Source organism: Rhizobium sp. PP-CC-3G-465 (genome assembly GCF_004343445.1).
GTDB classification, from domain to species: Bacteria; Pseudomonadota; Alphaproteobacteria; order Rhizobiales; family Rhizobiaceae; genus Ferranicluibacter; species Ferranicluibacter rubi.
Genome location: NZ_SLYH01000001.1, coordinates 681,059 through 908,973 on the forward strand (window position 1 = coordinate 681,059; position 227,915 = coordinate 908,973).

Annotated in this window: 207 protein-coding genes, 1 tRNA gene, 2 pseudogenes and 2 riboswitches (2 of these 212 running past the window's edge); of the genes and pseudogenes, 112 read left to right on the forward strand and 98 right to left on the reverse strand. The window is 64.0% G+C overall.

All coding sequences use genetic code 11. The annotated features are described in order from the left end of the window. A protein-coding gene (locus tag C8J33_RS03080; RefSeq protein WP_110728054.1) for an iron chelate uptake ABC transporter family permease subunit crosses the window boundary here: on the forward strand, positions 1-113 show its 3' end. 718 nt of this gene lie to the left of the window's left edge; 113 of the gene's 831 nt are visible here — the last part of the coding sequence; its start codon lies off the left edge, out of view; it ends in the stop codon at positions 111-113. After that, a complete protein-coding gene (locus tag C8J33_RS03085) occupies positions 113-511 on the forward strand; it encodes a Fur family transcriptional regulator (RefSeq protein WP_132663106.1) in 399 nt (132 codons plus the stop codon). Before C8J33_RS03080 ends, C8J33_RS03085 begins: the two co-directional genes overlap by 1 nt. Positions 512-521: 10 nt before the next feature. Here C8J33_RS03085 and C8J33_RS03090 read toward each other — a convergent pair whose 3' ends face one another. The 3 genes from C8J33_RS03090 to C8J33_RS03100 all read right to left on the reverse strand — a co-directional run bounded on the left by C8J33_RS03090 (position 522) and on the right by C8J33_RS03100 (position 2,189). Continuing rightward, positions 522-1,058, reverse strand: a complete 537-nt coding sequence (locus C8J33_RS03090; RefSeq protein ID WP_132663107.1) for a gamma carbonic anhydrase family protein — start codon at positions 1,056-1,058, stop codon at positions 522-524. A 63-nt stretch (positions 1,059-1,121) separates the two neighbouring features. Beyond that, positions 1,122-1,808, reverse strand: coding sequence for a fumarylacetoacetate hydrolase family protein (locus C8J33_RS03095; protein ID WP_132663108.1), 687 nt, complete (start codon positions 1,806-1,808; stop codon positions 1,122-1,124). Positions 1,809-1,985: 177 nt separating this feature from the next. Continuing rightward, positions 1,986-2,189 carry a hypothetical protein gene (locus C8J33_RS03100; RefSeq protein WP_110799069.1) on the reverse strand — a complete coding sequence of 68 codons (204 nt, stop codon included), beginning with the start codon at positions 2,187-2,189 and terminating at the stop codon, positions 1,986-1,988. A 296-nt stretch (positions 2,190-2,485) separates the two neighbouring features. Between C8J33_RS03100 and C8J33_RS03105 the strand changes: the two genes are divergently transcribed. Both C8J33_RS03105 and dusA read left to right on the forward strand, forming a co-directional pair. Beyond that, positions 2,486-2,728 (forward strand): hypothetical protein, encoded by a 243-nt coding sequence (locus tag C8J33_RS03105; protein ID WP_132663109.1) that lies wholly within the window; start codon positions 2,486-2,488, stop codon positions 2,726-2,728. Positions 2,729-3,118: 390 nt separating this feature from the next. Further along, positions 3,119-4,243: a tRNA dihydrouridine(20/20a) synthase DusA gene (gene dusA / locus C8J33_RS03110; RefSeq protein ID WP_132663110.1), complete on the forward strand. Its 1,125-nt coding sequence runs from the start codon at positions 3,119-3,121 to the stop codon at positions 4,241-4,243. A gap of 191 nt (positions 4,244-4,434) precedes the next feature. Here dusA and C8J33_RS03115 read toward each other — a convergent pair whose 3' ends face one another. Next, entirely contained in the window at positions 4,435-4,647 is a 213-nt protein-coding gene (locus tag C8J33_RS03115; RefSeq protein WP_092984081.1) for a cold-shock protein, read from the reverse strand. Between the two features lie 548 nt (positions 4,648-5,195). On the opposite strand from C8J33_RS03115, the gene C8J33_RS03120 reads away from it, so the two are divergent. Continuing rightward, positions 5,196-5,771: a J domain-containing protein gene (locus C8J33_RS03120; RefSeq protein WP_132664430.1), complete on the forward strand. Its 576-nt coding sequence runs from the start codon at positions 5,196-5,198 to the stop codon at positions 5,769-5,771. Between the two features lie 339 nt (positions 5,772-6,110). Here the strand turns inward: C8J33_RS03120 and C8J33_RS26900 are convergent, their stop codons facing one another. The 3 genes from C8J33_RS26900 to uvrB all read right to left on the reverse strand — a co-directional run bounded on the left by C8J33_RS26900 (position 6,111) and on the right by uvrB (position 11,677). Next, entirely contained in the window at positions 6,111-6,644 is a 534-nt protein-coding gene (locus C8J33_RS26900; RefSeq protein ID WP_165929718.1) for a hypothetical protein, read from the reverse strand. Between the two features lie 559 nt (positions 6,645-7,203). Continuing rightward, the gene (locus C8J33_RS03130; protein ID WP_132663112.1) at positions 7,204-7,707 is read right to left on the reverse strand and encodes a nuclear transport factor 2 family protein; all 504 of its coding nucleotides are present in this window, start codon (positions 7,705-7,707) and stop codon (positions 7,204-7,206) included. Positions 7,708-8,599: 892 nt separating this feature from the next. Continuing rightward, positions 8,600-11,677, reverse strand: a complete 3,078-nt coding sequence (gene uvrB, locus C8J33_RS03135) for an excinuclease ABC subunit UvrB (protein WP_132663113.1) — start codon at positions 11,675-11,677, stop codon at positions 8,600-8,602. Between the two features lie 219 nt (positions 11,678-11,896). Here uvrB and C8J33_RS03140 point away from each other — a divergent pair, with 219 nt between their 5' ends. Beyond that, the gene (locus C8J33_RS03140; RefSeq protein WP_132663114.1) at positions 11,897-13,708 is read left to right on the forward strand and encodes a methyl-accepting chemotaxis protein; all 1,812 of its coding nucleotides are present in this window, start codon (positions 11,897-11,899) and stop codon (positions 13,706-13,708) included. 210 nt (positions 13,709-13,918) lie between these two features. Here the strand turns inward: C8J33_RS03140 and C8J33_RS03145 are convergent, their stop codons facing one another. Further along, on the reverse strand, positions 13,919-14,299 hold the full coding sequence (locus C8J33_RS03145; protein WP_092934107.1) for an acyl-CoA thioesterase: 381 nt from the start codon (positions 14,297-14,299) through the stop codon (positions 13,919-13,921). A gap of 619 nt (positions 14,300-14,918) precedes the next feature. Then, the gene (locus C8J33_RS03155) at positions 14,919-15,164 is read right to left on the reverse strand and encodes a hypothetical protein (RefSeq protein WP_132663115.1); all 246 of its coding nucleotides are present in this window, start codon (positions 15,162-15,164) and stop codon (positions 14,919-14,921) included. 612 nt (positions 15,165-15,776) lie between these two features. Here C8J33_RS03155 and C8J33_RS03160 point away from each other — a divergent pair. From C8J33_RS03160 to C8J33_RS03170, 3 genes are all read left to right on the forward strand, one after another. Then, complete coding sequence (locus tag C8J33_RS03160; RefSeq protein WP_132663116.1) at positions 15,777-16,964, forward strand: extensin family protein; 1,188 nt, start codon at positions 15,777-15,779, stop codon at positions 16,962-16,964. A 265-nt stretch (positions 16,965-17,229) separates the two neighbouring features. Continuing rightward, on the forward strand, positions 17,230-18,156 hold the full coding sequence (locus tag C8J33_RS03165; RefSeq protein WP_132663117.1) for an ABC transporter ATP-binding protein: 927 nt from the start codon (positions 17,230-17,232) through the stop codon (positions 18,154-18,156). Then, positions 18,153-18,914: an ABC transporter permease gene (locus C8J33_RS03170; protein ID WP_132663118.1), complete on the forward strand. Its 762-nt coding sequence runs from the start codon at positions 18,153-18,155 to the stop codon at positions 18,912-18,914. Before C8J33_RS03165 ends, C8J33_RS03170 begins: the two co-directional genes overlap by 4 nt. A 165-nt stretch (positions 18,915-19,079) precedes the next feature. On the opposite strand, the gene C8J33_RS03175 is transcribed toward C8J33_RS03170, so the two are convergent. Genes C8J33_RS03175 through C8J33_RS03185 form a run of 3 tightly spaced genes read right to left on the reverse strand, consistent with a single transcriptional unit; the run spans position 19,080 to position 20,839 of the window. Continuing rightward, positions 19,080-19,778 (reverse strand): retropepsin-like aspartic protease family protein, encoded by a 699-nt coding sequence (locus tag C8J33_RS03175; RefSeq protein WP_132663119.1) that lies wholly within the window; start codon positions 19,776-19,778, stop codon positions 19,080-19,082. Then, complete coding sequence (locus C8J33_RS03180) at positions 19,775-20,005, reverse strand: DUF1289 domain-containing protein (protein WP_110728030.1); 231 nt, start codon at positions 20,003-20,005, stop codon at positions 19,775-19,777. The genes C8J33_RS03175 and C8J33_RS03180 overlap by 4 nt, the downstream gene beginning before the upstream one ends. A 42-nt stretch (positions 20,006-20,047) precedes the next feature. Then, complete coding sequence (locus C8J33_RS03185) at positions 20,048-20,839, reverse strand: adenosylcobinamide-GDP ribazoletransferase (protein ID WP_281024591.1); 792 nt, start codon at positions 20,837-20,839, stop codon at positions 20,048-20,050. A 350-nt stretch (positions 20,840-21,189) separates the two neighbouring features. Between C8J33_RS03185 and cobT the strand changes: the two genes are divergently transcribed. Further along, positions 21,190-22,209, forward strand: a complete 1,020-nt coding sequence (gene cobT, locus C8J33_RS03190; RefSeq protein WP_110799052.1) for a nicotinate-nucleotide--dimethylbenzimidazole phosphoribosyltransferase — start codon at positions 21,190-21,192, stop codon at positions 22,207-22,209. Between the two features lie 495 nt (positions 22,210-22,704). Here cobT and C8J33_RS03195 read toward each other — a convergent pair whose 3' ends face one another. The 3 genes from C8J33_RS03195 to C8J33_RS03205 form a co-directional block, all read right to left on the reverse strand. Continuing rightward, positions 22,705-23,229 (reverse strand): DUF2199 domain-containing protein, encoded by a 525-nt coding sequence (locus C8J33_RS03195; protein ID WP_207904004.1) that lies wholly within the window; start codon positions 23,227-23,229, stop codon positions 22,705-22,707. An 85-nt stretch (positions 23,230-23,314) separates the two neighbouring features. Beyond that, entirely contained in the window at positions 23,315-24,154 is an 840-nt protein-coding gene (gene mazG / locus C8J33_RS03200; protein WP_132664433.1) for a nucleoside triphosphate pyrophosphohydrolase, read from the reverse strand. Positions 24,155-24,200: 46 nt separating this feature from the next. Continuing rightward, entirely contained in the window at positions 24,201-24,788 is a 588-nt protein-coding gene (locus C8J33_RS03205) for a nucleoside deaminase (protein WP_132663120.1), read from the reverse strand. A 217-nt stretch (positions 24,789-25,005) separates the two neighbouring features. Here C8J33_RS03205 and cysG point away from each other — a divergent pair, with 217 nt between their 5' ends. From cysG to C8J33_RS03230, 5 genes are all read left to right on the forward strand, one after another. After that, the gene (gene cysG, locus C8J33_RS03210; protein WP_132663121.1) at positions 25,006-26,496 is read left to right on the forward strand and encodes a siroheme synthase CysG; all 1,491 of its coding nucleotides are present in this window, start codon (positions 25,006-25,008) and stop codon (positions 26,494-26,496) included. A 2-nt stretch (positions 26,497-26,498) separates the two neighbouring features. Further along, positions 26,499-26,810, forward strand: a complete 312-nt coding sequence (locus C8J33_RS03215) for a DUF2849 domain-containing protein (RefSeq protein ID WP_110728026.1) — start codon at positions 26,499-26,501, stop codon at positions 26,808-26,810. Positions 26,811-26,965: 155 nt separating this feature from the next. Beyond that, on the forward strand, positions 26,966-28,639 hold the full coding sequence (locus tag C8J33_RS03220; protein ID WP_132663122.1) for a nitrite/sulfite reductase: 1,674 nt from the start codon (positions 26,966-26,968) through the stop codon (positions 28,637-28,639). 1 nt (position 28,640) lies between these two features. Next, positions 28,641-29,138: a DUF934 domain-containing protein gene (locus C8J33_RS03225; RefSeq protein ID WP_132447407.1), complete on the forward strand. Its 498-nt coding sequence runs from the start codon at positions 28,641-28,643 to the stop codon at positions 29,136-29,138. A 204-nt stretch (positions 29,139-29,342) separates the two neighbouring features. Beyond that, the gene (locus tag C8J33_RS03230) at positions 29,343-30,155 is read left to right on the forward strand and encodes a ferredoxin--NADP reductase (protein WP_132663123.1); all 813 of its coding nucleotides are present in this window, start codon (positions 29,343-29,345) and stop codon (positions 30,153-30,155) included. A 410-nt stretch (positions 30,156-30,565) separates the two neighbouring features. Here C8J33_RS03230 and C8J33_RS03240 read toward each other — a convergent pair whose 3' ends face one another. The 5 genes from C8J33_RS03240 to C8J33_RS03260 all read right to left on the reverse strand — a co-directional run bounded on the left by C8J33_RS03240 (position 30,566) and on the right by C8J33_RS03260 (position 36,956). Then, positions 30,566-32,293 carry a M10 family metallopeptidase C-terminal domain-containing protein gene (locus C8J33_RS03240; protein ID WP_165929719.1) on the reverse strand — a complete coding sequence of 576 codons (1,728 nt, stop codon included), beginning with the start codon at positions 32,291-32,293 and terminating at the stop codon, positions 30,566-30,568. A 369-nt stretch (positions 32,294-32,662) separates the two neighbouring features. Then, positions 32,663-33,433, reverse strand: coding sequence for an amino acid ABC transporter ATP-binding protein (locus C8J33_RS03245; protein ID WP_110728021.1), 771 nt, complete (start codon positions 33,431-33,433; stop codon positions 32,663-32,665). A gap of 15 nt (positions 33,434-33,448) precedes the next feature. Next, a complete protein-coding gene (locus C8J33_RS03250; protein WP_132447404.1) occupies positions 33,449-34,603 on the reverse strand; it encodes an amino acid ABC transporter permease in 1,155 nt (384 codons plus the stop codon). A 1-nt stretch (position 34,604) separates the two neighbouring features. Further along, the gene (locus C8J33_RS03255) at positions 34,605-35,816 is read right to left on the reverse strand and encodes an amino acid ABC transporter permease (RefSeq protein WP_132663126.1); all 1,212 of its coding nucleotides are present in this window, start codon (positions 35,814-35,816) and stop codon (positions 34,605-34,607) included. A 111-nt stretch (positions 35,817-35,927) separates the two neighbouring features. Continuing rightward, a complete protein-coding gene (locus tag C8J33_RS03260) occupies positions 35,928-36,956 on the reverse strand; it encodes an amino acid ABC transporter substrate-binding protein (protein ID WP_092934066.1) in 1,029 nt (342 codons plus the stop codon). A 396-nt stretch (positions 36,957-37,352) separates the two neighbouring features. Here C8J33_RS03260 and C8J33_RS03265 point away from each other — a divergent pair, with 396 nt between their 5' ends. Beyond that, positions 37,353-38,549: a cystathionine beta-lyase gene (locus tag C8J33_RS03265; protein ID WP_132663127.1), complete on the forward strand. Its 1,197-nt coding sequence runs from the start codon at positions 37,353-37,355 to the stop codon at positions 38,547-38,549. Here the strand turns inward: C8J33_RS03265 and C8J33_RS03270 are convergent. Beyond that, a complete protein-coding gene (locus C8J33_RS03270) occupies positions 38,546-39,715 on the reverse strand; it encodes an FAD-dependent monooxygenase (protein ID WP_132663128.1) in 1,170 nt (389 codons plus the stop codon). The genes C8J33_RS03265 and C8J33_RS03270 overlap by 4 nt on opposite strands. 75 nt (positions 39,716-39,790) lie before the next feature. Next, complete coding sequence (locus tag C8J33_RS03275; protein ID WP_062473826.1) at positions 39,791-40,036, reverse strand: zinc-finger domain-containing protein; 246 nt, start codon at positions 40,034-40,036, stop codon at positions 39,791-39,793. A 202-nt stretch (positions 40,037-40,238) separates the two neighbouring features. Here C8J33_RS03275 and C8J33_RS03280 point away from each other — a divergent pair, with 202 nt between their 5' ends. The 6 genes from C8J33_RS03280 (at position 40,239) to clpA (ending at position 46,040) form a co-directional block, all read left to right on the forward strand. Next, positions 40,239-41,036, forward strand: coding sequence for an alpha/beta fold hydrolase (locus C8J33_RS03280; RefSeq protein WP_132663129.1), 798 nt, complete (start codon positions 40,239-40,241; stop codon positions 41,034-41,036). Positions 41,037-41,119: 83 nt separating this feature from the next. Further along, positions 41,120-41,959, forward strand: a complete 840-nt coding sequence (gene cysE / locus C8J33_RS03285; protein WP_110799040.1) for a serine O-acetyltransferase — start codon at positions 41,120-41,122, stop codon at positions 41,957-41,959. Positions 41,960-42,099: 140 nt separating this feature from the next. Continuing rightward, positions 42,100-42,303 carry a DUF3126 family protein gene (locus tag C8J33_RS03290; protein WP_062473820.1) on the forward strand — a complete coding sequence of 68 codons (204 nt, stop codon included), beginning with the start codon at positions 42,100-42,102 and terminating at the stop codon, positions 42,301-42,303. Between the two features lie 186 nt (positions 42,304-42,489). Beyond that, a complete protein-coding gene (locus C8J33_RS03295) occupies positions 42,490-42,873 on the forward strand; it encodes a phasin family protein (protein WP_132663130.1) in 384 nt (127 codons plus the stop codon). A 290-nt stretch (positions 42,874-43,163) separates the two neighbouring features. Continuing rightward, positions 43,164-43,514 carry an ATP-dependent Clp protease adapter ClpS gene (clpS, locus tag C8J33_RS03300; protein ID WP_110799038.1) on the forward strand — a complete coding sequence of 117 codons (351 nt, stop codon included), beginning with the start codon at positions 43,164-43,166 and terminating at the stop codon, positions 43,512-43,514. A gap of 9 nt (positions 43,515-43,523) precedes the next feature. Further along, positions 43,524-46,040 carry an ATP-dependent Clp protease ATP-binding subunit ClpA gene (gene clpA / locus C8J33_RS03305; protein WP_132663131.1) on the forward strand — a complete coding sequence of 839 codons (2,517 nt, stop codon included), beginning with the start codon at positions 43,524-43,526 and terminating at the stop codon, positions 46,038-46,040. Between the two features lie 267 nt (positions 46,041-46,307). Here the strand turns inward: clpA and C8J33_RS03310 are convergent, their stop codons facing one another. Next, positions 46,308-47,045, reverse strand: a complete 738-nt coding sequence (locus tag C8J33_RS03310; RefSeq protein ID WP_132663132.1) for a class I SAM-dependent methyltransferase — start codon at positions 47,043-47,045, stop codon at positions 46,308-46,310. A 116-nt stretch (positions 47,046-47,161) separates the two neighbouring features. Next, positions 47,162-48,367, reverse strand: a complete 1,206-nt coding sequence (locus tag C8J33_RS03315) for an MFS transporter (protein ID WP_132663133.1) — start codon at positions 48,365-48,367, stop codon at positions 47,162-47,164. 306 nt (positions 48,368-48,673) lie between these two features. Between C8J33_RS03315 and C8J33_RS03320 the strand changes: the two genes are divergently transcribed. From C8J33_RS03320 to C8J33_RS03330, 3 genes are read left to right on the forward strand one after another with little or no spacing between them, the layout of a single operon-like run. Then, positions 48,674-49,360, forward strand: a complete 687-nt coding sequence (locus tag C8J33_RS03320) for an AzlC family ABC transporter permease (protein WP_132664434.1) — start codon at positions 48,674-48,676, stop codon at positions 49,358-49,360. Positions 49,361-49,405: 45 nt separating this feature from the next. After that, entirely contained in the window at positions 49,406-49,750 is a 345-nt protein-coding gene (locus tag C8J33_RS03325; RefSeq protein ID WP_092934049.1) for an AzlD domain-containing protein, read from the forward strand. A 21-nt stretch (positions 49,751-49,771) separates the two neighbouring features. Then, positions 49,772-50,776, forward strand: coding sequence for a hypothetical protein (locus C8J33_RS03330; protein WP_132663134.1), 1,005 nt, complete (start codon positions 49,772-49,774; stop codon positions 50,774-50,776). A 225-nt stretch (positions 50,777-51,001) separates the two neighbouring features. On the opposite strand, the gene C8J33_RS03335 is transcribed toward C8J33_RS03330, so the two are convergent. Genes C8J33_RS03335 through C8J33_RS03350 form a run of 4 tightly spaced genes read right to left on the reverse strand, consistent with a single transcriptional unit; the run spans position 51,002 to position 53,866 of the window. Further along, positions 51,002-51,424 carry an HIT family protein gene (locus C8J33_RS03335; RefSeq protein ID WP_132663135.1) on the reverse strand — a complete coding sequence of 141 codons (423 nt, stop codon included), beginning with the start codon at positions 51,422-51,424 and terminating at the stop codon, positions 51,002-51,004. 19 nt (positions 51,425-51,443) lie between these two features. Further along, positions 51,444-52,652 carry a GNAT family N-acetyltransferase gene (locus C8J33_RS03340; protein ID WP_132663136.1) on the reverse strand — a complete coding sequence of 403 codons (1,209 nt, stop codon included), beginning with the start codon at positions 52,650-52,652 and terminating at the stop codon, positions 51,444-51,446. Positions 52,653-52,655: 3 nt separating this feature from the next. Beyond that, positions 52,656-53,393 (reverse strand): glycerophosphodiester phosphodiesterase, encoded by a 738-nt coding sequence (locus C8J33_RS03345; RefSeq protein ID WP_132663137.1) that lies wholly within the window; start codon positions 53,391-53,393, stop codon positions 52,656-52,658. Between the two features lie 5 nt (positions 53,394-53,398). After that, a complete protein-coding gene (locus C8J33_RS03350) occupies positions 53,399-53,866 on the reverse strand; it encodes a RidA family protein (RefSeq protein WP_132663138.1) in 468 nt (155 codons plus the stop codon). A gap of 142 nt (positions 53,867-54,008) precedes the next feature. Between C8J33_RS03350 and C8J33_RS03355 the strand changes: the two genes are divergently transcribed. From C8J33_RS03355 to lpxB, 14 genes are all read left to right on the forward strand, one after another. Continuing rightward, positions 54,009-54,851 carry a cell envelope integrity EipB family protein gene (locus tag C8J33_RS03355; RefSeq protein WP_165929720.1) on the forward strand — a complete coding sequence of 281 codons (843 nt, stop codon included), beginning with the start codon at positions 54,009-54,011 and terminating at the stop codon, positions 54,849-54,851. Between the two features lie 204 nt (positions 54,852-55,055). Further along, the gene (gene rpsB, locus C8J33_RS03360; protein WP_110799031.1) at positions 55,056-55,829 is read left to right on the forward strand and encodes a 30S ribosomal protein S2; all 774 of its coding nucleotides are present in this window, start codon (positions 55,056-55,058) and stop codon (positions 55,827-55,829) included. Between the two features lie 247 nt (positions 55,830-56,076). Further along, complete coding sequence (gene tsf, locus C8J33_RS03365; protein ID WP_110799030.1) at positions 56,077-57,003, forward strand: translation elongation factor Ts; 927 nt, start codon at positions 56,077-56,079, stop codon at positions 57,001-57,003. A gap of 193 nt (positions 57,004-57,196) precedes the next feature. Continuing rightward, complete coding sequence (gene pyrH, locus C8J33_RS03370; protein WP_110728544.1) at positions 57,197-57,919, forward strand: UMP kinase; 723 nt, start codon at positions 57,197-57,199, stop codon at positions 57,917-57,919. Positions 57,920-57,976: 57 nt separating this feature from the next. Next, positions 57,977-58,537, forward strand: a complete 561-nt coding sequence (gene frr, locus C8J33_RS03375; RefSeq protein ID WP_110799029.1) for a ribosome recycling factor — start codon at positions 57,977-57,979, stop codon at positions 58,535-58,537. Positions 58,538-58,581: 44 nt separating this feature from the next. Further along, positions 58,582-59,361 (forward strand): isoprenyl transferase, encoded by a 780-nt coding sequence (locus tag C8J33_RS03380; RefSeq protein WP_132663139.1) that lies wholly within the window; start codon positions 58,582-58,584, stop codon positions 59,359-59,361. Further along, entirely contained in the window at positions 59,361-60,188 is an 828-nt protein-coding gene (locus C8J33_RS03385) for a phosphatidate cytidylyltransferase (RefSeq protein WP_132441814.1), read from the forward strand. Before C8J33_RS03380 ends, C8J33_RS03385 begins: the two co-directional genes overlap by 1 nt. 183 nt (positions 60,189-60,371) lie before the next feature. After that, on the forward strand, positions 60,372-61,526 hold the full coding sequence (rseP, locus tag C8J33_RS03390) for an RIP metalloprotease RseP (protein ID WP_092934029.1): 1,155 nt from the start codon (positions 60,372-60,374) through the stop codon (positions 61,524-61,526). Between the two features lie 233 nt (positions 61,527-61,759). Continuing rightward, positions 61,760-64,102 (forward strand): outer membrane protein assembly factor BamA, encoded by a 2,343-nt coding sequence (gene bamA, locus C8J33_RS03395; RefSeq protein ID WP_110799026.1) that lies wholly within the window; start codon positions 61,760-61,762, stop codon positions 64,100-64,102. 47 nt (positions 64,103-64,149) lie between these two features. Further along, on the forward strand, positions 64,150-65,220 hold the full coding sequence (lpxD, locus tag C8J33_RS03400; protein ID WP_132447385.1) for a UDP-3-O-(3-hydroxymyristoyl)glucosamine N-acyltransferase: 1,071 nt from the start codon (positions 64,150-64,152) through the stop codon (positions 65,218-65,220). A gap of 11 nt (positions 65,221-65,231) precedes the next feature. Then, positions 65,232-65,714: a 3-hydroxyacyl-ACP dehydratase FabZ gene (gene fabZ, locus C8J33_RS03405; RefSeq protein WP_110799024.1), complete on the forward strand. Its 483-nt coding sequence runs from the start codon at positions 65,232-65,234 to the stop codon at positions 65,712-65,714. A gap of 1 nt (position 65,715) precedes the next feature. Next, the gene (gene lpxA / locus C8J33_RS03410; protein ID WP_110799023.1) at positions 65,716-66,528 is read left to right on the forward strand and encodes an acyl-ACP--UDP-N-acetylglucosamine O-acyltransferase; all 813 of its coding nucleotides are present in this window, start codon (positions 65,716-65,718) and stop codon (positions 66,526-66,528) included. 5 nt (positions 66,529-66,533) lie between these two features. Beyond that, the gene (locus C8J33_RS03415) at positions 66,534-67,424 is read left to right on the forward strand and encodes an LpxI family protein (protein ID WP_132663140.1); all 891 of its coding nucleotides are present in this window, start codon (positions 66,534-66,536) and stop codon (positions 67,422-67,424) included. Positions 67,425-67,520: 96 nt separating this feature from the next. Further along, positions 67,521-68,747, forward strand: coding sequence for a lipid-A-disaccharide synthase (gene lpxB, locus C8J33_RS03420; RefSeq protein WP_132663141.1), 1,227 nt, complete (start codon positions 67,521-67,523; stop codon positions 68,745-68,747). Positions 68,748-68,852: 105 nt separating this feature from the next. Here the strand turns inward: lpxB and C8J33_RS03425 are convergent, their stop codons facing one another. Further along, positions 68,853-69,569: an HAD family hydrolase gene (locus C8J33_RS03425; protein ID WP_422037407.1), complete on the reverse strand. Its 717-nt coding sequence runs from the start codon at positions 69,567-69,569 to the stop codon at positions 68,853-68,855. 230 nt (positions 69,570-69,799) lie between these two features. On the opposite strand from C8J33_RS03425, the gene rpiA reads away from it, so the two are divergent. The 6 genes from rpiA to C8J33_RS03455 all read left to right on the forward strand — a co-directional run bounded on the left by rpiA (position 69,800) and on the right by C8J33_RS03455 (position 75,444). Continuing rightward, on the forward strand, positions 69,800-70,504 hold the full coding sequence (rpiA, locus tag C8J33_RS03430) for a ribose-5-phosphate isomerase RpiA (RefSeq protein WP_110799020.1): 705 nt from the start codon (positions 69,800-69,802) through the stop codon (positions 70,502-70,504). Between the two features lie 68 nt (positions 70,505-70,572). Further along, on the forward strand, positions 70,573-71,136 hold the full coding sequence (locus C8J33_RS03435; protein WP_110799019.1) for a DUF2059 domain-containing protein: 564 nt from the start codon (positions 70,573-70,575) through the stop codon (positions 71,134-71,136). A 160-nt stretch (positions 71,137-71,296) separates the two neighbouring features. After that, positions 71,297-72,685, forward strand: a complete 1,389-nt coding sequence (gene gor / locus C8J33_RS03440; RefSeq protein ID WP_132663142.1) for a glutathione-disulfide reductase — start codon at positions 71,297-71,299, stop codon at positions 72,683-72,685. Between the two features lie 34 nt (positions 72,686-72,719). Then, positions 72,720-72,947 carry a hypothetical protein gene (locus C8J33_RS03445; protein ID WP_132663143.1) on the forward strand — a complete coding sequence of 76 codons (228 nt, stop codon included), beginning with the start codon at positions 72,720-72,722 and terminating at the stop codon, positions 72,945-72,947. Positions 72,948-73,037: 90 nt separating this feature from the next. After that, complete coding sequence (locus tag C8J33_RS03450) at positions 73,038-73,898, forward strand: LysR family transcriptional regulator (RefSeq protein ID WP_132663144.1); 861 nt, start codon at positions 73,038-73,040, stop codon at positions 73,896-73,898. A gap of 166 nt (positions 73,899-74,064) precedes the next feature. Further along, entirely contained in the window at positions 74,065-75,444 is a 1,380-nt protein-coding gene (locus C8J33_RS03455) for a class II 3-deoxy-7-phosphoheptulonate synthase (protein ID WP_132447377.1), read from the forward strand. A 117-nt stretch (positions 75,445-75,561) separates the two neighbouring features. Here the strand turns inward: C8J33_RS03455 and C8J33_RS03460 are convergent, their stop codons facing one another. Further along, complete coding sequence (locus C8J33_RS03460; protein WP_110799015.1) at positions 75,562-76,107, reverse strand: DUF1003 domain-containing protein; 546 nt, start codon at positions 76,105-76,107, stop codon at positions 75,562-75,564. 251 nt (positions 76,108-76,358) lie between these two features. Here C8J33_RS03460 and C8J33_RS03465 point away from each other — a divergent pair, with 251 nt between their 5' ends. Further along, complete coding sequence (locus C8J33_RS03465) at positions 76,359-78,257, forward strand: methyl-accepting chemotaxis protein (RefSeq protein ID WP_132663145.1); 1,899 nt, start codon at positions 76,359-76,361, stop codon at positions 78,255-78,257. 113 nt (positions 78,258-78,370) lie between these two features. On the opposite strand, the gene C8J33_RS03470 is transcribed toward C8J33_RS03465, so the two are convergent. Beyond that, the gene (locus tag C8J33_RS03470) at positions 78,371-80,302 is read right to left on the reverse strand and encodes an LTA synthase family protein (RefSeq protein WP_110799014.1); all 1,932 of its coding nucleotides are present in this window, start codon (positions 80,300-80,302) and stop codon (positions 78,371-78,373) included. Positions 80,303-80,444: 142 nt separating this feature from the next. Between C8J33_RS03470 and C8J33_RS03475 the strand changes: the two genes are divergently transcribed. After that, entirely contained in the window at positions 80,445-81,272 is an 828-nt protein-coding gene (locus C8J33_RS03475) for a TolB family protein (RefSeq protein ID WP_132663146.1), read from the forward strand. 9 nt (positions 81,273-81,281) lie between these two features. On the opposite strand, the gene C8J33_RS03480 is transcribed toward C8J33_RS03475, so the two are convergent. Further along, on the reverse strand, positions 81,282-82,502 hold the full coding sequence (locus C8J33_RS03480) for a DUF2865 domain-containing protein (RefSeq protein WP_132663147.1): 1,221 nt from the start codon (positions 82,500-82,502) through the stop codon (positions 81,282-81,284). A 169-nt stretch (positions 82,503-82,671) separates the two neighbouring features. Beyond that, complete coding sequence (locus C8J33_RS03485; protein WP_132663148.1) at positions 82,672-84,984, reverse strand: NADP-dependent malic enzyme; 2,313 nt, start codon at positions 84,982-84,984, stop codon at positions 82,672-82,674. Positions 84,985-85,155: 171 nt separating this feature from the next. On the opposite strand from C8J33_RS03485, the gene C8J33_RS03490 reads away from it, so the two are divergent. Together C8J33_RS03490 and C8J33_RS03495 are read left to right on the forward strand one after the other, a co-directional pair. Next, the gene (locus C8J33_RS03490) at positions 85,156-85,995 is read left to right on the forward strand and encodes a UDP-2,3-diacylglucosamine diphosphatase (RefSeq protein WP_132447371.1); all 840 of its coding nucleotides are present in this window, start codon (positions 85,156-85,158) and stop codon (positions 85,993-85,995) included. 119 nt (positions 85,996-86,114) lie between these two features. Then, a complete protein-coding gene (locus C8J33_RS03495; RefSeq protein WP_132663149.1) occupies positions 86,115-87,338 on the forward strand; it encodes an MFS transporter in 1,224 nt (407 codons plus the stop codon). Here the strand turns inward: C8J33_RS03495 and dgcA are convergent. Beyond that, positions 87,290-88,270 (reverse strand): N-acetyl-D-Glu racemase DgcA, encoded by a 981-nt coding sequence (dgcA, locus tag C8J33_RS03500; RefSeq protein ID WP_132663150.1) that lies wholly within the window; start codon positions 88,268-88,270, stop codon positions 87,290-87,292. The genes C8J33_RS03495 and dgcA overlap by 49 nt on opposite strands. 183 nt (positions 88,271-88,453) lie before the next feature. Here dgcA and C8J33_RS03505 point away from each other — a divergent pair, with 183 nt between their 5' ends. From C8J33_RS03505 to C8J33_RS03520, 4 genes are all read left to right on the forward strand, one after another. Further along, entirely contained in the window at positions 88,454-89,617 is a 1,164-nt protein-coding gene (locus tag C8J33_RS03505; RefSeq protein ID WP_422037414.1) for an MlaE family ABC transporter permease, read from the forward strand. 14 nt (positions 89,618-89,631) lie between these two features. Then, on the forward strand, positions 89,632-90,540 hold the full coding sequence (locus tag C8J33_RS03510; RefSeq protein WP_110799448.1) for an ABC transporter ATP-binding protein: 909 nt from the start codon (positions 89,632-89,634) through the stop codon (positions 90,538-90,540). Positions 90,541-90,603: 63 nt separating this feature from the next. Continuing rightward, entirely contained in the window at positions 90,604-91,974 is a 1,371-nt protein-coding gene (locus C8J33_RS03515) for an MlaD family protein (protein ID WP_110799010.1), read from the forward strand. A 231-nt stretch (positions 91,975-92,205) separates the two neighbouring features. Continuing rightward, entirely contained in the window at positions 92,206-92,817 is a 612-nt protein-coding gene (locus tag C8J33_RS03520) for an ABC-type transport auxiliary lipoprotein family protein (RefSeq protein ID WP_132663151.1), read from the forward strand. 109 nt (positions 92,818-92,926) lie between these two features. Here C8J33_RS03520 and C8J33_RS03525 read toward each other — a convergent pair whose 3' ends face one another. Together C8J33_RS03525 and hemF are read right to left on the reverse strand one after the other, a co-directional pair. After that, complete coding sequence (locus tag C8J33_RS03525) at positions 92,927-93,202, reverse strand: BON domain-containing protein (RefSeq protein WP_132663152.1); 276 nt, start codon at positions 93,200-93,202, stop codon at positions 92,927-92,929. Positions 93,203-93,297: 95 nt separating this feature from the next. After that, a complete protein-coding gene (hemF, locus tag C8J33_RS03530) occupies positions 93,298-94,209 on the reverse strand; it encodes an oxygen-dependent coproporphyrinogen oxidase (RefSeq protein WP_132663153.1) in 912 nt (303 codons plus the stop codon). 231 nt (positions 94,210-94,440) lie between these two features. On the opposite strand from hemF, the gene C8J33_RS03535 reads away from it, so the two are divergent. Beyond that, positions 94,441-94,701, forward strand: a complete 261-nt coding sequence (locus tag C8J33_RS03535) for a hypothetical protein (RefSeq protein WP_132663154.1) — start codon at positions 94,441-94,443, stop codon at positions 94,699-94,701. A gap of 5 nt (positions 94,702-94,706) precedes the next feature. Here the strand turns inward: C8J33_RS03535 and C8J33_RS03540 are convergent, their stop codons facing one another. Beyond that, positions 94,707-95,165 (reverse strand): tRNA (cytidine(34)-2'-O)-methyltransferase, encoded by a 459-nt coding sequence (locus C8J33_RS03540; protein WP_132663155.1) that lies wholly within the window; start codon positions 95,163-95,165, stop codon positions 94,707-94,709. Between the two features lie 458 nt (positions 95,166-95,623). Between C8J33_RS03540 and C8J33_RS03545 the strand changes: the two genes are divergently transcribed. Both C8J33_RS03545 and C8J33_RS03555 read left to right on the forward strand, forming a co-directional pair. Further along, positions 95,624-97,480 (forward strand): ABC transporter ATP-binding protein, encoded by a 1,857-nt coding sequence (locus C8J33_RS03545; protein ID WP_132447363.1) that lies wholly within the window; start codon positions 95,624-95,626, stop codon positions 97,478-97,480. A 300-nt stretch (positions 97,481-97,780) separates the two neighbouring features. Continuing rightward, on the forward strand, positions 97,781-99,649 hold the full coding sequence (locus tag C8J33_RS03555) for an ABC transporter ATP-binding protein (protein ID WP_132663157.1): 1,869 nt from the start codon (positions 97,781-97,783) through the stop codon (positions 99,647-99,649). Positions 99,650-99,658: 9 nt separating this feature from the next. On the opposite strand, the gene C8J33_RS03560 is transcribed toward C8J33_RS03555, so the two are convergent. Then, complete coding sequence (locus tag C8J33_RS03560) at positions 99,659-100,606, reverse strand: endonuclease/exonuclease/phosphatase family protein (RefSeq protein WP_132663158.1); 948 nt, start codon at positions 100,604-100,606, stop codon at positions 99,659-99,661. Between the two features lie 461 nt (positions 100,607-101,067). Between C8J33_RS03560 and petA the strand changes: the two genes are divergently transcribed. The 3 genes from petA to C8J33_RS03575 are packed head-to-tail and all read left to right on the forward strand — an operon-like array spanning position 101,068 to position 103,888. Further along, positions 101,068-101,646, forward strand: coding sequence for a ubiquinol-cytochrome c reductase iron-sulfur subunit (gene petA, locus C8J33_RS03565; protein ID WP_092933972.1), 579 nt, complete (start codon positions 101,068-101,070; stop codon positions 101,644-101,646). Between the two features lie 14 nt (positions 101,647-101,660). Then, positions 101,661-102,977, forward strand: a complete 1,317-nt coding sequence (locus C8J33_RS03570; protein ID WP_110799003.1) for a cytochrome b — start codon at positions 101,661-101,663, stop codon at positions 102,975-102,977. A gap of 32 nt (positions 102,978-103,009) precedes the next feature. Then, positions 103,010-103,888, forward strand: a complete 879-nt coding sequence (locus tag C8J33_RS03575) for a cytochrome c1 (RefSeq protein ID WP_132664437.1) — start codon at positions 103,010-103,012, stop codon at positions 103,886-103,888. A 140-nt stretch (positions 103,889-104,028) separates the two neighbouring features. Here C8J33_RS03575 and C8J33_RS03580 read toward each other — a convergent pair whose 3' ends face one another. From C8J33_RS03580 to C8J33_RS03590, 3 genes are all read right to left on the reverse strand, one after another. Then, positions 104,029-104,265 (reverse strand): hypothetical protein, encoded by a 237-nt coding sequence (locus tag C8J33_RS03580; RefSeq protein WP_132663159.1) that lies wholly within the window; start codon positions 104,263-104,265, stop codon positions 104,029-104,031. Between the two features lie 70 nt (positions 104,266-104,335). Then, on the reverse strand, positions 104,336-104,623 hold the full coding sequence (locus tag C8J33_RS03585; RefSeq protein ID WP_132663160.1) for a hypothetical protein: 288 nt from the start codon (positions 104,621-104,623) through the stop codon (positions 104,336-104,338). Between the two features lie 194 nt (positions 104,624-104,817). Next, a complete protein-coding gene (locus C8J33_RS03590; RefSeq protein ID WP_132663161.1) occupies positions 104,818-113,877 on the reverse strand; it encodes a hypothetical protein in 9,060 nt (3,019 codons plus the stop codon). A gap of 595 nt (positions 113,878-114,472) precedes the next feature. Here C8J33_RS03590 and C8J33_RS03595 point away from each other — a divergent pair. Then, positions 114,473-114,841: an Hpt domain-containing protein gene (locus C8J33_RS03595; protein ID WP_132663162.1), complete on the forward strand. Its 369-nt coding sequence runs from the start codon at positions 114,473-114,475 to the stop codon at positions 114,839-114,841. Positions 114,842-115,029: 188 nt separating this feature from the next. After that, the gene (locus C8J33_RS03600) at positions 115,030-115,350 is read left to right on the forward strand and encodes a 2Fe-2S iron-sulfur cluster-binding protein (RefSeq protein WP_110798998.1); all 321 of its coding nucleotides are present in this window, start codon (positions 115,030-115,032) and stop codon (positions 115,348-115,350) included. A gap of 350 nt (positions 115,351-115,700) precedes the next feature. On the opposite strand, the gene C8J33_RS03605 is transcribed toward C8J33_RS03600, so the two are convergent. Continuing rightward, complete coding sequence (locus C8J33_RS03605) at positions 115,701-116,342, reverse strand: DUF922 domain-containing Zn-dependent protease (RefSeq protein WP_132663163.1); 642 nt, start codon at positions 116,340-116,342, stop codon at positions 115,701-115,703. A gap of 137 nt (positions 116,343-116,479) precedes the next feature. On the opposite strand from C8J33_RS03605, the gene folP reads away from it, so the two are divergent. From folP to folK, 3 genes are read left to right on the forward strand one after another with little or no spacing between them, the layout of a single operon-like run. Next, positions 116,480-117,352 (forward strand): dihydropteroate synthase, encoded by an 873-nt coding sequence (folP, locus tag C8J33_RS03610; protein ID WP_132663164.1) that lies wholly within the window; start codon positions 116,480-116,482, stop codon positions 117,350-117,352. 59 nt (positions 117,353-117,411) lie between these two features. Continuing rightward, complete coding sequence (folB, locus tag C8J33_RS03615; protein WP_092983924.1) at positions 117,412-117,786, forward strand: dihydroneopterin aldolase; 375 nt, start codon at positions 117,412-117,414, stop codon at positions 117,784-117,786. After that, complete coding sequence (gene folK / locus C8J33_RS03620; protein WP_132663165.1) at positions 117,783-118,322, forward strand: 2-amino-4-hydroxy-6-hydroxymethyldihydropteridine diphosphokinase; 540 nt, start codon at positions 117,783-117,785, stop codon at positions 118,320-118,322. Before folB ends, folK begins: the two co-directional genes overlap by 4 nt. A gap of 107 nt (positions 118,323-118,429) precedes the next feature. Here the strand turns inward: folK and C8J33_RS03625 are convergent, their stop codons facing one another. Beyond that, positions 118,430-118,987: a hypothetical protein gene (locus C8J33_RS03625; protein WP_132663166.1), complete on the reverse strand. Its 558-nt coding sequence runs from the start codon at positions 118,985-118,987 to the stop codon at positions 118,430-118,432. A 245-nt stretch (positions 118,988-119,232) separates the two neighbouring features. On the opposite strand from C8J33_RS03625, the gene C8J33_RS03630 reads away from it, so the two are divergent. Together C8J33_RS03630 and C8J33_RS03635 are read left to right on the forward strand one after the other, a co-directional pair. Next, positions 119,233-120,108 carry a cytochrome b/b6 domain-containing protein gene (locus C8J33_RS03630; RefSeq protein WP_132663167.1) on the forward strand — a complete coding sequence of 292 codons (876 nt, stop codon included), beginning with the start codon at positions 119,233-119,235 and terminating at the stop codon, positions 120,106-120,108. Beyond that, on the forward strand, positions 120,105-120,896 hold the full coding sequence (locus C8J33_RS03635; RefSeq protein WP_132663168.1) for a molybdopterin-binding protein: 792 nt from the start codon (positions 120,105-120,107) through the stop codon (positions 120,894-120,896). The genes C8J33_RS03630 and C8J33_RS03635 overlap by 4 nt, the downstream gene beginning before the upstream one ends. Positions 120,897-120,919: 23 nt before the next feature. On the opposite strand, the gene C8J33_RS03640 is transcribed toward C8J33_RS03635, so the two are convergent. The 3 genes from C8J33_RS03640 to C8J33_RS03650 all read right to left on the reverse strand — a co-directional run bounded on the left by C8J33_RS03640 (position 120,920) and on the right by C8J33_RS03650 (position 124,092). Further along, a complete protein-coding gene (locus C8J33_RS03640; protein WP_132663169.1) occupies positions 120,920-121,975 on the reverse strand; it encodes a YcjF family protein in 1,056 nt (351 codons plus the stop codon). After that, positions 121,972-123,423 (reverse strand): YcjX family protein, encoded by a 1,452-nt coding sequence (locus C8J33_RS03645; protein WP_132664438.1) that lies wholly within the window; start codon positions 123,421-123,423, stop codon positions 121,972-121,974. The genes C8J33_RS03640 and C8J33_RS03645 overlap by 4 nt, the downstream gene beginning before the upstream one ends. 153 nt (positions 123,424-123,576) lie before the next feature. Then, entirely contained in the window at positions 123,577-124,092 is a 516-nt protein-coding gene (locus C8J33_RS03650) for a SixA phosphatase family protein (protein WP_165916915.1), read from the reverse strand. Between the two features lie 349 nt (positions 124,093-124,441). Between C8J33_RS03650 and dksA the strand changes: the two genes are divergently transcribed. Then, on the forward strand, positions 124,442-124,861 hold the full coding sequence (gene dksA, locus C8J33_RS03655) for an RNA polymerase-binding protein DksA (protein WP_110798987.1): 420 nt from the start codon (positions 124,442-124,444) through the stop codon (positions 124,859-124,861). 119 nt (positions 124,862-124,980) lie between these two features. Here the strand turns inward: dksA and C8J33_RS03660 are convergent, their stop codons facing one another. Next, a complete protein-coding gene (locus C8J33_RS03660) occupies positions 124,981-125,979 on the reverse strand; it encodes a flagellar biosynthetic protein FliO (RefSeq protein WP_132447347.1) in 999 nt (332 codons plus the stop codon). Between the two features lie 447 nt (positions 125,980-126,426). On the opposite strand from C8J33_RS03660, the gene cckA reads away from it, so the two are divergent. Both cckA and C8J33_RS03670 read left to right on the forward strand, forming a co-directional pair. Beyond that, positions 126,427-129,048 carry a cell cycle histidine kinase CckA gene (cckA, locus tag C8J33_RS03665; protein WP_132663170.1) on the forward strand — a complete coding sequence of 874 codons (2,622 nt, stop codon included), beginning with the start codon at positions 126,427-126,429 and terminating at the stop codon, positions 129,046-129,048. A gap of 130 nt (positions 129,049-129,178) precedes the next feature. Further along, complete coding sequence (locus C8J33_RS03670; protein ID WP_132663171.1) at positions 129,179-129,649, forward strand: DUF3828 domain-containing protein; 471 nt, start codon at positions 129,179-129,181, stop codon at positions 129,647-129,649. Between the two features lie 57 nt (positions 129,650-129,706). Here C8J33_RS03670 and C8J33_RS03675 read toward each other — a convergent pair whose 3' ends face one another. Both C8J33_RS03675 and C8J33_RS03680 read right to left on the reverse strand, forming a co-directional pair. Then, positions 129,707-130,630, reverse strand: coding sequence for a pseudouridine-5'-phosphate glycosidase (locus C8J33_RS03675; protein ID WP_110798983.1), 924 nt, complete (start codon positions 130,628-130,630; stop codon positions 129,707-129,709). Continuing rightward, a complete protein-coding gene (locus C8J33_RS03680; RefSeq protein ID WP_132663172.1) occupies positions 130,627-131,607 on the reverse strand; it encodes a carbohydrate kinase family protein in 981 nt (326 codons plus the stop codon). Before C8J33_RS03680 ends, C8J33_RS03675 begins: the two co-directional genes overlap by 4 nt. A 234-nt stretch (positions 131,608-131,841) precedes the next feature. Here C8J33_RS03680 and recA point away from each other — a divergent pair, with 234 nt between their 5' ends. Next, a complete protein-coding gene (gene recA, locus C8J33_RS03685) occupies positions 131,842-132,933 on the forward strand; it encodes a recombinase RecA (protein WP_110727950.1) in 1,092 nt (363 codons plus the stop codon). Between the two features lie 369 nt (positions 132,934-133,302). Then, complete coding sequence (alaS, locus tag C8J33_RS03690) at positions 133,303-135,981, forward strand: alanine--tRNA ligase (protein ID WP_132663173.1); 2,679 nt, start codon at positions 133,303-133,305, stop codon at positions 135,979-135,981. Between the two features lie 472 nt (positions 135,982-136,453). On the opposite strand, the gene C8J33_RS03695 is transcribed toward alaS, so the two are convergent. Beyond that, positions 136,454-136,915: a GNAT family N-acetyltransferase gene (locus C8J33_RS03695; protein ID WP_132663174.1), complete on the reverse strand. Its 462-nt coding sequence runs from the start codon at positions 136,913-136,915 to the stop codon at positions 136,454-136,456. Positions 136,916-137,040: 125 nt separating this feature from the next. Then, complete coding sequence (locus tag C8J33_RS03700; RefSeq protein WP_092933920.1) at positions 137,041-138,255, reverse strand: NADP-dependent isocitrate dehydrogenase; 1,215 nt, start codon at positions 138,253-138,255, stop codon at positions 137,041-137,043. A 183-nt stretch (positions 138,256-138,438) separates the two neighbouring features. Between C8J33_RS03700 and C8J33_RS03705 the strand changes: the two genes are divergently transcribed. From C8J33_RS03705 to C8J33_RS03725, 5 genes are all read left to right on the forward strand, one after another. Further along, a complete protein-coding gene (locus C8J33_RS03705; protein ID WP_132663175.1) occupies positions 138,439-140,568 on the forward strand; it encodes an FUSC family protein in 2,130 nt (709 codons plus the stop codon). Beyond that, positions 140,565-141,083, forward strand: a complete 519-nt coding sequence (locus C8J33_RS03710) for a hypothetical protein (protein ID WP_132663176.1) — start codon at positions 140,565-140,567, stop codon at positions 141,081-141,083. Before C8J33_RS03705 ends, C8J33_RS03710 begins: the two co-directional genes overlap by 4 nt. Positions 141,084-141,178: 95 nt before the next feature. Next, positions 141,179-142,039, forward strand: a complete 861-nt coding sequence (locus C8J33_RS03715; protein ID WP_132663177.1) for an RNA methyltransferase — start codon at positions 141,179-141,181, stop codon at positions 142,037-142,039. Position 142,040: 1 nt separating this feature from the next. Next, on the forward strand, positions 142,041-142,823 hold the full coding sequence (gene murI, locus C8J33_RS03720; protein ID WP_132663178.1) for a glutamate racemase: 783 nt from the start codon (positions 142,041-142,043) through the stop codon (positions 142,821-142,823). A gap of 179 nt (positions 142,824-143,002) precedes the next feature. After that, positions 143,003-144,514, forward strand: coding sequence for an ATP-binding protein (locus C8J33_RS03725; RefSeq protein ID WP_132663179.1), 1,512 nt, complete (start codon positions 143,003-143,005; stop codon positions 144,512-144,514). 1 nt (position 144,515) lies between these two features. On the opposite strand, the gene C8J33_RS03730 is transcribed toward C8J33_RS03725, so the two are convergent. Both C8J33_RS03730 and C8J33_RS03735 read right to left on the reverse strand, forming a co-directional pair. Beyond that, the gene (locus C8J33_RS03730; RefSeq protein ID WP_132663180.1) at positions 144,516-144,950 is read right to left on the reverse strand and encodes a TA system VapC family ribonuclease toxin; all 435 of its coding nucleotides are present in this window, start codon (positions 144,948-144,950) and stop codon (positions 144,516-144,518) included. Then, a complete protein-coding gene (locus C8J33_RS03735; RefSeq protein ID WP_132663181.1) occupies positions 144,947-145,222 on the reverse strand; it encodes a CopG family transcriptional regulator in 276 nt (91 codons plus the stop codon). The genes C8J33_RS03730 and C8J33_RS03735 overlap by 4 nt, the downstream gene beginning before the upstream one ends. A 218-nt stretch (positions 145,223-145,440) precedes the next feature. Here C8J33_RS03735 and rpsD point away from each other — a divergent pair, with 218 nt between their 5' ends. From rpsD to C8J33_RS03755, 4 genes are all read left to right on the forward strand, one after another. After that, positions 145,441-146,058: a 30S ribosomal protein S4 gene (gene rpsD / locus C8J33_RS03740; RefSeq protein WP_092933906.1), complete on the forward strand. Its 618-nt coding sequence runs from the start codon at positions 145,441-145,443 to the stop codon at positions 146,056-146,058. Between the two features lie 102 nt (positions 146,059-146,160). Further along, the gene (locus C8J33_RS03745; protein ID WP_132447334.1) at positions 146,161-147,105 is read left to right on the forward strand and encodes a glutaminase; all 945 of its coding nucleotides are present in this window, start codon (positions 146,161-146,163) and stop codon (positions 147,103-147,105) included. A gap of 120 nt (positions 147,106-147,225) precedes the next feature. Then, positions 147,226-148,131 (forward strand): tRNA 2-thiocytidine(32) synthetase TtcA, encoded by a 906-nt coding sequence (ttcA, locus tag C8J33_RS03750; protein ID WP_245507047.1) that lies wholly within the window; start codon positions 147,226-147,228, stop codon positions 148,129-148,131. Continuing rightward, entirely contained in the window at positions 148,128-148,955 is an 828-nt protein-coding gene (locus C8J33_RS03755) for an inositol monophosphatase family protein (RefSeq protein WP_132663182.1), read from the forward strand. The genes ttcA and C8J33_RS03755 overlap by 4 nt, the downstream gene beginning before the upstream one ends. 76 nt (positions 148,956-149,031) lie before the next feature. On the opposite strand, the gene C8J33_RS03760 is transcribed toward C8J33_RS03755, so the two are convergent. From C8J33_RS03760 to C8J33_RS03795, 8 genes are all read right to left on the reverse strand, one after another. Further along, entirely contained in the window at positions 149,032-150,309 is a 1,278-nt protein-coding gene (locus C8J33_RS03760) for a multidrug effflux MFS transporter (RefSeq protein ID WP_132663183.1), read from the reverse strand. A gap of 30 nt (positions 150,310-150,339) precedes the next feature. Continuing rightward, positions 150,340-151,581, reverse strand: coding sequence for a multidrug effflux MFS transporter (locus C8J33_RS03765; RefSeq protein ID WP_165929721.1), 1,242 nt, complete (start codon positions 151,579-151,581; stop codon positions 150,340-150,342). A 426-nt stretch (positions 151,582-152,007) separates the two neighbouring features. After that, positions 152,008-152,343 (reverse strand): Grx4 family monothiol glutaredoxin, encoded by a 336-nt coding sequence (gene grxD / locus C8J33_RS03770; protein WP_110727936.1) that lies wholly within the window; start codon positions 152,341-152,343, stop codon positions 152,008-152,010. 141 nt (positions 152,344-152,484) lie between these two features. After that, positions 152,485-152,715, reverse strand: a complete 231-nt coding sequence (locus C8J33_RS03775; protein WP_110734458.1) for a hypothetical protein — start codon at positions 152,713-152,715, stop codon at positions 152,485-152,487. Positions 152,716-152,719: 4 nt separating this feature from the next. Beyond that, positions 152,720-152,953 (reverse strand): BolA/IbaG family iron-sulfur metabolism protein, encoded by a 234-nt coding sequence (locus C8J33_RS03780; RefSeq protein ID WP_062593005.1) that lies wholly within the window; start codon positions 152,951-152,953, stop codon positions 152,720-152,722. Positions 152,954-153,018: 65 nt separating this feature from the next. Further along, a complete protein-coding gene (gene purL / locus C8J33_RS03785) occupies positions 153,019-155,250 on the reverse strand; it encodes a phosphoribosylformylglycinamidine synthase subunit PurL (protein ID WP_132663184.1) in 2,232 nt (743 codons plus the stop codon). Positions 155,251-155,353: 103 nt separating this feature from the next. Further along, positions 155,354-155,947, reverse strand: coding sequence for an acyloxyacyl hydrolase (locus C8J33_RS03790; RefSeq protein WP_132663185.1), 594 nt, complete (start codon positions 155,945-155,947; stop codon positions 155,354-155,356). 66 nt (positions 155,948-156,013) lie between these two features. Next, on the reverse strand, positions 156,014-157,423 hold the full coding sequence (locus C8J33_RS03795) for a PLP-dependent aminotransferase family protein (protein ID WP_132663186.1): 1,410 nt from the start codon (positions 157,421-157,423) through the stop codon (positions 156,014-156,016). Positions 157,424-157,509: 86 nt separating this feature from the next. Between C8J33_RS03795 and C8J33_RS03800 the strand changes: the two genes are divergently transcribed. After that, positions 157,510-157,785: a DUF1127 domain-containing protein gene (locus C8J33_RS03800; RefSeq protein WP_132663187.1), complete on the forward strand. Its 276-nt coding sequence runs from the start codon at positions 157,510-157,512 to the stop codon at positions 157,783-157,785. A gap of 126 nt (positions 157,786-157,911) precedes the next feature. On the opposite strand, the gene C8J33_RS03805 is transcribed toward C8J33_RS03800, so the two are convergent. From C8J33_RS03805 to C8J33_RS03865, 13 genes are all read right to left on the reverse strand, one after another. Further along, entirely contained in the window at positions 157,912-158,301 is a 390-nt protein-coding gene (locus C8J33_RS03805) for a hypothetical protein (RefSeq protein WP_110798964.1), read from the reverse strand. Between the two features lie 64 nt (positions 158,302-158,365). Further along, the gene (purQ, locus tag C8J33_RS03810; protein WP_132663188.1) at positions 158,366-159,037 is read right to left on the reverse strand and encodes a phosphoribosylformylglycinamidine synthase subunit PurQ; all 672 of its coding nucleotides are present in this window, start codon (positions 159,035-159,037) and stop codon (positions 158,366-158,368) included. Then, entirely contained in the window at positions 159,034-159,291 is a 258-nt protein-coding gene (locus tag C8J33_RS03815) for a hypothetical protein (protein WP_110734465.1), read from the reverse strand. Before C8J33_RS03815 ends, purQ begins: the two co-directional genes overlap by 4 nt. An 18-nt stretch (positions 159,292-159,309) precedes the next feature. Beyond that, entirely contained in the window at positions 159,310-159,552 is a 243-nt protein-coding gene (gene purS / locus C8J33_RS03820; protein WP_132663189.1) for a phosphoribosylformylglycinamidine synthase subunit PurS, read from the reverse strand. A 43-nt stretch (positions 159,553-159,595) separates the two neighbouring features. Then, positions 159,596-160,360: a phosphoribosylaminoimidazolesuccinocarboxamide synthase gene (gene purC / locus C8J33_RS03825; RefSeq protein ID WP_092933881.1), complete on the reverse strand. Its 765-nt coding sequence runs from the start codon at positions 160,358-160,360 to the stop codon at positions 159,596-159,598. Between the two features lie 190 nt (positions 160,361-160,550). Beyond that, complete coding sequence (locus C8J33_RS03830) at positions 160,551-162,386, reverse strand: putative bifunctional diguanylate cyclase/phosphodiesterase (protein ID WP_132663190.1); 1,836 nt, start codon at positions 162,384-162,386, stop codon at positions 160,551-160,553. Positions 162,387-162,481: 95 nt separating this feature from the next. Further along, positions 162,482-163,039, reverse strand: a complete 558-nt coding sequence (locus tag C8J33_RS03835; RefSeq protein WP_110727925.1) for an RBBP9/YdeN family alpha/beta hydrolase — start codon at positions 163,037-163,039, stop codon at positions 162,482-162,484. 85 nt (positions 163,040-163,124) lie between these two features. After that, positions 163,125-163,427 (reverse strand): PilZ domain-containing protein, encoded by a 303-nt coding sequence (locus C8J33_RS03840; RefSeq protein WP_110798961.1) that lies wholly within the window; start codon positions 163,425-163,427, stop codon positions 163,125-163,127. 143 nt (positions 163,428-163,570) lie between these two features. Then, positions 163,571-164,872, reverse strand: coding sequence for an adenylosuccinate lyase (gene purB / locus C8J33_RS03845; RefSeq protein WP_110798960.1), 1,302 nt, complete (start codon positions 164,870-164,872; stop codon positions 163,571-163,573). Between the two features lie 61 nt (positions 164,873-164,933). Beyond that, positions 164,934-165,515, reverse strand: coding sequence for a hypothetical protein (locus C8J33_RS03850; protein ID WP_132663191.1), 582 nt, complete (start codon positions 165,513-165,515; stop codon positions 164,934-164,936). Further along, positions 165,512-166,189, reverse strand: a complete 678-nt coding sequence (gene rpe / locus C8J33_RS03855; RefSeq protein ID WP_132663192.1) for a ribulose-phosphate 3-epimerase — start codon at positions 166,187-166,189, stop codon at positions 165,512-165,514. The genes C8J33_RS03850 and rpe overlap by 4 nt, the downstream gene beginning before the upstream one ends. A gap of 132 nt (positions 166,190-166,321) precedes the next feature. Further along, positions 166,322-167,335 carry a P1 family peptidase gene (locus C8J33_RS03860; RefSeq protein WP_132664440.1) on the reverse strand — a complete coding sequence of 338 codons (1,014 nt, stop codon included), beginning with the start codon at positions 167,333-167,335 and terminating at the stop codon, positions 166,322-166,324. A 16-nt stretch (positions 167,336-167,351) separates the two neighbouring features. Beyond that, the gene (locus tag C8J33_RS03865; RefSeq protein ID WP_132663193.1) at positions 167,352-168,437 is read right to left on the reverse strand and encodes a branched-chain amino acid ABC transporter substrate-binding protein; all 1,086 of its coding nucleotides are present in this window, start codon (positions 168,435-168,437) and stop codon (positions 167,352-167,354) included. A 318-nt stretch (positions 168,438-168,755) separates the two neighbouring features. Between C8J33_RS03865 and C8J33_RS03870 the strand changes: the two genes are divergently transcribed. The 3 genes from C8J33_RS03870 to C8J33_RS03880 are packed head-to-tail and all read left to right on the forward strand — an operon-like array spanning position 168,756 to position 171,763. After that, positions 168,756-169,790, forward strand: a complete 1,035-nt coding sequence (locus tag C8J33_RS03870) for an XdhC family protein (protein WP_132663194.1) — start codon at positions 168,756-168,758, stop codon at positions 169,788-169,790. Beyond that, positions 169,787-171,436, forward strand: a complete 1,650-nt coding sequence (locus C8J33_RS03875) for an NTP transferase domain-containing protein (RefSeq protein ID WP_132663195.1) — start codon at positions 169,787-169,789, stop codon at positions 171,434-171,436. Before C8J33_RS03870 ends, C8J33_RS03875 begins: the two co-directional genes overlap by 4 nt. 3 nt (positions 171,437-171,439) lie before the next feature. Continuing rightward, the gene (locus tag C8J33_RS03880) at positions 171,440-171,763 is read left to right on the forward strand and encodes a TfoX/Sxy family protein (protein ID WP_132663196.1); all 324 of its coding nucleotides are present in this window, start codon (positions 171,440-171,442) and stop codon (positions 171,761-171,763) included. Here C8J33_RS03880 and C8J33_RS03885 read toward each other — a convergent pair. From C8J33_RS03885 to C8J33_RS03905, 5 genes are all read right to left on the reverse strand, one after another. Next, on the reverse strand, positions 171,752-172,195 hold the full coding sequence (locus C8J33_RS03885; RefSeq protein ID WP_132663197.1) for an NUDIX domain-containing protein: 444 nt from the start codon (positions 172,193-172,195) through the stop codon (positions 171,752-171,754). The two genes, C8J33_RS03880 and C8J33_RS03885, sit on opposite strands and share 12 nt — an antisense overlap. Positions 172,196-172,310: 115 nt before the next feature. Continuing rightward, the gene (locus tag C8J33_RS03890) at positions 172,311-173,927 is read right to left on the reverse strand and encodes a DEAD/DEAH box helicase (protein WP_132447321.1); all 1,617 of its coding nucleotides are present in this window, start codon (positions 173,925-173,927) and stop codon (positions 172,311-172,313) included. Between the two features lie 200 nt (positions 173,928-174,127). Beyond that, positions 174,128-175,456, reverse strand: a complete 1,329-nt coding sequence (locus C8J33_RS03895) for a M23 family metallopeptidase (protein ID WP_245507048.1) — start codon at positions 175,454-175,456, stop codon at positions 174,128-174,130. A 92-nt stretch (positions 175,457-175,548) separates the two neighbouring features. Beyond that, entirely contained in the window at positions 175,549-176,358 is an 810-nt protein-coding gene (locus C8J33_RS03900) for a ferritin-like domain-containing protein (protein WP_132664442.1), read from the reverse strand. A gap of 71 nt (positions 176,359-176,429) precedes the next feature. Beyond that, positions 176,430-176,903 (reverse strand): peroxiredoxin, encoded by a 474-nt coding sequence (locus C8J33_RS03905; RefSeq protein ID WP_132441872.1) that lies wholly within the window; start codon positions 176,901-176,903, stop codon positions 176,430-176,432. 353 nt (positions 176,904-177,256) lie between these two features. On the opposite strand from C8J33_RS03905, the gene C8J33_RS03910 reads away from it, so the two are divergent. Next, entirely contained in the window at positions 177,257-180,721 is a 3,465-nt protein-coding gene (locus C8J33_RS03910) for a DUF3971 domain-containing protein (protein WP_132663198.1), read from the forward strand. A 100-nt stretch (positions 180,722-180,821) separates the two neighbouring features. Here C8J33_RS03910 and tyrS read toward each other — a convergent pair whose 3' ends face one another. Then, a complete protein-coding gene (tyrS, locus tag C8J33_RS03915; RefSeq protein ID WP_132663199.1) occupies positions 180,822-182,075 on the reverse strand; it encodes a tyrosine--tRNA ligase in 1,254 nt (417 codons plus the stop codon). 125 nt (positions 182,076-182,200) lie between these two features. On the opposite strand from tyrS, the gene C8J33_RS03920 reads away from it, so the two are divergent. Next, positions 182,201-183,325: an anhydro-N-acetylmuramic acid kinase gene (locus tag C8J33_RS03920; RefSeq protein WP_132663200.1), complete on the forward strand. Its 1,125-nt coding sequence runs from the start codon at positions 182,201-182,203 to the stop codon at positions 183,323-183,325. Positions 183,326-183,335: 10 nt separating this feature from the next. Here the strand turns inward: C8J33_RS03920 and C8J33_RS03925 are convergent, their stop codons facing one another. Genes C8J33_RS03925 through C8J33_RS03935 form a run of 3 tightly spaced genes read right to left on the reverse strand, consistent with a single transcriptional unit; the run spans position 183,336 to position 184,650 of the window. Beyond that, a complete protein-coding gene (locus C8J33_RS03925; RefSeq protein WP_132663201.1) occupies positions 183,336-183,545 on the reverse strand; it encodes a hypothetical protein in 210 nt (69 codons plus the stop codon). Continuing rightward, positions 183,542-183,967: a putative toxin-antitoxin system toxin component, PIN family gene (locus C8J33_RS03930; protein ID WP_132663202.1), complete on the reverse strand. Its 426-nt coding sequence runs from the start codon at positions 183,965-183,967 to the stop codon at positions 183,542-183,544. Before C8J33_RS03930 ends, C8J33_RS03925 begins: the two co-directional genes overlap by 4 nt. A gap of 5 nt (positions 183,968-183,972) precedes the next feature. Then, complete coding sequence (locus C8J33_RS03935; protein WP_110798945.1) at positions 183,973-184,650, reverse strand: alpha/beta hydrolase; 678 nt, start codon at positions 184,648-184,650, stop codon at positions 183,973-183,975. Between the two features lie 266 nt (positions 184,651-184,916). On the opposite strand from C8J33_RS03935, the gene C8J33_RS03940 reads away from it, so the two are divergent. From C8J33_RS03940 to C8J33_RS03980, 9 genes are all read left to right on the forward strand, one after another. Next, complete coding sequence (locus C8J33_RS03940) at positions 184,917-186,083, forward strand: cysteine desulfurase family protein (RefSeq protein WP_132663203.1); 1,167 nt, start codon at positions 184,917-184,919, stop codon at positions 186,081-186,083. A gap of 137 nt (positions 186,084-186,220) precedes the next feature. Further along, entirely contained in the window at positions 186,221-187,690 is a 1,470-nt protein-coding gene (gene sufB / locus C8J33_RS03945) for a Fe-S cluster assembly protein SufB (RefSeq protein ID WP_110727906.1), read from the forward strand. A gap of 81 nt (positions 187,691-187,771) precedes the next feature. Next, positions 187,772-188,113 (forward strand): GIY-YIG nuclease family protein, encoded by a 342-nt coding sequence (locus C8J33_RS03950; RefSeq protein WP_132663204.1) that lies wholly within the window; start codon positions 187,772-187,774, stop codon positions 188,111-188,113. Between the two features lie 129 nt (positions 188,114-188,242). Further along, positions 188,243-188,998 carry a Fe-S cluster assembly ATPase SufC gene (sufC, locus tag C8J33_RS03955; RefSeq protein ID WP_062593062.1) on the forward strand — a complete coding sequence of 252 codons (756 nt, stop codon included), beginning with the start codon at positions 188,243-188,245 and terminating at the stop codon, positions 188,996-188,998. 14 nt (positions 188,999-189,012) lie between these two features. Then, positions 189,013-190,287, forward strand: coding sequence for a Fe-S cluster assembly protein SufD (gene sufD / locus C8J33_RS03960; protein WP_132663205.1), 1,275 nt, complete (start codon positions 189,013-189,015; stop codon positions 190,285-190,287). Positions 190,288-190,332: 45 nt separating this feature from the next. Then, positions 190,333-191,574: a cysteine desulfurase gene (locus C8J33_RS03965; RefSeq protein WP_132663206.1), complete on the forward strand. Its 1,242-nt coding sequence runs from the start codon at positions 190,333-190,335 to the stop codon at positions 191,572-191,574. A 10-nt stretch (positions 191,575-191,584) separates the two neighbouring features. Beyond that, entirely contained in the window at positions 191,585-191,977 is a 393-nt protein-coding gene (locus C8J33_RS03970) for an SUF system Fe-S cluster assembly protein (RefSeq protein WP_110798940.1), read from the forward strand. Positions 191,978-192,052: 75 nt separating this feature from the next. Then, positions 192,053-192,445 (forward strand): Fe-S cluster assembly scaffold SufA, encoded by a 393-nt coding sequence (gene sufA, locus C8J33_RS03975; protein ID WP_092933832.1) that lies wholly within the window; start codon positions 192,053-192,055, stop codon positions 192,443-192,445. 182 nt (positions 192,446-192,627) lie between these two features. Continuing rightward, positions 192,628-194,436, forward strand: coding sequence for a sensor histidine kinase (locus C8J33_RS03980; protein ID WP_132663207.1), 1,809 nt, complete (start codon positions 192,628-192,630; stop codon positions 194,434-194,436). A 54-nt stretch (positions 194,437-194,490) separates the two neighbouring features. On the opposite strand, the gene gcvP is transcribed toward C8J33_RS03980, so the two are convergent. Genes gcvP through gcvT form a run of 3 tightly spaced genes read right to left on the reverse strand, consistent with a single transcriptional unit; the run spans position 194,491 to position 198,929 of the window. Continuing rightward, positions 194,491-197,361: an aminomethyl-transferring glycine dehydrogenase gene (gene gcvP / locus C8J33_RS03985; RefSeq protein ID WP_132664443.1), complete on the reverse strand. Its 2,871-nt coding sequence runs from the start codon at positions 197,359-197,361 to the stop codon at positions 194,491-194,493. Between the two features lie 11 nt (positions 197,362-197,372). After that, positions 197,373-197,735 carry a glycine cleavage system protein GcvH gene (gene gcvH, locus C8J33_RS03990; protein ID WP_092983806.1) on the reverse strand — a complete coding sequence of 121 codons (363 nt, stop codon included), beginning with the start codon at positions 197,733-197,735 and terminating at the stop codon, positions 197,373-197,375. Positions 197,736-197,750: 15 nt separating this feature from the next. Then, the gene (gene gcvT / locus C8J33_RS03995; protein ID WP_132663208.1) at positions 197,751-198,929 is read right to left on the reverse strand and encodes a glycine cleavage system aminomethyltransferase GcvT; all 1,179 of its coding nucleotides are present in this window, start codon (positions 198,927-198,929) and stop codon (positions 197,751-197,753) included. Between the two features lie 41 nt (positions 198,930-198,970). Further along, positions 198,971-199,045, reverse strand: a riboswitch (glycine riboswitch). 3 nt (positions 199,046-199,048) lie between these two features. After that, positions 199,049-199,133, reverse strand: a riboswitch (glycine riboswitch). Between the two features lie 314 nt (positions 199,134-199,447). Here gcvT and C8J33_RS04000 point away from each other — a divergent pair. Beyond that, positions 199,448-199,819 (forward strand): annotated as a pseudogene (locus tag C8J33_RS04000) (copper chaperone PCu(A)C); the annotation flags it as partial. Positions 199,820-199,828: 9 nt separating this feature from the next. Here the strand turns inward: C8J33_RS04000 and C8J33_RS04005 are convergent. After that, positions 199,829-200,947, reverse strand: coding sequence for a mechanosensitive ion channel family protein (locus C8J33_RS04005; RefSeq protein WP_132663210.1), 1,119 nt, complete (start codon positions 200,945-200,947; stop codon positions 199,829-199,831). 165 nt (positions 200,948-201,112) lie between these two features. On the opposite strand from C8J33_RS04005, the gene C8J33_RS04010 reads away from it, so the two are divergent. Together C8J33_RS04010 and C8J33_RS04015 are read left to right on the forward strand one after the other, a co-directional pair. Next, a complete protein-coding gene (locus tag C8J33_RS04010) occupies positions 201,113-202,141 on the forward strand; it encodes a L,D-transpeptidase family protein (RefSeq protein WP_132663211.1) in 1,029 nt (342 codons plus the stop codon). Positions 202,142-202,391: 250 nt separating this feature from the next. After that, positions 202,392-202,751, forward strand: a complete 360-nt coding sequence (locus C8J33_RS04015; RefSeq protein ID WP_110798933.1) for a DUF4189 domain-containing protein — start codon at positions 202,392-202,394, stop codon at positions 202,749-202,751. A gap of 31 nt (positions 202,752-202,782) precedes the next feature. Here C8J33_RS04015 and C8J33_RS26905 read toward each other — a convergent pair whose 3' ends face one another. From C8J33_RS26905 to C8J33_RS04025, 3 genes and pseudogenes are all read right to left on the reverse strand, one after another. Beyond that, the gene (locus C8J33_RS26905; RefSeq protein ID WP_165929722.1) at positions 202,783-202,920 is read right to left on the reverse strand and encodes a hypothetical protein; all 138 of its coding nucleotides are present in this window, start codon (positions 202,918-202,920) and stop codon (positions 202,783-202,785) included. A 675-nt stretch (positions 202,921-203,595) separates the two neighbouring features. Further along, positions 203,596-203,781: pseudogene (locus C8J33_RS04020) on the reverse strand (hypothetical protein); the annotation flags it as partial. 135 nt (positions 203,782-203,916) lie between these two features. Beyond that, positions 203,917-203,992: transfer RNA gene (locus tag C8J33_RS04025), tRNA-Lys, on the reverse strand. Between the two features lie 165 nt (positions 203,993-204,157). On the opposite strand from C8J33_RS04025, the gene C8J33_RS26910 reads away from it, so the two are divergent. From C8J33_RS26910 to C8J33_RS04035, 3 genes are read left to right on the forward strand one after another with little or no spacing between them, the layout of a single operon-like run. Continuing rightward, the gene (locus C8J33_RS26910) at positions 204,158-204,301 is read left to right on the forward strand and encodes a hypothetical protein (protein WP_165929723.1); all 144 of its coding nucleotides are present in this window, start codon (positions 204,158-204,160) and stop codon (positions 204,299-204,301) included. A gap of 10 nt (positions 204,302-204,311) precedes the next feature. Then, positions 204,312-205,058 carry a cytochrome c biogenesis CcdA family protein gene (locus C8J33_RS04030; protein WP_110727891.1) on the forward strand — a complete coding sequence of 249 codons (747 nt, stop codon included), beginning with the start codon at positions 204,312-204,314 and terminating at the stop codon, positions 205,056-205,058. Positions 205,059-205,088: 30 nt separating this feature from the next. After that, a complete protein-coding gene (locus C8J33_RS04035) occupies positions 205,089-206,078 on the forward strand; it encodes an AEC family transporter (protein WP_132663213.1) in 990 nt (329 codons plus the stop codon). Here the strand turns inward: C8J33_RS04035 and C8J33_RS04040 are convergent. Beyond that, positions 206,046-207,248 carry a UbiH/UbiF family hydroxylase gene (locus tag C8J33_RS04040; RefSeq protein ID WP_132663214.1) on the reverse strand — a complete coding sequence of 401 codons (1,203 nt, stop codon included), beginning with the start codon at positions 207,246-207,248 and terminating at the stop codon, positions 206,046-206,048. The two genes, C8J33_RS04035 and C8J33_RS04040, sit on opposite strands and share 33 nt — an antisense overlap. Before the next feature lie 287 nt (positions 207,249-207,535). Between C8J33_RS04040 and pcsA the strand changes: the two genes are divergently transcribed. The 8 genes from pcsA (at position 207,536) to C8J33_RS04080 (ending at position 216,476) form a co-directional block, all read left to right on the forward strand. Then, on the forward strand, positions 207,536-208,261 hold the full coding sequence (gene pcsA, locus C8J33_RS04045) for a phosphatidylcholine synthase (protein WP_110727888.1): 726 nt from the start codon (positions 207,536-207,538) through the stop codon (positions 208,259-208,261). 11 nt (positions 208,262-208,272) lie between these two features. Next, positions 208,273-209,247 carry a quinone oxidoreductase family protein gene (locus C8J33_RS04050; RefSeq protein WP_132663215.1) on the forward strand — a complete coding sequence of 325 codons (975 nt, stop codon included), beginning with the start codon at positions 208,273-208,275 and terminating at the stop codon, positions 209,245-209,247. A 49-nt stretch (positions 209,248-209,296) separates the two neighbouring features. Beyond that, positions 209,297-210,895 (forward strand): ABC transporter ATP-binding protein, encoded by a 1,599-nt coding sequence (locus C8J33_RS04055; RefSeq protein ID WP_132663216.1) that lies wholly within the window; start codon positions 209,297-209,299, stop codon positions 210,893-210,895. Further along, positions 210,885-211,979 (forward strand): ABC transporter permease, encoded by a 1,095-nt coding sequence (locus C8J33_RS04060; RefSeq protein WP_132663217.1) that lies wholly within the window; start codon positions 210,885-210,887, stop codon positions 211,977-211,979. The genes C8J33_RS04055 and C8J33_RS04060 overlap by 11 nt, the downstream gene beginning before the upstream one ends. A 1-nt stretch (position 211,980) precedes the next feature. Continuing rightward, positions 211,981-212,901, forward strand: a complete 921-nt coding sequence (locus tag C8J33_RS04065; RefSeq protein ID WP_110734515.1) for an ABC transporter permease — start codon at positions 211,981-211,983, stop codon at positions 212,899-212,901. 45 nt (positions 212,902-212,946) lie between these two features. Then, a complete protein-coding gene (locus tag C8J33_RS04070; protein WP_132447300.1) occupies positions 212,947-214,017 on the forward strand; it encodes a BMP family ABC transporter substrate-binding protein in 1,071 nt (356 codons plus the stop codon). Positions 214,018-214,277: 260 nt separating this feature from the next. Further along, positions 214,278-215,036 carry a FadR/GntR family transcriptional regulator gene (locus C8J33_RS04075; protein WP_110798925.1) on the forward strand — a complete coding sequence of 253 codons (759 nt, stop codon included), beginning with the start codon at positions 214,278-214,280 and terminating at the stop codon, positions 215,034-215,036. A gap of 144 nt (positions 215,037-215,180) precedes the next feature. Then, on the forward strand, positions 215,181-216,476 hold the full coding sequence (locus C8J33_RS04080) for a hemolysin family protein (RefSeq protein ID WP_092933794.1): 1,296 nt from the start codon (positions 215,181-215,183) through the stop codon (positions 216,474-216,476). Between the two features lie 184 nt (positions 216,477-216,660). On the opposite strand, the gene C8J33_RS26915 is transcribed toward C8J33_RS04080, so the two are convergent. The 7 genes from C8J33_RS26915 to C8J33_RS04110 form a co-directional block, all read right to left on the reverse strand. After that, complete coding sequence (locus C8J33_RS26915; RefSeq protein WP_092933792.1) at positions 216,661-216,807, reverse strand: hypothetical protein; 147 nt, start codon at positions 216,805-216,807, stop codon at positions 216,661-216,663. 83 nt (positions 216,808-216,890) lie between these two features. Beyond that, a complete protein-coding gene (glp, locus tag C8J33_RS04085; RefSeq protein ID WP_132663218.1) occupies positions 216,891-218,108 on the reverse strand; it encodes a gephyrin-like molybdotransferase Glp in 1,218 nt (405 codons plus the stop codon). After that, the gene (gene moaC / locus C8J33_RS04090; RefSeq protein ID WP_132663219.1) at positions 218,105-218,614 is read right to left on the reverse strand and encodes a cyclic pyranopterin monophosphate synthase MoaC; all 510 of its coding nucleotides are present in this window, start codon (positions 218,612-218,614) and stop codon (positions 218,105-218,107) included. Before moaC ends, glp begins: the two co-directional genes overlap by 4 nt. Further along, complete coding sequence (gene trpC / locus C8J33_RS04095; RefSeq protein ID WP_132663220.1) at positions 218,614-219,429, reverse strand: indole-3-glycerol phosphate synthase TrpC; 816 nt, start codon at positions 219,427-219,429, stop codon at positions 218,614-218,616. Before trpC ends, moaC begins: the two co-directional genes overlap by 1 nt. A gap of 1 nt (position 219,430) precedes the next feature. Further along, positions 219,431-220,450 (reverse strand): anthranilate phosphoribosyltransferase, encoded by a 1,020-nt coding sequence (gene trpD, locus C8J33_RS04100; RefSeq protein WP_132663221.1) that lies wholly within the window; start codon positions 220,448-220,450, stop codon positions 219,431-219,433. 14 nt (positions 220,451-220,464) lie between these two features. Continuing rightward, on the reverse strand, positions 220,465-222,354 hold the full coding sequence (locus tag C8J33_RS04105) for a peptidylprolyl isomerase (protein WP_132663222.1): 1,890 nt from the start codon (positions 222,352-222,354) through the stop codon (positions 220,465-220,467). A gap of 116 nt (positions 222,355-222,470) precedes the next feature. Beyond that, the gene (locus C8J33_RS04110; RefSeq protein ID WP_245507049.1) at positions 222,471-224,237 is read right to left on the reverse strand and encodes a hypothetical protein; all 1,767 of its coding nucleotides are present in this window, start codon (positions 224,235-224,237) and stop codon (positions 222,471-222,473) included. Positions 224,238-224,459: 222 nt separating this feature from the next. Between C8J33_RS04110 and glmU the strand changes: the two genes are divergently transcribed. From glmU to C8J33_RS04125, 3 genes are all read left to right on the forward strand, one after another. After that, on the forward strand, positions 224,460-225,839 hold the full coding sequence (glmU, locus tag C8J33_RS04115; protein WP_132663223.1) for a bifunctional UDP-N-acetylglucosamine diphosphorylase/glucosamine-1-phosphate N-acetyltransferase GlmU: 1,380 nt from the start codon (positions 224,460-224,462) through the stop codon (positions 225,837-225,839). 128 nt (positions 225,840-225,967) lie between these two features. Further along, a complete protein-coding gene (glmS, locus tag C8J33_RS04120) occupies positions 225,968-227,794 on the forward strand; it encodes a glutamine--fructose-6-phosphate transaminase (isomerizing) (RefSeq protein ID WP_132663224.1) in 1,827 nt (608 codons plus the stop codon). Between the two features lie 118 nt (positions 227,795-227,912). Then, on the forward strand, positions 227,913-227,915 hold the 5' end (the start) of the coding sequence (locus C8J33_RS04125) for a DUF502 domain-containing protein (protein WP_132447292.1). 708 nt of this gene lie beyond the right edge of the window; the window shows 3 of its 711 coding nt (coding positions 1-3); its start codon is at positions 227,913-227,915; its stop codon lies beyond the right edge, outside the window.

Below are 227,915 nucleotides of genomic sequence, written 5' to 3' on the forward strand. Positions count from 1 at the left end.
CCGGCCCGTCGATCGTGGTTGCCGCCGTCGTCATCTTCGTCCTCAGCCTGCTGCCGATCGGCCGGCGCGGGCGGGACGGCACGCCGTTTTCACCGCCGGGAGGACATCACTGATGGAGCCGCGCAAGCTGACCCGCAACCAGACGCTCGTTCTGGAGACGCTGACCCATGCCGAGGCGCCGCTCAGCGCCTACACGATCCTCGACAAGCTGCGCGACCACGGGTTTCGTGCACCGCTGCAGGTCTACCGGGCACTGGAGAAGCTGACCGAATTCGGCATCGTGCACCGGCTGGAAAGCCTGAACGCCTTCGTCGCCTGCACCCATCCGCACGACCACGGACCTGAGAAGGCCGTGATCGCCTTTGCGATCTGCGAGGATTGCGGGCAGGTGAGCGAGATCAGCGATCCCGAGATCGAGGATCGGCTGGCGATGCTGGCGACCAAGCAGCAGTTCAAGACCGACAAGACGACCATCGAGATGCGCGGGCATTGCGGGAATTGCACGGCCTGAGAGCGGTGGTTCAGTCCTCTTCGATAGGTGTGAGCTTCGCTGCGAAGGTCTGCCAGTTGCGGACGTAGTTGTCGGCCGAGGCGCGCAGGCCGGCAATTGCGGCGTCGTCCAGCGTGCGCAGGACGCGGGCCGGGGCGCCGACGATGAGGGCATTGTCGGGGAAGACCTTGCCTTCGGTGACGAGCGCGTTGGCGCCGACGAGGCAATTGCGGCCAATGACGGCGCCGTTGAGGATGGTTGCGCCCATGCCGATCAAGCTGTTGTCGCCGATGGTGCAGCCGTGGACGATGGCGCGGTGGCCGATGGTGCAGCCTTCGCCGATGTTGACCGGGAAGCCGGCATCGACATGGACGACGACGCCTTCCTGGATATTGGTGCGCGGGCCGACATGGATCGGCTCGTTATCGCCGCGCAGCACGGCGCCGAACCAGATGCCGACATCCTCTCCGATCACCACATTTCCCACGACATGCGCATCCGGCGCGATCCAGTAGCGATCCGCAGGCGGGCAGGTGGGGCGACGTGTGCCGAGGGCGTAGAGAGGCATGTTGGCTCCGATAGTTCGGGCGAGGAAGTGGCCTGCGGGGGGTGTCTCCGCAGGCTCTAAATATTAAACGATGGTGACGGTGAGGTCGCCAAAACCGTCTACGCCGCAGGTGACGACATCGCCGCGGTTGACGGCGCTGACGCCGGCGGGGGTGCCGGTGAGGATGATATCGCCGGGGGCCAGCGTGAAGAGCTTGGAGAGCTCCGCGATAATCTCCGGGATCTTCCACGTCATCTGCGCGAGATCGCCGTCCTGTCGCGTCTCGCCGTTGACGCTGAGGTGAATGCGGCCGCTGGCGGGATCGGGGCACTCCTCTGCCACGACGAGCGGGGAGACGGGGCCGGAATGCTCGAACGCCTTGGCGGCGGCCCAGGGGTGGCCCTTGGTCTTGGCTTCCGCCTGAAGATCGCGCCGGGTGAAATCGATGCCGACGCCATAGCCCCAGACGCAGTCCATCGCGGTGGCCGGATCGATATCCGTGCCGCCGGCCTTCAGCGCCACGACGAGTTCGACCTCGTGGTGCACGTCGCTGGACTGCGCAGGGTAGGGGAAGCCGGCCGTCGGCAGGACGAGATTTTCCGGGTTCTTCTGGAAGAAGAAGGGCGGCTCGCGTGAGGGATCATGCCCCATCTCGATGGCATGGGCGGCATAGTTGCGGCCGACGCAATAGACACGACGAACGGGAAACCCGGCCTCGCTGCCGCGAACGGGCAGAATGACGGGGGCGGGGGCGGGAATTACGGTGTTCATGGCAATCCGGATGCTGGTGATGACAGCGGCAGGATAGCACCCGCGAGAGGCGGCGGGGAAGACGGTGCAGTGATTTCGCGGTGTGGGAGCGTGAGGTGAGGCCGGTCGCTCCGGGATTTTCGCATCAGCATGCGTCTCGCCGCAAGCGAACCTTGCCGGCCGGCGCTGTCGTTCACCTCAGCGGCAGGCGTAGGCCTGGAGCTGGGCGCGGTTGATGAAGGGGCCGCCGCTGCGGGTCTTGCGGTCCGGATCGGTATATTCGAGGCTCGGCACATCGGGGAGGGCTAAGGCCTGGCGCACCGTCATGATGCCGACATCGCGGCGGTCCGTGCCACGCTTCACGCTGACTTCGACAATGCGGTACAGATTTTCCTCGACCATGACGTTCTCCCTCTGCCTCTTTTTTGCGATCCATCTTCTGCGACTCAGGCATTTGCGGCTGTGAAGCGGGTTTTTATGAGGCACCTCACGATGAGCTTGCCAGAAATGATCCGATGCAACCAGAGAAAATTTCGCAAAATCGAAAATAAGCCTGTCATGCAAAGCAAATTTTGCCCCGATATGCTGCACTGCGAAAACAGAATGCCCTGGAACCGAGGTTTATTTCGGCGCTGCGGAACAAAAATCCTTCCCGGACCCTTCTTAAGGGATACCTCACTCAACCCCGGAGCAGCGAAATGTCCGACATCAAGACAGGGTTTACCGGCGAACTGGAAGACAAGACGACCGTGGCCGCGAATGTGAAGCGCGCAACCGCCGCCGTTCAGCGCGAGGCCGGCGCCGTGGTCGCCTCGGCGCAGGATCACCGGGCGGCGACCGGGTCGGTGCTGCTGCTGGTCGGGGCTGCAGCCTTTGTCGCCGGCTATCTGCTGGGCACAGGACAGCGCCGGGATACGCTGCTTTCGCGGTACTGGCGATAGCGTTTTCGTCGGCGGCAAACGGGTTTGCCGCGGTATGGCGAAGGGCTGACCCGAGCAACGGCAGAAAATCTCATCCCCCATCTTGTTTTTGCTGCAATGCAATATTATCTTGAATTTACCGAAGCACTCATCCTCCTCCCGGGTGCTTCGAGAGATCCGGGTCACCTCCTCCCGACCCGTGGATCCTTTCATAAAGCCTGCCGCACCTCCTCCCGCGGCAGGCTTTTTTCTTTTGCGGCAAGCGATGGGCGCATGCCTGTCGGGATGCCGGCTCTTGGCGCAATGCGCGCTGAGGGGTATTGGAAGGGCGGCAGGCTCGGTTGGCCTGTGGCCTTTGCGCCCCGCGGGCGTCTTCCGCCCGGCGATCCTTTCAGATGACGAGACGGCACCATGACGGACATTGAGAACGCTTCCGAGACCACGCAGGCCCGCATGTTTGCGCTCCCGGTGTTCGCCGTGGCCCCGATGATCGATTGGACTGACCGCCATTATCGCTATTTCGCGCGCCAGCTGTCGGCGCATGCGCTGCTCTACACTGAGATGATCGTCGCCGATGCGGTGTTGCGGGGGGATCGGGAGCGGTTGTTGCGGTGCTCGGTCGCGGAGACGCCGGTGGCGTTGCAGCTGGGGGGCAATGATCCGGAGAAGCTGGCGGAGGCGGCACGGATCGGGGTGGGGTTCGGCTATAGCGAGATCAACATGAATGTCGGCTGCCCGTCAGACCGGGTGCAATCCGGCACGTTCGGCGCCTGCTTGATGCGGGAGCCCGAGGTGGTGGCGGACTGCGTGGCGGCGATGAAGGCGGCGGTGTCCGTGCCCGTGACGGTGAAATGCCGGATCGGCGTCGACGATCAGGAGCCGGAGATCGCGCTGCGCGCGCTGCTCGACCGCGTGCGGGCGGCGGGCGTCGACGGCGTGTGGGTGCATGCGCGCAAGGCCTGGCTGCAGGGGCTTTCGCCCAAGGAGAATCGCGACATTCCGCCGCTCGACTATGCTCTGGTGCACCGGATCAAGGCGGAGAATCCCGACCTTTTCATCGGCATCAATGGCGGGCTTCACACGCTGGGTGATGCCGTATCGCAGCTTCGTCATCCCGAGACGCCTCTTGCTCTCGACGGCGTGATGCTTGGCCGGGCGGCCTATCATGATAGCGCGGTGCTGACGGGCGTGGATGGGGCTTTTCCGCATCCGTTGACCGGGGCGGCGCCCGTGGCTGTCGATCCGGGCGAGTTCACCGAGGCGGGGCATCGGCGGTCTGCGGATTTCTGGTGCGGCGTGCGGGATGCGATGATGGCCTATGCGGCGGGGCACATCGCGGCCGGCGGGCGGCTGGTGCATGTGACGCGGCATATGGTTGGGCTGTTTCAGGGCTGGCCGGGGGCGCGGCGGTATCGGCAGATCCTCTCGGCCGATGCGACGCGGGCGGGAGCCGGGCCGGAGGTGATCGCGGCGGCGTTTGCTGCGGTGCTCTCCGTTGCAGGTTCTGGTGCCGAAGAGCGCGACGCGGCGGAGTGATTTCAAAGAGCGGTAAAAGAAAGGGGACTGCGGTTTCCGAACCTTTGAGGCTCAGTCTACCTTGCGCATGCCGACCGGGGAGATGGTCGCGCTGATTTTTTTCGATGCAATGCATGCCCGAAACACGGGGCGTGTCCACCAACAGAAACGGCGCCACTGGGGCGCCGTTTCCGGATGTCGTCAGCGGCAGATTATGCGGCGCTGATGTTGACGGCCTTGGGGCCCTTGCCCATGCGATCCGGCTCGGTGTCGAAGGTGACCTGCTGGCCGTCCTTCAGCGTCTGGAGGCCGGCGGCCTGGAGAGCGGAGATGTGAACGAATACGTCCTTCGCGCCGCCTTCCGGAGTGATGAAACCAAAACCCTTGTCCTGGTTGAAGAATTTTACGATGCCTTTGGTGGCCATGGGGGATGTCCTCTGGTCTTCCCTTGAAGTGGTAACCGCACCCCCGGTGCCGGGGAGGCGGGCGGTCATGCGTGTCGAAACAGGACACGCCGTCTGGATGTCACGTACGGGAGCAAAGAACGTCTACGCCCATGGGAGCCGCAAGGCCGTGTCGGCCATCCGCCCCATGCTGCCGTTCGGCCGTGTCCACAGCGGATCTCCCCACCGGAACGCCGCCGAGCGGCACAACCACATCAGTCCAGTCTCCGGGATGAACAGCCCGAACGGTATATTTCTGCCAGCAAATACGCGCCTTGGCAAGCGGCTCCGGATGGGGACGGATGAGAGAAAAAGGCCGGGCCTCCACATTTTCGTCGGATGCATGGCGGAGTGTCCCGAAGCGGTGCACAGCGGCAGGTCTGCGGCGCTCTAAGGGTTGATGCCGGCGGCCGGGGCGGGTACTGCAAGGGTGGCCGACACTGTATGAAAAAACCCGTGACATTTTGAAAGACGGGCAGACTGGCCGATGCGGCGAGAGGATTGGGGGCAAGGTGATCGATCCCTATGCGATGCTGGGCGTGGAGCGCGACGCCGACGAGGCCGCGATCAAGACGGCCTATCGCCAGCTGGCGAAGACGGCGCATCCCGACCAGGGCGGCGATGTGGACGCCTTTGGCAAGCTGCAGGCGGCCTACGACCTGCTGCGCGATCCCGTGCGCCGCAAGATCTTCGACGATACCGGCTACGACCCGCAGCTCGCCGACCCGCGCGACCTGAAGGGGCTGCTGGTGATAGAAACGCTGGTCAACGAGGTCATCCTCGACGAGCGCGAACCCGGCAGCTTCGACCCCGTGGCCGCCATGCGCCGCCGCCTGTCCGACGATATCGTCAAGAGCCGGTTCCATATTCTCGAACTGGAGCGCCACCGCGCCCGCGTGCGCCAGCACATGGACCGGCTGGGACGCCGCCCCGAGGCGGATGTGCTGGGGTCGATGCTGCGGTCACGCTCGCAATCCATCGCCGATGCAATCCGCAGCGCGGAGGGGCAGATCGAGGTGATCGAGCAGGCCTATCTGATGCTGGAGGGATATCGGTATGAGCTGGAGGTGTTGCGGGCCGAGGAGCGGGATGAGGCGGCGGAGTGAGAGGGGGAGTAGGCAGTCGGCAGTAGGAAGTAGGAAGTAGGCAGTCGGCAGTCGGCAGTAGGAAGTAGGAAGTAGGAAGTAGGAAGTAGGAAGGAAGGCCCTCTCTGGCCTGCCGGCCATCTCCCCCACAAGGGGGGAGAAGACTTGGGGTTGGCCGCTCGATGCCGTTTTGTCTTCGTGCTTGATTTTGGTCCTGTTTCCTACTGCCTACTGCCTACTGCCTACTGCCTACTGCCTACTGCCTACTCACCCCTCGCCAAGCCGAAGTCGAGCGGCCGGCCCCGGGTCTTCTCCCCCCTTGTGGGGGAGATGGCCGGCAGGCCAGAGAGGGTTTTTCTTTTAAACCCCATCCGCAAACGCCTCATCCCCCCCATCCCCCCGAGCCGCCTCCTCCCGCCAGAAAGCCCGAAACTCCGCCATCAAGGGGTCTCCCCGGGGCAGGCGGCGGGCGGCGAGGGTGAGGGCGGCGCGAATCTGGTCGCCGGTGTAGTCGGTATCGATAGTGCCGCTCCAGGCCTTGAGCACGCCCGGCTCCAGAAGCTTCTCGATGTGCATCAGTAAGCCGAGGATCAGCAGGAATTCCCCGCGAAATCTGTTTTTCGCTTCCATGATGCAGCGGGGAAAGCAGGTTTCGGGCTGCCAGAAGGGAATGTCCGGGTCGGGCACTGTCGCGCCGGGCAGGCTGCAGCCGCGGTGACGGCGGCAGCGGGCGCGGTGGCAGAGGAAGGCCGGTGCGAGCAGCATATCTGCCACCGCGCAGGCGGGGTTCGGGGGTGAAGGCCGGATGGGCGGATTTGCCTCGGTCGGTCGGGCGCTGGCCGGTTGGGCACTGGGCGGCGCGATGCCGGGGGATGTCGGATCTCGTCTGGACATGCGGTCTCCTTCACGCAGGCGGTTTTGCCGCGTGGTCTGGCGCATCGATGCTGGACCGGCTGTCGGGCCGGAATTTCGGACGGGGCGCTGGAAGCTGCCGCGTTGATAAGGTAAATAATGACACCTTCCGGCGCCCCGTTCGGCGGTTTATGCCCGCAAGTGCCTCTCTGCCGGGATCCCGACCGCCCGGAGGGGCAGGACGGGACGGCGTTGCATGCCGCGAAGGCAAACCCGAACCCATTCGCATCCTCGCTTGCGCGAGGCGCTGCCGTTTCGGGGGGAGGCCGTGTTGCGGACCGTGATGCGGGAGGCGCACGTCGTTCCTCTCACCCCACAGCCGGCTCCGCCTCGCCGGCACGCCTGCCGGTGTATCCGAGAGCGGAACGGTGCCAGTATGGGGGCGGGCCCGGGCGGCGGGGAAAACGGCACGTGCTAATTTGGGTGGTGCGGCGCGTTTCGGCTTCGCCCGATCAGGCCGATGCGGAGGCGGAAACGGAAAAGAGGCAGGACCGTTTCCGGTCTGCCTCTTGTTTTCAAAGGGAATTTCGAACGGTCGGGATCAGCTGTAACCACCCTTTGCGCGCTGCTCGGCGGCTTCGCGCTGGGCGGTCTCCAGATCGTCTTCACCGTTCTTTTTCCCCGTCACTGCGATCTCCGGTTTCCCGCCGCGACCAGACCCTTCGCCGCCGGTGGAATGGGCGCGGGGGATCTGGGCGCTGTCGAAATAGGTGCGGAACGCGACGATCTTGCCATCCGCCGTCTCCAGCACGCTGACGCCGCCATATTCGAAGGCCTCGCCATCGATCGAACCGCGGCTGCGCCATTCGATAAAGGCAACGCCCTCCGCCTGCGTCACGGCGCGGAACTCGAAGGCGATATCATCGAAGGCATCGCGATAATGCGACCAGAACGTCTTCGCCGCATCCACCCCGCCATCGTCATAGGACACCAACGGATTGGACAGGCTGGCATCGTCTGCGAACAGGCTGGCGATGGTGTCGGTATCGCGGTCGGATTCAAGGCGGTGGAGGGCGGAGATGAAGGTGTCTGCGAGTGCGGGCATGGGGCGCTCCTGAGGTTTGGGCTCGGGAGAGAACGGGGGTGGGGGTGGGTTGTTCCGGGAGTCCCGTACTTAGAGTCGCAGTATCGCAACTACTTGATATCCGAGTTTTCCGTTCTTCTTAATTCCTCAGCGTTGCTGTTGGTAGAACTGTAAAGCGTAAGAAATTATAGAAATCTCTGTGGAGGAAGCGTAATTCTAACATCTCGCGCCAATGTAAGTGGAAGCGGAATACATACTGGACGGGGCCGAAAGATATTGAGCTATGGAATACTGCTGGCCATCCACCAACCTTTTTTGCGGATACAAGCAGGCCACCATGCGATGCTGAAGACCATGATCCAAATCGCTCGACAGCTTCCGCATGAACTAGATCAGGCCTTACCTGAAGCCAAACTCGATTTTTTCGAGAATTGCCGATAGCGTGATCTGCCAAGGTTTTCGGTATTGGACCGGAAGATTCGGCCAAGCGGCAACACAAAATTTTTGAAAAGTATCGAAAAAGCTTATCTGATGCTGCAGACCCTGCATAATATTCAGAATCATGGAATATTCCATTCGGCCATGTTCTGTATTCATTACGTAATATGCTTTCCTTTACTCTTAAATGGAAGTTATCAAAAGATTTATCAGGTCCCTGCGTTCTATCTGCGTTGCAGTCCTCGCAAATCTTTTCACGAAAGTGGAATAGCTTAGATTTAGTGCTTTGCGCGAGCTGGAACCTATTCTGTCCATCTAGGATATATAACTTCTCGTTGCCAAATTCATCAACGAGTACTGATCTTTTCAGTTTGTGTTCGCCGGTCAGGTTACCAGCGTTACCACATAGAAAACACAAGTTTTGGTTGAATTTTCGAAGAAGCATTCTTGATCACCCCACTTTAATGATGCGTACTCACCGCCCCGGCCGCCCGGTCTTCCCCTTCGTCCGTCCCTTCTGCCGCTTCACATCCCCCGCATCCTCATAGCTCCCGACACCCGCCTTCGCCCGGACCAGCGGGCGCGGGTCGTCTTTGGCTTGTTCCGGCAGGCCTTCGGTCAGCGGTGAGAAGCGTTTCGTGGCCTTTGCGGCGTCGGGTTTGACCGGCAGGGCGCCGGGGACGGGTTTTTCGGTGCGGCCGACGGTCATTTCGTCGAGGTCGTTGCGGCGGAAGAGGGGGCGTTCGGTGTCGGTGCCGGGGCCCATATTGTCGAGGGTGTTCTGGCGGAAGAGGGAGGGTACGGGTTGTGGCTGCCCCTCATCCGCCCTGCGGGCACCTTCTCCCCGCGCGCGGGGAGAAGGACTGGCGCCCGTGGCGCTGTCTGCGTCCTCGTCGGCGGTCGTATCTGCATTCCGCGCGGTTTTCGACTTGTTGGTCGCGACTTCCTGGGCCTTGGAGGCATCCCGGGCCTTGGCAGTCTTCTGGTCGGCCTTGCTGACGAAACCTTCCTGTGCCTTTGCCTCTTGCCGGGCCATCGGGTCGTCCATCGTTGCCAGTTCGGTGGCTTTGAGGCGTTTGATTTCGTCGCGGAGGCGGGCGGCGGTTTCGAAGTCGAGGTCGGTGGCGGCGTTGCGCATCTGTTTTTCGAGCGCTTCGAGATGGGCGGCGAGGTTGTTGCCGACCATGTGGCCGGCGGAGCCGAAGCCCTTGCCGGAGGCGCCGGCGATGTCGGCGCGGATGTGGTCGCGTTCGTAGACCGAGTCGAGGATGTCGGAGATCTTGGCCTTGACCGATTCCGGGGTGATGCCGTGGGCCTCGTTATAGGCCATCTGCTTTTCGCGGCGGCGGGAGGTTTCGTCCATGGCGCGCTGCATGGAGCCGGTGACCTTGTCGGCATAGAGCACGACCTTGCCATCGACGTTTCGCGCGGCGCGGCCGATGGTCTGGACGAGGGACGTTTCCGAGCGGAGAAAACCTTCCTTGTCGGCGTCGAGGATGGCGACGAAGGCGCATTCGGGGATGTCGAGGCCTTCGCGCAGCAGGTTGATACCGACCAGCACGTCGAAGGCGCCGAGGCGGAGATCGCGGATGATCTCGATGCGCTCCAGCGTGTCGATGTCGGAGTGCATGTAGCGGACGCGGATGTTCTGCTCGTGCAGATATTCGGTGAGGTCTTCCGCCATGCGCTTGGTCAGCACGGTGCAGAGCGTGCGGTAGCCCTTGGCGGCGGTCTCGCGGATTTCGCCCAGCACGTCGTCCACCTGGCTTTTGGCCGGGCGCACCTCGACGGGGGGATCGATGAGGCCCGTGGGGCGGATGACCTGCTCGGCGAAGACGCCGCCGGCCTGCTCCATCTCCCAGGCGGCCGGGGTGGCGGAGACGGCGACGGTGTCGGGACGCATGGCGTCCCATTCCTCGAAGCGCAGCGGGCGGTTGTCCATGCAGGAGGGCAGGCGGAAGCCGTATTCGGCCAGCGTCGCCTTTCGCCGAAAGTCGCCCCGGTACATGCCGCCGATCTGGCTGACGGAGACGTGGCTCTCGTCGATGAACAGCAGGGCGTTGTCGGGGATGTATTCGAACAGGGTCGGCGGCGGCTCGCCGGGGCGGCGGCCGGTGAGGTAGCGGGAATAGTTCTCGATGCCCGCGCAGGAGCCGGTGGCCTCCAGCATCTCGATGTCGTAGCGCGTGCGCTGCTCCAGTCGCTGGGCTTCCAGCAGGCGGCCGGCCTTTTCTAGCTCGGCGAGGCGGAGCTTCAGCTCCTCCTTGATCGATTTGATGGCGGCATTCAGCGTCGGGCGCGGGGTGACGTAGTGGCTGTTGGCGTAGATCTTGACCGATTTCAGGTCGCCGGTCTTGTTGCCGGTCAGCGGATCGAACTCGGTGATGGCGTCGATCTCGTCGCCGAACATGGAGATGCGCCAGGCGGCATCCTCCAGGTGGGCGGGGAACAGTTCGATCGTATCGCCGCGCACGCGAAAGCTGCCGCGCTGAAAGTCCATGTCGCGGCGCTTGTATTGCTGGGCGACGAGGTCGGCCAGCAGCTGGCGCTGGTCGAGGCGGTCGCCGACCGACATCTGGAAGGCCATGGCGGTGTAGGTTTCCACCGAGCCGATACCGTAGATGCAGGAGACCGAGGCGACGATGATGACGTCGTCGCGCTCCAGCAGCGAGCGCGTGGCGGAGTGGCGCATGCGGTCGATCTGCTCGTTGATCGAGCTTTCCTTCTCGATGAAGGTATCCGACCGCGGCACATAAGCTTCCGGCTGGTAGTAGTCGTAATAGGAGACGAAATACTCCACCGCATTGTTGGGAAAGAAGTTCTTGAACTCGGAATAGAGCTGGGCCGCCAGCGTCTTGTTGGGCGCGAGGATGACGGCGGGGCGCTGGGTGGCCTCGATCACCTTGGCCATGGTGAAGGTCTTGCCGGAGCCGGTGACGCCGAGGAGGACCTGGCTGCGCTCGCCGTTGTTGAGGCCTTCCACGAGGTCCTTGATGGCGGTCGGTTGGTCGCCGGCCGGCTGGTACTCGCTGACCATCTCGATATGGATGCCGCCTTCCGACTTGGACGGGCGGGCGGGACGGTGCGGCGTCCACATCTTGCCGTCCTTGAACAGCGGATTGCCGCTCTCGATCAGGCTCGCCAGCGCATCCACCGTGGCGGTGACGGCGCCGGGGGCGAGGGTGGCGGAGTCCTCCAGCGAGATATCCATGCCGGAGACCGCGGGCAGGCCTGCGGCGGCGCGGGACTTCGGATCGCTGGCGCCGCCCATGGAGGTGCCGCGCGCGGATTTCGAGGTTTTGAGGGCGGGCTCGACCGGCTTCGCCTTTGCCTTGGCAGCGGCAATCTCGACCTGCTTGCGGTGCTTGCCGGCTTTCGAGGCGACATCGCGACGGGTCTCGTGCGAGGTCGCCTCGGCTTCGGCTTCGAGCTGCTTCACCCAGTCGGCGACGGAACCGGATATGGGGGCGCCTTCGAACGGCGCCTGGGGCGCTTCTTCGAACCCGGATGTCTCACGCGGGGAAGCAGCTGTTTTCTTCGGGGATCTGGCCATGGCGGAAATATGGAGAGAGTCTCGGCGAAAGTGAAGGGGAGAAGAACACATCGGGTACGACGCCCGGGGGGCGATCATGTTTGTGACGGGTTCGTTGCGGACTCTCGGCCCGGCTCGTCTTCGGACATTTCGTGCAACTTTGCGACGCATCGCTCATACATTAGAAACCATTTGCACAGCATCTTCTCCTTCTGAATTAAAAAGATGGGGGACTGGACAATGAAGTATTTTCGAATTTCCGTGCGGCTCTATGCGCTGGTGGCGATGGCATTGCTGATCATGGCGGGTGCCCTGACGTTTTCGCTGTTCCAGGCGCATGACCGGCTGGTGACCGAGCGCAAGGCCCTGCTGGCGGCGATGGACCAGAGCGCCATCGGCATCTTCACCTATTACAACGGGCTGGAGACGGCCGGCAAAATGACTCAAGGCGCCGCGCAGGCCGCCGCGCTCGACGCGGTCCGCGCCATGCGCTTCCAGAACAGCGGCTATCTCTGGATCAACGACATGCAGCAGCGCGTCATCATGCATCCGATCAAACCGGAGATGGAAGGTACGGACCAGAGCGCCACCGCCGATCCCAACGGCAAGCACCTGTTCACGGAATTCGTCAAGGTGGTGAAGGCGCAGGGGCAGGGCACGGTCGATTATTACTGGGCGAAGCCCGGCGTCGACAAGCCGGTCCTGAAATATTCCTATGTCATCGGCTTCCAGCCCTGGGGATGGGTCGTCGGCACCGGGGTCTATGCGGACGATCTCGCGGCGATGTTCCGGCAGGGGCTGATCCAGCTTTCGGTGATCTCCGGCGTGGCCGCCCTGCTGATCCTCGGCGTGGCGCTCGCGGTCGTGCGCAGCGTGGTCGGCCCGGTGGAGCGGCTGAAGGCCTCGATGCTGGCGATTTCGCGCGAGGACGTCTCGTCGCCGGTGCCTGAGACGGATCGCGGCGACGAGATCGGCCAGATGGCGAGCGCGCTCGGCGTGCTGCGCGACAGCGTCTCCGAGCGGATCGCCCAGCGGGCGCGCGAGGCGACGCAGCAAGGCGAGATCGAGACCGAGCGTCGCGGTAACGAAGCGCGCACGGCACGTCAGACGCAGGAGCAGGCGGACGCCATGGCCACCATCGGCAATGCGCTGGAAGCGCTGGCGCGCGGCGACCTGACGGCGGAGATCGGCGCGATCTCGCCGGAATATGCCAAGCTGCGCGACGACTTCAACGATGCGGTGGCGGCGCTGGCCGGTGCCGTGCAGTCCATCGCGCGCTCCACCGACGTCGTGCACGAGAATGCCGGCGACATTTCCGAGGCGGCCGGCAACCTGTCGCGGCGCACGGAGCAGCAGGCGGCGGCGCTGGAGGAGACGGCGGCAGCGCTCGACCAGATCACATCGACGGTGCGCAACGCCTCCGAGCGGGCCGGCGAGGCGCGCAGCATGGTGGCGGAGACCAAATCGAGCGCGGCGAAATCCGGCGAGATCGTGCGCAGCGCCATCGCGGCCATGAGCCGGATCGAGGGCTCCTCGGAACGCATCAGCCAGATCATCGGCGTGATCGACGAGATCGCCTTCCAGACCAACCTGCTGGCGCTGAATGCCGGCGTCGAGGCGGCCCGGGCCGGCGAGGCGGGCCGCGGCTTTGCCGTCGTGGCACAGGAAGTCCGCGAGCTGGCCCAGCGCTCCGCGCAGGCGGCCAAGGAGATCAAGGAGCTGATCCGCAGCTCGACCGGCGAGGTGGAAACCGGCGTCGCCCTCGTCCGCTCGACGGGCGACGCGCTGATGGAGATCGAGACGCTGGTCAACCGCGTCAACGACCACGTCGCCTCCATCGCCACCGCCGCCCGCGAGCAGGCGACGGGCCTGCAGGAGGTGAACGTCGCCGTCAACAGCATGGACCAGATGACCCAGCAGAACGCGGCCATGGTCGAGGAAACCACGGCGGCCAGCCAGACGCTGGCGCAGGAAAGCCGGACGCTGAAGGATCTGCTGCAGACGTTCCGACTTGCCGGCGACGGGGAGCGATCGGTGCGGCGGGCTGCCTGAGGCGGGCGAGAGCTTTGTGGGAAGGGCGTTGCGGGAGCGGCGCCCTTTTTGCGTTGGGGGAGGTGGGGAGTGAGTCGTGAGTAGTAGGCAGTAGGCAGTAGGCAGTAGGCAGTAGGCAGTAGGAGATTGGTCCTCAGCCGTAAGCCGTGGGTGAGAGATGACCGGGTCGTCGATCGTGATGGGTCGGCAGGCGTGCTTTGTCTCCTGACGTCAGCGTTCGCCGGGGACGGGGGTGGGGTGGCCTTCGGCGTCGAGGGCGACCATGACGAAGGTGGCGTCGGTGACTTTTTCCATGCGGTCGGAGAGGTAGCGCTGGGCCCAGGCTTCGACCGTCAGCGTGATCGAGGTGCGGCCGACGGCGGCGATGTCGGTGTAGATGCAGAGGGTGTCGCCGATCTTGACCGGCAAAGCGAAGGCCATTTCGCGCACGGCCGCCGTGACGACGCGGCCGCGGGCGCGCTCGGCGGCGCGGATGCCGCAGGAAAGGTCCATCTGGGCCATGACCCAGCCGCCAAAAATATCGCCCGCAGCATTGGCATCGGCCGGCATGGCCAGGGTTCGCAAGGTCAGTTCACCACTCGGCGTCGCCATGACAGTCTCCGTCTGCTTCGGCGCCTGCGCGCCGGGGATGGGGGCCGTCCGGGGGCATGCCACGGACGGGTTTGCGTGGTCCCGTGCGTATCGCGGTTGCGGGCGTTCGTCATCCCCTGATGTTGGAATGTGGCGAGGGTTTTGGTGTGGGTGAGTTGGGGCTTTGCAGTGGGCTCTTGTGGCCGCGTCCGGGGATTCGCGCGCTGTCGTCGCGAGGTGGTGCGCGGGATGAGGATGCTTGGGACGCTCTGCGGGTGGGGTTTGCCCCTCACCCTAGCCCTCTCCCCGCTTGCGGGGCGAGGGGACGTGCCCTGCTTGGCGTTTTCAATTGCGGCAGTCCGGTGCCACGGGTCCCTTCGCCCCGCGTGCGGGGAGAAGGTCGCGGCAGCGGGATGAGGGGCGGTCTCTGCGCTATGTTTTTGGGATTAAAGAAGAAAGGCCCTCTCTGCCCTGCCGGGCATCTCCCCCACAAGGGGGGAGAGGACTCGGCGTGCGCTCTCAGCTTCAACCTTGAACGTTTTTTGAAGCGAGCGGCCGGCCACGAGTCTTCTCCCCCCTTGTGGGGGAGATGGCCGGCAGGCCAGAGAGGGTTTTTCTTTTTTCGACCGTGGCTCCGGCCTCAGGCCGTTCCGGATGACGGGTCGGGGATGGTGGGGAGGCCGAGGCGGAGGCGTTGGCCTCGGGCGTAGCTGAGGGCCCAGTCGTGCTGGACGAAGGATTGCCTGCGCTCGACGCCGTCCTCGATGATGACGACATTCCATTCGTCGCGGTCGGCGACGACGGTGACAGCCATACCTGCGAGGGCACCGGGGCCTGCGAGGGTATCGGGCGTTCTGTTTTCGATGGTCTGCTGCATAAGGTCCATGCCCGGCCCTCTTTTCCCGCATGAGCATTTCCGGTGAGCACAGGTCACCCGAAATGCGTCTCCTCTCCGTCCTCCGCATTCCCCGACGCGATACCGCTCCGGCTGGAATGCTCCCGATGTCTTCGCATGACGGCCCGTGTTTCGTTGCCAGGCCGTGCTGCGATCACCGTTTCATGCTGTCTCGTCCCGAGCCCCCTCGGGATGCGGACGTAAGACGCCCGCACCGGCGATGCGCGAAGGCTTGGCCGGTGCGTTGACGATAGCGGGTTTGCGCGCCGGAGTAAACGGCGACGGTTGGTCCGAAACCGCTCTATAGCATTCCTCCATCAGGGTTCTCACCTGACGGAGGAATGCTATAGAGTCAAAATGTAGAGCGACCTTCGCGCGTTCGATCGAGCGCGCGGCGCTCTATCGTAACCTTTCATTTACCATGATTGTCTAAAGTCGAGCGATTGGCTCCCGCCCGCGCCGCGTGCCCGGAAATGACCGAAGAGGGGCGGCAGTCTTCTCCGGCGTGCGACCCTTCTCTGGTCCTGCCCGGCAAATCCGGTCCTGTCGGAGGGCCGGGGTCTTCTCCGGGAAACCGGTTCCGTTCGAAAGGCGATATCCGGCATGGCGAACCATTCACAGGCTTCCAGACGCGTTCCGCGCCGACCGTTGGTTTCCGTCGGGCTGATGCTGGCGCTGGCGGCGTGCTCCACGGATGTGCTGGAGCCGCCGGAGCGGATGAACGGCGTGCGGCCCGTGACGGCAGCGCGGCAGGAGCGGGTGGCGACCTATCCCGTGCGCGAGGCTTCTTCGCCAATCCCCGCGAATGGTGTCGATATCGACAGCATGGTGACCGCCGCGCCCGTGGTCGGGCTCGCGGAGGAGCAGAGCCGCGATATTCATGCGGGGCAGAGTGTTCCTGCCAGTTTGGGGCCGAGTTCGGGACCGGTGCTGGTGGACGGGATCGGGACGAGCAGCGTGCATGTGCTTTCGGTGCCCGCACGCACGACGGCTGCGGTCACGCCGGCGATGCCGGGCGACACTCTATCGGCTGCGCCGGGCGGGGTCGATCCGGACCTGCCGCCGCTGACGCCCGAGCGGATGGAGATGGAAGCGCGGCGCAAGGCGCAGTTTCTGGAGCAGGAACAGCGGGTGATGATCGAGCGGCGGGACAAGGCACGGGAGCAGCAGGTGGCCTTTCTGCCACGGGCAGGCAATCCCGTCGATGCAGTTTCCGAACCGGATTTCAGCGGGCAGATGCCGGCCTCCGAGATTGCCTGTCGCAAGCGGCTGACGAAGCTGGGCGTGACCTTTACCGACGTGCCGCGCATCTCCAACGGACCGTCCTGCGGCATCGACTATCCGATCCAGCTTTCCGGCCTCTCGGGCGATATCAACGTCAAGCCGGCGGTGAAGCTGAACTGCGAGGTGACGGAAGCCTTTGCGCTGTGGGTGAAGAACGAACTCGCGCCGTCGGCCCGCTACCGCTATCTCAGCGGCATCGGCACCATCAAGCCGCTCGGCGGCTATTCCTGCCGAACGATGAACTCGCGCCGCGGCGCGGCCATGTCCGAACACGCGCATGGCAATGCCATCGACGTCGGCAAGTTCGTGCTGAAGAACGGCAAAGAGATCGACGTGCGCAAGCCGGGCTTCTTCGCCTTTCGGGAAAAGGGTCTGCTGAAGGCGGTGCGGCAGGATAGCTGCAAATATTTCAACACGGTGCTGGGGCCGGGCAGCGATCCGTTCCACAAGGACCATTTCCACTTCGACCTGCGGTCACGGAAATCCGGCTATCGGCATTGTAGTTGACGAAACCAGTGGGTGGCGGAAAAAGAAGGCCGGTTCCCGTTTTCAGACGGGCGCCGGCCTCAAGAAACCGGGCGGAGGGGACTGCCAGCCGATCGGTGCAAACCACAGAAGCGGGCAATGAAGCAGCGCCGTGTGCCAAGCGACCGTGATTGATTCTGGCGAAGGATTGATGACAGGGGAAAAGATCGGTTCGAGGTCGCCGGATGACTTTTGGCGGGGGAATGCCATATAAGGCATCCCGTCCCCAACAGTCCGGATCACCCCCATGGCGCCCATCGTCTCCGTTTCCAATCTCGTCAAGACCTACGGGTCCGGGTTCCAGGCGCTCAAAGGGGTTAGCCTCGATATCGAGGAGGGGGAAATCCTGGCGCTGCTCGGGCCGAACGGTGCGGGCAAGACCACGCTGATCTCCATCATCTGCGGCATCGTCAATCCGAGTTCCGGCACCGTGCTGGTGAACGGCCATGACGTGGTGAAGGATTTTCGGGCGACGCGGGCGATCATCGGGCTGGTGCCGCAGGAGTTGACGACCGACCAGTTCGAGACGGTGTGGAACACGGTGTCGTTCTCACGCGGGCTGCACGGGAAGAAGGCGAACCCCGCGCATATCGAGAAGGTGCTGCGCGATCTGTCGCTGTGGGACAAGAAGGACAACATGCTGCGCGAGCTTTCCGGTGGCATGAAGCGGCGGGTGCTGATCGCCAAGGCGCTCTCCCACGAGCCGCGCATCCTGTTTCTCGACGAGCCCACCGCGGGCGTGGATGTGAATCTTCGCAAGGACATGTGGAAGGTGGTTCAGACGCTGCGCGAAGGCGGCGTGACGATCATCCTGACGACACACTACATCGAGGAGGCCGAGGAGATCGCCGACCGGGTGGGCGTGATCAATGGCGGCGAGATCCTGCTGATCGAGGAGAAGAGCGCGCTGATGAAGACGCTCGGCCGTAAGCAGCTGCGCATCGAGCTTGCCGAACCGGTGACGGCGCTGCCTCAGGGGCTGGAGCCCTATCATTTGAAGCTCGAGGATGACGGCGGGCGGCTGATCTACGACTACGACGCATCGGGCGGGCGCACGGGGATTACGACGCTGCTGGCCGCCATTGCGGAAGCGGGATTGCGGATCAAGGACATCTCGACGCGGCAGAGCACGCTCGAGGATATTTTCGTGGAACTGGTGGAGAAGCGGGCATGAATTTCGAAGCGGTCAAGGCGATCTACCTGTTCGAAATGGCGCGCACGCGGCGCACGCTGCTGCAGAGCGTGGTGTCTCCCGTCATCTCCACCTCGCTCTATTTCATCGTCTTCGGCGCGGCGGTGGGCTCGCGCATCCAGGAGATCGACGGCGTCTCCTACGGCGCGTTCATCACGCCCGGGCTGATCATGCTGACGCTGCTGACGCAGTGCATCGGCAACGGCTCGTTCGGCATCTACTTCCCGAAATTCACCGGCACGATCTACGAGATCCTGTCGTCGCCGATCTCCATGACCGAGATCGTGCTCGGCTATGTCGGGGCGGCGGCGACCAAGGGGATGCTGGTGGGGCTGATCATCCTCGCCACGGCCTCGCTGTTCGTGGACCTCTCGATCGCCCACCCTTTCGTCATGCTGGTGTTCTTCGTGCTGACGGCGGTGACCTTCTCGCTGTTCGGCTTCCTCATCGGCATCTGGGCCAAGGATTTCGAGCAGCTGAACCTCATCCCCATGCTGGTCATCCCGCCGCTCGTCTTCCTTGGCGGCAGCTTCTATTCGGTCTCGATGCTGCCACCTTTCTGGCAGGCGGTCAGCCACGCCAACCCGGTGCTCTACCTCATTTCGGGATTCCGCTGGTCGTTCTTCGAGATCTCGGAGGTAAGCCCGCTGGTCAGCTTCGGCATCATCATCGGGTTTCTGGCGGTGCTGATGGGGCTGCTGGTGTGGATTTTCCGGACGGGGTATTGGTTGAGGAATTAGTGAATGGTGAGCCGTGAGCCGTGAGTAGAAATTGGTTTTTTTAGCGAATAGTTGGTCCGTTATCGATGGGCGATTTTGTTTTTCGCTTTGACTCGTCGCTGTTCGCCGCCAGACAATATTCGCTATTCGCTATTCGCTATTCGCTATTCGCTAAAAACGGCTCACTCAATCCCTCAGCCGCAACTCATCCGTCTTCATCTGCATCATGTCGAGCGTGGAGAGGAAGCTCATGCCCAGCAGGCTCTGGTCGAGCTTGCCGTCTTCGGCGACGGTGGCGCGGACGTCGTTGCGGATAATGGGGCCGATGGCGACTTGCGACAGGGTGACGGGGGCGCCGCGAGCTTCGCCGTTGGCGGTCATCAGGCGTTGGGTGTAGGCGAGGCTGGCGGGGTCGAGGCCGAGGTTCTTCGCGTCGGCATAGGAGAGGGCTATGGTGCTGGCGCCGGTATCGACCAGCATCTGGACACTCGCGCCGTTGACGGCGACGTTCGCCTCGAAATGGCCGTTCATGACCTTGTGCAGCACGACTTCCTGATAGCCTTCATTGTCGGTGAAGACGGCGGCGCGGCCGGGCATGAGGCCGCCGGAGAGGCGGGCCCAGTAGGATTCGAGCTCGCCGCGATAGAGATAGGCGGTGACCACGGCGAGGAAGATCAGCACCCACAACGCGAACTGCCGGACGCTGTCGCTTAAGGTGCGGCTGCGCCAGATGCCGGCGGCAAAGACGGTGAGGAGGGCCGTCATGCCGATCAGGCTCGCAAAGCTGTCATTGCCGAGACCCAGCGTGCGACCGCTTTCGTGATTGAAAAGCAGAAGGACGAGCCCGAGGCCGAGAATGCCGAGCGCGACGGTCAGCCTGTTCATCGTTTCGTGCGCTCCCGGGCCATGCGGTCGATGCGGACGCTCCGCGTTTCCAGACGGGAACCGGCATCGAGCGCGCTCATGCGCGTGTGCAGGCCGGTCATGATGTGGCGGCGCTCGCGGTCGCTGAAAAGCGTCCATGTCGCGATCTCGTCGCCCGTTCGCCCGCAGCCGCGACAGTAGCCGGTGGCGGCATCGATGGAGCAGACGGAGGTGCAGGGTGATTCCATGAAAGGTCCGGGCTGGGGGTAATGTGTCGTTATATCGGCGCCTCAGGCGAAGATCGCAAGGGTGACGAGGAGGGCTGTTTCCGTCAGCTGTTGTGTGGCTCCGATTGTGTCGCCCGTATGGCCCGAAATCCTCTCCCGCACATATCGTGTCCAGAGCGGAACCGCGGCTGCGAAGGCGGCAAAGGCGATGAGGGCGGCGAGGAGCGGGGCGCCGGCCACCAGCAGGAGAAGACCGGCGAGCACGGTGCCGGTGGCGAGCGCCGTGGTGACGGCGGCGGGCTGCGGCTGGCCGGCACCGGCGGCCACGCCGGTTTCGCGCGCCGGCGGCAGCTGCGACCAGTGCCAGACCATGCCCGCCCGGCTGAGCGCGGCGATGGCCATGAGCGCCAGCGCGCAGCCGGCGCTTGAGAGATGATCCGCGAGATCGGCGATGGCCACGGCCCGGAGCGCCAGCGTAAGCACCAGCGCGATGACGCCATAGGCACCGACGCGGCTGTCCTTCATGATCTCAAGGGCATGGCCGCGCGTGCGCCCGCCGCCGAGCCCGTCTGCCGCATCCGCAAGGCCATCCTCGTGCAGCGCGCCGGTGACGAGGGTCTGCACCGTCAGGGCGAGGAGGGCGGCGAGCAGCGGATCGGCATCGAAGGCGAGGGACAGGGCGAAGACGAGGCTTGCCGGAAGGGTGATGAGGAGGCCGGCCACGGGGAAGGCACGCACCGTGCGGCCCATGCGGCCGTCGTCGCCTTCGAAGAAGCGGGCGGGCACGCGCAGGCGGCTGAGGAAGGCGACGGCGCGCATCGTATCGGTGAGGAAGGCGGTGGCAGGGTTCGTCACGCGTTTTGCTCCTGCGGGTGTCGTGTCTGGCGGCGAAGGTCCGGCATAAGCCGTTGCCGGAGATCGTCATGCGCTTTAAGAGACTGTTTGAAAACCCGGACGGGTCGATCCGGCGGTGCTTTTCGTGCCCCGGTGCGTCGAGACTCTTGCCGATATCTCAGGATATCGGCTGCGATCCTCTTCTGCCGGAGCGCAAAAATCCCTCGCCGGCTCTCAGCCGCCGGGTTTCCAAGCAGCCTCTAAGAGGGCGCGAGACAAGATGACGTGCCGACGCTTCGCCTGACGATCAGCCGGGCAGCGCGAGCGGCCAGTGACCGGCTGACAAGCAGCCGGAGGAAAGGGATAGCCAGATGAGTGCCAGCGGTCTTCCGTTCGACGATTTTCGCGCGCTTCTGCGCCAGCTGCCGGGCCCTGATTCCGGCGCACTGGCGGCAGCCCGTGCGCGCGATGCGCAGCTGACGAAGCCGGCGGGCGCGCTCGGCCGGCTGGAGGAAATCGCCTTTTGGCTGGCGGCGTGGCAGGGTCGTGCGCCGGCCGTGACGCGGCCGCTGGTCGCGATCTTCGCCGGCAATCACGGCGTCGCCGCACAGGGCATCACACCCTTTCCGCCGTCGGTGACGGCGCAGATGGTGGAGAACTTCGCGGCCGGCGGGGCCGCCATCAACCAGATCTGCGTGACCAACGATCTCGGGCTGAAGGTGTTCGACCTCGCGCTCGACTATCCCACCGGCGACATCACGCAGGAAGCGGCGCTGACGGAGCGCGACTGCGCGGCGACCATGGCTTTTGGCATGGAAGCGGTTGCGGGCGGCACGGACCTGCTCTGCATCGGCGAAATGGGCATCGGCAATACGACGATCGCCGCCGCCATCAACCTCGCGCTCTATGGCGGTTCGGCCCGCGACTGGGTGGGCCCGGGCACGGGCTCGCACGGGGAGCTGCTGGAGCGCAAGATCGCCGCCGTTGAGGCCGCGGTGACGCTGCATGGCGACCATCTCTCCGACCCGCTGGAGGTGCTGCGGCGCCTCGGCGGGCGCGAAGTGGCGGCGATGGCCGGTGCGATTCTCGCCGCCCGCATGCAGAAGATCCCCGTGATCATCGACGGCTATGTCGCAACCGCTGCCGGCGCCATCCTCAAGGCCATCAATCCGGCCGCCCTCGACCACTGCCTAATCGGCCACGTCTCCGGCGAACCCGGCCACATGGCCGCCATCGAGCAGCTGGGCAAGACCCCGCTGCTGGCGCTCGGCATGCGGCTCGGCGAGGGGACCGGGGCGGCGCTTGCGGCCGGCATCGTGAAGGCGGCGGCTGCGTGTCATTCGGGTATGGCGACGTTCGAGCAGGCGGGGGTGAGTGGGCGGACGGAGTGAAGGGTTGGTTTCACAGGGGTGATGCTTTCGTCGGACTGTGGCTGAACGTCTCGCTTGTGGCTGCCCCTCACCCTAGCCCTCTCACCGCATGCGGGGAGAGGGGACGTGGCCTGCTCGGTGTTTTCATATGAGGCGGAAGCGGCGCCCTGAGGTTCCTTCGCCCCGCGTGCGGGGAGAAGGTGGCGGCAGCCGGATGAGGGGCTGTTTTCGGGTGCGGTTTTGAAGGAAGGCCCTCTCTGGCTTGCCAGCCATCTCCCCCACAAGGGGGGAGAAGACTCGTGGGGCTCGCTCGCTTCCTCCTACGCCTCGTAATCTGGGCGAGCGGCCAGCCCCGAGTCTTCTCCCCCCTTGTGGGGGAGATGGCCGGCAGGCCAGAGAGGTTTTTTCTTTCCTGAACCTCAGGCTGACTGGATCATGGCGTCATGCTTCGAGGATCTCGGGAGCGATGTTTGGGGCTGTCACGCATAACCAAAGTCTCTGATTTCCCGCGAGCGGTCAGCTATGGACGTAAGCCGCATAGATTTCGGCAAGTCGCTCGACGGAAATCCCGGTTCGCTGCTCCACTGCCAAGGGATGTTCCGTGGGTTCCAGCTCGATAGAGGGCCGTTGTCCCCTGGCGCGAAGATGAACTTTTGTCTTGAGATCCGCGGTGTCTGGATAGACCTTGAACCCGGCAGATAACCAACCGAAATACGGGCCGTAACCCTCTCGTTCCGAAACGTTTAGAAGCGCAACGAACTCCAGAAAATTCTTTTGACTGAGAGAGACCCAGACGCCCCAGGCGAAGGGTTCATCCGCGTCGTGAACCGGTATCTCGATGTTGCCTTGAACGAAAAAGGCCGTTTCGTCGATGATGCACGTGTCTCCTGTCAGCGCGCAGCGCACCGGCCGCTCGGCGGTGGGGATATGATAGAGATGGAGAGGCGCGTCGCTGCCGAAGCCAGGCATGCCCTCGTGCCAGTTTTCACAAACCTTACATTGGAATCGAAACATCCTTGGTCCCTCGGCGATGACGCGCATCGACAGTTATGGCTTCGGCGTACGGGCGGGCCTTCCGGATCGGTGCTTAAGATTCGCCGTGGGGCTCGGGGCCTTTCTGATCCACTTACCGCGTCCCGTCCAGCGCGCGCTCGATGGCCTTGGCGTCCTGCCAGAGGGCTTCCATGCGGTCCAGTGTGGCGGCTTCCAGGCTTTCGCCTGATGCTTGAAGTTCCGTCTCGATGTGGCGGAAGCGGCGGCGGAATTTGGTGTTGGTGCCGCGCAGCGCCATTTCGGGGTCGGTGCCGGTGTGGCGGCCGATGTTGACCACCGCGAAGACGAGATCGCCGAGTTCGTCGGTGACTTTGGCGGCGTCGCCGCTGCGGAGCGCCTCGCGCAGTTCTGCGATTTCCTCCTCGATCTTGTCGAGGATGGGCTCGGGTTCCGACCAGTCGAAGCCGACTTTGGCGGCACGTTGCTGGAGCTTCAGGGCCTCGCTCAGGGCCGGCTGGTGGCGCTGGACGCCGTCGAGGAAGCCGGCCGCGTCGTCGGTGAGACCCCGGCGGAGGCGGCGGGTGCGGCGTTCGGCCTTTTCGATCTGCTTGATCGCATCCCACTGGAGCTTCACGGCGTCGGGCGTGTCGGCGTCCGAGCGGGCGAAGACGTGGGGGTGACGGCGGATCATCTTGGTCGTGACGGCCTCGACCACATTGCCGAAGTCGAAGGCGCCTGCCTCTTCTGCCATCCTTGCGTGGAAGACCACTTGCAGCAGGAGGTCGCCCAGTTCCTCGCAGAGGTCGTCCATGTCGTGCCGTTCGATCGCGTCGGCGACCTCGTAGGCCTCCTCGATCGTGTAGGGCTTGATGGTCTCGAAGGTCTGGACGATGTCCCAGGGGCAGCCGGTGTCCGGCGCGCGCAGGGCGGACATGATGTCGAGGAGTTTTTGGATGTCGCGGGAGGGCTGCATCGGTTCGGTCATGGGGAGGGCTTCTGCATGATCGGGTGAAGGGGCGTCAGGCAAGCGGGATGGCGTTTTGCGCCTTGCCGGACTGGTAGGCGTCGGACAATTCCTGATAGCGGCGGCGGATACGGGCGTCCTGGGCTTTCAGGCCGGCGCGGTCGGGTTCGTCGCTGGTGGCGATGAGATCTGCGATGGCGGCGGAGCGCCAGAAGGCGTTCTGGCGGGCATAGCCGCCGGGTTCCAGCCGGAAGACTTCCTTGAGAATGACGAGGTCGTGGGGGATGGCGAAGCTGTCGCGGCTGTCCTCGTGGCTGAAGAAATAATAGAAATTATCGAAGCCTGCCCAGGTGATGGCCGAGAGGCACATGGAGCAGGGCTCGTGGGTGGACAGGAAGATCAGGTCCTTCGTGTCATGGCCCGGTTGACGCTCGTAGAATCGCTTCAGCGTGTGGACTTCACCGTGCCAGAGCGGATTTTCCGTCTCGTTGTTGGTTTCGGCGACAACGAGGGACAGATCGGACTTGCGCAGGATGGCGGCGCCGAAAACCTTGTTGCCGGCGGCCACGCCTTTTTGCGTCAGCGGCAGGATGTCGCTTTCGATGACGGAGAGGAGGCGGGCGGCAAGCGGATCGGTGGACATCGGGTACGGTTCCCTGTGGTCGGTGCGCCACTGTAACGACGAAGGCCGGGCGGGTGCAATGCACCGCAGGGCGGCGGCGGGACACATTTGCTCCGATACTTCCTCGCCTGAGGAAAAGAATACGCCGCGTCAGGGGCTGGCGGATTTCTGTTTCTTCAATTTGCGCGTAGGATGGGCGATATCTAACCAACCCACAAAGGACAGATTCCCCATCGTCATGAGCGAGCAACTGACCGTATTCCCGGCTTTTTTTCGCGTTGCGCAGAAATGCGTGGCGGTGTTCGGCAATGGCGACGAGGCCTATGCCAAGGTTCGCCTGCTTATGAACACGCAGGCGCGGATCGTCGCTTATGCCGATGATGCGGAGCCGGATTATGCGCTGTTCCTGGCCGAGAAGGGCATCGAACGCATTGTCGCCGCCTTCGATGCGGGGCAGGTCGAGGGTGCCGTTCTGGTGTTTGCCGCAACCGGCGATGCCGCGCAGGACCGGCGGATCGTGGCGGCGGCGCGTGCCGCGCGCATTCCCGCCAATGCCGTGGACCAGCCGGACTATTGCGATTTCCTGACGCCCGCTCTGGTCAACCGCGCGCCCGTGGCCGTGGCGATCGGCACGGAGGGGGCGGGGCCTATCCTCGCGCAGATGATCCGCGCGCAGATCGATCAGTTGCTGCAGCCTTCGCTCGGCAGTCTTGCCGGCCTTGCACAATCCTACCGGATCGCGGCCGAAAAGCTTTTGCCGCGCGGTGCGCCGCGCCGCCAGTTCTGGAAGCGGTTCTTTACCGGCGGCGTGGCCGCGCATGTGGCTGCCAACGATGTTTCCGCCGCGCGCCGCGAGGCGACGCGCCTCTTGAAGGCGGGCAGCGTGGTCGAGGGTCGCGTCTATCTCGTCGGTGCCGGGCCGGGCGCGGTGGACCTGCTGACGCTGCGCGCCCAGCGGGTGATGATGGAAGCGGACGTGCTCGTCTACGACGCGCTGGTGCCGCAGGCGATCGTCGATATGGGGCGTCGCGATGCCGAACGGCTGTCCGTCGGCAAGCGCAAGGGCTGTCATTCGAAGTCGCAAGGCGAGATCAACCAGTTGCTGGTGCGTCTCGGCCGCGAGGGCAAGCGCGTCGTGCGGCTGAAGTCGGGCGACCCGCTGGTCTATGGCCGGGCGGGCGAGGAGATGGCGGCGCTGCGGGAAGCGGGCATCGGCTACGAAATCGTGCCGGGCATCACCTCCGCCTTTGCCGCTGCGGCCGATTTCGAACTGCCGCTGACGCTGCGCGGCGTGGCGTCGTCGCTGATCTTCACGACCGGCCACGACCTCGCGGGCGACGTGCTGCCCGACTGGGCGCGTCTGGCGGTCTCCGGCGCGACGATCTCCGTCTATATGGGGCGGACGGTGGCGGCCTCGGTCGCTGCACGGCTGATCGCTGCCGGGCTGCACCGCGACACGACCGTGGCCGTGGTGGAGAATGCCAGCCGGGCCGACCGGCGGCTGCTGCACGGGACGCTGAGCGAACTGCCCGGGCTGGAGGCGCGCGACGATCTCGACGGACCGGTGATGGTGATCATCGGCGACGCGGTGGCGGGTGCGAATTTCGAGCGGTCGGAGCCGCTGTCCCGGCGGGCCGGTCTTTCTCACGAGGCAGGTCTGGTTGCGGCGTCCCGCGCCGATCTCCCGGAAAACCAACATGACGTGCAACATGACGTGCAAGGAGCATGACGATGAGTGACAAGGTCCTGACGGCCAACCGACTGTCCGACGGCATTTCCGTCTGGCTGGATGCGGCCGGCAACTGGGGCGAGAGCCTGCAGGATGCCTTCATCGCGCGTCATGCCGAGGCCGTGAGCGCGCTGGAAGCGGCGGGCAAGACGGCGTTTGCCGACAACAAGGTCGTCGATGTCAACGTGATCGAGGTGGTGGAAGTGGATGGCGTGCTGCGGCCCTTGCGGCTGCGCGAGCGGATCCGCGCGGAGGGACCGACGATGGAATATGCGCCGGGCTACAAGGGCCTGCACCATGTGGCGGCGGTGTAACGCGGATAGAATCTTCCGCCGTCTTGCTTTTCCCGAGGCCGGGTCTGGTTTAAGGGAAAACACGCGCGGCGCACCGGATGTGCAGATGCTTCTCAAGGTCTTCTGCACGAGACGCCTGGCTTCCCGGACGTTGGGCTTTAAGGAAAAGACAAACGATGTATCGCTACGACGAATTCGATCATGCTTTCGTATCTGCCCGCGTCGAGCAGTTTCGCGACCAGGTGGAGCGTCGCCTGTCCGGCGAGCTTGCGGAAGACGCGTTCAAGCCGCTGCGGCTGATGAACGGCGTGTACCTGCAGCTGCACGCCTATATGCTGCGCGTCGCCATTCCCTATGGTACGCTGAACGGCCGGCAGATGCGGATGCTGGCGCATATCGCGCGGAAATACGATCGCGGTTACGGGCATTTCACCACGCGGCAGAACATCCAGTACAACTGGCCGGCGCTGTCCGACACGCCGAATATTCTGGCCGATCTCGCCAGCGTCGAGATGCACGCGATCCAGACCTCGGGCAATTGCATTCGCAACGTGACGGCCGACCATTTTGCGGGTGCCGCCGCCGACGAGGTCGCCGACCCCCGGCCTTACGCGGAAATCCTGCGGCAGTGGTCGTCGGTGCATCCGGAATTCTCGTTCCTGCCGCGCAAGTTCAAGATCGCCGTGACCGGGGCCGAGCGCGACCGCGCCGCAATCCAGGTCCACGATATCGGCCTGCACCTGAAGAAGGACGATGCGGGCCGCATCGGCTTTGCCGTCTATGTGGGCGGCGGGCAGGGGCGCACCCCCATGATCGCCAAGAAGATCCGCGACTTCCTGCCGGAAGAGGACCTGCTGTCCTACACCACCGCCATCATGCGGGTTTATAACCTGCACGGACGGCGCGACAACAAGTACAAGGCACGCATCAAGATCCTCGTGCACGAGACCGGCGCCGAGGTGCTGGCAGGGCAGGTGGAGCAGGAATTCCTGCAGCTGAAGAACACCGAGCTGAAGCTTCCCGACGCCGATATCGTGGCGATCTCCGCTTATTTCGCGCCGCCGGCGCTGGGTGAGCGTCCCGAGGGCTGGGCGAACCTTGCGAGCTGGAAGAAGGCCGATCCGGACTTCGCCCGCTGGGTGCACCAGAACGTGGCGCCGCACAAGAACCCCGATTACGGCATGGTGACGATCTCGCTGAAGCCGATCGGCGGTATTCCGGGCGACGCAACCGACGTGCAGATGGAGGCCGTGGCCGATATCGCCGAGGACTACGCCTTCGACGAGATCCGCATCAGCCACGAGCAGAACATCATCCTGCCGCATGTGGCGCTGGCCGATCTCGAGGCCGTCTATCGCGGGCTGGTGGCGACGGGGCTGGCGACCGCCAATGCCGGGCTGATCACCGACATCATTGCCTGTCCCGGGCTCGACTATTGCGCGCTGGCCAACGCCCGCTCCATTCCGGTGGCGCAGGAGATTTCCACACGCTTCGGCGATCCCGAGCGGCAGGCCGATATCGGCGAGCTTAAGATCAAGATCTCCGGCTGCATCAATGCCTGCGGCCACCACCATGTCGGCCATATCGGCCTGCTGGGCGTGGAGAAGAAGGGGGCCGAGCTCTACCAGATCACGCTCGGCGGCTCCGGCGACGAGACGACCTCGATCGGCGAAATCATCGGTCGCGGCTTCGAGCCGGAGAAGGTGACGGATGCGGTGGAGACCATCGTCGACACCTATCTCGGCCTGCGGCTGTCGAAGGAGGAGACCTTCCTCGCCGCCTATCGCCGTGTGGGCCCGCAGCCCTTCAAGGATGCGCTGTACGGCGCCAAGGAACAGGAAGCCGCCTGAGATGACGCAGATCTGGAAGACGACCGGGTTCGTGACCGACGACGCATGGGTTATCGAGACCGATGAGACGCAGGCGGGCTCCAACGAGCGCGCGATCCACGGGCTGACGACCTTCATCGAGAAGGCGGAAGCGGGGGAGACCGGGCTCGGCGTGCTGGTGAACCCGGCCGACGACGTGTCGCGGCTGCAGCCCTATCTCGACCATATCGCGCTCGTCGCCGTCGCTTTTCCCGCCTTCAACGACGGGCGGGCGTTTTCGCACGCTTCGCTCTTGCGGGTGCGGCTGAAGTTCGACGGCGAGATCCGCGCCATCGGCGACGTGCTGATCGACCAGGTGCCGCTGATGCTGCGCTGTGGCATCGACAGCTTTGCCGTGACCAATGCGACGGCGCTGAAGCGGCTGGGCGAAGGGCGCCTGCCCGGCATCGACGAGCATTACCAGCCGACGGCGCGGCCGTCTGGCGAGGCCGGCTCCTATAGCTGGCGGCGGGTTTCCTGATCCGGCCTGCTCTTCTGTCGCGCGGCAATGGACGCTCATGCGCTGCGGCAATCTCCGCTGCCGCGTGATTTTGAAATGGAATTGCTTTCCTTGGGCGCCGGTTTGGAATATTCCGCGCATGAAAACCTGAGAGGCGCAGTCAGCCTTTCGCTCGCTCCGTATCCGAGCTTCGGCTCGACGCACCCACGAGGATGAGACGCACAGATGAATGCTCCGGCCAAGACAGAGGATTTCGCCGCGACCGTACCGGCCGGCGTGTTTGCCGAGACCGTGACCAGCGTCACGCATTATACCGACCGGCTGTTCCGCTTCCGCATGACACGTCCTGCCGGCTTCCGCTTCCGCTCGGGCGAATTCGCCATGATCGGCCTGATGGTCGACGGCAAACCGGTCTATCGCGCCTATTCGATTGCCAGCCCCGCCTGGGACGAGGAACTTGAGTTCTTCTCGATCAAGGTGCCGGACGGGCCGCTGACCTCGCATCTCCAGGCCATCCAGCCCGGCGACCAGGTGCTGATGCGCAAGAAGCCGACGGGCACGCTGGTGCTGGACGCGCTGACGCCCGGCAAGCGGCTCTATATGTTCTCGACCGGCACCGGCATCGCGCCCTTTGCCAGCCTGATCCGCGAGCCGGAAACGTTCGAAAAGTTCGACGAGGTCATTCTGACCCACACCACCCGCGACGTGGCCGAGCTGAAATACGGCTTCGACCTGATCGAGGAAATCCGCAACCACGAGTTCCTGGCCGAAGTGGTGGGGGACAAGCTGCGCCACTACGCCACCGCAACCCGCGAGGACTATCCCTTCCGCGGCCGCATCACCGACCTTATCCGCAACGGCAAGCTCTTCACCGACCTCGGCGTCCCCGCCTTCGACCCTGAGATCGACCGCGGCATGATCTGCGGCTCGACCGAGATGCTGAAGGACACGAAGCTGCTGTTGGAAGAGGCTGGACTGAACGAGGGTTCGAACAACAAGCCGGGCGAGTTCGTGATCGAGCGGGCGTTCGTGGGGTGATGTTTTTGGGGTGAGGATGAGGGGGTTGGACAAGAAAGACCCTCTCTGGCCTGCCGGCCATCTCCCCCACAAGGGGCGAGAAGACTCGGGGCGGGCCGCTCGTTCCACGTCCAAGATCGTACCTGCAGAAGCCTTGCCAGACGCTCGATGCCCACGAAAGCACGAGCGGCCGCCGCATGTCTTCTCCCCCCTTGTGGGGGAGATGGCCGGCAGGCCAGAGAGGGTTTTTCTTTAGAGCCGCACCCGCAAAGGCCTGTAGCAGCCCCTCATCCGGCTGCCGCCACCTTCTCCCCGCGCGCGGGGCGAAGGGACTTGGGGCATGGCTTTCGCCACATATGAAAGCGCCGCGCTTGGTGCGTCCCCTCGCGCCGCAAGCGGGGTGAGGGGCGGTTCTGGGCAAGGCGTGCCTGTCAGACGATGAAGTCGCCGGCTTGCAGGGTCAGGCGGTCGTCGAAGTAGAGGGCGAGATCGGATTTTCCGTCGCCGTCGAGATCGCCGTAGACATAGGTCGTGGACTTGAGGGTCGCGAAGCGGAGTTCTCCGCCGGTCTTGGTAAAGGTGCTCGCGCCGATGAACGAGAAATGCTGCACGCCGTCCAAGAGAAGGTTGGCGTCGATGCCGGAGAGGTCGATGCGGTCGCCGCTGCTGGACGAGAAGTCGGTGATCGTGTCGCGCAGTTTGGTGGCGGTTTGCGACTCCGTCCAGCTGGCATAGACGAAGGTATCGGCGCCGGCGCCGCCGGTCAGGATGTCGCTGCCAGCCCCGCCGATCAACGTATCGTTTCCGTTGCCGCCGCTCAGCCTGTCATTGCCCTTGCTGCCGTCCAGGCGGTTGGCGGCATTGTCGCCGGTGAGGGTGTCGGCAAAGGCCGAGCCTATGATGTTCTCGATCGACTTGAACGTATCGCCTGCGGCAAAACCCTTGTTTCCCGAGGGCTTGAGCAGGCTCGCGGTAATGCCGGCGGTCGCATCGAGATAGGATGCCGTGTCGAGGCCGTTGCCGCCGTCGAGCGCATCGGCACCGGCACCGCCCATGAGGATGTCGTCGCCGTTGAGGCCGAACAGCGTGTCCTTGCCGCCATTGCCCGCGAGAAAATTGGCGACCTCGTTGCCGACGATGCGGTCGTTGCCGGAGCCGGCATTGACGTTCTCGATCAGCGAGGCGGTGTTGCCGTCGTGCAGCAGCGCGTTGAAGATATTGCCGCGCGCATGACCGCCATTCGGGCCGCCACCGAGATCGGCGAGCTGCGCCTTGTCGAACACGGAAAAGCCGCCGGCGCGCAGATCGATCGAGAGGTTGGTCTTGTACGCCGTCAGGTCGAACGTGTCCCTGCCGCCACCGTCCCAGAGGGTCGCGAAGATCTTGTTGGCGCCCGGTGAAATGGTGGTCTGGCCGTCGATGATGGTCGCGCCGGTCTTCGGCGTCCAGCGATAGACGGTATCGCCGGACATGACGCTGTAGTCGGCGCCATACATGGTCTGCAGGGCCGCGATATCGAGCGCCATGAAGGTCTGCGGCGCGTCATAGGCGCCATAGCTGTAGCCGTCTTCGACGGATGCGCCGATATAGGCCTTGTAGGTCATCACGGTAAACTCGACGCTGTCCATGCCTCGCGGCAGGGCGGCGTTCATTTCCGCCTCGTGCCCGTGCTTCAGGCCGAGCGCGTGTCCGAGTTCGTGGACGAGGGTGTGCCAGGCATAATTGCCCGCCTTCGGCTTCAGGTAATCGAAATCCGTGCCCGCATAGCCATCGCCGAACCAGATATCGCCCGAAACGGACGACGGGCCGGGGTAGAAGGCGAAAGCGGTCGGGTTGGCCGTGTCGGTGCCGGCGAAACGCAGGGTGGCGTCGGTCGGGCTGCCTCGGCGGAGATCGAGAAGCGTGAAGCCTTCGAGCGAGAAACCATCGTCGGCCGCGTTGCCGCTGGATTGCTCCATGACGAACAGGGCGGCAGCGACCTGCTGCGGAGAGACGGGAAAGAAGCTCCCGGAGAGATCGTCATAATCGTAGTCGGCCCGCGTTGCGGGAAAGGCGTAGGTCAGGGCCCCGCCGCTCCAGGCATTGTTCGACAGCACGCCGTCGATATTCGGATTGCCCGTCGCCGAGATCGTCGTGAACGGTGTCTTGCTGCCTGTCATATCCCCACCCCATCCGGAAAAGGTTCCGGCTCTTCCCGTCTTGGCCCCTGAAAGCGTCATACACTCTCAGGCTGTATGCCTAGCATAAGGATGTGGCGGATAAGCTCAAGCGGGTGACGGGCGCGCAGGATGAAAAATGCTGCGCGCCGTGGGGAGATCTAAGCGATTCATGCCGTTTCGGTTAACACGCGTTCACCGGAACAGCACCACCTCTTGCTTTCGCAGCATTCTCCGACGCCGAAGCGATGCCGCTTCGGCTGGAAATACCCTAGACTCCGTCAGGTTCATTCTGAACCAGCCAGACTCTCAATCCCTCTGTTGTCGTTTGTCTCTTCGGGATAACCGGATTCCCCTTATCCCTGACAAACTCTAGTGCAGGATCTGGCTGAGGAAGAGCTTGGTGCGCTCGTGCTGCGGGTTGTCGAAGAACTCGGCGGGTGCGTTCTGTTCGACGATCTGGCCCTGGTCCATGAAGATGACGCGGTTGGCGACCTGGCGGGCGAAGCCCATTTCGTGGGTGACGCAGAGCATGGTCATGCCTTCTTCGGCAAGGCTCACCATGGTGTCGAGGACTTCCTTGACCATTTCCGGATCGAGAGCCGAGGTCGGCTCGTCGAAGAGCAGGATCTTCGGCTTCATGCACAGCGCCCGGGCGATGGCGACGCGCTGCTGCTGGCCGCCGGAGAGCTGGCCCGGATATTTGTGGGCCTGCTCAGGGATCTTCACGCGCTGCAGATAGTGCATCGCAATTTCCTCGGCCTGCTTCTTCGGCATCTTGCGGACCCAGATGGGGGCGAGCGTGCAGTTTTCGAGAATCGTCAGGTGCGGGAAGAGGTTGAAGTGCTGAAACACCATGCCGACTTCGCGGCGGACCTCGTCGATCTTCTTCAGATCGTTGGTGAGCTCGATGCCATCGACGATGATGGTGCCCTTCTGGTGCTCTTCCAGCCGGTTGATGCAGCGGATCATCGTCGACTTGCCGGAGCCCGAGGGGCCGGCGATGACGATGCGCTCGCCGCGCATGACCTTCAGGTTGATATCCCGCAGCACGTGGAAATCCCCGTACCACTTGTTCATGCCGACGATCTCGATGGCGACATCGGTGGACGAAACAGTCAATTTCTGGGCGGCTTCAGCCATGATCAGTCCCTCGTGTTATCGTTTGTGGCCGGTATCGAGGCGACGCTCGACGAAGGCGGAATAGCGTGACATGCCGAAGCAGAAGATCCAGAAGACGAAGCCGGCAAAGATAAGGCCCGTCATGGGCGTCACCGGCGTGCTCCAGCCGCTGTCACCGAAGCTGGCCTTCACGATGCCGAGCAGATCATACATCGAAATGATGGTGACGAGCGAGGTATCCTTGAACAGGCCGATGAAGGTGTTGACGATGCCGGGAATGACCAGCTTGATCGCCTGCGGCAGGATGATGAAGGTCGTCTTGTGGAAGTAGTTGAGGCCTAGCGCGTCGGCTGCTTCGTACTGCCCTTTCGGAATAGCCTGCAGGCCGCCGCGGATGACTTCGGCCATGTAGGCGGCGGCGAAGATGGAGACGCCGACAAGCGCGCGCAGGAACTTGTCGAAGTTGGTGCCCGGCGGCAGGAACATCGGCAGCAGCACGCTCGCCATGAACAGGACGGTAATGAGCGGGACGCCGCGGATGAACTCGATGAAGACGACGCAGGCGGTCTTGACGATCGGCATTTCCGACCGGCGCCCGAGCGCCAGCACGATGCCGAGCGGCAGCGAGACGGCGATGCCGACGAAGGACAGGATAAGCGTGACCATCAGCCCGCCCCAGAGCGACGTCTCGACATAGGAGAGGCCGAACCGGCCGCCGAGCAGCAGCACATAGGCGATGATCGGCATGACGATGAGGAGCAGGATGGTGTTCAGCCCCTTGCGCGGCACCTTCGGCATCAGGAAGGGCACGAGAATGGCGATGGCGATGGCCAGCACCAGCAAAGGCCGCCAGAGCTGATCGCGCGGGTAGGAGCCGAACATGAACTGGATGAAGCGATCGTTCACATAGGCCCAGCAGGCACCGCTCCAGCCGTCCGGCTGGATGCCGCCCTGCGCCGCGGTGGTGCAGACCGTGCGATCGGCGCCGGTCCACACGGCCTGGATGAAGAGCCAGTTGAGGGCGCCGGGGAGGTAGTAGAGGACGGCGAAGATGCCGATCAGCGACAGGACGCTGTCGGTCGGCGTCGCGAACAGGTTCTTGCGCAGCCAGCCGACGACGGTCGAATCCGTCGAGGGCGGGGTTTCCGGCGCGATGAAATCATGGCGGACGAAGGCGATGTTCTGGGCCATATCAGCGCTCCACCAGTGCCATGCGGGCATTGAACCAGTTCATGAAGACGGACGTGATCAGGCTGATCGAGACGTAGATCAGCATCCAGATGGAGATGATCTCGATCGAGCGGCCCGACTGGTTGAGGATCGTGTTGCCGACGGCGACGAGATCGGCGAAGCCGACGGCGACGGCGAGTGACGAATTCTTGATGAGGTTGAGATACTGCGAGGTCAGCGGCGGGATGATGATCCGCATGGCCTGCGGCAGCACGACGAGGCGGGTGGCAAGGCCGGAGCGCAGGCCGAGGGCGTAGGAGGCCTCCGTCTGGCCGGTCGCGACGCCCCGGATGCCGGCGCGCACGATCTCGGCGATGAAGGAGGCAGTGTAGAAGGACAGTGCCAGGTAGAGCGACAGGAATTCCGGGCCGATGACCATGCCGCCGCTCATGTTGAACGAGCCGGGCACGGGATAATCGAGCGTCATCGGGCTGCCGAGCACGAGGAAGACGACGAGGGGCAAGGCGACGATCAGCCCGAGATTGACGGCGAGGACCGGCGGACGCTTGCCGGTCTTCAGCTGGTGGGCGGTGGCCCATTTGGTGAAGGCGATGGCCGCGATGATGCCGAGAACGAAGGCGGCGGCGACATAGACGAAGCTTTCGCCGGGAACGGGGGACGGGAAGTAGATGCCGCGATTGCTGACGAAGAAGAAGGCGCCGGGATTGTCCTTCACATGCTGGAAGATGGTGCGGACGTTCGGCAGGAGCGCGAGGACGCCGAGATACCAGAAGAAGATGACGAGCAGCGGCGGGATATTGCGGAAGACTTCGACGTAGATCGTGCAGAGCTTGGCGATCAGCCAGTTCTTCGACAGGCGGCCGATGCCGATCAGCAGGCCGACGATGGTCGCCGTGATGATGCCCCAGAAGGCGATGAGCAAGGTATTGAGCAGGCCGACGAGAAGCGCGCTGAAATAGGTGGAATCGGGTGAATAGGCGATCAGCTGCTGGCCGATGTCGAAGCCGGCGCGGCTGTTGAGGAAGCCGAAGCCGCTGGACATGCCGGAGCGTGCGAGGTTGGCGACGACGTTGGTCGCGGCGTAATAGATGGCGCCGAAGACGACGACCACGGTCACGATCTGGAAGAGAATGCTTCGGAAAGCCGGATTATAGAGAAGCGACATCGTCGGTCGATGCGCGCCGCCCCCGGTGCGGACGTCGTTTGCAGCCATTCACTTGTCCCCTGTCGGTCACCCTTTTTTCCGGGTGTTCAAGACGTTCTGAAGAAGGGGCGGGCCATGCCACAACGGGACCGAGCCCGCCCCCTCGATATCAGCAGCCGATCAGCGGATCGGCGGTGCGTACTGCAGGCCGCCCTTGTTCCACAGCGCGTTCAGGCCACGCTCGATCTTGAGCGGGGAGCCTTGGCCGACATTGCGTTCGAACAGTTCGCCGTAATTGCCGACGGCCTTGATGACCTGGACGGCCCAGTCCTTGGGCAGGCCGAGATCGGCGCCGAGCGTGCTGTTGGCTTCTTCACCGAGGAAACGCTTGATGTCGGGATTTTCCGACTTCTTCATCTCTTCGACGTTGGCCTGGGTGATACCGAACTCTTCCGCCGTGATGGTGGCGTAATGCGTGAAGGACACGACGTCGAACCACTTCGAGTCATTCTGGCGAACGGCGGGTCCGAGCGGCTCCTTGGAGATGATTTCCGGCAGGACGACGTGATCGGCCGGGTTCGCCATCTTCAGGCGGATCGAATAGAGGCCCGACTGGTCGGTGGTGTAGACGTCGCAACGGCCGGCATTGTAGGCGGCGTCGGCTTCGTCCTGCGCTTCGAACACGACGGGCTTGAATTCCATCTTGTTGGCGCGGAAGTAGTCGGCGAGGTTGAGCTCGGTGGTGGTGCCCGACTGGACGCAGACGGAGGCGCCGTTCAGCTCCAGAGCCGACTTCACCCCGAGTTCCTTCTTCACCATGAAGCCCTGGCCGTCATAATAGTTGACGGCGCGGAAGTCGAAGCCGAGCTGGCTGTCGCGGCTGGCGCTCCAGGTCGTGTTGCGGGCGAGCATGTCGATTTCGCCCGACTGCAGGGCCGGGAAGCGGTCCTTGGCGGAGAGGGGGGTGAACTTGACCTTGGTCGCATCGCCGAAAACGGCAGCGGCAACGCCCTTGCAGAGGTCGGCGTCGAGGCCGGTCCAGTTGCCGGAAGAGTCCTGGGCACCGAAGCCCGCGAGGTTGGAACCGTTCACGCCGCACTGCACGAAGCCCTTGGCCTTCACGTCATCGAGCGTGCCGGCGGAAGCTGCATGGGCACCGAAACCCAGGACAGCGGCGCCGATCACGATCGGGAGAATTCTTGTTGCCATTCTTGAGACCCTTTTTTAAGTTTTCTGTCGCCCTCATCCCGGATGCCTTGACGGCTTGCCGGAAGAAACGCCCCCGCCACCCTCCTGGCGCGAGTGGGGTCTATCTCATTCGTAAATGTCGGACGGGTCAAGTCACGTTGCCGAAATTCTAGGCCGTTTCAACATTATCGGAAGGTCTGCTCATTTTATCCGCTTATCCTGCTGGTGAGTGCAAAGTGCTGGCGAAAAATGAGGCAGCGTTAGGCGCGGGCTTCGCTGGATCTGACGATCCGGGCTTGACCTTTGACGCGAAGCGGACCGACAAGAAGCTCGAAAGACCCCTGAGGACGACGCGCTGCCGTGGGCAGGACGGCGCCCGGGGGCATGCGTTGCTGCTTTGAGGACAAGGACCTAGACATGAGCGACAAGAGGGATTTTCTGGCGACGGCGGGTGTGAACACGCGGCTTGCGCATACGGGCAACGTGCCGTCCGACTATCACGGTTTCGTCAACCCGCCGATCGTGCGGGCCTCCACGGTGCTGTTTCCCGATGCGCGGACGATGGACACGCGGGCGCAGAAGTACACCTATGGCACGCGCGGTACGCCCACCACGGATGCGCTCTGCGAGGCGATCGACGCGCTGGAGGGGTCGGCGGGCACGATTCTCGTGCCAAGCGGGCTTGCGGCCGTCACCGTGCCGTTTCTCGCCTTCCTCTCCTCCGGCGATCACGCGCTGATCGTCGACAGCGTCTATTTCCCGACGCGGAATTTCTGCAACACGATGCTGACGCGGATGGGCGTGACGGTCGAATATTACGATCCCGCCATCGGCGCCGGCATCGAGGCGCTGATCCGGCCGAACACCCGGCTGGTGCATACCGAAGCGCCGGGCTCCAACACGTTCGAGATGCAGGACATCTCGGCAATCTCGGGCGTGGCGCACAGGCATGGCTGCGTCGTGACCATGGACAATACCTGGGCGACGCCGCTCTATTTCAAGCCGCTCGATCATGGCGTCGATATCTCGATCCATGCGGCGACGAAGTATCCTAGCGGGCATTCCGACATTCTGATGGGCACGGTTTCGGCCAATGCCAAGCACTGGGAACAGCTGCACGAGGCGACGATCACGCTCGGCATCTGCGGCTCGCCGGATGACAGCTATCAGATCCTGCGCGGCCTGCGGACCATGGGCGTGCGGCTGGAGCGGCATCAGGAAAGCGCGCTCAATCTCGCCCGCTGGCTGGAAGAGCACGAGGACGTGGAGCGGGTGCTGCATCCGGCGCTGCCGCGTTTTCCGGGCCACGACATCTGGAAGCGGGATTTCACGGGCGCGAGCGGGATCTTCTCCTTCGTGCTCAAGGTCTCCGAGCAGGCGCAGGTAAAGGCGCGGGCGCATGCGTTTCTCGATGCGCTCTCGATCTTCGGGCTCGGCTATTCCTGGGGCGGGTATGAGAGCCTCGCGCTCGTCGTCGGGCTGTCGGACCGGACGATCTGCAAGCAGCCGGCGGAGGGGCCGGTCATCCGGCTGCAAATCGGGCTCGAGGACGTGCCGGATCTGCGGCGGGATCTGGAAGCCGGGTTTGCGGCAGCGGCGGCGGTCAGCGCTTAAGGCGTCTTCTGGCCGGGGAGGCGATGGCCGTAGAGCCAGTCGAAATCCTCGGCCAGTCTTTCCGGCGTGCGCAACGACAGGACAAGGTTTCGGCCGAGACGGACGGGGCCGGAGGCGTGGTAGGCAAAGCGGTTGAAGGCGCCGCGGGCGCGCACGCGGGCGACGCGCGCCTTGCGGGTCTGGACGAAGGCGTCGAGACACGCGGTGAGGTCGCCGTGTTTTCCGATCGCGTCTGCAAGTTCGAAGGCATCCTCGATGGCCATGGCGGCGCCCTGGGCGGCAAACGGCATCATGGCGTGGGCGGCATCGCCGATGAGGATGCGCGTGCCGTCGTGCCATGCACCGTCCTCGACCTCGATCAAGGGCCAGGAACCGAGCGTTCCGGCCCTGGAGAGTGCCGACCGGATGTCGGGGTGCCAGCCCGAAAGAAGCTGCGCAATGGCCGCCCGGAAAGCCTCTTCGCTCGTGTCCGCCTGCGTCATCCCGCTGCCGATGGCCACAAGATTGACACCGCCGGACGCGCCGATCGGATAGGCGACGAGATGGGCGCGGCGGCCGAGATAGGCCGTGACGACGGTGGGATCGAAGGGCGACACCGCGGCGTGGCGGGGCAGGGTGAGCCGCCAGGCGATGTTGCCGGAAAGGCGGGCCTTTCCGTGGCCTGCAACGGCGAGGCGGACTTTGGAGCCGATGCCGTCGGCACCGACGATGAGGCCCGGCAGGCGCCGCGTGATGGCCGAGAGCGACGCTGGCGTTGCATCGCAAATGGCCGTGTCCAGATGCAGGCGGCAGAGCGGGTGGGCGCGCACGGCATCTGCCAGCGCGCCCTGGAGCGCGGAGCGCGCAATGACGGCGTAGGGCGCGTGCCAGCGGGTGCGGGCGAAGGCGCCGGCCGGAACCTTCGCGATCGTCCGGAGACTGCGGCCATCGACGAGGCGGATCTCCGATGGCTCCACCCAATGGGGCTGCAGCCTTGCGGTCAGGCCGAGAGCATCGAGAATGCGCGTCGCGTTCGGCGATAGCTGCAAGCCGGCGCCGACCTCATCGAGGTTTGCCGCCCGCTCGACGATATCGACCTCGAAGCCCTTGGCTGCGAGTGACAGGGCTGCGGTGAGGCCGGCTATGCCGGCTCCGACCACGGTGATGGGTGCGCGTGTGCCAGGCAAACGCTTTTGCGGCAGGTCCGTGATGGTGCGGCAAGGGCCGGATCCGGGCGGCGGATTCGTCACGGTGCGAGGCCGTCAGGCCGCCTTGGTCTGGAACAGGCAACCGGTCGGGCGGGTCTCATCCATCTTCAGCGCGCCGTTGAAGCGGAAGAGGGTCGAGCAGTAGGAACAGACCTTCTCGTTGTCGTCGCCCATGTCGAGATAGATGTGCGGATGATCGTAGGGCACGGAGGCGCCGGTGCACATGAATTCCTTGACGCCGACCTCGATCACCGCGTGACCGCCATCGTTCTGGAAATGAGGAATACCGTGCCCGGCCATGTCGTTCTCCACTGTCTCGTCTGTCTGTCGCGCCGCCGCGGGGGAGGGTCAGGCGCTTTCGGCGCGGACATTAGGCCGGTTCGGCGCAAAAAGGTAGACGATTGCCGGCACTCGCCCGCGTTTTTTGCAGGGCACGGGGTTTTTCCGCAAGGCACTCGGCTTTAAAGGGAACTGTTAAGACAATATCACAGGACCCGCCGAGATGGATCTGTCACCGCCACCCTTTTCGAGCTTCCGCCATGAGGGGCTCGATATCGCTTTCTTCGATGCGGGAGATCCGGCCGGCGCGCCGGTGCTGCTGATCCATGGCTTCGCCTCGTCGGCGAGCGTCAACTGGGTGTTTCCCGGCTGGCTGAAGACATTGGGCGATGCCGGCTACCGGGTGATCGCGCTCGACAATCGCGGTCACGGGGCCAGCAGCAAGCCAACCGACCCCGCCCTCTACCATCCCGATGCCATGGCGGGCGATGCGGTCGCTCTGTTGACGCATCTCGGGCTCGGCTTCGCGCATGTGATGGGCTATTCGATGGGTGCGCGGGTGTCGGCGTTTCTGGCGCTGTCCCATCCCGACCGGGTGCGCACGCTGGTGCTGGGCGGCCTCGGGATCGGCATGGTGACGGGGGTGGGCGACTGGGACCCGATCGCCGACGCGCTGCTGGCGCCGTCGCTCGACGACGTCAGCCATGAGCGCGGGCGGATGTTCCGCATGTTCGCCGACCAGACGAAGAGCGACAGGCAAGCCCTTGCTGCCTGCATCGCCACCTCGCGCGAGCTGCTGACCGAAGCCGAGATGGGCCGGATCGACGTGCCGACGCTGATCGGCGTGGGGACGAAGGACGACATTGCAGGCTCGGGCCAGGCGCTGGCCGATCTGATGCCGCGGGCGGTCGCGATCGACATTCCCAACCGCGACCACATGCTGGCCGTCGGCGACCGGGTGTTCAAGGCGGCGGTTCTGGCGTTTCTTGGCGAGCACGAGACCGAGAACCAAGAAGGCTGAGGCCCCCCATTTAAACTTGGGCGAAACTGCCCTATTGTCATGAAAACCCGATCCGCAGACGTGCGGCCGCGAAGGAGTGCGACATGGTCGCCAGGACCGACATGATCATGGACATGCGTTCGAACGAGACCGTCAAGACGATGGACCCGATCTGGGACAGCATGAAGGACGAGGCGCTGCATGCGTCGGCGCATGAGCCGATGCTGTCGGCCTTCCTTTATTCCACGATCATCAACCAGCGTTCGCTGGAAGACAGCGTCATCCACCGGATCGCGCAGCGCCTCGACCATGCCGATCTCGATGCGAGCCTTGTGCGTCAGGCCTTTCTGGAGATGGCCGAGGACTGGCCGGAATGGGCCGGTATCCTGCGCGTCGATATCCAGGCCGTCTACGACCGCGATCCCGCCTGCACCCGCTTCATGGAAGTGATCCTCTATTTCAAGGGTTTCCACGCGATCCAGACCCATCGGCTGGCCCATTGGTTGCTGCTGCGCGGACGGCGCGATCTGGCGCTCTACCTGCAAAGCCGTTCGTCCTCGGTGTTCCAGACCGACATCAATCCCGGCGCGCGGATCGGCAAGGGGATCTTCCTCGACCATGCCACGGGCCTCGTCGTCGGCGAAACCGCCGTGATCGGCGACAATGTCTCGATCCTGCACGGGGTGACGCTGGGCGGCACCGGCAAGGAGGGCAGCGACCGGCATCCGAAGATCGGCAACGGCGTGCTGATCGGCGCGGGCGCCAAGATCCTCGGCAACATCCATGTCGGCCAGTGTTCGCGTGTGGCTGCGGGTTCCGTCGTGCTGAAGCCGGTTCCACCGAAGGTGACCGTTGCCGGCGTGCCGGCGCGGGTGGTGGGCGAGGCCGGCTGCTCGGAGCCGTCGCGCTCGATGGATCAGGTACTGCAAAGCTTCGAGATCTGAGGCCTGACGCTTTTTTTTGGGAACCTGCGCTCCCTGCACAGCTTGTGTGTAGCGGCTGCCATCGCCGTTGATGCAGGGTTTACACCCCTTGCGGCTTTATGAGAGAAGCGCCGCACTTTAAAACTGCTAGGAGACACGACTTGAAGCCTGAAGACATCAAAAAACTCGAAGCCTACTTCAAGCGCATTTTCAACCCGCAGATCGTCGTCAAGGCCCGTCCCAAGAAGGACGAGTCGGCCGAGGTCTATCTCGGAGACGAGTTTCTCGGCGTGGTGTTTCGCGACGAGGAAGACGGAGAACTGTCCTTCAGCTTCTCCATGGCGATCCTCGACATCGATCTCTGAGGTTCTCGCCTCAACCGTTGGATCAGAATAACATTTCAGCCCGGCCGGCCACTGCCCGCCGGGCTTTTTCGTGTTTCCACGACGAGGCTTTGTGAATTACGAAATGGTGCGCTGCGGTGCTGAAACTTGACTTTATTGTGCACTGCACCTAAACTTCTGGGATCAAAGACATCAGGAGGAATGCGCATGTTCAACTTCTCGAATGCCGGTTTTGCCGGAAAAGACGCCATGGAAACCATGACCAACAGCTATGCTGCCATGACCAGGGGCTTTCAGGCGATTGCCATGGAAGCGGCGGAGTATTCCAAGAAAAGCTTCGAGGACAGCGTGGCGCATATGCAGAAGCTGACCGGCGTGCGCAGCATCGAAGCGGCCGTCGAACTGCAGACATCCTTCCTGACGTCGTCCTATGAGGGCTATGTCTCCGAAGCCACCAAGCTCGGCGGCATGTATACGGACCTCGCCAAGGACAGCTACAAGCCCTACGAAGCACCGATGGCGCAGGCCGCGAATGCCATGCAGACGGCAACGAAGGCCGCTGCTTCGGCCGCAAAGTCCGCCGCCGCCTGATCGGCGCCATACAGGGCTCGTGCCCTTCGAAATGACGAAAGCCGGCTGCGGGGTGCCGCGGCCGGCTTTTTTGTGTCTGGATCATCCCCATATGTGTCTGGACCCTGCTTTTGCGGCTCCGCTTTCCGGGCGAAGACGACAAAAGACATCAAACTTGAGGGCGCGGTTCGAATATCGTTGCAGTGGAATGGAACGGGCTTAAAATCGCTGCGAGACACACTATCTGATGTGTCATGGAATGGTCGCAATGGGCTCCCAAGCTTTGCGACCCCACGAGGGAATGAAGACGAATGATCGCTCTGCCGATCCGGATGGCCAAGAGTGGCGATGGGAATGGTGATTCCAATCGTGGTACCTCGGTCATGTCTAGGACGAAGACACAGACCAAGAAGCCGAGCCTGTACCGCGTGCTGCTTCTGAACGACGACTACACGCCGATGGAGTTCGTGATCCACGTGCTGGAGCGTTTCTTCCAGAAGGATACCGAGGCGGCGACACTGATCATGCTGAGTGTCCACAATCACGGCGTCGGGGAATGCGGCGTCTTTACCTACGAAGTCGCCGAAACCAAAGTGACGCAGGTGATGGATTTCGCCCGCCAGCATCAGCACCCGCTGCAATGCGTCATGGAAAAGAAATGAGGATCCGACGTGCCAACATTTTCAACAAGCCTTGAAAAGGCGCTGCACCAGGCTCTCACGCTGGCCAACGAGCGCCACCACGAATATGCGACACTCGAACACCTGCTGCTGGCGCTGATCGACGATGGCGATGCGGCTGCCGTCATGGGCGCCTGCAACGTCAACCTGGATGCCTTGCGCAAGACGGTGTCGGACTATGTCGACAACGAACTCGGCAACCTGATCACCGGGTATGACGAGGACTCGAAGCCGACCGCCGGCTTCCAGCGCGTCATCCAGCGGGCCGTCATTCATGTGCAGTCGTCCGGCCGCGAGGAAGTGACGGGCGCGAACGTGCTCGTCGCCATCTTCGCCGAGCGCGAAAGCCATGCGGCCTATTTCCTGCAGGAGCAGGAGATGACGCGCTACGACGCCGTCAACTTCATCAGCCACGGCATCGGCAAGCGGCCGGGAGCTTCGGAAACGCGCACGCCGCGCGGCGCCGAGGATACCGACGAGGCGCCGAAGGCGTCGCGCGACCAGGAAGAGGGCGGGCCGAAGAAGCCGCAGGATGCCCTGACCGCCTATTGCGTCAACCTCAACGAGAAGGCGAAAATCGGCAAGATCGACCCGCTGATCGGCCGTCATACCGAGGTCAACCGCACGATCCAGGTCCTGTGCCGTCGTTCCAAGAACAACCCGCTCTATGTGGGCGATCCGGGCGTGGGCAAAACGGCCATCGCCGAAGGCCTTGCCAAGCGCATCGTCGAGAAGAAGGTGCCGGAAGCGTTGCAGGACGCGACGATCTTCTCGCTCGACATGGGCACGCTGCTGGCCGGCACCCGCTATCGCGGTGACTTCGAGGAGCGTTTGAAGCAGGTCGTCAAAGAGCTTGAGGAGTATCCGGGTGCCGTGCTGTTCATCGACGAGATCCACACCGTCATCGGTGCGGGGGCCACGTCGGGCGGTGCGATGGATGCGTCGAACCTCTTAAAGCCGGCTCTGTCCTCGGGGGCAATTCGCTGCATCGGCTCGACCACCTACAAGGAATATCGCCAGTTCTTCGAGAAGGACCGGGCGCTGGTCCGTCGCTTCCAGAAGATCGACGTCGTCGAGCCGACCATCGACGACACGATCGAGATCATGAAAGGCCTGAAGCCCTACTTCGAGGACTATCACAAGCTGAAATACTCGAACGAGGCCATCAAGTCCGCCGTCGAGCTGTCGGCCCGCTACATCAACGACCGCAAGCTGCCGGACAAGGCGATCGACGTGATCGACGAGACCGGTGCGGCCCAGATGCTGCTGCCGCTGAACAAGCGCCGCAAGCTGATCACCGAGAAGGAAATCGAGGCGACCATCGCGACGATGGCCCGCATTCCGCCCAAGACCGTTTCGAAGGACGATGAGACCGTTCTCGCCAACCTCGAAAAGGAACTGCGCTCGGTCGTCTACGGTCAGGATCTCGCGATCGAGGCGCTGTCGTCTGCCATCAAGCTGGCGCGGGCAGGCCTGCGCGAGCCGAACAAGCCGATCGGCTCCTACGTCTTCTCCGGCCCGACCGGCGTGGGCAAGACGGAGGTGGCCAAGCAGTTGGCCGTCTCACTCGGCGTCGAACTGCTGCGCTTCGACATGTCGGAATATATGGAACGCCACACGGTCTCGCGACTGCTCGGCGCACCTCCCGGCTATGTCGGCTTCGACCAGGGCGGTCTCCTGACCGATGGCATCGACCAGCATCCGCATTCGGTTCTGCTGCTCGACGAAATCGAGAAGGCGCATCCGGACCTGTTCAACATTCTGCTGCAGGTCATGGATCATGGCCAGCTGACGGACCATAACGGCAAGAAGATCGACTTCCGCAACGTCATCCTGATCATGACGACCAATGCGGGCGCGTCCGACATGGCCAAGGCCGCTTTCGGCTTCGGCTCGTCCAAGCGCGAGGGCGAGGATGTGGAGGCGCTGAACCGCCTGTTCACGCCCGAGTTCCGCAACCGTCTGGATGCGGTGATCCCGTTCGGCTCGCTGCCGACGCCGGTCATCCATCAGGTCGTGCAGAAGTTCGTGATGCAGCTGGAAACCCAGCTGTCGGAACGCAACGTCACGTTCGACCTGCACGAGGATGCGATCGCCTGGCTTTCCGACAAGGGCTACGACGAGAAGATGGGCGCCCGCCCGCTCTCCCGCGTGATCCAGGAGCACATCAAGAAGCCGCTCGCCGAGGAGATCCTGTTCGGCAAGCTCAAGAAGGGCGGCGTCGTGAAGGTCACCGTCGGTCTGAAGCCGGACGGCAAGAAGGGGCTTATCCTCGAGACGATCTCGGAGACGGCCCGCATCAAGCCGAAGGCTGAGGTGGAGCAGAAGCCCCGCAAGCCGACCAAGGCCGCCAAGGCCGCCGCCGAGATGGAAACGGTGGGTGCCGACACCGGGCCGAAGCCGAAGAAGGCGAAGTCCGACGACACGGACGCGACCTCGGCCAAGGACACCGGCACCGACGCCGCGCCCCGCAAGGGCCGGACGGTTCCGAAGGTGCCGCGGAAGTAAACGCAGGCGATAGAGAACGAGAGATGCCGGGCCCTGTGCCCGGCATTTTTGTTTGTTGAAGGCTCTCTCGTCGTGTTCGGGCTTGTCGCTGTCGTCTGCAACGGATTGATTTCGTTGGGATCGGCAGATCCTTGGCACTACGCCTGAGGATGACGATCGCGGGCGGGGATGTTCGTGCTCTGCCCGGATGTCAGGTCTTTCGGACGTCGGCGGCAGATGCTCCTCGTATGGTTTTCGGCTGATCGCTTGGCGAACCGGAAACCCTTCTCACGCACCCGTCTTGCGGGCGGAGACGATGAGCATCATGGGGCGTTCCAGCTCCTCGGCAAGCTCCGGCGTGGTGGCGATCTGGTTTGGTGTCGGGGCGAATTCGGCGATCCGGCGCAGCGCGAAACCGGCGTCGATCAGCGTGTTGAGCGTCGTCGCCAGGGTCCGGTGGTATTTGCGGACGCCTTTGGCAAACCAGTCGGTGCGGCGTTCGCCCTCGATGGAATAGCCGTTGACCGGCCAGGTCTTGCGGCCGTCTTCGTTGGCGATCCAGTGGGGGTGCCGGGCTGCCATGAAGATGGGATGCTCGATGGTGAAGATCAGGTCTCCGCCATCGACCAGCGAATGCCCGATCGTCGCCACGAGCCTGCGGAAGTCCTCGACATAGTGGAAGGCCAGGGCGCTATAGACGAGATCGAAGCGGGCTTGCGGCAGGTCCAGTGTCTCTAGGTCCGCGATGTGGTAGGCGATCGCCGGGTCCGCCGTATCGGCCCGGGCCCTGTCGATCATGTTCTCCGAGAGATCGTATCCGTGGATTTCGGCTGCGCCCTGCTCGCGCATCCAGCGCGCCGCCCAGCCGAAACCGCAGCCGAGATCGGCGATGGTCTTGTCCTTCAGCGCCGGAAGCATGGCGCGAATGGCGGGCCATTCTGGGGCGCCGTCCAGCCCCTTCACCTGCCGGGGCAACTGGCTGTAGCCGCTGAAGAAGTCGGGGTTGTCGTAGATATTCTGGGCCATGGTCTTCTCCGGCGGCGCTCGGCGCGGTCGAGGTGTTCGTCCCTGTCACACAGGGTATGACGTCAGCATGCCTGTGGTGGACGCGAATGGCTATGCCTTCGTTTTCTCCGGGCTTTCTACCGAACCGCCTCGATCACCCCTGCGTCACCCTTCTTTGCCCACTCGGTCAGCACGAAAGCGACGATGCCGGCGAGGGCGAGGGCTGTGGCGAGGGTGAAGAGTGTTCCGTCGTAGAAGCGGCCGAAGAGCGTTGCAAACAGGGTGGCGACGAGGCTGGAGCCGGAGGCGATGAGGGAGGCGCCGAGACCGGCCATGTTGCCGAGCGAGCGCATGGCCATGGCGTTGAGGTTGCCGAAGAGGATGCCGATGGCGAAGAAGGCGGGGAAGGCAAAGAGCAGGAAGAGGGCGAGCGGTGGCTTGCCGGAACAGACGGCGGATGCCGCCAGCAGCGCCAGTCCGGCTGCGATGAGGCCGGCATATCCGGCGCGTGCCATCATCTCCATGCCGAAGCGGGAGACGCATCGCGCATTGACGAACGAGGCGAGGCCGACGCCCACGGCAAGGAGCGCGAAGTAGAGCGGAAAGGTTTCGGCGATGCCGTAAATGTCGAAGAAGAGATCGGCGGCGGTCGCGAGATAGAGGAGCTGCGCGCCGAAGACGAGGCCGGTTGCGAGGATGAGGAGTATCACGCGGAGGGATGCGAGGATGCGGCCGGCGTTCGCCAGGAGGCTTTTCGGGCGGAGGGGAATGCGGCGGGCCGGGGGCAGCGTTTCGGGTTGGCGACGGACGAACCAGATGCCGAGGAGGGCCGCGATGGCGAGGTAGGCTGCGAAGATGGCGCGCCAGCCGGCCAGCATCATCAGGCCCTGCGCCAGAAGCGGCGCCAGCATGGGCACGAGGATGAAGAGCGTGAACATGAAGGACAGGATGCGCGCCATGGCATCGCCCTCGAACTGGTCGCGGATCATGGCCCGCGTGGCGATCTTCGGGCCGGCGACGCCGATGCCCTGAAGGATGCGGCCGAGCACCAGCATGGGAAGCGATGTCGACTGGAGGGCGACGAGGGTGCCCACGGCGTAGAGGCCGAGACCCAGAAGGAGCGCCTTACGACGACCGATGGCGTCCGACAGGGGCCCGAGGAAGAGCTCGCCGATGGCCATGCCGAAGATGAACAGCGCGATGATGGACTGGGTGGAGAGCGGCGGCGTTGCGGCCATTTCGGCGCCGATGCCGCGAAGAGCAGGCAGGAGGCCATCGATGCTGAGCGCGGTGAGGGAGGTCAGGCAGGCGTAGAGAAGGATCCGCTCGCGCAGGCTTGTCATCGGTGTCCTTTCGGGCGGGGTGGAGGTTGCAGGTCGGCAGATTTGTGCGGGCCGGGGCAGACGGCTGTCAAGGTCATCGGGGATTTCGGGGGCGTTCCCAGCCCCCGTGATCGCCTTCGCTCCAACGACCAGCGCTGCGTGGTAGGAATGGCTTGACGGGGGATCGTCGTCGCGCCATCTGGTCCGGTATACAGGTTCAGGCACCGTTTGCAGCCGACAAGGCGGGGCGGGTGCGGGAAGGGCGGCGTGGCTTACTTCAGGAATGATGGTAGCGAGGGAACGGCGGGGTTCTGGTTCCTCAAGGGCATGCAGGGCATTTTCAGCCTGCCGGCGGCGATCCTGTTGATTTCCTTCGTCGGATTCACGGCCTTCGCGCAGCAGTCGGGCGTGCCCGTCGATCAGGCGGTGTTCATGACGGGGATCGTCTGGGCGCTGCCGGCAAAGCTCATTCTCGTGGGCTCGATCCAGTCGGGGGCGAACCTCGTCACGGCCTTCGTAGCGGTGACGTTGTCCTCGATCCGGTTCATGCCGATGGTGGCGGCGCTGATACCGGAGATCCGCGCGGAAAAGACGCGCACCTGGGTGCTGCTGATCGTCTCCCACCTGATCGCGGTGACGGCCTGGGTGATGGCGATGGAGCGCGTGCAGCATGTGCCGCGGGTGCACCGGGTCTCCTATGTGCTGGGCCTCGGCTTGACCCTCGCGCTCGCCAACATGCTCGTCGTCGGCGTGCTCTACCAGTATGTCGCGGAGTTTCCGCCGATCGTCGCCGGTTGTTTGTTCTTTCTGACACCGGTCTATTTCCTCGCCTCCATCTGGAGTTCCGGGCGGCATCCGGTCATCCATATCGCGCTGGTTGTCGGCCTGCTGCTCGGGCCGTTTGCCACGCTGTTTGCGCCGGATTTCGACCTGCTCCTCTCCGGCATCGTCGGGGGGACGCTCGCCTGGGGGCTCGACGTGCTGCGCCGCCGGCGGCTGGAGGCACGGGTTTGAGAGGCCCGGGTTTGATGGGGGCCCGGGTTTGATGGGGGAATGGGCATGAACTGGCAACCGGATGCCTGGGGCTACGTGTTCATCGCGATTGCCGGGTTTCTCGCGACCGACATCTGGCGCTGGCTCGGCGTCGTCGCCGGGCGGCGGCTGCGGGAGGATTCCGAGGTTCTCAACTGGGTACGGGCGGTGGCGACCGCGCTGGTGGCGGGCGTCGTCTCCAAGCTCATCGTGTTTCCCACCGGCGTTCTGGAAAGCTCGCCGCTCTGGCTGCGCGTCGGGTCGATTGCGGTCGGCGCGCTCGCCTTCTTTCTCGGACGGCAGGTGCCGGCTATAGGCATCGCCTCGGCCATCGCCTTTCTGGGGGCAGGGCTCTATCTTCTCGGGTTCTGACACGAGACGAGCGGAGACCCTATGGCCAGAAATACCTCAGCTATGATCGACGGGCGGATGCCGCGTCGGGATGCGGGCGATGGCAGTCTGCTTCAGCGGCGGGCCTCGGGGCCAGGACCGGCGGTGCTCTGCCTTCGCTGGCTGGCGCTGGCAGCCCTTGGCGTGCTGCTCGTCGTCGTCAATCCGCTGGCGGACCGGGCGGCGCAGTATAATCGCGACGTAACCATCGGCAGCACGGCGCTCTACGGCACGCTGCGGGTGATGAACTCGGTGATGAGCGTCGCCAAAGATGCGGATGTGACCGGTGGGGTCGGGGTGGCCTCGGTGACGGCGAGCCCGGGGCAATTGCTGCAGCCGGTAACCAACACGATCGACCGGATGGCCGACCTGCTCTTCTGGCTCGCCATCGTCTCGGGCGTGCTCTCGACGTTGTTCCTGCCTGTCGCCAAGGTGGCGGCCATCGGCCTTGCCGGCGTGTCGCTGCTGCGGGCGGGTGTGAGCCTCACGCGCCGTCGGCTGCCGCGCTCTGCGGAGCGGCTGATGCATGCGGTGCTGACACTGTGCATGCTGGGGGCTGTCGTGCTGCCGCTATCCTATGCCGTCGCCTTCCACGCCGGCGCGCGGATGACGGACGATGCCTGGCAGGGCGCGACCGTCGTGTTCGACCGGATCAACGCGGATTACGATGCGGAAGCCGTCGGGCAGATCGATGCGCTCAGGGACAGCCAAGTGCCCGCCGTTCCGCAAGCCGCACCGGATACGAGTTTTCTCGGGCGGCTCGGTTCAGCGGTCGATCAGTCGCAATCAGCGATCTCGGGCACGGTCTCGGCTGCTTCCGGGCTGGTGACGTCGCTGACGGAGGGCGTCGCGTCCAAGACCAAGGTCATCACCGACGGTATCGCGATCTCCTCCGACCTGTTCACGGCCTCGATCGCGATCGCCGTGTCGTACCTCGTCAAGATTTTGGTGATGCCGCTGCTGATTCTCGGCGCGGCGCTGTTTTTGATGCGGGCGGCGTTTCGGTAGAGCGGAACGAAACCGTCCATCCCCCTCCGTCATTCCGGGCTTGACCCCGAATCCAGCCAGCACACGTCTGTGGGCTGAAATGACTCTTATGACCTGACGTCCGTCAGGTCGCTAGATTCCGGGTCAAGCCCGGAATGACGGAGGGTTGAAGTTGAATGAAGTCAATCCGTTGCAGATGCTCGGGACAGGCCCGAGCATGACGGCAGGGTGGGGTGCGCGGCTTCCTCAGCCCAATGCTGCGCGGAGTTTTTCGGCGTTGGCCTTGAGGATGTCGCCGTCTTCCATGGTGCCGGAATGGGCGCGCATGGGGTTGCCTTCGTGGCGCGGGATGATGTGAAAGTGGAGGTGGAAGACGGATTGGCCGGCGGGGGCTTCGTTGAACTGCATGATGGTGATGCCGTCGGCGGCGAAGGCCTGCTTGGAGGCGACGGCGACTTTCTGGACGGCGGCGATCAGCGCGGGCAGGGTGGCGGGGTCGGCGTCGAGCAGGTTGCGCGAGGGGGACTTCGGCACGACGAGCGCGTGGCCGTCGGCCTGCGGCATGACGTCCATGAAGGCGATGACGGCGTCGTCTTCGTAGACCGTGTAAGAGGGGATCTCGCCGCGCAGGATTTTTGCGAAGATGTTGTTGGTGTCGTACTGGGTCATGAGAGGTCCCTTGTAAATATCAGGTGTCGGATTCCACATCCTGCCGCTCGCCCTTCCGGAAGGGGCTGTGCTCGGTGAGGATGTCGCCCATGGCTTCCACGTCGAGGCGTTCGCGCTCGAGATAGTCGGCGACCGCGTGTTTCAGGCCGGGATGCGTGAAGTAGTGGGCGGAGTGGGTGGTGACGGGGAGGTAGCCGCGGGCGAGCTTGTGTTCCCCTTGCGCGCCGGCTTCGACGCGCTTCAGGCCGCGTGAAATCGCGAAATCGATGGCCTGGTGGTAGCAGACCTCGAAATGCAGGAAGGGATGATCCTCGATCGCGCCCCAGTGGCGGCCGTAGAGGGCATCGCCGCCGATGAAGTTGATGGCGCCGGCGATGTAGCGGCCCTCGCGCTTGGCCATGACGAGGAGGATATTGTCGGCCATGCGCTCGCCGATCAGCGAGTAGAAAGCGCGGGTGAGGTAGGGGCGGCCCCATTTGCGGCTGCCGGTGTCCATGTAGAAGCGGAAGAACTGATCCCAGATCTCTTCGGTCAAGTCCGCGCCGGTCAGCCAGTCCACTGTGATGCCGTTTTCGAGCGCCGCGCGGCGCTCCTTCTTCAGCGCCTTGCGCTTGCGAGAGGCGAGCGTCTCCAGGAAATCGTCGTGGCTGGCATAGTTGTCATTGGTGAAGTGGAATTGCTGGTCCGTGCGATGGAGAAAGTCGGCGTCCTCGAAGGTCGGAACTTCCGCTTCGGGCACGAAGGTGACGTGGGCGGAGGAGACCTTGTGGCGCTTGGCAAGCTCCGTCAGGCCCGCCGCCAGCGCCATGTGCACGGCCTCCGGCGCGAAGGGCTCTGACGCCGCCAGCAGGCGCGGGCCGGTGGCGGGCGTGAAGGGCACGGAGCTCTGGAGTTTCGGGTAATAGCGCCCGCCTGCCCGCTCCAGCGCATCGGCCCAGCCGTGGTCGAAGACGTATTCGCCCTGGCTGTGGTTCTTCAGGTAGCAGACGAGCGCGCCCGCAAGCGCGCCGTTGCCGTCCTCCATTAGCAGATGCTGGCCGAGCCAGCCGGTCTCGGCCGTCGCCGAGCCGGAGTCTTCGAGCGCCGAGAGATAGGCGTGGGAGACGAAGGGGTTGAAGGGCACCTCAAGGGTGCTTGAGCCCTTCGACGTGCCGATGAGTCGATCCCAGGCTGCCTTGTCGATATCCTTGAACGACGTTTCGATGCGGATGCTGACTTCGTCTGCCATGCGTCAGGCCACCAGATCCCCGTTTGACCGCGGCCGCGGCTCGAAGCCTTCGAAGGTCATCTGATCCGCATGGAGAAAGGTGTGGTCCGCCGCCGCCTCGTCGCGCACCGTCCAGGTGATCACGGTGCGGCCGAGGTCGCGCTGCGCCGAGATGAAGGGGTTCGGCAGGTGGCCATAGTGGTAGGAGATGAAATCGAGACCGAGCGCCATGGCTTCCTCGTGAAGCGCAAACTCCTCCGGCCGCGCGCCTTCGGCGGTGAGGCCGAGGGGGAAGCGCGATTCGAGCGCCTTCAGGTCCTTGAGCAGCCAGTGGTCGAAGCTCATCAGCGCGACCGGGCCGCTATAGCTTTCGAGAATATCGACCACGGAATCGGCAAAGCCTCCGTCGTCGCCCTGGCGACCCTTGAGCTCCAGCACCAGGGGCACGCGGCCCTTGACGAGGCGCAGGAGTTGGGAGAGCGAGGGGATGCGGTCGGACGTGTTGCCGATGGAGAACAGGCCGAGTTCGCCGACGGTCTTCAGGCGGATGTCGCCGTCGACGCCGCAGAGGCGTTTCATGTCGTCATCGTGGAAGACGACGGGCACGCCGTCGGCCGTATATTGCAGGTCGCATTCGATGGCGTAGCCGTGGTCGATGGCGCGCTGGAAGGCGGAGATGGTGTTTTCCCAGATCGCATTGTTCATGTCGTGGTAGCCGCGATGGGCGACCGGCTGGGCTTTCAGAAAGGAAGAATCGGGCATCGCGATCACGCGATCTCGATGACGGCGTCGATTTCGACGGCGGCGTTGAAGGGCAGGCCGGCCATGCCGACGGCGGCGCGGGCGTGGACGCCGGCTTCGCCGAGGATGGTGACGATGAGGTTCGACGCGCCGTTCATGACGAGGTGCTGATCGGTGAAGCCCGGGGCGGAGGCGATGAAGCCGTTGAGCTTGACGATGCGACGGATGCGGCCGAGATCGCCGTCGAGTGCGGCCTTGGCCTGGGCGAGCACGTTGATGGCGCAGAGTTCGGCGGCGCGCTGGGCGGCGGTGACATCGACGTCAGCGCCTACGAGTCCGAGGACGGCGACCTTGCCGTTGTCCATCGGCAGCTGTCCGGAAATATAGAGGTGCTGGCCGCTGATGACGAAGGGGACGTAGTTTGCGGCCGGTGCGGCGGCAACCGGCAGGGTGATGCCGAGTTGTTCGATGCGGGCTTCGATTTCTGCGGACATGGATGTCTCCGGACAATATTGTATTCTCATGGGGAATGCGTCATGCACTTCATTGTGCGTTGCGGCGGAAACCGATCCGCCGCCCCGCTTTCGACGCATGCTTCAATATAGCATCGCGCGTCGATCCAACAGGAGCAGTTGAATGTTTCGTTCAGGCATGACCCGATCCGTCGTCGTATCCGCAGCACTTCTGGGGACGACGGTGGTCGGGACGGGGAACGCCACGGCGAACATCCTGGTTCCGCATCGTGCCGTCTACGATCTCGAGCTGAAGGATTCCTCCGAGCGCTCGGGCATTTCCAGCATGTATGGCCGCATGGTCTACGAGTTCAACGGCTCGGCCTGCGATGGCTACACGGTGAGCTTCCGCTTCGTCACCAAGGTGGATACCGGCGAGGACGTGCGGCTGACGGACCAGCAGACGACGACCTTCGAGGACCTGAAGACCGGCAATTTCCGCTTCCTCACGCGCTCCTTCACCGACGAGAAGCTGGACAAGGAAGTGCGCGGGCTCGCTCATGACGCCAAGGATGGCGTGACGGTGGACCTGACGGCGCCGGACAAGCGCGAGGTGGCGCTGGCCCACAGCCTGTTTCCGACCGAGCACATGCTCGAAGTGATCGACCGCGCCAAGCGCGGCGACAAGATCTTCGAATCGCGGATCTTCGATGGCTCCGACAGCGGCGACAAGACGCTGGTGACGACGACGCTGGTCGGCGCGCAGCACAAGCCGAAGGCCGGCGACGAGGACGCGGATGTCGGCAAAGCCGGCGTGATGGCGCAAAAGCCGTTCTGGCCGGTGACGATCTCCTACTTCAACGACGAGGCGACGGGAGACGCCGTGCCGATCTACCGCATGGCGTTCAAGCTCTATGAGAATGGCATCACCCGCGACCTGACGATGGATTACGGGGACTTCGTGCTCAGCGGGAAGCTGGCCAACCTCGAAATGTTCAAGCAGGGCGGCGAGGGTGCCTGCAAGTAGGCGGCATCGGCAGTTGAGGGCATAAAACCTCGAACTTCACGCCTTTTTCCTTGATATCCGTGGCGTCCCGCTGTATGGCGAGCCGCATTCCACACGTGGGGTCTGGGACGTTTCGGGAGACATCCGTTGCGTTCCGCCCGGTGGCACCGTCATCTGATGGTGCTGTTTTCCCCACGGAGGTTCAACCGGAAAAGGATAAACGGCATGGCATTGCCCGATTTCAGCATGCGCCAGCTTCTTGAAGCTGGTGTTCACTTCGGCCACCAGACTCACCGCTGGAACCCGAAGATGAAGCCCTACATCTTCGGCGAACGTTCCAACGTTCACATCATCGACCTTGCACAGACCGTCCCCATGCTGTCGCGCGCCCTTCAGGCCGTCAGCGACACGGTTGCCAAGGGCGGCCGCGTTCTCTTCGTCGGCACCAAGCGCCAGGCGTCGGAAATCATCGCCGACAGCGCAAAGCGTTCGGCCCAGTATTACGTCAACGCCCGCTGGCTCGGCGGCATGATGACCAACTGGAAGACGATCTCCAACTCGATCCAGCGCCTGCGCAAGCTCGACGAGATCCTTGCGTCCGACGCTTCGGGCTTCACCAAGAAGGAACGCCTGAACCTCGAGCGCGAGCGCGAGAAGCTCAACCGCGCCCTCGGCGGTATCCGCGACATGGGCGGCGTTCCCGACCTGATGTTCATCATCGACACCAACAAGGAGTCGATCGCGATCGAAGAAGCCAAGCGTCTCGGCATCCCGGTCGTCGCCGTTATCGACTCGAACTGCGATCCGGACCAGATCGATTACGCGATCCCCGGCAATGACGACGCTTCGCGCGCCATCTCGCTGTATTGCGACCTGATCGCCCGTGCAGCCCTCGACGGCATCGCCCGTCAGCAGGGTTCGTCCGGCCGCGACCTCGGCGCATCCGCCGACCTGCCGCTCGAGCCGGCTCTGGAAGAAGCCGTCGCGACCGACGCCTGATACCAAGCACGATCATCGGCGGCACCGGAGCGGTGCCAGCCACGATTGACCGAACGGGGCCGTTTGCGACTGATGAAGTGGGCGGCCCCGCTTCTTTTCGAGGATACCGCCACGGCGCGGGTCCACATCGGGTGAGACTGTTCATCACGATGTCATCCTGAGGGGGCACACCCTCACACACTTTCCGGCAAACGCCGCTCGACCGTATCTGAGCGCACCGGACGAGACACAGAAAGAGGCCAAGACGATGACGACCATTACTGCAGCAATGGTGAAGGAACTGCGCGAGAAGTCCGGCGCAGGCATGATGGATTGCAAGAAGGCACTGGGCGAAACCAACGGCGACATGGAAGCCGCGATCGACTGGCTGCGTGCCAAGGGCATCGCCAAGGCCGACAAGAAGTCGGGCCGCACGGCCGCCGAAGGCCTGATCGGCATCACCAGCGCCGGCACCAAGGCCGTCGTCATCGAAGTCAACTCCGAGACCGACTTCGTCGCGCGTAACGACGCCTTCCAGGAACTGGTTCGCGGCTTCGCCAAGGTTGCCGTCGACACGGACGGCACGGTCGATGCGATCAACGCCGCCACTTATCCCGCAACCGGCAAGTCGGTTTCCGACAGCATCAAGGACGCGATCGGCACGATCGGCGAGAACATGACGCTGCGCCGTGCAGCCCTGCTCTCCGTCGAGGACGGCGTCGTCTCGACCTACATCCACAATGCGGTGGCCGACGGTCTCGGCAAGCTCGGCGTGCTCGTGGCTCTGAAGTCCACCGGTGACAAGGATGCCCTGAACGCCATCGGCCGCCAGGTCGCCATGCACATCGCAGCGACCAACCCGCTCGCCATCCGCTCGACGGAAGTCGATGCAGCGGTTGCCGAACGCGAACGCAACGTGTTCATCGAACAGTCGCGCGCTTCGGGCAAGCCGGACAACATCATCGAAAAGATGGTCGATGGCCGCATGCGCAAGTTCTTCGAAGAAGTCGCGCTGCTCAGCCAGTCCTTCGTGATGAACCCCGACCTGACGGTCGAGGCTGCCATCAAGGAAGCCGAAAAGACGGTCGGCGCGCCGATCGAAGTCACGGGCATGGCCCGCCTCCTGCTCGGCGAAGGCGTCGAGAAGGAAGAAAGCGACTTCGCAGCCGAAGTGGCCGCCGTCGCCAAGGGCTGATTCTTCTTCGGCTTTGCGCAAATCGGAAGGGCATCGCGTGGACAACGCGGTGCCCTTCGTGTATCCGGCTGGACGCAATTAGCGTCGATCCGGTGGACTGATCGTCCGGAAGCGATGCAGCCTCTGCGGGTGCCGTATGCTTGACCCAAACAGCGCGCCGGACGACCGGACGCGCGCCACGACAGGAGTGACGATGTCGGCCGAACCGCTGTATAAACGCGTACTTTTGAAAGCCTCCGGCGAAGCGCTGATGGGCGATCAGGGGTTTGGCATCGACGTTACCGTTGTCGACCGGATCGCCTCCGACATCGCCGCTGCACGCGCCATGGGCGTCGAAGTGGGCGTGGTCGTCGGTGGCGGCAACATCTTCCGTGGTGTCGCCGTGGCGTCCAAGGGTGGCGACCGCGTGACGGGCGACCATATGGGCATGCTGGCGACCGTCATCAATGCGCTGGCGCTGGCGACCTCGCTGCGCAAGCTCGATATCGACACGGTGGTCCTGTCGGCCATCGCCATGCCGGAGATCTGCGAGAGCTTCTCCCAGCGCGCGACGCTCTACCACCTGTCGCTCGGCCGCGTCGTGATCTTTGCCGGCGGCACGGGCAACCCGTTCTTCACGACCGATTCGGCTGCTGCCCTCCGCGCAGCGGAAATGGGTGCCCAGGCGATCTTCAAGGGCACGCAGGTGGACGGCATCTACTCGGCCGACCCCAAGAAGGACCCGAACGCGACCCGCTTCGAGCGGTTGACGCATAGCGAAGTTCTGGACAAGGGCCTCGCCGTCATGGACGTTTCGGCCGTGGCGCTCGCGCGTGAAAACAGCATTCCGATCATCGTCTTCTCGATCCATGAGAAGGGCGGGTTCACCGATATCCTGACGGGCGGCGGCCGCGCCACCATCGTCACCGACAACTGAAACGGCAGGGGTCTCGCAGAAAGCGGGATCGCACGAGCCGAGCACGGAGCAGAGAACATGAGTGAAGGTATCGACCTCAACGACCTGAAGCGCCGCATGGATGGCGCGATCGCTGCGTTCAAGAACGACATCGCCTCGCTGCGGACGGGACGGGCTTCGGCCAACGTTCTCGATCCGGTGATGGTCGAAGCCTATGGCTCGCGCGTCCCCCTGAACCAGGTCGCCAACATCACGGTGCCCGAGCCGCGCATGCTGGGCGTGTCCATCTGGGATCGCTCCATGGTGAGCGCCGTGGACCGGGCGATTCGCGAATCGAATCTCGGCCTGAACCCGATCATGGACGGCCAGACGCTGCGCATTCCCCTGCCGGAGCTGAACGAAGAGCGTCGCCGGTCGCTGGTGAAGGTGGCGCATGATTATGCGGAAAAGAGCAAGGTTGCGATCCGCCACGTTCGTCGCGACGGCATGGACAACCTGAAAAAGGCGGAGAAGGACGGCACGATCGGTCAGGACATCAGCCGCATCCAGTCGGAAAAGGTCCAGAAGATGACCGACGATATGATTTCCGACGTGGACCGCTTGCTCGTCGATAAGGAAAAGGAAATCATGCAGGTCTAGTCTGCATACTGCGTTTTCTCCTCTTCCGCGAAGTCAGGCCGTCCATGTCCGATCCGTCCGCCAGAACGCTTCCCCTCCATGTCGCCATCATCATGGACGGCAATGGCCGTTGGGCCGCCCGGCGCGGCCTGCCGCGGACCATGGGACACCGCAAGGGCGTCGAGGCCGTTCGCGAAACTGTGCGTGCGGCCGGCGAACTTGGCATCCGCTATCTCACGCTCTACGCCTTCTCGTCGGAGAACTGGAGCCGGCCGGAACCGGAGGTCAACGACCTCATGGGCCTGCTGAAGGTGTTCATCCGCCGGGATCTGGCGGAACTGCACCGCCAGAACGTGCGGGTCCGCATCATCGGCGACCGCTGGAACCTGCGCAGCGACGTCCTGCCGCTGCTCCTGGAGGCAGAGGAGACGACGCGCAACAATACGGCGATCACCGTCTGCATCGCCTTCAACTACGGCTCGCGCGACGAGATCGCCCGGGCCATGCAGTCGCTGGCGGTGGATGTGGCCGAGGGACGGCTGAGCCCCGAGCAGATCACGCCGCCGCTGATCGCCAGCCGGCTCGATACGGCCGGCATGCCGGATCCCGACCTCGTGATCCGCACCAGCGGCGAGGAGCGGCTCTCCAACTTCCTGCTCTGGCAATCCGCCTATTCGGAGTTCGTCTTCATGCCGGAATACTGGCCCGACTTCGACCGGGCGATGCTGATGCGCGCCATCGACATCTATCGGCAGCGCGATCGGCGCTTCGGCAATGTCGCTCCGGCCTCAGCTGCCGCCTCGTCCGCCACCCCGCCTCCGGCCAGCCTCGCGGTCGGTTCGTGATGGGCCGCGAACTCCAGCTTCGAATCATTTCCGGGATCGTGCTTGCGGCCGTCGCGCTCGGCGACACCTGGATCGGCGGTCCGGCCTTTGCCATTCTCTCGGCCATCATCGGGCTGGCCGTCTGGCATGAATGGTCAAGCATGACGCGGATCGCCGAGGGCGATCGTGGCGCCTACTTCGCCGGCTGGGGCGTGCAGGCGGTCGTGGCCGTTCTCATCATCGGCGGTGGCGACGAATATGCCTTGCCGGTTCTCATTCTCGCCTCCATCGCCGCCATCGTCTGGTCGCGATTCCACGGGCGGGGCTGGTGGCTTCCGGGGGGCGTCGCCTATGCCGGGATGACGACGATCTCGCTCGCGACCATCCGCGACGACACGCAGGTCGGCTTCGTCGCCATGCTCTTCGTCTTCGCGGTGGTCTGGGCGACCGATATCCTCGCCTTTTTCTTCGGCCGGGCCATCGGCGGCCCGAAGCTCGCGCCCAGCATCTCGCCCGGCAAGACGTGGTCCGGCGCCATCGGCGGCGCGGTCTCGGGCGTCGTTGCGGGAACGGCCGTCTACGCCTCGTACTTCTCGCTCGAAGATGCGCGCATCCCGCTGGTCGCGCTCGTGCTGTCGATTGCCAGCCAGTGCGGCGATCTGTTCGAATCCTATGTGAAGCGCCGCTGCGGCGTGAAGGACAGCGGCCGCATCATTCCGGGGCATGGCGGCGTCTGGGACCGGGTGGACGGGCTCGTGGTCGCCTGTTTCGCGGCGCTGATCATCGCGCTCGGGGAGGCCATGACGGGCGCCGGCGGCAAGATCGGGTCATTGCTTCTGGGGCTCTGAGGTCATGATGACGACCAGGCGGGCCGGGGCGGTGGCGGGCCCGCAAAAACGTGATTTCGAGGCCCATATCGCATTGCATGCGCCATCTCTATAAGACGGATCAGCCGGGCTTGCTTCCAAAGGTGCGCGTGGCGCCAGCTTTCGACGATCTCGCTCGCTTTCAGCGACCTGACAAGGACGACAATGACCTACCTGGCCGATCTCCTCCATCTCTTCGTGGGCTACATCGTCCCGTTTCTTCTGGTCCTGACGCTGCTCGTCTTCGTGCATGAAATGGGCCATTACCTCGTCGGGCGCTGGTCGGGCATCAAGATCGTCGCCTTTTCCATCGGTTTCGGGCCGGAGCTCGTCGGCTTCAACGACCGGCGCGGCACGCGCTGGAAGTTCTGCGCCATTCCGCTCGGCGGCTACGTCAAGTTCTATGGCGACGAGGATGCGGCGAGCACGCCGGACTACCAGGCGCTCGAGGGGCTCTCGGCCGAGGAGCGCGGGCGGACCTTTCTGGGTGCGGCGCTCTGGAAGCGGGCGGCGACGGTTGCCGCCGGTCCGATCGCCAATTTCATCCTCGCCATCGTCATCTATGCCCTGCTGTTTTCGGCGTACGGCAAGCCGATCGCCGATCCTGTCGTGTCAGAGGTAAAGGCGGGCAGTGCGGCTGCCGAATCGGGCATTCGGCCGGGCGACCTGCTCGTCTCCATCGACGGCTCCACCGTCACGACCTTCGACGACGTACGCCGCTATGTGGGCGTGCGCCCGGAAATGCCGATCGTCGTGGAAATCCGCCGCGATGGGCAGCTGCTGGAGGTGCCGATGGTGCCCAAGCGCACCGAGATCACCGACCAGTTCGGCAACAAGATGGAAATGGGCATCATCGGCATCGTGACGAACCAGGAGAGCGGCAATTTCCGCCTGCAGAGTTTCGGTCCGCTGGAAGCGATCGGGCAGGGCGCCGTGGAAAGCTGGCATATCGTCACCGGCACCTTCGCCTATATCGGCAATCTCGTGACCGGTCACATGAAGGCCGACCAGCTCGGCGGGCCCATCCGCGTGGCGCAGGCCTCCGGGCAGATGGCGACGCTCGGCGTTGCCGCTGTGCTGCAGCTTGCCGCCGTTCTCTCGGTCTCCATCGGTCTTCTCAACCTGATGCCGGTGCCGGTGCTCGATGGCGGGCACCTGATGTTTTATGCGATCGAGGCCATCCGCGGCCGTCCGCTCGGCCCCTCCGCCCAGGACATCGCCTTCCGCATCGGCTTTGCCATGGTGCTGATGCTGATGGTTTTCGCCACCTGGAACGATATTTCCTCACTTGTCGGACGAATGAGCGGCGCGGTTGGCTAAAGGTTAAGGAAGAGGCGCTAAACAGGAGCAAGGCTTCTCTTCAAAGGTTTGATTAGAAACGATTTGTTTACGATAATTCTTGTCAGTAGTGGCCGTTCAGCCACGGTGGGAATTGAAGTAAACGGAAATTAACGTGCTACCTTGCTTGTATGAGAAAAGCGGGTAAAACGGCAGGCATGACCGGAGTCGGCACGAGTTCGCCGCGGGACATTGGAAGAAGGTAAGATCAGAACATGAAGGCTGGTTCAAAGTTTTTGAACGCGGTGTCGGCGGTTGCGCTGTCTGCAGGGATTGTCGCGTCTGGAACTGGCGTCGTCGTTCTTGCCAGTGCGTCTGTCGCTGAAGCTGCAACGATCCGTCGTATCGACGTTCGCGGTGCAACGCGCGTCAGCGCTGAGACGGTTCGCTCCAACATCACCATCGTTCCCGGCCGGGAGTTCACCAATAGCGACATCGACGCTTCGGTGAAGCGCCTGTACGCCACGGGTTACTTCTCCAATGTCAGCATCAACGTTTCCGGTGGTGCGCTGGTCGTGTCCGTCAGCGAGAACAACCTGATCAATCAGGTGGTCTTCAACGGCAACCGCAAGATCACCGACGAGAAGCTGGCCGCGGTCGTCAAGACCCGCTCGCTGGGCGCCTATAGCGAGGCGACCGCGCAGGCCGACATTCAGTCGATCAAGGATGCCTATGCCGGCATCGGCCGCAACGACGTGACCGTGACCGTTCAGACGGCGCCGATCGCGGAAGGGCGCATCAACGTCGCCTTCGTCGTCAACGAAGGCGACCGGACCAAGATCCGCTCGATCAACTTCGTCGGCAATAATGCCTATAGCGATGGCCGTCTGCAGGGCGTCATCTCCACCAAGAAGTCCGGCATCCTGTCCTTCCTCAACCGGAAAGACGTCTACAATGCCGACAAGCTGCGTGCCGATGAGGAGCAGCTTCGCCAGTTCTATTACAACCGTGGCTATGCCGACTTCCGCGTCGTCAGCTCCGACGCCGTTCTCGACGAGACGTCGAACGAGTACACGGTGACGATCACGATCGAAGAAGGCGAGCGCTACGACTTCGGTGCCGTCAATGTCGAATCGACCGTCGAAGGCATCAATGCCGAAGAACTGAAGGGTCTGGTCCAGAGCCGTCAGGGTACGATCTACAAGGCCAAGGACGTTCAGGAAACGATGTCGGAGATCTCCAAGCGCGTCGCCGCGCAAGGGTATCCCTTCGCCCGCGTCACGCCGCGCGGCAACCGCGACTTTGCGGGCCGCACGATCGCCGTCGATTATCTCGTCGACCAGGGTGAGCGCGCCTATATCGAGCGCATCGAAATCCGCGGCAACACCCGCACGCGCGACTACGTCATCCGTCGCGAATTCGACATGAGCGAAGGCGACGCCTTCAACCAGGAAATGATCGCGACGGCCAAGCGCCGCCTCGAAGCGCTCGGGTACTTCTCGACCGTCAACATCTCGACCCAGGCCGGCACTGCGTCCGACCGTGTGGTCGTCATCGTTGATGTGCAGGACCAGTCGACCGGTTCGTTCGGCATCGGCGCCGGCTACTCTGCCGGCAATGGCGGCGGCTTCCTCGTGGAAGCCTCGATCGAGGAAAAGAACTTCCTCGGCCGTGGCCAGTACATCCGCGTCGCAGCCGGTCGTGGCGAAGATAGCAAGACCTACAACGTATCGTTCACCGAGCCCTACTTCCTCGGCTATCGCCTGGCAGCCGGCTTCGACGTCTTCAAGAACGAGAACGACTTCAACGACGACAACTACAGCTACGAGGATCAGGGCTTCAGCCTGCGCGTCACCGCGCCGATCACCGAGCGCCTGTCATCGACGCTGCGCTACAACTACACGGAACTCGACTACCACGCGTCCGACGACGAGCTGGCCGACCTGTCGTCGCCCTACCGTCGCGTCGTGAACTTCTCGCCGTGGACGCGTTCGTCGATCTCCAACTCGTTCACCTACAACTCGCTCGACGACGCCCAGCTGCCGCATGAAGGCATCCTGGCGACGGCGACGCAGGAATTTGCCGGCCTCGGCGGCACGTCCGACTTCTACAAGCTGACGGCCAAGGCCAAGTGGTACTACACCGTGAACGACGATGCCGACGTGATTGCGTCGCTGTCGGCCGGTGCCGGCCATGTCGTCGGTACGGGCGGCGAGATGGAAGTGTTCGACCAGTTCCAGATCGGCAGCAACGAAATCCGCGGCTTCGAGCGGAACGGTATCGGTCCGCGCAGCCGCGAATACGGCGATGCGATCGGTGGCACGACGTACTTCACGGCTTCGGCCGAGGCGACGTTCCCGCTGCCGGGCGTTCCGCGCGATGCAGGCTTCCGTGGCGCCGTCTTCGCAGATGCCGGCACGCTGTACGGCAACGATGTCAGCACCCGCGCCAGCGACCGCATCGTCGGTACGGATGCGTCGCTGCGTGCATCGCTCGGTGTCGGCCTGCTGTGGGCTTCGCCCTTCGGTCCGCTCCGCGTCGATTACGCGGTTCCGATCGCCAAGGAAGATTACGACAAGGTACAGAACATCAAGTTCGGTATTTCGTCGAATTTCTGATATCGGCAGTCCAGAACTGCATGCCAAACTGTTCTGGAGTCTGGCCCATGGATGTTAACTGGTTTTTCCCGCCGCATGACGGGCTCCGCCTGAGTGATCTGGCGGAGCGCATCGGCGCTTCGCTACAGGACGAGACGGCCGGTGACCGGATCGTTTCGTCCGTCGCCCCGACCTATCGAGCCGGCCCTCGCGACATCTGCTACATGCTGCAGCGGCGATATCGTGACGAGTTCACGACATCGCAGGCGGCTGCCGTAATCTGCGACGAAAGTGTCGCGTCGATCGTACCGCCGCATATTCCGGTGCTGCTCGCGAAATATCCCCACACCGCCTTCGCGCTCGCCGGCGCCATTTTCCATCCCGAAGCGTTGCGTCCGATCCAGAATCTCGGCGGACAGACCGGCATCTCGCCGGCGGCATTCGTCGATCCCACGGCACGGCTGGAAGACGGCATCGACATCGAGGCTACGGCCGTGATCGGGGCAGGGGTCGAGATCGGCTCCGGCACGCGCATCGCCGCCGGCGTCGTCATCGGCCCGGGCGTGCGGATCGGCCGGGACTGCACGATTTCGGCCGGTGCGACGATCCTCTGCTCGCTCGTCGGCAACAATGTCATCATCCACCCCGGCGCCCGTATCGGGCAGGACGGCTTCGGCAATGCGCCGGGTCCGCGCGGCGGCATGATCAAGATCGTGCAGATCGGCCGCGTCATCCTGCAGGATCATGTGGAGATCGGCGCCAACACGACGATCGACCGCGGCGCGATGGACGATACGGTCATCGGCGAGGGCACGAAGATCGATAATCTCGTGCAGGTCGGTCACAACGTCCGCATCGGGCGCCATTGCGGCATCGCGGCGAAGGTCGGCATTGCCGGCAGCACGCGCATCGGCGACGGCGTCATGATCGGCGGCGCGGCGGCCATCAACGGACATATCACGATCGGCGACCGAAGCCAGATCGGCGCGATGAGCGGCGTGGCCGCGGACGTGCCGGCCGGCGAGCGGTATGGCGGCATTCCCGCGCGCCCCATGCGCGACTTCCTGCGGGAAGCAGCCGAGATCGCGGCACGGGCCAACTTAAGAAAGCGTAAGACGACGACGGGAGACAAGCAATGAGCGACACCCCAATGGGCGATACCCCCATTTACGACACGGGGGCAACCGTTCTCGGCACGGCCGACATCCGCGAGATCATGAAGCTCTTGCCCCACCGCTATCCGTTTCTGCTGGTCGACAAGATCATCGAGATCGACAGCGACAATTCGGCGATCGGCATCAAGAACGTCACGGCGAACGAGCCGCATTTCACCGGCCACTTTCCCGACCAGCCGATCATGCCCGGCGTTCTGCTGATCGAGGGCATGGCCCAGACGGCGGGCGCGATCTGTGCGCGCAAGACGGCCACCGGCAGCAACCTCGTCTACTTCATGACCATCGACAATGCGCGTTTCCGCAAGCCCGTCGTGCCGGGCGACCGGGTCGAGTATCACGTGGTCAAGCAGAAGCAGCGCGGCAGTATCTGGAAGTTTCATTGCGATGCCAAAGTTGACGGGCACCTCGTCGCGGAAGCGGATATCGGCGCGATGATCATCAGCAAGGACGAAGCCTGACATGATTGCCGAGAGCGCCAAGGTTCATCCGTCCGCCGTCATCGAGGACGGGGCCGTCATCGGCGAGAACGTCACCATCGGCCCGTTCTGCCATGTCGGCGGTCTGGTGGAGCTTGCCGACGATGTCGTGCTGATGAGCCATGTGGTGGTCATCGGCCGCACGAGCGTCGGCCGGGGAACAAGGATCTTCCCCTCGGCGGTGATCGGCGGCGATTCGCAAAGCGTGCATCACAGCGCGGTCGATACCCGGCTCGTGATCGGCGAGAATTGCACGATCCGCGAGGGCGTGACCATGAACACGGGCACCGTGGAGCATGGTGGCCTGACCTCCGTCGGCGACAACAACCTGTTTCTCGCCTATGCGCATGTGGCGCATGACTGCCGGCTCGGCAGCAACATCATCCTGTCCAACAATGTGATGCTGGCCGGCCATGTCGTGGTCGAAGATCGTGCGATCCTCGGTGGCGGCTCGGCCGTGCACCAGTTCACCCGCGTCGGCCGTCAGGCGTTCGTCGGCGGTCTCTCGGCTGTGAGCTACGACGTCATTCCCTACGGTATGCTGAACGGCAATCCGGGCATTCTCTCAGGGCTCAACGTCGTCGGCATGTCGCGTGCCGGCCATGACAAGGCGGTCATCCATCAGGTGCGCCGCGCCTACAAGTCGATCTTCGAAGGCACGGGCTCGGTTCGGGCCAATGCGGCGGCGATCCGCGACGATTATCTGGACTGCGCGCCGGTCATGGAGATCCTCGATTTCATCGGCGCGGAAAGCGACCGCGCGCTCTCGTCCCCCACCCGGGGAAAGAAGGGCTGACCGCGATGCCGGGCCAGAGCCCAGAATCGCCTGGAGACCGCGAGGGGCGGGGCCGTCTGGCGATCATCGCCGGCGGCGGTCGTCTGCCGCATCACGTCGCGGATGCGGCGCGGGCGCATGGCGAAAATCCTTATATCATCGCGCTGACGGGCGAGGCCGGAGACGGCTGGGGCGGCTATGACAGCTGCACGCTGGGGATCGGTAATTTTCGCGATATCAGCGCGACATTCCGGAATGAAGGCATCGACCGGGTCGTGCTGTCCGGCGGCGTGCAGCGGCGGCCGGAATGGCGGGATATCCGCCCGACGCTGAAGACGCTGTCGCGCGTGCCGGCGGTGCTGAAGACGCTGATCTCCGGCGGCGACGATGCGGTGCTGAAGATGGCGATCGCGCTGATCGAGGCGAGCGGCGCCCGGGTCATCGGCGTACAGGAGATCGTGCCGGAACTTCTGGCCGAGATCGGGCCGATCGGGCGGATCTCGCCCAATGACGATGACCAAAGGGATATCGCAGCGGCAACGGCGGCGGCCAATGCGCTGGGCAAGCTCGATGTCGGGCAGGGCGCCATCGCGGTCGGTGGACGGGTCGTGGCACTCGAGGGCCCCGAGGGCACCGACGCGATGATTGCGCGCGTGGCGGGCCTGCGTCGAGACGGACGGATTTCGCAGCGCCGCCGTGGCGTGCTGGTCAAGCTCTGCAAGCCGCAGCAGGACCTCCGCGCCGATCTGCCCTCCATCGGGCCTTCAACGATCGAGAGTGCATTGGCGGCGGGCCTTGCGGGCATTGCCGTGGAGGCCGGCCGGGCGCTGGTTCTGGAGCGGGCGGCCACCATCGATCTGGCCGATCGCTCGGGCCTGTTCGTAACCGGGCTCGATCGCACTCTGCCGGTTTCGTGAACCTTCGGACGAAGAGGCCGGTTTCCCGGCGGTTGGTGACACTGTGACGGACGGCGGGCGCATTGTCGTTCCGCGAGCGATTTTCGAGGAGGGTGCATGCCGAAACAGAACACGCCGGGTCCCATCAAGGTTGCGGTCATTGCTGGCGAGGTCTCCGGGGATCTGCTCGGCGGGGATCTGATCCGGGCGCTGAAGGACCGTGTCGAGTCCGTCTCGCTTGTCGGCGTTGGGGGGGAGGCGCTGCAGGAACAGGGGCTCGTCTCGCTGTTCGATTATTCCGAACTCTCGATCATGGGCATCTCGCAGGTGCTGGCCCGTCTGCCGAAGCTCTTGCTGCGCATTCGCCAGACGGCGCAGGCGATTGTCGCCGCAAAGCCGGATGTGCTCGTGATCATCGACAGTCCCGACTTCACCCACCGCGTGGCCAAGCTGGTGCGGGCTTCGCTGCCCGACCTGCCGATCGTCGATTACGTCTGCCCCAGCGTCTGGGCGTGGAAGCCGGAGCGGGCTCTGCGGATGCGGCCTTACGTCGACCATGTCCTCGCTGTCCTGCCGTTCGAGCCGGAGGCGATGGAAATGCTGGGCGGGCCGCCGACGACCTATGTCGGGCACCGGCTGGCCTCGGATGCGGATGTGCTGGCGGTGCGCGCGGCGCAGTGGGCGCGGGGCGAGGCGCGCAGTGAGGCGCTTGGGTGGGCCGGGGCGGAGGCTGGAGGCGAAGAGGCGCCGCGGACGTGCCTCATCCTTCCCGGTTCGCGCGGCTCCGAGATCACGCGGCTGCTGCCGGTGTTCCGGGAGGCGGTCGAGATCATGGCGCGGCGGTCGCCTGCCTTCCGTTTCGTCTTGCCGACCGTGCCGCGGCAGGCCGAGCATGTGCGGGACATGGTGCGCGACTGGCCGGTCAGCGTCGAGGTGCTGGTGGGAACGCCGGCCAAGTGGCAGGCTTTTGCCGAGGCCGATGTCGCCATGGCGGCCTCCGGCACCGTCATCCTGGAACTCGGCCTTTGCAGCATTCCCGTCGTATCGAACTACAAGGCGGACTGGCTGATCCGGATGATGCACAAGCGCATCCGCATCTGGACCGCCAACCTGCCGAACCTCATCGCCGACTATGTGATCGTGCCGGAGTATTTCAACGAAGCGATCCGGCCCGGCGCGCTCGCCCGCTGGATGGAACGGCTTGCGCTCGACACCCCGGAACGCCGCGCGATGATCGGCGGTTTCGATACGGTGTGGGACATCATGCGCACGGAGGTGCCGCCGGGCGAGAGGGCGGCCGAGGTCGTGCTCCAGACGATGGCGGCGAAGGCTGCGCACCTCTAGAGTCTGTCAGGTTCATTCTGAACCAGCCAGACTCTAAATCCCTCTTTTGTCGTTTGTCTCTTCGGGATAACCGGATTCCACTTATCCCAGACAAACTCTAGCGCGTCAGGCTTTGTCGGCCAGAAGGCGCTCGATGAGATCGGGGGTCAGTTCGGTGAAATGGGTGATGACGATGGTGGGGTCGAGGGTTTCCACGGCGACGTCGGAATAGCCGAAGGGGACGGCGATGGAGGGGATGGCGGCGTTCTGGGCGACGAGGATGTCGTTGCGGCTGTCGCCGATCATCACCGCGCGCCCGGGCGTTCCGCCGGCAAGGCGGATGGTGGCGAGCAGATGCTCGGCATGGGGCTTGCGGACGTCGAAGGTGTCGCCGCCGGTGATGGCCGCGAAGTGGGCGGTGAGGCCGAGGGTTTCGAGCAGCGTTCGTGCGAGCATTTCCAGCTTGTTGGTGCAGACGGCCAGCAGGTAGCCGGCGCCGGACAGCCGGTCCATGGCATCGAGCACGCCGGGATAGGGCATGGACGCGCCGGGCATCGTGGCGTGATAGTGGGCGACGAATTCCTTCATCTGCCAGGCGAGATCGTCTTCGCTCAACGGCTTGCCGCGCAGCCTGAACGTCCGCTCGATCATGGCCTGTGCGCCGTGGCCGACGAGATGGGTCAGGTCGTCATAGCCGACCGGTGCGAGGCCCGCCTGCGTGACCGCGTGATTGAGGCTCGCGACGAGATCGGGCGCGGTATCGACCAGCGTTCCGTCGAGGTCGAAGACGATGGTGGCGGGGGCCAGGGAGCTGGATGAGGGGGCGCTGGATGAGGAGGACATGGGCGCGGCCTTTGCGGGTCTGGAGTCCGGGTCTGGGGTTTGCCTGCCGGGGTATGCGACCGCGGGCCGAAATGCAATCTGTCTCGGTTCGAAGGCGATCGGCCGGTCGCTTGAGGGGGCACGTTTGGCGGGGTGTTCGTGCCGGGGGCTTTCCTCTGTCGCATGGGCCGTGTAAACCTCCGGGCGGCCGGGCCTGCCCGGACCACGGGTTCAACGGGAGACAGCGGCGCATGGATGCCCGCCACATGAAGATCAAGGCCGCCGAGGCGGCGCTCGCGCATGTCGAGGACGGCATGCGGCTCGGGATCGGAACCGGCTCGACGGCCGAAGAGTTCATTCGGCTGCTCGCCGAAAAGGTCGCGGACGGTTTTCGCATCGAGGGTGTTCCGACATCCGAGCGCACGGCGCGGCTATGCCTCGACCTCGGCATTCCCCTGCGCTCGCTGGACGAGCTGCCGGAACTGGACCTGACGATCGATGGCGCAGACGAGGTCGATTCCAACCTCAACCTCATCAAGGGCGGCGGCGGGGCGCTCCTGCGGGAGAAGATCGTGGCATCCTCCTCGGCGCGCATGATCGTCATTGCCGACGAGAGCAAGGTCGTGGACACGCTCGGCGCCTTCAAGCTGCCGATCGAAATCAACCCTTTCGGGCAGAAGGCGACGCTGATCGCCATCGAGAAAACCGCCGCACGGCTGGGGCTTGCGGGCGATCTCACCTTGCGCAGTTCCGGCGACGGGCTGTTCGAGACGGACGGTGGACATCTGATCGTGGATGCATCTTTTGGCCGCATTCCTGATGCAGATGCGCTGGCGCGCGAGCTGAACGGACTTCCGGGCGTGGTCGAGCACGGCCTCTTCATCGGCATGGCTTCTCTGGCGATCATCGCCGGCGAGGCGGGTGCCAGGGTGATGACGAGCGCACGATCGACCTGATCCCTATTCCCATTTACCGGACGCGTCGAACCGGCGCGACGCCCAAGAACACACAGGAGCTTTTTCGCATGAACAGATTTGCTGGCCGGGTCCGCGTCTTGACCGCCTTCGTCCTTCTCGCCACCACGGCACCGGCAGCCTTTGCGCAGGACGTGACGGAAGACCACCTGAAGGCCGCGCGCGCCGCCATCTCCGCCATCGGTGCCACCGACAATTTCGACAACATCCTGCCGAACCTCGCCGAGCGCCTGAAGGCCAACCTGATCCAGTCCTCGCCGAACTATCAGGACCTGATCTCCTCGACCATCGACGCCAAGGCGCTGGAACTGGCCGGCCGCCGCGCCGACCTGGAGCGGGAAGCCGCGACCATCTACGCCAAGACCTTCACCGTCGACCAGCTGAACGCCATCAGCGCGTTTTACCAGTCGGAAGCCGGCAAGAAGCTGCTGAACGACGGCCCGATCGCGTCGAGGGAAATGCTGAAGGCCGCCGACATCTGGGCGGCCGGCGTTTCGCGCGACCTGAACGCGGAAGCCACCAAGTCGCTGCAGGCAACGCTCGCCCCGCCGGCCGACGCCGCCGCCGGCCAGGCTCCGGCCGCACCGGCACCGGCAGCGACACCGGCGCCCTGAGGCTATCGCCCCATCATCGTGACGACGTCTTTGCGCCCTCCGGACCTTCCGGGGGGCTTTTCTTTTGTCGGCCCGGCGCACTATATCAGTCGCATGCCAACGGGCAGCGCCGGACGTGACCGCGCCGCGCCCGCCTCTTCTCGGTTCCCGGAGCCCTTCCATGACTTCTTACGATTATGATCTCTTCGTCATCGGCGGCGGGTCCGGCGGGGTGCGCAGCGGGCGCGTTGCGGCATCGCTCGGCAAGAAGGTCGCGATCGCCGAGGAATTCCGCTACGGCGGCACCTGCGTCATTCGCGGCTGCGTGCCAAAGAAACTCTACGTCTATGCCTCGGCGTTCTCGACCGATTTCAAGGATGCCGAAGGCTTCGGCTGGACGGTCGGGGAGACATCCTTCGACTGGCACAAACTAGTGGCGGCCAAGGAAGCCGAGATCACCCGACTGGAAGGGCTCTACCAGAAGGGGCTCGCCAATGCCGGCGCGGATATTTTTCACACGCGGGCCGAACTGGTCGGGCCGAACAGCGTCAAGCTGATCTCGACCGGCCGGATCGTGACCGCGGAGCGGATCGTGATCGCCGTCGGCGGACGCCCGGCCCCGCATGAGGCGCTGCCGGGCCATGAGCTGACGATCACTTCCAACGAGGTGTTCGACCTGCCCGAACTGCCGAAATCCATCCTGATTGCCGGCGGCGGCTATATCGCCGTCGAATTCGCCAACATCATGCACGGGCTCGGCGTCGAGACGACGCTGATCTATCGCGGCAAGCAGATCCTCTCGCGGTTCGACAACGACATGCGCGAGGGCCTGCAGAAGGCCATGACCGACAAGGGCATCCATATCCTCTGCGAGGACATCATCGAGACCATTTCGGATGCGCCAAGCGGCGGGCGGCTGGTGACGACGCTGAAGGGCGAGATCCTGACGGTGGATCAGGTGATGCTGGCGCTCGGCCGCGTGCCCAACACGGAAGGCCTCGGGCTGGAGGCTGCGGGCGTGAAGACCGACCATCAAGGGGCGATCGTCGTGGATGCGTTCTCGCGCACCAGCGCGCCGGGCGTCTATGCGCTGGGGGACGTGACCAACCGCGTGCAACTGACGCCGGTCGCCATCCACGAGGCGATGTGCTTCATCGAGACGGAGTACAAGGGCAACCCGACCTCGCCCGACCATGACCTGATCGCCACCGCCGTGTTCTCCCAGCCGGAAATCGGCACCGTGGGCCTGTCGGAAGACGAGGCCGCGCGCACGCTGTCGGACGTCGAGATCTACCGGACGGAGTTCCGGCCGATGCGCGCCACGCTGTCGGGCCGCTCCGAGAAGACGATCATGAAGCTGGTCGTGAATGCGGAAAACCGTAAGGTGGTCGGCGCGCATATTCTGGGCCCGAGCGCCGGCGAGATGGCGCAGCTTCTCGGTATTTCGCTGAAGGCCGGTGTCACCAAGGACGATTTCGACCGGACGATGGCGGTGCATCCCACGGCGTCGGAAGAGCTGGTGACGATGTATGCGCCGAGCTACCGGCTGCGCAACGGCGAGCGGGTGTAGAGCCGGATCGGCCTCGGCTGATGCGCCGGCTTCGATGCCGGGGAGTGATGCCGGTGAGTGCCGCGAGAAGCGGCACGAGCCAGCGAAGGCCATCCCAGGCGGTGTCGTCGAGCGGATCGGCGAAGGCGTCGGTCTTCCGTTTGCCGTGCGGGCGGGTGTTGTTACGGCCTGTCAGGGCGAGGATCAGAAGCTGGTCGCGCATGGGGCTCTCCTTCTCAAGGTGCAGGATCGGGAGATAGCCGTCTGCCGCGCGCGATCGTAGATGCGGGAATGAAAGGGGCGTTTCATTCCTGCAATGAGGCCACCTTTCGTCTTGGTGCTATAAGAGCCAAGCGCGTGAAGGGGACGGACGATGGACGAGACGGCCTGGGACGACCTGCAACTCTTTCTGCATGTGGCGATGGCGGGGGGCCTGAGCGCCGCAGCCGCGCGCACGGGCCTGAGCGCGCCGACGATCGGGCGCCGGATGCTGGCGCTGGAAAAATCCCTCGGCCGCTCCCTGTTCGAGCGCAGCCAGCAGGGTTACCGGCTGGCGCATGACGGCGAGATCCTGCTTGGCCATGTTCGTGGCATGCAGGCTGCCGTGGCCGGGATTGCCGGGTGGCGGTTCGAGCTTCCCATCGTGACGCTGGCCGGCGACAGCTGGATGGCCGGGTTCATGGCCGACCATATCGATGTGCTGCGGGGGCCGTCGGATCGCTTCCGGCTCTGCTGTCGGGACACGACAGAGGAACTGGCCTTTCGCGGCGTGGATGTCAGCCTGCTTCCCAAGGCACCGGCCGGCGGCAATGTCGCGGCGTTGCGATCGATCGGCATGCGCTATGCCGTCTATGCCGCGCGGCAGGCGTCGGCGGAGACGCGGGGGCGATGGATCTCGATGTCCACGGATACGGCGCGGCTGGCGCCGGAGCGCTGGGTCTTCGAGAACCATGAGGCCGACATCCACACCTGGACGACGAGCTTCGACCTTCTTCACCGGCTGGTGCGCAACGGGGCCGGGCGCAGCCTGATGCCGGTCTTCGTGGGGGATGCCGATCCGGAGCTGGAGCGGATCGGCGAACCCGTCGCAGCGCTCGATCATGCGCTCCATATTGTCAGTCACGACGACGAGCGGCATCGCCCCGAGGTGCGGCTGGTGATCGAGCGTCTGGCGGCACTGCTGAAAGCCAAGGCAGGCCTGTTTTCCGGGCAAACCAAAGTGGCGCCGGCCTGAGCGTCAGGCACGGCGGACGCCGGGGCGGCCGCGCCCGACAGGGCCGGCGACGGGCTTTGCAAGCGGCATCTTAACGTCTATAAGCCCGCATCGAAGAGGGCGCCGGAGGAGGCGCCCCGTGCGACGAGGCCTGCCGATTGAGGCGGGACCGTGAAAGGCGATCGAGATGGCACAGAACTGGACACCGACCAGCTGGAGGCAGAAGCCTATCAGCCAAGTTCCCGACTTCCCGGATGCATCCGTCCTGGCGGCAACCGAGGCGCAGCTTGCGACCTATCCGCCGCTCGTCTTTGCCGGTGAAGCGCGCAACCTGAAGAAGGCGCTTGCCAATGTTTCCGAAGGCCGAGGCTTCCTGCTGCAGGGCGGCGACTGCGCCGAGAGCTTTGCCGAGCACGGCGCCGACACGATCCGCGACTTCTTCCGCGCCTTCCTGCAGATGGCCGTGGTGTTGACGTTCGGCGCGCAGCAGCCCGTCGTCAAGGTCGGCCGCATCGCCGGCCAGTTCGCCAAGCCCCGCTCGTCCAACATCGAGCGGCAGGGCGATACCGAGCTTGCCAGCTATCGCGGCGACATCATCAACGGCATCGACTTCACACCTGAGTCGCGCATTCCGAACCCGGAACGCCAGATCATGGCCTACCGCCAGTCGGCCGCGACCCTGAACCTGCTGCGCGCTTTCGCGATGGGCGGCTATGCCAATCTCGACAATGTGCACCAGTGGATGCTCGGCTTCGTCAAGGACAGCCCGCAGGCCGAGCGCTACCGCAAGCTCGCCGACCGGATTTCCGAAACGATGGACTTCATGAAGGCCATCGGCATCACGCCGGAGACGAATCCGTCGCTGCGCGAGACCGATTTCTTCACCAGCCACGAGGCGCTGCTGCTCGGCTACGAACAGGCGCTGACCCGCGTCGATTCGACCTCGGGCGACTGGTATGCGACGTCAGGCCACATGATCTGGATCGGCGATCGCACGCGCCAGCCGGACCATGCCCATGTCGAATATTGCCGCGGGATCAAGAACCCGATCGGCCTGAAATGCGGTCCGTCGATGACGGCCGACGGGCTGATCGAGCTGATCGATATCCTCAACCCTGCCAACGAGGCGGGCCGGTTGACGCTGATCTGCCGCTTCGGCCACGACAAGGTTGCCGAGCACCTGCCGCGCCTCATCCGCGCCGTGCAGCGCGAAGGCAAGAAGGTTGTCTGGTCCTGCGACCCAATGCATGGCAACACGATCACGCTCAACAGCTACAAGACCCGGCCGTTCGAGCGGATCCTCAGCGAAGTGGAAAGCTTCTTCCAGATCCACCGCGCCGAAGGCACGCATCCGGGCGGTATCCACATCGAGATGACAGGCAACGACGTGACGGAATGCACGGGCGGCGCCCGCGCACTCTCGGGTGCCGACCTTGGCGACCGTTACCACACGCATTGCGACCCGCGCCTCAACGCCGATCAGGCGCTGGAACTGGCCTTCCTGCTCGCCGAGCGGATGAAGGGCGGACGCGACGAGAAGCGGATGCTCGTCAACGGCTGGGCATAAGGCGCCGTCGATGATGTGACGTCCTTGCCAAGTTTGCAGGGGCCGGAGAGCGATCTCCGGCCCTTTTTGCTTGTCTGCGCCTTTGGTCGGATCGACCGAATGTTCGGCGAAAGACTCTCAGTTGCGCTTGTTCTCGTAGGCTTCGAGACGGTCGTGGAGGCGGGCGATGTTGGCCTGGAGGGTGGCGATTTCCTTGAGGAGGACGTCGTCGATCTTGTGGTGGATGGAGATGAGTTCGATCTCCGACTTGAGGTTCACTTCATAGTCCTTCGAGGCATTCAGCCGGTCCTTGGCGGCCTCGCGGTTCTGCGACATCATGATGACCGGCGCCTGCAGGGCGGCGACCATGGAGAGGACGAGATTGAGGAAGATGAAGGGGTAGGGATCGAAGGCCTCGCTCTGGGTGAGGAGGAGGGTGTTCACCAGCGCCCAGGCGGCGAGGAAGACGAGAAAGCTGATGATGAAGGCCCAGGAGCCGCCGACGCGGGCGATCTGGTCGGCGAGGCGGTCGCCAAAACTCTGGCTTGCGACGAAGCTGGCATTGACGTCCTCCGACAGCGTCTGGCGCGCATGCGCTCTTCCGATCACGCGGCGCTCGACCGCGCCGAGGGCTGCCGCCGGTTTGTTGAAGAGGCGGTGCGAGATATCTTCGATGGTGGACATGCGGGCTCCGGGGTCCTGAAACGCTCTGTGAGAGCGATACCGCCCTGTTTTCGGCGAAACTGTGTCGTTTCGCGGCAGGGTGTAAAAGTGGGGAAAATGCGGAAGGTAAGTTAAGTCTTAGTTATTCGTTTCCGCGCTAAAAATGAAACCGCGCGATGTGCGAAACTCCCCCTATGCGCCTTGTCGGACATCATGTCCTCCCGCTTCTTAACTGTCTTTGCGCGGTGATGCGCTTCACCGGAGTTTTTCGCATGTCGTTTCAAAATCTTTCCATCCTGAAAAAGGTCGGGCTGGTCGTCCTCGTGATGGGACTGTCCTCCGCCGCCATCGCCGCCGTGGGCATACGGGGCATCGGAGCGCTGGAGGAGACGATGGTTTCCGTCGGTGCGCGCGAGGAGGTCGCCCGCGAGGCGATGGATCTCCGGGTCGACGTCATCTCCATTAGCCGCATGACCTACCAGCTGGCCGCAGAGCCGGCCAAGGCGGCGGATGTCCGCACCGAGGCCGCGCGGCGGCAGAGCGAGATGCTGGCACGCCTGCCGAAGATCGAGGCGGCCGCCGATGCGACGCAGAAGGCCCAGATCAAGACGGTGGAGGAGAAGCTCACGTCCTATTTTGCCACGATCGATACGATGGTGGACGCGGCAGCCGCGCCCGGCGCCGACACTGCCTCCATGGCCGGGCCGCTCGGCCTGGCGCTCGATGCGCAGAAGGCGGTGACCGCCGCGGTCAAGGTTTACAGCACCTATTCCGGCGATGCGCTGGCAGCCGCCCGTGCCGAGGCCCTGCAAAGTTCGTCCACGACCATGTTCGTCGCGATCGGCGCCGCCATTGCCGCCATCGCACTCGGCGGCTTCGTCAGCCTGCTGGTCGCACGCCGCGGTATCGTCGCGCCGGTTCGCGAGATGACCGGGGTCATGCGCGAGCTTTCCGAGGGACGGCTGGATGTCGGCACGATGGACACCGCGCGCCGTGACGAGATCGGCGAGATGGCGCGAGCGCTCGACGTCTTCCGTCGCAACGCCATCGCCATGCGGGACATGAAGGCGCAGGAGGCGGCCCTGCAGGCAAGCAGCAGCGATCTCCAGTCGAGCATCGCCTCCGTCGTTGCCGCGGCTGTCGCCGGCGACTTCACGGCGCGTATCGATCGCGATTACGGATCGCCGGACCTCAACCGCTTTGCCGCCAGCGTCAACGAACTGGTCGGCAGCGTGGACCAGGCGATCGGCGAACTGCGCCGCGTCATCGAGGCGCTGTCGCAGGCCGACCTGACGCAGAGCATGAACGGTCGGTTCCAGGGCGCGTTCGGCGAACTGCAGGCCAATGTCAACGCGACGATGGTGACGCTGCGCTCCACTATGGAAAGCGTGCGCGGCGCGGGCTCGACCATTTCGGAAAGCTCGGCGGAGCTGAGCGGGGCGGCGAACGACCTGTCGAAGCGCACCGAGCAGCAGGCTGCGGCGCTGGAAGAGACGGCGGCGGCCCTCGACGAGATCACCGCCACGGTTCGCACGGCCTCCATGCGGGCGAACGAAGCGCAGGACATGGTGCGCGAGACCAAGGCCAGTGCAGAGCGGTCCGGCGCCATCGTGCGCAGCGCCGTCGATGCCATGGGACGGATCGAGGACTCCTCCAGCCGTATCGGGCAGATCATCGGCGTGATCGACGAGATCGCGTTCCAGACCAACCTGCTCGCGCTGAATGCCGGTGTGGAAGCGGCGCGCGCCGGGGAAGCCGGTCGCGGCTTTGCCGTCGTCGCGCAGGAAGTCCGCGAGCTTGCGCAGCGTTCGGCCAATGCCGCCAAGGAGATCAAGACGCTGATCAGCGCCTCGGCTTCGGAAGTCGAGGGCGGCGTGACGCTGGTGCGCTCCACCGGCACGGCGCTTCTGGAGATCGAGAAGCTGGTCAATCAGGTCAACGGTCATGTGGAGAGCATCGCTACGGCCTCGCGGGAGCAGGCCACGGCGCTGGGCGAGATCAACACCTCCGTCAACCATATGGACCAGATGACGCAGAAGAACGCCGCCATGGTGGAAGAGACGACGGCCGCCAGCGAGACCCTCGCCGACCAGAGCCGCCAGTTGCAGCAGCTCCTCGCCCGGTTCCGCCTGGAGCAGGGGTATGAGGCCGGAGCCCGCCGCGCGGCGTGAGGTCTGGCGAAAAAGGATGACGAGGGGCGCGGACGATGTCCGCGCCCCTTTTGTATTTCAGACGTGCGGCGTTCTGACCGCCTGTTCGCTCCGCGGCTCCGAAGAGCAACCGATCACATCACCGGTTGCGGAAACAGCTCTGCGTGGGTTTCGAAGAAGCGGTCGGTGCCGTAGCGTTTGCCGAACATCATGTCGTGCTGGAGGAAGCGGTAGTCGCGCAGCACGGAAGGGATCTTCTTGTTGCGGGACCAGGCTTCGGTGTCCTTGCCGGCGGCGTCGACGAGCATGTAGCGGTCGACGACGTGGTAACGGTTGAAAACGTCGCCAAGGAAGGCGGTGTAGTAGGGGTGCTCGAAGCCGCCGGTCTTCAGGATCTGGTAGGAGAGGAAGGCCGGGCTGATGGTGCCGACGTTCTTCACTGGGCCGGTCTTGTTCGACCAGATGACCAGTGGCGTCTCGTGGCTCGCCGCCATCTGCTCGACCGTGCCTTTGCGCGACGCCGTGACGTCGGGCATGTAGCCGGTGGAGGTATAGACGGTGTTCAGCGGCGGCAGGTGGTCGCCGAAGAGCACGATGATCGTCTCGCGGTCGCGTTCCTTGGCCCAGTCCATCAGCATCTTCAGGCTGTCATCGGCCTCCTTCACGCCCTGCGCATAGGTTTCCAGCACCTGCCGGTCGTTCTCCGGCAGGTCGCCTTCGACCTTGATGGTGTTGTGCGCATAGCGGTTGGCCTCGTAGGGACCGTGGCCCTGCAGCGTCACCGTGAAGAAGAAGAACGGATCGCGCAGTTCGTCGGCCTGGCGCATGATCTCTTTGGTCAGGGATTCGTCGGAGGTGAAGATGCCGCGCTTCTCCATGGGCGGCAGGTTTTCCTCCGAGCGAAACTGCTCGAAGCCGAAGGACTTGTAGACGGCGCTACGATTCCAGAACCAGCCCTGGAACGGGTGGACGGCGCGCGCGACATAACCTTCGCCGCGGAAGAAGGTGGCGAGCGAGGGGATCGGGTTGCGGATGTACTGCTGATACGGAATGCTGCCATAGGGCAGGAAGGCATTCGAGAAGCCGGTCAGCGCCTCGAACTCGACATTGGCCGTCATGCCGCCGAACTCCGGCGAGAACACGTCGCCGGACTGCATTTCGCGGATCGTCGGCATCGGGTCCGGCGTCAGCTTCACGTTTGGCAGGCGGGTCGGATCCCAGAAGGATTCGCTCATGAGGACGATGACGTCGGGCTTGCCGCGATGCGACGTGCCGGCGGGCACAGGCTCGGTCGGGATCGCGTCGATGGCGTTGGCCATGTAGCCGGGAGGGGCCGCGACATTCGCCATCGGCAGGTTCAGCACGAAGGCGAGCGTGAAGCCGTTGTGGCGGTAGTTTTCGGTCTGGTCCCACATGATGGGGATGATCTGCAGCCGGTCGCGCACCCAGGAGAACTGGTTGTAATCCATCAGGTGGTAGAAGCCGCCGAGGAGCGGCAGGGCGACGGCTAGGCGGGCGATGCGCTGGCGGCGCGTAAGCCGGGGGAACCGGCGCCAGGCGTGGCGGATGAGCCAGGTGAGGCCGGCCAGCGACAGGACGAGGCCGACGGCGATACAGATTGCCGTTCCTGGCCGATCGCGCACCAGAACGGGCATCAGCTCCAGGATCTGGCGGCCGAACAGGAAGTCCGTGGGATAGAGCGGATCGGAGAGGAAGATCTGCTTCTGGCGCGTGATGAGCGCCGGGACCAGCGCCAGCGGGGCGAGCAGGACCAGCCCGTATTCCGCGCGGCCGACGATGGCATCGACGGCGAGGAAGAGCAGGAAGAAGACGAAAGCGGTGACGAAGGCCGGGCGGGCGGGATCGAGAAAGAAGGCGTAGGCTTCGGCTGCCGAATTGCGGGCGATCCACTCGACGATGAAGATCAGCGAGACTGCCAGCAGAAACGAGACGACGATGCCGCGGATGTTGGACAGGGTCTTCGACGGACGCAGGTCCTGGACCGCTGTCGGTCCATAGACGTCCACGGAGGGTTTGACGTTCACGGCTGACTGAAAACTCGCCATGGCCGGCTCCCTTCACAAATTCTTCGCATGACTGTCATACCGATGTCATGTTGAACAGAGGATGAATGTGCTTTCCCACGCACAATGCCTGTGATTTCATGGTTTTCGGTGGGGTGTTGCATTCCCGCGCGGAGGAGACGGCATGCGCAGTTCGGTCGAGATATTCACTGTGGAAACAGGCGAGACGCAGGTGGTCTGGCAGACGGACCGGCTGGTGGAGGCGCCGAATTTCGCGCCCGACGGCAACGGCCTGATCGTCAACGACGATGGCCGGCTCTGGCGCCTCGGTCTCGATGGCGGAGAGCCGGAGATGATCGACACGGGCTTTGCCGGCAGACTGAACAACGACCATGGCGTTTCGCCGGATGGATTGCTGCTTGCGATCAGCGACAAGACGGAATTCGGGAAATCGGCGATCTACACGCTGCCGATCGGTGGGGGAACGCCGACGCTCGTGACGCCGAACCTGCCCTCCTACTGGCATGGCTGGTCGCCGGACGGGACACGACTGACCTATTGCGGCATTCGCGACCAGGTGTTCGATATCTACACGATTGCCGTCGATGGCGGCGAGGAGACGCGCCTGACGCGGGGCGAAGGGCGCAATGACGGGCCGGACTATTCGGCCGACGGGCGCTGGATCTATTTCAACTCCAGCCGGTCTGGCCGCATGCAAATCTGGCGGGTGCCAGCGGAGGGCGGGCCGGCGGAACGCATCACCGACAGCCCCTATGGCGACTGGTTTCCGCATCCCTCGCCGGATGGCCGCAGCGTCCTCGTCATTTCCTATGACGGCGATGTGTTCGACCATCCGCGCGACCTGACGGTGCGGCTGCGGCTGATGGACCCTGACGGCGGCAACGCCCGGGAATTGTTCGAGCTCTTCGGCGGGCAGGGCACGATGAACGTGCCGAACTGGTCTCCGGACGGGAAGAGCTTCGCCTTCGTCCGCTATGCGCCGGTGTCGTAAGCGCCTGTCTCAGTTCGTCTGCTGCTGCTGGTAGCCGGGGCCTGCGGGGTGGTGCAGGTCGATGGAGGATTCCTCGGCCGGCAGGAAGGAGGGGCCGACCTGGCGGACGCGGTTCGCCTTGGGGTCGTAAGGCCGCTCGTTGACTGCGGGCGAGGGTGTCTCGACAGGCGCCGTGGCCGGAAGGAACACTTTCGGGGCGGCAGGCTCCGGGGCCGTGGGTGCGGCGGTGGCGGGTTGCGGCTTCTTGGTGATGGTGACCACGGCCTTGTCGGATGGGGTGCTCATGCGGGGAGCGGGTGCATCGGCGGGCAGGGTCGAGAAGCCGGAACCCGGGTTCGTGGCGGCCGATTGCGACGGAATACGGCAGCCGCACTGGCTGCGCGCGGCGGGGTTTCCGCTCTTGTAGGCGAACGCCGTTGGCAGATCGGTATAGGGGCTGCCGGTGCTGGCCGAGATCATGTCCTGCGTCTCGCCGGTCAACGGATGATAGTAGAGTTCGGTCGTCGCACCCGGGCAGCGGGCGCTGCAGGTTTGCGCATCGCGCTCGAAATCGTCCGGCGTGGCGTTGGCGGAAATCGGGAAGAACGAGCCGTCGCAGGTGCGCACGCACATGGTGCGCAACGGGCCGTCCTGCGTCAGGAGATGAAGGTTGGGGGCGGACAGGTCCGTTATCGGCGGCTCGGACACAGGCCCGTCTGACGGCCCTCTCAGGCTCGTCTCTTCGCTGCCGATCGGCGGAAGGTCGGCGATGATGTTGCGGAAGCGGCGGGGTTCGGATGCATCCGGCCCCGAGACCGACGCGCTGACGAGATCGCTGTCGACCGCCTCGCAGCGGTTGGCCTGCAGGGCCACCAGCACGCGGCGGCGGGCGGCGTCATCGTCCGAGCCCGCAATCTCTTCCGCGCGGTGCGCTTTCAGGTCCGCGAGATCTTCGCTGATGGCGGCGATGCGGTTGTCGAGGTCGGCGCAGGCCTCTTCGTTGTCGCCATTGATGACGGTGACGCTGTCCGTGCTGCAGCCAAGCGTCCGCTGCTGGCTGCGCGCACTGCGAAGCTCCAGATTCTGGCGCGTGATGGCGCCGGTGACATTGCGCTGCCGGGTGTCGTCATAGCCGCTGTCGTTCGACATCGTCTCGGGCAGGTCGGCGAGGCGCGCAAACAGCCTGTCGCAGAGCGGAGAGGCTTCGGCACCCGCGGACAGGCACAGGAGCGGCGCGAGCAATGCGGCCATGGACACTCTGCGGATACTCAAACGTCGCCTGCCTCGGTGGAAATGTCCGGTCTCCCTAAGAGACCGATAAGATCCGCGCCCTCGGGGAGCGCGGATAAGACGATATCATAGACGCTTTGCATCTCGCTGCAACGCGCCGCGCGATCACATTCGCGCGGCCAGAACGGGTTCATACCGGGTGTGACGCTTCCACCACGGCCAAGGCCGCCATGTTCACGACGCCACGCGAGGTGACCGAGGGCGACAGGATGTGGGCGGGCAGGGCGGCGCCGAGCAGGATCGGCCCGACATGCAAGCCGTCGATCATGCTCTTCACCACGCCGAAGGTGATGTTGGCGGCATCCAGATTGGGGAAAACCAGAAGATTTGCATCCTCGTGCAGCGTCGTCGAGGGCATGACGCGTTTGCGCAGGACCTGCGAGATCGCCGATTCGCCGTGCATTTCGCCGTCCGCTTCTAGATCGGGCGCAAGCTCGCGCACGAACTCCATCGCCCGGCGCATCTTGCTGGCGCTTTCCGATTCGCGGGAGCCGAAGTTGGAGTGGGAGACGAGGGCGGCGCGGGGCGTGATGCCGAAGCGCTTGATCTCTTCCGCCGCCATGATCGTCTTCTGCGCGATCTCTTCCGAGGTCGGGTTGAAGGTGACGAAGGTGTCGGTGAAGAAGGTCGCGCCGTGCTGGGAGATCAGCAGGCTCATGGCCGAGAAATCCAGCGCACCCGGCCGCTTGCCGATGATCTGCGAGATATCGCGCAGATGGCGGCTGTAGCGGCCTTCGAGGCCGCAGATCAGAGCATCGGCTTCGCCGCGCTTCAGCGCGATCGCGCCGATGACGGTGTAGTTGGTGCGCACGATGGTGCGGGCGGCTTCCGGGATGACGCCGAGGCGACCGACCAGCGACAGATACTGATCGACGTAATCCTTGAAGCGGCGGTCGCTTTCCGGATTGATCACCTCGAAATCGGTTTCCGGGCGGATGCGCAGACCGTAGCGCTTGAGGCGCGATTCGATGATCTGCGGGCGGCCGATGAGGATCGGAAGCGCGGTGCCTTCCTCCAGCAGTACCTGGGCGGCGCGCAGCACGCGCTCGTCCTCGCCCTCCGAAAAGATGACCCGCTTCTTCTCGGCGGCTTTCGCCAGCGTGAAGATCGGCTTCATGATGAAGCCGGAGCGGAACACGAAGCGGTTCAACTGGTCGAGATAGGCATCGAAATCGGTGATCGGCCGGGCGGCGACGCCGCTGTCGGCCGCAGCCTTGGCGACCGCCGGGGCGATGCGCAGGATCAGCCGCTGGTCGAAGGGCGAAGGGATGAGATAGTCCGGGCCGAAGATCGGCGTTTCCTCGGAATAGGCGCGGGCGGCGACGTCCGACGGCTCCTCGCGGGCAAGACCGGCGATGGCGCGCACGGCGGCCATCTTCATTTCCTCGTTGATCGTCCGGGCACCGCAATCGAGCGCGCCACGGAAGATGTAGGGGAAGCAGAGGACGTTGTTGACCTGGTTGGGGAAGTCCGACCGGCCGGTGCAGATCATCGCGTCCGGCCGTGCCGCGCGGGCAAGGCTTGGCATGATTTCCGGGTTGGGGTTGGCGAGCGCCATGATGAGCGGCTTGTCCGCCATCTGCACCAGCAATTCCGGCTTCAGCACGCCGGCCGCCGACAGGCCGAGGAAGACGTCGGCATTGGCGATGCTGTCGGCCAACACCCGGTTGTCGCTCTTCTGAGCGTAGATCGACTTCCACTCGTCCATCAGGACTTCGCGGCCCTCGTAGACGAGGCCTTCGAGATCGTGGACCCAGATGTTTTCGCGCCGGGCGCCGAGTTCGACGAGAAGGTTGAGACAGGCAAGTGCTGCTGCACCGGCACCGGAGGTGACGATCTTCGCCTTGGCGATGTCCTTGCCGGCGAGTTCGAGACCGTTGAGAATGGCGGCGGCGACGATGATGGCGGTGCCGTGCTGGTCGTCGTGGAAGACGGGGATGTCCATCTTCGCGCGCAGCTGGCGCTCGACCTCGAAACATTCCGGGGCCTTGATGTCCTCGAGGTTGATGCCGCCGAAGGTCGGCTCCAGCGCCGAGATGACATCGACCATGCGGGAGATTTCCGGCGCATCGATCTCGATGTCGAACACGTCGATGCCGGCGAATTTCTTGAAGAGGACGGCTTTGCCTTCCATCACGGGCTTGGAGGCCAGCGGACCGATATTGCCGAGACCGAGCACGGCGGAGCCGTTGGAGACGACGGCAACAAGGTTGGCGCGCGCCGTGTATTCGGCGGCCATGGACGGGTCGTCGCGGATGGCGAGACAGGGTGCGGCGACGCCCGGGGAATAGGCGAGCGCGAGGTCGCGCTGGTTGCCGAGCGGCTTCGTCGCCTGGATCTCCAGCTTGCCGGGACGGGGATACCGGTGGAAGAACAGCGCCTGCTCGTCAAGGTCGCCGCCGGCCGGTGTCTTCGGTGTCTTGGTGTCTTCGCCGCTGCTCATCGCGTCAGTACCCTCTTTCAGAACGGGGTTCTTCTGGCACGAATTCGCCGGTGCGTACAGTTCGCGGCACAGGTTTTGGCAGGCTTCTCACATTCACGTGTTGTGTTGTCATGCTCCTGAAACAGGAGTCTGTTTTCAGGAATAGCAGGATCTGAAACCCGGAGAGGACCGATGGACCAGAGAGTGAGCGAGCCTGCCGTCCGGCATTTCCGGACCCTGTTCATTTCCGACGTGCATCTGGGCTCCAAGGCCGCAAAGACTGATTACCTGCTCGATTTCCTGCGCCTGCACGATGCTGATACGATCATCCTCGTTGGTGACATCGTCGATGGATGGCGGCTGAAGCGCTCCTGGTACTGGCCGCAATCCTGCAACGATGTGGTGCAGAAGCTGCTGCGCAAGGCCCGCAAGGGCACGCGGATCATCTATATCCCCGGCAATCACGACGAATTCCTGCGGGCCTTTCCCGGCATGCATTTCGGCGGCATCGAGGTGGCCTCACGCCACATTCACGAGAGTGCGGACGGACTGCGCTATCTCGTGCTGCATGGGGACGAGTTCGACGTGGTGGTGCGCAATGCGCGGCTGCTCGCCTATCTCGGGGACTGGGCCTACGACACGGCGATCGTCATCAATATCGGGCTTGCCGCCGTGCGCCGCCGGCTCGGCATGCCCTACTGGTCGTTTTCGGCCTGGGCGAAACAGCAAGTCAAGCACGCCGTCAATTTCATCGGCGAATTCCAGACGGTCGTCGCCGCGGAAGCGCGCAAGGCCGAGGCGGACGGCGTGGTCTGCGGGCATATCCACCATGCGGTGATCGAGGATATCGACGGCATCCGCTACATGAATTCCGGCGACTGGGTGGAAAGCTGCACGGCGATCGCCGAGCATGCCGACGGGCGGATGGAGCTGCTCACCTGGAACGTGCTGGCCGGCGCACCGCAGCCCGCAGAGGACAGCAGCGAGGCGCAGGCTCTGGTCGGTTCGTTTCTCGCGCGACACGCCGCCTGAGCCGGGTCGCTTCCGGAAAGAGCCGGTGACGGTCATCTCCCCGTTTTCGGGAGAGGTTCGCACTGGCGCGGTCTACCCGGGCCATGATAACCGGCAGGATCGACATCAGGTCATCCCGAATGGATTCTTCCTCTTCGCCAAGGTTCCATGAGCCGGCGCCGCCTTCGCGATTCGTGGCGCGGATCGCGCTGCTCTTTAGCGCGCCGCTGTTCATCAACGGGTTTGCGCTGCCCTTCTTCCCGGTCTGGCTGGCCTCATTGTCGTTCGATGCAGCGCAGATTTCGGTGATCCTGGCGGTCCCCATGTTCGTGCGGGTGTTTTCTGCGCCGGTCGCGGGCATAATCGCGGATAAGCTTGGCGAGCGGACGCGGCTTCTCTTCTGGTCGGCCGGGCTGTCGCTGCTGACGGCGCTCGGGCTGTTCGTGTCCCACGCGTTCTGGGCGGTGTTGGCCATCTACACGCTGCAGGGCGTTGTCTATTCGCCCTATGTGCCGATCGTCGAGGCGGTTGCGCTGACCGGCGTGCGGCGCTGGGGCTTCGACTATGCGCGCATGCGGCTGTGGGGCTCCATCGCCTTTATCTGTGCGACGATGATCGGCGGCGCGCTGATCAGCCGTTTCGGCGCGATGATGGTGCTGCCGGCGATGACGGTGGGCTTTGTCGCCATGGTCGCGGTCACGTTCCTTGCGCCGCGCGTCGGAGCGCCGCGGCGTCCCTCCACGCTGACGACGCTGGCCGACCCGCCGCCGAAGGCGCTGCGCGCGCCGGACATCCAGATGCTGCTGATGGGCGTCGGGCTCGTCAATGGCAGCCACGGCATGCTGTTTGCGTTTTCGGCGCTCTACTGGAGGAGCATCGGTTTTTCGGGGACGGAGGTGGGGCTGCTCTGGAGCGCCGGCGTCGCGGCGGAGATCGCCATGTTCGTCGCGGCCAAGATGATCCTCGTGCGGGTCAGCCTCTGGGCGATGATCTTTTCGGGCGCGGGGCTTGCCATTCTGCGCTGGCTCGTCTTCCCGCTCGATCTCGGCTTCTGGGGCTATTTCGCGCTGCAGTGTTCTCACGCCTTCACCTACGCGATCATGCACACCGGACTGCAGACCATGCTGGTGCGTCGCGTGGCCGAGCGGCAGGAGACAGCGGCGCAGGGGCTTTACTTCTTCTATACCGGTATCTTCACGGCGCTTTGCACCTTCGTCTCGGGCATCTTCTACGGCTGGTTCGGCGTGCACGGCTTCCTGTCCATGGCGGTCGCCGCCTTCATCGGCTTTGCGCTTCTCATCGTCGCCTGGACGATTCAGCCCCAGAGTTCCGGCTCCAGCGGCATGAGCAGCGAGCCCTCATAGCGCAGGCCCGGCTCGCGGTCGCGCGCAAGCAGCAGCGGACCGTCGAGGTCGACGAAGGCAGCGCCTTGCGCGACGAGGGCGGCCGGCGCCATGGCAAGCGATGTGCCGACCATGCAGCCGACCATGACGTCGAGGCCGAGTGCGCGGGCCCGGTCGCGCATGTCGAAGGCGTGGGTGAGGCCGCCGGTCTTGTCGAGTTTGATGTTGACGGCGTCGTAGCGGCCGGCGAGGTGATCCAGATCGGCGATGGTGTGGACGCTTTCATCCGCACAGACGGGAACCGGCCGGGGGACGCGGGCAAGGATCTCGTCATGGCCGGCCGGCAGAGGTTGCTCGATGAGCGCGATGCCCGCTTCCTCGCAGACGGCGAAATGTGCCGCCAGATTATCCTCCGTCCAGCCTTCGTTGGCGTCGAGGATGATGATCGATTCGGGGGCGGACCGTCGGACCGCACGGATGCGGGCAGTGTCGTCCGCGGTGCCGACCTTGACCTTGAGGACCGGCCGGAAGGCGGCTTCCGCCGCACGGGCCGCCATCGTCTCGGCGTCGGCGAGCGAGATCGTGTAGGCGGTGACGAGGGGCTGCGGCAGGGGCAGGCCGGCGAGCTGCCACGCGGGAAGGGCACTTTTCTTTGCCTCCAGGTCCCAGATCGCGCAATCCACCGCATTGCGGGCCGCACCCGGTGGCATGATGCGGGCAAGTTCGGCCCGGCCGATGCCGCGCTCGATCGCGTGAAGGCAGGCCTCGATGGCCGCGACGACGCTTTCGATCGTTTCGCCATAGCGGGCATAGGGCACGCATTCGCCGCTGCCGCTCGTCACCCCCTCCCGCAGGCGGCAGGTGACGACGGAGGCTGCCGTTTTGGAGCCTCGCGAAATGGTGAAATGCCCGGCGATGGGAAAATGCTCGACGGTGATCTCAAGCGTGGTCATCTGCGTATAGCCCTTCCGAAACGATCATTCCATAAGACGTGGCATCCACATCACGGTCGTCAACTGCCTGTCGTCACGATTGTCCCCGGCGTCTTTTCCATCGGTGACATCGTTAACGCCAGTCGCTATGAGTGTTGGCTGATCGCTCCCGATGCAACCTTTGCCCAGAGAATTTAGAGCCGCGTGACCAAAACCCTCGTCAAGACTGAAGCGACCGTCGAGCGCGACGATTCCGGCGAGAAGGGGGACACGGTCTATCGTTTCGGCGGTAACTGGCGCGCCTCCGGCCTGCCCTCCGTGGTGAAGCGTCTGGACGAGATGGCCAAGCCCGCCGGCGGGCCGCAGGGCGCGCAAGTCCGATTCGACCTCTCCGACATAAGCGCCATGGACACGGCCGGCGCCTGGATCATCCGCCGCTTCATGACAAAGCTGGGCGGCGACGAGGCGGTAACGCTGGATGGCGGCAATGCCGGCTATCTCGAACTCGTGAAGGCGCTGCCGGCCGAACTGCGCGATCCGCAGGCCGATAACGGCCCGCCGCGCACGCTCGCCGACCGCGCGTTCCAGCCGATCGGCAAGGCCGTGCTGGCCATGTGGGACGACACGGTCGCGGCCATGTACATCGTCGGTTCCGCCGTTCGCGGGGCACAGCTGAAGGTCGGCCGCCACAGCGGTCTGTCGCCCGCCGCCATTGTCAATCAGATCGATCGCATGGGTGTGCAGGCCGTGCCGATCGTTGCCCTGATGTCGTTCCTGATCGGCGCGATCATCGCGCAGCAGGGCGCCTTCCAGCTGCGTTATTTCGGCGCCGAACTCTTCGTGGTCGATCTCGTCGGCATTCTACAGCTGCGTGAAATCGGCGTGCTCCTGACCGCCATCATGATCGCCGGCCGCTCCGGCAGCGCGATCACGGCCGAAGTCGGCTCGATGAAGATGCGCGAGGAGATCGATGCCCTGAAGGTGATGGGGCTGAGCCCCATCGGCATCCTCGTGTTCCCGCGCCTCGTCGCTCTCACCATCGCCCTGCCGCTGCTAACGATCATCGCCAATTTCGCGGCGCTTTCGGGTGCTGCCCTGGTGGTCAACATCTATTCCGGCATCACGCTCGATACCTTCCTCGCTCGTCTGCAGGAGGCCGTTGATTTCTCCTCCGTGCTCGCGGGCATGATCAAGGCGCCGTTCATGGCGTTGATCATCGGCATCGTGGCCTCGGTCGAGGGCATGAAGGTCGGCGGCAGTGCCGAATCGCTCGGTAAGCACGTGACGCAATCGGTGGTGAAGTCGATCTTCGTGGTCATCCTCATCGACGCCCTCTTCGCCATCTTCTATTCGGCGATCAATTTCTGATGGAGGCGACAGCGATGCAGACCGCCGACGATGCACAGGACACCACGCCCGGCCCAGCGAAGGGCGAGGGCGATCGCGAGATCATTCTGTCGGTCAAGGACCTCACGGTCGCCTTCGGCACCAACGTCGTGCTGGATGCGCTGAACCTCGATATCTATCGGGGCGAGATCCTCGGCTTCGTCGGACCTTCCGGCACCGGCAAGTCCGTGCTGATGCGCACGGTGCTGCGGCTTCTGCCGCGCCGTTCGGGCAAGATCGAGATTTTGGGCGCCGAATATGACGCGGTGAGCGACGAGGAGCGCGTGGAACTCGATACGCGTCTCGGTGTGCTGTTCCAGCATGGCGCGCTGTTCTCCTCGCTGACGGTGAAAGAGAATATCCAGGTTCCGATGCGGGAATATCTCGATCTGCCGCAGGAGATCATGGACGATCTGGCGCGGCTGAAGATCGAGCTGGTTGGCCTTGCGCCGGAAGCGGCCGACAAGTTTCCCTCCGAGCTCTCGGGCGGCATGATCAAGCGCGCAGCGCTGGCGCGCGCGCTGGCGCTCGACCCGGACCTCGTCTTCCTCGACGAGCCGACATCGGGTCTCGACCCGATCGGCGCCGCCGAGTTCGATGAATTGATCGCGCGGCTGCGGGACACTCTCGGGCTCACCGTGTATATGGTGACTCACGACCTCGACAGCCTGTTTTCGGTCTGCGACCGCATTGCGGTTCTCGGGAACAAGAAGGTCATGGTGGAAGGGACGATCGAGGACATGCTCGCCTCCGACGACGACTGGGTGCAGTCCTATTTCCGCGGCAAGCGGGCGCGCTCGATCGTGCGCGACGATGGCCACGACCTGCACCATCACGATCCGAACGCGCCGCGGCGCGACGAGAGCAGCCGGCAGGGCAGTGAGAAGAGCGGGCGCGCAAGCTGACCGGTTTTAAAAGTTTCAGACAGTTCTAATTAGGCCCGCGCGGCCACAGGGTAGACGCCAAAGATGGAAACCAAAGCCAATTACACGATCGTCGGGTTCTTCACCATCGCCGTGATCGTCGCCGCCTTCGGGTTCGTCTACTGGATGTCCCAGTTCGGACGCGGCGGCGAAATGGTCGAGCTGGTCGTGAGCATTCCCGGCTCCGCCAACGGCCTGAGCGTCGGCTCGCCGGTGCGCTTCAACGGTATTCCCGTCGGCAGCGTCCGCAGCCTTGCGATCAACGCCAACGATCCGCGCTATTCGGTCGCCGTGACGGAAGTCTCCGCCGATGCGCCGGTACTGACCTCCACCAAGGCAACGCTCGAAGTGCAGGGCCTGACGGGTGCTGCCTATATCGAGCTCAGCGGCGGCAACAAGGGCGAGCCGAGCATTCTGCGCAAGGCGATCGACGAGGGCACCTCGGCCCAGATCCAGGCCGACCAGTCGAGCGTGACCAGCCTGCTGGCAACCGCCGACAAAATCATGGACCGCGCCAATGACGCGATCGGCGATATCCAGGGCTTCGTCTCCGACGTCCGCGGGCCGCTGACCGGCACCATTACCAATGCCGAACGCTTCTCGAAGTCGCTTGCCGACAATTCGGAAGGTATCGACCAGTTTCTCGAAAGCGTGAGCGCGCTTTCGACCTCCATCAACAGCGCCGCCGAGAAGCTCGATTCGACGCTGACCTCTGCTGACGCGCTGGTGAAGTCGGTCAATCCGCAGGACGTGAACCGCATCGTGTCCAACGTCGCCCGGATGACCGACGAGCTGTCGACAGCCTCGGTGGGCGTGGCCGATACGATCGCGACAATCCGCAAGACCGCCGAGACCTATGAGCGCTTCGGCGCGAATGCGACGACGACACTGGCCAAGGTCGATTCGCTGCTGGGCGCCGTCGATACGCAGAAGGTGGGCAACGTCATCAACGACGCCTCGGTCGCCAGTGCCGACGCCCGCCGCGCGATCTCGACCTTCGCGTCGCTGGCCGACAGCGTGCGCGAGCGGCAGCCGGAGATCGACCAGACGATTACCGACGTGACGCAGATAGCCAACAAGCTGAACGCCGCTTCCAGCCGTGTCGATGGTATTCTCGTCAAGCTCGACGGCTTCCTCGGCGATGCGGATGCGCCCGGTATCTCGCAGGACGCACGCCAGACGCTGGCTTCGTTCCGCAGCGTGGCCGACAACATCAACGCCCAGATCGGCCCGATCGCAAACAACCTGAAGCGCTTCACCAGCTCCGGCCTGCGCGACATCGAGGCGCTGGTGGACGATACCCGCCGGACCGTGCAGTCGCTCGACAGCACCATCTCGACCTTCGACAAGAACCCGCAGCGGCTTCTCTTCGGTGGCGAGACGGTGAAGCAGTATGACGGGCGCACGCGTCGCTGAGGCCTGATAGAGGCTGCATGCGATTCGGGTAAAAGGTGGGATCGGCCAAGGTTTATGGCCGATCCCACGCCCTGCGAGACGCGGCTTGCAGAGGGTATTGGACGAGAAGCGTGACATGACTGCACAGGTTGTCGCTTTTCCGCGCTGCACGTGATGCGACAGAGGCGTTTCGCCCTTGTCTTGTTCAAGTCGCTGCTTAGATTGCTCCCCATCAATAAGGGTCATGGCTGAATGTTTCCGGACGTCAACGGTACTGGTAAATCGCGTTTCCTCCGGGCTTTGGCTCTTCTTCTCGTGGCAGCGCCGCTCGCGGCCTGCGCGGGAAAGCCGAATAACGACACCTACAGCCTGTCGTCCGTCCCGACCATTGAGGGACCGGCGGCGACCTCCAAGCAGATTCTCGTGCCTGAGCCGACGGCGCTGAAGGCGCTCGACAGCGACCAGATCGTCATCCGGCTTTCGGGTTCCGAACTGCAGTACCTCGCGAAATCGCAGTGGGGCGACCGCCTGCCGCGCATGGTACAGTCCAAGCTGGTTCAGGCATTCGAGAACAGCGGCAAGGTCGGCGGCGTCGGCAAGCCGGGCGAGGGGCTCGCTATCGACTATCAGGTCGTGACCGAAATTCGCTCCTTTGAGGTGGACACGACCGGGTCGCGTACTGCGGTGGTGGAGATCTTCGCCAAGATCGTCAACGATCGCAACGGCACCGTCCGCGCCCAGAAGGCTTTCCGCGCCACGGTCCCCGTCTCGGGCACCGGCGCACCGGCCTATATCAAGGGGCTCGACGGGGCTGGCGCCAAGGTGGTCGCCGATATTGTCCGCTGGACGCTCACGGCGATCTGAGATCGGACTTTCTCTTTCAACAACGGCTGCATGGCGATCGCTCTGCAGCCGTTGTCGTTTTAGGTAGACGCGAGAGATCTGACGCGACGCCCAAATGCCGCGTTCATCTTTATGTCCGCATCTCGGGAATCGTCATCTGGTTATCAACCTCGTCGACGCCCTCGACGGACGTGGCCGCTTCCACTGCGCGGTCCGCCTCCTCAAGCGAACTGATGAAGCCGGAGAGGACGATGGTGTTGCCGCGGGACACGACGGTAACGTCGCTGACGTCTATGTCCCGCATGGCCGCCAGCGTATCGGCCACGCGGGTTTCCAGATCTGCCGGCTGGTTGGCTGCCGCATCGCCCGGGTCCGTACCGAAGAACGTCCGTTCCTTGTACACCATCGTCATTGCTCCTCTGATCCCGTGCTTTTGCACGGACGAACAACGTCGATGGCGCCGATTGGTTGCGATCGGCCCCGAGTAGCGCCGACGGGCGCTCAGGGGTAGCGAACGACCGGCGGGAGCGAGGAGAGGATCGAGTCGACATTGCCCCCGGTCTTCAGACCGAAGATGGTGCCGCGGTCGTAGAGCAGGTTGAACTCGACATAGCGACCACGCCGGACGAGCTGCTCGTCACGATCCTCTTCCGTCCAGGGATTGTTAAAGTTCGAGCGGACGATCTTCGGGTAGAGCATGGCGAAGGCGCGGCCGATATCCTGGGTGAAGGCGAAGTCCGCTTCCCAGCCGCCCTGTTCGTCGGACGAGTGCAGCCAATCATAGAAAATGCCGCCCGTGCCGCGCGGCTCGTTGCGGTGCTTCAGGAAGAAGTATTCGTCGCACCACGCCTTGTAGCGGGCATGATCGGCCACCGCATGACGGCCGCAGGCGATCTCGAGACCCTTGTGGAAGAGGATCGTATCCGGATCCGTCATGACGCGGCGCCGGTCGAGCACGGGGGTGAGGTCGGCGCCGCCGCCGAACCACTGGCTGGTGGTCACGACCATGCGCGTGTTCATATGCACGGCGGGCACATTGGGGTTCACGGGGTGGGCGATCAGCGAGATGCCGGATGCCCAGAACCGGGGGTCTTCGGTCGCTCCGGGGATCTGCGCGCGGAACTCCGGCGAGAACTCGCCATGGACGGTGGAGGTGTGCACGCCCACCTTCTCGAAGACGCGGCCCGCCATCATCGACATGACGCCGCCACCGCCTTCGCCGCCGTCGCGCTGCCAGGGTTTTTGCTCGAAACGGCCCGGAGGCTCGTCGGCAAGCGGACCCGTGAGATCGTTCTCGATCGCCTCCAGCGCAGCGCAGATCGTGTCGCGCAGGCTCTCGAACCAGGCGCGGGCGCGCAGCTTTTTGTCCTCGATGTCGTCGGGCAGGCCGGGTGGCAGGTCGGGTCGTTCCATCGCGGCAGTCCTCGGTGCGTGGCGTTCGGTCATTCCTAGACCATTTCGGTGACGAGCGGAATTACAGGGTCGGCCTATCCTGTTGTTTTACCGGATTTGCCTCGGTGTCTGCACCCGTTCCTGGAGGAGGCCCGTCTTCTTCGAACGCGCATGATTCGACTCGCAAAAATGCGGCGTGGTGCTTATCTTGTTTCCCGCACCGTATCTCTCCGGATGACGAAAAGGCGTGGCATGGCAAGACCTCCGGCACCTCCATCGCTCGATGGACTGAAGCGACAGATCGCGCGGCATCGCGAGCGGCGCGCTGAGACCGGGGGCAGTCTGTTCGTCCGCGAAACCTTCCTGCTTGACCGTCCCGCCGCCCGGGAAAAGGCGCAGGAATGGTTCGAGCATTTCCCAAAAGCCGCCTATTGGACCGAGATCGAGAGCTGGCGTCAGCTCGAGGGCGATCGGATCGAGTTCACAATGCGGCGGCTGCCGACGGCAGATTAGGTCGGCTAGAGGTCCGAAGAGGTCTGGCGCAGGGCTTCGCCCGCAATCATCGCCACCGACATGGCAAGGTTAAGCGAGCGCTGGCCCGCCACCATGGGAATGATGATGCGCGCATCCGCTGCTGCATGGACCGTGTCCGGCACGCCGGCGCTTTCTCGGCCGAAGAGCAGCGTATCTCCGGGCGCGAATGTGAACCGGGTGTAGGGCTGGGCCGCCTTGGTGCTCGCCAGCACCAGACGCCGGCCGTCGCGCTGGCGCGCGTCCTCGAACGAGAGCCAGTTCACGTGCCGCGCCAGCGTGACGGAGGCGATATAGTCGAGGCCGGCGCGCTTGAGGTTCCTGTCCGACAGGTCGAAGCCGGCGGGCTCGATGATATCGACGCCGAGGCCGAGGCACGCGGCAAGGCGCAGGATGGTGCCGGTGTTGCCGGCGATATCGGGCTGGTAGAGGGCGATGCGCAGCATGCGAGCCGGTTACGGCATCCGTGCCGAATTGGCAACAGCGGGAGCCGGTCTTCCGGCGCCGCGAAAAAAGCCGTCATGCGATCTGGTGCGGGCCTGAAAAATTCGTTAAGAGGTTGCCAGCGCCCACACGAACCGTACGGAGGATTGCATGGATATCTCAGTGACCGTCAACCTCCGGGTGACCTGGCTCCGATCCCCTCGGACCGCATCTCACCCCTGACCGGTTCGCGCCGCTTCTTTTCCGTTTCCGGATATTCCAGCGCCGCTCGCCAAGGTCTGATCGTGCTTTTCTCGGCATCGATCTCCGTGACGTCAGCCTGACGCCCATCGCGGCTTCGTTATCCCGAATGCGGACGCTTCCGCCTTCCCAATACCCTCTTTCTCGCCGCGATCCCTGGGGATGACCGTTTTCGGTCGTCATGGATCGCTCCGGAATCTCCTGTTTTTGGAGTCTGATCATGTTCGGCTGGTTTGAATCCCGCCTCGAAGCCTATCCGCAGGAGGAGCCGAAAGCGCCTCCGACAGGCCTGTTTGCCTTCTGCTGGCACTATTCCCGGCCGGCAGCCCCGTGGTTGTTCATCATGGCGTTCTGCGCAATGCTGATCGCCGTCGGCGAAGTCGCGCTGTTCCAGTTCCTCGGCAGCCTCGTCGACTGGCTGGCCGCGGCCGACCGCGCGACGTTCCTTCAGACGGAGGGAACGCGACTGATGGTCATGGGGGCGATCATCCTCATCGGCCTGCCGGGCATCGTCGCGCTGAACTCGATGGTCATGCACCAGATCCTGCTCGGCAACTACCCGATGATCGCGCGCTGGCAGATGCATCGCTATCTGCTGCGCCAAAGCATGACGTTCTTTGCGAACGAGTTCGCCGGGCGCGTCGCGACCAAGGTCATGCAGACCTCGCTTGCCGTTCGCGAAACGGTGATGAAGATCCTCGACGTCTTCGTCTATGTCGTCAGCTACTTCGTCTCGATGCTCGTCGTCGTTGCCGCGGCCGACTGGCGGCTGCTGGCGCCGCTCGTCGTCTGGATGGCCTGCTATATCGGCATCGTCGCCTATTTCGTGCCGCGCCTGCGCAAGATCTCGAAAGAGCAGGCCGATACGCGCTCGATGATGACCGGGCGGATCGTCGACAGCTACACCAATATCGCGACCGTCAAGCTGTTCTCGCATGCGGGCCGGGAAGAGGTCTATGCCAAAGACAGCATGGACGCGTTTCTCGGCACGGTGCACAAGCAGATGCGCAAGGTCACGCTGTTCCACGTGCTGGTCTACACCAACAACTGCATCGCGCTGTTTGCCATCGCGTCGCTCGGCATTCACCTGTGGATGACGAGCGATGTCTCGATCGGCTCGATCGCGATTGCCGTTTCGCTTGCCATGCGCATCAACGGCATGTCGCAATGGGTGATGTGGGAGGTTTCGGCGCTCTTTGAAAACATCGGCACCGTTTATGACGGCATGTCGATGATGACGAAGGCGCATGACATCGTCGATATTCCCGATGCCAAGGTGCTGGATGCGTCGCGCGGCGGGATCGTCTTCGATGCCATCGGCTTCGACTACGGCAAGCACAAACAGGTCATCGACCGGCTATCACTGTCGATCGCGCCGGGCGAAAAGGTCGGCCTGGTCGGCCGTTCGGGTGCGGGCAAGACGACGCTGATGAACGTGCTCCTGCGGTTCTACGACCTGAAATCGGGGCGGATCCTGATCGACGGGCAGGACATCGCCATGGTGACGCAGGACAGCCTGCGCCGCCAGATCGGCGTCGTGACGCAGGACACCTCGCTTCTCCACCGCTCCATTCGCGACAACATCGCCTATGGCCGCCCGGAGGCGACAGACGAGGAGATCATCGCGGCGGCCAAGCGGGCGAATGCCTGGGAGTTCATCGCTATCCTCGAGGACAATCAGGGCCGTAAGGGTCTCGATGCCCAGGTCGGCGAACGCGGCGTCAAGCTTTCCGGCGGCCAGCGGCAGCGGATCGCGATCGCGCGCGTGTTCCTGAAGGACGCGCCGATCCTGATCCTCGACGAGGCGACCTCGGCGCTGGATTCGGAGGTGGAGCAGGCTATTCAGGAAAACCTCTTCGCCCTGATGTCCGGCAAAACCGTCATCGCCATCGCCCACCGGCTCTCGACGCTGACGGAGATGGACCGGCTGGTCATCCTCGAACAGGGCGAGATCATCCAGACCGGAACCCATGCCGAGCTGGTGCAGGAGAAGGGGCTGTACGCGGATCTGTGGTCGCGGCAGTCCGGCGGGTTCCTGCAGGAGGATGGGGACGCGAAGGACGAGGCTGCGGAGTAGCCGCCTCGGGTCGTTCTTCTCATTGGGCTCGGTGGGTGGGGCTGCCCCTCACCCTAGCCCTCTCCCCGCGCGCGGGGAGAGGGGACGCGGTTGCGGCATTTGGCTATCCTTCCCACTCGTCGGCGAGGTGCTATGGCTCGCTTATGGTCTCTTCTCCCCGCATGCGGGGAGAAGATGCCGGCAGGCAGATGAGGGGCTGGCCGTATCAGGAAACATATCGTCTGATCATGGACGGAATTTAACGCGCCTCGGCAGCCCACGCGCATTGTCGTGACAAGCTCGGCGCGTATATTCCAGCCCATGTTCCTGCGCCCCATCTTCCGCTTCTTCGAAACCTGGATCCAGCCCTTCGCATATCGCGAGGCTTTGCAGCCGCCGCGGGGGCTTTTGGGGTTTATCTGGTTCTATATCGCCCAAGCCAAGGCGCCGTTCATTGCCATGCTGGTGCTCGGCGGCCTGAGTGCGGCGATCGAGGCGGCGCTGTTCTGGTTCGTCGGGCGGCTCGTGGATATCCTGGCGACGGTCGATCGGGCTGCCGGATGGGAGGGGTTGCTGGCGACGCATGGGCGGGAGCTGGTGGGGATGCTGCTCCTGATCGGCATCGTCCGGTTCGTCGTGACGCTGGTTATGGCGCTGGTCGATCAGCAGATCATTACCCCCGGTTTCTACAATCTGGTACGCTGGCAGTCCTACCTCCATGTCGCGCGGCAATCGGTGTCCTTCTTCCAGAACGATTTTTCCGGGCGCATCGTCACCAAGGTCTGGTCCGGGGGGCAAGCGGCGGGCGACGTGGTGACCTCGCTGATGGAGAGCGTCTGGTTCGTCGGGATCTATTCGGTCTCGACGCTGGTGCTGGTCGGACAGCTGGACCTCACGATGGCGGTGGTGGTGTTCGTCTGGCTGGTCATCTTCTCAGGCCTTGCACGCTATTTCGTGCCGCGCATCCGGGCGCATTCCAAGGAGACGGCGGAAGCGTCTTCAATGCTGTCGGGCCGCATGGTCGATGCTTATTCGAACATCCAGACGCTGAAGCTGTTCGGTCGCGACGAGGAAAACGACCGCTACATGCGCGACGGCTTCGACACCTTTCAGGCGACGACGCTGCGGTTTACCCGGTTCATCACCGGTGTGCGCGCCTCGATGGCGCTCCTGTCCGGTATCATGATCGTGACGATGGCAGCGCTTGCCGTGCACCTGTGGCTCGCCGGGGCGATCAGCGCCGGCGCCGTGGCGTTTACGCTGGCGCTGGTTCTGCGGCTGAATTTCCTGCTGTCGCGCATGATGGTGCAGTTCAACGGCATTATGCGCAATATCGGCACGATCCAGAACGCGGCCGACATGATCGCCCAGCCTATCGATCTCGTCGACAGGCCGCAGGCGCCCGATCTCGTGGTGCGCCAGCCGGGCATCGCGTTCGATGGGATCCGCTTCCACTACGGGCGCGAGAAGGGTGTTATCGACGATCTCTCGCTGACGATCCGGCCCGGTGAGAAAGTCGGTATCGTCGGGCGTTCGGGGGCCGGGAAATCGACGCTCGTCAACCTGCTACTGCGTTTCTACGATCTCGAAGGCGGGCGCATCACGATCGATGGGCAGGATATCGCCGGCGTGCGGCAGGAATCGCTGCGGGCGCAGATCGGCATGGTCAGCCAGGATACGTCGCTGCTGCACCGCTCCATTCGTGACAATATCCTCTTCGGACGGCCGGATGCCGACGACCAGGCGTTGCGGCTTGCCGCCGAACAGGCAGAGGCTCTGACCTTCATCGAGCGGCTGGAAGATCAGCGTGGGCGCACCGGCTTCGACGCGCATGTGGGCGAGCGCGGCATCAAGCTCTCGGGCGGGCAGCGCCAGCGTATCGCCATCGCCCGTGTCATGTTGAAGGACGCGCCGATCCTCGTTCTCGACGAGGCGACGTCCGCGCTCGATTCGGAGGTGGAAGCCGCCATCCAGGACAATCTCGACACGCTGATGAAGGGCAAGACCGTGCTGGCCATCGCGCACCGCCTTTCGACCATTGCAGCGCTCGACCGGCTGATCGTGATGGATGCCGGCGCGATCGTGCAGGACGGGACGCATGCGCAACTGCTCGCCGAGAAAGGGCTTTATGCCGAGCTCTGGTCGCGCCAGTCGGGTGGTTTTCTTGCCCGGGATGACGCCGCGCCGTAACCCATGCCGTTAGGGCGTGCGGAAAGCGAAGTCGGCGACGAGGCCGTAATGGTTGGAGCCGTAGTCCCGATCGAGACGCTTCACCGAGAGCGGCACGAGCGGCGGGCGGCTGTAGATGTGGTCGATCGCGACGCCGAAACCGGTATCGGCAAGCTGCACGGGCCATGTCGCCGGCTCGCGCGGCACGGTGCGCAGGCGCAGGTGGCGTAGCATATTCTGCATGTCGGGCGCGATGGTGCCGGAATTGAAGTCACCGGAGAGGATCAGCGGTTCCGTGGTGTTGCGCATGAAGGCAGAGAGGCGATCGAGTTCCTTCATGTGGTAGTTGTCGAAGAAGGGTTTCGACAGATGCGCTGCCACCATACGGAAGCTGCCGGCGGGCGCCGAGATGCGCGCTGACATCACCCTGTCCTTGCGCAGGTCGCTGAGGTCGCCGATGGAGACGTCAACCATTGGATGTTTCGAGAACATCAGGAGATCGCAGGTGGGGGTCCGCTCGCCACAGCCGAGCCGGTAGGGGTAGGCGGCTTCGAGCCGCTGCAACTGCATGAACAGCGGCGCCCCCTCCAGAACGACGGCGACATCCGCATTCGACGCCATCAGCATGTCGGCGACATCCGTCGCGCCCTCGAGATTTTCCGACAGCATGTTGAACGAGATGATCCTGAGGCTCGAGCCGGCGGCGAGGTCGGCTGCCGTCGCGTCGATGGCGAACTCGCGTTTCATGAGAACGGAGTGTCCGGCGAGGGCGAGGGACATGACCAGGAACAGAAGGCTCGTGCGGCTGCGGGTGACGACGAACGACGCGAGCATCACCATCGCGATCGCAAAAGCTGCGTGTGTCTGCATGCTGTTGAGCAGCAGCAGCGGCCACACTGTGCCGAGATAGCGAAGGGCGCAGAGGACGAGGCCGAGGCCTGCAAGGGTATTCAGGACAGTGGCAAGGGTCTTGCGCATGCAGGGGCTCTCTTCGCCGATCCGGATGGATGGTCGGTACCATGAAGATGGGAATGCTGCAATGCAGCATTAGCGCTGCGGCATGTTTGACGGCCGTCGAGGATTTTTGCTGGGTTCAGGCCGTATTTCCAAGCGTCGGGTGTTGCCGGTTCGGCATACCGGCAACACCCGCGACAAAGCGTCACGCTCTGACTTACGCAAGGCTGCCCTGCGGCATTTGCAAGGCTGGACATGCAAGTTTATCAAGCATAGAACCCGGGAATGGCTCGGGAATCCGGTGCAGCGTCGCGCTGCCTATGGACCGGGCGGGGAGGCCCGGGGGGAAGCGGGATTAAATTGCGGCGAGCCGGTCTCGCCTTATTGATTTGGCGCCGTTCTTTCGCTCAACTGCGGAAGGACAGAACCGGCGTCGGGGACGCGTGGCGGCTTTCGAGCTGCCGGGTTGAGAGGATGATGAGGCCGTGAGCGAACACCAGACAACAAGCGACACACCGAGCGAGCCGACACGGCGCGACTTCCTGTATCTGGCAACCGGCATGGCCGGTGCCGTCGGCGTTGCGGCGGTTGCCTGGCCGTTCATCGACCAGATGCGGCCGGATGCCTCGACGCTGGCGCTCGCCTCCATCGAGGTCGACGTGTCCAGCCTGCAGCCGGGCATGTCGCTGACGGCGAAATGGCGGGGCAAGCCGGTCTTCATCCGCAACCGGACGGAGAAGGAAGTGGAAGAGGCGAAAGCCGTCCAGCTCGCCGACCTCAAGGACCCGGTCGCGCGCAATGCAAATATCGCAGCCGACGCACAGGCGACCGATCTCGATCGCTCGGCCGGCGAGGGCAAGGAAAACTGGATCGTGATGATCGGCTCCTGCACCCATCTCGGCTGTGTTCCGCTTGGCCAGGCCGGCGATTTCGGCGGATGGTTCTGTCCCTGCCATGGCTCGCACTACGATACGGCGGGCCGCATTCGAAAGGGTCCGGCGCCGATGAACCTCGCCGTGCCCAACTTTGCGTTCACATCCGATACAGTCATCAAGATCGGTTGAGGGGGATTGCCGATATGAGTGGGGAACATTCAACCTATACGCCGACGACGGGACTGGAAAAGTGGGTGGACTCGCGGCTGCCGCTGCCGCGGCTGGTCCATGACAGCTTCATCTCCTATCCCGTTCCGCGCAACCTGAACTACGCCTATACCTTCGGCGCCATGCTGTCGGTGATGCTGATCATCCAGATCGCCACCGGCGTCGTGCTGGCCATGCATTATGCCGCCGACACCACCGTCGCGTTCAACTCGGTCGAGAAGATCATGCGCGACGTGAACCACGGTTGGTTGCTGCGCTACATGCATGCCAACGGTGCCTCGTTCTTCTTCATCGCCGTCTACCTGCATATCGGTCGCGGGCTTTATTATGGCTCCTACAAGGCGCCGCGCGAAATCCTCTGGATTCTCGGCGTGATCATCTACCTGCTGATGATGGCGGCGGGCTTCATGGGCTACGTGCTTCCCTGGGGACAGATGTCCTTCTGGGGTGCGACGGTCATCACCGGCTTCTTCTCCGCCTTCCCGCTCGTCGGCGAATGGATCCAGCAGTTCCTGCTCGGCGGCTTTGCCGTGGACCAGCCGACGCTGAACCGCTTCTTCTCGCTGCATTACCTGTTGCCCTTCATGATCGCCGGCGTCGTCGTGCTGCACATCTGGGCGCTGCATGTGACCGGCCAGACGAACCCGACCGGTGTCGAGGTGAAGACCAAGACCGACACGGTGCCGTTCACACCCTATGCGACGCTGAAGGACGCGCTCGGCGTGTCCGTCTTCCTGCTTGTCTATGCCTGGTTCGTCTTCTACATGCCGAACTATCTCGGGCATCCCGACAACTACGTTCCGGCCAACGCCCTGAAGACGCCGGCGCATATCGTGCCCGAATGGTACTACCTGCCGTTCTACGCCATGCTGCGTGCCATCACCTTCGACGTCGGACCGATCGACTCCAAGCTCGGTGGCGTTCTGGTCCTGTTCGGCTCGATCATCGTGCTGTTCTTCCTGCCCTGGCTCGACACGTCGAAGGTCCGCTCGGCGGTCTATCGTCCCTGGTACAAGCTGTTCTTCTGGATCTTCGTCGTCAACGCGATCCTGCTCGGCTGGCTCGGCTCGCGCCCGGCCGAAGGCGGTGGCCTCTTCACGCTTCTGTTCGGTGGCGAATTGAAGGGCAATTATGTCGGGTATTCGCAGATCGGAACGATCTATTATTTCGGCTTCTTCCTCGTGATCATGCCGCTGCTCGGCCTGTTCGAAACGCCAAGGCGCATTCCCAACTCCATCACCGAAGCGGTGCTGGAAAAGAAGGCCGGCCTGAAAACGCCGGTGGCTGCGTGATGTCGACAGAAGAGACCAAGGACCTCAACACGATGAAAAAGCTGATCACCGGCCTCTTCCTTGCGACCTTTCTTCTCGCCGGCGCCGTGGCGGCGCAGGAGAACGCGCCGCACGAGGGGACGACCGCGACCGAGGAGCACGGTGGGGGAACGCCCCATTTTCCGATCAAGAAGCCGTATGAGGAAGACTGGTCGTTTGCCGGCCCGTTCGGCCATTACGACAAGGGCCAGCTGCAGCGCGGCCTGAAGGTCTACACGGAAGTCTGTTCCGCCTGTCATTCCATGAACCTCGTCGCATTTCGCATGCTCGAGGAGCTTGGATATTCGGACGCTCAGGTAAAGACCTTTGCCGCAAATTACGAAGTGCAGGACGGGCCGAATGCCGAGGGTGAAATGTACACCCGCAAAGCCGTGGCGTCGGACCATTTCGTCTCGCCGTTCCCCAATGCCGAAGCCGCCGCTGCGGCCAATAACGGGGCGGCTCCGCCGGACTTCTCGCTGATCGCGAAGGCCCGTGGCATCGAACGCGGCTTCCCCACCTTCGTGTTCGACATTTTCACGCAATATCAGGAAGGCGGCCCGGACTATATCCATGCGCTGCTTAACGGCTACGAAGAGCCGCCGGCCGGCGTGGAGATCGCGCCGGGCACGCACTACAACCCCTACTTCGCCAATGCCGCGGCGCTTGCCATGGCCAAGCCGCTGACAGAGGGCCAGGTGACCTATGAAGACGGATCGCCGCAGACGGTGGAGCAATATTCCCGGGACATCTCGGCCTTCCTGATGTGGGCCGCAGAGCCGCACCTGGAACAACGCAAGCGCACGGGCTTCATGGTGCTGATCTTCCTGCTCATCTTCACCGGGTTGATCTATCTGACGAAGAAGTCAGTCTACGCCAGCAAAGAGCATTGAGCGGATCGGGGTTCGCCCCGACCGGGCTCGCGTTGAGCGACAGACGATATTCAACAAAAAATCCCGCAGGTTTGCGGGATTTTTTTATGGGCTGATGTCGATATCCGACCTTTAGGAGCGGATAGGACCGTTCACTCGCCTTACGACCAGAAGCGGCGGAAGGATGGGACGATGTCCGCCTCTACCTTGCGATAGCCGACGCCGTGGCCGATGAGGAAGCCGGCGAGACCGACGAGGCCGAGGAGAAGGACGGTCGAGGACGGGTGTTCGGTTGCCGTCTGGCGGACGGCGGCGGCCTCCGCCTTGACGACGTTCAGGGCCTTGGTTGCGGTTGGCTCGTGTTCGCGGTGGCCTTCGGGCAGGTCGAGATTTGTCATTGTCTTCTCCTTTGTCGTTCTTTGTGAATGCGGGTGAGCCTCCGCATTTCGGAGGCCGCCGCTTGTCACGTCACCGATTGTTCTCGACGTCGAGTTCGATCTGGCGGCGGGCGATCAGTTCGAGGGTTCGGTCGGGGGCGATCCGGTAGACCTCTTCCCACTCGCCGCCGCGATTGTCCCGGAAGCGGTGATTGAAGGTGCTGCCGATCGGGGACTTCATCAGCTTCGTGCGGGGCTGGCCGCCATAGATGATGCTGCCGGGGATAGGCTCGATCGGCTGCGCCGACGCCCCGATGGACGTACATGCCGTCAAACCCAAGAGGGCGGCGGAAACGGCGGCAATGGCCAGTCTGTTCATGCGGGTCACTTTCTCGACGTACCGGTTCGATGTGTTTTATGCCCAACGATCTTCCGGCCGTGATCGTTCCATGCGTCGTCCCTGCCGTCTGCGCTGGCGGATGCTTTCCCTGAAAACGTCGAAACCCGCCGCACGTTTTTCTCGTGCGGCGGGTTTCCAATGGGGGCCGTGGCCAGCCTTCGGTATGAAGAGCTTTAGCTGAAGCGGCCGGCGGCGTGGGCGAGCATGGTGTAGACCTTGCCCGTGTCCGAGGTCAGGTATGTCTGGGTGATCACCCGGTCTCGGTCGTTGCGGGCGACATCCGCGAGCAACTGTTCGAAATCGGCGATGTAGCGATCGACAGCGGTGCGGAATTCCGCTTCGCGGTCGTATTTCCGCTGGATCTCGTCGAAGGTCTGCTGGCCCTTCAGCGTGTAGAGGCGGCGCGTGAACACGTCGCGCTCTCCGCGCTGGTAACGGCGCCAGAGATCGACCGACGCGTCATGATCGATCGCACGGGCGATATCGACTGAGAGCGAGTTCAGCGATTCCATGACGTGGCGCGGGTTGCGGCTGTCGGTGCTGCGCGGGGCCTGTGTCGGGGAGGCCTGTGTTGCAGGGGCAGGTGCCGCCTCGGGCCGCAGACGGGCGGGCGCGATCTGCTGCGGCTCCTCCTCGCGGGAGGCACCGCGCAGGAGATCGCGCATCCATCCGGAACCGCCTTCGCGCATATCGTCCTCTGCGGCCGAGGCCGGGCGGAGCGGCGAGCGATCGGCAATGCTGACGCTGCCGCGCAGCGGGGTTTCGGCGGCGGCTGCGGGACGCTGTTGAGCGACGGGCTCCTGCGGCGGCCGCGCGGCTCTTTGCGGCTGAGCCGAAGGTGCGGCGGTCGGCGGAGCTTCCGTTTGAGGACGTGCGGCGGCCTGAGCAGTTGCCTGCGTCGGCTGGGGCTGGACGGACTGGGGCTGTGTCGGCTGAGGACGGGCCGCCTGCACCGGAGCCGTCTGGGCCGGAGCCGGTGCGGGTTGCGCAGCCGTCTCCTGCGGTGCCCGGGCCGCTGCCGGCGCTGGACGTGGCTGTGCCGGGGCTGCCGAGACCGGCGCCGGATGGCGTTGCGGCATGGGCGAGACTTCGGTCGTTACAACCGTCCGGGCCGGTGCCGCTTCCGCTGCGCGGGCGCCGAGCAGCGTGGTAGGGGCCGCCGGGTATGGCTGCTGGTACGGATTGCCTGCGGGTGCAGCGGCGACGGCTGCCGGAGCCGGGGCGTAAGAGGGCTGGGCCGGGGCATAGGCCGGCTGAGCGGCCTGCGTTGCCATGCGGCCGCGATGCGGTGTCGGCTCGCCGATTTCGAGCTGGCTGGAGGAGCGGCCGACGATGTCGGACAGTTCCTGCAGCGCCTTGATCTGCTCGGACACGGCGCGGCGCATGACGGCCGCATTTTCCTTGGCTTCTTCCGGCAGGTCAAAGGCACCGCGCTTCAGTTCGGCGCGTGTCATGTCGAGTTCGCGACGGATCTCCTCGCCGGAGCGGCGGATCTCGTCGGTGGCGCCGGCAAAGCGGGCGATGGCCTCGTCCACGGACTGGCGGATCTGCTCGCGCATCTTGTCGGACACCGCGTCGGACCGCTTGCCCGTCTCGTCGAGCAGGCCGTCGATCTCGGAGAGCGAGGCGCCGACACTGCCGCGCAGGCGGGCAGCAACCTCACCGGCGCGCTCTTCCGCACGGGCAAAGGTGCGATCGACGGAAGCGCCTGCCGTATCGGTTGCCGCGGCGATGGCGTCACGCATCGCCTCGCCGGCGGTGCGGGTACGGGTTTCCGCTTCGCCAAGCGTGCGATCGACATCGGAGATGGCGCGCTGGACGCCGTCGCGCAGGGTCCCTGCGACCTGGCCGGAGCGCTCTTCCGTGCGGGCCAGAAGCTGATCGACAGACTGTTCGGCATCCTGGCCGGCATGGGCCAGCGCATCGCGCATGGCGTTTGCCGCCGTCTGCGTGCGTTCTTCCGCATCTGTGAGGATGCGGCCGACATCGCTGAAGGAGGCCTGGATGCCGCTGCGCAGATTGCCGGCGATCTGGTTGGATCGATCCTCGGCGCGCTGGAACGAGCCTTCGACGAAGCCTTCCAGCGCCCGCATGGTGCGCTCGATGTCTTCCGAGCGGCTGACGAGGCCGATGGAGAGCGTGCGTAGGGCTTCCTGGCGCTCTTCGAGCGTGCCGGCAAGGTTGGACTGTGCGGCCGCCAGGAGATCGGAGGCCTGGCCGAGCATGCGCGAGTGATCCTCGAAGCGCCCGACGAGGCTGCCGACCTGTGAAAGCGTGCTGGACGAGATCGCGACCAGCCGGTCGGCCTTGCCTTCGAGAAGGCGGGTGGAGGCCGACAGCATGTCGGAGGTCCGCTCGGCGGTTTCCGAAAAGCGGTCGCCGGTGGCGTTCAGACGCTCGTCCATGGCGCCGAAGGTGCTTGTGGCTTCCTCGACCACGCCGGCAATGGCGGCGTTGCTCGTGGAGAGGCGTTCGATCAGCGCTTCCGCCGTCGATTGCAGGCGGTTCTCGACCATCTGGATTGCACGGGCGGTTTCCTCGGCGCGCTGCGAGATGGCACCGAGCTGTTCGCCGGTGCGGGCGGACAAAGCGGTGACGAGGGCGTCGTTTTCGGCGCGCAGGCGCTCGGCACCGTCGCGGGCGGCGGCGGTCAGGCGATCTGCGGCATCGCGGCCGGCGGCGACGTAGGTTTCCACGACCGGGCGGGCCTGCTCGTCGATGAGGCGCGACAGTTCGCTGGTGCGGCCGGACAGCATGGAGTTGAGATCGCGGGTGCGCTCGTCGAGCGTGGTGCGGATGGCCTCGCCGCGTGCTTCCAGCGCCTTTTCGACCTCGGAGAGGTTGCGCTGCAGCGCGTTGCCCTGCTCGGCGATGCGGTCTTGCGTTTCCGAAGCGCGGATAAGGGTCGCATCGGCGGCTTCGCCGACACTGCGGGCAAGTTCCGCGCTGCGCATGGCAGCCGTGGCCGCGGTGCGCTCGATGGCGTTCTGGAAGTCGGCCTGGCGCGCGGCCATGGCTTCCGCGAAGTCGCCACCGACCTTGGCCAGCGTGTCCGAGGACCGAACGGCTTCGGCGTCGATATCCTGCGTGGTGTCGGAAACGGCGCTGCGCAAGCTGCCGACGAGATGGGCCGCCTTGCCTTCGATCATGCGGCTGACATTGTCGAGGCCGACATTGAGGGCGCGATCCATGGTTCCGAGCCGCTCCTCGATGCGGCCTGTGCCGCGCTCCATGGTCGTTTCGATCCGGCTTGCCGCTTCGCTGCTGATCCGGTCGAGTTCGCCGGTGCGCGACGCCAGCGTCTCGGCGATGCGGGTGGCGGCTTCGCTGCTGATGCGGGCGATTTCTTCCGTGCGGCCGGCAAGGCTGCCGGAGATACGCTCGGCGGCGGTGCGGCTGGCATGGTCGAGTTCCGACACGCGCTCGGACAGGGTGCCGGCGATGCGGTTGCCGGCGTCATTCACTAGGGTGTCGACATTGCCGACGCTGTCGCGGATGCGGGTTTCGAGATGGCCGAGGCTCGCCTCGATGCGGGTGCCGGTTTCGTCGAAGCGGGTGTTGATGCCGGAGATCGAGGTGTCCATGCGCTCGGTGAGGCCATCGGCCGCACGGGTCAGTTCGGCCGTGGTATCACCGAGGCGCACGGCCACGCGGGCGGTGCTGTCGCGCAGGCGATTGTCGAGCGCTTCCGCGCTCTGGTCGATCGTGCGGGCGAGTGCTTCCTGGCGCTCTTCGAGCGTCATTTCCAGCATGCCGGCGCTGGCGGCGATCGTGGTGGCGATGGTGGCCGCCTGATCGTTCAGCATATCGGAGAGCTGGGTGGACCCATCGGCGACCGCGGTATTCAAGGCGTCGATGCGGGTGTCGAGCACGACACGCAGACGGTCTTCCGTCGTGGACATCGTCTGGTCGAGGCTGGCGGCGCGGGCCGACAGGGTCTGCTCGATGGCGCCGGCACGGGTGTCGATGGCGGCGGCGAGCTCGGCCGCGTGGGCGGAGAGGGCGCCGGCGATCTCGCCGCTGGCACCGGTCATGGTGCCGGCGATGGCATTGACGCGGCCGGTCATGTCCTCGGCGATGCCGGCAGTGCGGGCCGTGAGGTCGCGGTCGATCTCACCGATGCGGTCAGTCATCGTCTCGGCGATGGCGCTTGCGCGGAAGGAGAGCTGGTCGGCGATATCCTCGACGCGTGTGGCAAGCGTGTCGCCCATTTCGGACGCGCGGCCGACGAGGATGCGCGACAGGTCGTCCGTGCGTTCGGCAAGACGGTTGTCGAGGGCTGCGGTCTGGCCGGTGAGCGTTTCGTCGAGCGCACGGGCGTGATCGTCGATCATGCTGCCCAGGCGGACGGTGGTGCCGTCGAGCGCGCGCTCGATGCGGTCCGTGGCGCTGGAGAGCGAGCCTGAGAGGGTGGCTGCGCGCTGCTCGATGGAGCCGGTCGCATCGTTCAGCATGTCGCCGAGGCTGGACGCGCTGGTGGCGAGTAGGAAATCCAGGCGCTCGGTGGTGCCGTCGATGGCGTTTTCGATCGCCGCGGTCGAACCGGTGAGAACGTCGGACAGAGCCGATGTGCGGGTGGCGAGCATCTCGTCCATGTGGCCGGCCGTGCTAGAGACCGCTTTGTCGAGTTGGCGCGTCGCTTCCGACAGCGTGCTCTTGATGTTCGAGGCCCCGCGGACGAGAACCGCATTGATGTCGTCGGCATTGCCTTCGACGGCGCTCTCGATGGCGGAGGTAGTGGCGGCGAGTTCCCGGGCGCGGGCGGCAAGGACCGCATCGATGCGCTCGGCAGAGCCGGCGAGCGTGCCGTCCAGCATGGAGGTCGCGCCGGCCAGCGTCGCCGACAGGCCGGAGATGCCGCGGGCCAGCAGCGTGTCGAGCTGGTCTGTGGTGCCCTCGATGACGCTTTCGATGCCGGCCGTGGACGATGCGAGGACGCCGGAGAGGGACATGGTCCGCTCCGACAGGACCTCGTCGATCGCCCGTGTGGAACCGGAAAGGGTCGTGTCGAGCGCGCGGGTTGCCTGGTCGAGCGTCTGCGACAGGCTGGACGTGCGCTGCGCGAAGATCTGGTCGATCTGCTCAGAGGTGCCTTCGAGCGCGCTTTCGATGCCGGCGGTCGAGGAGGCGAGCACGCCGGAGAGCGTCATGGTGCGCTCGATCATGATCTCGTCGATGCGCTCGGCGGTGCCAGAGAAGGTGCCGTCCAGCGCACGGGTCGCGTCCGACAGGGCGCCGGTCAGCGTGGTGGTGCCGCGGGTGAGGACGCGGTCGATCTGTTCGGCGGTGCCTTCGACGGCGCTTTCGATGCCGGCGGTGGAGGAGGCCAGCACGCCCGAAAGCGACATTGTGCGCTCGACCATAATGTCTTCGATGCGTTCGGCAGTCCCGTCGAAGGTCCGGTCAAGCGTCCGCGTGGCTTCGGCAAGCTTGCCGGCGAGCGTGTCGGTGTTCGAGGAGAGCACCCGATCGATCTGCTCCGCCGCGCCGTCGACGGCGCTTTCGATGCCGGCAGTGGACGAGGCGAGGACGCCCGAAAGCGTCATGGTGCGCTCGACCATGATCTCATCGATGCGCTCGGCCGTGCCCGAGAAGGTGGTGTCGAGCGTGCGGGTGGCGCCCGAGAGTGCGCCGGTGAGGTTGTTGGTACCGCGTGTGAGGACGAGGTCGATCTGTTCGGCTGTGCCTTCGACGGCACTCTCGATGCCGGCTGTGGAGGAGGCGAGGACGCCGGAGAGCGTCATGGTGCGCTCGGTGAGAATCTCGTCGATGCGCTCGGCCGTGCCCGAGAAAGTATTGTCGAGCGTGCGGGTTGCTTCCGAGAGGGCGCCGGTGAGGTTGTTGGTGCCGCGTGTGAGGACGAGATCGATCTGCTCGGCTGTGCCTTCGACGGCGCTTTCGATGCCGGCGGTTGAGGAGGCGAGGACGCCGGAGAGCGTCATGGTCCGCTCGGTGAGGATCTCGTCGATGCGTTCGGCTGTGCCCGAGAAGGTGTTGTCGAGCGTGCGGGTGGCCTCCGACAGGGCGCCGGTGAGGTTGTTGGTGCCGCGGGTGAGGACGAGGTCGATCTGCTCGGCGGTGCCTTCGACGGCGCTTTCGATGCCGGCGGTGGAGGAGGCGAGGACGCCGGAGAGCGTCAAGGTGCGTTCGGTGAGGATCTCGTCGATACGCTCGGCTGTGCCCGAGAAGGTGTTGTCGAGATTGCGCGTGGCGTCGGCAAGGGTGCTGTTGAGGGCGCTCGTGCCGCGCGACAGGATCTGGTCGATCTGCTCGCTCGTGCCTTCGATCGCGGCCGTGGAGCCTGCGAGGACGCCGGCGAGGCGTGTGGTGCGCTCCGCCATGACCTCATCGATGCGTTCGGCCGTACCGGCGAAGGTGGTATCGATGGTGCGCGTTGCGCCCGACAACGTCTCCGACAGGGTCGCCGTGCCGCGGGTGAGCAGCGTATCGATCTGTTCCGTCGTGCCTTCGAACAGGCTTTCCATGCCAGCTGTCGTGCCGGCGAGGACGCCCGAGAGTTCGAGCGTGCGCTCGGTCAGCATGCTGTCGATCTGCTCGGCGGTGCCTTCGAGCGCCGCGGTGGAGCTGGCGAGCACGCCCGAAAGCGTCATGGTGCGTTCGCTGATGATGTCGTCGATGCGCTCGGCCGTGCCGGTGAAAGCGCCTTCGATGGTGCGGGCGGCATTCGACAGGGTGGCGTCCAGCGCGCCGGCGCGGTCGCTCATCAGGGTTTCGATGCGCGTCGCGTTGTTCGACAGCGTTTCGGTGATCGTCGCGGCACGGGCCGCCATGATGCCGTCGATCCGTTCGGCATTGCCTTCCAGCGCGCCGTCGAGCGCTTCGGTGCTGGCGGCCAGCATGACGGAGAGTTCCAGCGTGCGGTCGGAGAGCGTGTCGTCGAGACGCTGATGGCTGGTTGCGATGGTGCTCGCCAGATCGTCGGCGCGTGCGGTCAGCGAACCCTCGATCCGATCCTGTGCCGCATCGAGACCCTGGAGCAGGCCGCGGGCGCGGCTGTCGAGCGTTTCCTGCAGCCGCTGCTCGGCGCTGCCGATGGCGGTGGCGACATCGTCGCTGCGGGTGGCGAAAGCCTGCTCGATATTGCCGCGTGCCGTGTCGAGCGCGCCGAGAAGGCGCTCGCTGCGGCTGTCGAAGGCGTTCGACAGGCGGCGCTCCGTCGTTTCCAGAGCGGATGTGACGACGCCGGTGCGTTCGGTGAGCAGAGCGCCGATGCGGCTCTCGGAGGCGCCGAGCCCCTCCATAAGGGCGCCGGTGCGGGTGTCGAGCGTTTCGGCCAGGCGTGCCTGGGTGGTGCCGAGCGCGGTCTCGATACTGTCGGCGCGCACTGCGAAGTCGGACTCGATGCGGTCCTGCGCGGCGGTGAGGGCGCTCATCAGCGAGCCGGAACGGGCGGCGAGAACGGTGTCGATCCGCTCATGCGCCTGACCGATCACGCTGTCCATTTCGCCGGTGCGGGCGGAGATGCTTTCCTCGATCATCGCCTGCGAGGCGCCGAGGGTGGCAGCGATGGACAGCGACTGATCGCCGATGGCGGCCTGGAATTTCTCGAGACCGTCGTCCAGCAGGCGACCGAGCGTGTCGGAGCCCCCGGCCACGGACTGGTCGATGCGCGATAGGCTGTCGGCCATCTTCGCATCCAGCAGGCCGGCGCGGCGTTCGAAGGCGGTGGCAAAATCGTGGAAACGGCCGTCGAAGGCGGTGGCCAGCTGGCCGACCGTGCCCTGCAGCTTCTCCTCGAAGAATCCGGAGCGCAGGTCGAGATCCATAATGGCGTCGTCGGCCGCGGTCTTCAGGTTCTGGCGGAAGCTTGCGCCCTTTTCGTCCAGCGCGCCGTTCAGCGTGTTGAGGATGTCGTCGAGGCCGCCGGTGATGGCCTGCTGGCCGACGACGAGGCTCTCGTTCAGGTCGCGCGTCCGGGCGATCAGCGTCTCGTTCAGCTGGCGGGCGCGCTCATTCAGCGCGGCGTTCAGCTTCTCGGTGTTGCTGTCGAGTGTGGAGGCACGCGTCTCGAACTGTCCGAGAAGCTGCTGTCCGCGCTTGATAAGCGTGTGGTTCAGCGCTTCCAGGCGGGTATCGAACTCGCTGGTGATGTCGGCGCCGGCCGCGTTGAGGCCGCTGACGAGGGCATCGGTGCGGGTGCTGAGAAGCGTGCTGATCGACTGCGATGCAGCCTGCGACTTTTCCATCAGCGCGGCGGCGCGGGTTTCGATCAGCGAGGCCGCAGCCTCGCCCGAGGTCACGAGCCGCGTCTGCAGGTCTTCGCTGGCATTGGTCAGGTCGTCGCGCAGCTGGGCGTGGACGCCGGTGATGGAGGAGCGGATGCGCTCGGCATGGCCGACGATCGCTTCACGCTCCAGACCGAGTTCCTGCACGAGCGTGCGGACCCGCAGTTCGTTGTCGCTATAGCTGCGCTCGAGCGCGTTGACTTCGGAATGAACGAGGGTTTCCAGCTCGGTCGCGCGGGCGATCGTGCGCTCGATGCCTTCGTTCATGGCCGAGACTTCGCGGCGAACGGCCTGGCCGACGGTCATGATGCGGTCGGAGGCGGTGGTTTCCGGTTCTGCCAGACGCAGGGCGACCTCGGTCATCGAGCGGGCGGCATTCCGCATTTCCTGCGCGCGCGCCATCATGACGCCGAAGGCGAAGAAGAGCATGACCGGGAGGATGATGAAGATGGCGGCGACGATCGCACCGGGCAGGGCGGCAAGCGCTGCCAGCGAACGGATCTGCCAGATTTCCGGGCCGTAAAGCAGGTTGGCGATGCCGAGGCCCGCAACGATCCAGATCAGCGACAGGATGGCGGCGCCGCGCATTGCGGTCCGGGTGGAGCGGGCTTCGAGCGAGCGGAGCATGGCAGGCGCCGTGCGACGGCTGTCGTCGTTGGCGGGCGCGAAAGTCGGTGATTTCGCGCCTGGGGCTGCCGGAACCGGTTCCGGCGCGAGGCTGCGCGGCTGGGCGAGGGGATCGTCGACAGGCTGGGCGGCGCGGGGCTGGGCTGCCGGCTTCGGGGCGGCAGCCGGCTGGGCAGGCTTCGCGCTCCCTGCTGTGCGGGACGGGGACGCCGCGGCCTGCGGCTTCGGCGCCGTGCGGCCGGCTTCCGGCGGTGTCTCGTTGAGCGCGGACTTCAGTTCGTCGAAATCGATCCTCAAAGCGTCTTCGAGCGCTTGGAAGGCCTTGTCGTCGATCGACTCGTTGCTCTTGTTCGTCGCCATGCAGATACGCCTCGTTACCGAACTTTCCGTCTCGACATCGCGCAGCTGTCATGGCTGCCGACAATGCCGGATCGGGGGTGAGGACAGTTCCTGCGCATTGGATGCACGCAATACAATGACCGCACCAATTTCATACCGCGACCGGTGATGCTTTTTCCCATGGTCGAACAGCCATGGGAAGGGCCTCCCGGAGGGATGCCGGGCCCTTTGCGGAAACCGATATCCTGTAACGTATCGTAGTGACACATCCGGGGTAGTCTTACAATTAACGCCCTGGGGCATTCGTTAAAATGCTAACAAGTTCTTAACGGAATTCAGCCCCGGTAAGGCGCGAAGGCCCTGCAATGCCGGATGTTTTCGTTCGTTAACCATACTTGACAAAAGCCGCCCTGATTGCGCCCGGTTTTCATCTGATAGCAGCCCGGCTGCTGTGAAATCCACAGGAGACGGCAGTGCGGCGACAGGCCGGGTGCGTAGGGCTTCAGGCTCGACGCCACCGAGACCTTCACATCCCGCATCGCCACCCGGATTCCGAGCCCGCGGGATGTCCCGCAACGAGCCGGCAGCGTTGGAAAACAGAATAAGGAAAACGTGCATGGCCGCCCTCAATATCGCCTTCGACAGTCCCGAAACGGCACTGGGCCATCTTCACTCCCGCGGACGCCCCATTGACCTCGTCCACCTCGCAAACCAGACGATGGGCGACAAGGTGCTGGAGCTCGAAGTGCTGCAGATCTTCGCGCGCCAGTCGCGTCAGATCGTCAAGGAACTGCTGGTCGAAGATGCACAGGTCCGCAAGGCCGCCGCGCATCGGCTGAAGGGTGCGGCACTGGCCGTCGGCGCCTTCACGGTTGCCCATGTCGCAGCGTCCGTCGAAGAGCGGCCGGAGGATTCCGAAATCCTCGCCGCCCTCTCGTCCGCCGTCCTCGATACCGAAATCTTCATTCTCAAGCTCTGCCGGTAGCGGCGAGCGGCACACGCCCGTCCGCGACGCTGGATCGCGGCGGCATCCTTCGGAAAGCAGGCAAATCGACCTGTTTTCTTGACGGCTCGCCTGAAACAGTGTGAGAAAAACGGGCACCCCCTTTTTGCGGGCGTCGTGCCCGTTGGCATCGGCGGTCCCGCGCATCGAGCATCCGAGACCGCGCCATCATGACAAAACTCAGCATCATCGCCTTCGACGGCACCCGCCACGAGCTGGAGGTCCAGACCGGATCGACCGTCATGGAAAATGCGGTTCGCAATTCCGTGCCCGGCATCGAGGCGGAATGCGGCGGCGCCTGTGCCTGTGCCACCTGTCATGTCTATATCGACGACGCGTGGACGGCCGCCGTCGGCGCGCCGGAGGCGATGGAAGAGGACATGCTGGACTTCGCCTACGACGTCCGTCCGACCTCGCGGCTGAGCTGTCAGATCAAGATGAGCGACGCGCTGGACGGCCTCGTCGTTCATGTACCGGAACGTCAGGCCTGATCGATTGACGTCATTGTCGCCTAAAAAAAGCCCCGCCTGTCACAGGGACAAGCGGGGCCAGGAGGGCGCATCGCACGCAGAATGAGGGAGGGATCATCTGCGGCAACAGGACACGCCAGGAGAACAACAGGGCAGGGGCAAGCGTATCCGGTCGCCACGCGATCCGGTTCCGGACAGGTCCTTGCAAATATCGTCAGGGTCTTCAAGCCGGAAACACGACGGCCTCGATGCACATCCCGGTGGCATCGGCTTTGGAAGCTTCGTTTCTTCTTGGCTTCCGATGTTTAGACTATAGCCGAACTTGGCGCCGGCCACTATCGCTAGAAATCATCAATGAGTTGTTGCGGGTCTCAGCGCGTCCCGGACTCGGCCGGCTTTGCCATGCGCTCCAGGCGGTACTGGAGCAGGCGCACCATGCGCAGGTCGAAATTGGCGGCCTCGCGACGGTCGAAGGCAGCCTGGTCCTTGTCGTGCGCGGCAATCGCGTCTTCGCTGGCGCGGGCGACGCGGGCCTGCATCCGCTCGCAATCCACCTCCGGCGGCAGGGAGAGGAAGGTCTTTTCCATGTCGCGCGCGTGGTTGCGTGCGATCTCGGCGTGGCGCTCCTCGTGGCGCTTGATGTCGCTCGACAGCGTGTCCCAGACGAGTCCGAGATCGCGGCCGGCGGTGTTGCGGTTCTTCCAGCGCGGCAGGATGAGCTTGGTATTGAGCGTCACGCGGGCGCTGCCGACGGAGCAGAGACGTCCGCGACGGACATAGCTCACCGTTCCCCCGAACTTGATGCGGGTGGCGCCGGGATGGCGCGCGCCGGTTTCGCGCATCTGCGGGCCCTGCGACGAGAGCGCCGCGTCGAGTTCCGCCGCGGTACGGCCGCCGACGGAGAAATAGGTGATCGTCTTGTTCATCACCGTTTCCGCCCCGGCCGTCAGAGGCTCGGTGATCATGAGGAGGGCCGCCAGCGAGACGAGAAGGAATTTGCGGGCCGTGGTCATGGATAAGCTGTCTCGACGGTTGATGTCGCCTAAAGCTTGGGGCATAGGCTGGGCAAGCGCAACTGGAAATGCCCGCCGCCTTGAAACAAGGTTAGCGCTGCAACCCCACAAGGTCGGCCGTTTCGCCGAGATCCGTCATGGTTGATTCCCTCGATGCCGCCGATCCCTTTGCCGCCGTCGAATGGTCGCTGGCGCACGGTCGCAGCCTGACGCTCGGCCCGCGCGGCGTGCTCATGGCGATCCTCAATGTGACACCCGATTCCTTCTCGGATGGCGGCAGCTTTCTCGATGTCGACGCGGCGCTCGAGCATGCGCAGGCCTGTCTGGCACATGGCGCCGGAATTCTCGACATCGGCGGCGAATCGACACGCCCGGGCGCCGATGCGGTTTCGGCAGCGCAGGAGCAGGATCGTGTTCTCCCCGTCATCGAGCGGCTAGCGCGCGAGACAGATGCCTTGATCTCCATCGACACCTATCGCGCAGAAACGGCGCGGCTGGCGCTGGCCGCCGGTGCGCATATCGTCAACGACGTGCACGGCCTCCAGCGGGAGCCGGATATCGCCGCCATCGTGGCGCAGGCGCGCGCCGGCGTCTGCATCATGCATACCGGGCGCGGGCGCGTGAAGGCTGAGGATGTGATCGCGGATCAGCGGCTGTTCTTCGCCCGGTCGCTGGAGATCGCGGCGGATGCCGGGATTGCCGCGGATGCCATCGTGCTCGATCCGGGTTTCGGCTTTGCCAAGGAGGCTTCCGAAAGCTGGGCGCTGATGGCGCGGTTGGGTGAGTTGCATGGCCTTGGACACAGACTGTTGATCGGCACGTCGCGAAAACGGTTCCTTGGTGCGGCCACCGGCCGGGAAGCGGCTGAGCGGGACGTTGCGACGGCGGCGACCACGGTGGCGGCGCGGCTGGCCGGCGGCGCGATATTTCGCGTCCACGATGTCGCTTTCAACAGGGACGCCCTGATGGTCGCGGATGCTATACTGGCGGCACGACCCTCACGCATTTAAACGTTCTCAGCGGCACCGGCGACGCGCCGCGGCTGCGACTATCGGCAGGAGATCCCGATATGACGCCGACCTATACGATCACGCTCAAGAATTGCGCCTTCTTCGCGCGGCACGGCGTTCATGACGAGGAGGAGTTTCTCGGGCAGCGATTCTTCGTGGATGCGGAACTGGTGGTCGAGCAGGGGTCGGCGCTGCGCGAGGACCGGATCGAGGATACGGTGCATTACGGGATCGCCTTTGCCGAGATCGAGAAGATCATCACCGGCCGCCGTCGCTATCTCATCGAGGCGCTGGCGCTGGAGATCGCCGAGATGCTGTGCGCGCGCTGGCCGCAGATCCATCGGGCGAAGATTTCCATCCGCAAGCCGAACGCACCGGTGCCGGGCGTGCTGGATTACGTCGCGGTGACCGTCGAGCATGTCGCCAAGCCATGAGCAGGATCGATGACGCCGTATGGCACCAGGCGGCCATCGGGCTCGGTGGGAATATCGGCGATGCCGCCGCTGCCATCGCGGAAGCGCTGGTGCGGCTCGATGCGCATGCCGATGTGACGGTCCTGGCCGTTTCCAGCCTCTACCGCACGCCGCCCTGGGGCAAGACGGATCAGGACTGGTTCTTCAATGCCTGCGCGGTGGTGCAAACGACGCTGGAACCGGTGGCGCTGCTTGAGGCGTGTCTCGACGTGGAAAAAGCCATGAAGCGGCAGCGGCTGGAGCGCTGGGGGCCGCGCACGATCGATCTCGATGTGCTGACCTATGACAGGATCGCGATGGAAACGGTGGCGCTGACGCTGCCGCATCCGCGCATGACGGAGCGGGGCTTCGTGTTGCTGCCGCTGGCCGAAATCCTGCCCGACCATATCGTCGCGGGGCGGAGCGTCGCCCAGTGGGCGGAAACGGCCGATGCGGCGGGTATCGAGATGGTTGACGGGCGCGAAGACTGGTGGCGCGATCGGACGGCGACCGTCTGAGGTGACATGAATCGGGCAGGGCGCGCAGATACGCCTGCCCGATAGAATCTCTTTGCTATGATCGCATTGTCCGACGGCGAAGCGGAGACGCTTCGCCTGGAAATGCTTTAGCGGATCGAGCCGACGGCCATCGAGTCGGTCTGGCGCGTGAGCGCGACGCCGATGACGGGAACCATGGTTTCCTCGACCTTCACCGAAATCGTGATGTTGAGGAGCGAGGGATCCGACATGCGGGCAATCATCGCGCCGTTCAGCTTCTTGCGGTTGATGCCGACGACGATCTTGTCCTTGGCGACATTGCCCGAGACGATGTCGAGGCCCTTGCCTTCGGCGCCGTCGAGGAACTTGCCGGAATAGCTGTTGCCCTTCTGGCTGATGACGGCCGACATCGGCTGCTTGAAGACGCCAACGCGGCAGAAGCCGTCGAGCTTGATCCCGGTGCCCTCGGTCGGTTCGCCGGTGAGGTCGCAGGTAAACTTCGTGCCCTTGTACTTGCCCGCGACGATTTCGCCCGGACCTTTCCACTGGCCGGCGACCTGTTCGAAGAAGGCCTTGTCGCGGCTGTCGGCCAGCGCTGGTGCAGGGATGGCGGCGAATGCCGCCAGCGTGAGTGCGGCCATACATGCGGCAGGGCCGCGCGCGATCAAAGAAGGGCGCGAGAACATGGGCGATCCTTGAGGGTCGGTGTCGAGAACGTGAGGTGACATTGGCACTTGAATGGTTAATGGAGCGTTTCCGTCGGCCTGACGGCGCGTGCAAACCGCGACGATCTGCCGGATCGCTGCAGATTTGCAACGCTTTCGTTTTGCGCCGCCCGCACTATCTTGAAGGAAGCTCGGGCAGGCCTGCACGGTGCCTTTGAACAGTGGCCTGATGTCGCGCAATCGATTCGGGGCCGGGGAGACGAGCGATGACGCATGCACCTGAGGAGATCGCGTCCGGCGCTTCGGGCGGAGGGCGGCTGATCTATCGCCACGGGCTCCTGACGCGGCTGACGCACTGGACCTGGGCCGTCGCGCTCTTCTTCCTGCTCCTGAGCGGTCTGCAGATCTTCAACGCGCATCCCACTCTTTATATCGGCAAGCAGTCGGGCTTTGCCTTCGACAACAGCGTGCTCAGGATGGACGCGATCTATGGGCCCGACGGGCAGCCGCAGGGTCGCACGACCGTGTTCGGGCACAGCTTCGACACGAGCGGCGTGTTCGGCATGAGCGGGCCGGCGGACAGCCCGGCCTATCGCGGCTTCCCCGCCTGGGCGACGGTGCCGTCCTATCAGGATCTCGCGACGGGCCGCGTCGTGCATTTCTTCTTTGCCTGGGTGCTCGCCTTCACGCTGTTCGTCTGGATGGTTTCCGCCATCGCCGCCCGCAGGCTGCGGCGCGACCTGCTGCCGACAGGGCAGGACCTGCGCCACTTACCCCGCGATATCGCCGACCATGCGCGGCTGCGGTTTCGCCATGACGGGCGCTACAATGTGCTGCAGAAGCTTTCCTATGGCGGCGTGCTCTTCGTCCTGTTTCCGCTGGTCATCCTGACCGGGCTTGCGATGTCGCCGACCATGAATGCCGCCTGGCCGTTCCTGCTCGATCTCTTCGGCGGGCGGCAGACCGCGCGGACGCTGCATTTCGCCTGCATGCTGGCGCTCGTCCTCTTCTTCGTCGTGCACATCGTCATGGTGTTGCTGGCGGGGCCGGTGAACGAGCTGCGCTCCATCATCACAGGCCGCTATCGCACGCGGGAGACCGCGCCCGCGGCACATGTCGTTTCCAGGGAGCCGAGATCATGAGCCGAACCTTTCTTGCCAACCGCCGCCGGTTCCTGACGCTCGCGGGTGTCGCGGCCTCTACCGTACCGCTTGCCGGCTGCGACGTGCTCGACGGCGTTCTCTCGGGCGACAGTGCGGTCCGCCAGACGCTCGCCTCCGCAAACAGCCTGAGCTACCGCGTCCAGCGCATGCTTGCGGGTGACAGGCTGGCACCGGAGTTCGCGGCCACCGAAATCCGGCAGGGTCAGCGGCCGAACGGCTCGACCGATCCCGACGGCGCGGATTATCTCGCGTTGAAGGCGACGGCGTTCGCGACCTACCGGCTGCCCGTCACCGGCCTCGTCGAAAAGCCGCTCGATCTCGGCCTCGACGAGATCCGCGCCATGCCGTCGCGCACGCAGATCACGCGCCACGACTGCGTCGAGGGCTGGAGCTGCATCGCCAAGTGGACCGGTGTGCCGCTTGCGACCATTCTCGATCAGGCGAAGGTTAAGCCGGAGGCCCGCTATGTCGTCTTCCAATGTTACGATGCCATGAATCTTGGACTCGGCGGCCCGACGCCCTACTACGAATCCATCGACCTGCTCGATGCCCGCCACCCGCAGACGATTCTCGCCTATGGCTGCAATGATCAGGCGCTGTCGGTCGCCAACGGCGCGCCGTTGCGCGTGCGGGTCGAGCGGCAGCTCGGCTACAAAATGGCCAAATACATCAAGTCGATCGAACTCGCCTCGACACTTGCCCCCTATGGCGGGGGCAAAGGCGGGTTTTGGGAGGATGTCGGCTATGACTGGTATGGCGGGATCTGAGCCATCACAGGCTCGAAGGACGGCTAGACATCGTCTACCATCGATCGTTTCTGGCCGGGGGCTATGTCGCCGATGAAATCGCCGATGCCGGGGCGCTTCAAAGCGCGGAAGGGCATGGGGCGGCAGAGGTCCATGGCGGCGATGCCGATGCGGGCGGTCATGAGGCCGTTGACGACGCCTTCGCCAAGGCGGGCCGAGAGCTTCGACGCTATGCCGTGGCCGAGCACCTGCTGAACGAGACTGTCGCCGACCGCGATCGAGCCGGTGACGGCGAGATGGGCGAGCACGTCGCGGATGAGGCGGAAGAGACCGAGCGTTCCCGGGCGACCGCCATAGAGATCGGCCATGGCGCGGATGAGGCGGGCCGATTCGAACACGACATAGCCGAGATCGACCAGTGCCCGCGGGCTGACCGCCGTGACGATGGAGACGCGTTTCGACGCGTTGAGGATAAGGGTGCGGGCCTGCCGGTCGAGCGGCGTCAGCAGTTCGCGCTCGGTGAGGTCGATCAGGTGGGGACCATCAATGATCTCGCCCTCGGTCGCCTTCAGGCGTTCGCGGCCTTTCGCCGTCTCGGGGCGGGTCGCGAGGTGCTGGACGAGATCCTTCATGGTCTTGCGGGCGACCGTGTTGCCGGGTGCGGCGAAGGCGGCGGCCACCTCCTCTTTCAGCGACTGGACGGCATTGAGCCGCATCAGGCCGAGGATCTCGCGACCGACGATGCCGAGTACGGCGAGGACGACGATGGCCGCCGCCGCGATGGCGACATAGCCGAGAGCGTCGTTGCGCGTGAAGAGGTCGCGCACGAGGCTGTCGATCCAGAGGCCGAGGGCGAGCGAGACGAGGACGCCGAGCGCACCGAGCGCGAGCTTCGCCAGCGAGAACCGCCGCCGCGGGCGGCGCTCCTGCAGGGCGGAAACGACGGGCGTGGCGAGCGTCGTCTCGGCGAACGGGTCTTCCGCATCCGGCGTCAGGACGACGCGATCGCCGAAGCTTGCCGGCGCGCGGCGGGTCTCCGGCTGCGGCTGCGGCTCTCCTTCGACGGTGAAGGCGGCGGGGCGGCGGGGAAGGTCGCTCATGCGAGGCGGTCTCCGAACAGGAACTGCATGGCCCGATCGAGCCGGATGTGCGGAACGGACAGCTTTAGCCCGCCGCCCGTCTCCTCGATATGCGGCGGGCGGAAGCGGACGAAATTGACCTCCGGCACGTGCTGCCCAGGCTCCTCATCCGTCTGGCGGAACAGGCTGTCGGGATCGCGCGGCAGGTCGCCGGGGAAGATCGCGGTCTTGCGCTCGCCGTCGAACAGCTCGCCATTGATGCGCTCGCCGGCGATGGGCGTTCCCACGATGACCGGCAGCGGGTGGCCGTCATGGTTGACGGTCGCCTCGCGGGTGGCGCGCACGGAGGCGAGCGCCATGACCTCGACGCCGGCACCACTGCCGCCGATGCGCTCCATGGCGCGCGAGACGATTCGCGCGGTGATGCGCTCCAGCCGGTCATGGCTCTCGTGGTGCAGGTGATCGGCCTTGGTGGCGGCGATCAGCACCTTGTCGATGCGGCGGGTGAGGAAGGAGGAGAGGAAGGAGTTCGTTCCCGGCTGGAAGCAGCCCATGACGTCCGCCAGCGCGCTTTCGAGATCGAGCAGCGCTTCGGGGCCGCGATTGATCGCCTGCAGCGCGTCCACGAGCACGATCTGGCGGTCGAGGCGGGCGAAGTGCTCGCGGAAGAACGGTTTTACCACATGCGTCTTGTAGGCCTCGTAGCGGCGCTCCATCATCGCGTGCAGCGAACCGGACGCGGGGCGACCGTCGGGCAGATCCGGCAGGGGTGCGAAGGTCAGCGCCGGCGAACCCTCCAGGTCGCCCGGCATCAGGAAACGGCCGGGCGGCAGGGTGGAGAGCGATCGCTCGTCCGTGCGGCAGGCCCGGAGATAACGGGTGAAGGCCTCGGCCAGCGCGCGGGTGCGACCCTCGTCCGCTTCCGCCTGCGGCTGGGCGGTTTCGCAGAGCGCCAGCCATTCGGCAGAGAGCTCGCGGCGAATGCCGCTGCGGGCACGTGCGACGGTCGCGGCGCTGAAGGTGCGATAATCCTGCGAGAGGAGTGGCAGGTCGAGCAGCCATTCGCCGGGATAATCGACGATGTCGATCGACAGACGGCCCGGCGAAAACATGCGGTTCCAGCCGCTGGCGCTTTCATAGTCGAGCGTGATGCGGAGCTGCGAGATGGCGCGCGTCGAATCGGGCCAGATGCGATCGCGCACAAGCGCCGTGATATGATCCTCGTACTGGAAGCGCGGCACGGCGTCGTCGGGTTGCGGCTCCAGCCGGATCTTCGACACGCGGCCGGAGCGAACGGGTTCGAACACCGGCAGGCGGCCGCCATTCAGGAGATTGTGGACGAGGGAGGAGATGAAGACCGTCTTGCCCGCGCGCGACAGGCCGGTAACGCCGAGGCGGACCGAGGGATTGACGAGCCCGGCGGCGCGATCCGTCAGGGTATCCAGAGCGATTTTCGCATCGTCGGACATGCGGGTGAGAAAAGACACGCGGCTTGGCTTCCCTTCGTTGAGATCAGGCGACATCCGGACCGGACGGCCCGCATGCGATATAGGGAGCCGCGCGCGTGCGGGAAAGGCAGGCGCGTCGACCGTGTCGTGGAAAGATCGCTCGCAGACCTCGTCTTACGGGGTCATGACCTCGACAAGCCGTCCGGGAAGTTCGTCCGAGGCCGTGTCCGGCTTGCGCGCGATGGCGATGACCATGCCGGGCAGAAAGCCGGCGGGCAAAGCGCGTGTGGCCGTTGCCGAGCCGAGGCACTCCCAGGCGAGATGCTCCAGAACCGGATTGTGCCCGATGATGGTCAGCGGCGCGCCGGCGCCGGCTCTCGCTTTGATGTCACCGATGACGGCGAGATAGGCATCGAGCGCGCCGTCATAGAGCGGCTCCTCGAATGAGATCGAAGCGGACGGCGTCGTGCCGAGCAGAATATCGGCGGTCTGGCGGCAGCGGCGTGCCGACGAGCAGGCGATATCGCCTAGCGTCCAGCCGCGCTTCTGTAGCGTCGCGGCCATGCGGGCTGCATCCGCCCGGCCCATCTCATCGAGCGTCCGGTCGAAATCCCGCTCTCCAGCCCTTGGGCCCCCCGCACGGGCATGGCGGACGAGGAACAGGGCTGGCTGGGATATTGCGGAAGACATGGAGGAAGCCACCGGACGACTGAGATCAGACCTTGTCTCCCGGCCGTCGGCAAAGATCAAGCGCGGGCCGGGCATCCGACACTACGATAGAGATGGCTAACTGAAAAAGACTGCCTCTTTTTTCGGCCGGATTGCATTGTGCGGACGTCCGAACCTCCGGTCGTGCAGCGGCCATCCGGTATCGGACAGCCGCTTTCCTGTCATGTTCTTGTAATTCTGGTGAAATATGAGGCCATTAGCTTCGTTTTCGAGCAATTTGAAATATGCGTGCGCCGTTCGCAGAGACTTGAAACACAGTCTTCATAGGTCTATAGACCCGCCGCATGAGATGTTCTTCAGGAGAAACGCGTTGAGTGAGAAGATCGATCTTGGTACCTTCGTTCTTTCCGAAGACGATGAATTCATGAACTCCCAGCAACGGGCTTACTTTAGAGCCAAGTTGAATGCCTGGAAGAACGATATCCTCCGGGAAGCGCGCGAGACGCTCGGCCACCTTGCCGAAGAGAGCGCCAATCACCCCGATCTCGCCGACCGCGCCTCATCGGAAACCGACCGCGCCATCGAGCTTCGGGCACGCGACCGTCAGCGCAAGCTGATCTCCAAGATCGATGCCGCCCTGCAGCGGATCGACGAAGGAACCTACGGCTATTGCGAGGAAACCGGCGAACCCATCGGCCTGCGCCGTCTCGACGCCCGCCCGATCGCGACCCTGTCGATCGAAGCACAGGAACGCCACGAGCGCCGCGAGAAGGTTTATCGCGACGAGTGAGCGTCCTTTTTCGGACGCCGTGCATTCTGAACATCGTCTGAATGGTCGCCTTTGGCGGCCATTTTTGCGTCAGGGGACCAGTCCAAGTGGGAAGGAGTCCTGTTACGCGGCGCAATCCATCACGGCTTGCGCTCGTTCCCCATCTCGCTCAGCATCCGGTTCATCTCCTCCTCCAGCGTCGGCTCGTTGCGCGGGGCCGGGCGGGGTGCTTCGATGGAGGGCGCGCGGGGCGCGGGGTCGGGTGCCAGACGGCCGAGGTCGCCGGAGATCTGGGCGTCGAGCAGGCGCTCGAAATCCCGGCCTTCGTCACGGTTGCCGATCTCGGTGCCGGGCGGCTTGGGTCTTGCAGCAGCGGCTGCCGGCTGGGCGGGAGAGGCGGCTGCAGCCGGCGCGGGGATCTGGGGGAGAACACGCGCGCGGGCGGCTTCGAGGATGTCCTCGGGGGCCTTCCGCCCGGACGGAGCGGCGGCACCCGCGAGCGATTGCGGCGGTGCTGTCTGGGCCGGTGCGGCGGTGCGGGTTGCCGGCGGCTGTCGGGGCGCGATGGCGTCGTCGCCATAGAGCGCCTGCCCCATATTGGAGACTGGCGGCTGTGTCGGGCGTGCTGCCGGGCGAGGGTCCGGCATCGACTGAGCGCGCTGCTCGGGCCTTGGTTCTGTTCGGACTTCCGGGCGACGCTCCTGCGCGATGCGGGCGGCAGGTGCGGGCAGGGCATCCGGGCGGGCAGGTGCTGCAAGGTTTGCGGCAGAGGGCTGGCCGGCGATCTGCTGTGTGGCGGGCGGCGCGGCGATGGCCGTCTGTCCAGCTTCTGACGTGTCCAGTCGCGGCTTGGCGCCGACGATCCGGCTTTCGATGACGATATCGGTCGGACCGCCGATCATGATCAGGTGCTCGACATCATCCCGGCGCACGAGCACGAGCCGGCGGCGCGTGTCCACAGCCGCGGCGTCGAGGACCGCAAGCCGCGGCTGGCGATTCTTGCCGCCGCGGATGAAGGGGGAGGATGCGCGATTGCGCATGAACCAGAGGACGGCCACCAGAGCCAGCAGACCCGCGGCGACGGCCACGGCCGCGATGATGAACCGACCGCCGTTATTGCCGACGACATCTTCAAACATCTTCGCTCTCCTCGTCTTTTAGGTGCAGCGCATAAGCGACGCTGCGGAATTGGGAATTGACGTCTTTTTGCCGGTGGAAACAAGCCGTGAGAACGCGTTGTCCCGGTAAATGGAGCGGTCGCCTGTTGCGTCCAGAGATGGCCGTGCGGAAATCCGGGCCGATCTACGGAATGTCGGAAACGCCTGCTGACATATGGGCGTCTTCGTCCTGTCGGTCTGTCGACGGCGCGAGGGCGGGAAGGGGAACGAGCCTTGCCTGCCGAATGACGGGCAAGACGCTACGATACCGAGATTCCTTGTGAATTCGGCGTGAATTCGCCCCACTGACGCCTTGAGAACGCTTTGTCAGACTGGCGTCGGCTGATAAAGAGAATCGACCAATGACGTCGCGTGCGCGGACCTTCCATGGGCCGGGCCATTTCAAGCGGCGGGGCAATGAGGACCCTGATGACGAAACTGCGACAGGCAGACGAGTATCGCATGCCGATCGTCGATCGGGGAACGCGTCCGGGAACCGTGCTGCGCATCGTGCTTCTGGCGATCGTGCTGATCGCCTCGGCTGCGGCTTTCGTGATCTTCAAGAACCAGCTCGGCAACGAGGTGGTGCTCGGCATTCTCGGCATCCTCGCGATGGTCGGCATCTTCTTTTTGGTCTCTGCCGTCATCGGCTTTATCGAAGTCATGCCGCAGTCGCGCCCCGACGAGCTCGCACGCGCCTTTCTCGACGGGCATCCCGAAGGCACCTTGATCACCGACCGCAAGGGCCGGATCGTCTATGCCAATGCGGCCTATGGCGCGCTGACGGGTGCCGACAAGGCGAACGACGTGCAGTCGCTGGAGACCATCCTCTCGCGTGACCGCGAGGCGACGGAGGCGATCTACCGCCTGACGAACGGCCTGCGCGAGGGCAAGGCCGGACACGAGGAATTCCGCCTGATGAAGCCGTTGCGTGCCGCTGGCGGATCGGCGGGCTCCGGTGCGCACTGGTTTCGCCTGAAGGCCCGCGTGCTGCCGCTTGAGGATGCCGACCGCAATCCGCTCTATATCTGGCAGATCTCCGACATTACCGCCGATCGCGACGATCAGGAGCGTTTCTTCAAGGAACTGCAGAACGCGATCGACTATCTCGACCACGCGCCGGCCGGCTTCTTCTCCGCCGGCAAGAAGGGCGAGATCTTCTACATCAACGCGACGCTGGCCGACTGGCTCGGACTCGATCTCACCAAGTTCCAGCCGGGCTCGATGACGATCGCCGATCTGGTGGCCGGCGAGGGGCTGGCGCTGGTGCAGTCGGTGCAGGCGGATCCCGGCCTGCGCAAGACGAAGACGCTCGACCTCGATCTCCGCCGATCGAACGGGCAGAGCTTTGCCGTGCGCATGGTTCACCGGGTCTCCTCGGCCCGCGATGGTGCACCGGGTGAAAGCCGGACCATCGTGCTGGCGCGCACGGTGGACGAGGAAGCCGATCCCTCGGCCTCGCTTGCGGCCATCCGCTTCACGCGCTTCTTCAACAACACGCCGATGGCGATCGCCTCCGTGGACGGCAACGGCCGTATCCTGCGGACCAATGCGCCGTTCCTGAAGCTGTTTTCGGGCGTCGTGTCGCAGGACGACATGGAGCGTGGGGCGCTGCTGGAGAGCGTCGCGCGCGTATCGGAACGCGGTCGCCTGCAGGAGGCGCTGGCGGCGGCCAAGGACCGGCAGAGCGATATCGCGCCGCTCGACCTGCCGCACCCGACCGACGAGAACCGCTTCTTCCGTTTCTACGTCAATGCCGTGATCGACCAGAGCGTCGCGAACCAGAGCGAACCGGCGCCCGAAGAGGCCGCCATCGTCTACGCCGTGGAGATTACCGAGCAGAAGGCGCTGGAAACCCAGATGGCGCAAACCCAGAAGATGAATGCGGTGGGAACGCTCGCCGGCGGCATCGCACACGACTTCAACAACGTGTTGACCGCCATCCTGCTCTCCTCCGATCATCTTCTGCTCTCGGCGCGTCCCTCCGACGCGAGCTTTGCCGACCTGATGGAGATCAAGCGGAACGCCAACCGCGCCGCCGTGCTGGTGCGCCAGCTGCTCGCCTTTTCGCGCAAGCAGACCATGCGCCCGACCGTGCTCAACATGACCGACGTCATCGGCGACCTGCGCATGCTGGTGGACCGCATGACGGGCACGCATGTGAAGCTGGAAGTGGAATATGGCCGCGACCTCTGGCCGGTACGCACCGATCTCGGGCAGTTCGAGCAGGTGCTGATCAACCTTGCGGTCAACGCCCGCGACGCCATGCCAAGCGGCGGCACGATCACGATCCGCACCCGCAATATGCCTGCCGAAGAAGCGGCGGCGCTCAACCGACGCGAGCTTCCGGCGGAGGATTTCGTCGTCGTGGAGGTCAGCGACGAGGGGACGGGCATCGCGCCCGAGATCGTCGACAAGATCTTCGAGCCGTTCTTCACCACCAAGGAAGTCGGCAAGGGCACGGGCCTCGGCCTCTCCATGGTCTACGGCATCGTCAAGCAATCCGGCGGCTTCATCTATCCGGAATCCGAAGTTGGCAAGGGCACCACCTTCCGCATCCTGCTGCCGCGCTTCATCGAGGAGACGATGCCGGCGTCCGGCGAGCCGGGCGCGCTCGACCAGCCGCTGACGCTCGCCACCTCGATCCCCCCGAAGGCCGAGGAGCCGACGGACTTGACCGGCGACAGCGCCATCGTTCTCCTCGTCGAGGATGAAGAGGCCGTGCGCCGCGGTGGCAAGCGCATGCTGGAGACGCGCGGCTACAAGGTCTATGAGGCGGGCTCCGGCGTCGAGGCGCTGGAGGTGATGGAAGAGCTGAACGGCATGGTGGACATCGTCGTCTCCGATGTCGTCATGCCCGAAATGGACGGTCCGACGCTGCTGCGCGAGCTGCGCAAGACCTATCCCGACCTCAAGTTCATTTTCGTGTCCGGTTATGCCGAGGATGCCTTTGCGCGGAACCTGCCCGCGGATGCGAAATTCGGATTCTTGCCAAAGCCGTTCTCGCTGAAGCAGCTGGCGGTGGCCGTGCGCGAGATGCTGGATAGCTGATCCGTCTTCGGCCTGCGCTGGTCTCTGCCGGAATGCGGCTCGGATCAGGTGGCTGCCGAGCGGCTATCTGGTAGCGTCGCCAATGACGTGACTTCGGCCAATCGCGGCCGGCAATGAACGGGATTTGTCCATGCGCCTTCCCCTGCTTCTGCTCAGCACGCTTCTGATGCTTTTCGCCGCAGCGCCCACCTTTGCGGCAACCTACCGGACGCCCGAGGCGCTGATCAAGGCGCTCTACCGCTATGACCCCGACGAAACGGACGCCGAGGCGCCGTCGCCCTATACGCCCTTCTTCTCGGACGCGCTCAATGCGCGCTTCCAGGCCGACCGCGACAGCACGCCGGAGGGCGAAGTGGGTGCGATCGACTTCGACCCGGTGATCTCCGGCAATGACGGACGCGCGCGCAAGGTGACGACCAGCCCGCCGATCATCATCGACGACAGGGCCGAGCTGGAGGTGAGCTTCGAGAATGGCGGGCCGGTGACGCTCTACTACACGCTGGTGCGGGAGCATGGCGGCTGGAAGGTGGACGATATCGCCAACCAGCAGGGCGATATTCCGTGGAGCCTGTCCGGCCTGTTCGACGACGCCAGCCGGTAGGGCGTTCGACTTCGGGATGAGGCGGCGCGATGATGGCGCCGCCTCGTTCCCCGGGTGTCACATCATCGCGACGGCGATTTCGGCGGCGAGGCGCGCATTGTTCTCGACCAGCGCGATGTTGGTTTCGAGGCTGCGGCCATCGGTCAGTTCGAAGATGCTCTGCAGCAGATAGGGGGTGACCGCCTTGCCGACGATCTTGTCGTGGTCGGCGTTGTCGAGCGCGCGGGCGATGTAGATCTCCATTTCGTCGCGCGGAATTTCGCTTGTCTCCGGTACCGGGTTGGCGATCAGCATGCCGCCGTCGATGCCGAGGCGGTCGCGCATCCGCTGAAAGTTGGCGATGGCGGCGGGGCTGTTCAGCATCAGCGGGCTCTTCAGCCCCGAATCGCGCGACCAGAAGGCAGGGAAGATGTCGCTGTCATAGGTGACGACCGGCACGCCGCGGGTTTCCAGCACTTCGAGGGTTTTTGGAATATCGAGGATGGCCTTTGCGCCGGCGCAGACCACGATAACGCCGGTGCGGGCGAGCTCTTCGAGGTCGGCCGAGATGTCGAAGGTCTCCTCGGCCTTGCGGTGCACCCCGCCGATGCCGCCTGTGGCGAAGACGCGGATGCCGGCGCGGGCGGCGGCGATCATGGTGGCGGCGACGGTGGTCGCGCCCGTGCGGCGTTCGGCGATGGCAAAGGCGAGGTCGGCGCGCGAGACCTTCATGGCGCCGCGGGTCTGGGCCAGCGCTTCCAGCAGTTCGGCATCGAGACCGATGTGCAGCGTGCCGTCGATGACGGCGATGGTGGCGGGAACGGCGCCCTGGTCACGGATGATCGCCTCGACGCTGCGGGCCATGTCGAGATTGCCGGGGTAGGGCATGCCGTGGGTGATGATGGTCGATTCCAGCGCGACGATGGCCGAGCCGCGTGCCTTGGCGGCGGCGACTTCGGAGGAATAGGCGATCGGCAGATCGTGCGAGATGGGGCGTGTCATGGGGCATCCTTTTCGGCAATGCGGTGATGAGGCTGTGAAAACAGGATTTCGGCAGGCGACACAAGGTCCAATTCCTGCGCCAGCCGTTCCGGAGAAAGATCGTCTGCCACCGCCAGCGGCGAGCGGACGGTCACGGCGGCGGCCCCCACACCCGCGCGCAGGCATTCGCCGAGAGCCGCGCCCCGCATCAGGGCGTCGAGGAAGCCGGCCGCCAGCGCATCTCCGGCGCCGGTCACGTCGCCCAAGGCTTCGATGACAGGGGGGCGCACGGTTGCGACCGCGTCGCCATTGAAGGCAACGGCCGCGCGGCCGCCACGCGTGACCACCCCGCCGGCAATGCCCGCGCCTTGCAGGATCGCCGGCCAGCCTTCCGCCGTCGTACTCTTTTCGCCGCCGATCGCGGCGGCCTCGGCCTCGTTGAGAAAAAGGAGGTCGAGATGGGGAAAGGCCGGCCTCAGCCTTTCGACCTTGGCCGGAGAGATGGCAATCGCCGCCGTCCGCGCACCTGCTTCCTTCGCCATCCGGAGGGCGGCGGACAGCGTTTCGGCGGGCAGGTTCGCATCCACCAGCACGAGATGTGCCTCGGCAACGAGATCGCGTAGCGCGCGCTGGCGGAGCCTGCGGGGCGAAAACATCGTGTAGAGATCCATGTCGGCGAGCGCGACGACGAGGTTGCCGTCTGCCTCCAGAATGGCGGTGTAGCTCGGCGTCCGCCTGTCGAGGAAGGTGAACGATCGGTCGATGATGCCGGCAGCTTCCGCCGCACGCGCCACCGTTTCCCCCTCCGCATCGCCACCGCGCGGCGCGACCATGCTGACCGACAAGCCCAGCCGCGCCATGCCGCGCGCTGCGTTGAAACCGCCGCCGCCGGCCTCCTCGAACCAGCGGCCCGGATTGCTGGCGCCGAGCGTCGTAGCGCTGGCGATGCGACCGCGCCGATCAATATGCGCGCCGCCGAAGACGACCACGTTCTTCATGCGATGTCTCCTGGTGCGAGAACCCCTACGAACCGATTCGCTCGACCGGACGGAGGGGAGAACGGTTGTACTTCAATGACATGCACAGGGGAGAACATGAACGGAACACAGCTCGAATTCGAATGATGAGTCAATGCGTTGAAGGCCTCTTGCAGGATGAGAACAAAAAGAGTACATACAGATCAGCGGCGGGTTCATTGCCTCGATTGACCCGATAACCTAAAGGTGGATGAAATGGCTCAGAACTCTTTGCGGCTCGTAGAGGACAAATCGGTGGATAAAAGCAAGGCGCTGGAAGCAGCACTCTCCCAGATCGAACGGTCGTTCGGCAAGGGATCGATCATGAAGCTCGGTGGAAAAGACAGTATTGTCGAGATCGAGACCGTTTCGACGGGATCTCTCGGCCTGGATATCGCGCTGGGCATCGGCGGCCTTCCCAAGGGACGCATTGTCGAAATCTACGGTCCGGAAAGCTCCGGCAAGACGACGATGGCGCTGCAGACCATTGCCGAGGCGCAGAAGACCGGCGGCATCTGCGCCTTCGTGGATGCCGAGCACGCGCTCGATCCGGTCTATGCCCGCAAGCTCGGCGTCGACCTTGAAAATCTCCTGATTTCGCAGCCGGATACCGGCGAGCAGGCGCTTGAGATCACCGATACGCTGGTCCGCTCCGGCGCGATCGACGTTCTCGTCATCGACTCGGTTGCGGCCCTGACGCCGCGGGCGGAAATCGAAGGTGAAATGGGCGACAGCCTTCCCGGCCTGCAGGCCCGCCTGATGAGCCAAGCTCTGCGCAAGCTGACGGCCTCGATCTCGAAGTCGAAGTGCATGGTCATATTCATCAACCAGATCCGCATGAAGATCGGTGTCATGTTCGGTTCGCCGGAAACGACGACGGGCGGCAACGCACTGAAGTTCTATGCCTCGGTTCGCCTCGACATCCGCCGTATCGGCGCGGTCAAGGAGCGTGACGAGATCATCGGCAACCAGACCAAGGTCAAGGTCGTCAAGAACAAGATGGCACCGCCCTTCAAGCAGGTCGAATTCGACATTATGTATGGCGAGGGCGTGTCCAAGACCGGCGAGCTGGTCGATCTTGGCGTCAAGGCCGGCATCGTCGAGAAGTCCGGCGCCTGGTTCTCCTACAACAGCCAGCGTCTGGGGCAGGGTCGTGAAAACGCCAAGGCCTATCTGCGCGACAATCCGGAGACGGCGCGCGAGATCGAGCAGTCGCTTCGCCAGAACGCCGGCCTGATCGCCGAGAAGTTCCTGGAAGACGGCGGCCCCGAGCCGGACAGCGATGGTGACGAAGCCGCTCTGGGTTAGGACGTGCGAAGAGAGCCTCGGTGTGCGTGACGTCGTCGTCATGCGCGCCTCTTCAGGCAGGCTCGACAGGTTCTGATGTCAGGCCATGCCTGTGTCGAGCGGCTGCTCCCTTCCGGGGCGGCCGTTTTGCTGTGTGATCGGTGCAGACCGTGATGGGCGATCCGTGCGGGCGCGAAGGATTGCACGTGGTTGAGCCTGTTGCGGGACATGCTGCTGGACAGGCATTTCTGCGAACGATAAAAGCCTCGGGTTCGCGCAAGCCTGCTGCTCCGATGACGGAACCGGCTTGCGCGTGGACGTGAACAATCGATACCGCCCGGAGCCGCTCGTCAGCAGCAGCCAGGGTGGCGCAGGGACGAAGGACCAGACATGAGCGGCGTAAACGAGATCCGGTCGACATTCCTCGACTATTTCAAGACGAACGGCCACACGGTCGTGCCGTCGAGCCCGCTCGTGCCGCGCAACGATCCGACGCTGATGTTCACCAATGCGGGCATGGTCCAGTTCAAGAACGTCTTTACCGGTCTGGAGCAGCGCCCCTTTTCCACCGCCACCACCGCGCAGAAGTGCGTGCGAGCGGGCGGCAAGCACAACGACCTCGACAATGTCGGTTATACCGCGCGCCACCACACCTTCTTCGAAATGCTCGGCAATTTCTCGTTCGGCGATTATTTCAAGGAACGCGCCATCGAGCTTGCCTGGAACCTGATCACGAAAGAATTCGGCATCGATGCCAAGCGCCTGCTGGTGACGGTCTACCACACCGACGACGAGGCGTTCGGCCTCTGGAAGAAGATCGCCGGTCTCTCCGACGACCGCATCATCCGCATCCCGACCAGCGACAATTTCTGGGCCATGGGCGATACCGGCCCCTGCGGTCCGTGCTCGGAAATCTTCTACGACCATGGCGATCATATCTGGGGTGGACCTCCGGGCTCGCCGGACGAAGATGGCGACCGGTTCATCGAGATCTGGAACCTCGTCTTCATGCAGTATGAGCAGGTGACGAAGGAAGAGCGCCTCGACCTGCCGCGCCCGTCGATCGACACCGGCATGGGCCTGGAGCGCGTCGCGGCGCTGCTGCAGGGCAAGCACGATAATTACGATATCGACCTTTTCCGCGCCCTGATTTCGGCCTCCGAGGAAGCGACCGGCGTCAAGGCCGAGGGCGACCGGCGTGCAAGCCACCGGGTCATCGCCGACCACCTGCGCTCCTCCGCCTTCCTGATTGCCGATGGCGTGCTGCCGTCGAACGAAGGCCGCGGCTATGTGCTCCGCCGCATCATGCGCCGTGCGATGCGCCATGCCGAGTTGCTCGGCGCCCGTGAACCGCTGATGTGGAAGCTGCTGCCGGCGCTGGTCGGCGAAATGGGCCGCGCCTATCCGGAACTGGTGCGCGCGGAGTCGCTGATTTCGGAGACGCTGAAGCTCGAGGAAACCCGCTTCCGCAAGACGCTCGATCGCGGCCTCGGCCTGCTCGCCGACGCGACGGCGACGCTCGACAAGGGCGATACGCTCGATGGCGAGACGGCGTTCAAGCTCTACGACACCTACGGCTTCCCGCTCGACCTGACGCAGGACGCGCTGCGCGGCCGCGGCATCGGCGTCGATCTCACAAGCTTTAACGATGCGATGCAGCGGCAGAAGGCCGAGGCGCGCGCCAGCTGGTCCGGCTCCGGTGATACCGCGACGGAGACCATCTGGTACGAGCTGAAGGATCGCTTCGGCGCGACCGAGTTCCTCGGATACGACACGGAAACCGCCGAAGGCGTCGTGCAGGCGCTGGTGCGCGGCGGGGTGCTGATCGAGTCGGCATCGGCCGGCGAAACCGTCCAGATCGTGGTCAGCCAGACGCCGTTCTACGGCGAATCCGGTGGCCAGATGGGCGATACCGGCATCATTACCTCCGACGGCGCACGCCTGAGCGTGACCGACACGCAGAAGCGCGGCGAGGGCGTGTTCGTCCACATCGCGACGGTCGATGAGGGCACGATCAAGGCTGGCGACGCCGTGGCGCTGACCGTCGATCACGCCCGCCGCGGCCGGCTCCGCGCCAATCATTCGGCGACACACCTGCTGCATGAGGCGCTGCGCGAGGTTCTGGGCACCCATGTCGCGCAGAAGGGGTCGCTGGTCGCGCCCGAGCGCCTGCGCTTCGACGTCTCGCACCCCAAGCCGATGACGGCCGAAGAGCTGAAGATCGTCGAGGACATGGCCAATGAGATTATCGTCCAGAATACGGCTGTGACGACACGCCTGATGAGCGTCGACGACGCCATTGCCGAGGGCGCTATGGCGCTGTTCGGCGAAAAATATGGCGACGAGGTGCGCGTGGTGTCGATGGGGCAGGGCGTGCGCGGCACGAAGGCCGGCCGTCCCTATTCGGTCGAGCTCTGCGGCGGCACGCATGTCGGTGCGACGGGCGAGATCGGGCTCGTGCGAATCCTTGGCGAAAGCGCCGTCGGTTCCGGCGTACGCCGCATCGAGGCACTGACCGGCGTCTCGGCGCTCGGCTATCTCTCGGAACAGGATGAGCGCGTGAAGACGCTGGCCTCCACGCTGAAGGTCCAGCCCGGCGACGTCATCGGCCGCGTCGAGAGCCTGATGGACGAGCGGCGCAAGCTCGAGCGCGAACTGACGGATGCGCGGCGCAAGCTGGCGCTCGGGGGCGGCGGTGCTGCCGGCTCCACGGATGCGGCGCGCGAGATCGGCGGCATCAAGTTCCTCGGCAAGGTCGTCACCGGCGTCGATCCAAAAGACCTCAAGGGCCTTGCCGACGATGGCAAGAAGAGCCTCGGCTCCGGCATCGTCGCCTTTATCGGCGTGGCCGATGACGGCAAGGCCAGCGCGGTCGTTGGCGTGACCGAAGACCTCGTCAAGGCGCACAGCGCCGTCGATCTCGTCCGCATCGCGTCCGTCGCCCTCGGCGGCAAAGGCGGCGGCGGCCGTCCCGACATGGCCCAGGCCGGCGGCCCCGACGGCACCCTCGCCGCCGACGCCATCGAAGCGGTCGCGCAGGCGATCGCGGATATTGCGGCTGCTGCTTGATCGAGCTTGTTTGAGGGCGCGCTGACGACAGCGCGCTCGCATTTTCTTGAGTGTACGTGATGATCGCCCTGGGGCGCTTTGGTCATACAAGCTGTTCAGCCGCAGGGAGCTTTCAGACGGTTTCTGGCTCATCGTTTCCGATGAGAAAAAGCGAAAACCGCAAAAGCTTCTTCTGTAAGGGCCCGATGATAACGGGCGGTCCATCCACCTCTCCGTCATTCTGGGCTTGACCCGGACTCTAGCCAGCCCAAGTCCTCGGGCTGAGACCTGTCTTTTGACCTGACAGGCGTCGCTTCTGAAACCGCATCGGTGAAGATAGAGGCAGAGTTTTTGTCGGCAGCGTGCCTGCCGTCTCGCCAGAAATTTGCTCCGCCTGTTGCCCAGTTTGGCAGCCGATCAAGCGGACCACGTATCGGAGCCGCTTGCAACCGCCCATGTTCAAAGCCTTGACAGCGCCGCCTCGCTCCGGTGGCTAAAGCGGCTTGCGATACTGAACAAACCCCGAGGCCGCCGCGACGCGGTCGTAGAGGCGGCGGGCGGTGGTGTTGTGGTCTTGGGTCAGCCAGTAGAGGCGGCCGGCCTGTTTTTGGCGGGCCAGGTCGGCGGTGGCTTCGATGAGGGCGGCGCCGGTGCCTGCGCCGCGGCTTGTCGGATCGACGAAGAGGTCCTGGAGATAGCAGGTCGATTCCGGAAGCCAGCAGGAACGGTGAAAGATGATGTGGGCGATGCCGGCGAGGCGGTCGTTCGCATCGAAAGCGCCGAGCGCATGCATGGGCTCGGAGGCGTCCAGCAGCCGCTGCCAGGTGAGATCGTATTGGGCCTCCGGGAGCGTCGTCTCGTAAAAGGCAAGGTAGGCGCGCCACATCGGTTCCCACTGCGTACGATCCTGCGGTTCGAGGGGGCGGATCGTCTGCTGGGTGGGGCTTGTGGTCATCGGTATCTCGCGGGAGGATGTCTTGCGCCGGGTAAGAGCGCTGCGGGTAGTATGACCAAGTGATGAAACGAAAGAACCCGGCTGTAAAGCCGGGTTCGATGCATGCCGTCGGGTTTTGTGCCGGATCAGGCGGCCATAGCCTTGCCCAGGTTTTCGTCGATCTTGTCGAGGAAACCGGTGGTGGAGAGCCAGGGCTGGTCGGGACCGATGAGGAGTGCGAGGTCCTTGGTCATGTAGCCATCCTCGACGGTCTCGATGCAGACGCGCTCCAGCGTGTCGGCGAACTTTGTCAACTCGGCATTGCCGTCGAGCTTGGCGCGGTGGGCGAGGCCACGCGTCCAGGCGAAGATCGAGGCGATCGAGTTGGTCGAGGTTTCCTCGCCCTTCTGGTGCTGGCGGTAGTGGCGCGTGACCGTGCCGTGCGCGGCTTCGGCTTCGACCGTCTGGCCATCCGGGGTCATCAGAACCGAGGTCATCAGGCCGAGCGAGCCGAAGCCCTGGGCCACGATGTCGGACTGGACGTCGCCGTCATAGTTCTTGCAGGCCCAGACGTAGCCGCCGGACCACTTCAGCGCGGAGGCGACCATGTCGTCGATCAGGCGATGTTCGTACCAGATCTTTGCTTCCTTGAACTTGTCCGCGAATTCCTTCTCGAAGACCTCCTGGAAGATGTCCTTGAAGCGGCCGTCATAGACCTTGAGGATGGTGTTCTTGGTCGACAGGTAGACCGGAACGCCGCGCTGCAGGCCGTAGTTCAGCGATGCGCGGGCGAAATCGGTGATCGATTCGTCGAGGTTGTACATGCCCATGGCAACGCCGGCGGCCGGTGCGTCGTAGACTTCGTGTTCGATTTCCGTGCCGTCGTCGCCGACGAACTTCATCGTCAGCTTGCCCTTGCCGGGGAACTTGAAATCGGTCGCACGGTACTGGTCGCCGAAGGCGTGGCGGCCGACGATGATCGGCTTGGTCCAGCCGGGAACGAGGCGCGGCACGTTCTTGCAGATGATCGGCTCGCGGAAGATGACGCCGCCGAGAATGTTGCGGATGGTGCCGTTCGGCGACTTCCACATCTTCTTCAGGCCGAATTCCTCGACGCGCTGCTCGTCCGGGGTGATCGTCGCGCACTTGACGCCGACGCCGTGCTTCTTGATGGCGTTGGCCGCGTCGATGGTCACCTTGTCGTCGGTGGCGTCGCGGTTTTCCATGCCGAGATCGTAGTATTCAAGGTCGATGTCCAGGTAGGGGTGGATCAGTTTTTCCTTGATGAACTGCCAGATGATGCGGGTCATCTCGTCGCCGTCGAGTTCGACGACGGGATTGGCGACCTTGATCTTGCTCATGAAAACGTGCCTCGTAGCTTGGAGTGGGGCTGGAAATAACGGATGCCCCGTTTGCGGAACGGACGATAGGTGGCGCTATAGCATTGGCAAGGCCCGAGGCAAAGCGGCGGGCGTTAAAACTTATGCGACTTTCGCGATCTTATCGTTTGAAAACAGCGGATCGAGCGTCGATACGACATGGCCATGGATGTCTTTTCCCTGCGTGACTGGCTGCTCGCCAACGATCCCGCCTTTTCGCGGCTGCGCACCGGGCTGCGGGTGACGCTGAGCGTCTGCCTGTCCGTCGGTCTTCTCGCGGCGTTGCATAGCTTCATCTTGCCCTTGCCGAAATCCGCCTATGCGCTGGCCATCACGCTGTCGATCCAGAGTGGCCTGTCGGTGAAGGACGCCTCGATGCGCGAGCAGTTCGTGACGCGGCTTATGGGCTGCGGCGTCTGCATCGGCGTCGTTGGGCTCGTCGCTCTTCTGGAAGAGAACCGGGTCGCCTCCGATCTCGCCTTCCTCGTGCTGATCTTCCTCGCCACTTACGCCAGGACCTTTGGGCCGCGCGGCTTTGCGCTCGGCATGTTCGCCTTCATGTCCTACTTCATCGGCGCCTATCTCCGGCCCGACCTCGGCGACCTGCCGGCCACGGCGCTGGGGCCGCTGACGGCGCTTCTGGTGGGGCAGGGCGTCCGCCGCTTCGTTCTGGCCGACGACTGGCGGGTCGATCTCGGTCGGGCGGTGGCGGCCGTGGAAACGCGCGTCGATCGCATCCTCGCCCGGATTTCCGCGAGGACCGGCGGGATCGACGAGCGTGACCGGCGGCAGATGGATCGGCAGGTGGAGCGGCTGAAGGATGCCGTGCTGATGGCGGAAAGTTTTGTGCCGACGCGGCCCGAGACGGAGGGGCGACACGATGCGGAACGGGACGATCCACGCCGGGTCGCGGTGACGATCTGCCTTTTCGAACTGCATGTCGCCGCCGAGAGCCTGGTCGTTCTCTCGCGGCAGGCCTTTCCGCCAGCGCGGCTGGTTGCCGCCCTGCGCGCCGGAACGCGGGAGCGGGTGGAACGGCTGGCCCGCAATGCCGCGCGATCGGCACCGGACGACATCTATTTGCAGGAAACGATCGATGCCTGCCTGTCGCTCGATGCTGTGCGGCGGCGGCTTGCCGTTGCGGTGCAGCGGTTCGTGGCGGCGCCGGATGTTTCGCGAGGGATGGAGGCGCCGGACAATGCTGGAGCGGTCGGGCTCAAGCTGGCAGGCTTCACCCTCTCCGACCCGGCGGTGCGCACGGCCATCCAGATCACGCTCGCCTCCGCCCTTGCCATGGTTTTCGGGCTGATGCTGTCGCGGGAGCGATGGTTCTGGGCGGTGCTGTCGGCCTTCCTCGTCTTTACCAATACGCGATCCCGCGGGGATACGGCGATGCGGGCCGTCCAGCGGTCCATCGGGACGCTGTTCGGCATCTCCGTCGGTCTCGTGGCAGCGAGCCTGCTGCAGACGATGACGCCGGTGATTCTCGTTCTCGCCGCCGTCTGCGTGTTCCTCGCGTTCTACCTCCTGGCCATCTCCTATGCCGCCATGACCTTCTTTGTGTCGATCGTGCTGGCGCTGGTCTACAGCCTGATCGGCAGCCTGACGCCGGAGGTGCTGATCCTACGGCTCGAAGAGACGGTCATCGGCTCGCTCGCGGGGTTGGCGGTGGCCTTTCTGGTCTTTCCTGCACGGACGGAAACGCTGGCGGGCGAGGCGCTTCACCGCTGGTGCACAGCGCTGCGGCGCCTGTTGACGGATGCGGCGGAAGGGCGCAGCGGCTTCGATCTGATCCACCGGTCGCAGGTGCTGGAGCGGGCCTATGCCGAACTTTCCTCGGTCGTCCGGCCGCTCGGATCCTCTTGGCAACTGGTGACGCGGCCGGGCGTCGTGCGGCAAACGCTGATGACTTTGATGACGGCGACCTACTGGGCGCGGACCTTTGCCGGCGGGCTCGCGGCCGATCCGTCCCGCAACGGGCTGGACTTCCACGTCGTCGGCGCAGGGGAAGCAGACGAAGGCGGCCTCCCGTCTGCGCAGATGGTGCCGCTGGTGGCGGAGGCGCTGGCCGCCGTCGACCGGATCGAGGCGAAGGGTGGCGCGTTATTTTTGACAAAGCGAATGGCGCTGCCGCGCAAGCGCCGTCATTTCCGCCTATCGCGGCAATCGTCCCTCGTCGGTCTGGAGATGATCGCGCTGACGCTGTCGCGGCTGGAGCCGGAGCTGCAGGCGGGGGACGCGCCACAGACATCCCCGCCGACCAAGCCGGGGCCGCATCAGGAGAGCCGCGCGTGAAACGAACCCTTCTCTTTACCCTTTTTGCCCTCGCCGGCACGGCGGCACATGCCGCCGATGTCGCGGCGCCGGTCAAGGAAATCATGGCGGAAGCGCAGAACGGCTGGTCGGAAAATCCGGTCGGGGAACCTCGCGACTATTTCGATGACGAGCGCCTGAAGCGGATCTACAGCCAGGATTTCGTGCGGGTCTATAAGGATGCGACCCGTTTTCCCGCATTCGAGGATGGCGATTCGCCGCTCGATTACGACCCGATCGTCAGCGGGCAGGACAGTTGCTCGCTGAAGGACGTGAAGATCGTGCCCGCAGCACCCGTGACCGGGCGCGCCGATGTGGCTGTTACCTTCGACAATATATCCTGCCTCGAAGATCCGGGCGACCGGAAGCCCGCCGAGCTGCATTTCATCGTGGTCGAGGAGAACGGGCATCCGGTCATCGACGATATTCTGCGCGGCGGCGAGCAGGGCTCGCTGAAGGGCGAACTGGCCGCCATCGCCGCGCAGGGCGCGCAGTAGGCCCCCGTCTTTCAAAACCGGTCGATCTGTGCGACGAAGCGGCGATATGTGACGGGTGCCGTTTCGGATGCGGCACCGCTTGGAATGGGGACGATATGGCAGGCACGAACAGCGAGCGCCCGCTTCTGGCGGAGGGACCGGCGATCATTCTGGTTCATCCGCAGCTCGGCGAGAACATCGGCATGGTTGCCCGGGCGATGGCGAATTTCGGGCTGGCCGAACTGCGTCTCGTCAACCCGCGCGATGGCTGGCCGAGCGAAAAGGCGCAGGCCGCCGCCAGCCGGGCCGACCACGTCATCAACGCGGCCAAGCTGTACGAGACCACGGAAGAAGCCGTTGCCGACCTCAATTTCGTCTATGCGACGACGGCGCGCGACCGATACGGCTACAAGCCGGTGCGGGCGCCGGGCGTGGCGGCGGAAACGCTGCGCGGCCGTTTCGCCAAGGGCGAGAAGACCGGCATTCTCTTCGGTCGTGAGCGCACGGGCCTCACCAATGAAGAGATCGCGCTTGCCGACGAGATCGTGACGTTTCCGGTCAATCCGGCCTTCGCCTCGCTCAATTTGGCGCAGGCCGTGTTGCTGATGTCGTACGAGTGGATGAAGACGTCCATGGTCTCGGAGGACCAGACATCCTTCCAGGCGCTGCCACAGCAGCCGGCGACCAAGACCGATCTGCAGGGGCTATTCGATCATGTGGAAGAAGCGCTCGATTCGCGGGGCTATTTCCGGCCGCTCGCCAAGCGCCCGAAGCTGGTCGACAATTTGCGGGCGGTTCTGACGCGACCGGCCTTCAGCGCCACCGAAATCCGCGTCATCCGCGGCGTCATCTCCTCGCTCGACCGCTTCTCTCGGGAAACGCCGCGCGGCGCGGGCGCGCCCGCCGATGGACGGAGCGGGGCCGGTCGTCCTGTCGCGTCGCCGGACACGATAACGCCGGACGAGAGCGAGGGCTGACATGAAGCCGGTTCTCGTCTTCGACAGCGGTATCGGCGGACTGACGGTGCTGCGCGAGGCGCGGGTGCTGATGCCGGAGCGGCATTTCATCTATGTCGCTGACGATGCGGGCTTTCCCTATGGCGGCTGGACCGACGAGGCGGCGCTCAAGGCGCGGATCATCGGCCTTTTCGCAGACCTTCTCGCGCGGCACGATCCCGAGATATGCATCGTCGCCTGCAATACGGCGTTTACGCTGGTGGGGGCTGACCTTCGCGCAGCTTTTCCGCAGATGCGCTTCGTCGGCACGGTTCCCGCGATCAAGCCGGCGGCGGAGCGGACGCGCTCCGGCATGGTCTCGGTGCTCGCCACCCCCGGCACGGTCAAGCGTGCCTATACCCGCGATCTCATCCAGTCCTTCGCCGCGCAGTGCGACGTGCAGCTTGTCGGCTCGCAGCATCTGGCGGCGATGGCGGAGGCCTATATTCGCGGAGAGACGGTGGAGGATGCCGCCGTGCTGGCGGAGATCGCGCCGTGTTTTCGGGAGATTGACGAGCGCCGCACCGACATCGTCGTGCTCGCCTGCACGCATTACCCCTTCATGGCGAACCTGTTCCGCAAGCTTGCGCCCTGGCCGGTGGACTGGCTCGATCCGGCCGAGGCCATCGCCCGGCAGGCCCGCCGGCTGGTGCCCGCGTCTGAGAGCTACGTGCCGCTGACGGGCATCGATCCCGCGATCTTCACCTCGGCAGCGCCTGACTTCTCCACGCGGCGGCTGCTGCAAGGGTTCGGGCTGACGGTGTAGCCGCCGCTTTAAGTCCTTGTTTTGCCGCATGTCGTTCTCGCAAAATCGCTGCACACTTTTGCGCGACGTGCTTTAGCTGTGGGTTGCGCCCAATGACGGGCGCGAGACGGCGCAAATTCTGATAGTCATTAAGACTGCCGGCGTGGCGGCGCGGCATTCCAGACGAGAACGAGGGTTTCATGAAGGTCGGCATCGACATGGGGACGGCGATGGACGGCGCGTCCGTACCGCTCGATATCGAAGAATTGCTGGCGACGCGCCTTCTGGTGCAGGGCAATTCCGGTTCCGGAAAATCGCATCTGCTCCGCCGTCTTCTCGAGCAATCCGCGCCCTGGGTGCAGCAGTGCATCATTGACCCGGAAGGCGACTTCGTGACGCTGGCCGACAAGTTCGGCCATGTCGTTGTCGAAGGCGAGCGGACGGAGGCGGAGCTTGTGGGCATCGCCTCGCGCATCCGTCAGCACCGCGTCTCCTGCGTTCTCTCGCTCGAAGGGCTCGATATCGAGCAGCAGATGCGCACCGCCGGCCTTTTCCTCAATGCGCTGTTCGATGCGGACCGGGAGTTCTGGTATCCGATCCTCGTGGTCGTGGACGAGGCGCAGTTGTTTGCGCCCTCGGTCGGCGGCGACGTGACCGAAGAGGTGCGCAAGCTCTCGCTCGGCGCGATGACCAATCTGATGTGCCGCGGCCGCAAGCGCGGTCTCGCCGGCGTGATCGCGACCCAGCGGTTGGCGAAGCTTGCCAAAAACGTGGCAGCGGAAGCCTCCAACTTCCTGATGGGACGCACCTTTCTCGATATCGACATGGCGCGCGCTGCCGACCTGCTCGGCATGGATCGGCGGACGGCCGAAATGTTTCGCGATCTGAAGCGGGGCTCTTTCGTCGCGCTCGGGCCCGCATTGTCGCGTCGGCCCTTGCCGGTAACGATCGGGACGGTGGAGACCTCGGCACGCTCGACGAGCCCGATGCTGACGCCGCTGCCGGAGGCGATGGCGGATGTGGAAGACCTGATCTTCACGCCCGACCCGGACGAACTCACGCGGCCGCTGACGCGCCGCACGGCGCCGGCGCCCCGGCCGGCGACGGATATTCTGGCCGAACTCTCGCGTCCTCGCCCGGAACCCGTGGCACCCATGGAGGCGCGTCCGCAGCAGCCGGACATGCCGCCGGCCGACCGGGAGGCGCTGCTCGACCAGATCCTCGCCGAAATCCTCGATCATCCCGGTGCGGCCTTCCGCGCCGACGCGGAGCTGTTTCAGGACTTTCTCGTGCGCTGCCGTATCCGCCGCGTGCCGGGTGCAGCGCTTTCCCTGTCAGCCTTCCGCCGCAAGATGGCGATCAGCCGCTCCGGCGTCGATGCCGATACGGCTGCGAGCGACGCCTGGAAGACGGCGCTCGATCTGTCGCGGCAGGTGACGGAGGATCTGCAGGGCGTGTTTCTCAACGTTGCGCAGGCTGCCTTGCGGGGGCTGCCATGCCCCTCCGACCTGATGATCGCGCGCGCCTACGGCACCCATTCCTCACGCCGCGCCCGCCGTCTGCTTGGCTATTTCGAGGAGCAGGGGCTGATCGTCGTGCACGGCAATGCGGCCGGCCGACGGATCGTTGCGTTTCCCGATCTGAATACAGAGACGGCGCCGGGCGATCCAAATGCTGCGCTCGATATGGACGAGCGGAGTGCTGCGGAATAGGTCAGGTCGGGATGAGGTGAAGAGCGTCTGCGCCGCAGATGACGGTTGTCACATCGATATGACGGTCGAAGGTCGCAAGCCTGCCACCCTTCGACGCGGCAAGGCCGAGGAGATAGGTATCGGTGATTTGATTGTGGTGGGTGATTCTCTCGAGGGAAAAGAGAGAGGCGTTTGCGAGGCTGACGTCATCCTCCCAAGAATGCCGTCTGGCACGTTTTGCTATCATATCGATCATTCCGGAGACGACGACGGCTGAGCCTGGGTAACGGACATAGGTTCGGTTGCTCAGTATCCGAATGACGCCGTTCTCCGTGATCGGGCATGTGGCCCAGCCATCCTCGCCGAGATCACGTATCCATTCGTGTGCGGCGCTATGAAACGGACTGCCGGCGTCCAGCAGCGCGATCAGGACATTCACATCGAGAAGATAGATCATACCTCTTCGTCTCGAAGCGCGTTGACCATCTCCAGAGTTGTGACCGGGGTGCCCGGGGTATAAGGGAGAATCGGAAATCCGTTTCTCTCCACTCCCGTCGGCGATCGTTCAAGGGAGCCGCGCACGAGGTCGGAAACAATCTCGTCGAACGTTTTCTTCTCGCGTGCGGCCATTCCTTCGACGGCGTCAACGAGGTCTTCATCGATCCTTGCAGTCCGCGGCATGACGTTCTCCACATCCGAGAGGTCTTTATACCTGACAACATCGGTCACCTCAACGCATGCCCTATGTTGACAATTCCATGACTTGCCCCTAAACACCGCGACAACGCCGGGCCGCAAAGCCCGGTGTTTTATTTGACATGTCCCGTGGCGTCTCCGTTAGCTTAATGCGAGAGGCCTGTCAGAACGGCGCAAGCGGTTCAGAGGAGGGCGTGTTTCCTTCATCCTGTCTGGCAACGGACGGGTGCAACGTTCTGAAAGGAAATGCGATGAGCAAGCGCGAATCGTCCAAGTACAAAATCGACCGCCGTATGGGCGAGAACATCTGGGGTCGTCCGAAGTCCCCGGTGAACCGCCGCGAATACGGCCCCGGCCAGCACGGCCAGCGTCGCAAGTCCAAGCTTTCGGACTTCGGTGTTCAGCTGCGCGCCAAGCAGAAGCTGAAGGGCTACTACGGCGACATCCGCGAGAAGCAGTTCCGCGCGACCTACGATGAAGCCAACCGCCGCAAGGGTGACACCTCGGAGAACCTGATCGGTCTGCTCGAATCGCGTCTCGACGCGATCGTGTACCGCGCCAAGTTCGTTCCCACGGTCTTTGCTGCCCGTCAGTTCGTCAACCACGGCCACGTCACGGTCAACGGCGTTCGCGTCAACATCGGTTCGTACCGCTGCAAGGTCGGCGACGTCATCGAAGTTCGCGAAAAGTCCAAGCAGCTCGTTTCCGTTCTCGAAGCCGTCGGCCTCGCAGAGCGTGACGTTCCCGACTACATCGAAGTCGATCACAACAAGATGGTTGCGACCTTCGCACGCATCCCGTTCCTTGCAGACGTGCCTTACGCCGTCATCATGGAACCGAACCTCGTCGTCGAATTCTATTCGCGATAAGCTTTTGGCCAGGCTTCGGCCTTGCACATTCGGGAAAAAGCCGCTCCATTCGGGGCGGCTTTTTTCATGCGAAGAACCGCCTGGCAACGACGTGAGGACCCCATGTCGGATACGGAACATCTCGATCTCCAGTCGGTGCTCGATGACATCTATGCGGCCGTCGAGCCGCGGCGCGGCGAAGGGAAGGTCGCGGACTATATCCCGCAACTCGCCCGGATTGATCCGAAGAGCTTCGGCATGGCGATCGTCACGGTCGATGGCAAGGTGTTTTCGGTCGGCGATGCCGCGGTTCCGTTTTCGATCCAGAGCATTTCCAAGGTCTTCACGCTGACGCTGGCGCTCGGCAAGCATGGCGAGCGCTTGTGGAAGCGGGTGGGGCGCGAGCCGTCGGGTTCCGCCTTCAACTCGATCGTGCAGCTGGAGCATGAGGGCGGAAAGCCGCGCAATCCCTTCATCAATGCCGGCGCCATCACCATCAGCGACCTCATTCTCGCCGGCCACACGCCGCGCGAGGTGATCGGCGAGATCCTGCGCTTCATGCGGATGCTGGCCGATGACGAGGATATCTCGATCGATCCGCAGGTGGCGAAATCGGAGGCCGCGACCGGTTTCCGCAATGCGGCGCTCGCCAATTTCATGCGGTCCTTCGGTAAGCTCGATCATCCTGTGGAGCATGTGCTCGGCGTCTATTTCCACCACTGCGCCATTGCGATGACCTGCGTGCAACTTGCCAAAGCCGGGCTCTTCCTCGCCAATAACGGGCAGCAGCCGGGCACCGGTCATTCAATCGTGTCGCGGCAGCGGGCGCGCCGTATCAACGCGCTGATGCTGACCTGCGGCCATTATGATGGCTCCGGCGATTTCGCCTATCATGTCGGTCTTCCCGGCAAGAGCGGCGTCGGCGGCGGCATCATGGCGGTGGCGCCGGGTAAGGCCGCGGTTGCCGTCTGGTCGCCGGGGCTGAACGAGAACGGAAATTCGCAGCTCGGCTCGGTGGCGCTGGAGATGCTGGCAAACCGCACCGGATGGTCCGTGTTCGGCGCGTAACGCGATCCTCGGATCGATTTGTCTTGATCTTGACACGTCCGGCGGGCATGGCAGGCCATCCAAACGCATCCGCGTGCCTGTCGGCCTCCTGCCGAAGAGCCTCTGCCGGAAAGCCCGTCGATGACACCTGATTCCATGCTGCTGAACGACGATCCCAAGGGATCGCACATCGAACCTCTGGCCGAACCGCCCGCCGATCTGCCGGCGATCTTCCGCGGCATGCCGGACAGCGTCAGCTTCAACAAGCTACGCAAGCGCCTCCTGCGCAATGTCCGTCAGGCCATCGAGGATTTCGGGATGCTGAACGGCCAGAAGCGCTGGCTGATCGGGGTGTCCGGCGGCAAGGACAGCTACAGCCTGCTGGCGCTGCTGATCGACCTGCAATGGCGCGGCCTGCTGCCGGTCGAGCTGATTGCCTGCAATCTGGACCAGGGGCAGCCCAATTTTCCCAAGCACATCCTGCCGGAGTATCTCGCGTCCATCGGCGTGCGTCACCGCATCGAGTATCGCGATACCTATTCGATCGTGAAGGAGAAGGTGCCGGCGGGCGGGACCTATTGCGCGCTCTGTTCCCGCCTGCGGCGCGGCAATCTCTACCGGATCGCCCGCGAGGAGGGCTGCGACGCCCTCGTTCTCGGCCATCACCGTGAGGACATTCTCGAGACGTTCTTCATGAACTTCTTCCACGGTGGGCGGCTGGCGACGATGCCGGCGAAGCTCGTTAATGACGAGGGCGACCTGACGGTGCTCAGGCCGCTGGCCTATGCGGCGGAAGACGATCTCGCGAAATTCGCTGCCGCCATGCAGTTCCCGATCATTCCCTGCGACCTTTGCGGCTCGCAGGACGGGCTGGAGCGCAATGCGATGAAGGCGATGCTGGCCGACATCGAGGCCCGCATGCCCGGCCGCAAGGACACGATGCTGCGCGCGCTCGGCCATGCCAACCCGTCACACCTGCTCGACCCCAAGCTTTTCGACTTCCAGTCGCTGACGACGCAACCTACAAAAACGGAGCCTCTTTCATGACCCGCGAGATCGACATTGCCGGACTGGCCAACCTGCTGCAGGAGGCCGCCGCAATCGAAATCATGCCGCGCTTCCGCAATCTTTCGAGCGGCGACGTCCGGATGAAGACGGAGGCGATCGATCTCGTCACCGAGGCCGACGAAGCGGCGGAGCGGCTGATCAAGGCGCGCATCGGCGATGTCGTTCCCGGTGCGCTGTTCATCGGCGAGGAGTCTGTTGCCGCCGATCCGGCACTTCTGGACAAGCTTGCCGGCGCCGACCTCGCCGTGATCGTCGATCCGATCGACGGCACTTTCAACTATGCCGCGGGCATGCCGCTGTTCGGCGTGATGGCGAGCGTGATTGCAGGTGGCGAGACGATCGCCGGGATCATCTATGATCCGATGGGCAATGACTGGGTGATCGCGGAGAAGGGGGCCGGCGCGTGGCTTTGCCGTGCAGACGGATCGCAGGACCAGCTTTCGGTCACCCCGGCGCCGGCGACGCTTGCGGATCTCGTTGGCTGCGCGTCCACGGGGTTCTATGCGCCGGACGCGCGCCGGACCATCATGGGCAACATGGCCAGCGTGCGGATCGCGACCAGCTACCGCTGCGCAGCGCATGAGTACCGCGCCTTCTCCGCCGGGCACTTCCACTTTCTGATGTATCAGAAGCTGATGCCGTGGGACCATCTGGCGGGTTGCCTGATCGCAGAAGAGGCCGGCGCCTATGTTCGCCGCTTCGATGGTTCGCGCTACCAGCCGCAGCATCTGGATGGTGGTCTGCTGGTCGCGTCCGACGAGGCAAGCTGGCATCTGCTGCGGGAGAAGGTTTTCACGATCTGACGTCTTGGACAGACTGTGATACCAAAAAGGGCGGCCAGTGGCCGCCCTTTTTCGATTCTGCCGCCAAGGCTGTTCGTCAATGGCCGCCCATGCCCGGTTCCATCTCCGGCTCGTCGCCGGGGTGGGTGAAGAGCTGTCCGCGTTCGGCCCAGAGCACGGCGAGGATGGTGAAGATGCCGAAAAGGGCGAAGCCGACGAAGAGCGGGCGTACCGTGCCGTCGAACATCTGCCCGATCATGCCGCCGAGGAGTGCGCCGCCGGTGGTGGAAACGAAGCCGGTGACCGCCGTCGCCGTCCCCGCAATATGGCCCATGGGTTCGAGGCAGATGGCGGTGAAGTTCGTGGTGATGACGGCGAAGAACATCAGCATGACGCTGAGCATCAGGTAGGTGAAGAGGAAGGATGGCGTGCCGAAGAATGCGACGCCGACCGCGAGCAGCCCGAGCGCCGTGAAGATGATCATGCAGGCATGGGAAATGCGGCGCATGCCGAAGCGGCGGACGAAATAGCCGTTTATGAAGTTGGCAACCGCGATGCCGGAGGCCGTGCCGGCAAAGGCGATCGGCAGCCAGTCGCCGAGGCCATAGACCGTTCCGAAGATCTGCTGCACCGTGACGATGAAGGTGCAGATGACGGCGGTGAACAGCGTCAGGCCGAGCATGTAGCCGCAGGTAATGCGGTTGGTGAGGACCGTGCGGAAGCCGCCGGAGATTGCTGCGACGGAGAGCGGCAACCGCTCGGAGACGGGCAGCGATTCGCGCATGCGCAGGCTCGCCCAGACGAACAGGATCGCGCCGATGACGCCGAGCAGAATGAAGATCCAGTGCCAGTCGGCATAGGTGAGCACGGCCTGGCCGAAGGACGGCGCGAGGATCGGTACCAGCATGAAGACGATCATGATGTAGGACATGACCCGCGCCATCTCGCGGCCATCGAAGCAGTCGCGCGTGATCGCCGTGGTGGTGATGCGGATGGCGGCGCCGCCGACGCCTTGGGCGAAGCGGAAGGCGAGGAGGGCCGTAAAACTCTCCGTCCAGGCGGCGGCAAAGGTCGTGACCGTGAAGATGGCCAGGCCAAGCAGCAGGATCGTGCGCCGACCGAAGGCATCCGCAAGGCTGCCGAAGACCAGCTGGGCGAAGCCGAAGCCGAAGAAGTAGACGGCGATGACCAGCTGCGCGTCGTTCGGATTGGGAACGTTGAGCGAGCTGGCGATATGCGGTAGCGCGGGGAGCATGCTGTCGATGGCGACCGCGATGCTCGCCGTCATCAAAGCGATGGTGACGACGAACTCGCGGAAGCCGAGCCCGATGCGTTGCGAGCCTTGCGGCAAAGGAGGCTGGGAGGGAGTGGACATACGGATCTCGATCTTAAGGGCGGTTGGGGCTCAGCCGGCGGGATGGTGGTGATCGGACGAGAACAGGCGCCCGCGCTCGGCCAGAAGCACGAAGAAAAGGCCGATGATGGCGACGGACATGAAGCCGAATGCCAGCGGCGTGACCGTGCCGTCGAAGGCCTGGCCGATTATGGCGCCGATGAGGGCGCCGCCGATGGTCTGCATGAAGCCGATAACGGAGGAGGCCGTGCCGGCGACATGGCCGAGGGGTTCCATGGCCATGGCGTTGAAGTTCGCGCCGATCAGGCCGAACTGGAACATGGCGCTGCCGTAGAGGATGGCAAACAGCCAGAAAGGCAGGAAGCCGGCTGCGGAGAACAGGGCCCAAACGGCGCTGGCTGCTACGAAGAGCAGAAGCGCGATGTGGGATACCCGGTGCATGCCGTAGCGGCCGACGAGGCGCGAATTGGTAAAGGACGCCACGGCCATGAGGCCCGCGAAACAGGCAAAGACCAGCGGGAAGTAATTGCCGAGGCCGAACACGCCGACCATGACCTGCTGGGCCGAATTGATGAAGCCGAACAGTGCGCCGAAGATAAAGGAGATCGACAGTGCGTAACAGAGCGCCGTGCGATTGCCGAGAACGATGGCGAAGGACGCGGCGATGCCCTTGATCGTGAAGGGGCGCCGGTTCTCCGGGGCAAGCGTCTCCGGCAGGTAGAGCACGACGAGCACGGTCGCGAAGAACGCGTAGATGGAGATGACCAGGAAGATCATGTGCCATTCGGCAAACAGCATGACCAGCTGGCCGATGCTTGGCGCGATGACGGGCACGACCATGAAGACCATCATGACGAGTGACATGACCTCCGCCATCATGCGTCCGCCATAGATATCGCGGACGATGGAGACGCTGATGACGCGGGTGGCGGCAGCGCCGAGGCCCTGCACGAAGCGCAGAGCGAGCAGCGCACCGAAGCTCGGCACGAAGACGATGGCGAAGGCACAGAGCGCATAGATCACCAACCCGGCGATCAGCGGCATCTTGCGCCCGAACCTGTCGGATAGCGGCCCGAAGAAGAGCTGGGCGCTGCCCATGCCGATCAGGTAGGAGGTGATCACGAACTGGCGGCTGTTCTCGTCGGCAACGCCGAGGCTTTGGCCGATCTCCTGCAAGCCCGGCAGCATCATGTCGATCGACAGCGCGTTGATCGACATCAGCATGGCCATGATGGCGATGAACTGACCCTTCGACAACGGCATCGCGATGGCGGGTTCCGTGGTGGACGTCATTTTCAAAAGTCCTTCCATCCCGCCGCTTTGCGGCAGGCGATCCGACGGAAGCACGCGGCAGCGCCGCGCATCGGCCGGACGTTCAGCCATAGGTCGTAGCCGATCTCTAGATCAAGTGATCGCTTGATCGGGGATCATTTGCCCATAGCGCTTTTCAACGAAATCTGCCGGAAACCGGCCATGATGGGAGGCATCGCTGCTGTCCCGGTGTGTCTGTGAGAGGACGGATCACCGCATGATTCGGAACCCTGATCAAACATATCGCGGTGCTCGCGGCTTCGGTAGCGCAATCCGGCAACAGCTGCGTGACGACATATCGACCGGCAGCTGCCGCGTATTTACTTTTCAACGGGTCGGGATGCCGCGGCTGAAAACAATGACCCCGGCGCGAGGCCGGGGACCAGATATCTTGCAGAGGAAGCCGGATCAGGCCGAAGCTTTGACCTCGACGCCGTTTTCCTGCAGATGCGTCTGAAGCTCGCCGGCCTGGAACATCTCGCGGACGATATCGCAGCCGCCGATGAACTCGCCCTTGATGTAGAGCTGGGGAACCGTCGGCCAGTTCGAATAGTCCTTGATGCCCTGGCGCAAATCCGCATCCGCGAGAATGTTGACGCCCTTGTAGTCGACGCCGAGATATTCGAGGATCTGCACGACCTGTCCCGAGAAGCCGCACTGCGGAAACTGCGGGGTGCCCTTCATGAAGAGCACGATGTCGTTGGTCTTGACCTCGTTGTCGATGAAATCGTGGATGCCGGTCATACTTGAATTCCTTCTCTGTCCCGCTTCAAGGACGGGTGTCGATAACAGTCACATAGCATGCCGCGTCGCAGTTTTCACCCATCCCGGTCGAAAAAAGGATGGGACCTCCGCATGGAGCGGAGAAACCCTCGACACTTGGTATTAGACGCGCTTCTGCTTGCTGCGCGCAGCCGCGGTGCGTTTGCGGCTGACTTGCTTCTTCGGCGCCATGGCCTTGATGATCGCATCTTTGACGAGCCCGGTCACAACGCCGGTCGGGGTGCGGGCCTGCCGGCGCGTCCGTTTCGTCGTGCCGGTGCCGCTCTTCTTCAGGATCTCCTTCAAGACCCCGTCGACGACGCCTGCCACCAGCATCTTCATCAGGCCGGCCATAAGCTTACTCCGGAACCGATGTCTGCAGGGCAAGCGCGTGGAGCACGCCGCCCATATTGCCCTGCAGCGCGTTGTAGACCATCTGGTGCTGCTGCACCCGGCTCTTGCCGCGGAAGGCTTCCGCGACGACTTCGGCCGCATAATGATCGCCGTCGCCGGCGAGATCGCGTATGGTCACCTGCGCACCGGGAATGCCGGTCTTGATCATGTCCTCGATATCGCCCGGTTTCATCGCCATGGGGTGTTCTCCTTGTTCCCGTACGGGTTAACCCGCTCGGGCCCGATCCGGTTCATTCTGTGGCTTTATTCGGTCGCAGGCAATTCGCCGGACATGAAGTCAGGGAACCACGATTCATACGCCTTTTGCAATCTCTCGATCGGAACGGCGCGGGCCGTGCCGAGCGTGACGGTCGCGCCGCCCGTTTTGCCGATGACAGGCGCATAAACGCCGCGGATTTCGGCGATGTTCTGGATCTCCTCGACATCGTCGGTCTTGACCGTGACGACGTAGCGGGCCTGATCCTCGCCGAAGAAGACGGGAATAGGGTCGCGGCCTTCAACGGCATCGATCGTCGCGCCGATGTCGGAGGCGATCGCCATTTCGGCGATGGCAAGGGCAAGACCGCCGGACGAGCAATCGTGGACGGATGTGACGAGGCGATCGCGGATGAGTTCGCGGACCAAGTCGCCGGACTTGCGTTCAAGCGCCAGATCGACATGCGGCGGCGGGCCGTCGGTGCGGCCGTGGATGTCGCGCATGTAGACGGACTGGGCGAGGTGGGTTCCGAGTTCTACCGGCGCGCCGACGAGCAGGATTGTCTGGCCTTCGGCTGCGAAGCGAATACGGGCCATCTTCGACCAGTCGTCGATGAGTCCGACGCCGGCAATGGTCGGGGTCGGCAGGATCGCCTGACCATGCGTCTCGTTGTACAGCGAGACGTTGCCCGAGACGATCGGGAAGTCGAGCGCGAGGCAGGCTTCTCCGATACCCTTGATGGCATGAACCAGCTGGCTCATGATCTCGGGCTTTTCAGGGTTGCCGAAATTCAGGTTGTCGGTGGCCGCCAGCGGCAGCGCGCCGGTCGCGGTCATGTTGCGCCAGCATTCGGCGACAGCCTGCTTGCCGCCTTCGAAAGCATCGGCCTCGACATAGCGGGGCGTGACGTCGGAGGAGAAGGCGAGTGCCTTCGTGGCGTGCCCCTCGACGCGCACGACACCGGCATCGCCGCCCGGCAGCTGCAGCGAGTTGCCTTGGATCAGCGTATCGTACTGCTCGTAGACCCAGCGGCGCGAGGCGTTGTTCGGGGATCCCACAAGCTTCAGCAGCGCATCCGCGATGTCGGCCTGGGGAATGTCATCCGCGGCAAGCGGAGCCGGTACGTTGGCCGGCGTCCAGGGGCGATCATATTCCGGGGCTTCGTCGCCGAGTTCCTTGATCGGCAGGTTCGCGACTTCCTCGCCCTGATGGAGAACGCGGAATCGCAGGTCGTCCGTGGTCTTGCCGACGATGGCGAAGTCGAGGCCCCATTTGACGAAGATCGCCTTGGCGACCTCTTCTTTGGAGGGCTCGAGCACCATGAGCATGCGCTCCTGGCTTTCCGACAGCATCATTTCATAGGCCGTCATGCGCTCTTCACGCACCGGCACCTGATCGAGGATCAGTTCGATGCCAAGCCCGCCCTTGGCGCCCATCTCGACGGCCGAGCAGGTGAGGCCGGCAGCGCCCATATCCTGAATAGCGATAACGGCGCCCGTCTTCATCAGTTCGAGGCAGGCTTCCAGCAGGCACTTTTCGGTGAAGGGGTCACCGACCTGCACGGTCGGACGCTTCTCTTCAATCGATTCGTCGAATTCTGCCGAGGCCATCGTCGCACCGCCCACACCATCGCGGCCGGTCTTCGCGCCGAGATAGACGACCGGCAGGCCGACGCCCTTGGCTTCCGACAGGAAGATCGCGTCGGTCTTGGCGAGGCCCGCCGCGAACGCGTTGACGAGGATGTTGCCGTTGTAGCGGGCGTCGAACTCGACTTCGCCGCCGACCGTGGGAACGCCGAAGGAATTGCCGTAGCCGCCGACACCGGCGACGACGCCGGAGACGAGGTGGCGGGTCTTCGGATGATCCGGCGCGCCGAAACGCAGCGCATTCATGGCCGCAATCGGCCGCGCGCCCATCGTGAACACGTCACGCAGGATGCCGCCGACGCCCGTTGCTGCGCCCTGATAGGGCTCGATGAAGGAGGGGTGGTTGTGGCTTTCCATCTTGAAGACGACACAGTCGCCATCATCGATATCCACGACGCCCGCATTTTCACCGGGGCCCTGGATGACGCGCGGGCCCTTGGTCGGCAGCGTCTTCAGCCATTTCTTCGAGGATTTGTACGAGCAGTGCTCGTTCCACATGGCGGAGAAGATGCCGAGTTCGGTAAAGCTCGGCTCGCGGCCGATCAGATCCAGGATGCGCTGGTATTCGTCCGGCTTCAGGCCGTGGGAGGCGATGAGGTCCGGCGTGATCGGGCGGGCATTTGAGATGGCCATGTGAAGGTTCCCTGAGACGTTGGCCGGTTCTTAGCCGAAGCCCGCCCGTCGCGCGACAGGAAAATGCCGTGGGAATGCTGCCAAATGGCGGTAAAAGTGGTTTTCAGAATTGATAACCGACCATCAGGCCTGCCCGCGTGAAGCCGCCGTTCGGGCCGTCGCAGAGCTTGGCATGGGAGGCGTGTTCCACCTGACCGATGAGGCTCCATTTTGCATCGAGGCGATAGCCGACGGCGGCGTATTCGTGGAACAGCAGCCGGCAGCCGAGGCGGGGGCCATCCTCACCTGACCCATCGAGATTGCCGTCATGGACGAGGCCGCCGAAGCCGGCTTCGAGAAAGAGCTTGGGGCTGACGTCGAAGGTCCAGTTCAGGCCGGCAAAAGCCAGATTGGCGCCGTTGCCTATGCCGATCTCCCCGCCGACATGGACGCGCGGACGGGCCAGCGCATCTCGCCAGTCGGTGGCCGCGCCGCGGTCGAACGGATCGAAGAACAGGGTGGCCGAGGGGAAGGCGCCGTCTTCGTGAAGGTTGCCATCGGCAATGGAGGCCGTCGCGCCGAAGCGCAGCTCATCGAAGGTGCCGTCACCGGCGGAGGCCGGCAATGCAAAGCCAAGCTGCCCGCTAACGAGAAGGAAGCATGCCAGCGCCAAAGGGCGGCGGCTCGGCTTCGGCTGGGTGTTGCCGGCAGGAATCATGTGAGTGTCCACACTTATGAAGGTCGTGCGTGGACTGAAGCAGGTCTGTCTTGCGGGAGGCTTGCCTCAACTGGCGCTGTCGTAGCCGGCAAGACCTCCGTCCAGCACGTTCCGGAGCATATGGAAGCCGCGGCGGACATCCTCGCGGCCGTGATTGGAAAAGGCGATGCGGACCCGGTGGTGCACCTTGTCGGAGCGTCCGGCCTTGAACTCGTCCTCGCCATCGATCAACACGCCGGCCTCGAAGGCGGCCGCCTTGAACGTGCCCGCCAGCCAGGGCTCGGGCAATTGCAGCCAGAGGAAGGGGATCTGGGGGAGGGACCGGAAATCGTGTCCGCTGAGGATATCGCGGGCGAGAGCCTCCCGTGCCTCCAGTTCCGCAACGACGCGGCTGAGGATGGCTTTGGCTTCACCGGACAGCACCAGCCTTGCGGCGCATTCCGCCAGCAGGAACGCGGTGCCGCCGGTCAGCATCTTGTGGGCGATCTTCACGCGGGCGGCGAAGTGCGGCGGGCAGGAAACCCAGCCGCCGCGAACGCCGGGTGCGACAGACTTCGACAGGCCTGACACGACGAAGGTCCGCTCCGGCGCGAGCGCTGCAAGCATCGGCTGAGTGTCGTTCGTGAGCACGCCGTAGATGTCGTCCTCGATCAGCAAGACATTGTATCGCCGGGCAATGGTTGCAATCGCCTGACGCCGCGTGCGATCCATCGTGGCCAGCGTGGGATTCTGCAGGGTCGGCATCAGGAAGACGACGGCCGGGTGCTGCTGCTGGCAGATGCGCTCGAAATCCTCCGGCACGAGGCCCTGCGCATCGATGTCCCCGGCAAGGATGCGCCGGCCCATGAGGCTGAGCGCGCGAGCGACCTGGCTGTAGGTCATGTTTTCAAACAGGATGCGATCACCCGGCGCCGTCACCGCCGTAACGACGGAGACAATGGCGGCGTGGACGCCCTGCGTGACGACGATACCCTCGACATCCGGCACCCAGCCGGCGCGCGCCATCCAGGCGGCGCCCGCTTCCTGCCAGTGGGTGGGCGCCGCGCGCGTATAATCGGCGATCTCCGTCGGATGGTCGGAGACGACCTGCGCCAGAATCTCCTGGATGACATGCGCCTGTCCGACATGCGATGCCCCGGTCGCATCGAAGCGCAGCTTGCCCGTCGGCGCCTCGAAAGGACGTGTGCCGGCTAAGGATTTCATCGAATCTGATGTCGTGTCGGGAGTGGTCTTCCGTTCGCGGACATAGGTGCCGCGCCCGACTTCGCCGGCCACCAGCCCGCGTTCGTGCACCAGGGTATAGGCGCGGCTGACAGTGCCGAGGGTTACGCCGATATCAAAGGCCAGATTTCGCTGTGCCGGCAGTTTTTCACCGGGCGGCAGGGCGCCGCTGTCGATCGCAGCCTCGATGGACTGCGCGAGCTTGAGATAGAGCGGTCCGTCGCCGGCCGAGAGATCAGGAAGCCAATTTGTCATGGTGACAATAATGACATTGCTCGATTGTGTTTGTCAATTGTACGCATTGATCCGAAACGATTTTGCAGGACTTGGGAGCAATCACGATGTCGGTCAGCCAGTATAATGATACAATTGAAACAATTTATCCCGATAGTTTCGAGCGTGAGCGGTTGTTCCGATCAAGCGGCGACATGGTTTCGCCACCACGTCCGATAAGGCGTGGCTTTCTCGGACGGATGAGGGAAAGATTTGCCGAATGGCGGATGAAGCGTGCGGGACGGCTCGTGCTCAGGGATCTGACGGACGATCAGCTGAACGATGTCGGCCTGACGCGCTGGGAGGTTCGCGAGGAGCTTGGCAAGTCGTACTTCATCGAGTGAGTGCTGGCACCGTATCGTCCGGTCAGCACTTCACTCGATGTATTCAGATCAGAGAGACTTGGTAGAGTCATAGGCGCGTCGGCGACGGCGGAGCACAACAGATGCGGGCCCGGCGGCGAGACGGGATCAGCAGCCTTTTTCGCCAGCCATCCAGCGCTTGATGTCGCCTGTCATGCGGGTGCCGACCGGTTCGCTGAACAGGGGACCGAAGGCATCGACCTTGGCCGGATGGCCTTCGGCCTGGATGACCGCAAGCGGGCGGGCTTCAGGATTGTTGCGCTTGACGAGCAGGATGCGCGGGCGGCCGGAGAAGGAATTGAGTTCCGGTGCCAGGCGGTAGGCCTTGAAGGCGGCGTCCCCCGACTTGAACCAGCAGGCATTGGCGCTGAGAGCAATGCGCTCCATCGTCGGCAGCGCCGCGACGTTGCGGACGGGTGCTGGCTCCGGTGCCGACTGACAGCCGGACAGGAGAGCCGCAATGGCGGCAGCGATGGAGGACAGGCAGGCAGGATTCATCGCTGGATCTCGGTATGGGTCCGGCTACGCCGGAAGCTATGTCGGAAAGAATCGCGGCCGATGATCAGGCCGCGATGACGTCGAGAGCCGAGGCGAACAGGGCGCGACCGTCCGAGCCGCCATGCGCGGCTTCGATCAGGTTTTCCGGATGTGGCATCATGCCGAGAACATTGCCGCGGGCATTGGTGACGGCCGCGATATCGTTCATCGAGCCGTTCGGATTGGTACCGGCCGCATAGCGGAAGACGACCTGGCCGTTGCCTTCGATCTCCTCCAGCGTTTCAGGATCGGCGAAGTAGTTGCCGTCGTGATGGGCGACCGGGCAGCGGATGATCTGGCCTTCCGCATAGGCGCGGGTGAAGTCCGTCGAAGCGTTGACCACTTCGAGCTTGATTTCCTTGCAGACGAACTTCAGCGATGCGTTGCGCATCAGCGCACCCGGCAGAAGGCCGGCCTCCAGCAGGATCTGGAATCCGTTGCAGACGCCCAGCACGCGGACGCCCTGTTCCGCCTTGGCCTTGATCGCTTGCATGACGGGCATGCGGGCGGCAATAGCGCCGCAGCGCAGGTAATCGCCATAGGAGAAACCACCGGGAATGACGATCAGGTCGACATCCGGAATTTCGGTTTCCGTCTGCCAGATGGTGACCGGCGGCTTGCCGGAGATCATGGTCAGGGCGGTGATCATGTCACGGTCGCGGTTGAGACCGGGGAGCTGAACGACGGCGGACTTCATGGATGCGGATCGAACCTTGCCTGTGCCTCGGCGAGCTCACGCAGCTCGAGGCGGTTTTCAATGCGGTCGAGACGGGTCTCATGGCGTCCGAGGACGCCATAGATGTTGTGAATGTCCTGCTGAACGGAAACGAGCGTGCCACGCATGCTCTGCATCTCGCTCTTCAGTTCACCGATGGACAGATCCAGCTTGTCGAACCGCTGATGAAACCTCTTCAGCAACTCGTACATCAGTTCATTCGTGACCTCTGCCATGCCACTCTCCCGCAACCTTCAGTCGAGGGAGATAGTATAGTTCTCGATCACGGTGTTTGCCAACAGCTTATCGCACATGGCCTTTACGTCGGTTTCGGCTTTCGCGCGGTCGTCGGTGTCGACCTTGACGTCGAACACCTTGCCCTGGCGAACCTGGCCGATGCCTTGAAAACCGAGGGCGCCGAGGGCGCCTTCGATGGCCTTGCCTTGCGGGTCGAGAACGCCGTTCTTGAGCGTTACGGTTACGCGTGCGGTGATCACTTGTCGTTTTCCTCGAAACTGGATGCTCTCGGGTTCTGGCGGCTTACTTGACCAGAACCGGACCGGAACCGCGCGGCGGTTCGTTTTCATTCATGATGCCGAGACGGCGGGCGACTTCCTGATAGGCTTCGACCAGGCCGCCCATATCGCGGCGAAACCGGTCCTTGTCCATCTTTTCCTTCGTCACGACGTCCCAGAGACGGCAGCTGTCGGGCGAAATCTCGTCGGCCAGGATGATCCGCATCATGTCGCCTTCGAACAGGCGGCCGCATTCGATCTTGAAATCGACCAGCTGGATGCCAACGCCGAGAAACAGGCCGGTCAGGAAGTCGTTGACGCGGATGGCGAGCGCCATCACGTCGTCCAGCTCCTGCGGGCTCGCCCAGCCGAAGGCCGTGATGTGCTCTTCGGAGACCATGGGGTCATCGAGTGCGTCGGCCTTGTAGTAGAATTCGATGATCGAGCGCGGCAGCACGGTGCCTTCCTCGATTCCGAGGCGCTTGGACAGCGATCCGGCCGCGACATTGCGCACGACGATCTCAAGCGGGATGATCTCGACTTCCTTGATCAACTGCTCGCGCATGTTGAGGCGGCGGATGAAGTGGGTCGGGATGCCGATGCGGTTCAGATGCGTGAAGATATATTCGGAGATGCGGTTGTTCAGCACGCCCTTGCCATCGATGACGTCATGCTTCTTCTTGTTGAAAGCGGTGGCATCGTCCTTGAAGAACTGTATCAGCGTGCCCGGCTCGGGGCCCTCATAGAGGATCTTGGCCTTGCCTTCATAGATTCGGCGGCGACGGTTCATAGACTCTGTCTCATATTGTTGTGGGCGCTGGGAGATGCGCCTTTTCGTTGGTGCAGTCGGGGCATGTTTTTCTCCCGGGTCCATAGCGGAAAAGAAAACATTTCACAATCGGCGTCTGATCTGTCCGCGGGAAACGCGAGGGTCGATCGCTGCATTGCAGGCCTGCGCCGGCCTCATGGCGGCGGCCGGATCATTCCGCGGCAGGGGGAGAACCTTCCGTTGCAAGAGCCGTATCAGCGGTTGCCGGCAGGCGCGCGCGCAGGAAGGCTTCTATGTCCCGCGTCCCCATGGGGCGGGCGAGGGCATACCCCTGCAGGACGTCACACCCCATCGTCCGGAGCAGATCGATCTGCGCCTGCGTCTCGACGCCTTCCGCAACGATCTCGATATCGAGCGCATGGCCCATTTCGATGATCGCGGCGATCAGGCGACGATGGCGTTCGCCGCGTGTCAGCGGGGCGATGAGCGCCCGATCGATCTTCAGCCGCTTCGGGTGAAGTGTGGTCAGCCCGAGGACGGAGGCGTGGCCTGTGCCGAAGTCGTCGATCTCGATGGCGATACCGGCTTTGCGGATGCGATCGATGGCTTTGGACATCTCGTCGTCCAGGGCATCGAGGAAGATCGATTCGAGCATTTCGAAAACGAAGGTACCCTTGGGGAAACTCTGCGTCGGGAAGGAAACGAGCAACTGGGGATCGAGCAGGCGGCGGGCGGAGATGTTGACGGACATGCGGGGGACATCGAGCCCTTCGAGCCTCCAGCGCAGAAAGTCCGCGCAGGCTTTCTCCGCCAGAGACCGGTCGATGCGCCACATCACGTCGATATCTTCGGCGATCTTCAGAAACCGGTCCGGCGCGAGGACGCCGTGCTGGGGATGCTGCCAGCGCGCCAGGGTTTCGACACCGCTGATCTCGAGCGTCTTTGCATCGAACTGCAGCTGGTAAAACGGCATGAAAGCGTCGTCGTCCAGCCCGCGCAGGATGTCGTCGGCTGTCTGTTTGATGGCGCGGTTTCGATTCTCCAGCTCTGCCGTGAAGAGAACGGTGCGGCTGCCCTTCTGCGCCTTGGCAGAGGATAGGGCGATCGCGGCATTGATCAGCGCCTGGCGTCCGTCCACATCGTCGCCGGTCCGGGAAAGCCCGATGCTGACGCCACAGCGACAGAGGTGGCCGTCGCAGGGGATAGGTGCTTCCAGGATGCGAATGACCTCCTCTGCGATCTGCGCCGCATTCTCCGAGCGCTCGCCGGCCCCCAGCACGAGTGCGAACTCGTCGCCTCCGATGCGCGCAAGCCATTCGTCCTGGAAACGCAAACTTTCCAGCAGACCGGCCACGTGAACGATGGCGGCATCACCCGCCCGATGGCCGAGCGTATCGTTGATCTCCTTGAAGCGGGAGAGGTCGATATGCAGGATGGCGTGGGCGGGACGAGGACCGTCCGGGGGTGCCGGGAGGCTATCCAGCCAGCGCAGGAGAGCGTGCCGGTTCGCAAGGCCCGTCAGCTGGTCCTGCAGGGCGCGACGCTCGATCTCGCGCCAGGCGCTCTCCAGTGCCTCGTACCGGGTTTCGGACAGCGTGCGGGCCTGTTCGAGGCTCTGCTGCAGCATGACGTCTTCCGTCACATCCCAATTGGCGCCGAGCAGCCGGTGGTGGCCTTTACCGTCGCGGAACGTCACCGAGCGGGAGTGGAGGTAGCGAACCTCGCCATCAGGTCGGATGATCCGGAACGCATTGAAGAAGGGTTCCCCGGAGGCGATTCCCGCATTGATCGTCGCCCAGGTTCGATCGCGGTCTTCGGGATGGAGGGTCTTTTCGAGCAGATCGCCCTCATCTTCGTCGGGCCGGTCGCCGTAGCCGAAGATCTGCATGAGGACGGCATCACGCGTGACACGGCCCGTCTCCAGATCCGCATCGAACACGCCGATCTTGGAAACATCGAGTGCGAGCCTCAAGCGCCGGGAGACGTCGTCCGGCGGAACCATGTCGAGGGGAGCGCTGTCGCTCTGGCTGCCAGGTTCGCTCGTCACATCCACGTCCGCCCAGCCCGGGGAGTATCGCCCGAGACAGGTTCGTCTTCAGGCACCTTTCCATCTATCAGGATTCACCCAGATATACGGGTAAGTCAAGGCTTTAGGCGGCTGAGGAACTGGGCGAAGACCATCGTACCTTCGGGCCACGGTCCGTGGCCCGATTCAGCGTTGAGATGACCCGACTCACCTGCATCCACGAGCGTAGAGCCCCAGGCATTGGCGATGTCTCCGGCATGCTCGTACGATCCGAAATGATCGTTGCGGCTGGCGACGATCATGGAGGGAAAGGGAAGCGGGTCGCGCGGGTAAGGTCCGAACGTCATCAGATGCTTCGGTCGGATTTTCGGGTTCTCGACATCCGGTGGAGCGACGAAGAAGGCGCCGGCGATCTTGTGCTGGTTTTCCTTGGAAATGGCATGAACGGCTGTGGCGACGCCGAGGGAATGCGCGACGATGACCACCGGCTTGGTTGCCGCCTCGATCTCTTCGTTCATCCGGGCGACCCAGTCCTCGCGCACGGGCTTCACCCACTCCGCCTGTTCGACGCGGCGTGCCGAGGCGAGCTTGCTTTCCCAGCGGGTCTGCCAGTGGCCGGGACCGGAGTTGGTATATCCGGGAACGATGAGGATGTCTGCTTCCGAGGCTTTCATGATGTCGCGATGTGCGGTGGCAAACCTTCGTTGTCAAGACCTGAGGGCGTCAAGCACCGCGTTTGGCGCATGTCGCGAGCGTCGCCTATCGGAAAAGTTTATAGTAGGAGGCAATTTTGGCGCTGGTGTTCGAGGAGGTCATCAGGCGAACGCCGATCTGATCGCCGCGGGCCCACTGCACCATGCCGTTCAAGCGTCCGAGTTCTTCGGTGTCGATGATGACCGCCTGGCCCTGTGTTGCCTTGATGTCGTAGGCCAGTTGCAGGTTCATGCCCGCATCCGAGAGATCGACCACGGTTCCTGTGCTCGTCTTGTCCCGGCAGGTGACGCGCCCCGTCAGCTTGACGCGGGACCGCGCTTCTCGTTCCATACCTATTTGTGCCGGCATGTCGGTTTTGCTCCCCCTCGTCTGCATGTTAGCTGCAGTTAACAAAGTATCGGGAAGCATTCACCAAAGTCTTGCGCGGAACGGTCGCATTCTAGCGAATGCGACCGTTCCGGCGATTTCGGAGCGGATCTGCGTGAGGCGGATCAGCCGAAGACGCGACGGAAGATCGTGTCCACATGCTTGGTGTGATAGCCGAGGTCGAACTTCTCGCGGATGTCGGCTTCCGGCAGGTAACCCCGGACCTCTTCGTCGGCGAGCAGCTCTTCCAGGAAGTCCTTGCCCTGTTCCCACACACGCATCGCATTGCGCTGGACGAGGCGATAGGCGTCCTCGCGCGAGGCGCCGGCCTGGGTGAGGGCAAGAAGGACGCGCTGCGAATGGACGAGGCCCCGGAACTTGTTGAGGTTGCCCATCATGTTGTCGGGGTAGATCAGCAGCTTGTCGATAACGTTGGTCAGGCGTGCGAGGGCGAAATCGAGCGTTACCGTCGCGTCCGGGCCAATCATGCGCTCGACGGAGGAGTGCGAGATGTCGCGCTCGTGCCAGAGGGCGACATTTTCCATGGCGGGAATCGAGAAGGCGCGCACCATGCGGGCGAGGCCTGTCAGGTTCTCGGTCAGAACCGGATTGCGCTTGTGCGGCATGGCCGACGAGCCCTTCTGGCCCGGCGAAAAATACTCCTCGGCTTCCAGAACTTCCGTGCGCTGCAGATGGCGGATTTCGGTCGCAACGCGCTCGACCGACGACGCGATGACGCCGAGGATGGCGAAGTACATGGCGTGGCGATCGCGCGGGATGACCTGCGTGGACACCGGTTCCGGCTTCAGGCCGAGGGCCGCAGCCACATGTTCCTCGACGCGCGGGTCGATGTTGGCGAAGGTGCCGACGGCGCCCGAGATCGCGCAGGTGGCGATTTCCTCGCGGGCGGCGACGAGGCGGGCACGGCAGCGCTCGAACTCGGCATAGGCCAGCGCCAGCTTCACGCCGAAGGTGGTGGGCTCGGCGTGGATACCGTGCGAGCGGCCGATGGTGACCGTATCCTTGTGCTCGAAGGCGCGGCGCTTCAGGGCCTCCAGCAGGCGGTCCATATCGGCCAGCAGCAGGTCCGTCGCCTTGACGAGCTGGACGCTGAAGCAGGTGTCGAGCACGTCCGACGACGTCATGCCCTGATGGACGAAGCGGGCGTCCGGGCCGACGATTTCGGCGAGATGCGTGAGGAAGGCGATTACGTCATGCTTGGTGACGGCTTCGATCTCGTCGATCCGGTCAACGTCGAACGTGGCTGCGCCACCCTTTTCCCAGATGGTGCGCGCGGCGTCCTTGGGGATGACGCCGAGATCGGCAAGCGCGTCGCAGGCATGCGCCTCGATTTCGAACCAGATGCGGAACTTGGTTTCGGGCGACCAGATGGCGACCATTTCCGGACGGGAATAGCGGGGGATCATCGGCTGTCAGCTTTCTCTCGGATATCGTTGGCCGAGCCTCTATCAAAGATGTCCGGCAAGCTCAACGCCGAAGGGTGTTTCCACGCCCGTGCTCATCGTCCCGTGTCAGCCACAAGCTCATGCCGAGAAGTGCGGGAAGCCCTATCGGCAGATAGAGACGGACGCCCATGACGATGAACTGGTAGACGGCGCCCGCACTGGTGAAGGCGAACTGGTAGAACCAGATACGGGTGGCGAAGGGTGCGTGCCAGCGGGAGAAGAACAGGCGATACTGCATGGCGAACAGAAAAGCCGTCATGCCGATCGTCAGAAGGGTCAGGCAAAGGAACGTGCAGGCAAAGCGTGTTTCGGCGCGCCGGCCAAGGGAAAGTGCCCGCGAGACGAAGATGCTGATCGGCAAGGCGAGCATGCCACCGACGAAATAGAGGACCAGAACCGACACGGTGTGGCCGGTTCCGGCGCGCCCGTGCAGGAACAGGAAGGCGAGGGCGCAGAGCGACATCAGGAGCCCCCAGGTTGGCGCGAGGAGCAGGTGGCGCGTTGCACCCTGCCAGCCGGCGCGCAACCGGTCTGCGACCGTCCTGCCGAGGTTCGGACGTGGGGCGACTGTCGGCAGCCGCGGCGGGCCGCCGTCGCTGGTCATCCGCGACCGCCTTCCGCAAGCGTACGGAGCTTCTCGATCGCCGTGCGATAGGCCTCGGGCGAGCCTCCGCTATAAATCGCGGAGCCCGCGACGAAGACGTTAGCGCCGGCAGCAGCGGCTGTTGCAATCGTCGCCTCGGTGATGCCGCCATCGACCTGGATGTCGATCGGCCGGTCGCCGATGAGGCTGCGGACCCGGCGGATCTTGTCGAGGGTCGGCTCCACGAATTTCTGGCCGCCGAAGCCGGGATTGACGGTCATCACCAGCACGAGATCCACCGTATCGAGCAGGTATTCGACGGTGGCTTCCGGCGTTGCCGGGTTGATGGCGACGCCGGCCTTCTTGCCGAGGTTGCGGATCGTCTGGAGCGAGCGGTGCAGGTGTGGCCCGGCTTCGGCATGCACGGTGATGCTGTCGCATCCGGCCTTGGCGAAGGCTTCGAGATAGGGATCGGCGGGGGAAATCATCAGGTGGCAATCGAAAGGTGCGTCCGTGACGGGACGCAGAGCTTTCACGACATCCGGGCCGAAGGTGATGTTGGGCACGAAATGGCCGTCCATCACATCGAGATGCACCCAATCAGCACCGGCGGCCACGACGTCGCGCACCTCTTCACCGAGCCGCGAGAAATCGGAGGCGAGAATGGACGGGGCGATACGAATGGGAAGCGGCATGCTCAAATCTCCGGGATGCGTTTCCGTCGCTTCGACGCAAGGAAAACGGCTGCATCATCTCTCCCTGAACCGATTCCGGTCCGAGTGCCGATGCAGTAGCACTGGTGGACGGGAGCGGCAATGTCGGGGCTCTCAGGGCGATGTGGGCCGCAGGTCGCGCCAGCACGGGTTGATATCGCCTTCGGCCGGTGTCGCATCATGTACGCCGCGCGCGATCGCCCGCGCCATCGTGGCGGCAGCGGCGGCGCAGAGGCTGAGGAAATCCGCGGGGCTGAGATTGCCCGGCCGTCGGCCCGTCGAGACGGCAAAGACCAGATCACCATCGAGAGGGGTATGCGACGGCCAGAGCGCGCGGGAGAACCCGTCATGCGCGGCGACGGCGAGGCGCTTGGCTTCGGCTTTCGTCAGGGAGACATCCGTGGCGATGACGGCGATGGTCGTGTTGGCCATCGGCGTGACGGCATCGAGCTTCGTGCGGATGGCCGTCGCGTTGGCAGGCAGGGGCATGGGCAGGCCCCGTCCGCCGAACTCGTCGTCCAGCTCGAAGGGTGATGCCCAGAAGCAGGCGGTGTCGCCGATGGTCGCGGAGCCGAGCGGGTTGACGGCGGCAAGCGCGCCGACGGTGATGCCGTTCGCAAGGACGGTCGATGCGGTACCGAGGCCGCCCTTGACGGTGGCGGTGTTTGCGCCCGTGCCGGCACCGATGGTTCCGGTCGCGACCTCAGTCGTGGCGGCCATGGCGGCTGTGTAGCCGAGGTCGCGATAGGGCGCATAGGTGCCCCAGTTCTTGTCGCCACCATTGTTGAGGTCGAACAGGATGGCGGCTGGGACGATCGGCACGATGGCGGGACCGACTTTCAGCCCACGGCCCATGGCGCGGAGGGCGGCCTGCACGCCCGATGCGGCATCGAGACCGAAGGCGGAGCCGCCGGCAAGGCAGATCGCATCGACGGTCTGCACGCTGTTATGAGGCTCCAGCAGGTCGGTTTCGCGCGTGCCGGGCGAGCCCCCGATGATCGAGACGGCGGCAACGGCCGGGGGATCGCAGAGGATGGCGGTCACGCCGGATTTCAGCACGTCGTCCTGCGCATGGCCGACCGTGAGCCCGGGAACATCGGTCAGCGCATTTCGTGGCCCACGTTGCATCGTCATATCGCGGCCCTCATTCGCCCGGCGGCGGCGCATCCACGAAGCGGCCCTGGCGCCATTCCATCAGCCTGTAGGGATTGTCGGCGAGCTCGTGGCCGGCATCGAACCGGATGGTTCCGACGACGGTGGGATAGGGCGCCTTCGGCAGTGCGTCCGCCAGCGGCGAACCGTCCTTCAGGGCGCGGTCCTTTGCTTGCTCCAGCAGAGTCATCGCGGCGAAGGCGGGCAGGGCATAGCCGTCGGGCACGATATTGGCGGCGCGCATCGCCGCCGCGGTGGTGGTCGCCTCCGGCAGGCTTGCTGCTTCCGGCAGCGTGACGGCAAGAACGCCGTCTGCCAGTGGAACCGGCTGGTCGGCCGCATCCAGCGCTTCGCCGCCCAGGAGCGTCAGCGGGAGTTTTTCGCTGCGGGCGTCTCGCGCGATGATCGCGGCGTCGCTCCGGTCGCCACCGATCAGAACATGGGTTGCCCCGCTGCGGGCCAGGCGGCGCACGAGGCTGATCTGCTGCTCCTGCGCCGGACGGTAGGTATCGGTGAAGACGGGCGTCAGGCCCGTCTCGGCCAAAGCCGACCGCACGCCTTCCACGAGGTCGCGCCCATGGATCGTGCCATCGTCGATCAGAGCGAGAGGCTCGCCCTTCCAGCGCTCGATGATGACGTTCGCGATCTTTTCGGCTTCCCTGCGGGCGTTCGGCACCAGCCGGTAGAACGGCCAGTTGTTCTTGCGCGCATCTTCCATGAGGATATCGGAGCGGACGCCCAGGGTGACGGCGGGGATGCCGGTGCCGGCAAGCGTCGGCAGGACGGCTTCGAGGCTCTCGGTGCAGAGGAAGCCGACCAGTGCCTCGGCGCCCGCCGCAGCGACGGCGGCCTTCAAGGTCTCGGCGTCACCAGCCTCGCACGTCTCGGGAATGGCGACGACCTCGGAGCCGCGGGCCTCCGCCTGGAACCGCGCGCCTTCCAGAACCTGCCGGCCGAGCAGAGCGAGCGGCCCTTCGACGGGGGCGACGACGCCGACCTTCAGCCCGGCAGCGGCGGCACCGGATGCCATGCCGGCGGCGAGTGCGAAAGCAGGAATGAGAACGAGGACGCGGGACATGGATCTTTCAGGGCTCGGAGCTGACCGGGCGGGTTGGCAATGTTTGCGACGGGACGCCGATCCTGCATGTTCGGCAATCCGGGGACGCGCGTCAAAGGAAAACGGTCGGTTCTTCCGGAGATGCCCATGTTTTGACTTTGAGAACAGGCTGGAAGGCGGCCTCCTGCTGCTCGGAGCGAAAGGACGATGGCGCGAAGCGGTCGCGGAAAATCCGCGGGCATCATGGCTGAAAACCAGTGGCCCACGCACTATATCGGTCGTCTTGCGGCAACCGTTGGGCTAACGGCCTGTTCCGGTTGCACGATCAGGGATATTTCCATGACGAATGATTTCGATGCGCATGATCCCCTCCTGCTTGCACAGGCCTGGAGCGAGCAGGGCCGGGCGGTTGCTCTTGCAACCGTGATCGAGACGTGGGGATCTGCGCCGCGGCCGGTCGGCAGCCACCTCGTCATCGACGAAGACGGGAATTTCGATGGTTCCGTTTCCGGCGGATGCGTGGAAGGGGCGGTTGTGACGGAAGCGGTGGACGTGATCGCTTCGGGAGAGGCGCGCGTGCTTTCCTTCGGCGTGGCCGACGAGACCGCCTGGCAGGTCGGCCTGTCCTGCGGCGGGCAGATCCGGGTCCTCGTTCAAAAGATCGGCTCCGGGCTGGACCTGTCATCACTTAGCCGGCTCAACGAATTGCGCGGTCATCGGTGTGGCGTGGCGTCTTGGACCGATCTTGCGACGGGTCGCACGCGCGTTTCCGCCGAGGGCGAGGAGGGGCCTGACGATGTCAGGGCTGCCCTCGTGACCGGGGTGTCGCGGCTGGCCGCCGACGGGCTCTGTTTCGTCAACATCTACCGTCCGCCGCCGCGGCTCGTGATCATCGGCGCGGTGCATATCGCCCAGGCTTTGGTGCCGATGGCGGAGATGGCAGGGTTTTCCGCTCTCGTCATCGATCCCCGGACGGCCTTTGCGACGCCGGAGCGGTTCGGCGGCGTCGATCTCATTGCGGACTGGCCGGAAGAGGTGCTGCCAGAACGGCCGCTCGATGCCTATACGGCGCTTGCGGCCATCACGCATGATCCGAAGATCGACGATGCCGCGTTGAAGGCAGCGCTGGAGGCCGGCTGTTTCTATGTGGGTGCTCTTGGCAGTCGGAAGACGCATGGCAGGCGCGTCGAGCGCCTTCAGGCACTGGAACTCGCGCCGGAGGCCATCGCGCGTATCTCGGCGCCCATTGGGCTGAACATCGGGGCGGCGACGCCTGCGGAGATCGCGGTATCGATCCTTGCCGATATCATTCAGACGCTTCGAACGCGACCGGTTGTGGAGACTGTTTCCGCTCCCGGGACGGTCGGCGCATGAGGTTCGGTCCGGTGCCGCTCGGCGACGCGGAAGAGGGCATTTTGGCGCATGCCGTGGCGCTTCCGGAGGGACGGCTTGCCAAGGGGACGCGTCTTGGCGCCATGGATGTTGCGGCCCTTGCTGCCATCGGCATGGATCGGGTGGTCGTTGCCCGTCTCGGGCCTGACGATATCGGCGAGGACGAGGCGGCGACGTTGATCGCGGCCGGAATCGTGCCGGATCACATGACATTCTCACCAGCCTCGACGGGCCGTCTGAACCTGCACGCGGCCGTGGACGGTCTTTTCGTCGCGACGCGCGACCGTGTTGACCGCTTCAACCGCATCGACCCCGCCATCACGCTCGCCTGTCTTGCCGATCATGTGGCGGTGCGGGCCGGCGACATGGTGGCGACGATCAAGATCATTCCGCTTGCTGTGGATCGGCGACGTGCAGAGCAGGCCGCCTCGATTCTTGCGGAAGCACCAGCCTTTGCCATCAAGCCGTTCATCCCGCGCGACGTCACGCTCGTCTCGACCCTGCTCCCGTCTCTGAAGGTGCAAGTGATGGACAAGACGCGGCGCGTGCTGGAGGATCGGTTGCGCCGGTCGGGAAGCCGTCTGACGGGTGACGTCCGTGTGGCGCACGAGCAGGATGCGGTTGCTGCGGCGATCCGAAACGCCGTGGCGCAACCCTGCGACCGGTCGCGTCTGGTGATCGTGTTCGGCGCTTCTGCGGTGACGGATCGGGACGATGTCATTCCGGCTGCAATCCGTGCGGCCGGTGGTACTGTCGATCATTTGGGCATGCCGGTCGATCCGGGCAATCTTCTCGTACTTGGTACCCTCGGCAATGTCAGGATCATCGGCGCGCCGGGTTGCGCGCGCAGCCCGAAGGAGAACGGTTTTGATTGGGTGCTGGACCGGATCCTTGCGGGCGAGACGGTGGGCGCTCGGGAGATCACGGGCATGGGCGTCGGCGGGCTGCTGGCGGAAATCCCGACGCGTCCGCGCCCACGCGCCCGCAATGAGGTGGATGGGAACGGTGTTCAGGCGATGCGTCCGCTGATCGTGCGCCCTGTGGTGCTCGCGGCCGGTGAGGCGAGCCGTATGGGTACGGCGGGGCATCACAAGCTGCTGGCGGAATTCGACGGCGTGCCGCTGGTGCGCCGGACAACCAAGGTGGCGCTTGCCGCGAGCCGCGAGCCGGTAACGATCGTGACCGGACATCGGGCGAGCGAGATCCGGGAGGCGCTGTCTGGGCTTGATCTGGTGTTCATGCACAATGACGACTTCGCCTCGGGCATGGCGTCGTCGCTGATCGCGGGCCTCGACGGTATCGGACCCGAGGCGGATGGGATGCTGGTGCTGCTGGCAGACATGCCCGGGGTAACGGCTGGGGATGTGCGGCGGTTGATTGCGGGTTTTGAAGAACAGGGTGGACAGGCCGTCGTGCGCGCCGTCTACGGTGGCAAGCGGGGCAACCCGGTGATCCTGCCGCGCGCGCTGTTTCCCGCGCTCCGCAAGCTCGAAGGCGATGTCGGCGCGCGCCACGTGATCGAAACGGGCGGACTGCCGGTCGTCGATGTCGATATCGGACCGGCCGCCCACCTCGATCTCGACACGCCGGAGGCGATCGCGGCAGTCGGTGGTGTGCTGAAGGGATAGCGAATGGATATCGACGCGATCGAGGATCTGTTTTCCGGGCTCGGCCCGGTGACCATCAAACGCATGTTCGGCGGCAAGGGCGTCTATCGCAACGGACTGATCGTGGCGATCGATCTCAACAGCGAGCTGATGCTGAAGACGGATCGCGAGAGCGCGCCCCTCTTCGAGGCGGCCGGTGCCCGCCAGTGGAGCTATGAGGGAAAGGCGGGCAAGAAGCCGGTTTTCATGCCTTACTGGTCGATCCCCGACGCAGCGCTCGATGATCCCGATGAAATGACGCGCTGGGCGCGGCTTGCCTATGAGGCGGCGGTGCGCTCAGCCAAGTAGGCTCTGGGTCCGAAGAGCCGCGATGGCATCGGCCGCAAAGCGGGAGAGCGGCGCTGGCAGGGCGTCGAGATCGTACCATCCGATATCCGCCAGCTTGTCCGGCTCGGTCTCCAGAGGATTGCCGTGCGTATCGCGCGTGACGTAAATCAGCGAGATCCAGTGCTGCCGGTCCGCCTCGAGCACATGCTCGCTGATGCAGAGAAAGTCGATGGCGTCGCCGATCGCGAGCCCGCTTTCCTCCATGCCCTCGCGACGTGCAGCGGAACGGCTGTCCTCCATCATGTCGACCTTGCCGCCCGTGATGGTCCAGTGTCCCTGCTCCGGCGCTTTCAGCCGGCGGCAGAGGAGGATTTGGTTGTCGCGCAGGATAGCGAGGCCGCAGCCGACGCCTGGGAAATCGATGCCGGGAGCGACAGGCTTCGATGGTGTCAAGGGGAACCTCCACTATCAGGCACAACAACGCGGAGCACTCTGCCTGTACAGCAGAACGCAAGAAGCGCAGCGGTTCATGGAACACACTGCGCTTGAGCTGTCTCAGAAAAGCCGATCAGGCCTTGCCGGCAACCAGCATGAAGGCGGGAATTTCGTCGCCGAAGCCGACCGGGGTCGGGCCGTCGTCATGGTCGCGGCGGTAGCGATTGCGGCGGTCGCGATTGTCGTCGTTGGCAGGCGACGCCGGGCGATGGTTCCGGGGGCCGGCGTTCTGCGGCTTCGGGTCTGCCTTGCGTTCTGCTCTCACGGGTTCAATCCTTGGCTGCACCGATTCGGTCTGGAGATGAGTATCGTCTGTCTTGATGTCAGGCTTGTGACCGGCGGCCTTGATGGCTTCCGCCTTCACCGCATCCGGCTTGTAGCTTTCAGCGCTGTAGCCATCCGGCTTCGTACCGTAGGGGCGCTGCGCATCGGGATTGTGGTCCACGACGTGGCGCGGGGCATGATCGCGCTCCCGCTCGCGTCCGCGACGCTTGCCGTCACGGCCGCCCTTCTTCTCGGAACGACCGCTGTCGGTGCTTTCCATCGGCGCCGGCAGATCGTCGAGACCGCCATTGTGCCATTCGATCTTCTGATCGATGAGCTTTTCGATCGCATCGGCCGCTTTCACATCGCGACGGCTGACCAGCGTGAAGGCAGCGCCCGAGCGCCCTGCGCGGCCCGTGCGGCCGATCCGGTGGACGTAATCTTCGGCATGGATCGGAACGTCGAAATTGAACACGTGGCTCACATCCGGGATGTCGAGGCCGCGGGCGGCGACGTCGGAGGCGACGAGCAGCGTGATCGCGTTGTCCTTGAAGCCCGCGAGCATCTTGGTGCGCGAGCTCTGGTCCATGTCGCCATGCAGCGCACCGACGGAGAAGCCGTGGCGGGTGAGCGAGCGGAAGAGATCGGCGACATCGAGCTTGCGGTTGCAGAAGATGATCGCGTTCTTCAACTCGTCCTGCGAGCGGATGAGATCGCGCAGGATGGCGCGCTTCTCGTAATCCTTGCCGTGCGTGGCGACGAAGCGTTGCGTCACGGTCTTGGCGGTCGAGGAGGGCGGGGCGACCTCGATGCGCTCGGGGTTCTGCAGGAAGCGATCGGCCAGCTTCTGGATTTCCGGCGGCATTGTGGCCGAGAAGAACAGCGTCTGACGCGTGAAGGGGATGAGCTTGGCGATGCGCTCGATATCGGGGATGAAGCCCATGTCCAGCATGCGGTCGGCTTCGTCGATGACGAGGATCTCGACGCCCGTCATCAGCAGCTTGCCGCGCTCGCAATGGTCGAGCAGGCGGCCGGGCGTGCAGATCAGCACGTCGGCGCCGCGCTCCAGCTTGCGGTCCTGTTCGTCGAACGAGACGCCGCCGATGAGAAGCGCAATGTTGAGCTTGTGATTCTTGCCGTACTTCTCGAAGTTCTCGGCGACCTGCGCGGCGAGTTCACGAGTCGGTTCCATGATCAGCGTGCGCGGCATGCGCGCCCGGGCGCGGCCCTTTTCGAGCAGCGTCAGCATGGGCAGCACGAAGGAGGCCGTCTTGCCCGTTCCCGTCTGCGCGATCCCAAGGATATCGCGGCGCATCAGCGCCGGCGGAATGGCGTTCGCCTGGATGGGCGTCGGGATCGTGTAGCCCGCATCGGTGACGGCGGAGAGAACTTTTTGGCTCAGGCCAAGATCAGCAAACGTTGTCAAAGGGAAATCTGTTTCCGTTCCGGTTCTAACGAACTCTGGTGCCGCGGGCCGCGCTCTCGAGGTCCGTCGTGGGCGCTCATAGGCCCAAGCTTGCGGAAAGTCAAGAAAACTGGCGCTTTGCGGCGATCGAGACGCGTCAAGTCGGGGAAACCGGCTCGAACACCCTGAATATGGGACGGAATTTCTTTTTGGGAAGCGTTTCAGTCGATATAGCTGCTGAGCTTCATCCCCGCATTCAGGAAGCGCATCGGATCGACGGCATCGCCGTGAAGCCGGACCTCGTAATGGAGGTGCGGGCCGGTGGAGCGGCCGGTGCTGCCGGAGCGCGCGATGGCGTCCCCGGCCTTCACGACGTCGCCGACATTGACGAGAATGGTCGAGAGATGCCCGTAGCGCGTGCTGACGCCGTTGCCATGATCGATCTCGACCATATTGCCATAGCCGCCGTTGCGGCCGGCAACGACGACCTTGCCCGGCGCCGTCGAGCGGACGCTGGTGCCGGTGGCGACCCGGAAATCGATGCCGGCGTGCAGCGCCAGTCGGCCGAGAAACGGATCCATGCGATTGCCGAACTGGCTGGTGATGTCGCTCTGCGGCGCCGGGTTGCTGAACGGCAACTTGCGGACTTCGCCGCGCACCTGTTCGAGGCGCACGAGCGCGGTATCGAGTTCGACCAGCTGACGGTCGAAGACATCCTTCGTTTCCGGCTCGACATAAGGGCCGCCCATGGCGGTATCCGTGCCGCCTCCGCCGCTCCGTACTTGCGCCTCGTCGGCATCTGCCGGATCGGGCGTGACGGAGAGGCCCGTGCGGGCGACGATGGTCTCGATGGCATCGGTTGCGTTGATGGCGCCGGACGTGAGCGTCGCGATCCTGTCCTTCTGCGAGCGCTCTATATCCTTCAGAGAATGGGTGACGCGCGAGAACAGGCGGTCGGCGCGATCGGTGATCGTATCGCCGCCGCGCGCGTCGGTGCGGGTGAAGGGGGCGGCATAGGCAAGCGCCGGCCCCTTGGGCGCGGTCTTCGCGGCAAGGCCCATCAGGCGTTCGATGGCCTGGATGCCGCCGGTGGCGTCCGCATGCTTTTCGGTCTCGACCTTGTCGGTGCCGGGATCGGCAAGACCGGATTCCTCAGCGCGCTCGATGAGGGAGCCGAGCTTGCCGTGGCGCGAGGTGAGGGCCTGTTGCTGCTGGAGAAGTTTCTCGACCTTTTCCTCCACCACCTGCTGGTCGAGCAGTTGGCGGCTGGTGACGCGATCGACCTGGGCGCGCAGCGCCGAGATGCGATCCTCGTAGTCGTGCTGCATGCGCGCCTGACGCGCCATGGTGCCGCCGATGAGGTCGTCACGCAGGACGAGATATGAGGTCGAGGCGAGGTAACCGATGGCAAAGAGGGCGCCGAGCGAGACGCCGACGGCGGTCATCCACGGGCGCACCGTCATGTGGTGGACTTTTTCACCACGGGCGAGGATCAGGATCGGCTGTTCCTTGCGCTTGCCGAATATCGGGCTTCCCGAACTCTGAGACACAATTTACTCCCGCAGCATGCCCTTAATCCATGTGCGGAGTAGACCTTGTTAAGGTTAATATTTGCTTGATGTCGCCCGGTGAATGCACTGTCTCAGATGTTCACCGAGGCCGTCATCGAGCGGTAGAAGGACGGCGTCAGTCCGGCTTCTGCGCGGGCGACATCGTTGAACGGCGCCTTCAGGGGGCCGCGGAAATTGGCGCGAACGAGATCCTGAAAGGCGCGGGCCGGGTCCTTTCCTTCGCGGGCGCAGAGGAAGCGAAACCATTTCGCACCGACGGCCACATGGCTCTTCTCGTCCTCGTAGATGATGTCGAGCACGGCGGCACTGGCGTCGTCGCCGGATTGGCGCATCTTTTCCTGGAGAGCGGGCGTCACGTCGAGGCCACGGGCTTCGAGGATGAGGGGAACGACGGCAAGGCGCGCGGTTAGGTCGTTGCGCGTGTCGTGCGCGGCCTGCCACAGCCCGTCATGGGCCGGAAGGTCTCCATAATCGGCGCCGAGATCGCGCAGGCGATTGCGCACCAGCCGGAAATGCTTCGCCTCCTCGAAGGCGACCCGCATCCAGCCATCGAAGAACGAGTTCGGCACACGCTCCGTCGAAAACCGCGCGACGATGTCGAGCGCGAGATCGACGGCGTTCAGCTCGATATGGGCAATGGCATGGAGTAGGGCGATGCGCCCGCGCAGCGTCGTCAGCGCCCGGCGCGGCACACGCTGGGGCGGGATCAGCTCCGGCTTTTCCGGGCGACCGGGGCGGACGGGTACGGGTGTGTCGAGCGGCGAGCGCAGCGACAGGCGCCGCTCGCTCCAGCGACGCGCGGCCTCCTGGGCAAGGTCGGCCTTGAGGTCGAGATCGGAGGCGCGAATGGCGAGCGCGGCACCGTCGCGCAGCGATCGCATCGCGAGCGAACCCGTCGCTACGCTGCCGGAGGACGGCGCCTCCGGCGCGCTACCCGTCATCGCCCCGTCCCTCACGCGGTTGCGGCCTGAACGGCGGCGAGGACCTCTTCGGCGTGGCCGGGAACCTTGACCTTTTCCCAAACGCGCGTGACGACGCCGTCCGGTCCGATGAGAACGGTGGTACGCTCCACACCCATGTATTTCTTGCCGTACATGCTTTTCTCGGCCCAGACGCCATAGGCTTCAAGCGTCGTCTTGTCCTCGTCCGCCGCGAGAATCACGGCGAGGTCGTGCTTGGCGACGAACTTGTCGTGCTTCTTTGCCGAATCGGGCGACATGCCGATCACGACCGCATTGGCGGCCTCGAACGCCTTGATGTTCGCCGTGAATGCGATCGATTCGGCCGTGCAGCCGGTGGTGTCGTCCTTGGGATAGAAGAAGAGCACGACCTGGCGGCCCGCCTGTTCGGCGAGCGAGACGGTTCCGCCGCCGTCCCGCGGCAGAGTGAAGTCCGGCGCCTTGGCGCCTGTGGCGATGACGGTCATGTTGGCTCCTGTTTTCTGTAAGGTCTGTCAGCGGATGATGAAAGACGTCGTTCCGACCATTTGTTGCCTCACTTATATGGTGCAAAGCAGCACGCCGTCATCCCCGCTGGGAGAATGGCCGATCATGGACGGCGGTTTGACGGCTCGTGTCCTACATCATGGTCATGGGCATCATGTTCATCGGCGCACACGGCTTTCGTGGCGCAAGAGAATAACGGCGGTTGCCGCATCGTTTGCCGAAAGGCAGGATAGGTCGATGGCCTCATTGATTTGTTAAATAGGGCTTACGCCTCGAGCCACGGGATATTGCCGAGACATGCATTTTTCGACCTTCGCAGAGGCCGACACCGCTCATGAGTGAGATCCGGGGTGAAAAGACCGTCTTCCGCAAGGAGGACATCGTCGCGTTGCATTCGCTGCCTTCGGCCCAGGCGCACGATCCCTGCATCCTGCATACGACCACGCGCCGCCGGTGGCCGCGCCGGTGCGTCAAGGGTGTTCTCGGGCTCGTCTCCGTCCTCATCCTGCTTGCCGCCGGCCTCGTCGTCGCCGTGGAAGTCGGGGGGATCGACCGTATTTTGAACACGCGGGCCCAGGCAGCGCTGAACAATGCGCTCGGCGACGCCTATCATGTCGATGTCGGAAGCACCGTGGTGCGCCTGACCGGTGACGGCGCGCTGGCGCTGAAGGCGCAGGATGTTTCGCTGAAGCGCAATGCCTCCGACGAGCAGCTGCTGACGACCGAATCGGTCTTTATCGAGCTCGATCCGCTTTCGCTCCTGTCCGGCAAGATTTCCGTCTCTCGCATCGAGGCGGAAGGTGCGCGTCTCGCGCCGGCCATCCTGCCGCAGGGCAAGCCTCTCGACCTCACCGGCATCCGCATCGCCGATGTCAGCGGGGCGATGGAGGCGGTCTTTGCGCAGATGGATACGATCTCCAGCCTGATCGCCCGCAGTGGCACGCAGGTGGTGCGCATCGCCGACGTAATGCTGCCGCTTTCGGGGCCGCGCAACCGCGTGGTGAAGCTCGACGTTCACTCTCTCGATTTTGCCCGTGCCGAGAACGGGTCCATGACAATCCGCGGCGATGCCGCGATCGACGGGACATCGACAGCGCTGCAGCTGACGGCCGACAGTGACAAGGGACGCATCGTCCGCCTCGGCGGCGCCGTGACCGGCCTGCCCACCTCGGCCCTTCTCTACCGCGCGGAGACCGCGACCGAGCCACCGTTCGGGCTCGATACCAAGGCCTCGATCAACCTGTCTGCCGTGCGGGCCGGCGAAGGCGTTGCGCCCGAGTTGACAATGTCGGGCGCTCTCGATCAGGGCGTCTTCGTCGCAAGCGGCCTGCAATCCGATCTCCTGCCGTCCAATGTCAATCTCGCTTATGATTTCGATCGCGGCAGCATCGAGGTGAACACCTCGACGGTCCGGCTCGGCAAGTCGGTGTTCCCGTTCAGCGGTTCCGTCCGCGATATCGATTCGGCGAGCGCGGCATCCATGGCGCCGGCCGCGACGCTTTCGCAGGAAACGCTGCCCTCGGACCCGATCTCGCTGGCCCTGCCGAAGGGTTTCAGTATCGACGTGCTGGTGAAGGGCGGAACATCCGCCCCGATCGACGTCAACGAGCCGCCGCTGACCTTCGATGCGAAGGTCGCGGGCGACTTCCAGTCCGAGCGGCATGCACTGTTGTTCCGCGAGCTTTCCGTCGCCAGCAACCTCGGCACCTTTGCAGGCTCCCTTTCGATCGCCTTTTCGAACACGTCGCCGCAGATCAACTTTGCGGGCCTGACCACGGACATGCAGACGGCCGGCATCAAGCAGCTCTGGCCCTGGTGGGTCGGGAAGAAGGCCCGTGCCTGGGTGATTTCAAATATCTTCGGCGGCACCGTCAACAACGGCAAGATCCAGCTGGCGATCGAGGAAGGGCGTCTGGCGGAGACCGCCGGCCCGGTCGAGTTCGGCGCAGATGAATTGACGATCGATTTCGACATCGGTGGCGCGCGAGTCAACATTGCCGGCGACATACCGCCGCTGCGCGACGCGACGGGGCATTTCATGCTGCGGGGCGAGCGCGCGCAGGTGGATATCAACAGCGGCACGGCTTATTTTCCGTCCGGGCGGACGGTGACGCTCAATGGCGGAAACCTCATCCTCCCGAATACCTATGCCAAGCCGTTGATGGCGGAACTCAAGCTGCAGGTGACCGGCGAGGCGGATGCGATCGCCGAACTCGTGAGCTATCGGCCTCTGGAAGCCCTGCAGAAGACCCCATTCAAGGCGGAGGACTTCTCCGGCCCCATGACGGCGGATGTCGGTGCCCGGTTCGGGCTTGCCCGCGACCAGCACCCGCCGCCGCCGGAATGGCAGGCGGAAATGCGCCTGAACGGCGTTTCGCTGAAGACGCCGATGGCCGGCCGCGAGATTTCCGATATCGACGGAACGTTGCGCATCGACCCTCAGCACGCCGTTCTCGACGCGAAGGCCGCGGTCGATGGCGTCACGATGAAGCTCGACGCGGTGGAACCGATCGGGGCGAACAGCCCGGTCAAGCGCAGCCGCACCGTCTCCGGCACCTTGCCCGACGGCGCGCTCGCCAAGTTCGCACCGGGGCTCTCCGGCATCGTCGATGGACCGGTCGGTCTCGACGTGGACCTGCAGGAGGGTGACCGGCAGGTGGTCAAGGTCGATCTGGAAGGTGCGACCCTCTCTCTGCCGTGGATCGGCTGGAGCAAGGGGCGCGGCGTGCCGGCGACCTCGAGCCTTTCGGCGGTGACGAGGGACGGGGTGACGTCGATCAGCGACTTCAAGATCTCGGGCGAGAGCTTTGGGGCCGGCGGATCGATCACCATCGACAAGGCCGGCCTGGCCGCCGCAGACCTCACCTCCGTGCGGCTTGCTGCCGGCGACAACTACGCCGTCTCGGTGAAGCGGCAAAAGAGCGGCTACGGCGTGACCGTCAACGGCACCTCGGCCGATATTCGCTCGGTCATCGACAGCCTGAAGTCGCCGGGCGCGAAAGGCGACGTTTCCCAAGCGGCGGCCAAGCGCATCTCGATCGATGCCTCGCTGGAGAGCGTACAAGGTTTTCACTCGGAAACGCTCTCCAACGTCAACCTGACGTACACCGCCCGCGGAAAGGCGATCGAGGGACTGAAGCTGAAGGCGGTGACCTCCACCGGACAGGCCGTGGTCGGCGATCTCGTGGCGTCCGGCGCCGACAATATCGTGCAGCTGACGAGCGGCGATGCAGGCGCTCTTGCCCGGTTCGCCGATATCTACGCCAACATGCGCGGCGGCCTTTTGAACCTGAAGCTCCGGGACCGCGGCGGCAATTCCTGGCGTGGAACGCTCGATATCCGCAAATTCGCGCTCGTCAACGAGCAGCGGCTGCAGTCGATGGTCTCCTCTCCCTCGACATCCGATGGGCGGAGCCTGAACCAGGCGGTCAAGAAGGATATCGACATGAGCTCGGCGAAGTTCGAGCGCGGCTTTGCCAATCTGGCGCTCGACGGCGGGCAGATCGCCCTCGACAATGGCGTCGTGCGTGGCAGCGACGTCGGCGCAACGTTTCAGGGCGTGGTGCGCGACCCGAACGGCAAGATCGACATGACCGGCACCTTCATGCCGGCCTACGGCCTCAATCGCCTCTTCAGCGAACTGCCGCTGATCGGCACCCTTCTCGGCAACGGCCGCGACCGCGGCCTGCTCGGCATCACCTTCAAGCTGACAGGCTCCTTCACCAAACCGAACCTGACCATCAACCCCCTGTCGATCATCGCGCCGGGCGTGTTCCGGAATATTTTCGAGTTCAACTGAGGACGGGGAGTGTGCGTGCGGCTGAACGCAAAAGGCATCGGGCAGGGATTGCTGCCCGATGCCTCGGCGTAAGTCTCGATAGGATTGCTTGTTGCTCGTCTTACGACGGGCGAACGAGGATGTGTTTCTTCTTGCCGAGCGACAGCTTGATCACGCCGTCTGCGGTCAGTTCGCTTGTGCCGATGGCCTTGCGCTCGTCTGAGATCGCGACATCGTTGATGCGGACGGCGCTACCCTGGATATGGCGGCGGGCTTCGCCGTTGGAGGCGGCGAGCCCGGAGCGGACGATCAGCGTCAGGAGCCCGAGGCCGGCGTCGAGTTCGGCGGCCGGGATCGTGATGGACGGCAGGTCTTCGGCGAGCGCGCCTTCCTCGAAGGTCTTGCGCGCGGTCTCGGCAGCCGCTTCCGCGGCGGCGCGGCCGTGCAGGATCGCGGTGACCTCGGTTGCCAGCGTCTTCTTCGCCTCGTTGATCTCGGCACCGCCGAGCGCCGTGAGCTTTGCGATCTCGTCCATGGGCAGCGTCGTGAAGAGCTTGAGGAAGCGGCCGACATCGGCATCTTCCGTGTTGCGCCAATACTGCCAGAAATCATAGACCGGCAGCAATTCGGCGTTCAGCCAGATCGCGCCGGAAGCCGACTTGCCCATCTTCGCGCCCGACGACGTGGTGAGCAGCGGCGAGGTGAGCGCGTAGAGCTGCTGCGTGCCCATGCGGTGGCCGAGATCGATGCCGTTGACGATGTTGCCCCACTGGTCGGAGCCGCCCATCTGCAGTCGGCAGTCGTAGCGCTTGGCCAGTTCCACGAAGTCGTAGGCCTGCAGGATCATGTAGTTGAATTCGAGGAACGAGAGCGACTGCTCGCGGTCGAGCCGGGTCTTGACACTGTCGAAAGAGAGCATGCGATTGACGGAGAAGTGCCGGCCGACATCGCGCAGGAACTCGAGGTAGTTGAGCGGACGCAGCCATTCGGCGTTGTTGACCATCAGCGCGGCGTTGCCGGGCTTGTCATAGTCGAGGTAGTTGGCAAAGCAGCGCTTGATCGAGGCGATGTTCTCCTCGATCGTTTCCACCGTCATCAGTTTGCGGGCTTCTTCCTTGAAGGAGGGATCGCCCACCATGCCGGTGCCGCCGCCCATCAGAGAGAGCGGCCGATGGCCGGTTTCCTGCAGCCAGTGCAGCATCATGATCTGGGTGAGGTGGCCGACATGCAGGCTGGATGCGGTCGGATCATAGCCGATATAGGCCGTCACGACCTCCTTCTGGAACAGCGCGTCCAGCCCGCTCTCATCGGAGAGCTGGTGGAGAAAGCCGCGCTCGTCGAGGGTGCGGAGGAAATCGGACTTGAACCTGGACATGGACCTGAACTCTTCAATCTGGCGGAAGCCGGGCCTTTAGCATTGTTTTTTGCGAAGTGCATCCGTCTCGGTCATGAATGTTGCAGACAGGGATCGCCGACGCGATTCGGCGGGAGTGACATGAAATGACGGCGGTGAAGACGGCGATCGGGCTCATGAGCGGTACCAGCATGGACGGGATCGACATCGCGCTCGTGGAGACCGACGGCGAGGCGATCGTCAGGCGCGGCCCGTCGCACGGGCTTTCCTATGACAGCGGCTTTCGTGCAAGGCTGAAGGCAGCGCTTGTGATGGCCGGCGCGATCCGGCATCGGGCAGAGCGTCCGGAAGACCTTGCGCGCATCGAGCGGGACCTGACGCTGCTGCATGGCGTTGCCGTTCACGACTTCCTCCATGCGCACGGGCTGAAGTTCTCTGATATCGATGTGATCGGTTTCCACGGGCAGACGGTGCTGCACCGGCCGGACGTGGGGCTGACCGTGCAGATCGGCGACGGGGCTCTCCTGGCGGCGGAAACAGGGATCGACGTCATCCATGACATGCGAGCGGCGGACATGGTGGCCGGCGGGCAGGGCGCGCCGCTCATCCCGGTCTATCATCAGGCGCTTGCCGCCAATCTGCCGGGCGATCTCGAAGGGCCTGTCGTGTTCGTCAATATCGGCGGTATTTCCAACCTGACCTTCGTTGGTGACGATGGACACCTCTCGGCCTTCGACAGCGGACCCGGAAACATGCTGATCGACCAGTGGATTGAGGCCCATGGCGGCGGGGTGTTCGATGCCGGCGGTGCCGTTGCTGCGGCTGGCGCCGTCGTGCCTGATCTTGCAGCGCGATACCTGAACCATGCGTTCTTTTCGGGCAATCTTCGCCGTTCGCTTGATCGCGGTGATTTCGCGCCACCTGCCAAGGGCGAGGTCTCGCTGGAAGACGGCGCCCGCACGCTCGCCTATGTCACAGGTGCTGCGATCCTGCGCTGCGCGACGCATCTGCCGACCCGGCCGAAGACCTATATCGTCTCGGGAGGAGGCCGGCTCAATCCGGTCATCATGGATGAGCTTTCGGCGCTGGCTGCGGAAAGCGGCGCACGCGTCGTATCATCCGATGCCGTGGGGCTGGATGGTGGCGCGATGGAGGCGGAGGCCTGGGCCTATCTCGCGGTGCGGTCGCTGCGCGGTCTGTCCTTGACGTTTCCGGGGACGACGGGCGTGCGGGAGCCGGTGAGCGGGGGCATTCTCAATCCAAAGCCCTGATCGACGGGGATCAAGGACGTCTCAGAAGCTCCAAGGCTTCGTCGATCTCGTGGCGTCCACGTTCGGCCTCTTTGAGGTAGAGCTTGTGGGTTTCGAATTGTTCGACCAAATGCACAGCGACGTCCGACATCAATGTCTCGACGCTCACGCCACGTTCGCCGGCAATGCGCGCAACCTTCTCCGCCGTGTCTTGGGATACCGGAATGACGATCGCGTTCATGGCATCATCCTTTGCAACAGCGACTGGGGCGTTTCGATGACGATCTCCGGGAACTTGAGATCCATGGACCGAAAGTCCCGGATATTGTTCGTAACGATCGTAGCGCCGTTTGCGGCAACAGCCAATTCGAAAACGTGATTGTCGGCTTCATCGACGAGGTTCGGCCGCCAGCTGAAATATATGTCGTGCCATCGGCACGTCGATACAAAGGCGCGCAGCAGCAGGCTGCGTTCCAGACTGTCGAGACGCGCCCTGCCAAAAATCGCCTCACGGGACAGGACGTCTCTGTACTCCAGGAAAAGCGACGCCGACAGAGCCGGCGTCAATGTCTTCAAAAGGCAAAGCTCGATGATCTTCGAAGAGGCGCCGCGACCGATACAGGCACTTGTCAGCACATTCGTATCGATAACGACGTTTGCCATTGGCTTTAGCGAATACGCTTGGCTGCAGGCTCCGGCGTCAGTTCGCCATTCAGGCGGCGATCGAGGTAGTCTTCGCACTCGCCCATCAGCGTATCCACCTGGCCGTTGAAGAAGTGGTTGGCGCCGGGGATGATGCGGTGCGTGATCAGGATGCCCTTCTGGGTCTTCAGCTTCTCGACCAGCGTGTTGACGTCCTTTTCCGGTGCAACCTTGTCGACATCGCCGTTGATGATCAGGCCGGAGGAGGGGCAGGGTGCCAGGAACGAGAAGTCGTAGGTGTTGGGCTGCGGGGCGACCGAGATGAAGCCTTCGATCTCGGGGCGGCGCATCAGAAGTTGCATGCCGATCCACGAGCCGAATGAATAGCCTGCGACCCAGCAGCTCTTGCTGTCCGGATGCATGCTCTGCACCCAGTCGAGCGCCGAGGCGGCATCGGACAGTTCGCCTGCGCCGTGATCGAACTCGCCCTGGCTGCGGCCGATAGAGCGGAAGTTGAACCGCAGTGTGGTAAAGCCGCGCTTCTGGAACATATAGAAAAGCTGATAGACGATCTGATTGTTCATCGTCCCGCCGAACTGGGGGTGGGGGTGCAGAACGATCGCAATCGGGGCATTCTTCTGCTTGGAAGGCTGATAGCGGCCTTCCAGTCGGCCAGCGGGTCCGTTGAAAATGACTTCGGGCATTGGGTCTCCGGCGTGAGCATGGTTCCGATAAGCGGATAAGACGGCCGAGCAGTCTTGACGAAAGCACTCAGCTTTTCTAAAACCAGTTTAGAACCATTCAAAACTTTGCACGACCTGCGTGCAGGTGTCGTCTCTTACGGCAAGCGAAGCGAAAACTTCAAGGAAAATGCGGTGCCTGCTCCGGTTTAGATGGGCCGGCGGACGCTTTTGGCAAGAACAGATCACCTGACGCGCGATGCGTGAGGGAGAGGATACGGACGGTCGATATGGCCATGGCACGGATCTACATGGACTGGAACGCAACGGCGCCGATCTCGGCCGTCGTGCGCGACGCGTTCCTGTACGCGTTCGACCTGACAGGCAACGGTTCCTCCGTTCACGCGGAAGGCCGTCGGCTGAAGACGGTGATCGAGGCTGCGCGGCGTGACGTGGCTGCGCTCTGCGAGGCCGAGCCTGCCTGCGTCACCTTTACCAGCGGTGCGACGGAAGCGGCCAATATGGTGTTGACCCCGGATTTCCGCATGGGCCGGACACCGCTCGGCATCGGGCGGCTTTATGTTTCGGCCATCGAGCATCCCGCCGTGCGTGAGGGTGGACGCTTCCCGCAAGATCGTGTCCAGGAATTGCCGGTCACACAGGCGGGAACGATCGATCTCGATGCGCTTGATCGGGCTCTGGCGGCCCATCCGCGGGAAGAGGGCATTCCGATGGTGGCCGTCATGCTCGTCAACAACGAGACCGGTGTTATCCAGCCGATCGCGCAGGTTTCCGAGCGTGTGAAGGCGGCAGGCGGTTTGCTGGTCGTGGATGCCGTTCAGGCCATCGGCCGCGTGCCGGTGTCGATCTCGGATCTGGGTGCGGATTTTCTCATTCTTGCCTCGCACAAGATCGGCGGCCCGAAAGGGGCTGGTGCGCTTGTCGCACGCGGCGAGGTGCTGATGCCCCGGCCGCTGATCCATGGTGGTGGGCAGGAAAAGGGGCATCGCTCCGGCACCGAGAATCCGGCGGCGCTTGCCGGATTCGGCGCAGCAGCGCGTGCGGCAAAGGATGCGCTTGGTGTTTACCCTTCGCAGGTCACGACTTTGCGCGACAGGCTGGAAGCCGGTATGCGGAGAGCTGCACCGGACGTCCTGATCCATGGCGCCGATACCCCGCGGGTGGGGAATACGACATTCTTCAGCCTTCCCGGGTTGAAAGCCGAGACGGGGCAGATCGCTTTCGATCTGGAAGGGGTTGCCCTGTCTGCCGGATCGGCCTGCTCTTCGGGCAAGGTGGGGCAGAGCCACGTGCTGATGGCGATGGGGCAAGATCCGTCGCTTGGGGCGCTGCGTATCTCGATCGGGCCCACAACAACGGTCGAGGAGATCGACCGCGTTATCGACATCTTTGCCCGGATCGCCGGGCGCCGCCGGTCGAATATCGCGGCGGCCTAAAGAAAGCGTGTGAAAGCTGAGTTTCCGTGGCCGAAAAAGGGTGAAACTGCCCGCTCGGCCCATTACATAGACGGCACGACACAATCGTGCCTCACAGAGGGCCGGATCCTTGACATCCGGCAAGACGGGAGAATGACATGGCTGCCGTGCAGGAAACAATCGATCAGGTGAAGCTGATCGACGTTGACCAGTACAAGTATGGTTTCGAATCGATGATCGAGATGGACAAGGCCCCGAACGGCCTTTCCGAAGAGATCATCCGGTTCATTTCCGCCAAGAAGGATGAGCCCGACTGGATGCTCGAATGGCGTCTGGAGGCCTATCGCCGCTGGCTGACGCTGACCGAGCCGGACTGGGCGCGCGTCAACTATCCGAAGATCGACTTCAACGCGATCTCCTATTACGCCGCGCCGAAGAGCACGCCCGGCCCGACCTCCATCGACGATGTCGATCCGGAGATCCTGAAGATCTATGAGAAGCTCGGCATTCCCCTGCGCGAGCAGGAATTGCTGGCCGGCGTAAAGACTTCGAAGATCGCGGTCGATGCGGTGTTCGACTCGGTGTCGGTCGTCACGACCTTCAAGGAAGAGCTGAAGAAGGCCGGCGTGATCTTCATGTCGATCTCGGAAGCCGTCCGCGAGCATCCGGACCTTGTGAAGAAGTATCTCGGCACCGTGGTTCCGACCACGGACAACTACTATGCGACGCTGAATTCGGCGGTCTTCACCGACGGCTCGTTCGTCTTTGTTCCCAAGGGCGTTCGCTGCCCGATGGAGCTGTCCACATATTTCCGCATCAATGAAAAGGGCACCGGTCAGTTCGAACGGACGCTGATCATCGCGGAAGAGGGCGCTTACGTCTCCTATCTCGAAGGCTGCACGGCACCGCAGCGCGACGAGAACCAGCTGCATGCGGCCGTGGTCGAGCTCGTTGCGCTCGACGATGCCGAGATCAAGTATTCGACGGTCCAGAACTGGTATCCGGGCGATAAGGACGGCAAGGGCGGCATCTACAACTTCGTCACCAAGCGCGGCGATTGCCGCGGCAACCGGTCGAAGATCTCGTGGACGCAGGTTGAAACCGGCTCCGCAATCACCTGGAAGTACCCGTCCTGCATCCTGCGCGGCGACGACAGCCGCGGCGAGTTCTACTCGATCGCGGTCTCGAACGGCCACCAGCAGATCGACAGTGGCACGAAGATGATCCATCTCGGCAAGAACACGTCGAGCCGCATCATCTCCAAGGGTATCGCCGCCGGCGTGTCGCAGAACACCTATCGCGGCCAGGTCTCGGCCCATCGCAAGGCGACGAACGCGCGCAACTTCACCCAGTGCGATTCGCTCCTGATCGGCGATCGCTGTGGCGCGCATACGGTGCCCTACATCGAGGCGAAGAACTCGACGGCGCAGTTCGAGCACGAGGCGACGACCTCCAAGATCTCCGAGGACCAGCTGTTCTACTGCCTGCAGCGCGGCATCCCGGAAGAAGCGGCGATCGCGCTGATCGTCAACGGTTTCGTCAAGGAAGTCATCCAGGAACTGCCGATGGAATTTGCGGTCGAAGCGCAGAAGCTGATCGGGATTTCGCTTGAGGGGTCTGTGGGCTGATGCAGCTCTAGGACCGCTTTGCTCTCTTCGTCATCCTCGGGCTTGTCCCGAGGATCTGATCCGGCGTCCATGGAGACAGAGTTGTCGGGTTTTGTTTACATGATGACCGATAAGCCTCGCGGCGTGATTTACACAGGCGTGACGAGCGATTTGGCGGGACGGGTGCGGGAGCATCGGGATCATGTACACGAGGGGTTTACGGCAAAATACAGAGTGGAAAAGCTGGTGTGGTTTGAACGCCATCCGAACATTGTCCTGGCGATACAGCGGGAAAAGTCGCTGAAACGGTATCGGCGGGAGTGGAAAATGAAACTGATCGAGGGCCTCAATCCAACGTGGACCGATCTGTTTGAACATATTGATGAAATCGACAATCCATATTGTCCGCATTTAAACACTATAATGTGGGGCAGTTACAATTGAGACGACGGCAGATCCTCGGGACAAGCCCGAGGATGACGTTCGCGGGTTGCACCGTGGTTTTGCCATCGTCTTTCAGGATCAAATAAGCCATTGGTCGTGATCGCCACTGGCCGCCGGAAGGAATGACCAATGCTTGAAATCAGAAACCTCCATGCCCGGATCGCCGAGGATGGCACCGAGATCATTCGCGGATTGAACCTGACCGTGAAGGCCGGGGAAGTTGCGGCCATCATGGGGCCGAATGGTTCGGGGAAATCGACGCTGTCGTACATTCTTTCGGGCCGCAAAGACTATGAGGTTACCGAGGGCGACATTCTGTACAACGGCGAGAGCATTCTTGAGCTCGACGCGTCGGAGCGTGCCGCAAAGGGCATCTTCCTCGCCTTCCAGTACCCGGTCGAAATCCCGGGCGTTGCCACCATGCAGTTCCTGAAGGTGGCGATGAACGAGCAGCGGAAGTATCGCGGCGAGGAAGAGCTGAAGACCCCGGATTTCATCCGCCGGGTCAAGGAAGCGGCCGCCGAGCTGAAGATTAACCCGGATATGCTGAAGCGGCCGCTCAATGTCGGCTTCTCCGGCGGTGAGAAGAAGCGCGCCGAGATCCTGCAGATGGCGCTGCTCGCGCCAAGCCTCTGCATTCTCGACGAAACCGATTCGGGCCTCGACATCGACGCACTGAAGATCGTGTCCGATGGCGTGAACGCTCTGCGGTCGCCGGATCGCGCCGTGATCGTCATCACGCATTACCAGCGCCTGCTGGAATATATCGTGCCGGATACGGTCCATGTCCTCTACAAGGGCCAGGTCATCAAGACCGGCGACAAGTCGCTGGCGCTGGATCTGGAAGCCAACGGCTATGCCGACATCATCGGCGCGGCGGCTTGAAGGAGCGTTTGCTCATGAACATTCAAAACACGATCACGCGAACGGCGGCCGAAACGGCGCTGCTCGAAGCGTATAACCACCAGCTGAGCGACCTGCCGGGCGACGGCGCCGTTCTCTCGGCGCGCGACCTGCTGCTGTCCGACCTGAAGGATGCCGGCCTGCCGACGCGACGTCTGGAGGCGTGGCATTACACGGATCTGCGCGCATTGCTGCGCAACGTTCCCGCCTTTGACGGGTCTGCCTTCGCGGAAGCGGTCGCACCTCTGGCTATCGGCTCGTCCGTGCTGACGGTGCTCAATGGCCGGGCCGACGTTGGCGATGTGCCGCAGGGCGTCGTCGTCAAGCGATATGGCGAGAGCCTGCTCGATGGCACGGCAGCCGGCGATCTGGTCGAACGGAATGCGGAAGATGCCATCGGTCGCATCAACGGCACCTTCGTTCGCGATGGTTTCGAGATCGAGATCCCGGAAGACACCGTTCTCCTCCAGCCGCTGGAGCTTCAGATCGTCCAGAGTGCCGGGCAGAGCCACAGCCGCTTTCCGGTGACCTTCGGGGCCGGTTCCAAGGCGACCGTGATCGAGCGGCATCTGTCGGTCGATGGCAAGCCAAGCCTCGTTTCGTCGGTCTCCGATCTCATCATCGAGGCGGGTGCCGAGGTGACGTGGATCCTGCTGCAGCAGCAGGGCGACGACGATACGCATCTCGGTCAGCTCAATTTCGAGCTGGGCGAAAACGCGTCCTTCAAGCTGTTCGTCATCAATGCCGGTGGCAAGCTGGTGCGTCAGGAAGTGCATGGCGTGGTGACGGGTGAAGGCTCGGACTTCAAGCTGCGCGGCATCAACCTGATGGGCGGTGATACGCTGACGGACGTCACGTTCACGCTGGGCCATGACGTTGCGAACACGACCTCGACCGAGATCATCCGCAATGTGCTCTTCGACCGGGCACGCGGCGTGTTTCAGGGGCAGATCCGTGTGGCGCAGGATGCGCAGAAGACGGATGCGAAGATGGCATGCAACACGCTGTTGCTTTCGGACGATGCGGATTTCTCCGCAAAGCCCGAACTCGAAATCTTTGCCGACGACGTGCAGTGCGGCCATGGCGCAACAGTGATCGACCTGAACCCGACGCATCTCTATTATCTCCAGGCCCGCGGTATTCCGGAAAGCCGGGCGCGTGCCATGCTGGTCAACGCCTTCGTGGACGAGATCGTCGAGGAGCTGGAGAGTGAACCGCTGATCGAGCCGCTGGAGCTCATCATCTCCGAATGGCTGGCGCGCCACGCCTGATCGTATCAGGCACGCGCTCGGACAAAGGCAGAAAGCAGAGGCACCATGGACCAGACGGTTTCCCTAGAGACATATGACGTCGAGCGGATACGGCAGGATTTCCCGATCCTTTCGCGGACCGTTTACGGCAAGCCACTTGTCTATCTCGACAATGGCGCCTCGGCCCAGAAGCCGCAGGCCGTCATCGACGCGATCAGCCACGCCTATGCCAATGAATATGCCAATGTCCATCGCGGCCTGCATTTCCTGTCGAATGCCGCGACGGATGCCTATGAGCTGTCGCGCGAGAAGGTGCGGCGGTTCCTGAACGCGCCGTCCGTCGATGACATCGTGTTCACCAAGTCCTCCACCGAGGCGATCAACACGGTCGCCTATGGCTGGGGCATGCCGAAACTCGGTGCAGATGACGAGATCCTGATCTCGATCATGGAGCATCACTCCAACATCGTGCCCTGGCACTTCATCCGCGAGCGGCAGGGCGCCAAGCTCGTCTGGGCGCCGGTGGACGATCAAGGCGTGTTCCACATCGACGACTTTGTCAAATGCCTGACGCCGAAGACGAAGCTGGTGGCGATCACGCATATGTCGAACGCGCTCGGCACGATCGTTGATGTCAAGGAGATCTGCCGTATCGCGCATGAGCGCGGCATCCCGGTTCTGGTCGATGGCAGCCAGGCGGCCGTGCACATGCCGGTGGACGTTCAGGACATCGATTGCGACTGGTACGTCATGACCGGCCACAAGCTCTATGGCCCCTCGGGTATCGGCGTGCTTTACGGCAAGAAGGAGCGGCTGGCCGAGATGCGTCCCTTCATGGGCGGCGGTGAAATGATTATCGACGTCAGCGAGGACGCGATCAGCTACAACGAGCCGCCGCATCGTTTCGAGGCGGGTACGCCGCCGATCGTACAGGCGATCGGGCTCGGTGTTGCGCTCGACTATATGGACGGGATCGGTCGCGACAGGATCGCGCGGCATGAGGCGGATCTCGCCGCCTATGCGGCCGAGCGGCTTCAGTCGGTCAATGCGCTCCGCGTTATAGGACAAGCACCGGGCAAGGGTGGTATCTTCTCCTTTGAAATCGAAGGGGTGCATGCCCATGACGTTTCCACGGTCATCGACCGTGCCGGCGTCGCGGTGCGGGCCGGTACGCATTGCGCCATGCCGCTTCTCAAGCGGTTCGGCGTGACGTCCACCTGCCGGGCCTCGTTCGGGCTTTACAACACGCGCGCCGAAGTCGACGTGCTGGTCGCTGCGCTGGAACAGGCGCGGAAATTCTTTGCGTGAGGATACGAGCATGACCCTAGAGACCCCGGCCGACACGACAGGCGAAACGCCGGATGCCCGTGATGGGATCGTCCAGTCGGCCATCCCGCCGGAAGAACTGGCGCGGCTGTCGGACGACGTGATCTCCGCGCTGAAGACGGTCTACGACCCGGAAATCCCGGCGGATATCTACGAACTCGGCCTGATCTACAAGATCGACATCGAGGACGACCGCATGGTGAAGATCGCCATGACGCTGACGGCGCCCGGCTGCCCGGTGGCCGGCGAAATGCCGGGCTGGGTCGAGAACGCGGTCGGCACTGTCGAAGGCGTTTCGGGTGTCGAGGTGTCCATGACATTCGACCCGCCATGGACGCCGGACCGGATGTCCGAGGAAGCGCAAGTCGCCGTCGGCTGGTATTGATCGCAGGCCAATAGGGTCTTACATTCGAATGCGAAGCACCGGGCCTTGAACCCGGTTGTTGCAAGGAGAATTTCCATGGGTTTTGCGGTCATGAGCCTGTCCGACGCGGCGGCACAGCGCGTCAACGCCATCGTCGATAACGCGGGTGGCGACACGAAGGGCATCCGGCTCTCCATCAAGAAGGGCGGATGCGCAGGCATGGAATATGCCGTCGATCTCGTGAGCGAACCCAATGCCAAGGACGACCTGATCGAGCATGCGGGCGCCCGTGTGTGGGTCGCGCCCGAGGCGGTGCTCTATCTGCTCGGCACGCGCATGGATTTCGAGGTGACCAAGATGCGGTCTGGCTTCACCTTCAACAATCCCAACCAAACATCGGCATGCGGTTGTGGCGAATCGGTCGAACTGAAGCCTGCGGATCTTGCAGCGCTCGCCGCCAAGGGTGATGCGGTGGTGCGGGTCGGCTGACGGGCAACTGCGACGATACGGCCTGGCAAACGTCGGGTTTCATCCTCATTCGTTGGCGTCGATAGCTCACCGGAGAATTTCCGTGCTGTCTGCGACTTTACTTTTGATCTCGCAGCAACCGGCCCGACATTATTCGTCCATATGATATCATCGATACGCACCGAAGTGGCAGAGGCACTGACTTGCCCAGTCTGGACCGGACGACTCTTGAGGCTCTGTATAACGACCATCCCGACGCCGTTATCGTGACGGCGCCGGGAGGCGCGATCCTTTCGGCAAATGCGGCCGCGGCCAGCCTGTTCGGGTTCGATGCGCGCCTGATGGTCGGCCGACCGTTCTCTCCGCTGCTCGACGAAGCCTTTCCGGATAGCGCAGGCAGCGCGCATGACATCTCCGTTCTTTACAAACGCGCAGACGGCACGCGCTTTACCGGGATGACACGCACAATCGCAGTTCCCGACGCTGGCGATGTGCCGGGAGCATCCATCCGGATCATTCGTGCCGAACATCTGCGCGACGCCACGGACGACATACCGTCGATCCGCACTGTGGATACGGCCCTCGACGTGATCGCAGAGGGCATTGCGATCTACGACGAGGACGAACGGCTGATCCTCTGCAACAAGGCCTATCGCCAGCTCTTCGGCCCTGTCGGAGAGCGGCTGCAGATCGGCATGTCGGTGGCCGATTTCGCGCTGCAACTGCTGTCGGAAGAGGGGATGGAGCTGGGATCGGCCGAGGCCGAAGCCTGGATTCGGCGTCAGGTCGATTTGTTCCGCAGAGCGGACGGCATGCCGGAGATCTTCCCTTACAACAACGGGCGGTGGCTGAGGGCCGAGAATACGCTGACCGCCGACGGCAATACCGTTGCCATCCGGGTCGATGTGACCGACCTGAAGCGAGTCGAACAGGAGCTGGATCGGCAGCGGCAGGACTATGCGACGCTGGTCGAAACCATACCCGACTTCATCACCCGCATATCGCCCGACCTCGTCTACACCTTCGTCAACCAGCGTTTCGCCGCCTGTATCGGCTTGTCCGCGAACGCAATTATCGGCCGAAGCTGCCTTGATTTCGTCGTCGAGGACGATCCGCTGGTGGATATTTTCCGCGGCCTGACGCCGGAGGAGCCGGCCACGGCGCAGGAGCAGTGCCGCGTGTCCGCGAATGGCGTGGAGATCTGGATGCTGTGGTCGAACCTCGCGGTCTTCGACGGTCGGCGCCTTGTCGAATATGTCACGGTGGGGCGCGATATCACCGAGATGAAGCGGCAGCAGATGCGCATTGCCGAGCAGCGTTCGGAGCTGCAGCGGAAGAACGAGGCGCTGGGGCAATTCACCAGCAGCGTCTCGCACGATCTGAAGGCGCCGATGCGGCAGATCTCCATGTTTGCGGAGATGATCGCCGACGACATCGCGACGGACAAACTGGAAGACGTGCCGGTTTACGCAACGCAGCTGCGGAGCAAATCACGACGTCTGATGCAACTGGTCGATAGCCTGCTCGACTATGCAAGGATCGCGGATCGAATCACGAGCCCCCAGCGCGTGGGCTTGCGCGACGTGGTCGAGGATGCGCTCGGCAATCTCCAGAACGATATCGCCGAAAGTGGCGCGCAGATTACGGTCGAGGCGCTTCCGGATGTGATCGGGGATTCGGAGCTCCTGAAGCGCCTCTTCCAGAACGTCATCGGCAACGCCATCAAGTACCGGCGGACAGGTGTGGTACCGGAACTGACGATTACGGGATGGCGGGACGGGCGGATCGCGCAGATCGCATTTCCAGACAATGGCGTCGGCATCGATCCGCAACATGCAGACAGGATCTTCGACATCTTCCAGCGGCTGCACCGGGATGAAAGCATCTTCCCCGGCACCGGCGTCGGCCTGTCGCTCGCCAGGCGCATTGCGGAGAGCCATGGCGGCACGATCGTGCTCGACCCGGAGTACCGGAACGGCGCGCGCTTTGTCGTCAGTCTTCCGGCTGCCTGACGAGACGTTCGATGTGAAAAGGCCCGCTTGACGAGAGCGGGCCTTCCTTCATGCTTACTCCGCGGCTTCGGCGTAATCCTCGAGCGGCGGGCAGGTGCAGACGAGGTTTCGGTCGCCGTAGACGTTATCGACGCGGTTGACCGGCGACCAGTATTTGTCGACGCGGAAGGCGCCGGGCGGGAAGCAGGCCTGTTCGCGGGAGTAGGGGCGGTCCCAGTCACCCACGAGGTCTTCCACCGTGTGCGGGGCGTTCTTCAGCGGGTTGTTGGTCCGGTCGAGACGACCTTCCTCGACGGCGCGGGCTTCCTCGCGGATGGCCAGCATCGCGTCGCAGAAGCGATCGATTTCGGCTTTGGTTTCCGACTCGGTCGGCTCGACCATCAGCGTGCCGGCAACAGGCCAGCTCATGGTCGGGGCGTGGAAGCCGCAGTCGATGAGACGCTTGGCGACATCGTCCACGGTGACGCCGGCGCTTTCGGCCAGCGGGCGCGTGTCTATGATGCACTCATGCGCGACGCGGCCCTTTTCCGACGTGTAGAGCACGTCATAGGCGCCCTTGAGACGGGCGGCGATGTAGTTGGCGTTGAGGATCGCGACCTTGGTCGCCTGCGTCAGGCCTTCGCCGCCCATCATCAGGCAGTAGCTCCACGAGATCGGCAGGATCGAGGCCGAGCCGAAGGGAGCAGCCGAGACCGCGCCCGTGCCGGCGCTATCCGGATTGGACGGATCGCGGGGCAAATAGGGTGACAGATGCGCCTTGACGCCGATCGGCCCCATGCCCGGACCGCCGCCACCGTGCGGGATGCAGAAGGTCTTGTGCAGGTTGAGATGGCTGACGTCGGAGCCGATATCGCCTGGGCGGGAGAGGCCGACCATGGCGTTCATGTTGGCGCCGTCGAGATAGACCTGACCGCCATGCGTGTGGACGATCTCGCAGACCTCGCGCACGCTCTCCTCGAACACGCCATGCGTCGAGGGATAGGTGATCATGCAGCAGGCGAGCGTATCGGCATATTGCTCGGCTTTCGCACGGAAATCATCCATGTCGATATCGCCATTGGCGCTGACCTTGACCACGACGACCTTCATGCCGACCATCTGCGCCGAGGCGGGATTGGTGCCGTGCGCCGAGGTCGGGATGAGGCAGATGTCGCGGTGTCCTGCATCATTGGCGAGGTGGTAGGCGCGAATGGTCAGGAGGCCGGCATATTCGCCCTGTGCGCCGGAGTTCGGCTGCATCGAGATCGCGTCGTAGCCGGTGACGGCGCAGAGCTTTTCGGAGAGATCGTCGATCATCGCCTTGTAGCCGAGCGCCTGATCGGCGGGAACGAAGGGGTGAATCTCGGCGAATTCCGGCCAGGTGATCGGCAGCATTTCGGCTGTCGCGTTCAGCTTCATCGTGCAGGAGCCGAGCGGGATCATGGCTCGGTCGAGCGCGAGGTCGCGATCCGAGAGCCGGCGGATGTAGCGGGTCATCTCGCTTTCCGCGCGGTTCATGTGGAAGATCGGGTGGGTGAGGTAGGCGCTGCGACGCAGGAGCGCCGACGGCAGGCGGTAGTCCGGCTCGAACTGCGCCACCTTGAAATCGCCGCCGAAGGCGCGCCAGACGGATTCGAGCGTGACCGGCCGCGAGCGCTCGTCGAGGCTGATGCCGATGCGGGTCTCGCCGATCTTGCGCAGGTTGACGCCTTCCGCCACGGCCGCCTTCATGATGACGGACTGCAGCTTGCCGACCTCGACGGTCACCGTGTCGAAGAAGGTTTCCGGCTCGACGGCGTAGCCGAGAGCCTCGAGCCCCTTGGCGAGCCGAACGGTCTTCTGGTGGATGCTCTGTGCGATGGCCTTGATGCCTTCCGGACCATGGAACACGGCATACATCGATGCCATGACGGCCAGCAGCACCTGGGCGGTGCAGATGTTGGACGTCGCCTTCTCGCGGCGGATATGCTGCTCGCGGGTCTGGAGCGACAGGCGATAGGCGCGGTTACCGCGGCTATCGACCGAGACGCCGACAAGGCGGCCGGGCATGGAGCGCTTATGTGCGTCCTTGACGGCCATGTAGGCCGCGTGCGGGCCGCCATAGCCGACGGGGACGCCGAAGCGCTGCGTCGAGCCGATGGCGATATCGGCGCCCATTTCGCCGGGCGACTTCAACAGCGCCAGCGCCATGGGATCGGCAGCCATCACGGCGATCGCACCGGTCTGGTGCAGGCGGGAAATCAGTCCCGTGAAGTCGCTGACATGGCCGTAGGTGCCGGGATACTGGAAGATCGCGCCGAAGACGTCGGCCGACTGCATGTCCTCGAATGGGTTGCCGACAAGGATCGTCCAGCCGAGCGGTTCGGCACGGGTCTTCAGAAGTGCGATGGTCTGCGGATGGCAGTTCTCGTCCACGAAGAAGGTCTTCTGCTTGGACTTCGAGACGCGTTCGGCCATGGCCATGGCTTCGGCTGCCGCCGTTGCTTCGTCCAGCAGCGAGGAGTTGGCGACGTCGAGGCCGGTAAGGTCGCAGACCATGGTCTGGTAGTTCAGCAGCGCCTCAAGACGCCCCTGGCTGATTTCCGGCTGGTAGGGCGTGTAGGCCGTGTACCAGGCGGGGTTTTCCAGAATGTTGCGCTGGACGACAGGCGGCGTGATGGTGCCGTAGTAGCCTTGCCCGATCAGCGAGACCAGCGGCTTGTTCATGTTCGCCGTTTCGCGCAGCGTGTCGAGCGCTTCGCGTTCGGTGAGCGCCGCACCCCAGGCGAGCGGCGTCTTCTGGCGGATGGAAGCGGGAACCGTATCATCGATCAGCGCGTCGAGCGAGGGATAGCCGATCACCTTCAGCATCGCGTCCATTTCGGAGGGCGAGGGGCCGATATGGCGGCGGTTGGCAAAGTCGTATGGCTGATAATCCGTGAAGGTGAAATCGGCCGGCGTTGTCACAGGCGTCGTCATCAGGCGATCAGCTCCTTGTAGGCGTCCTCGTCCAGCAGCGCATTGGCAGCGGAGGGGTCGGAGAGTTTCAGCTTGAAGAACCAGCCGGCGCCCTGCGGGTCGCCATTGACGAGCGCGGGGTCCTCAACGATGGCCGGGTTGGTTTCCAGAATCTCGCCGTCCAGCGGACAATAGACGTCGGAGGCAGCCTTGACGGATTCGACGGTCGCCGCGCTCTCGCCCTTGGTGAGCGCCGTGCCGGTTTCGGGCAGTTCCACGAAAACGAGGTCGCCCAACTGGTCGGCAGCGTGCTTGGTGATGCCGACAGTCGCGACGTCGCCGTCGATCTGCAGCCACTCATGTTCGTCGGTGAATTTCAGCATGGGATCGGCTCCTGATCAGCGCTTGTAAGTGGGGGTGATGAAGGGAAGAGCGGAAACCGTCATCGGCAGATACTTGCCGCGCAGTTCCGCAAAAACGGTGGTGCCGGGCGTCGCGAGAGGGGTATCGACATAGCCCATGGCGACGGGATGGCCGACGGTGGGTCCGAAGCTGCCGGAGGTAACCTTGCCGACTTCGGTGGTGCCGGCTGCATCCGAATAAAGTTTCGCGCCGCCGCGCACGGGCGCCTTGCCGTCCGGCTTCAGGCCGACGCGGCGGATCGCCGTGCCGTTCGTTTGCGCGTCCAGAATGGCGCCGGCGCCCGGAAAGCCGCCGCTGCGGGCGCCGCCCGTGCGGCGGGATTTCTGGATGGCCCATTCGAGCGCTGCCTCGATGGGGCAGGTCGTCGTGTCGATGTCGTTGCCGTAGAGACACAGGCCGGCTTCGAGGCGCAGCGAGTCGCGGGCGCCGAGACCGATCGGCAGAACATCGGGATGATCGAGCAGGCGACGGGCGATATCCTCGGCCTTATCGGCGGGAATGGAGATCTCGAAACCGTCCTCGCCGGTGTAGCCGGAGCGGGAGATGATGCAGGGCACGTCGTGGATCAGCGCCTCGGCGACGTCCATGAAGCGCATGGCGGCAACATCGGCCCAGAGCTCGGCCAGAACGCCTTCCGCGCGCGGGCCTTGCAGCGCCAGCAGTGCGCGGTCTTCGAGCAACGCCAGTTCGAAGCGATCGCCCAGATGCGCTTTCAGATGTGCGAAGTCGGCTTGCTTGCAGGCAGCGTTGACCACGATGAGGAACCGGCCGGGCAGGCGCGCAATCATCAAGTCGTCGAGGATGCCGCCGGTCTCATCGGTGAAGAGGGCATAGCGCTGGCGGCCTTCGGCGATGCCGAGCACATCGACGGGCACGAGGCTTTCCAGGGCCAGCGCTGCGTCTTCCAGCGTGCCGGATGCGGCGCGCAGCTCGATCTGGCCCATATGGGACACGTCGAACAGACCGGCGGCGTCGCGGGTATGCAAATGCTCCTTCAGGACACCGGCGGGATACTGAACCGGCATGTCGTAGCCGGCGAAGGGCACCATGCGGGCGCCGAGGGAGAGATGCAGGGCGTGTAACGGCGTCTGCTTCAGCGGGGCGTCGTTCAAGGCTGTGTGATCGTCCAAATCCGGTCTCCAGGTTGGCGCCATGCGCCGGCTCGTGTCAACGCGCACGGAGTCGTGACGTCGAATGAGCCCCCTCTGTTCCTGTGCCTGAGATTGTTATCCCTTCGGCGAGCGAAATGCTTCTCTCCAGAGTCCTGCCGGCATCCTGATGGTTCGTGGGCCTGAGAGTTTCCGGGGCGGTTGCTCCTTCGGCACCAGCTCGAAGCTGGATTCTCCCAACAAGATCGGGTTCAGATAAGAAGGATAGGGCATCCTTGGCAAGCGGAAAATGTCGCAACGACCAAGATTTTCGTCGTCGCTGGCATGGTGCGGAAAGCGCCCCGATGTGTGGACGTGCCCGTTTCCGGCTTTGCTTTATCCCGGGCTCGCGATAGCAATGTGGTCGCACCCTTTACTCTCGCGCGGACGCGCCTGGAGACGACGACATGCCTTCGGTCAAGACCATTCTCATTGCCGCCCTGTCGATGGCATTGCCTATGGCGCTTGCCGCCATGCCAGCCATATCGGCCGAAACCGTCAAGAGCGGTGGGCAGGTCGTTGCGGGTGCGCTGACGATCTCCGGCGGCACGGCCAAGCCGATGCCACCCGGGGCGAAGGTCGGGGGCGGGGGGCTGACGATCGCCAATGCGGGGCCAACCGACGACAGGCTCGTTGCGGTCGAGAGCCCTGCGGCCGGTCGCGTCGAACTGCATGAGATGACGATGGACAACGATGTGATGCGCATGCGCAAGCTCGACGGCATTCCCGTGCCGGCGGGGCAAACGGTGACGCTTGCCGGCGGCGGGCTGCACCTGATGTTCATGGATGTTGCAAAACCATTTCGCCAGGGCGACACCATCCCGCTGACGCTGACCTTCGAAACGGCGGGGAAGATTGCCTATGAACTCCCGGTGGGCACGCTCGCCGGATGGTAATTCGCCTTCTCAGGCCTGTGCGCGCATGGGTGTGGTGACGGCGATATTGCCGAGGGCATCTGCTGTCTTGAGTTCCGCGCGCAGGTGCGGAAGGGCGGTGGGATAGGTACTTGCGATGAAGCCGATGATCTTCTCGCGCATCTCGCAACGCAGGTCGAAGGCACGTGCGGCATTGGATGCCGAGCAGAGGATGCGGATCTCCACCGTCTCCGGCTTCAGGTCCGTCACCGCGATATTGATGACCTGCCCATCCCAGAGCGGAGACGCAGCGGCAATCTTCTCGGCTTCCCTTCGAACGGCATCGACGGGCACGCTGTAGTCGAGATAGACCATCACGGTGCCGATGAGAGCAGCGGTTTCGCGGGTCCAGTTCTGGAACGGCTTTTCGATGAAGTAGCTGAGCGGCAATACGAGACGGCGCCAGTCCCAGATCTTGACGACGACATAGGTCGCGGTGATCTCCTCCACATTCCCCCATTCGCCCTCGATCAGCAGCGCGTCGTCCAGACGGATGGGCTGGGTGATGGCGAGCTGAATGCCGGCGAAGAGGTTCTTGAGCACCGGCTGCAGCGCCAGACCGAGCACGATGCCCGCAACGCCCGCGGAGGCGAGAAGGCTGACGCCATATTGCTGCACGGCCGGAAATGTCATCAGGCAGGCGGCAATGCCAAAGATGATGATGACGAAGCCGGCGATGCGCTCCATGATCCGCGATTGGGTGACGTGCTTGCGGGCGAGGAGATTGTCTTCCGCATCGAGCTTGAAGCGGCGCAGATAAACCGTCGTCCAGATATGCAGCGTGACCTTGCCTATCCAGGCGAAGACGAGGATGAAGCCGAGCAGCAGGGTATGATGCAGGGTCTCCGCCTGATTGGACGTCAACGGCGCGATGGAGACGCCGAAGGAAAGGGCGACCATGATGGCCACCAGCCGGGTTGGGCGCTCCGAGCGTGCCACCAGCGACCGCCAGAACAGATCGTACTTCGCGGCAATCCGCGTTGCGATCTCGAACAGAATCCTATGGACGAAGATGCCGATGCCGAACAGCAGCGCGAGAAGGATGACGCTGACGGCCCATGCGGGCACCCAGCGCAGGGATTGGTCCAGCCATGTGATCATATCGCTCATGCGAAGAGGTTAGGGTGCGCTGCAGCATTGTGTAGGCCCGACGTCGGCTTTTCTGTTGTAGGCGGGCTTCAGGAAAGATTAACCCTGTATGGCGAGTGTGTTCATGGTGCGCGTCGTGCGCCGCTGCGACACAACTTCGTCGCGATTGTGATCGATAGAGGCCACATGCCAGCATTTCCCCGCCTGAAAGCCCTTCGCAAGGCCTGCGTCCAGACTGCCGCTATCGCCGCGCTCGGCATGGCGCTCAGCGGCTGCGTGGCGCTCGACATGACGGAAGCGCCGCCGAAGCTGTCGTCGAAGATGGTGGCAGAGATGACGCGCAAGGGCATGAAGGCGGAGAGCCCGGTGCTCGTGCGAATCTTCAAGCAGGAAAGCGAACTGGAGATCTGGAAGGTCGATCGCAGCGGCAAATACGCTCTGTTGAAAACCTATCCGATCTGCCGATGGTCGGGAGATCTCGGGCCGAAGCGGAAGTCGGGCGACCGGCATGCGCCGGAAGGTTTCTACCATGTCACCAAGGGCATGCTCAATCCGAACTCCCAGTTCTACGTGTCGTTCAACCTCGGTTATCCCAACCGGCTGGAGAGCGCGCTCGGCTATACGGGCGAGGCGCTGATGGTGCATGGCGCCTGCTCGTCGTCCGGCTGCTATGCCATGACCGACCAGGGTGTGGGCGAAATCTACGCGATCGTCGCGCGGGCGCTCGAGGGCGGGCAGCCGAGTTTTCAGGTGCAGGCCTATCCCTTCCGCATGACCGCCCAGAATATGGCGGCCCATCGCGGCGATCCTGATCTTGCCTTCTGGCGCGTCCTGAAAGAGGGCTACGATGCCTTCGACATCACCCGCCGACAGCCGAAAGTGTCCGCCTGCGGTGGGCGCTACGTGTTCGACAAGACGTTCCTGAACGGCGAACCGGCAGACCCTCTTGCGCCGTGCCCGGAGGCCGCGCCCAGCATCGAGCCGCAGGCGCTTGCCAAGATCGCAGAAGAAAGCCGCGCGATCGACGCTCTCATCGGCGGACCCGTGCCGATCGCTGCTTCCATGAGCGCTTATGTCGATGGTGGCATGCATCCGGTTTTCCGAACGCTCTTGAAGCAGACGGGCGCCAAGGGGATGGCAGCGAAGGTGTCCGGTACGAAGTACCCGATCAGCCGGCCGGACGCAGCTCTCGCCGATCCGTTCGCCGGGAAATAGGGTAACAGCCGGCGCTGCTGCGCCGACCGTCTTGGCGTCATTGGATGCGCCCGCGACGGGCCTTGACGATCAGAGCCATCGGGCGTCGTTCACCATGCGCATTAGCTATGCTCGATATTAAAAAGCTGGCGATGATCGCGCCCATATTGTCGAGTCTCATTACCTCCTGTAGCAATCTTTCCCGTGTCCCTCGCCATTCCGGCAGGGACGCCCGATGACAATCGGGACATTCGATCTCGGGGGAGATTTCATGAAGACCTTTATTCGTATTGCCTTTGCAACGACCATTCTTCTTGCCGGCCCTGTTAGCTCGGCCTTCGCCTTCGGCGCGATCGCCGTCAACGACGAACAGGGCATGGCCGCCGACGAAGCCGGCTATGGAATGGGTTGGGGAAGCTCCCGCAAGGAAGCCGAACGCAACGCCGTCCAGGAGTGCAAGTCGGCCGGAAACGATGACTGCAAGGTTGCTGTGTGGTTCGAACAGTGCGGCGCCTATGCCGGCGACCGCGTCAATTATGGCATTGGCTACGGCTCGACCCAGAAGGCGGCCGAGACGATGGCGACGAAGGATTGCCCGAACTGCAAGATCGTCGTTTCGGATTGCCAGTAGGCCAAACCCAACTCTCGCGTTGTCTCAGAGCCTAAAGGCGCTGAATGGACTCGATGTTCGCCCGGGACGCCGCGGTGCCCCGGTGCGGAACGAGAACGATGGTCAGGACCGTCGCGACGAGCGAGGCTATCAGTATGACGCCAAGGGGCAGGGAAGTGGGTCTCATCATGGCAGCGTCCGCTTGGTCGACTGAAGGCGATCGCGCGGCGCAGGGCATCGCAGGATTCGCTCCAAAACATTGATCTCATACACGCTTCTGGACCGGTGAGCCGGGCGCCTGCGCAGTGATCTTATTGTGCCGGGAGAAACTGTCCGCAAGCTGTCCACCGACCGGGGCAGGCGCTCTAAGGCCGTGCGGAGATCACGAAGTGTTGCGCCTGGAATGCTTGCGTGACGTCTGTTCGATCTTACATCGGTGCAAACGAAGGATGGCGCGCCATGTATAAGTTCATGATGAAGGAATTGATCGTCGTCATAGCAGCGCTATGCGCCATATCAGGCTTGACGTTCGCCATGCTCGCCGTGTCGGTATAACAACGGGCGTCTTGATGCCGTGCGGTAAAGTCCGCGTCGTTAGAGAACAAATATCCCGCTGACCATTGCGATTAGGACGGGGACACCCACCAGCCAAACGAGAAGCTCGCGAGTCATAAAGGTGCTGTAGTCGTCGTGATCGACGCCTCTTCGCGGCCGTTGTTTCCTGGCTTCCATCACCGCTATCTCCTGTTTCAGCCCGCTCACTGCCACTTCAACCAGGAATATGCGTTTTCGTTCCGCTTCAGATGACGCGATATTAGATGGCCCGTTCCTCAGGACTTGTGATCGTTTAGATTTTCAATGAGGGAGAGCGTCCCCCAGGGATCGCCGTCTCCGTTACGGAAACCGGATCGCTGGCCGGAAATGTGTCTTCGAGCCCTTCCTCCAATGCGTCCTTGCCCTCGCCTGAAGCCTTTTCCTGTCGGACGGATTGAACCGCGGGTGATTCCTCGTCTTCGGTAGGCCGGAAATCACCATTCTCGCCGCCCGTCATCGGCACCTTCTTGAATTCGATCATACCGTCGTCTCCCGTTTATTTAGATATTTCGGAAACGATGTCTGTGACAGAATGTTCCCTGCATGGACCCCTGGCGGGTATGATGTAGAGCTGGCTGTCCGATGGGGAGAGTGGTGAGCGCGCAGGGATTCGAACCCTGGACCTACAGATTAAAAGTCCGTTGCTCTACCAACTGAGCTACGCGCTCCCGCGCCGGTCACCTGGGCGGCCGGCGAAAGTTGGCGGAGATATGCATAGGCGCGCGGTTGCGGTCAACCCATAAATCCATGGATCCCCGATTTCGCGGCGACAGGCAGCCCATTGCGTGGGATGCCGGGAGGACCGGCATGCCTTCAGGACGTGCGCAAGCAGCATGGGGTTCAATGGCGGGTTCGTCCTCGACGGGCGTCACGTCTCCGGCATGCGGCGTCTGGCACCATTGCTGGCGACCCGCTTGCGCGGTAACACCGTCACCAGCCGTGTGGTGCTGTCCTGCGCGACCGCGCGTCGTCTCTGAGGAACTGGTTTTGTCGATAGCCGATATCTCGATCTGGACGGCCGTGCTCGCGGGAGCGTTGTCGTTCCTGTCGCCCTGCGTACTGCCCCTCGTGCCGCCCTATCTCTGTTATATGGCGGGTGTTTCCGTGGATCAGTTCCGTGGGACGAACGGCGCGGCGGCGGTTGCGACGCGGCGGGCGGTTCTGCCGTCGGCGCTTCTGTTCACGCTCGGCTTTTCCACCGTCTTCATCGCGCTTGGCATCGGCGCGTCGTCGGTCGGTCTTCTTCTGCGGCAGCATATGGACCTCCTGTCGCGAATCGGCGGTATCGTGGTCATCATCATGGGGCTGCATTTCCTCGGCGTGCTGCGCATCGGCCTGCTCGGGCGCGAGGCGCGCTTCCAGGGTGGGGGGAAGCCGGCGACGCTGTCGGGTGCCTATATCATGGGCCTTGCCTTCGGCTTCGGCTGGACGCCCTGCATCGGCCCCGTGCTGGGCACCATCCTCGGCGTCGCGGCAGCGCGCGATACGGTATCCGAGGGCGCTGTCCTTCTCGCGGTCTATTCCCTCGGTCTTGCCATCCCCTTCTGGATCGCAGCCGCCTTCTCCGGGGCGTTCATGGGGTTCCTGTCGCGCTTCCGCCGCCATCTCGGGCTCGTGGAAAAGATCATGGGCGGCCTGCTCGTCGTGGCGGGTCTCGCCTTCCTGTTCGGTCTCGTCAGCACCGTCTCCATCTGGTTCCAGCAGACATTTCCGGTTCTGATGCAGATCGGTTGAACAGACGGGCGCCGCCTCCAGGATCGCGACATGACCGACATCTTCAGCCTTGTGGCACCGTTCTTCGGTCTCATTCTTCTCGGTTATGGAGCGGCGCATCTGTTCGGCCGACGAGACGGAGCGGGTTCGGCGAGGCCCTGCCTCGAAGGCATGGGCTGGCTTAACGTCTATATTCTCTATCTCGCGCTGCCGTCGCTGTTCTTCACCCTCATTTCCCGCACGCCGATACACGAACTGACCCGGTTCGATTTCATCCTCGCCGATGTCGCCGCCACCTATTCCGTCTTCACCCTCATCTTCGTGGCGGCCCTTTGGTTTCGCCGCGCACCTCTGGCGGAAGCGACGGTGCAGGGGCTGGCGGCCGCTTATGGCAATATCGGCTATATGGGGCCGGGGCTCGCCCTGCTTGCGCTCGGGGAACGTGCGGCCGTACCGGTCGCGCTGATCTTTTCCGTCGAGAACGTCGCGCATTTCATCACGGCGCCGGCGCTGATGGCGGTTGCGGGAAGTGAGAAGCAGAATCCGGCAAGGCTCGCTCTGTCCGTCCTGCGCAAGATCCTGCTGCATCCCTTCATTCTTGCAACGACAATCGGGGTCGCCGCGGCCGCGTTGCAGGTGCAGCCGCCCCTCGCGATCCGCCGGCTGATCGAGGCGCTGGCGCCCACAGCCGCGCCTTGTGCGCTGTTTGCGATGGGCGTGACGCTCGGGCTTCGGCCGCTGAAGCGGGCACCGGTGGAGCTGACCTATATCGTTCCGGCCAAGCTGCTTCTGCACCCGGCCGTCATGTACCTCGTGCTGAGCACCGCCGGGAATTTCGAGCCGATCTGGGTGCAGGCCGCCGTGCTGCTCGCGGCGCTGCCGACGGCGACGAACGTGTTCGTGATCGCCGAGCAATACGGCGTCTGGCAGGAACGGGCCTCTGCGACCATCCTCATCACGACGGCGCTGTCCATGCTGAGCGTCACGGGCCTTCTCTACCTGATCGGATCAGGCGGAGTGCCGGCCGATCTTTTCCCGTAAATCCCCCAGTATGGACCGGATCGCGCTGCCCGGCCGCAGGCCTTCCTGCATAACGAGGCTGCGCAGGGCGCCGGCCGATGACAGCGCCTGCAGCCCGCCCGCCCGCAGCATCTGCACCGGCAGAAAGCCGGTGAGCAAAGAGCGGTTGAGCAGGTCCACGCTGACCGTCCGGCTGAGGATATCGGCGCGCCTGCGCCGATCGTAGCGGTCGCCGAGATCCGCCGGTATCGCCGGCAGTTCGGCGAGCATGGCGACCAGCGTCATGACGTCGCGCAGGCTGAGGTTCAGGCCCTGTGCACCGATGGGCGGGAAGGCATGGGCAGCCTCGCCCACGAGAATGACGCGGCCCTTGCCGAAGCGCGTGGCGGCCATGCCGGAGAGCGGGAAGGCCTGGGGTTCGGTATCGACCGTGACCTTGCCGAGCATGGACTGCATCCGCTGCTCCACCGCGCTCGACAGTGCGGCCGTCTCCCGCGTCAACATTTCCGCCGCCGCATCGGGCGTCATCACCCAGACGAGGCTGGAGCGGTTGCCGGGAAGCGGAACTTGCGTGAACGGACCCTGACGCGTGTGAAACTCGGTCGAGATGTTTTCATGCGGGCGCTCATGGGCGAAGTTCAGGACGACCGCCGTCTGCGGATAGCTCCAGTTGCGCGTCTCGATACGGCGCGCCTCGCGAACGAGCGAGCGCCTTCCGTCCGCGCCGATCACCAGCGACGCCGTCAGCGAACGGCCGTCGGCCAGCGTCAGGGTGCAGCCTGTTGCGTTCTCCTCGAGACTTTCCAGTCTCGCGTCGATGCGGGTGATGGATGGTGCGCTCTCGATGCGGCGGTTCAGCACGTCGAGGAATGGTGCGTTCGGCAGATTGTAGCCGAAAGCGTCGAGGCCGATTTTAGCCGCACGGAAGGTGACGACCGGCGCGCGCAGAAGGCGATCCGTACCGTCGATGATGCGCAGCGTGGCCAGCGGCGCGCCGAGTGCGCTGACCTCTTCCCCGAGGTCGAGCTTCCTCAGAAAGCCGATCGCCTCGTCCATCAAGGCCGTCGTGCGACGGTCATGCGGGGCGGTCGGCGCGATGAGCGCGACCGTGCGGCCATCGCGGGACAGGGCGAGGGCGGCGAGGGCGCCTGCGAGGCCGGCGCCGATGACGGCGATATCGGTGTGATCCATGATTCGGTTCTCTTCCTTCGCCTTGGGCCGTCCGAGCCCATACCTAGCGCCGACCGCGTCTTTTTGGAATGGTCGCCGTTGCCGCACGTGGTGCGTAAGTCCACAGCGGAATACGCACAGAGCACGGCAATCGCTTGTTTTTGCTGGCAGGGCAGGGCAAACGATGCATATTACGGACATGCCGGCAGCGACATTGTCGCGGCGGAGGAGGCGGTGCGGCATGACCTGGCAATATACGGGTCGCTCACCGAGTTTACGCGAAGCGTCAGCACAGGATGCGTCTGCCGATGAAGTTCTTCAATTACAAGCCGGTTCCCTACGCCGAGATCCGGGCTTTCTCGGTCCATGTTCTCACGGCTTCCGGATCGTTTCTCGCGTTCCTCGGCGTCGTCGCCGCGGCGGAACATCGCTTCGTCGACATGTTCTGGTGGCTGGGTCTGGCGCTCGCCGTCGATGGCATCGACGGGCCGATCGCCCGCAAGGTCCGCGTCAAGGAGGTGCTGCCCAACTGGTCGGGCGATACGCTCGACAATGTCATCGACTACGTGACCTATGTGCTGCTGCCGGCCTTTGCGCTCTATCAGAGCGGCATGATCGGCGAGCCCTGGTCGTTCGTCGCGGCCGGCGCGATCGTTATGTCCAGCGCCATCTATTATGCCGATATGGGCATGAAGACCGACGAGTATTTCTTCTCCGGTTTTCCGGTCGTCTGGAACATGGTGGTGTTCACGCTCTTCGTCGTGCAGGCCAGCGAGCTTGCGGCGTCCATCGTCGTCTTCGTCTCGGTGTTCCTCACTTTCATGCCGATCAGCTTTCTCCATCCGGTGCGCGTGCGGCGGTTGCGGCCGCTCAATCTGGCAGTCTTTACCGCCTGGTCGGTGCTCAGCGCCTATGCGCTGCTGATGCATTTCGAGACCCCTGCCTGGGTGGTCTGGGGCGTCGTCGGCACGGGCGTCTATCTCTACGTCATCGGGTTCATTCTGCAGATCTTCCCCAATCTCGGACGCGAATAAAGGAACAGGCCATGGCAAGAGCAATCATGATCCGGGAGCTGGGTGGCCCCGACGTCCTGAAGATCGAGGGCGTGACCGTTCCGCCGCCGTCGCGCGGCGAGGTGCAGATCCGTCAGGAGGCGATCGGCGTCAACTTCATCGACGTCTATTTCCGGACCGGCCTTTATAAGGCGGCGAGCCTGCCCTTTATTCCGGGCAAAGAGGGTGCCGGCATCGTGACTGCGGTCGGCGATGGCGTGACATTGTTCTCTGCCGGCGACAGGGTCGCCTATGCCGGCGCGGATGGGGCCTATGCCAGCGAGCGCAACATCGACGAGCAGCATCTGATCAAGGTGCCCGACGATATTCCGCTGGAAACGGCGGCTGCGATGATGCTGAAGGGCATGACCGCGCAATACCTGCTCAACCAGACCTTTGCCGTCGGCCCCGACACGGTTCTGCTGTTTCATGCGGCTGCCGGCGGCGTCGGGCAGATTGCCGGGCAGTGGGCCAAGGCGCTGGGCGCGACGGTGATCGGCACGGCGGGATCGCCCGAGAAGATCGCGATGGCGCTGGAGCATGGCTACGACCACGTCATCGACTACCGGTCGGAGGATTTCGTCGCGCGGGTAAAGGACATCACCAAGGGCAAGGGCGTTGACGTGGTGTACGATTCCGTTGGCAAGGATACGTATCCCGCCTCGCTCGACTGCCTGAAGCCGCGGGGGCTTTGGGTCAGCTTCGGCAACTCTTCCGGGGCCGTTGAGGCCTTCAATATCGGCGTGCTGTCCCAGAAGGGATCGCTGTTCGCCACGCGTCCGACGCTCTACACCTACACCTCGACACGGCCGGCGCTTGAGGCGTGTGCAAACGCGTTGTTTGATGTTGTGCGGAGCAATAAAGTGCGTATCAATATCAACCAGACATATGCTCTTGATAATGCAAGCCAGGCGCATGCGGATCTGGAAGCCAGAAAGACGAGCGGAACAACTTTGCTGATTCCCTGAGAAGCCGAAACGGCGCCCGGGCATCTGCGGCTTGAAAGAGGGGGATGGCGTGGCGGTTGAAGGACCCAGCGCTGACAGCACCCTGCTGTCGGTCAGCAAGCTGACGAAGATTTTCGGAACTTTTGCAGCCTGCAACGGGATCGATCTCGATATACGGCCGGGCGAGATCCATGCCCTTCTCGGTGAGAACGGCGCGGGCAAATCCACCCTCGTGAAGATGCTTTTCGGCGTCCTCGGCCCAACGAGCGGGCAGATACACTGGCGCGGCCAGCCGGTGCGCATTGCGAGCCCGGGAGCCGCGCGGCGCTTCGGCATCGGCATGGTTTTCCAGCATTTCTCCCTGTTCGAGGCATTGACGGTCGCGGAGAACATCGCGCTCTCGATGGATCCTGGCATTTCGCTCAACAAGATTTCGGAAGAGGCTGCCGCACTGTCGGTCAGCTACGGGCTGCCGCTCGATCCGAAGGCGCATGTCGCGGACCTTTCCGTGGGCGAACGCCAGCGGATCGAGATCGTGCGCGCGATGCTGCAGAACCCGCAGCTCATCATTCTCGACGAACCGACCTCCGTGCTCACACCCCAGGAGGCCGACAGGCTGTTCGAAACGCTGGCGAAGCTGAAAGCCGAGGGACGTTCGGTTCTCTATATCAGCCACAGGCTGGAAGAGGTGCAGCGCATCTGCGACCGGGCGACCGTGCTGCGCCACGGCAAGGTGACCGGCGCCTGCGACCCGCGGCAGGAAACGCCCGCGTCTCTCGCCCGCATGATGGTGGGCAGCGATGTCGCGCATGTGAGCGCTGTCGGCACGTCCGTGAAGGGCAAGGTTCAGCTCGAGGCACGGCACCTCAAGGCCGCGGCCCGTACGCCGTTCGCCGTGTCGCTGAAGGACATCTGTCTGAAGGTGCATGCCGGCGAAGTGCTTGCGATTGCCGGCGTTGCCGGCAACGGACAGGGCGAACTGTTCGATGCCCTCTCCGGCGAGTATCCGACAGCCGACAACGACGCCGTCTTCATCCGCGAGAAACCCGTCGGCCGACAGGGCATCAACCAGCGGCGTGCGCTGGGTGCCGGCTTCGTGCCGGAGGAGCGCCACGGACATGCCGCCGTTTCCGCCCTGCCGCTGTCGGACAATCTGGTGCTGGCGCGCTACTATTCGGACCGCAAAGCCTTCATCGGTGGTGGTGCGCTCGGTCTCATCCGAAACGGTGCCGTCAAGCGCGCCGCAAAGCGGATTTCCGAGGCGATGGACGTCCGCAAGAGCGGGGAGGATCCACCGGCGGGCTCGCTGTCGGGCGGCAACCTGCAGAAATTCATCGTCGGACGCGAACTCGACCGTCAGCCTTCTGTTCTGATCGTCAACCAGCCGACCTGGGGTGTGGATGCGGGTGCCGCGAGCCGTATCCGCCAGGCACTGGTGGATCTCGCCAAGGGAGGCTCCGCCGTGCTGATCATCAGCCAGGATCTCGACGAGATCTTCGAGGTGGCAACCGAGATCGCCGTCATCAACGACGGCAAGCTTTCCGAAATTTATCCTGCCGCCGCCCTGTCGCGTGAAAAGATCGGGCTTCTGATGGGCGGCATGCAGGGGACGACGGCGTCCGAGGCGGCCGCTGCCGCGACTGTGAAAGAGACGGCCCATGCGCATTGAGCTTGAAAAGCGGCCGAAGGTCTCTCTTCTCTATGCTTTCCTGTCCCCCGTCATCGCGCTCTGCCTGACCATCGTGGCCGGCGCGATCATGTTCGTGTTCCTCGGCAAGGACCCCGGACTGGCGCTCTACAGCTTCTTCATCGAGCCGCTGACGGAAGTCTGGTCGCTGCACGAACTGGCGATCAAGGCGGCGCCGCTGATCCTGATCGCTGTCGGTCTCTCCATCTGCTACCGGTCGAACAACTGGAATATCGGGGCGGAAGGCCAGTTCATCATGGGCGCGGTGACGGGCTCCATCGTCCCGGTCGTCTTCCACGAATGGCATTCGGCCCTCGTCCTGCCGCTGATGCTCGTCATGGGCATGATCGGCGGCGCGCTCTATGCCGGCATTCCGGCCTTCCTCAAGGCGCGGATGAACACGAACGAGATTCTGACGAGCCTGATGCTCGTCTATGTCGCCCAGCTCTTCCTCGATTGGCTGGTGCGCGGCCCTTGGCGCGATCCGGGCGGGTTCAACTTCCCGGTTACGCGCGCATTCGCGCCCGAAGCGATCCTGCCGGAGATGCTGGCCTCGGGCCGCGCCAATTACGGATTCGCTTTTGCGATCATCGCCGCGCTCGCCATCTGGTTCATGATGCGCTTCACGCTCAAGGGCTTCGAGATCACGGTTCTCGGCCAGTCCGAGCGGGCAGGGCGGTTCGCCGGCTTCTCCTCACGGCGGATGATCTGGTTTTCCATGCTTGTTTCGGGCGCCTTTGCCGGGCTTGCCGGCATCTCGGAGGTTTCCGGCGCCATCGGCAAGCTGCAGCCGGTGATCTCGCCCGGCTACGGCTTCACCGCCATCATCGTTGCCTTCCTCGGCCGGTTGAACCCGCTTGCGATCATCGTCGCCGGTCTCGTTCTCGGCCTTACCTATCTCGGTGGCGAGGCGGCGCAGATCTCGCTCGGGCTGTCCGACAAGGTCGTGCGGGTGTTCCAGGGCCTACTGCTCTTCTTCGTGCTCTCCTGCGACACGCTGATCCAGTATCGCATCCGCATCGTCTGGCGCCGGGTGACTGGCCAAGTGACGGAAGGAGCGCACTGACATGGGTATCATCGAAGCCATTCTGCTGACGGTCATCACAGCAGCGACACCGCTGGTCATCGCCGCTGCCGGCGAACTGGTGACCGAACGGTCGGGCGTGCTCAACCTCGGCGTCGAGGGCATGATGATCATCGGCGCCGTCTGCGCCTTCGCCGCGACGCAGGCGACCGGCTCGCCCTATATCGGCATTCTCGCGGGTATCCTGTCCGGCACGCTGTTCTCGCTGCTCTTCGGCTTCCTGACGCTGACGCTGGTGGCAAACCAGGTTGCGACCGGGCTGGCGTTGACCATTCTCGGCCTCGGGCTTTCGGGGCAGATCGGCGAGCCCTATGCGGGACAGTCGGGTATCAAGCTGCCGCAGATCGTTTTTCCCGTCCTCAGCGACATCCCGGTCATCGGCCGGCTGCTGTTCCAGCAGGACCTGATCTTCTACCTGTCGATCGCGCTCATTGCTGGCATCCACTGGTTCCTGTTCCGCAGCCGGGCCGGGCTGAAGCTGCGCTCCGTCGGCGACAGCCATACCTCGGCCCATGCGCTCGGCATCAACGTCATCCGCACGCGATACCTCGCCGTCATGTTCGGCGGCGCCTGTGCCGGTCTCGCGGGCGCGCAACTGTCGCTGGTCTACACGCCGCAGTGGGTGGAGAACATGTCGGCCGGGCGCGGCTGGATCGCGCTCGCGCTGGTGGTCTTTGCTTCTTGGCGGCCATGGCGCATCGTTGCGGGCGGTTATCTCTTCGGCGCCGTGTCGATCAGCCAGCTTTATGCACAGGGGAACGGCTTCAATGTGCCGTCGCAGCTTCTGTCAGCGCTGCCGTACCTTGCAACGATCGTCGTCCTCGTGCTCATCTCGCAGAACCGCCGGATGACGATGATCAACACGCCGGCCTCGCTCGGCAAACCCTTCGTGCCGGATCGCTGATCCGATCGGCCAAAGACATCTATTCGACAACATGAGAGGTCCAAAATGAAGAAACTTATCCTCGCTCTCGTCGCCACGACGGCGGCCATCGGCTTTGCCGCTTCGGCAAGCGCCCAGGAAAAGGCCAAGATCTGCTTCGTCTATGTCGGCTCCAAATCGGACGGCGGCTGGACGCAGGCGCACGACATCGGTCGTCAGGAGCTGGAAAAGGCGCTCGGCGACAAGATCGAGACGCAGTTCCTCGAAAACGTGCCGGAAGGCCCGGATGCGGAACGCGCTATCGAACGCCTGTCGCGCTCGGGTTGCGGCCTGATCTACACGACGTCGTTCGGCTTCATGGACGCGACGGTGAAGGTTGCCGCCAAGTTCCCGAAGGTGATGTACGAGCACGCAACCGGCTACAAGACCGCGCCGAACGTCGCGACCTATAACAGCCGCTTCTACGAAGGCCGCTATATCCAGGGCCAGATCGCTGCCAAGATTTCCGAGAAGGGCGTCGCTGGCTACATCGCCTCCTTCCCGATCCCGGAAGTCGTCATGGGCATCGACGCGTTCCTGATCGGCGCGCGCTCGATCAACCCGGACTTCAAGATCAAGGTCGTATGGGCGAACACCTGGTTCGACCCGGGCAAGGAAGCCGATGCGGCCAAGGCGCTGATCGACCAGGGCGTCGACGTGCTGACGCAGCACACCGACACCACAGCGCCGATGCAGGTTGCGGCAGAACGCGGCATCAAGGCTTTCGGCCAGGCCTCGGACATGATCGCTGCCGGCCCGAAGACCCAGCTGACCGCGATCAAGGACACTTGGGGCGCCTACTACATCAAGCGCACGCAGGCCTTCCTCGATGGCAAGTGGGCCACGACGTCGAGCTGGGATGGCCTGAAAGACGGCATCCTGACCATGGCGCCCTACACCAACATGCCTGACGACGTGAAGGCGATGGCGGAGGCGACGCAGGCGAAGATCGAGTCGGGCGAACTGAAGCCCTTCACCGGCCCGCTGAAGAAGCAGGACGGCAGCGTCTGGCTGAAGGAAGGCGAGACCGCTGAAGATGGCGTCCTGCTTGGCCTCAACTTCTACGTCGATGGCGTAGACGACAAGCTGCCGCAATAAGCCGTTGTGATCGGGTCGCCGCGCGGCTCTGTCTCTTCAACGCGCTCCGGCAGGGCCGTCCAAACGGCCCTGCTGTTTAAGCGATACATTGACAAGCGCGGTCCTTTTCCATCATGCTTCCGAATTCCATTTCGTTCAGAAATGAAATGAAAATTCCATCTCTCCCTCCAAGACACGCATATTGTCATATGATATGATTTTTCTGTCGTCCGGGAGGAATGTGGCGACAGAACGCGTAGTGAGTCCGACGAGGGGGAAGCATGAAGAAGGGTCCGCTGGAGACGCTGATCACAGGCGTCGATACGCGCACGAGCCATTCGCAGGTCGTGGATGTCCTCGGCCGCGCCATCATTTCCGGTGAGTTTCCCGTCGGCACCATTTTGCCGGGCGATCAGGAACTGGCGATGCGCTTTAAGGTGTCCCGCACCGTGCTGCGCGAAGCCATGAAGACATTGGCGGCCAAGGGCCTGATCGTGCCGCGTGCGCGGATCGGAACGCGGGTGACCGCCCGCAACCAGTGGAACCTGTTCGACAGCGACATCCTCACCTGGCACTTTCACAATGGCATCGACGAGGATTTCCTGACGCATATCAGTGAGGTCCGCATGGCCTTCGAGCCGCATGCCGCGGCACTGGCCGCCATCCATGCGACCGAAGCGGAGATCAGCCATATGATGCGGCTCGCCGTCGCCATGGGCGATCCCGCGCATACGCCCGAATCGCTGGCCGTGGCGGATCTGCGCTTTCACCTCGCCGTGGCCGAGGCGTCGGCCAATCCTTTCATGCGCAGCGTCGGCAGCCTGATCGAGGCGGCGCTTGTCGGCATTTTCAAGCTCAGCTCGCCCGCAGCCGACCGTGAGGGCATCGAGGACGTCTCGCGCAATCATATCCGCATCGTGGAGCAGATCAGCCGGCGCGACGAGGCGGGGGCCCGCGCGGCGATGGAAGTGGTCATCCGGGTCGGCCGCGCACGTGTTCGTGTGGCCATGGACGACACACCCGAGACGGTCGCTGGCTGACAATCGTCGGTCTGTAACGGCAAGAATGGTGAAACTTGCCGTATCCCGCCTTGCTGCATTGCGCGGTTCCGCCTATTTCATGAAAACGATGATATCGCGCGCTGTGAAACCTGCACGGCGCGGAACATCGGTTTTCGAGGATCCATGTCCGAATTGCTCGTCATTTTCGTTCTTCTTCTGATCAATGCCTTCTTTGCCATGTCGGAAATGGCTCTCGTCTCCGTCAGCCGGCCGATGCTGCGGCAAATGGCCCGGCAGGGAAACGTCCGTGCGGAGATGGCGCTGAACCTTGCGGAAGATCCGGGCAAGTTCCTCTCGACCGTGCAGGTTGGCATCACGCTCGTTGGTACGCTGGCCGGCGCCTATGGTGGCGCGACGATCGCCGACAAGCTGGCGCCGGTCCTCAACGATATCAGCTGGATCAACCCTTATGGCAGTACCGTCTCGGTCGCTCTGGTGGTCACGCTCATCACCTATCTCTCGGTGGTTATCGGCGAGCTCATTCCCAAACAGCTGGCGCTGCGCAATTCCGAAGGCATCGCCATGTTCGTGGCGCGGCCGATGTCGATCCTGTCCAAGGTCGTCTCGCCGGTCGTCTACCTGTTCGAAGGGTCCGCCAAGGTTTTCATGCATGTCTTCGGCGTTACCAGCAACAAGGATGCGGTGACGGAAGAGGAAGTGCAGGCGATCATGGCGGAGGGCGTCGAGAGCGGCGCCATCGAGAAATCCGAGCATGAAATGCTGCGCCGCATCATTCGGCTCGGCGATCGCAACGTCAAATCCATCATGACGCATCGGACCGAGGTCAGCTTCATCGACGCGAATGACACGCTGGAGGCCGTGCGCGCAAAGATCGAGCAGACCTCGCATTCGCGATACCCCGTCATGGACACGTCCACGGGAGAGATCCTCGGTGCCGTGCTCGTGAAAGAGGTGCTGAACGTCAGCGACCGCGGGGCTTTCGACATCCGCGTCTTCGTGAAGGAACTGCACGCGCTGCCGGAAACGGCATCGTGCCTCAAGGCCCTGGAGGCGTTCAAGTCCTCGCGCATCAACATGGCGATGATCGTCGACGAGTATGGCAGCATCGAAGGCATCATCACGATCGCCGATATTCTCGAGGCGATCGTCGGCGTTCTCCCGTCGAACTATGACGATATCGAGCACGCCCTGATCCGCCTGCGCGAAGATGGGTCCTATTTGGTCGACGGCCGCACGCCGATCGACGAAATCCACCTGACCATCGGCATCGACGAGATCGATTCGGATGGCAGCTATGAGACCATCGCCGGCTTTCTTGTGCAGGAACTGCGCAAGTCCCCTGAAGAGGGCGATGTGGCCGAGGCCTTCGGATACAGGTTCGAAGTGGTGGATATGGACAGCCGCCGGATCGACAAGATTCTGGTGTCGAAACTCGACGTGGCATCGACGGAGCGGTGAGGCGGGGCTTGCCGGACCGCAGTGGGTCCGAGACAAACAAAAAGGCCGGGGGTTGCCCGACCTTTCGTTCTCAGAGTTTCTGTAACCTGCTAGTTCATCCGTAGTCAGATCACCTGACCCTGAGTATCTGCTGGAATGGTTAATAAAGGGTTAACGCGTCAGTTTTGCGTCACCCTTCGGATTTTCAATTTTCCTCAACCGAAATACCGTTTTCGCCTATCTTCAGTTCAACGCCCTGCGGTTCTTTCTCGCGGTCGTAGATGTAGACGCCCATGACGATGACCAGGACAACCAATGCGCCCAACAGCGCGTAAAGTCCGTTTCGGTTCATGCTGATATCCCCTTCGTTACCGATACTTACCGACAAATGAGATAGGGCGGGCTGAGGATTTGTGAAGATCCCGGACCGGAGGTCTAGACGTCGCGGAGGAGGAGGACGGTGCAGGCCGATCCTGCTTCGAGCGCCGGTGCACCGGGCGATCTGACGATCAGGGCATCCGACTGCGCAAACGTCTGCATCATCGAGGAATCCTGCCGCTCGAAGGCTATCGCCGACAGGCTGCCATCTGCCAGACGCTCGAGCTTTGCGCGGATATAGTCCTGCCGCTTGTCGTTGGCGGCAAGCGGCCCGGCTGTGGTTGCCGCTGCGAGGCGGTTGCGGGCCTTCAGGTGACCGAGGGTGCGGACAAGGGGCTCGAGGAAGAGGAAACCGCAGACGAGGCTCGACACCGGGTTGCCGGGAAGGCCGAGCACCTGCATGTCGCCGAGACGGCCGACCATCAGCGGTTTGCCGGGGCGCATGGCGATGCGCCAGAAATCGAGCTCCATGCCCGCACCGACGAGGGTCGACTGGACGAGATCATGATCGCCGACGGAGGCACCGCCGAGCGTGACGAGGATATCGGCGCCTGTTTCTTGCGCGGCCGCCAATCGCTCCTCGATGCTCGATCTGCTGTCCGGAGCGATGCCGAGGTCGATGATCTCCGCGCCATTCTCCCGGGCGATGGCGGCGATGCCGAGCGTGTTCGACGCGATGATCTGGTCGGGTCCAAGAGTGCTCCCGGGCGGCAAAAGTTCGTCTCCGGTTGCGAGAATGGCGACACGGACGCGCCTGAGGACGTCGAGATGGGCGTGGTTCATGCCAGCTGCCACCGTCAGGCGGCCCGAATCAAGCTGGTCTCCGGCGTGGAGGACGACATCGCCTTCGTGAAAATCCTGGCCGCGCGGCCGGATATGGCGGCCTTTGGCGGGTACGAACCGGGTCCGGATGCGATGGCCGTCGAGCCGTTCGGCATCTTCCTGGATCAGCACCGTATCAGCGCCCTCCGGCACGGGAGCACCGGTGAAGATGCGTACGGCCTGTCCCGAGAGAACCGTCCCCATGAAGCGATTACCGGCTGCGGATTCGCCGATGACGGTGACGATTGCGCCGATCTCGGCAATATTCTCGGCACGCAGCGCATAGCCGTCCATGGCGGACGAGTCGAAGGGCGGATGGGTGAGGCGGGATGCGAGATCGAGGGCGAGGACGCGGCCATGCGCGTCACCGATAGCGACCACCTCCGGCTCCGTCACGGGGCGGGCGGCGGCCAGCAGGCGTGTCAGCGCGTCTTCGACGGGAAGCAGGCTCATGGGGATTCGGTCTCGCGGATAGGCGTTTCGCGCACATAGTCGCCGGAGCGTCCCCCGGACTTCTTGAGAAGGCGGATGCCGCCGATTTCCATCTCGCGATCGACGGCCTTCGCCATGTCGTAGATCGTCAGGCACGCAACGCTCGCGGCCGTCAGCGCTTCCATCTCGACGCCGGTGCGGCCGCTGAGCTTTGCCAGCGTCTCGACGCGCAGGCCGGGCAGGCTCTCGTCGGGCACGATATCGACGGAGACCTTGGTCAGCATCAGCGGATGGCAGAGCGGGATGAGGTTGGCCGTCTGCTTGGCCGCCATGATGCCGGCGAGGCGAGCGGTGCCGATGACGTCGCCTTTTTTGGCGTCGCCCGCGAGGATGATGCGCAGTGTTTCCGGCTGCATGCGAACATAGCCCTCGGCAACGGCGATCCGAATCGTCTCGCTCTTGTCGCCGACATCCACCATGCTGGCTTCGCCGGTTTCGCCGAGATGGGTCAGCGGCGTGCCCGACATCACTCGGCTGCCTGCCTGGTGGCGGGCTCGGAGAGCAGCAGCCGGGTAGCAGCCGCCACGTCTTTTTGCCGCATCAGGCTTTCGCCGACGAGGAAGGTGCCGATGCCTGCGGCTTTCATGCGGGCGCAGTCGGCCGACGTGAAGATGCCGCTTTCGCCGACGAGATGCCGGTCGTCCGGCACCATGGGCGCGAGACGTTCGGACACGGCGAGATCGACCGCGAAGGTCTTCAGGTTGCGGTTGTTGATACCGAGCAGGGGAGACGAAAGGCGGAGCGCGCGCTCCATTTCCGGTTCGTCATGCACTTCGACCAGCACGTCCATGCCAAGGTCGAAGGCACAGTCTTCCAGCCGGTGTGCGTCGTCGTCGGTGAGAGACGCCATGATGAGGAGGATGCAATCGGCACCCCAGGCGCGGGCTTCATGCACCTGATAGGTTTCGAACATGAAATCCTTGCGCAAAGCCGGTAGGGCACAGGCAGCGCGGGCGGCCGTCAGAAATTCCGGCGCGCCCTGGAAGCTCGGCCCATCCGTCAGCACCGACAGGCAGGCGGCACCACCGAGTTCATAGGCCTTGGCGAGTGCCGGCGGATCGAAGTCCGGCCGGATCAGGCCCTTGCTGGGTGACGCCTTTTTGATCTCGGCGATAAGGCCGTATCTGCCCGCCGCACGTTTGGCCTCCAATGCCTTCAGGAAGCCGCGCGGGGCCTCCTGTCCGGCGCTCATGGCCTTGAGGTCGTCGAGCGAGACGCTTGCCTTTGCGGCGGCTATTTCCTCGCGCTTGTAGAGTTCGATGCGGTGCAGGATGTCGCTCATCTCAGGCCTCCTCTGCATTCGATACGCGCACGAGTGCCTCCAGCGCGGCGCGGGCAGCGCCTGTTTCCAGCGCATCACGGGCCAATGCCATGCCATCCGTCAACGAGCCTGCGCGGCCGGAGATGACCAGTGCTGCGGCGGCGTTGGCAAGCGAAATGTCGCGGTAGGGCGTGACGTCACCTGTAAGGACGCCGCTCAGTGCCTTCGCATTGTGCGCGCCGTCGCCGCCCTTGAGGGCTGCGAGATCGACGGTCGGCAGGCCAAAGTCGGCAGGGGTCAGGTCGAAGGTGCGAATCGTGCCGTTTTCGATGGCGGCAACGTGCGTCGTGCCGGTGGTGGTGATCTCGTCGAGGCCTTCGCCGTGGACGACCCAGACGCTGGCGGAGCCGAGGTCGCGCAGGACTTCGGCCACGGGAACCACCCATTGCGGCGAGAACACGCCGACCAACTGGCGGCTGACGCCCGCAGGGTTCGAGAGTGGGCCGAGCAGGTTGAAGATAGTGCGTGTGCCGAGCTCGACCCGTGTGGGGCCAACATGGCGCATGGCTGAATGGTGCTGTTGGGCGAACATGAATCCGACGCCGGCCTCGCGGATGCAGCGGGCGATTGCGTCCGGGCCGATATCCAGCTTGACGCCGAGGCAGGAGAGCGCATCCGCCGTGCCCGACTTGGAACTCAGCGCGCGGTTGCCATGCTTGGCGACGGGAACGCCGGCGCCGGCGACGATCAGGGAGGCGAGCGTGGAAATGTTGTAGGTGCCGGCGCCGTCCCCGCCGGTCCCAACGATATCGATGGCGTCGGCAGGCGCGTCCACGGTCAGCATGCGGGCGCGCATGGCGCCGACGGCACCGACGATCTCGTCGACCGTCTCGCCGCGCACGCGGAGCGCCATCAGGAAGCCGCCGATCTGAGAGGGCGTGGCCGCGCCCGACATGATGATTTCGAAGGCGGCCCGCGCGTCGTCCCGGTCGAGAGACTGACCGAGCGCCGCCTTGGCGATGAAAGGTTTGAGGTCCGCCATACGATCCCCTCCGCCTATTGCTGCGCCAGCGCCGTTTCGGCCACCTGCTGGTTGATCGAAACGCCGTAGCGGGTCTGCAACTCGGTGACCATCTGGTCGAGGATGTCGTCGCCGCTTGCCTGGGCGATGGCATCGACCTGACGGCTGTCCTGATCCAGCGCATCGCCGGCTGCATTTTCGACGGCGGTGACCTTCAGCAGGATCTGGCCTTCGCCATCCGTACCGGCGGCGTTCGTCACGAGGCCGTTCGGGCCGCTGAAGGCAGCGGTGACGGCGGCAGGCGAGAGCGCGGCATCCTGCGCGGTTCGGCGCAGGCCAATCTTGGTCTCCACGGCAATGCCGAGTTCCGCCGCGATGGTTTGCAGGGTCTCGCCCTTTTCGACGCGTGCCTTGAGGTCTGCGGCACGCTTGGCAAGTTCGGCGCGCTGCTGCTCGGCCGTCCAGTCGGCAACGACCTTTTCGCGCGATTCGTCGAGCGTGCGATCGCGGGCGGGCATGACGTCCTCGACCTCGAACCAGACATAACCGTCGCGGCCGAGATTGATCGGCAGGGTATCGCTGCCCGGGTCGGCCTTGAAGACTTCGGCGAGCAGTTCCTGCGGCTGCGGCAGATCGGCGATCCTCTCGCCCTGCGCATCGTTGCCGCGCGCATCGACGGCGGGAATGGAGACAGCCTTCAGGTTGCTTTCCGTCGCCGCATCCTGAAGCGTCGCGCCGGAAATACGCGCATCCTCGAACTTGTCGTGGATCGCCGTGATCTCGTTGCTCGCATTGGCAAGGGCGACCTCCTGGCGGAGCTCTTCCTTCACCTCATCGAAGGTCCGTGTGGTTGCGGGGCGGATGTTGGTGACGCGCAGAACGACCGGGCCGAAAGCGCCATCGATAACGGGCGTGGTGCCGCCGTCAGCCGCCACGGCGAAGGCAGCATCGCCGAGCTTTGCGTCCGGCACGCGCTCGCGGGTGAAGTCGCCGAGAAGGACGTCGCCGGAGGTCTTGCCCTGCTCGGAAACGAGTGCATCGAAAGTGGTGCCGGCAGCGAGTTTTGCCGCGGCGGCATCGGCGTCCGTGCGGCTGGCAAAGGTGAGCTGCTCGACCGTCCGCGTTTCCGGCGTGCTGAAGGTTGCCTTGCGCTTCTCGTAGTCGGCGCGCAGCTCATCCTCAGTGACAGCGGCCGGGTTGGCGATGTCGGTCGGCTCGAGCTTCACATAAGAGATCTTGCGGAATTCGGGGGCGCGATACTCGGCCTTGTGTTCCTCGAACCAGGGCGCGAGCACGTCGTCGGCCGGTGCCTTGATCGGATCGACATTGGCATTCGAGAGAAGCAGGTAATCGAGCGAGCGCGTCTCGTTCTGGTAGGTCTTCAGCGCGTCCGTCAGGACCGTCGGCGCCTTGAAGCCATCCGACAGGGCTTCGACGATCTGCGAGCGGACCGCGACCTGGCTGCGATTCGTGATGTAATCGACTTCGCGCAGGCCGGCATTGCGCAGCACGCTGGAGAAGACGGTGCGATCGAACTGTCCGTTGACCGCGCGGAAGGCCGGGTCCTGGCTGATGAGGGTCGCGAGACGATCCTGCGACAGGCCGAGGTTCATGTCGCTCGACAGCTGGTCGAGCGTCGCGCCCGCCACGAGCTGCGAATAGACCTGCGCCTCGACGCCGAAGGCGCGGGCCTGATCGCGCGACAGGCGGGTGCCGAACTGGCGGGAAAGCTGGGCCAGCTGCCGCTCGTAGGCAAGCCGGAAGTCCGCGGGAGACACCTTGACGTCGCCCACCGTCACGACGGCCGTAGAGGCACTCGGCGCGATGGACGACGACACGCCCCAGACTGCGAACGAGGCGACGAGAACGATCAACAGGCCTTTGACGACCCAGGTCTGGGCGCCTCTCCTCAGCATTTCCAACATAAGACTGCGCACCTCAACCGACAAAACACGCGTTCGCCCCGTGGCAAACCGTGTCGTTCCTTACTGCATAATTTTCGAAATCGGAATCAATTTAAGGAGAAATTGCAAAGGCCGTCTTATGGCCGCTGCGATCCGTCGGACGTGGGCAGCAGGCCATTGCGGATGAAGGCATCGTAGCAGGGCGTGAGAGAGACCCTGACATGGCCGGGAAGGAGGGCTGGCGCATAGAGAGCGAGCAGCGCGGTCTGCGTCGGCGTGGCGGGGCAGGTCGGCATCAGTGCGAGATCGACTGTCCGGATGGCGTCGTTCTCCGCGTCGCCCGGAGGCGGGACGGCCCGCGTCGGATCGGCGCCGATGGCGATGTTCCGTGGTGCCTGTCGATCCATCAACCAAGGGAACGGATTGACGAAGTCGATGGACATGACGGTTTCAAATCGGATGCCCTGACGGGTTTCATAAGCGCGGACAGCGGAAATGGCGCGATCGGCGTTCTCAAGCCAGGCCCATTGGAAGTCGAAGTCGCTGAAAAGAAGGACGGAGAAGGGTTCGCCGGCAGCCGCCAGCGCATCGAAGGCCTTCCGGTTCTCGACGAACATGGCTTCCATCAGCCGTGCCCGCTCCGCAAAGCTCGGCCGGATGGCAAAGGCGCCCATCGTCTTCAGGTTCTGGTGATCGAGGCGCACCGTTCCCAGCATGCCCACCCAGGCGCGACTGGCCTTCTGGACGACGGCGACCGCCGGAGGAATGACGACCGCGAGAGCAAGCACCGCGACGACACCGGAGCGCACCGTGTTGCCGTGACGGCGGTAATGATCGAGCCCGGTGGCGAGCAGCAGCGGGTAGAGAAAGATCAGAGCCTGGCTGCCGGTATTCTGGCTTTCGAAGAACAGGCCGGCGAGAAGAAAGACGGAAATCCAGACGAAGGGAAGATCGAGGATTGCCGAAACCGTCTTCGGCGACGGGGCGGACGCCGCGTTGCGCAACCGCTGGCGGACAAGATCGAGATCGGTGAGGACAAGTGCGAGGCAGAGCCCGGCTGTCGCCAGCGACACGCCGATATTCATCGAGGCAGCCTTCAGGAGGCGCGGCAGAAGCGTTTCATCGTTGAGCAGGAGGAGGGCGAGGATATCACCGATATAGGCCGACACCACGCCGGTCGCCAACTCCAGGCCGACGAGGATCGTAGTGAAGATGCTTGCTGCGATCACGGAGCGCTTCAGGCTCAGCCGTCCGGCGGCAAGCGCCATCCCGCACATCAGTGCGCCGGCGACGACACCGGTGATCTTGATGAAGAAGAGCGCCAGCATGCTGGCCGCGACGACGCCGCAGAGCTTTCGACAGTCCTTCATGAAGACCAGGGCCGCAGCGAGGACATAGAGGAGCTGGCAGACCTGGCGGTTGTAGATGCCGAAGCCTTCGGAGCCTGGATAGGGATAGAAGTTGCCGATGTTGAAGGGCAGCAGGGAATAGAGGAGGAATGGCGCGAGGAGCGCGAAGGCAAGGGCGGTCGAGCGGCGCTGGACGTCGATCAGGACCACCGCCATGAGAGGGACGGTGACGACGAGGAGCGACCATGCCGACAGGAAGAGCGGATGTCCGTTCGGGAAAAGCCAGCTCGCACCGGCAAAGAGGTAATAACCGAGAGCACCGACAGGCGCGAAGAAATCGATGGAGGGGATCTGCCCGCCTGCGATCCGATTCGTGGCATCCAGATAGATGTAGAGATCCCACATCATCGCACCCATCGGCTGATGGAGGGTGGTGAGAAGCGCCAAGGGCAACGCGAGCACGACGGCGGCAAGTGCGAGGACCGGCGCAAACTGCTTCAGCCGGAAATAGCGGCCTTCCGGCGCTGCGCGTAGGTCATTCGCGACGGATGCCATGGAACGCCTCAAAGCGGCTGAGTTTTCGAACGGACTTGCTTATCGCATCGTGATCTTTTCATTGCGTTAACGTCGGGTCCGGAGGGCTCCTGTGGAACGGCTTCGTGACCCAGGACCGCCACCGTGCTCCTCCTGAAATCTGCTTCGCAAATCCATGCCTTTTGCTCTATGAGGCTGAGGCAACGTCTGGCGGCCCGGCTGGACGAGACCGGGAGAGACGCCATGAGCACCACCATTACAGACGCCCGTACTTGCCTCGCCGTGGTCCTTGCCGCCGGCGAGAGCACGCGGATGAAGTCCTCTCTGTCGAAGGTGCTGCATCCCGTCGCCGGCCGGGCGATGATCGCCCATGTAATGGAGTCGCTCGCCGGTGCCGGCATCCAGGCGGCCGCTCTCGTGGTGGGCCGCGATGCCGATGCGGTGGCCGCCGCCGCGCGTCGCGACGATCTGGCCCTGACGACGCATCTGCAGACCGAGCGGCTGGGCACCGGGCATGCCGTGCTCGCAGCGCGCGAGGCGATCTCGACGGGCTATGACGATGTGATCGTCGTTTTCGGGGATACGCCGCTCGTCACCGCCGAACCGCTGAAGGCCGCGCGGGCGCGGCTGGCAGCAGGGGACGATGTCGTGGTCATCGGCTTTCACACGGCCCGCCCGACAGGCTACGGCCGGCTGATCATCGAGAACGACACGCTGCTGGCGATCCGCGAGGAGAAGGATGCCTCGGAGACCGAGCGGGCGATCACCTATTGCAATGGCGGGCTGATGGCCATGAACGGCGCGCGGGCGCTCGAATTTCTCGATGCGATCGGCAACGCCAACGCCAAGGGCGAATATTACCTGACGGATGTGGTGGAAGTGGCGCGCGCCGCTAGCGCCCGCACGATCGCCATCGAAGCGCCCGAGACCGAACTGATGGGCTGCAACAACCGGGCGGAACTGGCGGCCATCGAAGCCGTCTGGCAGACGCGGCGGCGCCATGCGCTGATGGTCTCCGGCGTGTCGATGATCGCGCCTGAAACCGTGTTTCTCTCCTACGACACGCAGCTCGCGCAGGACGTGTTGGTCGAGCCGAATGTCGTGTTCGGCCCCGGCGTGACCGTGGAGCGCGACGCCGTCATCCATGCGTTTTCGCATCTGGAAGGCGCGCATGTTTCGGCCGGTGCCACCGTCGGTCCCTATGCACGGCTTCGGCCGGGCGCGCATCTCGGGGAGAATGCCAAGGTCGGCAATTTCTGCGAGGTCAAGAAGGCCGAGATCGGCGAGGGGGCCAAGATCAACCATCTGACCTATATCGGCGATGCTTTCGTGGGCGCGGGCACCAATATCGGCGCGGGCACGATCACCTGCAATTACGACGGTGTGAACAAGCATGTCACACGCATCGGCGCGCAGGCCTTCATCGGCTCGAATTCCTCGCTGGTCGCCCCCGTCACGATCGGTGACGGGGCGCTGGTTGCGTCCGGCAGCGTCATTACTGACGATGTGCCGGCCGACGCAGCGGCGTTCGGTCGTGCCCGGCAGACGGTGAAGCCCGGACGCGCGAAGCTGTTGCGCGAGCGGTACTTGGCCGAGAAGGCCGCCAAGAGCGGAAAGGCCTGACCCGGTCAGCCGCGCCCGGCGGCGTTACCGGCTGATACCGAAAGTGACGGTAGGCCGGTTGCTCCCGGCGCAAAAAACAGTAGTGAGTTTGAGGCTCAAGGTCTGGGCTCGAAATATCGGAGAAGTTCATGTGCGGCATCGTCGGCATCGTCGGGGCACGGCCCGTTTCGGAGAGGCTGGTCGATGCCCTCAAGCGGCTCGAATATCGCGGCTATGATTCGGCCGGTGTTGCGACGATCCATGACGGCCAGCTCGACCGTCGGCGCGCCGAAGGCAAGCTGTTCAACCTGGAAACGAAGCTCGCCGGCGATCCGCTTCCCGGCCTGATCGGCATCGCACACACGCGCTGGGCGACGCATGGCGCACCGACGGAGAACAACGCCCATCCGCATTTCACCGATGGCGTCGCCGTCGTGCACAACGGGATCATCGAGAATTTCTCCGAGATCAAGGATGCGCTGATCGCGGAAGGCGCGACCTTCTCGACGCAGACGGACACAGAGGTCGTCGCGCAGCTTCTCGCCAAGCTTCGGCGGGACGGGCTGGACGGTAGACAAGCCATGCAGGCGATGCTGCGGTCCGTTACCGGTGCCTACGCGCTGGCGGTCCTGTTTGCCGATACGCCGGATACGATCCTCGCAGCTCGTTCCGGCCCGCCGCTTGCGGTCGGCTACGGCGAGCAAGAGATGTTTCTCGGCTCGGATGCGATCGCGCTTGCACCCTTCACCAACGAGATCACCTATCTCAACGATGGCGACTGGGCCGTGCTGACGGCGGATGGCGTCGAGATCCTCGACCATGACGGCAACCCTGTGGCGCGTCCGCGGCAGGTGTCGATCGCCGCCGCCTACATGGTGGACAAGGGCAACCACCGGCACTTCATGGAAAAGGAGATCTACGAGCAGCCGGAAGTCATCTCGCATGCGCTCGGCCATTACGTCGATTTCACGGAAAACCGCGTCAGCGCTGCTGCCTCCGCCATCGATTTCGCGCGGATACCGAGCCTTGCCATCTCGGCCTGCGGCACGGCCTATCTTGCCGGGTTGATCGGCAAATACTGGTTCGAGCGCTATGCGCGACTGCCGGTGGAGATCGATGTCGCCTCCGAGTTCCGCTATCGCGATATTCCCCTGTCGCCTGATGCTGCTGCGCTGTTCATCTCGCAATCGGGGGAGACGGCGGACACGCTGGCGTCGCTGCGCTACTGCAAGGATCTCGGCCTGACGATCGGCGCGGTCGTCAATGCAAGTGAATCGACCATTGCCCGCTCGTCGGATGCCGTCTTCCCGATTCTCGCCGGTCCGGAAATCGGCGTCGCATCCACCAAGGCCTTTACCTGCCAGCTGGCCGTGCTGGCAGCGCTTGCCGTCGGCGCCGGGCGCGCGCGGGGCACCATTTCCATTGAGGAAGAGCGCGTTCTCGTGCGGCATCTTGCCGAAATGCCGCGGATCATGGCGAGCGTGCTGAACGCCATCCAGCCGAAGATGGAAAGCCTTGCACGCGAGCTCTCCAAGTGCCGGGACGTTCTCTATCTCGGCCGTGGCACCAGCTTTCCGCTCGCCATGGAGGGCGCGTTGAAGCTGAAGGAGATTTCCTACATCCATGCCGAGGGCTATGCGGCCGGCGAGCTGAAGCATGGGCCGATCGCGCTGATCGACGAGAACATGCCTGTCATCGTGATCGCGCCGCACGACCGGTTCTTCGAGAAGACGATCTCGAACATGCAGGAGGTTGCAGCCCGCGGCGGCCGGATCATCTTCATTACCGACGAACGGGGTGCGGCTGCTTCCAAGTTGGAGACCATGAGCACGATCGTGCTGCCGAACGTGGACGAACTGATCGCGCCGATGATCTTCTCGCTGCCGATCCAGCTTCTGGCCTACCACACCGCCGTGTTCATGGGCACTGATGTGGACCAGCCGCGAAATCTCGCAAAGTCCGTCACGGTCGAATAGCGGCTTTGGCGCGCAGCCGCAGCATGCTTGGTTGCAGTGCGGCTTTTGCCATTGTCCGCCCGACGGCAACGCCATATCATTCGTTTGCGGCCGCGAACCGAGTGCCGATGGACTCAGCATG

Coding starts and splice junctions, on each gene's coding strand:
- trpD (WP_132663221.1), bottom strand. CDS start 220,450: ATGGCGGACCTCAAACCTTTCATCGCCAAGGCGGCGCTCGGTCAGTCT.
- C8J33_RS03145 (WP_092934107.1), bottom strand. CDS start 14,299: ATGGCGACGCCGAGTGGTGAACTGACCTTGCGAACCCTGGCCATGCCG.
- C8J33_RS03425 (WP_422037407.1), bottom strand. CDS start 69,569: ATGTCCTCCTCATCCAGCGCCCCCTCATCCAGCTCCCTGGCCCCCGCC.
- C8J33_RS03330 (WP_132663134.1), top strand. CDS start 49,772: ATGGCCAGAAATACCTCAGCTATGATCGACGGGCGGATGCCGCGTCGG.
- C8J33_RS03385 (WP_132441814.1), top strand. CDS start 59,361: ATGGGCCGCGAACTCCAGCTTCGAATCATTTCCGGGATCGTGCTTGCG.
- rpsD (WP_092933906.1), top strand. CDS start 145,441: ATGAGCAAGCGCGAATCGTCCAAGTACAAAATCGACCGCCGTATGGGC.
- C8J33_RS03560 (WP_132663158.1), bottom strand. CDS start 100,606: ATGCGCAAGACCCTTGCCACTGTCCTGAATACCCTTGCAGGCCTCGGC.
- C8J33_RS03925 (WP_132663201.1), bottom strand. CDS start 183,545: ATGAACGCGATCGTCATTCCGGTATCCCAAGACACGGCGGAGAAGGTT.
- C8J33_RS03705 (WP_132663175.1), top strand. CDS start 138,439: ATGGATGTCTTTTCCCTGCGTGACTGGCTGCTCGCCAACGATCCCGCC.
- C8J33_RS03265 (WP_132663127.1), top strand. CDS start 37,353: ATGAGCGACAAGAGGGATTTTCTGGCGACGGCGGGTGTGAACACGCGG.
- sufA (WP_092933832.1), top strand. CDS start 192,053: ATGGGTTTTGCGGTCATGAGCCTGTCCGACGCGGCGGCACAGCGCGTC.
- C8J33_RS03850 (WP_132663191.1), bottom strand. CDS start 165,515: ATGACCAGCGACGGCGGCCCGCCGCGGCTGCCGACAGTCGCCCCACGT.
- C8J33_RS03540 (WP_132663155.1), bottom strand. CDS start 95,165: ATGCTGCGCATCGCCCTCTACCAGCCCGATATCGCCGGCAACACCGGC.
- purL (WP_132663184.1), bottom strand. CDS start 155,250: ATGGCCATCTCAAATGCCCGCCCGATCACGCCGGACCTCATCGCCTCC.
- tsf (WP_110799030.1), top strand. CDS start 56,077: ATGACGACCATTACTGCAGCAATGGTGAAGGAACTGCGCGAGAAGTCC.
- C8J33_RS03310 (WP_132663132.1), bottom strand. CDS start 47,045: ATGGCCCAGAATATCTACGACAACCCCGACTTCTTCAGCGGCTACAGC.
- C8J33_RS03570 (WP_110799003.1), top strand. CDS start 101,661: ATGAGTGGGGAACATTCAACCTATACGCCGACGACGGGACTGGAAAAG.
- C8J33_RS03115 (WP_092984081.1), bottom strand. CDS start 4,647: ATGGCCACCAAAGGCATCGTAAAATTCTTCAACCAGGACAAGGGTTTT.
- C8J33_RS04070 (WP_132447300.1), top strand. CDS start 212,947: ATGAAGAAACTTATCCTCGCTCTCGTCGCCACGACGGCGGCCATCGGC.
- C8J33_RS03460 (WP_110799015.1), bottom strand. CDS start 76,107: ATGTCCACCATCGAAGATATCTCGCACCGCCTCTTCAACAAACCGGCG.
- C8J33_RS03280 (WP_132663129.1), top strand. CDS start 40,239: ATGGATCTGTCACCGCCACCCTTTTCGAGCTTCCGCCATGAGGGGCTC.
- C8J33_RS03380 (WP_132663139.1), top strand. CDS start 58,582: ATGTCCGATCCGTCCGCCAGAACGCTTCCCCTCCATGTCGCCATCATC.
- C8J33_RS26910 (WP_165929723.1), top strand. CDS start 204,158: ATGGGGTTCAATGGCGGGTTCGTCCTCGACGGGCGTCACGTCTCCGGC.
- C8J33_RS03775 (WP_110734458.1), bottom strand. CDS start 152,715: ATGGCCGGCCTGATGAAGATGCTGGTGGCAGGCGTCGTCGACGGGGTC.
- C8J33_RS03870 (WP_132663194.1), top strand. CDS start 168,756: ATGACGAATGATTTCGATGCGCATGATCCCCTCCTGCTTGCACAGGCC.
- C8J33_RS03335 (WP_132663135.1), bottom strand. CDS start 51,424: ATGACCCAGTACGACACCAACAACATCTTCGCAAAAATCCTGCGCGGC.
- C8J33_RS03180 (WP_110728030.1), bottom strand. CDS start 20,005: ATGGAATCACCCTGCACCTCCGTCTGCTCCATCGATGCCGCCACCGGC.
- C8J33_RS04035 (WP_132663213.1), top strand. CDS start 205,089: ATGACCGACATCTTCAGCCTTGTGGCACCGTTCTTCGGTCTCATTCTT.
- C8J33_RS03700 (WP_092933920.1), bottom strand. CDS start 138,255: ATGAGCAAGATCAAGGTCGCCAATCCCGTCGTCGAACTCGACGGCGAC.
- folB (WP_092983924.1), top strand. CDS start 117,412: ATGACGCCGACCTATACGATCACGCTCAAGAATTGCGCCTTCTTCGCG.
- C8J33_RS03435 (WP_110799019.1), top strand. CDS start 70,573: ATGAACAGATTTGCTGGCCGGGTCCGCGTCTTGACCGCCTTCGTCCTT.
- C8J33_RS03090 (WP_132663107.1), bottom strand. CDS start 1,058: ATGCCTCTCTACGCCCTCGGCACACGTCGCCCCACCTGCCCGCCTGCG.
- C8J33_RS03485 (WP_132663148.1), bottom strand. CDS start 84,984: ATGAGCAGCGGCGAAGACACCAAGACACCGAAGACACCGGCCGGCGGC.
- rpsB (WP_110799031.1), top strand. CDS start 55,056: ATGGCATTGCCCGATTTCAGCATGCGCCAGCTTCTTGAAGCTGGTGTT.
- C8J33_RS03140 (WP_132663114.1), top strand. CDS start 11,897: ATGAAGTATTTTCGAATTTCCGTGCGGCTCTATGCGCTGGTGGCGATG.
- C8J33_RS03350 (WP_132663138.1), bottom strand. CDS start 53,866: ATGTCCGCAGAAATCGAAGCCCGCATCGAACAACTCGGCATCACCCTG.
- C8J33_RS03640 (WP_132663169.1), bottom strand. CDS start 121,975: ATGAGCGACCTTCCCCGCCGCCCCGCCGCCTTCACCGTCGAAGGAGAG.
- C8J33_RS03940 (WP_132663203.1), top strand. CDS start 184,917: ATGGCCATGGCACGGATCTACATGGACTGGAACGCAACGGCGCCGATC.
- frr (WP_110799029.1), top strand. CDS start 57,977: ATGAGTGAAGGTATCGACCTCAACGACCTGAAGCGCCGCATGGATGGC.
- lpxD (WP_132447385.1), top strand. CDS start 64,150: ATGGATGTTAACTGGTTTTTCCCGCCGCATGACGGGCTCCGCCTGAGT.
- C8J33_RS03295 (WP_132663130.1), top strand. CDS start 42,490: ATGTTCAACTTCTCGAATGCCGGTTTTGCCGGAAAAGACGCCATGGAA.
- C8J33_RS03790 (WP_132663185.1), bottom strand. CDS start 155,947: ATGATTCCTGCCGGCAACACCCAGCCGAAGCCGAGCCGCCGCCCTTTG.
- C8J33_RS03525 (WP_132663152.1), bottom strand. CDS start 93,202: ATGGTGTACAAGGAACGGACGTTCTTCGGTACGGACCCGGGCGATGCG.
- C8J33_RS03815 (WP_110734465.1), bottom strand. CDS start 159,291: ATGGCAGAGGTCACGAATGAACTGATGTACGAGTTGCTGAAGAGGTTT.
- sufC (WP_062593062.1), top strand. CDS start 188,243: ATGCTTGAAATCAGAAACCTCCATGCCCGGATCGCCGAGGATGGCACC.
- C8J33_RS03205 (WP_132663120.1), bottom strand. CDS start 24,788: ATGTCCACCGATCCGCTTGCCGCCCGCCTCCTCTCCGTCATCGAAAGC.
- C8J33_RS03155 (WP_132663115.1), bottom strand. CDS start 15,164: ATGGACCTTATGCAGCAGACCATCGAAAACAGAACGCCCGATACCCTC.
- C8J33_RS04040 (WP_132663214.1), bottom strand. CDS start 207,248: ATGGATCACACCGATATCGCCGTCATCGGCGCCGGCCTCGCAGGCGCC.
- C8J33_RS03240 (WP_165929719.1), bottom strand. CDS start 32,293: ATGACAGGCAGCAAGACACCGTTCACGACGATCTCGGCGACGGGCAAT.
- C8J33_RS03520 (WP_132663151.1), top strand. CDS start 92,206: ATGTTTCCGGACGTCAACGGTACTGGTAAATCGCGTTTCCTCCGGGCT.
- C8J33_RS03835 (WP_110727925.1), bottom strand. CDS start 163,039: ATGAAAGCCTCGGAAGCAGACATCCTCATCGTTCCCGGATATACCAAC.
- uvrB (WP_132663113.1), bottom strand. CDS start 11,677: ATGGCCAGATCCCCGAAGAAAACAGCTGCTTCCCCGCGTGAGACATCC.
- sufD (WP_132663205.1), top strand. CDS start 189,013: ATGAACATTCAAAACACGATCACGCGAACGGCGGCCGAAACGGCGCTG.
- C8J33_RS03650 (WP_165916915.1), bottom strand. CDS start 124,092: ATGTCTTCCGCAATATCCCAGCCAGCCCTGTTCCTCGTCCGCCATGCC.
- C8J33_RS03475 (WP_132663146.1), top strand. CDS start 80,445: ATGCGCAGTTCGGTCGAGATATTCACTGTGGAAACAGGCGAGACGCAG.
- C8J33_RS03535 (WP_132663154.1), top strand. CDS start 94,441: ATGGCAAGACCTCCGGCACCTCCATCGCTCGATGGACTGAAGCGACAG.
- C8J33_RS26915 (WP_092933792.1), bottom strand. CDS start 216,807: ATGAACCGAAACGGACTTTACGCGCTGTTGGGCGCATTGGTTGTCCTG.
- C8J33_RS04105 (WP_132663222.1), bottom strand. CDS start 222,354: ATGTTGGAAATGCTGAGGAGAGGCGCCCAGACCTGGGTCGTCAAAGGC.
- glmS (WP_132663224.1), top strand. CDS start 225,968: ATGTGCGGCATCGTCGGCATCGTCGGGGCACGGCCCGTTTCGGAGAGG.
- C8J33_RS03725 (WP_132663179.1), top strand. CDS start 143,003: ATGAAGGTCGGCATCGACATGGGGACGGCGATGGACGGCGCGTCCGTA.
- C8J33_RS03450 (WP_132663144.1), top strand. CDS start 73,038: ATGGACGAGACGGCCTGGGACGACCTGCAACTCTTTCTGCATGTGGCG.
- C8J33_RS03455 (WP_132447377.1), top strand. CDS start 74,065: ATGGCACAGAACTGGACACCGACCAGCTGGAGGCAGAAGCCTATCAGC.
- C8J33_RS04065 (WP_110734515.1), top strand. CDS start 211,981: ATGGGTATCATCGAAGCCATTCTGCTGACGGTCATCACAGCAGCGACA.
- C8J33_RS03490 (WP_132447371.1), top strand. CDS start 85,156: ATGGACCAGAGAGTGAGCGAGCCTGCCGTCCGGCATTTCCGGACCCTG.
- C8J33_RS03635 (WP_132663168.1), top strand. CDS start 120,105: ATGAGCCGAACCTTTCTTGCCAACCGCCGCCGGTTCCTGACGCTCGCG.
- C8J33_RS03320 (WP_132664434.1), top strand. CDS start 48,674: ATGCAGGGCATTTTCAGCCTGCCGGCGGCGATCCTGTTGATTTCCTTC.
- lpxA (WP_110799023.1), top strand. CDS start 65,716: ATGATTGCCGAGAGCGCCAAGGTTCATCCGTCCGCCGTCATCGAGGAC.
- gcvH (WP_092983806.1), bottom strand. CDS start 197,735: ATGCTGAAATTCACCGACGAACATGAGTGGCTGCAGATCGACGGCGAC.
- C8J33_RS03935 (WP_110798945.1), bottom strand. CDS start 184,650: ATGCCCGAAGTCATTTTCAACGGACCCGCTGGCCGACTGGAAGGCCGC.
- C8J33_RS03630 (WP_132663167.1), top strand. CDS start 119,233: ATGACGCATGCACCTGAGGAGATCGCGTCCGGCGCTTCGGGCGGAGGG.
- C8J33_RS03660 (WP_132447347.1), bottom strand. CDS start 125,979: ATGTTTGAAGATGTCGTCGGCAATAACGGCGGTCGGTTCATCATCGCG.
- C8J33_RS26900 (WP_165929718.1), bottom strand. CDS start 6,644: ATGTCCAGACGAGATCCGACATCCCCCGGCATCGCGCCGCCCAGTGCC.
- C8J33_RS03415 (WP_132663140.1), top strand. CDS start 66,534: ATGCCGGGCCAGAGCCCAGAATCGCCTGGAGACCGCGAGGGGCGGGGC.
- sufB (WP_110727906.1), top strand. CDS start 186,221: ATGGCTGCCGTGCAGGAAACAATCGATCAGGTGAAGCTGATCGACGTT.
- tyrS (WP_132663199.1), bottom strand. CDS start 182,075: ATGTCCAGGTTCAAGTCCGATTTCCTCCGCACCCTCGACGAGCGCGGC.
- purQ (WP_132663188.1), bottom strand. CDS start 159,037: ATGAAGTCCGCCGTCGTTCAGCTCCCCGGTCTCAACCGCGACCGTGAC.
- hemF (WP_132663153.1), bottom strand. CDS start 94,209: ATGGAACGACCCGACCTGCCACCCGGCCTGCCCGACGACATCGAGGAC.
- cysE (WP_110799040.1), top strand. CDS start 41,120: ATGGTCGCCAGGACCGACATGATCATGGACATGCGTTCGAACGAGACC.
- lpxB (WP_132663141.1), top strand. CDS start 67,521: ATGCCGAAACAGAACACGCCGGGTCCCATCAAGGTTGCGGTCATTGCT.
- C8J33_RS03920 (WP_132663200.1), top strand. CDS start 182,201: ATGACGGCGGTGAAGACGGCGATCGGGCTCATGAGCGGTACCAGCATG.
- C8J33_RS03590 (WP_132663161.1), bottom strand. CDS start 113,877: ATGGCGACGAACAAGAGCAACGAGTCGATCGACGACAAGGCCTTCCAA.
- recA (WP_110727950.1), top strand. CDS start 131,842: ATGGCTCAGAACTCTTTGCGGCTCGTAGAGGACAAATCGGTGGATAAA.
- C8J33_RS03510 (WP_110799448.1), top strand. CDS start 89,632: ATGCAGACCGCCGACGATGCACAGGACACCACGCCCGGCCCAGCGAAG.
- cysG (WP_132663121.1), top strand. CDS start 25,006: ATGAGCGAGCAACTGACCGTATTCCCGGCTTTTTTTCGCGTTGCGCAG.
- C8J33_RS03245 (WP_110728021.1), bottom strand. CDS start 33,433: ATGGCTGAAGCCGCCCAGAAATTGACTGTTTCGTCCACCGATGTCGCC.
- grxD (WP_110727936.1), bottom strand. CDS start 152,343: ATGACCGGCATCCACGATTTCATCGACAACGAGGTCAAGACCAACGAC.
- C8J33_RS03795 (WP_132663186.1), bottom strand. CDS start 157,423: ATGACAAATTGGCTTCCTGATCTCTCGGCCGGCGACGGACCGCTCTAT.
- folP (WP_132663164.1), top strand. CDS start 116,480: ATGGTTGATTCCCTCGATGCCGCCGATCCCTTTGCCGCCGTCGAATGG.
- cckA (WP_132663170.1), top strand. CDS start 126,427: ATGACGAAACTGCGACAGGCAGACGAGTATCGCATGCCGATCGTCGAT.
- C8J33_RS03930 (WP_132663202.1), bottom strand. CDS start 183,967: ATGGCAAACGTCGTTATCGATACGAATGTGCTGACAAGTGCCTGTATC.
- C8J33_RS03715 (WP_132663177.1), top strand. CDS start 141,179: ATGGCAGGCACGAACAGCGAGCGCCCGCTTCTGGCGGAGGGACCGGCG.
- C8J33_RS03800 (WP_132663187.1), top strand. CDS start 157,510: ATGTCGGTCAGCCAGTATAATGATACAATTGAAACAATTTATCCCGAT.
- C8J33_RS03085 (WP_132663106.1), top strand. CDS start 113: ATGGAGCCGCGCAAGCTGACCCGCAACCAGACGCTCGTTCTGGAGACG.
- purB (WP_110798960.1), bottom strand. CDS start 164,872: ATGATCCCCCGCTATTCCCGTCCGGAAATGGTCGCCATCTGGTCGCCC.
- trpC (WP_132663220.1), bottom strand. CDS start 219,429: ATGAGCGACATCCTGCACCGCATCGAACTCTACAAGCGCGAGGAAATA.
- C8J33_RS03680 (WP_132663172.1), bottom strand. CDS start 131,607: ATGAAGAACGTGGTCGTCTTCGGCGGCGCGCATATTGATCGGCGCGGT.
- C8J33_RS03275 (WP_062473826.1), bottom strand. CDS start 40,036: ATGGCCGGGCACGGTATTCCTCATTTCCAGAACGATGGCGGTCACGCG.
- C8J33_RS03195 (WP_207904004.1), bottom strand. CDS start 23,229: ATGCGCGTCATCGCCGAGGGACCAAGGATGTTTCGATTCCAATGTAAG.
- pcsA (WP_110727888.1), top strand. CDS start 207,536: ATGAAGTTCTTCAATTACAAGCCGGTTCCCTACGCCGAGATCCGGGCT.
- glp (WP_132663218.1), bottom strand. CDS start 218,108: ATGAGCCTGCTTCCCGTCGAAGACGCGCTGACACGCCTGCTGGCCGCC.
- C8J33_RS04015 (WP_110798933.1), top strand. CDS start 202,392: ATGAAGACCTTTATTCGTATTGCCTTTGCAACGACCATTCTTCTTGCC.
- C8J33_RS03495 (WP_132663149.1), top strand. CDS start 86,115: ATGGATTCTTCCTCTTCGCCAAGGTTCCATGAGCCGGCGCCGCCTTCG.
- C8J33_RS03340 (WP_132663136.1), bottom strand. CDS start 52,652: ATGGCAGACGAAGTCAGCATCCGCATCGAAACGTCGTTCAAGGATATC.
- C8J33_RS03605 (WP_132663163.1), bottom strand. CDS start 116,342: ATGACCACGGCCCGCAAATTCCTTCTCGTCTCGCTGGCGGCCCTCCTC.
- bamA (WP_110799026.1), top strand. CDS start 61,760: ATGAAGGCTGGTTCAAAGTTTTTGAACGCGGTGTCGGCGGTTGCGCTG.
- C8J33_RS04060 (WP_132663217.1), top strand. CDS start 210,885: ATGCGCATTGAGCTTGAAAAGCGGCCGAAGGTCTCTCTTCTCTATGCT.
- C8J33_RS03780 (WP_062593005.1), bottom strand. CDS start 152,953: ATGGCGATGAAACCGGGCGATATCGAGGACATGATCAAGACCGGCATT.
- C8J33_RS03865 (WP_132663193.1), bottom strand. CDS start 168,437: ATGTCCCGCGTCCTCGTTCTCATTCCTGCTTTCGCACTCGCCGCCGGC.
- murI (WP_132663178.1), top strand. CDS start 142,041: ATGAAGCCGGTTCTCGTCTTCGACAGCGGTATCGGCGGACTGACGGTG.
- C8J33_RS03260 (WP_092934066.1), bottom strand. CDS start 36,956: ATGGCAACAAGAATTCTCCCGATCGTGATCGGCGCCGCTGTCCTGGGT.
- C8J33_RS04005 (WP_132663210.1), bottom strand. CDS start 200,947: ATGAGCGATATGATCACATGGCTGGACCAATCCCTGCGCTGGGTGCCC.
- C8J33_RS03215 (WP_110728026.1), top strand. CDS start 26,499: ATGAGTGACAAGGTCCTGACGGCCAACCGACTGTCCGACGGCATTTCC.
- alaS (WP_132663173.1), top strand. CDS start 133,303: ATGAGCGGCGTAAACGAGATCCGGTCGACATTCCTCGACTATTTCAAG.
- C8J33_RS03175 (WP_132663119.1), bottom strand. CDS start 19,778: ATGAACAGGCTGACCGTCGCGCTCGGCATTCTCGGCCTCGGGCTCGTC.
- C8J33_RS03965 (WP_132663206.1), top strand. CDS start 190,333: ATGGACCAGACGGTTTCCCTAGAGACATATGACGTCGAGCGGATACGG.
- mazG (WP_132664433.1), bottom strand. CDS start 24,154: ATGCAGCCCTCCCGCGACATCCAAAAACTCCTCGACATCATGTCCGCC.
- fabZ (WP_110799024.1), top strand. CDS start 65,232: ATGGGCGATACCCCCATTTACGACACGGGGGCAACCGTTCTCGGCACG.
- C8J33_RS04050 (WP_132663215.1), top strand. CDS start 208,273: ATGGCAAGAGCAATCATGATCCGGGAGCTGGGTGGCCCCGACGTCCTG.
- C8J33_RS03165 (WP_132663117.1), top strand. CDS start 17,230: ATGGCGCCCATCGTCTCCGTTTCCAATCTCGTCAAGACCTACGGGTCC.
- C8J33_RS03220 (WP_132663122.1), top strand. CDS start 26,966: ATGTATCGCTACGACGAATTCGATCATGCTTTCGTATCTGCCCGCGTC.
- pyrH (WP_110728544.1), top strand. CDS start 57,197: ATGTCGGCCGAACCGCTGTATAAACGCGTACTTTTGAAAGCCTCCGGC.
- gcvT (WP_132663208.1), bottom strand. CDS start 198,929: ATGGCGCCAACCTGGAGACCGGATTTGGACGATCACACAGCCTTGAAC.
- C8J33_RS04110 (WP_245507049.1), bottom strand. CDS start 224,237: ATGGCATCCGTCGCGAATGACCTACGCGCAGCGCCGGAAGGCCGCTAT.
- C8J33_RS03100 (WP_110799069.1), bottom strand. CDS start 2,189: ATGGTCGAGGAAAATCTGTACCGCATTGTCGAAGTCAGCGTGAAGCGT.
- C8J33_RS03880 (WP_132663196.1), top strand. CDS start 171,440: ATGGATATCGACGCGATCGAGGATCTGTTTTCCGGGCTCGGCCCGGTG.
- C8J33_RS03905 (WP_132441872.1), bottom strand. CDS start 176,903: ATGACCGTCATCGCCACAGGCGCCAAGGCGCCGGACTTCACTCTGCCG.
- C8J33_RS03910 (WP_132663198.1), top strand. CDS start 177,257: ATGAGTGAGATCCGGGGTGAAAAGACCGTCTTCCGCAAGGAGGACATC.
- glmU (WP_132663223.1), top strand. CDS start 224,460: ATGAGCACCACCATTACAGACGCCCGTACTTGCCTCGCCGTGGTCCTT.
- C8J33_RS03580 (WP_132663159.1), bottom strand. CDS start 104,265: ATGACAAATCTCGACCTGCCCGAAGGCCACCGCGAACACGAGCCAACC.
- C8J33_RS03805 (WP_110798964.1), bottom strand. CDS start 158,301: ATGAATCCTGCCTGCCTGTCCTCCATCGCTGCCGCCATTGCGGCTCTC.
- C8J33_RS03480 (WP_132663147.1), bottom strand. CDS start 82,502: ATGGCCGCATTGCTCGCGCCGCTCCTGTGCCTGTCCGCGGGTGCCGAA.
- C8J33_RS03840 (WP_110798961.1), bottom strand. CDS start 163,427: ATGCCGGCACAAATAGGTATGGAACGAGAAGCGCGGTCCCGCGTCAAG.
- dusA (WP_132663110.1), top strand. CDS start 3,119: ATGACGGACATTGAGAACGCTTCCGAGACCACGCAGGCCCGCATGTTT.
- C8J33_RS04075 (WP_110798925.1), top strand. CDS start 214,278: ATGAAGAAGGGTCCGCTGGAGACGCTGATCACAGGCGTCGATACGCGC.
- C8J33_RS03315 (WP_132663133.1), bottom strand. CDS start 48,367: ATGACAAGCCTGCGCGAGCGGATCCTTCTCTACGCCTGCCTGACCTCC.
- rpiA (WP_110799020.1), top strand. CDS start 69,800: ATGGATGCCCGCCACATGAAGATCAAGGCCGCCGAGGCGGCGCTCGCG.
- C8J33_RS03250 (WP_132447404.1), bottom strand. CDS start 34,603: ATGGCCCAGAACATCGCCTTCGTCCGCCATGATTTCATCGCGCCGGAA.
- C8J33_RS03970 (WP_110798940.1), top strand. CDS start 191,585: ATGACCCTAGAGACCCCGGCCGACACGACAGGCGAAACGCCGGATGCC.
- C8J33_RS03545 (WP_132447363.1), top strand. CDS start 95,624: ATGTTCGGCTGGTTTGAATCCCGCCTCGAAGCCTATCCGCAGGAGGAG.
- C8J33_RS03675 (WP_110798983.1), bottom strand. CDS start 130,630: ATGACACGCCCCATCTCGCACGATCTGCCGATCGCCTATTCCTCCGAA.
- C8J33_RS03765 (WP_165929721.1), bottom strand. CDS start 151,581: ATGACGTCCACCACGGAACCCGCCATCGCGATGCCGTTGTCGAAGGGT.
- C8J33_RS03760 (WP_132663183.1), bottom strand. CDS start 150,309: ATGTCCACTCCCTCCCAGCCTCCTTTGCCGCAAGGCTCGCAACGCATC.
- C8J33_RS03160 (WP_132663116.1), top strand. CDS start 15,777: ATGGCGAACCATTCACAGGCTTCCAGACGCGTTCCGCGCCGACCGTTG.
- C8J33_RS26905 (WP_165929722.1), bottom strand. CDS start 202,920: ATGATGAGACCCACTTCCCTGCCCCTTGGCGTCATACTGATAGCCTCG.
- C8J33_RS03860 (WP_132664440.1), bottom strand. CDS start 167,335: ATGCAACGTGGGCCACGAAATGCGCTGACCGATGTTCCCGGGCTCACG.
- C8J33_RS03355 (WP_165929720.1), top strand. CDS start 54,009: ATGTTTCGTTCAGGCATGACCCGATCCGTCGTCGTATCCGCAGCACTT.
- C8J33_RS03900 (WP_132664442.1), bottom strand. CDS start 176,358: ATGCGATCGCTGCGCGACGGTGCCGCGCTCGCCATTCGCGCCTCCGAT.
- C8J33_RS03445 (WP_132663143.1), top strand. CDS start 72,720: ATGCCGGGGAGTGATGCCGGTGAGTGCCGCGAGAAGCGGCACGAGCCA.
- C8J33_RS03170 (WP_132663118.1), top strand. CDS start 18,153: ATGAATTTCGAAGCGGTCAAGGCGATCTACCTGTTCGAAATGGCGCGC.
- C8J33_RS03555 (WP_132663157.1), top strand. CDS start 97,781: ATGTTCCTGCGCCCCATCTTCCGCTTCTTCGAAACCTGGATCCAGCCC.
- C8J33_RS03730 (WP_132663180.1), bottom strand. CDS start 144,950: ATGATCTATCTTCTCGATGTGAATGTCCTGATCGCGCTGCTGGACGCC.
- rseP (WP_092934029.1), top strand. CDS start 60,372: ATGACCTACCTGGCCGATCTCCTCCATCTCTTCGTGGGCTACATCGTC.
- C8J33_RS03670 (WP_132663171.1), top strand. CDS start 129,179: ATGCGCCTTCCCCTGCTTCTGCTCAGCACGCTTCTGATGCTTTTCGCC.
- dgcA (WP_132663150.1), bottom strand. CDS start 88,270: ATGACCACGCTTGAGATCACCGTCGAGCATTTTCCCATCGCCGGGCAT.
- C8J33_RS03645 (WP_132664438.1), bottom strand. CDS start 123,423: ATGTCCGACGATGCGAAAATCGCTCTGGATACCCTGACGGATCGCGCC.
- purC (WP_092933881.1), bottom strand. CDS start 160,360: ATGAACCGTCGCCGCCGAATCTATGAAGGCAAGGCCAAGATCCTCTAT.
- gor (WP_132663142.1), top strand. CDS start 71,297: ATGACTTCTTACGATTATGATCTCTTCGTCATCGGCGGCGGGTCCGGC.
- cobT (WP_110799052.1), top strand. CDS start 21,190: ATGAGTGCCAGCGGTCTTCCGTTCGACGATTTTCGCGCGCTTCTGCGC.
- C8J33_RS03625 (WP_132663166.1), bottom strand. CDS start 118,987: ATGTTCTCGCGCCCTTCTTTGATCGCGCGCGGCCCTGCCGCATGTATG.
- folK (WP_132663165.1), top strand. CDS start 117,783: ATGAGCAGGATCGATGACGCCGTATGGCACCAGGCGGCCATCGGGCTC.
- C8J33_RS03470 (WP_110799014.1), bottom strand. CDS start 80,302: ATGGCGAGTTTTCAGTCAGCCGTGAACGTCAAACCCTCCGTGGACGTC.
- C8J33_RS03230 (WP_132663123.1), top strand. CDS start 29,343: ATGAATGCTCCGGCCAAGACAGAGGATTTCGCCGCGACCGTACCGGCC.
- moaC (WP_132663219.1), bottom strand. CDS start 218,614: ATGTCGGGCACGCCGCTGACCCATCTCGGCGAAACCGGCGAAGCCAGC.
- C8J33_RS03575 (WP_132664437.1), top strand. CDS start 103,010: ATGAAAAAGCTGATCACCGGCCTCTTCCTTGCGACCTTTCTTCTCGCC.
- C8J33_RS03600 (WP_110798998.1), top strand. CDS start 115,030: ATGACAAAACTCAGCATCATCGCCTTCGACGGCACCCGCCACGAGCTG.
- C8J33_RS03515 (WP_110799010.1), top strand. CDS start 90,604: ATGGAAACCAAAGCCAATTACACGATCGTCGGGTTCTTCACCATCGCC.
- ttcA (WP_245507047.1), top strand. CDS start 147,226: ATGACACCTGATTCCATGCTGCTGAACGACGATCCCAAGGGATCGCAC.
- C8J33_RS03255 (WP_132663126.1), bottom strand. CDS start 35,816: ATGGCTGCAAACGACGTCCGCACCGGGGGCGGCGCGCATCGACCGACG.
- C8J33_RS03120 (WP_132664430.1), top strand. CDS start 5,196: ATGCTGGGCGTGGAGCGCGACGCCGACGAGGCCGCGATCAAGACGGCC.
- clpS (WP_110799038.1), top strand. CDS start 43,164: ATGATCGCTCTGCCGATCCGGATGGCCAAGAGTGGCGATGGGAATGGT.
- C8J33_RS03465 (WP_132663145.1), top strand. CDS start 76,359: ATGTCGTTTCAAAATCTTTCCATCCTGAAAAAGGTCGGGCTGGTCGTC.
- C8J33_RS04010 (WP_132663211.1), top strand. CDS start 201,113: ATGCCAGCATTTCCCCGCCTGAAAGCCCTTCGCAAGGCCTGCGTCCAG.
- C8J33_RS03755 (WP_132663182.1), top strand. CDS start 148,128: ATGACCCGCGAGATCGACATTGCCGGACTGGCCAACCTGCTGCAGGAG.
- C8J33_RS03875 (WP_132663195.1), top strand. CDS start 169,787: ATGAGGTTCGGTCCGGTGCCGCTCGGCGACGCGGAAGAGGGCATTTTG.
- C8J33_RS03585 (WP_132663160.1), bottom strand. CDS start 104,623: ATGAACAGACTGGCCATTGCCGCCGTTTCCGCCGCCCTCTTGGGTTTG.
- C8J33_RS03130 (WP_132663112.1), bottom strand. CDS start 7,707: ATGCCCGCACTCGCAGACACCTTCATCTCCGCCCTCCACCGCCTTGAA.
- C8J33_RS03745 (WP_132447334.1), top strand. CDS start 146,161: ATGTCGGATACGGAACATCTCGATCTCCAGTCGGTGCTCGATGACATC.
- C8J33_RS03325 (WP_092934049.1), top strand. CDS start 49,406: ATGAACTGGCAACCGGATGCCTGGGGCTACGTGTTCATCGCGATTGCC.
- C8J33_RS03345 (WP_132663137.1), bottom strand. CDS start 53,393: ATGCCCGATTCTTCCTTTCTGAAAGCCCAGCCGGTCGCCCATCGCGGC.
- C8J33_RS03095 (WP_132663108.1), bottom strand. CDS start 1,808: ATGAACACCGTAATTCCCGCCCCCGCCCCCGTCATTCTGCCCGTTCGC.
- C8J33_RS03695 (WP_132663174.1), bottom strand. CDS start 136,915: ATGACCACAAGCCCCACCCAGCAGACGATCCGCCCCCTCGAACCGCAG.
- C8J33_RS03225 (WP_132447407.1), top strand. CDS start 28,641: ATGACGCAGATCTGGAAGACGACCGGGTTCGTGACCGACGACGCATGG.
- C8J33_RS03595 (WP_132663162.1), top strand. CDS start 114,473: ATGGCCGCCCTCAATATCGCCTTCGACAGTCCCGAAACGGCACTGGGC.
- rpe (WP_132663192.1), bottom strand. CDS start 166,189: ATGCCGCTTCCCATTCGTATCGCCCCGTCCATTCTCGCCTCCGATTTC.
- C8J33_RS04080 (WP_092933794.1), top strand. CDS start 215,181: ATGTCCGAATTGCTCGTCATTTTCGTTCTTCTTCTGATCAATGCCTTC.
- C8J33_RS03105 (WP_132663109.1), top strand. CDS start 2,486: ATGTCCGACATCAAGACAGGGTTTACCGGCGAACTGGAAGACAAGACG.